Origin of the sequence: Rhodopseudomonas palustris HaA2 (genome assembly GCF_000013365.1) — a bacterium.
GTDB lineage: Bacteria > Pseudomonadota > Alphaproteobacteria > Rhizobiales > Xanthobacteraceae > Rhodopseudomonas > Rhodopseudomonas palustris_J.
In genome coordinates this window covers 3,030,752-3,255,959 of sequence record NC_007778.1, presented here as the reverse complement: position 1 = coordinate 3,255,959, position 225,208 = coordinate 3,030,752, and the positions used below count along the sequence as shown (strand labels likewise).

Here is a 225,208-nt window from a genome sequence, read left to right as displayed (position 1 = left end):
CCGCCCGACTCGTCGGTGGCGAAGCTGTCCGCCAGATCATCGCTGTTCCTCGCCATCCGAATGTTCGAAGCCCCTGTCGCCCAAGCGAATCACGCTGCCGACAATAACAGGGAAATGTCCGCTCCACGCAGCCGGCCCGGCATTTTCGTTCCCCCCAAAGCGGTTTCCCCTCGGACTGAAAACCCTTTATGAGGGCTGCAGTTCGACCGCGTGGGATTGCAGATGACGACGAGAACCAGCCTGACGATCGTACTTGCTGCCGGAGAGGGCACCCGGATGCGATCGTCGCTACCAAAGGTGCTTCACCCGGTGGCCGGCCGCCCGCTGTTGGCTCATGTGCTGGCCGCAGCACCGCATGGCGAAGGCGACAAACTCGCCGTGGTGATTGGCCCCGATCATCAGGCGGTCGCCGACGAGGCCAGACGAATCCGACCCGATGCGCAGATCTACGTGCAGACGGAGCGTCTCGGCACCGCGCACGCCGTACTGGCGGCGAAGCAGGCGGTCGCGGGCGGCGCCGACGATCTGCTGATCGCCTTCGGCGACACCCCGCTGATTTCGGCGGAGACCTTCGCCCGCCTGCGCGAACCGCTGCGCAATGGCGGCGCGCTGGTGGTGCTCGGCTTCCGGGCGGTCGATCCGACCGGTTACGGCCGGCTGGTCGTCGAGGACGATCGATTGGCCGCGATCCGCGAGCAGGCCGATGCCAGCCCGGACGAACTGAAGATCACGCTGTGCAATGCCGGCGTGATGGCGATCGACGGGCGCATCGCGCTCGACGTGCTGGGCGCGATCGGCAACGCCAACAAGAAGGGCGAGTACTATCTGACTGACGCGGTCGGCATCGTGCGCGAACGCGGCCTCGTCGCCGGCGTGATCGAGACCGACGAGGACGAGGTCCGCGGCATCAACACAAAGGCGCAACTCGCCGAGGCCGAAGCGGTGATGCAGGCGCGGCTGCGCCAGGCCGCGATGGCCGCGGGTGTGACGCTGATCTCGCCGGAGACGATTCACCTCGCCGCCGATACCACGTTCGGCCGGGACGTGACGATCGAACCATTCGTGGTGATCGGCCCCGGCGTCAGCATCGGCGACGGTGCGGTGATCCATTCGTTCTCGCACATCGTCGACACCTCGCTCGGCAAGAATACATCGATCGGCCCCTATGCGCGGCTGCGGCCCGGCACGTCGCTCGGCGACGGCGCCAAGATCGGCAATTTCGTCGAGACCAAAGCAGCGCAGATCGATGCCGGCGCCAAGGTCAATCATCTGACCTATATCGGCGACGCGCATATCGGCCCGGGCGCCAATATCGGCGCCGGAACGATCACCTGCAATTACGACGGCTTCAACAAGCACAAGACCGAAATCGGCGCCGGCGCCTTCGTCGGCTCGAACTCGTCGCTGGTCGCGCCGGTCAGGATCGGCGCGGGCGCGTATATCGGTTCGGGATCGGTGATTACCAGGAACGTGCCGGACGACGCGCTGGCGGTCGAACGCAACGACCAGAGTGTGCGCGAGGGCTGGGCAACGCGGTTCCGTGAAGCCAAGCTGCGCGCGAAGAAACCCAAAGCCGGCTGACGTTTCGGCTGCCGCGATTGGTTAATGCTGCGTCGCTTAACCCTGTCGCAATCCGCAATAATTATTGACTACCTCGGCTTCGGCGGAACTCGCTAGATGTCAAAGACGGCGGTTCGTTGTCGCCGTTCGGGAGATATTCAACTGCATGTGCGGCATCATCGGCATTCTGGGGCGCGGACCGGTTGCGGAGCAATTGGTCGATTCGCTGAAACGGCTCGAGTATCGCGGCTATGATTCCGCCGGCGTCGCGACGCTGGAAGGAACCCGTCTCGATCGTCGGCGCGCCGAGGGCAAGCTGAGAAACCTCGAAGCCTGCCTCAAGAAAGATCCCCTGAGCGGTCATTCCGGCATCGGCCATACCCGCTGGGCAACGCACGGCAAGCCGACCGTGGCGAACGCGCATCCGCATGTGGCCGACGGCGTCGCCGTGGTTCACAACGGCATCATCGAGAATTTTCGCGAGCTGCGCACCGAGCTCGAAGCCGGTGGCGCCAAATTCACCAGCGAGACCGACACCGAGGTGGTCGCGCATCTGGTGAACAGCTACATGCGCAAAGGTGCGTCGCCGGTGGATGCGGTCAAGGCGGCGCTGCCGCGGCTGCGCGGCGCGTTCGCGCTGGCGTTCCTGTTCGAGGGCCACGACGATCTGATGATCGGCGCGCGCAAGGGGTCGCCGCTGGCGATCGGCTACGGCGATGGCGAGATGTATCTCGGCTCGGATGCGATCGCGCTGGCGCCGCTCACCGACGACATCAGCTATCTCGACGACGACGACTGGGTGGTGTTGACCCGGAAGGGCGCGGAAGTTCACGACGCCAAGGGCGACATCGTGCAGCGCGGCGTCATGAAGTCGGGCGCGTCGTCCTTCGTCGTCGACAAGGCGAATTATCGCCATTTCATGGCCAAGGAAATCCACGAACAGCCGGAAGTCGTCGGCCATACGCTGGCGCACTATCTCGACATGTCGACCGAGCGGGTGGCGCTGCCGACGCAGCTGCCGTTCGACTTCAAGGATATCCAGCGGATCTCGATCACCGCCTGCGGCACCGCGAACTACGCCGGCTACATCGGCAAGTACTGGTTCGAGCGGTTTGCCCGGCTGCCGGTCGAGATCGATATCGCCTCGGAGTTCCGCTATCGCGAAGCGCCGCTGCGCAAGGGCGATCTGGCGATCTTCATTTCGCAGTCGGGCGAGACGGCCGACACGCTGGCGGCGCTGCGCTACGCGAAAGAGCAGGGGTTGCACACGCTGTCGGTCGTCAACGTGCCGACCTCGACCATCGCCCGCGACAGCGAGACGGTGATGCCGACGCTGGCCGGCCCCGAGATCGGCGTCGCCTCGACCAAGGCCTTCACCTGCCAGCTAACGGTGCTTGCTGCGCTGGCCGTGGCGGCGGGCCGGGCCCGCGGCGAATTGTCCGAGCAGGACGAAACGAAACTGGTCCACGGTCTGATCGAGTTGCCGCGGCTGATGGCGGCCGCACTCGCCACCGAGCATCAGGTCGAGCGGCTGGCGCGCGACATCGCCAAGTCGCAGGACGTGCTCTATCTCGGTCGCGGCACCAGCTATCCGCTGGCGCTCGAAGGCGCGCTGAAGCTCAAGGAAATCTCCTACATCCACGCCGAAGGCTACGCCGCCGGCGAACTCAAGCACGGCCCGATCGCGCTGATCGACGAGAAGATGCCGGTGGTGGTGATTGCGCCCTATGATCGCGTGTTCGAAAAGACCGTGTCGAACATGCAGGAGGTCGCGGCCCGCGGCGGCCGGATTATCCTGCTTACCGACGCCAAGGGGGCCGAGGAGGCGACGGTGGAGTCGCTGGTGACCATCGTGCTGCCGGACATGGCTGCGGCGTTCACGCCGTTGGTGTATGCGATCCCGGTGCAACTGCTCGCCTACCATACGGCCGTCGTGATGGGCACGGACGTCGACCAGCCGCGCAATCTGGCGAAGTCGGTGACCGTCGAATAGGCGTAGGCGGCGGTTCTATCCACACCCGGCCTGTTGTTGAGGCGACACGAAACCCCTATATCGGGACCATCCGGCGCCGGCGCTCGGCCCGGCCTGGGCAGGGCACTGCGATCGGCCCATACGGGCCGGTCATTGTCTGCTAGGCTGGACGTGCGCATCGTGGCTTTGCTGCGAATTTGGATGTTTTCGACCTGGAAGCCCGATGAACGATCAACCAAGCCCGGATCTCGGTGAGACCGTCCCGGACCCGCCGCGCGGGTTCATGGGGCGCGTCCGAAATTATTTCCTGACCGGTCTGGTCGTCGCGGGCCCGGTCGCGATCACGTTCTATCTGACCTGGTGGTTCGTGAATTGGGTCGACGGCTTCGTCCGTCCGCTGGTGCCGCCGGACTACCGCCCCGAGACCTATCTGCCGTTCGCAATTCCGGGCTCAGGGCTGGTCGTCGCCTTCGTCGCGCTGACGCTGCTCGGCTTCCTCACCGCGAATCTGATCGGGCGAACCCTGGTCGATCTCGGCGAGCGGCTGCTCGGCCGGATGCCGGTGGTGCGCGCGATCTATCGCGGCCTGAAGCAGGTGTTCGAAACGCTGTTCGCTGGCAACGGCTCGAGCCTGCGCAAGGTCGGCCTCGTCGAATTTCCATCGCCGGGGATGTGGTCGATCGTGCTGATCTCGCTGCCGCCCAACAAAGAGGTCGCCTCGCGGATTCCCAGCCCGGACGAGCACATTGCGGTGTTTCTGCCATGCGCCCCGAACCCGACCACGGGCTTCTTCTTCTACGTGCCGAAGAGCAAGGTCATCAGTGTCGATATGAGCGCCGAAGAGGCCGCCACGCTGATCATGTCCGCCGGCGTGGTGCAGCCCGGTTCCGATCCGCAGAAGAAGATCGCGGCGCTGGCCGCCACTGCGCTCGCCGCGAAGAAGGCCTCCGGCGAGCCGGAATCGGCCTTCGCCCGACGCAGGATCAAGGCGCCGGACAAGGTCGAGTAGTTCGGCAATTCTGACTTTCTCTTGAGGTTGGCTCCTGATCGTGAAGTGAATTCGTAGGGTAGGCAAAGGCGCGCCTTTGCCCACCCGACGGCGTTGAACATGGCGGTGAAGACGAGGTGACCATCACGCGATGTCACTACCCCGCGCCGAGCAGCGGAATCGCCTCGTCGCGTTCGTAGAGATACAGCAGGCAGCGCAGCGCCTCGCCGGATGGGCCTTCGAGCTTGGGATTGTCCTCGAGGATGCGCAGCGCTTCGTCGCGGGCCTGGGTGATCAACTGGCCGTGCACCTCGGAGCGCGCGATGCGGTAGCCGGGCAGGCCGCTCTGGCGGGTGCCGAGCACGTCGCCTTCGCCGCGCAGCTTGAGATCTTCTTCGGCAATGCGGAAGCCATCGGCGGTTTCGCGGATCACCCGCAGCCGCGCCGCCGACATCTCACCGAGCGGCTCCTTGTACAGCAGCAGGCAGGTCGAGGCCTCGCTGCCGCGACCGATGCGACCGCGCAATTGATGCAGTTGCGCGAGGCCGAAGCGCTCGGCGTTCTCGATCACCATGATACTGGCCTCGGGCACGTCGACGCCGACTTCCACGACGGTGGTGGCGACCAGCACGCTGATCTCGCCGCCGGCGAACTGCGCCATCACGCGGTCTTTGTCGGCGCCCTTCATCCGGCCGTGCACCAGACCGACCTGCTGATCGCCGAAGCGCTGCCGCAGCGACTCGTAGCGCTGCTCGGCGTCAGTCAGCTTGACGTTTTCGGATTCCTCGACCAGCGGGCAGATCCAGTAGACGCGCTTGCCGGCGGCGATGGCGCGGCCGATGCCGTCGATCACTTCGGGCAGGCGGGTATCGGACAAAGCGCGGGTGTCGATCGGCTGGCGGCCGGCGGGCTTCTCGCGCAACTCCGAGACGTCCATGTCGCCGAAATAGGTCAGCACCAGCGTGCGCGGGATCGGCGTCGCGCTCAGCACCAGCACGTCGACGGCGTCGCCCTTCGAGGTCAGTGCCAGCCGCTCGCGGACGCCGAAGCGATGCTGCTCGTCGACCACGGCCAGCGCCAGCGAGTTGTAGGTCACGTCGTCCTGGATCAGCGCGTGGGTGCCGACCAGAAAGTCGATCTCGCCGGCTTCGAGCCGCGCCAACAGATCGCGACGCTCCTTGCCCTTCTCGCGGCCGGTGAGGATCGCGACCTGCATGCCGGCGCGTTCGGCCAGCGGCGCGATGGTCTTGATGTGCTGGCGCGCGAGAATTTCGGTCGGCGCCATCAACGCCGCCTGCTTGCCGGCCTCGGCGACGGCGGCGGCGGCCAGCAGCGCCACCACGGTCTTGCCGGAGCCGACGTCGCCCTGCAGCAGCCGCAGCATCCGCACAGGTTGCTGCAGATCCTCCGCGATCGCGGCGGCAGCGGCCTGTTGCGAGGCCGTCAGCGCATAAGGCAGCGCGTCGATGATCTTGTGGCGCAGCCGGCCGTCGCCGGCATTGCGCGTGCCGGCCGGGCGACGGAGCTGTGCCCGCACCAGCGCCAGCGCCAATTGTCCGGCGAGCAATTCGTCATAGGCGAGGCGCGACCAGAACGGGCCGTCGGGCAGGATGTCGGTCGGCTCATGCGGGATATGGACGCGCTGCAGTGCCTCGGCGAAGGCGGGAAAGCTGCAGCGTCGCAGCACCTCGGGACTGATCCATTCCGGCAGCGCCGGCAGTCTGGTCAGCGCCTGCGCCACCGCGCGGCGTAGCGAGCCGATCGCCAGCCCCTCGGTGAGCGGATACACCGGGTCGATCTTCGGCAGCTTGGCGAAGCCTTCCTCGTCGACGACGCGGTCGGGATGCACGATCTGCAGCGTGCCGTCATACAGCTGGCCGGTGCCGGAGACGTAGCGCTTGGCGCCGACCGGCAGCAGCTTCTCGACGAACTCCGGCTTGGCGCGGAAGAAGGTCAGGATGACGTCGCCGGTCTCGTCGCTGGCATAGACCAGATAGGGCGCGCGTGAGCGACCGGGTGGTGGCGGGCGGTGGCGGTCGACGGTGACTTCCAGCGTCACCACGGTGCCGGGCTGGGCGTCGCGGATCTTGGGCCGCGAGCGGCGATCGATCACGCTCACCGGCAGATGCAACAGCAGATCGGCCAGCCGCGGGGTGTCGTCGCGATCCAGCAGATAGCGAAACAGCTTGTCCTGCTTCGGACCGACGCCGGTGAGGCCGGTGACCGGGGCGAACAGGGGATTGAGCAAAGCGGGACGCATCGGGCCGGCTCGATTGGGGCGGATGTGACCCGCAGCCTTGGATGCATTTTGCGCCAATTGCAATGCGCCGCGGCGGGCTGACATTGCCGATCCCGGGGGCTATATCAGGCTCGCCCGGCACGTCCGGGCTTTCCGCGTTCAGCAAGGTTTTCAACGATGACCGGTACGACACGATCGAGCGGCGGGCTCGACGACCGCCGCAAGCGGCTCCTGTTCCGCTGCTGGCACCGCGGCACGCGCGAGATGGACCTGATTCTCGGCCAATTCGCCGATGCCGAGATCGGCACGCTGACCGACGCCGAGCTCGACGAGCTGGAGCGGCTGATCGAGCTCAACGACCACGACCTCTACAACGCAGTGGCCGATGCCGACACCCTGCCGGCCGAGTTCAAAGGCGGGCTGTTCGACCGGATCAAGACCTACGGCCATCAGGGCGGCCCGGCATGAAGGCGCCGTCGCGATCGCCCGCGGAGCTGCTGGCACCCGGCAAGGCGTTGACCTTCGCCAATGTCGCCGAGGGCGCCGAGGGGCTGATCGTGTCCGATCTCGCCCGTGCGATCGCGGCGCGGCCGAAACCGCCCGCGGTCAGCCTCGCGGTGATCTGCCGCGACGGGCCGCGGATGCAGCAGCTCGAGCGCAGCCTTGAATTTTTTGCGCCCGACGTCGGCGTCATGCAGTTTCCGGCGTGGGACTGCCAGCCCTATGACCGCGTCTCGCCGCATGCCGGCATTCTCGCCCAGCGCGTCACCACGCTGGCGCGGCTGTCGCGGCTCGCCGGCAGCGACAAGCCGCTGATCGTGCTGACCACGGTCAACGCCGCGGTGCAGCGGGTGCCGGCGCGCGAGGTGATCGCCGCGCAGGCGCTGTCGGTGGCGCCCGGCAACATCGTGCCGATGGATTCGATCGCCGCGTGGCTCGAGCACAATGGCTACAGCCGTGCCTCGACGGTGCGCGAGCCCGGCGAATACGCGGTGCGCGGCGGCATCCTCGATCTGTTTCCGGCCGGGCTCGAACAGCCGGTGCGGTTCGATTTCTTCGGCGACCAGCTCGAATCGATCCGCACTTTCGACGCCGAGACCCAGCGCACGCTGCACACCATGCGCGGCCTCGATCTCGTTCCGGTCTCCGAATTCCAGCTCGTCACCGAAACCATCCGCCGCTTCCGGATGGGCTATGTCGCCGCCTTCGGCGCGCCGGATCGCGACGACCAGCTCTACACGTCGATCAGCGAAGGCCGCCGCCATCCCGGCATGGAGCACTGGCTGCCGTTGTTTCAGGAACGGATGGACGCGCTGTTCGATTATCTTCCCGGCACGCCGGTGGCGATCGAACCGCAGAGCGAGGACGCCGCGCGCGAGCGGTTCAAGCAGATCGCCGACTACTACGACGCCCGGCGCGAAGCGATGGAGCATCCCGGCTCCGGCGCGATCTACAAGCCGCTGCCGCCGGATCAGCTCTATCTCACAGAAGCCGAATGGACCGCACGGCTGCAGGGCATCTCGTTGGCACGGCTGACGCCGTTCGATGTGCCGGACGATGGTTCGTCAGTGATCGACGCCGGCGCGCGCGCCGGCCGCAACTTCGCGCCGGAGCGGGCCGACACCTCGGTCAATGTGTTCCAGGCGCTGGTCGCGCATGTGCAGGCGCTGCAGGCCGCGCGCAAAAAGGTGGTGATCGCGCTGTGGAGCGAAGGCTCGCGCGACCGCATGGCCAGCATGTTGAAGGACCACAAGCTGGTGCATCTCACCAGCGTCAATTCCTGGCGCACCGTGCAGGCGACGCCGCGCAACGAGGCGATGCTGGCGGTGGTGGGTCTCGAATCCGGATTCGAGACCGATGCGTTCGCGGTGATCACCGAGCAGGACGTGCTCGGCGACCGCCTGGTGCGGCAGCGCAAGTCAGCCAAGAAGCTCGACAATTTCATCTCCGAAGTCACCAGCCTGTCGAGCGGCGACATCGTCGTGCATGTCGAGCACGGCATCGGCCGCTTCATCGGATTGCAGACGCTGGAAGTCGGCGGTGCGCCGCACGACTGCGTCGAGCTGCACTACGCCAACGATACCAAACTGTTTCTGCCGGTCGAGAACATCGAGCTGTTGTCGCGCTACGGCTCGGACGGGACCAGTGTCGAACTCGACAGGCTCGGCGGAGGCGGCTGGCAGGCGCGCAAGGCCAAGCTGAAGAACCGCATCCGCCAGATCGCCGGCGAACTGATCAAGGTCGCGGCCGAGCGGCATCTGCGCGAGGCGCCGAAGCTCCACGTAGAGCCGCATCTCTACGACGAATTCTGCGCGCGCTTTCCCTATGAGGAGACCGAGGACCAGCTCGCGGCGATCAATGCCGCCCTCGGCGATCTCGAACGCGGCATGCCGATGGATCGCCTGGTCTGCGGCGACGTCGGCTTCGGCAAGACCGAGGTGGCGCTACGCGCGGCCTTTGCGGTGGCGCTGGACGGCAAGCAGGTCGCCGTGGTGGTGCCGACCACCTTGCTGGCGCGGCAGCACGCCAAGACTTTCACCGAGCGCTTCCGTGGCTTTCCGGTGAATGTCGGCCAGGCGTCGCGGCTGGTGTCGCCGAAGGAATTGACGCAGGTGAAGAAGGGCCTCGCCGAGGGCCAGATCGACATCGTCGTCGGCACCCACGCGCTGCTCGGCAAGGGCATCAAGTTCAAGGATCTCGGCCTCGTCGTGGTCGACGAGGAGCAGCATTTCGGCGTCACCCACAAGGAGAAGCTGAAGCAGCTCCGCTCCGAGGTGCACGTGCTGACGCTGAGCGCGACGCCGATCCCGCGCACGCTGCAACTCGCCATGACCGGCGTGCGCGATCTGTCGATCATCGCCTCGCCGCCGGTCGACCGGCTCGCGGTGCGCACCTTCGTGGCCCCGCACGATCCGTTGATGATCCGCGAGGCGCTGCTGCGCGAGCGCTATCGCGGCGGCCAGGCGTTCTACGTCGTGCCGCGGATCGACGACCTCGCCGAGGTCAAGGACTTCCTCGACAAACATGTGCCCGAGATGAAGGTCGCGGTCGCCCACGGCCAGATGCCGCCGACGGTGATCGAGGACATCATGTCGGCGTTCTACGACGCAAAATACGACATCCTGCTGTCGACCACGATCGTCGAATCCGGCCTCGACATTCCGAACGCCAATACGCTGATCGTGCATCGCGCCGACATGTTCGGCCTGGCGCAGCTCTATCAGCTCCGCGGCCGCGTCGGCCGCTCCAAGCTGCGGGCCTATGCGCTGTTCACGCTGCCGCAGCACAACATCACGGCGCAAGCGGAGCGCCGCCTGAAGGTACTGCAATCGCTGGAGACGCTCGGCGCCGGTTTCCAGCTCGCCTCACACGATCTCGACATCCGCGGTGCCGGCAATCTGCTCGGCGAGGAGCAGTCCGGCCACATCAAGGAAGTCGGCTTCGAGCTGTATCAGCAGATGCTCGAGGAGGCGATCACCAACCTCAAGGCCGGCGTTTCCGAGCCGGTCGCCGACCGCTGGTCGCCGCAGATCACCGTCGGCATGCCGGTGCTGATCCCCGAGGACTTCGTCAAGGACCTGTCGGTGCGGCTGTCGCTGTATCGCCGGCTGGCCGATCTCGACAGCGACGAGGAGATCGAGAATTTCGCCGCCGAGTTGCGCGATCGGTTCGGTGTGCTGCCGGACGAGGTACGCTATCTGTTCAAGGTCGCGGCGATCAAGGCGTATTGCCGGCACGCCAATGTCGAGAAGGTCGATGCCGGCCCGAAGGGCGTCGTCATCACCTTCCGCGACAACGCGTTCGCGCATCCCGACAGGCTGGTGACCTTCATCCGCCGCCATGGCGACGCCGCCAAGGTGCGGCCGGACATGAAGGTGGTGTTCTTCCAGGTGTGGAAGACCCCGGAAGAGCGGCTCGTCGGCACCACCGAGATCATGCGCCAGCTCGCCGAACTGGCCGAAGCCAAGAAGGCGGCCTGAAGGCCGCCGCCGGCGCGACGTTCAGGACGCCGCGCGCCGCGTGTCGAGCCTGGTCAGGCGCGACAGGATCGAGCGGACGGAATCGTCCGGCATCAACGTCGCCAGTTGAACCTCCGGATCGATCCGGCCCTCGCGACGGCTGGAATGTGCGGTCTGCTTCACCACCGCGGTGAGACGCCGCGCGATCGTCTGCGCGCCGCGCAGATCGGTCTCGGCGAACACCACGAGGATGCTGCCGTCGGCCTGCAGCACGCCGAAATCCATTTTGCGCATCAGCCGGCTGACGATCCGTGAGGTGTCGAACAGCATGCGCTGGTCCGCCCGGCTGAACGTGAACTTCGCCACCGACAAGCCACCGCCGCGCGCCTGGGCGTGATACACCGCGGTGGCGAAATCGCGCTCGAACGCGCTCGGCGTCAGCAGGCCGCTGCGCGGATCGATCAGGCCTCCTGCGTCGAGCGATCGCAGCGTGCGCCCGAGCCGCGCCTCGAACGCGTGCTGGCGGATCAGCGGCAGCGCGTCGGCCACGATGCGCTCTGGATCGCCCTGGGCGAAATCGAGATTGGGTAGGTCGACGTGATGGTCGGGCGCAGGCACCGTGACCACCACCGGCAGATTGCGGAAGCGCGGGTCCTCGGACAGCACCGTCAGGAACGCATCGACCACGCGCGGGCTGAAGCCCTCGGCGAGGATGATGCCGTCGAGGTCGCGGGCGTTGAGATGCTTCGCGGCGGCTTCGATCGAGAGCGCGCCGACCACGCCGACGCGTTCGCCGAGCGCGACCGACAACGCCGGAAAAGCGGCGCCGCGACCGATCAGCAGCACGGTGGCGTCCTGGATCGGATCGCTGTCCGGGGTGCGAGGCACGTCGCCGTCATCGATCAGCCGCCGCAGCGTGGTCGCGTGCAGGGTGCGGACGCGCAGCGCTGCGCGGAGCCGGGCAGCGAGGCGCGCCAAATCGTCCCCCTCGAAGCCGATCGCATTGCCGGGCAGGGCGCTCCGCGGATCGAGCGCGATCAGTGGCACGTAAGGCTGGATCGCTTCGATCTGCTTGGCCAGTATTCCGAGCGAGGTGTCTGTGCCGCCGGACGCGATCACCGCGGAAGGCTGCAGCCGTGCGACGGCGCCGCCGGCCTCGAGCCAGCCGGCAGTCACCACGGGAGATAACCGAGCTTCCGAGAGGGCCGACATCATCGGCGAGCTGTCGTCGTCAGAAACGACGAGGATGGGCGCGTGATACGACATCTGTGAGAGCCGGTCCTCCGCTGTCGACGGAGTTCGACCCTAGATCGTCACCCTTAATGCGAGGTCAATGCCGATTGGCAGATTCCTCGCCGCGCGGCGGCCCGTCGCGGAAGGCTTCGACCATCAAAGGATTTAGACCGAGCTCTGAAAGTGCTTCACGAGCCCGTGCATTGTCCTGGGCGCGGCCGGCGAGGCGATATCCGCTCCAGCGATCGGGGAGCGCGGTGAGCAATGCGCCCTGGCCGAGCCGTTTCGCCCACTCCTGCAGGTCCTGCGCCAGAAAGCGATAGCCGCCGACGGCCATCACCCCGGATGGGGGGGCGGTGATGCAGATTCCGCCGCTGGTCCGGTCGAGCCGGGCGGCGAACCCGGTGTCGACATGGTCGGGCGGCGGCACCGAGACCGGGGTGCCGAGTGGCGGCGGAGGCGCATAGGCGGCGAGCGTGACCATCGGCCCGCGCAGCCCGAGCGTGCCTTTTGGCGTGATCAGGATTTCGCCCGCTGCCGATGACGCCGCCTGACCGCGGGAGGCGGTGTGCGGTCCCGGCATGATCGCGGCCGGCGTGCCAGTCTCGGCGCGCTGCGCGCCGAACAGGCCTGCCTCGCCGAACAGATACACGTCCGTGAAGGTCGCAGGGACAGCGGTCCAGGCGGAACTCGCGGCCACCTGTTCCGGCGCGCGCCAGAGGCCGATGACGTTGCGCAGCGTCGGCATTCCGGCGAGGCCGGTTTCGCCCAGCCGCAACGCCAGCGGCGCCGGCGCCACCAGCGTGTCGCAGCCGAGATCGCGGATCTGGGATTCCAACACCGCTTCGTCGAACGGATGGTGCAGGGCCAGCGTGCCGCCGCTTAGAAGCCATGTCACGATCGACGAGGCGAGCCCGGCGAAAGAGGACGGGGCCTGCGCCGACAGCAGCATCGCGCCTTGCGGCACCCGGCCTTCGAGGAACACCGCGAGTCCGCCGGCGATCATGTGCAGATGGGTGCGCGGGATCGCCCGGACGCCGTCCGGCGTGGTGTCGAACGAAATGATCGCGGCGCGGCGCGCGTCCTGGGCCGCCGGCATGGTTGCCGAAACGTCGTCGGTCATGGCGACGTCGAGCGACGCCATGCCCTCCGGCAGATCGTCGCCGAAGCCGCCGACGTAGCGGATCGAGAACGCCTCGGCCGCGGCGTTCATCGCCAGATCGGCGTGGCTGACGCCGTCGATCCAGCGGGTCGAGACGATGGCACGCGCCCCGGTGCGGTTCAGCGCCGTGGTGATGTCGGCCTGCCGCCAGAGCTGCGGCAGCAGCGCGACGACCAGGCCGGCGCGGTGCGCGGCCAGAAGCGCCAACGGAAACTCGATCGTGTTCGGCAGTTGCAGCGCGATCACCGAATTCGCCGGCAGCCCGGCGGCGGTGAAGTGCGCGGCCAGCGCCGAGATCGCCTTGTCGGCCTGCGCGTAGGTGAGGCGGGCGGGGGCCTGTCCGGTGATGCGCGCTTTGTCGGCGGGGTCGATCAGGGCGACCGCATCGGGCTGGCGCGCCAGGATCCGGCGGAACAGACCGTCGAGCGTCGGCGATGCGTTGGGCTGGCTCACGTGATCACCTTTGCTGCGTCGATGGCCTCGCCCACCAGGTTTCGGGCAGGTAGCCGGTCAGGGCATTTGCTTTCGGCCGTTCTATCCGATTCCATCTTGCGATCCATTGTTCCTGAATGTTGTAGAGCGGGATCACGTAGACACCCGAGGTCAGAACCCGGTCGAGCGCGCGCACCGAATCGACGAATTGCGGATGCTCCCGCGCGCCGATCATCGCCGCGATCATGGCGTCGACCGCGGGATCCTTGACGCCCATGTAGTTGCGGGTGCCCTGGGTGTCGGCGGCCTCCGCGCCCCAATAAAAATACTGTTCGTTGCCCGGAGACAGCGACTGGTCCCAGCGGTTCGGGATCATATCGAAATCGAACGCGATCCGGCGCTGGTCGAACTGCACCGCGTCGACCACGCGGACCGAGGCCTGAACACCGACCCGTTTGACGTCGCGCGCGAACGCCAGTGCGATGCGCTCCTGATCCCGCGTGGTCACCAGAATTTCGAATGTCAGCGGCTGGTGGTTGTCGCGTCGGCGCAGCACCGTGCCGTCGAGTTCGTACCCCGCCTCCGCCAGTTGCGACAGGGCGCGTCGCAGCGTGGTGCGGTCGCGGCCCGACGCGTCGCTGACAGGCAGGCGGTAGCTGCCATCGAGGAACTCGGGCCGCAGCCGCGACAGATACGGCGCCAGCAGCTTCAATTCGCCGGGGCCTGCCGGTCGGCCATAGGCGGAAAGCTCCGAGCCGGCGAAGAAGCCGCCGGCGCGGGCGTACAAATCGAAGAAGTAGTTGCGGTTGATCCAGGCGAAATCGAACAGTTGCAGCAGCGCCTCGCGGACGCGGATATCGGCGAACACCGGCCGCCGCGTGTTGAAGACCAGCACCTCGCTCGGCTGCGGCATCCCGGTCCTGAAGGCGTCGCGGATCACATTGCCGCTCTTCGCGGCCGGAAAGTCGTAGCCATCGTGCCAGCGTAGCGGCTCGGTCTCGACGCGATAGTCGTAAAGCCCGCGCTTGAAGGCTTCGAAATGCGAATTTGCCTCCCGGAAATAATCGATCCGGATTTCGTCGAAGTTCCACAAGCCGCGATTGACCGGGAGATCGCGGCCCCAATAGTCCGGGTTGCGCGTCAGCGTCACGCTGGCGCCGGCCTTCACCTCGGTGACGCGATAGGGACCTGATCCGATCGGCGGCGACAGCGATGTCTCCTCGAACGTGTCGGCATTGACGGCGTGCTTCGGAAAGACCGGCATCAAGCCGAGGATCAGCGGCAGTTCGCGATCCTGCACATCGTCGAAATCGAAGCGGATCGTGAGGGGATCAAGGGCCTTCGCGCGCGCCACCTTGGCGTAGTACTGCCGATGATTGGGGCGCCCCTTGTCGCGCAGCAATTGCCAGGAGAACAGCACGTCTTCGGCCTGCACCGGCTTGCCGTCGGAGAACCGGGCTCGCGGATCGATGCGGAAGGTGACGTAGCTGCGGGCGTCGTTGGTCTCGATCGATTGCGCCAGCAGGCCGTACAGGGTGAACGGCTCGTCATTGCCGCGCGCCATCAGGCTTTCGACCACATAGCCGCGCATCCGCTGCACGGCGATGCCCTTGACGATGAACGGATTGAGGCTGTCGAAAGTGCCGAGCAGGCCCTCCACCAGCCGGCCGCCTTTGGGCGCGTCGGGGTCGGCATAGGGCATTGCCTTGAACTCGGCGGGCAGGGCGGGATCGCCATGCATCGCCAACGCATAGGCCGGCTTCGCCGCGAGCTCCGTTCCGGCCATCGCCGCGTGGTTGACCGGGATGGCAAGGCCGACGGCGGTGGCGATCGCCAGCGCGCCTGCGAGCAGGCCCGCGCGGGGCGCGAATCGGCGATCTGATTCGGTTCGGTCCACCGTGGATCTTTACCACAAGGGAGCGATCGAACGGGCCGCGGATGATTGTCGCCATTGATCTTTTCGTGCGCCGATGTATTGAAGGCGATCACTCGACGACGCCTGACCGGCCCGTCACGTAACTGCCTCAATTGGCACCGAGAGACCGGCCAAACGGCCAGATGTCAGCTCCGCGCGTCGCGGTGGGGTGTGCGACCGTTTCAGAAAGGGTTTTCCGCAATGAAGTCTTGCAACTTGGTCGCGACGGCCGGGCCGCGCGGGCGGGCATTCGTTCTGCTCACGGCGGCGGCTGTGGCCGCCCTGACCGTCGCGTCCGCAGCGCAAGCGCAGGCCCCGCAGCAGCAGCCGGCCGCCCCGAAGGCGGCTCCGGCGCCGAAGGCTCCCCCGAAAGCGGCGCCGAAGGCCGGGCCCGCCGCGCAGGCGCCCGCCGCTGCGCCGCAGCAGGAGCAGCAGCAGGTTCAGCTGATCTATGCGCCGTGGACCAAATTCTGCCTCAAGGGCCAGGACGCCAACGCCAAGCAGGTCTGCTTCACCGGCAAGGACGGCCGCATCGAGTCCGGCCAGCCGGTGATCGCGGCGGTGATCATCGAGCCGGAAGGCGAGCCGAAGAAGATCTTGCGCGTCACGCTGCCGCTCGGCATGCAGCTCGTTCACGGCACCCGCATCATCGTCGACAGCAACGCGCCGCAGCAGAGCCCTTATGTGATCTGCTTCGCCAACGGCTGCATGTCCGATTACGAAGCGACCCCGGAACTGCTCGCCAGCATGAAGAAGGGCCAGAATCTGGTCGTCCAGGCGATCAATTCCAACGGCGCACCGCTGACGCTGCCGCTGCCGCTGCAGGAGACCGGCGGATCGTTCGCCAAGGCCTATGACGGCCCGCCGACCGACCCGAAGCAGTTCGAGGAAACCCAGAAGAAGCTGCAGGAAGAACTGCAGAAGCGTGCCGAAGAACAGCGCAAGAAGCTCGAGGCCCAGGCCCCGGCGGGCGCCAATCCGGCAGCGAAGTAACGTCCGATATTCCGCTGAACGAAAAGGGCGCCCCGGTGGGCGCCCTTTGTCTATCGACCGTTTGTGGCGAGCGTTCCTGAGCCGTCGATGGACGACGCGGAAACCCGCCGACCTAGTTCAACGACGGATTGCGCGGACGGTAGCCGCCGGCCTTGTCCTTGACGAAGATTTCGGCGACTTGCGAATGCCGGATCGGCTCGCCGGAATCGTCCGGCAGAAGGTTCTGTTCCGAAACATAGGCGACGTATTCAGAATCGGCGTTCTCGGCGAGCAGGTGATAGAACGGCTGATCCTTGTGCGGACGAACCTCTTCGGGGATCGACAGCCACCATTCTTCGGTGTTGTTGAATTCCGGATCAATGTCGAACACCACCCCGCGGAACGAAAAAATCCGGTGGCGGACGATCTGGCCGATCTGGAACTTGGCGGTTCTCGTCTTGATCATCCGAGTCGCATAGACCAGGATTGCGGCCGATGCTAGTGCGAAACCCGGCTTTCCGCTCGCCGGCGCGCCGCGTCCATCTCCCCTTTACCGGTCGATCATCCCCGCCGCCGGCCTTCCTCAGCAGTCCTGAATGATCGACATTCTGAACCTCGCGCTTCCGTATTTCGGGCTGATCTTCGTCGGCTTCGCCTGCGGCCGGCTGAAGCGCCTGCCGGAAAACGGCCTCGCCTGGATGAACTTCTTCCTGCTCTACGTGTCGCTGCCGGCGCTGTTCTTCCGGATCATGTCGAAGACGCCGTTCGAGGAACTCAACAACCTGCCATTCGTGCTGGCGACCACATTCGGCACGGCGTGCGCGTTCTTCATTTCCGGCTTGATCGGCCGCACCGTCGGCGGCCTGTCGCTGCGCGAAACGACGATGGCGAGCCTCGCGGGTGGCTACGGCAATATCGGCTATATGGGCCCGGGACTGGCGCTCGCCGTATTGGGACCCAAAGCCGCGGTGCCGGTGGCGCTGATCTTCTGCTTCGACAGCATCTTTCTGTTTTCGATCGTGCCGTTGGCAATGGCGCTGACCGCCGGCGAGCGCCGGCCGCTGCTGCCGACCATCGTCCACGTGGTGCGCGAGATCGTGCTGCATCCGTTGATCGTCGCGGCCTATTGCGGCGCTGCCGCAGCTGCCTTCCACGTGCAGGTGCCAACTGCGGTCGATAACACGCTGCAGTTCTTGCAGAACGCCGCCGCGCCGGTGGCGCTGTTCACGCTCGGCGTGACGGTGGCGCTGCGTCCGTTCGGCCGGGTCCCGTGGGAGATTCCGGGCATCGTCGCGGTCAAGCTGCTGCTGCATCCGCTGATCGTGTTCGGCCTGATGCTGGCATGCGGGCCGTTCACGCTGGAATGGGCCGCCACCGCGGTGCTGATGGCGTCGCTTCCGCCGGCGCTCAACGTCTTCGTGATCGCCCGGCAGTACAACACCTGGGTCGAGCCGGCGTCTGTCGCCGTGCTGATCGGCACCTTCGTCTCGGTGGTGACGCTGACGACGGTGATGTGGCTGATCAGGACCGGACAGCTGCCGTTATCGTGAACATCTTCCTGAGCATGATCTGATCCGAAAACCGGTCGCCACTTTTCGGGATCATGCTCTACAGCGACCGCCAGAACGGAGACAGGCCTTCGCGCATCGCCAGACGCCGCAGCGGTCCGACCGAACCGATCAATTGCATCCCGACCGCGCGCGCCGCCTGCGCCGGCAACAGATCGCTCAGCAGCGTGCGGTTGGCGATGTCGATCGCGAAGGTGCGGCTCGCCACGTCGGCGCCGCGGGCCCGGCCGAACCGCGCGATCACAGTATCGCTGCCGGGATCCTGGTCGCGCGCCATGGCATCCTCGACGATCCCGGCGATGTCGCCGGCGTCGCGCAACCCCATGTTGAGGCCCTGGGCCCCGATCGGCGGCACCACGTGCGCGGCTTCGCCGACCAGCACGATGCGGCGCCGGCCGTAGGCGCTGGGCTTTTCAATGGCCAGCGGAAACAGGTTGCGGCCGGGCTCGACGCTGAGGCGGCCGACGATCGAATGCGACTGCTTTTCGGCGGCCGCAGCGAGTTCGTCGTCGCCGAGCGCCATCAGCCGTTGCGCCTCCTTCGGCGCGGCGACCCAGACGATGCTCATGCGTCGGCCGGGCAGGGGCACGAACACGCAGGGCCCCTCGGGGGTGTGGAATTCGGTCGAGACGTTGTGGTGCGGCCGCGCGGTCGCGACGTTGAAGGTCAGCGCCGACTGGTTGAGCGCGCGGCTGCTGACCGTGATGCCGGCGGCTTGCCGGCATTGCGAGGTGCGGCCATCGGCGCCGATCACGAGCGCGGCCGACAAGGTATGGCCCTGACGGGTCCGGACCACGGCGGCCTCATCGCCGGGAGCCACCGATTCGGCCTCGTCGTCGAACCGGTCGAGATTGGCGACCTCCGCGGCGCGCTCTTCCAGCGCGACCATCAGATTGCGGTTCTCGATATTGAAGCCGAACGCATCCATGCCGATCTCGTCGGATGCGAACCGCACCTCCGGCGCCCGGATCAGCCGATGGGTGTCGTCGACCAGCCGCATCGTCCGCAGCGCGGCGGCCTTGCCGGCACAGCGGCGCCAGACGTCGAGTTTTTCCAGCAGGTCGATGGAATCGCCGAGCAGCGCCGTGGTGCGGTTGTCCGCGTATGGCACCTTGCGGGCGATCAGGGCGGTCAGCGCCCCGGTCTCGGCGACCGCGATCGCGGCCGCGAGACCGGCGGGGCCGCCGCCGACCACGATGACGTCGTAACTGTTGGGCTCGAGCAGGCTCTGTGTCATGGCAAGACAATCGTCAGTCGCCGCGCCGATTTCAAGCCCGCTCTGAAACATTAACGTTCCCGGCGTGTCGTCCGGCGAGCCCGGTGCGATCCGGTGCAAAGCCGGCCCGGACCTGATATGCAGGGACTGATGTCTCCCCTGGACCAGCCGCAATCCCCCCCGCTTTCGCGCGCCAAGCGCATGGCCGCCTTTTCGGTGCATTTGCTGACCGCCGCGGGCGTCGGCATCGCCCTGCTGGCGCTGCTGGAGGCCGTCCGCGAACATTGGGCGGCGATGTTCGGCTGGCTCGGGCTCGCATTGCTGATCGACGCGATCGACGGACCATTGGCGCGGCGGTTCGACGTCCGCCGGCGACTGCCGAAATGGGACGGCGACGTGCTCGATCTGGTGGTCGATTTCGTTACTTACGTCTTCGTGCCGGCCTATGCGATCACCGCGAGCGGCCTGCTGATGCCGATCGCTGCTCCCGTTCTCGGCGTCGGCATCGTCATCAGTTCGGCGCTGTATTTCGCCGATCGCCGGATGAAGACCGCCGACAATCACTTCCGCGGCTTTCCGGCTCTGTGGAATGCGGCGGCGTTCTACCTGTTCTTGCTGCACCCGTCGCCGATCCCTGCCAGTCTCGGGATCGCCGCGTTGATCGTGCTCACCTTCGTGCCGATCAACGTGCTGCATCCCGTGCGGGTCGCGCGGTTTCGCGCATTCAATCTGACGCTGATCGTGATCTGGGCGGCGCTTGCGGTCTACGCGATCATGCGGCACTTCGAGGTTCCGGCCGCGGTCACGATCGTCTTGTGCGCGATTGCCGTTTACATCGCGGTTGCCGACGCGGCCCATCGCTTGTTTGCGGCGCGGTCCGGCGCGGTCGGTTGACAACGCGGCGAGGATGGCCTTCGGTTGGCTTGCGTAAATTCCTAAGGGGGCGATGATGACGAAAGCGGTGCGGGTGCATCAGGTGGGCGGTCCGGAGGCGTTGGTCTACGAGGCCATCGAACTGGCGCCGCCCGGCGATGGTGAAGTCCGCATCCGCCAGCACGCCGTCGGCCTGAACTTCATCGACGTGTACTTCCGCACCGGCCTGTACAAGGCGCCGACGATGCCGTTCATCGCTGGCAATGAAGCGGCGGGCGAGGTGATCGCGGTCGGGCCGCACGTCACCAATTTTCACCCCGGCGATCGCGTCGCATATTATTCGAATCTCGGCGGCTACGCCACCGAGCGCAACATCGAAGCCGCCAAGCTGGTGAAGCTGCCGGATCACATCACCTATGAGCAGGGCGCGGTGCTGATGCTCAAGGGACTGACGGTGTGGTACCTGCTGCACAAGACCTTCAAGGTCGAGCCGGGTCACCGCGTGCTGATCCACGCCGCCGCCGGCGGCATCGGATTGCTCGCCTGCCAATGGGCGCGGGCGCTCGGCGCGCACGTCATCGGCACCGTCGGCTCCAAGGCCAAGGCCGATCTCGCGCTCGCCAATGGCTGCGATCACGTCATCCTCTACAACGAGGAGGATTTCGTCGCGCGGGTGAAGCAGATCAGCCGCAACGAGCTCTGCGACGTGGTTTATGACGGCGTCGGCAAGACCACGTTCCCGGGGTCGCTGTCCTGTATCAAGCCGCGCGGGCTGTTCGTCTCGTTCGGCAACGCCTCGGGCCCGGTGCCGCCATTCGCGCTGGCCGAGCTCAACAACCACGGCTCGCTGTTCGCGACGCGGCCGAAGCTCAACGACTATGTCAGCACCCGCAAGGAGCTGATGGAAGGCGCCGACACGCTGTTCTCGGCGGTGATCGAGGGCAAGCTGCACGTCCCGATCAACCACGCCTACGCGCTGAAGGACGCCGCCAAGGCGCATATCGATCTGGAAGGGCGTGTGACGACCGGGGCGTCGATTCTGAAGCCGTAGTCGCTACGCGGCGCCGTCATCCTGAGGCGCTCGCCCGCAGGGCGAGCCTCGAAGGATGCTGGTAAACGCACGCGCGGCCCATCCTTCGAGGCCGTCGCTGCGCGACGGCGCCTCAGGATGACGTGAATTACGTTGAGGCCGAGACGCTCAGAACCCCGCCACCGTCCCGTGCAGATCGTAGGCGTCGGCGCGGTCGATCTTGGCGGTGACGATTTCGCCGACGCGGAGCGGGCGGCGGCTGGTCAGATACACGCTGCCATCGATCTCCGGCGCATCGGCCTTGGAGCGGCCTTTGGCGACGGTCGGGCCGATCTCGTCGATGATGATCTGCTGCCGCGTGCCGACCTTGCGCTTCAGCCGCCGCGCCGAGATCGCCTGCTGCCGCGCCATCAGCCGATTCCAGCGCTCCTGCTTGACCTCGTCCGGCACCTGACCTTCGAGCGCATTTGACGGCGCGCCGGCGACCGGCTCGTATTTGAACGCGCCGAGGCGATCGATCTCGGCTTCGTCGAGCCAGTCGAGCAGGAATTCGAAGTCGCGCTCGGTCTCGCCGGGGAAGCCGACGATGAAGGTCGATCTGAGCGCCAGGTCCGGGCATTGCGCGCGCCAGCGCTTGATGCGCTCCAGCGTCTTGTCCTGCGCGGCCGGGCGCTTCATCAGCTTGAGCACGTCGGGGCTGGCGTGCTGGAACGGGATGTCGAGATAGGGCAGCACCTTGCCCTCGGTCATCAGGCCGATCACTTCGTCGACATGCGGATAGGGGTAGACGTAGTGCAGCCGGACCCAGGCGCCGAGCTCGCCGAGTTCGCGCGCCAGATCGATGAATTTGGCGCGGACGCTGCGGTCCTTCCAAGGGCTCTCGGCGTATTTCAGATCGACACCATAGGCCGAAGTGTCCTGCGAGATCACCAGCAGTTCCTTGACGCCGGCGGCGACCAGCTTCTCGGCCTCGCGCAGCACGTCGGCGGCGGAGCGCGACGCCAGATCGCCGCGCAGCTTCGGGATGATGCAGAAGCTGCAGCGGTTGTTGCAGCCTTCTGAAATCTTCAAATACGCGTAATGCCGCGGCGTCAGCCGGATGCCCTGCTCGGGTACGAGATCGAGATGCGGGTTGTGCAGTGCCGGCTTGGCGCGATGCACCGCGTCGAGCACGCTCTCATATTGCTGCGGGCCGGTGATCGACAGCACGCCGGGGTAGGCGGCCTCGATCTGCTCCGGCTCGGCGCCCATGCAGCCGGTGACGATCACCTTGCCGTTCGCAGCCATCGCTTCGCCGATCGCGGCGAGCGATTCCTGCTTGGCGCTGTCGAGGAAGCCGCAGGTGTTGACGATGACCAGATCGGCGCCGTCATGCTGGCGCGCGAGCTCGTAGCCCTCGGCGCGCAGCCGGGTGATGATCCGCTCGGAATCCACCAGCGCCTTGGGGCATCCCAGCGAGACAAAACTGATTTTTGGCGCGGCCGCCTGCTGCATCGGTTCCAACTGTGTGATTGATCGCCCCGAGCTAAACCCCTTCGGCGGCGCTGACAAGGCGGTTCCGGCGGGATGGACCGAGAACAATTTCCGTCCAGTCGGTTCCAAAAGAGGGAATCTTTCCCGGTTCCAGGATCCGGATGGCATTGGCGTTGTTATTTGGCGGGCCGTCTTGCGGATCGGCGAGATCAGGCTTTCTTGTTCCATGGCGAGCTTGGGAGTCAAATGATGCGCCAGCAGAATCCGGCAATCACACACACTGCCAGCCACGCCCGGACGTGGCCGAGCCTCCTGCTCAATGCCGACCTGATCGTGCTCGGCGCCGCCATCGGTCTGATCGCAGCCGTCGCCTTCGGCACGCCGCATCTCCGGTTGCTGTGATCGCTCGAACTAATCGTGCGACCCGCTGCCGGCCTGGGTGCGGACGAAGCGCGCTGAAGGTGCCAGCGCGGAATTGGCGAAGTGTCGGACGATCACGCCGGCCAGCGCCTCCGCCGCCGGATTGGCGCGGCGGGCCGAGCGGTACATCACCAGATCGACCTTGGGCAGCGCCGGAAAGGTGTCGCCGCGGCCCAATGTGCGCATGCCCGGGAGCACCGAACTCTTCCCCACCACGCTGACCGCGATTCCCGCAAACACGGCCGCCTGAATGCCGCCGATGCTTTCGCTGATGCAGCGCAGCCGCCAGGTCCGGCCGATGCTCTCCAGCGCCGCGAGGCCGAAATCGCGAAAGATGTTGCCGGGCGGCAGCATCGCGAGCGGCACCGGATTCTCGAGGTGGACGGAGCCGCGCTCCGACGTCACCCAGACCAGCTCTTCCTGCGCCACCAGCTCGCCGACCTTGAAGGCAGGCATTCCGGTGACGATCGCCAGATCGATCTCGGCGCGCTCGACCGAGGCCATCAGCTTGCTCGACAGCGCGCATTTCAGCTCGACATTCACGTTGGGATAGGCGCTGCGGAAGTCGGCCAGGATCCCCGGCAGCAGGTAGGCCGCATACAGATCCGGCATGCCGAGCACCACCATGCCGTCGAGCTTCGGCGCGGCGAGGCGGGAGCGCAGCTCGTCCTGCAGGCCCATGATGGTCCGGGCATAGCCGAGAACGAGTTCGCCATGATTGGTCAGCACCAGTTTGCGGCCGACCTTGGTGAACAGCGGCGCGCCGGTCGCGTCCTGCAGCCGGTTGAGCTGCAAGCTGACGGCTGGCTGGGTGCGTCCCAGCCGGCGCGAGGTTTCCGAGAAACTACCGGTCTGAACCAGGACGATGAAGGTCTGCAGCAGACGAAGATCGAGAGGAGCGAGCATCGTTCTATTAAGCCAGCTTATCAAATCGATATAAACAATAAATTTCTGAAGTTGTTGCGTCGCACCTACAGTTGCTTGCCGGAACTGCAGCAGCGAGGATCGCCATGCCGACCACAACCCGACGGAATTTCATTCGCCTCGCGGCCACCGCGACTGCGCTCGCCTCGACGGGCTTCAGGGCGTTCGCGGACGAACGCGTCATCAAGATCGGGACGCTGAAGCTGATCCACGGCATCACGCCGTACTTCTATGAAAAGTTCGCGCCGGCCGGCTTCAAGATCGAGGTGATCCCGTTCGAAAGCCCGACCGACGGCAAGAATGCCGTTGTCACCGGCTCGGTCGATCTCGGCATCTTCGGCCTGGCGGCGGCGACGCTGGGCGGCGCCAATGGTGAGCCGGTGGTGGTGGTTGCAGCCGCCTGCAACCGTGGCATGGCCGTGGTCGCCGGCAAGAATTCCGGGATCGGCGGCATCAAGGACCTCAAGGGCAAGAAGGTTGCGATCTGGCCGGGATCGACCCAGGAGGTGGTGATCCTCGACCGGCTGAGCGCCGAAGGCATGACCATCAAGGACGTCGAAGCGGTTCGGGTTTCGTTCAGCGACATGGCGCCGGCGCTCGCGCGCGGCGACATCGACGCCTATGTCGGAGCCGAACCGGCGGCCGGCATCAGCCTCGCCAACGGCGTCGGCAAGATCGTCGAATACCCGTATTCGACTCCGACCGGTTCGCTGAACATGGTGCTGAGCACGCGCCGCGAACTGATCGAGAAGGATCCCGAACTGATCCGCACGCTGCTGAAGATCCACCGCAAGGCCAGCGAATTCGCCATGGGCGATCGCGACGCCTTCATCGCGATGGCGATGCAGAAGCTCGGACAGCAGAAGCCGTCGATCGAACAGGCGGCGCCGAATGTCGAGCTGACCTGGAACATCGATGATCTGTTCCTGAAGCAGGCGCAATACTACGGCGCGCAAATGCTGGCGAAGAAGCAGATCCGGCAGCTCCCGGACTACAAGACCTTCATCGACCCCAGCTTCGTCAAAGCGATCTCGGCGTCGTGAGCTCCGCGATGAGTCTCGACGGCGCGATCTCCCGGCCTGATCTCGGCGGAGCCGGAGCGACGACGCCGGTCGCCGCGGCTCCGGTCGCGGCCGGCCGGACCCAACCGCGGATGCGCGGCCGCTCTTTCGCCGTGAGGCTGCGCAGCATCGCACTTGCCGTCGTGGTGCCGTTCGGCCTGCTGCTGTTGTGGGACGTGCTGGTGCGCTGGACCGGCACGCGGCTGGTGCCGCCGCCGTCCGGCGTCGCGGTGATGATGTGGGATTTCGCCTTCGGCGGAATCTACGACGATGCCTATAGCGGCAGCCTGCCGATCCATTTCTGGAAATCGGTGCAGCGGGTCTATGGCGGCTTCTTCCTGGCCGCGCTGGTCGGCATCCCACTGGGGCTGATGATCGGCCGGATTCCGCTGCTGCGCGCGATGCTCGATCCGACGCTGTCGCTGTTGCGGCCGATCCCGGTCACCGCGTGGCTGCCGCTGTCGATGATCTTCTTCGGGCTCGGTCCGAAATCGGCGGTGTTCCTGGTGTTCCTCGGCGCGTTCTATCCGATCCTGCTGAACACGATTTTCGGGGTGAAATCCGTCGATGCCCGGCTGTTCGAGGCGGCCGGCATGCTGGGCTGCCGCGGCCCGCAATTGTTCCGCGCGGTGGTGCTGCCGGCGGCGTTGCCCAGCATCTTCAACGGCCTGCGGTTGGGCGCTTCCTTCGCCTGGATCCTGATCGTGGTCGGCGAGATGACCGGCGTGCCGGAAGGGCTCGGCGCGGTCATCATGGACGGCCGCACGCTGTCGCGCACCGACCTCGTCATCACCGGCATGATCATCATCGGCATCACCGGATTCCTCTCCGATCGCATTCTGGTGGCGCTCAGCAATTACTTCCTTCGCTGGAGTCCGCAGCATCATGCTTGAATCAACGACCAGAAGCGGGCCGCCGCCCGTGATCCTCGAGGTCAGCGACCTCAACAAGATCTACGAGGCCTCGAACGGTCCGGTGATGGCGCTGCGGGGCGCCAATCTGACGGTGCGAAAGGGCGAGTTCATCTGTCTGCTCGGCGCGTCGGGCTGCGGTAAATCGACCTTGCTGCGGATCGTCGCCGGGTTCGAGACCGCGACCGAAGGGTCGGTCGCGGTCTACGGCTGCAAGGTGGACGGACCGGGTCCCGATCGCGGCATGGTGTTTCAGGACTACGCGCTGTTCCCATGGCTCACGGTGCAGGAGAATATCGGCTTCGGACCGAGCCATCGCCGGATCGCGCCGAAGGAAGTCGCCAAGCTCACCGAGAAATTCATGGCGATGGTCGGGCTGACCGACTTCGCCGATCGCTATCCGCATCAATTGTCCGGCGGCATGAAACAGCGCGTCGCGATCGCGCGGGTGCTGGCGAACGACGCCGACATCCTGCTGATGGACGAACCCTTCGGCGCGCTCGACGCGCTGACCCGCAGCACGCTGCAGGAGGAATTGATCGAGCTGTGGCGCACCACGCGGCTGACGGTGATCTTCGTGACCCATTCGGTGGAGGAGGCGGTGCTGCTCGCGGATCGGGTGGTGATGATGACGGCCGGGCCCGGCCGGATCGACTGCGAGGTCGACATCGACCTGCCGCGTCCGCGCGACGTCGCATCGCTGGAGTTCAACACCCTGCGTCGCGACGTGACGAAGCGATTGACCAGCCATATCGGCGGCGGACGGCGGGTCGCGGCAACGGCGGATTCCTGAATTGACCGCAACTGCGCACGACACGACGACGGCGATCTTTCGCGGCATGGATCGCGCGACGCTGGACGCGGCCTACAACAACAGCGAGGCCGTCGCCGATAGTCCGAACTGGCTGGAGCAGTGGCGCGCACGTAGCGCTGTCCGGCGCGCCGCCCCGCACGCCCGGCTGGATCTCGCTTACGGCGACAAGGAGCGGACGTCGCTCGACTACTTCGCCGCCGGCGTTTCCGGCGCGCCGTTGCTGGTGTTCCTGCACGGCGGCTATTGGCAGCGCAACAGCAAGGAGATGTTCTCCTTTGTGGCCGACGGGCCGAATGCGCGTGGCGTCGATGTCGCGGTGGTCGGCTACACGCTGGCGCCGGCCGCGCGATTGTCCGAGATCGTCGGCGAGATCGACGCGGCGCTGGATTTTCTCGTCGCCGATACCGGCGGGTTCGACTTCGACCGGCGACGGGTCGTCGTCGGTGGCTGGTCCGCCGGCGGACATCTGGCATCGGTGGCCAGCGCCCGTCCAATGGTCAGCGGTGCGCTGTGCATCAGCGGCATCTTTGATCTGGAGCCGATCGCGCTGTGCTATCTCAACGATCTGCTGCGACTGGACCGGCGGGAAATCGAACAACTGAGCCCGCTTCGCCGCATCCATGCCGGCGCGGCGCCGCAATGTCTCGTGGTAGGCGGCGACGAATTGCCCGAGTTGCGGCGGCAATCCGCGGACTACGCCGAGGTCGCGAGCCGCTTCGGACTGCCGATCCGGTCACGGACGCTGCCCGGGCATCATCACTTTTCGATGCTGGACGAACTGGCCGGCTCCGACGGCGCCTTGACTACCGAACTGCTGAGCCTGCTCGGCGAGTAGCAGACCCGCATCACGATCGGGCGAATGGCGCGACCGTGATGCCGTTGGCCTCGAGCGCCGTCCTGACGCCGCGTGCGATGTCGACGGCGCCGGCGGTGTCGCCGTGAATGCACACGGTGTCGGTGCGCATCTTGATGACCTTGCCGGTCATCGACACCACGGCGCCGTCCTGCGCCATCCGCAACACCCGTTCGGCGATGACGGCCGGATCGTGCAGCACGGCGCCGGGCTTGCGGCGCGACACCAGATTGCCGTCGTCCTCATAGGCGCGATCGGCGAACACCTCGTGGACCATCGCCAGGCCGGCGGCCTCGCCGGCGTCGACCAGTTTCGAATTCGCCAGCACCACGAAGATCAGTTTTGGATCGACCGCCTTGATCGCAGCAGCGATGGCGCGCGCGGTCATGTCGTCCTGGCAGGCGACGTTCGACAGCGCGCCGTGCGCCTTCACATGCGTGACCTTGTGTCCCGCCAGCGATGCGACCGCCTGCAGCGCGCCGATCTGATAGGCCACGAGGTTTTCGATTTCGGCCGCGGTGATGCCCGGCACCGGGCGGCGGCCGAAGCCGTGCAGATCGCGAAAGCCCGGATGCGCCCCGATCGCAACGCCATGCGCCTTCGCCATCGCGACCGTCTTGTGCATGATGTCCGGATCGCCGGCATGAAAGCCGCAGGCGACGTTGACGCTGGTAGCGATGCGCATCATTGCCGCGTCGTCGCCCATGCTCCATGCGCCGAAACCTTCACCAAGGTCGCAGTTCAGATCGATCTTCATCTCACATCCTCTTGAAACGATCTCAGATTTCGAGCGCGTTGGTGGCCGCGCCCGCCACGTTGGCCGTCAGCAGCGCGTCGAGGTCGAGCGTCATATGCTGCGCGTCCGCGATCCGGTCGGGCAGGGCGCGGATCAGCCCGGCCATTGCGCGATATTCGGCCTGCGCCTCCTCCATGCTCACCGATCTGAAACGAAACGGCCGCCCGGGCTGAAGCTGCGCGAGCCGACCGAGATCGGCGGTGATCACGGTGGCAATTTTCGGATAGCCGCCGCTGGTGCCGCGATCGGGCATCAGCACGATCGGCTGGCCATTGCCGGGAACCTGGATGCTGCCGTCGACAGTGCCGTCGGAGACGATGTTGTGGCCGTGCAGATGGCGGATCTCCGGACCTTCGAGGCGATAGCCCATCCGGTCGCTGGTCGCCGACACTTTCCACGCGCTGTCGAGGAAGGTCGCGACGGCATCGCCGAATTCGTCGTCCTGCGGGCCGAGCACGACGCGGATCGGCCCGTCGGGCGGTGTCGGCAGATCGAGGCGACGTTCGGGCGCAACGACTGCCGACGCGGCCGGGATGGCGTCGCCGGATTGCAGCGGCCGCGGGTAGGGACTGCCGAGGCCGGCGCGGGCATTGACCGCGAGACTGCCGAACATCGGCTCGCCATCGATGCCGCCAGCGATCGCCAGATAGCTGAACACCTGGCTGCGCGCGATTCCGAGCGTCAATGTCTCGCCGTCGGCGAGCAGGAAGGACTCGTTGAGTGCGATCGCGCGGTCGCCGATCGTGGCGGAGCGCTCCGCGCCTGTCAGGGCCAGCCGCACCGCGCCGTCGTGCGCGGTGAGCGTTGCGCCGAGCGGCCCCAATTCGACCGCGGCGGCGAACGCATCGTTGCCGACCAGCACGTTCGCGGCAGCCAGCGACAGACGATCCATCGCGCCGCTCGGCGTCAGACCGTAGCGCTGCGCGCCGTGGCGTCCCGCGTCCTGCACGGAGGTCGCCGGGCCGACATTGTCGATTAGAAGCTTGCTCATGACGCCGACAACTCGGCGACGACTTCGCCGTGTTCGGCGGCGCGATCCTGTTCGGCGAATTCCTTGGCGTCGATCCGGCTGAAGCTGATCGTATCGCCCGGCTCCAGCAGGAAGACCGGATCGCGATGCAACTGATAAGTCCGCACCGGCGTGCGTCCCAGCAGATGCCAGCCGCTCGGGCCGGGCAGGCATTGCACCCCGGTCTGCACGCCGCCGATCGAGATCGTGCCTGCGGGTGTCAGTAGGCGGGGCGCCTGTCGCCGCGGGATCGCCAGTGCCGGATCGAGGCCGGACAGATACGACCAGCCCGGCGTGAAGCCGATCATCGCGACGCGATACGCACCCGCGGCGTGACGCGCGACGAGATCGTCCGGCGAGATCTGCAGCGTGGCCGCCGCGTCGTCGAGATCGATGCCGTGTTCGCCGCCGTAGCACACCGGAATCCGCCAGTGCCGCTTCGTCGTCGATTCCGTTTCCACTTGCGTCTGCGCCAATGTCGTCAAGCGGTCGGCGAGGGCCGCGAAGCCGATCTGCTCGGGGTCGTAGTGGACGAGTAGCGAGCGATAGGTCGGCACCGTCTCGCGCACGCCGGCGATCGGCTGTCGCTCCAACAGGCCGTCGAGCGCGAGTACGCGCTGATTGGCTTCGGTGCTGATCTCGCGGCCGAAATCGACGGTGATCGCGGCGTCGCCGCTCGGCAGCATACGTGGAGGAGTGAGCGCCATGTTCCTGCGATCTCATCAGTGCGAGCTCAGCCATAGCCTGTTTTCCACGCGCGTGAAAATCACTTCCGACGCGTTGCGTCGGCGATAACACCCTGCCGGGACAGGCGATAAGGTGTGATGATCAGTCGTTCTGCGAAGGGCTGCCGAGCGCGGCGTGCCGCTTGACGTCCGAGGGCGCGCCAGCAAGATGCGGCGCCAATCTCTCAAGGAGCTGCGTGTCCATGTCACTGACCCCCGACGCCATTGCGACCCTCGCGCGTGTTTCGACCGCGACCATCACCACGGTGTTGTTGAAGAAGGGGCTGCGGAATGTCTGGCTGCGCGGCGCGCGGCCGTTGCGGCCGGGTCAGGAGCGGCTGGTCGGCGAGGCGTTCACGCTGCGCTTCGTGCCGGCGCGCGAGGATCTGGCGACGCCCGAGTCCTGGGCCTCGCCGATCTCGACGCGCGCCGCGATCGAGGCGATGCCGGAAGGCTGCATCGCGGTGATCGATGCGATGGGCGTCAGCGACGCCGGCGTGTTCGGCGACATCCTGTGCGCGCGGATGGTGAAGCGCGGCATGACGGCGCTGGTCACCGACGGCGTGGTGCGCGATCTGGAAGGCGTGCTCGGGACCGGGCTGCCGGTGTGGTGCAACGGCGCCGCCGCGCCGCCGTCCGTCGCCGGTCTCACCTTCGTCGGCTGGGGCGAGCCGATCGCCTGCGGCGGCGTCGCCGTGTTCCCGAAGGACATCATCGTCGCCGACCAGGACGGCGTGGTGCTGATCCCGCAGGCGCTGCTCGACCATGTGTTGGCCGAAGGTCCGGAGCAGGAGCGGATGGAAGGCTGGATCGTCGAGGAGGTCAACAACGGCGCGGTCCTGCCGGGGCTGTATCCGATGAACGCCGAAACCAAGGCCCGCTACGCCGCGTTCAAGGAGAAGGCCGGCAAGGCGTAACCAAACCGCAGAGGGGCAGACATGGATATTTTCGTAGCCGGTTCGCGTCCGACCCAGCGGGCGCCGAAAGACTATTTTACCGGGACGGTCTGGCAGGACCCGATCGTCTCCGCGCCGGCCCCGGCGCGGCTGGCGGCGACCCGCGTCGCGTTCGAACCGGGGGCGCGAACGGCCTGGCACACCCATCCGCTCGGCCAGACGCTGTACGTCGTGACGGGGCTCGGCCGGATCCAGACCGAGGGCGGGCCGGTCCGCGAGATCAAGGCCGGCGACGTGGTCTGGATACCGCCCGGTGAGAAGCACTGGCATGGCGCGTCGCCGACCAACGGCATGACCCATATCGCCATGCAGGAAGCGCTCGATGGCAGCTTCGCAACCTGGATGGAACCCGTCTCCGATGCCGATTATGCCGTGAATCCATCTGTTTGACGGGACCCGTTGAAACGCTGCGCAAGCGACGCGGAGGCGACGCGCAGCGCCTTCGGCCTCAGTTGAGGATCACAAGCCAAGCATCTGTCATTCCACGCGAGTCCATGTCTGGCCTCCGCAGAACATGCCGCCGAAGGCACAACCCTGCACCTTCAGCCGGTCCGGGCCCCGCAGGGCAATCGTGGAATCGTACCGGCTGCCGCTTTTCGGATCGTAGATCCGGCCGCTCCATTTGTTGTCGCCGCCGGATTTCATGTTGATGAGGATCTTCTCGCCGTTCTGGTTCGACTTGGCGTTGACCGAATAGCCGCACAGATGCTCGCCGCACGGCTCGATCCGGATCTTGCCTTCCTTCTCTTCGGTCAGCCAGATGCCGAGCGGCGACGGCTTGTCGGGGGCCGGCGCCGCCTGGTTCTGCGCCGGAACTGACGGCGGCACGGCTGCCACCACCGGGGCGGGCGATTTCGTCTGCGGGCTCACCGTCGACGCTGGGCCGGCGGCGGCAGCCGTCTCGGGGGCGCGATCCGTCGCCGGCGTAGGCGCCGGGTCCGCCGGCCGACTTGCGGTGGTGGCAGGAACCGGGGGCGTGGGCGCAGCGCGTGCCGGTTCCATGGTGTCCTTGGTGGGGCTGGTCGGTTCCGGCTGGGTGAGCGGCTTCCGGGTCTCCTGAACCGGCTTTTCCTGAACCGGCTTTCGGTTGTTGCGCAGGTCGTCGTCCGCGTCGTCCTGATCGTCGCGGGAGCGTTTGGCGCGCTTCGGCCCGGATTCATAAATTCCGGGAATCGAGACCGACACGCAGGACGCCTCATCGCAATCCCGCGGCTTCTCGATCCGGATCGTGCGTCCGCCAATGTCGAACGAATAGGTTTCGCCGGCCTGGGCCACAGTGCTTGCCAGCATCAGCGCTGCGAGCGCCAACAGCTTCTTCATGACTTCCCCCTGGACTCGAATGGAGCGGATGCAAGTCTGAACCTGGACGAAGCGTTTCAACGTGAGACGGGTCACGCATCGAAGATGAGACGCCTGCGTCCCGGCAAAGGTTCAAGCGCGGGGCGCGCCGGACCGGAGGTGACGGGCGCGGAGATTGAGGCGCTTTGCCTTGCGTTATCGGGGAATCCGGCTATAACCCGCGCCATCTCACACGGAAGCATGGCCTAAACGCCGTCCGGTGGCACCGGGCCGGAAGGCAGGATCGTCCTGTCCCCACGCCCTTTGCTCACACGCTTCCGGAGGAACCAACCGGAGAATAAACCTATGGCACTTCCCGAATTCACGATGCGTCAGCTGCTCGAGGCTGGCGTGCATTTCGGTCACCAGTCGCATCGCTGGAATCCGAAAATGGCCGAGTACATTTTCGGCGCCCGCAACAACATCCACATCATCGACCTCGCGCAGACCGTGCCGTTGATGCACCGTGCGCTGCAGGCCATCAGCGACACCGTCGCCAAGGGCGGCCGCGTGCTGTTCGTCGGCACCAAGCGCCAGGCGCAGGACGCCGTCGCCGATGCCGCCAAGCGGTCGGCGCAGTACTTCGTCAATTCGCGCTGGCTCGGCGGCACGCTGACCAACTGGAAGACGATCTCCGGCTCGATCAAGCGGCTGCGCCATCTCGACGACGTGCTCAATTCGGGCGACGCCAGTGCCTACACCAAGAAGGAGCGGCTGACGCTGCAGCGCGAGCGCGACAAGCTCGACCGTTCGCTTGGTGGCATCAAGGACATGGGCGGCCTGCCGGACCTGATCTTCGTGATCGACACCAACAAAGAAGACATCGCGATCCAGGAAGCCCAGCGGCTCGGCATCCCGGTGGCGGCGATTGTCGATACCAATTGCGATCCGAAGGGCATCACCTATCTGGTTCCGGGGAATGACGACGCCGGTCGCGCTATCTCGCTCTACTGCGATCTGATTGCGCGCGCCGTGATCGACGGCATTTCCCGCGCGCAGGGCGAGTCCGGTATCGACATCGGAGCTTCGTCGCGTCCGCCGCGTGAAGACCTGCCGGCGGCGCAGGCAACGGGCTTCCAGGGCCTGTCGGGTCCGCGCGGCACGCCGGACGACCTCAAGAAGCTGGCCGGCGTGTCCGGCGACATCGAGAAGAAGTTCAACGACCTCGGCATTTTCCACTATTGGCAGCTCGCCGAGCTCAACGCCGATACCGCGCATCAGATCGGCGAAGAAGTCGGTCTGCCGGGTCGCGTCGACGGCTGGGTCGCCCAGGCCAAGGGGCTGACCGCCGAGGCGGAATAACGCGAGCCGTTGCGGCCGGGACGTCCGGCCGCAACGTTCCGTCGTCAAAATCTGCAATGAAATTCCTGATCGCGTGCCGCGGGCTCTTGCCACGCGATGCGCCCTGACAGGCAAAGGACTACGAGCATGGCAACGATTACTGCAGCGATGGTCAAGGAACTGCGCGAGACCACCGGCGTCGGCATGATGGACTGCAAGCAGGCGCTCGCCGAGAACGACGGCAACATGGAGGCCGCGGTCGACTGGCTGCGCAAGAAGGGTTTGTCGAAGGCCGCCAAGAAGGCCGGCCGCGTCGCCGCGGAAGGCCTGATCGGTGCGCTGACCGACGGCACCAAGGGCGTCGTCATCGAAGTCAATTCGGAGACCGATTTCGTCGCGCGCAACGAGCAGTTCCAGGGTCTGGTCAAGATGATCGCCCAGGTCGCGCTCAAGGTCGGCGCCGATGTCGACAAGATCAACGCGGCCCCGGTCGGCTCCTCGACCGTCGCCGGTGCGATCTCGGATGCGATCGCCACGATCGGCGAGAACATGACCCTTCGCCGCGCCGCTGCGCTGGAAGTGTCGCAGGGCGTGGTCGCGAGCTACGTCCACGGTGCGGTGATCGAGGGCGCCGGCAAGATGGGCGTGATCGTCGCGCTGGAATCCACCGGCAAGACCGACGAGCTCGCCGCGCTCGGCCGCCAGCTCGCGATGCACGTCGCCGCCGCCAATCCGCAGGCGCTGGATCCGGCCGGGCTCGATCCGGACGTGGTTCGCCGCGAGCGCGAGGTGATGGCCGACAAATATCGCCAGCAGGGCAAGCCGGAAAACATGATCGAGAAGATCGTCGAGAACGGCCTGAAGACCTACTACAAGGAAGTCTGTCTGCTGGAGCAGGCCTACATCCACGACGAGAAGGGCAAGGCCGTCGGCCAGGCGGTGAAGGAAGCCGAGGGCAAGGTCGGCGCGCCGATCAAGATCATCGGCTTCGTCCGCTACGCGCTCGGCGAAGGCATCGAGAAGCAGACCTCGGACTTCGCGGCGGAAGTCGCCGCGGTCTCGGGCCAGAAGTAATTGGGTCAGAAGTAATCGCTTTTCACGTGATCAACTCCCGGCCGTTCCGGCCGGGAGCGAACCCACCGAGGACGCGACCGCATCATGGGTGAGCCGATCTATCGTCGTGTGGTGGTCAAGCTATCGGGCGAGTATTTCGCCGGCCCTCAGCATTACGGCATCGATCAACCCACCATCGATCGCGTCGCCGGCGACCTGATCGCAGCCCGCGGTCTCGGCGTCGAGATCGCCGTCGTGGTCGGTGGCGGCAACATCTTCCGTGGCGTCGAGGTCTCGGCGCGCGGCGTGTCGCGCCCGACCGGCGACACCATGGGCATGCTGGCGACGGTGATGAACTGCCTCGCGCTCGGTGAAGCGCTGCGGCGCCACGGCCAGCCCGCCCGAACCTTCTCCGCACTGCTGATGCCCGAAGTCTGCGATCTGTACACCCGCGCGGCCGCACAGCAGACGCTGGCGGAGGGCGGTATCGCGCTGCTCGCGGGCGGTACCGGCAACCCGTTCTTCACCACCGACACCACGGCAGTGTTGCGCGCAGCCGAGATCGACGCCGGGGCCGTGCTGAAAGCCACCAATGTCGACGGCGTCTATACCGCCGACCCGAAGCGCGATCCGAATGCGAAGCGGTTCGAGCGGCTGACGCATTCGGAAGCGCTCGCAGGCGGCTACAAGGTCATGGATGCGACGGCTTTCGCGCTTGCCCGCGAAACCTCGCTGCCTATCATCGTGTTTTCCATCGCCGAGCCGGGATCGATCGGCGCCGTGCTGGGCGGCGCGGGCCGAGCGACTGTCGTCGCGGGTTGAGTTTCGCGTGCCGCGAGGCGTCGCGATGAGGATTCAGAATTCGAGAGGGAGTGACTGGCATGCAGTCCGAAAAGTTCGACATCAATGATTTGAAGCGCCGGATGCAGGGCGCGTCGCAGGCTTTGCAGCACGAACTCGGCGGCCTGCGCACCGGCCGCGCGGCGGCTTCGATGCTGGAGCCCGTGCAGGTCGATGCCTATGGCACCCACATGCCGCTCAATCAGCTCGCCACCGTCACCGTGCCCGAGCCCCGCTTGCTGTCGGTGCAGGTGTGGGACAAGTCGATGGTCCGGGCGGTCGAAAAGGCGATCGTCGACTCCAATCTCGGCCTCAGCCCGGCCACCGAGGGCCAGGTGTTGCGGCTGCGGATTCCCGAGCTCAATCAGGATCGCCGCAAGGAACTGGTGAAGGTCGCGCACAAATACGCCGAGGCCGCCCGTGTCGCGGTCCGCCATGTTCGCCGCGACGGCCTTGATACGATCAAGAAATTGGAGAAGTCTCACGAGATCTCCGAAGACGATCAGAAGCGGCTGGATCAGGAAGTTCAGAAGGCGACCGATAGCGCGATTTCCGAGATCGACCAGTTGCTCGCGAGCAAGGAAAAAGAAATCCTGACCGTCTAGATTTTCTGCTTCGGCGCCGCCGCGCGCGGCGCCGGGGGCGAGGCCCCAGCGGAACGCGGTCGGGCAATTTGCATACGCGGCGACGAGAGAATCAGGCCTAGTGCGACGATGGCGGTATCCAGTCTTGTGATCGAAGCTGTCATAACTTATTGATCTGGAAATATTTCTGGCAGCGAACGGGTACGTCTTCGCGGGATGACGCTTCGGGAATTGGCCTATGTCGAAAGCTGCCGCCACCGCGACTGACCGGTCGGATCCTCCCGTCATCCCGGCGCATGTCGCGATCATCATGGACGGCAACGGCCGCTGGGCCGCAGCCCGCGGCCTGCCGCGTGCCGAGGGGCATCGCCGCGGCGTCGAGGCGCTTCGCCGCGTCGTCCGGGCGGCGAACGACATCGGCATCCAGTATCTGACGATCTTCTCGTTCAGTTCGGAGAACTGGACCCGGCCGAAGAGCGAGATCGGCGATCTTTTCGGCCTGCTGCGCCGCTTCATCCGCAACGATCTCGCCTCTCTGCATCGCGACGGCGTTCGCGTCCGGGTGATCGGCGAGCGCGACCGCCTCGAGCGCGATCTGTGCGCGATGCTCGACGAGGCCCAGGAACTGACCCGCGACAACACCAAGCTGAACCTCGTGGTCGCCTTCAACTACGGCTCCCGGCAGGAAATCGCCAACGCCGCGCAGCGGCTGGCGCGCGAGGTCGCCGAGGGTAAGCGCGATCCGGCGACGATCGATATCGAGACGCTGGGCCGCTATCTCGACGCCCCCGACATTCCCGATCCCGACCTGATCATCCGCACCAGCGGAGAGCAACGATTGTCGAATTTTCTGATGTGGCAGGCGGCGTACAGTGAACTGGTGTTCGTGCCCATTCACTGGCCGGACTTCGACAAGGCCGCGCTGGAAGGCGCGATCGCCGAATATGCCCGACGCGAGCGCCGTTTCGGCGGCTTGGCCGCGAAAACAGGATCGTGACGCGCGTGAGCCAGGACAACGCGGCGCCAGCGCCGGCAGCCGAGCAGGGCTCCCGCAATTTCTGGCAGCGTGTCGGCGCCGCCCTCGTGCTTGCGCCGGGCGCGATTGCGGTTGCATATTTCGGCGGCTGGGCGTGGGCCGTGCTGGTGACCGCCGTCGCCATCGGCCTTTTCCTGGAGTGGCTCACGATCGTCGGAGCTGCGCGCGATTTCCGCGTGCTGGTGATCGGCTGCCTGACATTGCTGGTCTGTGGCCTCGGGCTGATATTCGACAAGCCGGGGCCGGCGGTGCTGGCGGCCACGCTCGGCGTCGGCGGGCTGGCGGCGCTGGGCGATCAACCGCGGCGCTGGACCACCTCCGGGCTCGGCTATGCCGCCCTGGCGCTGATCGCCTCGATCCTGCTGCGGCGCGATCCCGACTACGGCTTCTCTGCGCTGGTCCTGATTTTTCTGATCGTCTGGGGTAGTGACATCGGCGGCTATTTCGCCGGCCGCAGCATCGGCGGCCCGAAATTATGGCCGCGGGTCAGCCCGAAGAAGACTTGGGCGGGGGCGATTGGCGGCCTTGTCCTCAGCCTGCTGGTCGGGCTCGTTTTCGCACTGTCGGGATTTGGAAAAATCATTCCGCTGCTGATCCTTGCGGCGGTTCTTTCAACTAGTTCCCAACTCGGCGATTTGTTCGAATCCGCGGTGAAGCGCCGGTTCGGCGTCAAGGATTCGAGCCACATCATTCCCGGCCATGGCGGGCTGCTCGACCGGCTCGACGGATATGTCGCGGCCGTGGCGGTGGCCGTGCTGATCGGGCTGATGCGAGGATCGCCGGATGGTATTGGCCGCGGTCTTATGGTGTGGTGATCCGATGAGTGCAGTCCCTTTGAAAAATACCGACGCCGCCCATGATGGTGTGCGCAGCATCAGCGTCCTCGGCGCCACCGGGTCGATCGGCGACAGCACGATGGACCTGCTGCGCGCGGCGCCGGAGAAGTACCGGGTCGAGGCGCTGACCGGCAACGCCAACGTCGCGGGTCTCGCCAAGCTGGCGAAGGAGTTCAACGCAAGATTCGTCGCGGTGGCCGATCCGGCCCGGCTCGGCGAATTGCGCGCCGCCCTCGCCGGAACCGACATTGCCTATGGGGCCGGCGAGAGCGCGGTGATCGAGGCCGCGGCGCGGCCGGCCGACTGGGTGATGGCGGCGATCTCTGGCGCAGCCGGGCTCAAGCCGGCGTTGGCCGCGGTCGATCGCGGCGCCACGGTGGCACTGGCCAACAAGGAGTGCCTGGTCTGCGCCGGGGACTTCTTCATGAGCCGGGCGGTCGCCGCGGGATCCTGCATCCTGCCGGCCGATTCCGAACACAACGCGCTGTTCCAGGCGCTGGCCTCGGGCAACCGCCACGAACTGACCCGCGTCATCATCACCGCCTCCGGTGGGCCGTTCCGGACCTGGTCCGCCGCCGATATCGAGCAGGCGACGCTGGCGCAGGCGCTGAAGCACCCGAACTGGAGCATGGGCCAGAAGATCACCATCGACTCGGCCTCGATGATGAACAAGGGCCTCGAGGTGATCGAGGCCTCGTATTTGTTCGCGCTGTCGCCGGACGAGATCGACGTGCTGGTGCATCCGCAGTCGATCGTTCACGGTATGGTCGAATTCGCCGATCATTCGGTGGTGGCGCAGCTCGGCGCCCCCGACATGCGGATCCCGATCGCGCACTGCCTGGGCTGGCCGGACCGGATCGTCGGCCGCGCCGCCCGGCTGGATCTCGCCAAGATCGGCCAGTTGACCTTCGAGGCTCCGGATTTCGAACGATTTCCAGGCCTGCGGCTGGCCTATGACGCGCTGCGCGCCGGCAATGGCGCCACGACCGTCTACAATGCGGCGAACGAGATCGCGGTCGCGGCCTTCATCGCCCAGAAGATCAGGTTCGGGGCGATCGCCCGGCTGGTCGAGGATACGCTGAACGCGTGGATCCGGGCCGGCAATCTCGCGCCGCTCGGCAGCGCCGACGATGCCATCGCCGTTGACCATAACGCGCGAAAAATGGCTGCCACCCTATTGCCTCAAATTGCCGCAAAGGCATCCTAGAGCATTGGGGAACAGGGCCGTCGGTTCTGCTTGAGAGGAATGGGATGGCCGATCTTTTTATGAACGGGTTCAACACGTTGAGCCACGGAATCGTGGGTTACGTGGTGCCGTTTCTGTTCGTGCTGACGATCGTGGTGTTCTTCCACGAACTCGGCCATTTTCTGGTCGCACGCTGGAACGGTGTCAGGGTGTTGACCTTCTCGTTGGGCTTCGGCCCGGAGATCGCCGGCTTTAACGATCGCCATGGAACCCGCTGGAAGCTCTCGGCGATCCCGCTCGGCGGCTACGTCAAGTTCTTCGGTGACGAGAGCGAGGCGAGCACGCCGTCGACCGATTCACTGTCGAAGATGAGCGCGGAGGAGCGCTCGGTCAGCTTTCACCATAAGAAAGTCGGCCCGCGTGCGGCGATCGTCGTCGCCGGTCCGTTGGCCAATTTCATTCTCGCGATCGTGCTGTTCACCTTTCTGTTCTCGGTGTTCGGCGTTCCGAGCACCTCGGCCCGGGTCGACAACATTCAGCCGGGCAGCGCCGCCGAAGCGGGCGGCTTCAAGCCGGGCGACATCGTCGTCGCCATCGACGGAAGCCCGATTCAGAACTTTCAGGAGATGCAGCGCACCGTCAGCCGGGAGGCTGGACGGCAGTTGGACTTCACGGTCAAGCGTGGAACTGAGACCGTCGATCTGAAGGCGACGCCGGAACTTCGCGAGATCAAGGATCGGTTCGGCAATGCCCAGCGCCTCGGCATTCTGGGAATCAGCCGCTCCACTTCCGCCAACGAGGTCACCACGGAGCGCTTGAATCCGGCCGCCGCGGCCTGGATGGGGGTCAAGGAGACCTGGTTCGTCGTCGATCGGACCTTCGCCTATATCGGCGGCCTGTTCGCCGGCCGGGAAGCTGCCGACCAGCTCGGCGGTCCGTTGCGAATCGCACAGATCTCTGGACAGGTCGCGACCATCGGCTTTACCCCGCTGCTCCATCTGGCGGCGGTGCTGTCGATTTCGATCGGGTTGCTCAACCTGTTTCCGGTCCCGCTGCTCGATGGTGGGCACCTGATGTTCTATGCCATCGAAGCCGTCCGCGGGCGTCCGCTGTCGGAGCGGGCGCAGGAAATGGGCTTTCGGATCGGGCTCGGACTGGTGCTGATGTTGATGGTTTTCGCGACATACAACGATATCCTGCACTTGGCTTCGTCGTAATCGGAAACCGAACGTGGCCGATGGGCAACGTGTTGGAACGAAATTGAAATCGCACTGCGAATGGACGTTTGCCGGCTCGGCAAAATTGTCTACAAGCAAGGCAAGTTGGGGATTCTGCCGGCACGGGGGCTGCGGGTCGGCACTGGAATGACAAGGGCGCGTTGCGCATGAATGCTGGAATGCGATTGTTGCGGGGGGGCCTTCTTGCTGCCACCCTGGTGTTTTTCGCCGTACCGGTCGCCACGACGGCGACCGCTGTATTGACGGCGTCGCCTGCGGCCGCGCAGTCTGCCTCTTCGATTCAGGTCGAGGGCAACCGCCGGGTCGAGGCCGACACCATTCGCTCCTATTTCAAGCCAGGCCCGAGCGGCCGGCTCGACCAGGGCAGCATCGACGACGGCCTCAAGGCGCTGATCGAGACGGGGCTGTTCCAGGACGTCCGGATCAATCAGGGTGGCGGCGGTCGCCTCGTCGTCAGCGTCGTCGAAAACCCGGTGATCGGCCGGCTCGCTTTCGAGGGCAACAAGAAGATCAAGGACGAGCAGCTTTCGGCGGAAATCCAGTCGAAGCCGCGTGGCACGCTGTCGCGTCCGATGATCCAGTCCGACGCGCTGCGGATCGCTGAAATCTACCGCCGGTCGGGCCGTTACGACGTTCGCGTCGATCCGCAGATCATCGAACAGCCGAACAACCGCGTCGATCTGGTGTTCGTCGTCAACGAAGGCGACAAGACCGGCGTCAAGTCGATCGAATTCATCGGCAACAAGGCGTTCTCGTCCTATCGGCTGAAGGACGTCATCAAGACCCGCGAATCCAACCTGCTGAGCTTCCTCGGCTCGGGCGACGTCTACGATCCGGATCGGGTCGAGGCGGACCGCGATCTGATCCGGCGCTTTTATCTGAAGAACGGCTATGCCGACGTTCAGGTGGTGGCCGCGCTGACCGAATACGATCCGGAGCGCAAGGGCTTCCTCGTCTCCTTCAAGATCGAGGAAGGTCAGCAATATCGCGTCGGCTCGGTGAGCTTCGAATCGACGATTCCGAATTTCGACGCCAATTCCCTGAGCAGCTATTCGCGGGTGAATGTCGGCTCGCTGTACAACGCCGAGGCGCTCGAGAAGTCCGTCGAGGAAATGCAGATCGAGATGTCGCGGCGCGGCTATGCATTCGCGACGGTGCGTCCGCGTGGCGATCGTAATTTCGAATCCCATACCGTCTCGATCGTGTTCTCGATCGAGGAGGGCGCTCGGGTCTACATCGAGCGGATCAACGTCGTCGGCAACACCCGGACCCGCGACTACGTCATCCGGCGCGAGTTCGATATCGCGGAAGGCGATGCCTACAACCGCGCGCTGGTCGACCGGGCCGAGCGCCGGCTGAAGAACCTCGACTTCTTCAAGTCCGTGAAGATCTCGACCGAACCCGGCTCGTCGAGCGACCGCGTCATCCTGGTGGTCAATCTCGAAGAGAAATCGACCGGCGACTTCTCGGTCTCCGGCGGCTATTCGACCAGCAACGGCGCGATGGGCGAAGTCAGCGTCTCGGAGCGCAACTTCCTCGGCCGCGGCCTGTTCGCCAAGGCGACCGTGCAATACGGCCAGTATGCGCGCGGCTACTCGCTGTCGCTCGTCGAGCCCTATCTGCTCGACTACCGCGTCGCGCTCGGCCTCGACCTGTATCAGCGCGAGCAGCTCGCCAACAGCTACATCTCGTACGGCACCAAGACGCTCGGCATCAGCCCGCGGCTCGGCTTCGCCCTGCGCGAAGACCTGACCCTGCAGCTGCGCTATTCGCTGTACCGGCAGGAAATCACGCTGCCGTCGTACCTGAACAATTGTAACAACAATCTCGGCTCGGCGAACTACTTCCCGACGCCTCAGTTCATCGCGGCCGGCAATCCGAACAACACCGGCTACGGCGTGCTCGGCTGCTACGGCGACGGCGAAGCCTCGCTTCCGGTCCGCATCGGCCTGTCCAACGGCGCCTACTGGACCTCCTCGGTCGGCTACACCCTGACCTACAACACGCTGGACAACACCCGGAACCCGACCAACGGTCTGCTGGTCGACTTCCGTCAGGACTTCGCCGGCGTCGGCGGCGACGTGAAGTTCCTGAAGTCGGCGTTCGACGCCAAGTACTACACCCCGCTGGTGTCGGACATCGTCGGCATCGTCCACCTGCAGGCCGGCAATCTCAGCACCTATGGCGGCAACCAGCTGCGCATGCTCGACCACTTCCAGATGGGTCCGAACCTGGTCCGCGGCTTCGCGCCGAACGGTATCGGTCCGCGCGACATCGGCCAGTACGCCTTCTACGGCTACGGCGGCGACGCGCTCGGCGGCACCAACTACTGGGGCGCATCGGTCGAGTTGCAGATGCCGTTCTGGTTCCTGCCGAAGGAAGTCGGGCTCAAGGGCGCCGTCTATGCCGACGCCGGCTCGCTGTTCGACTACAAGGGCCCGACGTCGTGGACGCTCACCAACGAAGTCAACGCGCCCGGTTGTACGCCGGCGAGCCAGACCTCGATCGGGACCTGCGCCGGCCTGAATTACGACGACACCAATCTGGTCCGCACCTCGGTGGGTGTCGGCCTGATCTGGGCCTCGCCGTTCGGTCCGCTGCGGTTCGACTACGCTGTCCCGATCACCAAGGGTAAGTACGACCGCGTCCAGGAATTCAAATTCGGCGGCGGGACTTCGTTCTAAGTCCCGCGGTCCGGACTGCGACCGCAGGATGACCTCGACTTTGTTCTTCAAACCGCGTCCTTCGTCGACGTTGGCTGAAATCGCCGCGTTGACGAAGGCTGAGCTGGTCGACCCGTCCCAGGGCGACCGCGTTATTTCCGGAATCGCCTCGCTCGACGAGGCGGGACCGATGCATCTCGGCTTCTTCGAGAACATCAAATACGTCGCGGAACTGGAGCAGACCCACGCCGGGGCCTGCCTGGTGACGCAACGGTATGAGACCCGCGTGCCGCCACATGTGGCCGTGCTGCGGGTGAAGAGCCCGGTTCAGGCGTTCGTGGCCTATGCGCGGCACATCCACGAAGATGCGATGCGGCCGATGTCGGGCTTCGGAGGCACCGGCATTGCTCCCTCGGCGGTCATCCATCCCAGCGCCCGGCTCGAGGACGGGGTGATTGTCGATCCACTGGCGGTGATCGGTCCTGATGTGGAGATCGGCGCAGGCAGCGTGATCGGGGCGGGTGCCGTGATCGCAAGCGGCGTCAAGATCGGTCGCGACTGCAATGTCGGCGCCAACACCACGATCCAGTTCTCGCTGATCGGCAACAACGTTCTGATTCACCCCGGCTGTCACATCGGGCAGGACGGCTTCCGCTTCATCTTCGCCCGGACCCATCAAAAGGTGCCGCAGGTCGGGCGGGTGATCATCCAGAACGATGTCGAGATCGGCTCCGGTACCACCGTCGATCGGGGCGGCCTGCGCGATACGGTGATCGGCGAGGGCACCAAGATCGACAATCAGGTGCAGGTCGGCCACAACGTAACAATTGGTCGACATTGTGTCATCGCGGCGCAATGCGGCCTTGCCGGCAGCCTGACGCTGGGCGACAACGTCGCGCTGGGCGCCAAGGTCGGCATCAACAACCACGTCATGATCGGCGACGGTGCGCAGATCACCGCGATGAGCGCGGTCAAGGACAGCGTCCCGGCCGGCGAGCGCTGGGGTGGCTACTTCGCGAAGCCGACCAAGCAATGGTTCCGGGAAATCATCGCGGTCGAGCGGTTGATGCGGGGTGGTGCGGGCGCGGCGCCGAAGGCCGACGACGGAAAAGACGAGGACCGGGGCTGATGGAATCGCCGATACGTTTCGCGGATGTGGACATCAACACCATCCTCAAGACCCTCCCGCACCGTTTTCCGTTTCTGCTGATCGATCGCGTCAAGAACATCCGCGAAGATCACAGCGGCATCGGCGTCAAGAACGTGACCTTCAACGAGCCGGCATTTCAGGGGCACTTTCCGGAGCGGCCGGTGTTTCCCGGCGTGCTGATGATCGAAGGCATGGCACAGACCGCCGGCGTCATCGGCATCATGTCGGTGACCGGCACGGAGAAGCCGCGTGCGGTGTATTTTCTCACCATCGACAAGTGCAAGTTCCGCAAGCCGGTGTTGCCGGGCGACACGATCGAATATCATATGAAGAGCATCGGCCGCCGCAAGACCATGTGGTGGTTCCACGGCGATGCGATCGTCGACGGCCAGACCGTCGCGGAAGCCGACGTCGGCGCAATGCTGACCGATTGAACCGGATTTCATGAGCAGAATCGACCCAACCGCGCGAGTTGAAGACGGCGCCGTGATCGGCGACGAGGTATCGATCGGGCCGTTCTGCACTGTCGGTCCGAATGTCAGCATCGGCGCCGGCACCCGGCTGATCAGCCACGTCAACCTCACCGGCCACACCACCATCGGCGAGAGCTGCACGATCCACCCGTTCGCCTCGCTCGGCGGCGCACCGCAATCGACCGGCTACAAGGGTGAGCCGACGCAGCTCTTGATCGGCAGCGGCTGCACCATCCGCGAGAACGTGACGATGAACACCGGCACGGTCGGCGGCGGCGGCGTCACCCGTGTCGGCGACCGCGGCTTCTTCATGGCGGCGAGCCATGTCGGCCACGACTGCATCGTCGGCAACGACGTGATCTTCGCCAATGCGGCGACGCTCGGCGGGCATTGCGAGATCGGCGATTTTACCTTCATCGGCGGCATGACGGTGTTGCAGCAATTCACCCGCGTCGGCGCCCAGGTCATGCTCGGCGGCATCAGCGGCGTGCGCGACGACGTCATTCCCTACGCGCTCGCCGCCGGCATCTATGCGAAGCTCTCGGGGTTGAATATCGTCGGCATGCGCCGGCGCAAATTCACCAGGGAGCGGCTCAACCTTGTTCGCTCGTTCTTCAACGACCTGTTCTACAGCGAGGGCGCGCTCGCCGAACGGCTCGAACGGGTGCGACCGCGCACCGTCGAGGATCCCGCCATCGCCGAGATCGTCGCCTTCATCGACGACGGCAAGCGCCTCGGCCGGCGTCGCCGGCCGCTGTGCTCGGTGGCGGAGGGAGCTCGCGCCGACGACGACAACGCTGAGACCGACGCCTAGGCTGGCGGCGGCCGCGCCATGACCGGTCCCGTCCCGCAGATCGACTCGCCTGTCGGTGTCATCGCCGGCGGAGGTGTGTTGCCGTTCGCGGTCGCGGACGCGTTGCAGACACGGACAATCACGCCGCTGCTGATCGGCCTGCGCGGCTTTTGCGATCCGAACGAGATCGCGCGATTTCGCCATCACTGGATCTCGATCGGCCAGTTCGGCCGGTTGAAGCGGTTGCTGCGCACCGAGCATTGCCGCGACGTCGTGTTCATCGGCTCGCTGATCCGGCCGGCGCTGACGTCGGTTCGGCTCGACTGGGGCGCGTTCCGCGTGCTGCCGCGCGTGATGGCCGCGTATCGCGGCGGCGACGATCATTTGCTCACCAGCATCGGCCGGATCTTCGAGGGCGAGGGCTTTCGCCTCCGCGGCGTCAAGGACGTCGCGCCGGAACTGCTGATGCCGCCAGGCGAACTGACCAAGGCCGCCCCCGATACTCGGCATCGCGCCGATATCGCCAAAGGACAGGCGGTGCTGGCGGCGCTGAGCCCGTTCGACATCGGCCAGGCCGTGATCGTGATCGAGGGCCATGTCGTGGCGGTCGAGGATATCGGCGGCACCGACGCGCTGCTGGCCAATCTGGCGCGGCTGCGCGGGCAGGGCAGGATCGCCGCCAAGCCCGGCCGCGGCGTCCTGGTGAAGGCGCCCAAGACCGGCCAGGACCTGCGCTTCGACCTGCCGACGCTCGGCCCGCGCACCATCGAGGGCGTCGCCGCCGCCGGCCTCGCGGGCGTCGCCGTGGCCGCCGGCAATACGCTGGTGGCCGAACCGCAGGCGATGATCGCGGCCGCCGACAAGGCGGGTCTGTTCGTCACCGGTGTGCCGGCGTGAGGGCTGCGAACGCCACAACGGGCGCGGTGCGCCGATTGTTTCTGATCGCCACGGAGGAATCCGGCGACAGGCTCGGCGCGGCGCTGATGCAGGCGCTGAAAACGCGGCTCGGCGACGGCGTCGTGTTCGAAGGCGTCGGCGGGCGGGCGATGGCGGAGCAGGGGCTGGTCTCGCTGTTTCCCATCGAGGAATTGTCGATCATGGGGATCTCCGCCGTGGTCCGGCGATTGCCCTCGATCCTGCGCCGGATCCGCAGCACGGCGGACGCGGTGCTCGGCGCCAAGCCCGACATGCTGATCATCATCGATAGCCCGGACTTCACGCACCGCGTCGCACGACGGGTCCGCGTGCGCGATCCGTCGATCGCGATCGTCAACTACGTGTCGCCGACGGTCTGGGCGTGGCGGCCGGGCCGCGCTCGCGCGATGCGCCGCTATGTCGATCACGTGCTGGCGCTGCTGCCGTTCGAGCCGGAAGAATATCGCAGGCTGCGCGGCCCCCCCTGCACCTATGTGGGCCATCCGCTGACCGAGCAGATCGCCCATCTGCGCCCGAGTCCGGCCGAGCAGGCGCGGCGCGACGCCGAACCGCCCGTGCTGGTGGTGCTGCCGGGCAGCCGGCGCAGCGAGATCCATCATCTGATGGCGGTGTTCGGCGAAACGCTGGGGCGGCTGCAGGCCGAGCAGGGCGATCTCGAATTGATCCTGCCGACCGTTCCGCATCTGCGCGACGCCGTCGAGGCGGGCGTGCGCGACTGGCCGGTGCAGCCGAGGATCGTGGTCGGCGACGCCGACAAGAAGGCGGCGTTCCGGATCGCGCGTGCGGCGTTCGCCAAGTCCGGTACCGTGACGCTGGAACTGGCGCTGGCGCATGTGCCGATGGTCGCGGTCTACAAGGCCGGCGCGATGGAGGCCTGGATCGGCAAGCGGGTGATCCGCTCGGCCTCGGTGATCCTCGCCAATCTCGTGGTCGGCGAGAACGTCATCCCGGAATTCATCCAGGAGGATTGCGTCCCGGACAGACTGGTGCCGGCGCTGCGCGAGGTGCTGGCCGACACGCCGATGCGGGCGCGCCAGCTCGAAGGCTTCGGGCGGATCGACGACATCATGTCGACCGGCGCGCAGACGCCGAGCGGGCGTGCGGCCGATATTGTCCTGAACGTCCTTCGCAAACATTGAGACACGCGACCCGGTGCTGCGGGCGCGCTGTTGCAATCAATTCTCAATCAATGGGAACTAGCCTGCGGAAGCATTGAGCTTCCGGCCGCGTGGATCGGAGCGGATGCGCATTGTCGCAACGGAGCTCGCCTGCATGACCAAATCATCGATCCAAGCTGCGTCGTCGCTCGACACGTTGTTCGCATCAGCGACCGTCGTCCACCGCCGGAATTTCCTCACAACCGGCGCTGCGGCATTCGGCGCTGCGATGTTGCCGGCCGGCGCGACGGTTGCGGAGGCCAAGGCGGCGGCGCCTGCTGCGATCACCGAACAGGATCGCCAGCACATGACCCAGGCGATCGCACTGATGCGCAAGGCCGGCGTGGTCGAAAAGACCGGCGGCGCGTTCGGGGCCGTGATCGTGCGCGATGGCGAAGTGCTCGCGGCGACAGGCAACAGCGTGCTGCGCGACAACGACCCGTCGGCGCACGCCGAAGTCAATGCGATCCGCGCCGCGTGCAAGAAGGTCGGCGCGCCGAACCTGCGCGGCGCGACCATGTACACGAGCTGCGAGTGTTGCCCGATGTGCTACGCGACAGCCTATTGGGCGCGGCTCGACCGGATCTTCTTCGCGGCGTCCTGGACCGACTATGCCGATCTGTTCGACGATTCAAACATCGGCGCCGACATGAAGAATCCCTACGCCAAGCGCAAAGTTCGAATCGCTCAGATGATGCGGAGCGATGCGCAGAAGGTTTGGCAGGAATTCCGCACGCTGCCCGATCGCGCGCGTTACTGAAGCTGCGCTCGGGGGGCGTCCGGGCGAGGGCCACAAAGCAAAACGGCGAACCGCCTGGGCGGTTCGCCGTTCCTTCTGAAGACCTTCAGGCGATCAGCCGCGCTTGTCGATCCCGACATATTCGCGTCGCGCCGCGCCGGTGAAGAGCTGCCGCGGGCGGCCGATCTTCTGGTGCGGATCCTCGATCATCTCGCTCCACTGGCTGATCCAGCCGACGGTGCGCGCCACCGCGAACAACACGGTGAACATGTCGGTCGGGAAGCCCATCGCCTTCAGCGTGATGCCCGAATAGAAGTCGACGTTCGGGTACAGCTTGCGATCGATGAAGTACGGATCGCTGAGGGCGATCTTCTCGAGCTCCATCGCCACCTTCAACAGCGGGTCGCCGTGATGGCCGGTTTCGGCCAGCACTTCGTGGCAGACCTGCTGCATGATCTTCGCGCGCGGATCGTAGTTCTTGTAGACGCGATGGCCGAAGCCCATCAGCCGCACCGACGAATTCTTGTCCTTCACCTTGGCGATGAACTCGGGAATGTTGTCGACCGAGCCGATCTCCTTGAGCATCGCCAGCGCCGCTTCGTTGGCGCCGCCATGCGCGGGGCCCCACAGGCAGGCGATGCCGGCCGCGATGCAGGCGAACGGGTTGGCGCCGGAGGAGCCGGCGATCCGCACCGTCGAGGTCGAGGCGTTCTGCTCATGGTCGGCGTGCAGCGTGAAGATCTTGTCGAGCGCCGCCGACAGGACCGGATTGACCTTGTACTCCTCGCACGGCACCGCGAAGCACATATGGATGAAGTTGCCGGCGAAGGAGAGCGAGTTCTTCGGATACACGAACGGCTGGCCGATCGAGTACTTGTAGGCCATCGCCGCCAGCGTCGGGATCTTCGCGATCATCCGCATCGACGCGATCATGCGCTGCTTCGGATCGTTGATGTCGGTGGAGTCGTGATAGAACGCCGCCAGCGCGCCGACCGAGGCGACCATCACCGCCATCGGGTGCGCGTCGCGGCGGAAGCCCTGGAAGAACCGGGCCATCTGCTCGTGCACCATGGTGTGCCGGGTGATGCGCAGGTCGAAATCGTCCTTCTGCGCCTTGGTCGGCAATTCGCCGTACAGCAAGAGATAGCAGGTCTCGAGGAAGTCGCCCTTCTCGGCGAGCTGCTCGATCGGATAACCGCGATATTCGAGAACGCCGGCGTCGCCGTCGATATAGGTGATCTTGGACTGGCAGCTCGCGGTCGAGGTGAAGCCCGGATCGTAGGTGAACATCCCGGTCTGAGCGTACAGCTTGCCGATGTCGACGACATCGGGGCCCACCGTTCCGGTCAGAATGGGAAGATCGTAGCTGTTGTTTCCAACCGTGAGCGTTGCTGTCTTGTTGTTAGTCGTTGCGTCCATCGTGTGGTCCCCGATGTTCGTTGTCGAAACCAGAGGCGGTGCACCCGAAGATGCGAGCGAGACTGGTTGTCCTAAAAGCACACTGGAAAGGCGTAGCTTATTGCAGTGTGCACCGCAAGACGGCCTGTCCCGGGCCGATCCCGGGGCGGGCTACGCGGCCTGATCGGCGAGGCGGGACAGGCACTCCTCGCGGCCCAGCACGGCCAGAACGTCGAAAATCCCCGGTGACGTGGTCCGTCCGGTCAGCGCGACGCGCAGCGGTTGCGCAACCGCGCCGAGCTTGAGCCCGGCCTGTTCCGCGAACGTCCGCATCGCCGCTTCGGTGGTCGCCGCGGTCCACGGCGAGACGTCCTCCAGCGCGGTGCGCAGGCGCCCGATCAGGGCGCGAATGTCGGGCGTCAGCACGGCCTGGCCCTTGGCGTCGATCGCGAGCGGACGGTCGGCGAAGATGAAGCCGGCATTGTCGAGCAGTTCGAGCAGCGTCTTGGCCCGCTCTTTCAGCCCCGGCATCGCCTGCACCAGCTGGGCACGGGTGGTGTCGGTGAGCCGGGCGGCGATCGCCGGTCCCTGCGGGACGTAATGCAGCAGATCCTCCAGCAGGGTCACGAGAGATTGATCGTCGCTCTGGCGGATGTAGTGGCCATTGAGGCTTTCCAGCTTGGCGAAATCGAACCGCGCCGCGGAGCGGCCGATCGCGGCCAGGTCGAACGCATCGATCATTTCCTGCGTGGTAAAGATTTCCTGATCGCCGTGGCTCCAGCCGAGCCGGACCAGATAGTTGCGCAGCGCCGCCGGCAGGTAGCCCATCGCGCGATAGGCGTCGACACCGAGCGCGCCGTGGCGCTTGGAGAGCTTCGAACCGTCGGGGCCGTGGATGAGCGGGATGTGTGCCATTACCGGCAGCTCCCATCCCATCGCGTCGTAGATCTGCTTCTGCCGCGCCGCATTGATGAGATGGTCGTCGCCGCGGATGACGTGGGTGACGTCCATGTCGTGATCGTCGACCACCACAGCGAGCATGTAGGTCGGCGTGCCGTCGCCGCGGAGCAGCACCAGGTCGTCGAGATTTTCGTTCTGCCAGACGACGCGTCCCTGGACCTGATCCTCGATCACGGTCTCGCCGTCGAGCGGCGCCTTGAGCCGGATCGTCGGCTTCATGTCCGCCGGCGCCTCCGACGGATCGCGGTCGCGCCAGCTGCCGTCGTAGAGTTTCGAGCGGCCCTCGGCGCGGGCCTTGTCGCGCATCGCGGTCAGTTCCTCGGCGGTCGCGTAGCAGCGATAGGCCTTGCCGGCCGCCAGCAATTGCTCGGCGACCTCGCGATGCCGCGCGGCCCGGGCGAACTGGTAGACGGTGTCGCCGTCCCATTCGATGCCGAGCCATTTCAGCCCGTCGAGGATGGCGTCGATCGCCGGCTGGGTGGAGCGCTGGCGATCGGTGTCTTCGATTCGCAGCAGCATCTTGCCGCCGAGCTTGCGGGCGTAAAGCCAGTTGAACAAAGCGGTGCGGCCGCCGCCGATATGGAGGAAGCCGGTGGGCGAGGGCGCAAAGCGGGTGACGACGGGTCGGGTCATTCTCAACTGGGATTGGAAGCGCGCCGGAGCGGCGCGGAGGGTGTATAGCAGGATCGGCGCATAACTAAAGTGGTCCGCGCAGCCTTCGGGGGTTGGCGCGGGCCCCCGGATTTGGCAGATACCGCCTCGGGTTCCGATACGGCAGAAAGATCAATTCATGACCACGGCAGACGCAACGACCTCCGAGGCAGGGCGCGACTTCATTCGCGATATCGTCCAGGCCGATCTCGAGGCCGGCCGGCACGCCCAGGTCGTGACCCGGTTCCCGCCTGAGCCGAACGGGTATCTGCATATCGGCCACGCCAAGTCGATCGCGCTGAATTTCGGCATCGCCCAGGAATTCGGCGGCCGCTGCAATTTGCGGTTCGACGACACCAATCCGACCAGGGAAGAGCAGGAATATATCGATTCGATTCAGGCCGACGTGCGCTGGCTCGGCTTCGACTGGGGCGAGCACATGTTCTTCGCCTCGGATTATTTCGACCGGCTCTACGATTGGGCCGAGCTGTTGATCAAGAACGGCGACGCCTATGTCGACGACCAGTCGCAGGATGAAATCCGCGAGGCGCGCGGTACGCTGATGGAGCCCGGCCGGAACAGCCCGTTCCGCGATCGCTCAGTGGAAGACAATCTCGATCTGTTCCGCCGCATGAAGGCCGGCGAGTTTCCGAACGGCGCGCGCGTGCTGCGCGCCAAGATCGACATGGCGTCGGGCAACATCAATCTGCGCGACCCGGTGCTGTACCGCATCCTGCATGCGCATCACCCGCGCACCGGCGACGCCTGGTCGATCTACCCGAGCTACGACTACGCGCACGGCCAGTCGGATGCGATCGAGGGCGTCACGCATTCGATCTGTACACTCGAGTTCGAGGATCACCGGCCGCTGTACGAATGGTTGCTGTCGAAGCTGCCGGTGCCGTCGCAGCCGAAGCAGTACGAGTTCGCGCGGCTCAACATCACCTACACGCTGCTGTCGAAACGTGTGCTGACCGAACTCGTTCGCGGCGGCCATGTCGCCGGCTGGGACGATCCGCGGATGCCGACGATGGCCGGCTTGAAGCGTCGCGGCGTGCCACCGGCGGCGATCCGCGAGTTCGTCAAGCGGATCGGGGTGGCCAAGGCCAACAGCGTGGTCGATGTCGGTATGCTGGAATTCTGCATCCGCGAGGAGCTGAACCGCACCTCGCAGCGCCGGATGGCGGTACTGCGGCCGCTGAAAGTGGTGATCGAGAACTATCCGGAAGGGCAGACCGAAGAGCTCGACGCGATCAACCATCCCGACGATCCCTCCGCCGGCACCCGCAAGATCGCGTTCGGCCGCGAGCTTTATATCGAGCAGGACGATTTCATGGAGAACCCGCCGAAGAAGTTCTTCCGGCTCTCTCCCGGCAACGAAGTCCGGCTGCGCTACGCTTACTTCATCAAGTGCCGCGAGGTGGTGAAGAACGATGCCGGCGAGATCGTCGAGCTGCGCTGCACCTACGATCCCGAAACCCGCGGCGGCAACGCGCCGGACGGCCGCAAGGTCAAGGCGACGATGCACTGGCTGTCGGCGGCACAATCGGTGCCGGCGGAAATCCGGGTCTACAATCAGTTGTTCGCCAATCCGGCGCCGAGTGCGGCGAATTTCACCGCCGACCTCAATCCGCAGTCGCTCGAAGTGCTGACCTGCGCCCGGATCGAGCCGGCGGTCGCGGCCGGCGTTTCGGCCGAGCCGATCCAGTTCGAGCGCCAGGGTTACTTCGTCCGCGACAAGGACTCGACCGCGGACAAGCCGGTGTTCAACCGCACCATCGGGCTGCGTGATACCTTCGCCAAGGAAGTCGGCGGTAAAAGCTGACGCTTCCGCCGGCGATTGTTGCCGGCGATGCTGATCTGCTCCAGTCTTGGCGCCGCGCTGTTTGAGGGGCGGGCGCCGTGGAGCGGGGCGATCGAGCCAGAGCACGGACCAAGGCACGGACCTGGCCGACGCGCGTCGCGTCGCCGGCCGGTGTGCTGGCGCCGTGGGGTGCATCCTTCTGGCCGGCGTTGGTCGAGACACTCCGTCAATGGGTCCGCGCCGAAGCCGGGCCGGGCCGGCTGCTGCCGTTCGTGCCGATCGCGTTCGGCGGCGGGATCGCGCTGTATTTCGCGGCCGACCACGAGCCGGTAGCCTGGGTGGCCTGTCTCGCTGCGGTGGCGTTCGGCGTGGCTGGGTTTCTGTTGCGGCGAAATCGGGCATTTCCGCTCGCGGTGCTGATCACCGCCTTCGCCGCCGGATTCGCCACCGTCGCATTGAAAGCGCAGCGGATCGCGCATCCGGTGCTGGCCAAGCCGGTGCAGGCGGCGACGCTCAAGGGGTTCGTCGAGGCCCGCGAGGAGCGCGAGCGCACCGACCGCTTCGTGCTGCGCGTCACCGAGATGGACACGGCTGGCCGCGCGCCCGCCTTGCATCGCGTGCGGGTGTCGGTGCGCAAGGGCGCTGCGCCTTCTGTCGGCAGCTTCGTGGCGTTGAAGGCGCGGCTGCTGCCGCCGCTGTCGCCGCTGCGGCCGGGCGCTTACGATTTCGGCCGCGATCTGTATTTCCAGGGCATCGCCGCCTCGGGCTTTGTGCTCGGCGCGATCACCACGCAGGACCCGCCGGCCGATGGCGGCTGGCGGTTGCGCTATGCGGCGATCATGCAGGGGTTGCGCGATGCGATCGACGCGCGGATCCGTCTCGCGCTCGACGGCGACCAGCGCGCGATCGCCACCGCGCTGATCACCGGCCGACGCGACGCGATCTCGACGCCGGTCAACGACGCGATGTTCGTCTCCGGGCTCGGCCACGTGCTGTCGATCTCCGGCTATCACATGGCGGTGGTGGCCGGGGTGGTGTTCTTTGCGGTGCGCGCGGCTCTGGCGCTGATCCCGGCGCTGACGGTGACGTTTCCGATCAAGAAGGTCGCGGCTGCCGCGGCGCTCGCCGCCGCTGCGTTCTATCTGCTGCTGTCCGGCGCCGAAGTCGCGACCCAGCGCTCGTTCCTGATGACGGCCGTGGTACTGGTGGCGGTGATGGTCGATCGCCGCGCCATCACGTTTCGCACGTTGGCGATCGCCGCTTTGGTGGTGCTGCTGATCGCGCCGGAAGCGCTGGTGCATCCGAGCTTCCAGATGTCGTTCGCGGCGACGCTGGGGTTGGTCGCATTGGTGCAGATCGGCATGCCGGCGCTGTTCGCGACAGCAGACAGTTCGACGACGGCGCGCGCGGCGCTGTGGGGCGGCCGCGAGATCGCGATGCTGGCGCTGGCGTCGCTGGTCGCGGGGCTCGCGACCACGCCCTATGCGGCCTATCACTTCCACCGCGTCACGCCCTATGGGGTGATCGCCAATCTGCTGGCGATGCCCGTCGTGTCGGTCGTGGTGATGCCGGCGGGCCTGCTCGGGCTGGCGGCAATGCCGTTCGGCCTCGACGGGGTGTTCTGGCGTATCATGGAGATCGGCATCGACTGGATGATCGTGGTGGCGCTGTGGGTGGCGGCGTTGCCGGGCGCAATCGGGCGGATCGCGGCGTTCGGCACCGGGCCGCTGCTGCTGGCGTCGCTCGGCATCGTCCTGCTCGGGCTGTTGCGCACGCCGCTGCGCTATGGCGGGCTGGCATTGCTGGCGTTTGCAACCGGCTGGGCGCTGCTGACGCCGCAACCGGACATCCTGATCGCCGGCGACGGCCGGCAGGTCGCGCTGCGCGGGCCCGATGGCCGGCTGCGGCTGATGCAGAGCGGCGGCGACAGTTTCAGGGTCAAGCAGTGGCTGGCTGCCGACGCCGACCCTCGTGCGGTCGATGCGGCCTCGCTGCGCGAGGGGGTGTCGTGCGACGCCGATGGCTGCGTCGCGGCGCTGGCTGATGGCGGGTTGGTGGCGCTGTCGTTCCGCGCCGATGGCATCGGTGATGATTGCGCGCGCGCAAAATTGGTCATAGCGCTGGCGCAGCCGCCGCCGGACTGCGCGGCGCGTCTGATCAGCACGGAGATGCTCGCGGGCAGCGCCGCGCTGGCGCTGCGGCGACATCCAGCCGGGGACGGCGAATTCGTGACCGAGGCGGTTCGGCCGATAGCGCGCGACCGGCCGTGGTTGCCCGCGCCGGCCGTTGCCGCCGGGGATCCGCCGGGCGTCGCGCCGCCGCAGCGGGCGGGTCCACGTCCCGCACCGGTCGATGCCACGCCGGCGCCGTTGGATCAGCACGACGAGGACTGAGCCCGCGGCGTGACGGCGCGTGGCTCAGTAAGGCGCGTGGCTCAGTATTTGCGATACAGACCGATCAGCTTGCCCTGGATCCGCACCCGGTTGGGCGGCAGGATACGGACCTCGTAGGCGGAATTGGCAGGCTCCAGCGCGATCGATGCGCCGCGGCGGCGGAAGCGCTTCAGCGTCGCTTCCTCCTCGTCGATCAGCGCCACCACGATGTCGCCGGTGTCGGCGCTCTCGTTGCGCTGGATCAGCGCCATGTCGCCGTCGAGGATGCCGGCATCCATCATCGAATCGCCGCGCACTTCGAGCGCGTAGTGCTCGCCGGAACCGAGCATGTCCGGCGGCACGCTGATGGTGTGACTGCGGGTCTGCAGCGCCTCGATCGGCGTGCCGGCGGCGATCCGGCCCATCACCGGCACCGCGACGTTGCGATCGGAGTCGTCTTCGGCATGCTGCGGGCTCGGCGGCCGCACCTTGCCGAGATTGCCTTCGATCACGCTGGGGGTGAAACCGCGGCGAGCGCCGCTATTGCCGCCGAGGTCGGGCAGCTTGATCACCTCGATGGCACGGGCGCGGTTGGGCAGGCGGCGGATGAAGCCACGCTCTTCCAGCGCCGTGATCAGGCGGTGAATGCCCGATTTGGAACGCAGGTCGAGCGCATCCTTCATCTCGTCGAACGAGGGGGGAACGCCGGCTTCTTTCAGCCGCTCGTTGATGAATTTCAGAAGCTCGAATTGTTTACGCGTCAGCATCTCGATCATTCCCCACGTCTGGCGACGATCGCCGTGTCGTCGTGCCGTCCGTTCATCGCGCCATGAAGACAGTCGGGCGAGGCGCAACTACTCGAAACAAATCATGAACGGACACTATATGTTCAGTATGTGTTCCGCAACCTCTTAATTTGAGGTCAACAAATGCGCAGATCGCTATTCCGGAAGCTTAAGGATGAGACATTGCGAGCCAGCCGCGGCCGCCGGCGCGAACGGCGGGCGAACGATCAGCGCCTGCGCTGCAGATAGCCGCGCCAGCAGCGACGAATCCTGGCGGTCGACCGGCGTCGCCAGCCATTGTCCGTCGTCGCGCAGCGCCAGACGGGCGCGCAGATAGTCCTCGCGCTGGTCGTTGGCGGTAAGGGCGGCGCCGAGCAGCGCCGGCTGGCGGCGGTGCATCGATTCGCGGATCCCGCAAAGCGCCCGGATCAGCGGCACCATGAACAGGAAGGCGCAGACATAGGAGGATACCGGATTGCCGGGCAGGCCGATCACCCGCATCGGGCCGAGCCGGCCGTGCATCATCGGCTTGCCCGGCCGCATCGCGATCTTCCAGAACGCAATGTCGGTGCCCTCGGCTTCCAGCGACGACTTGACCAGATCGTGGTCCCCGGCCGAGGCGCCGCCAGTGGTGACCAGCAGGTCGACCCCGAGGTCGCGCGCACGCGCGATCGCCGCGCGGGTGGCCTCGATGGTATCGGCGGCGATGCCGAGGTCGATCACCTCGGCGCCCTCGCTGCGCGCCAAGGCCCGCAGCGCATAGCCGTTGGAATAGACGATCTGGCCGGGGCCGAGTGCCGCGCCCGGCATCACCAGCTCGTCGCCGGTGGCGAGCATGGCGACGCGCGGCCGGCGATGCACCGGCAGCATGGGGTGGTTCATGCCGGCGGCGAGTGCGAGGTCGCGGTCGCTGAGCCGATCGCCCGCGCGCAGCAACACTTCGCCGGCGGTGAAGTCGATCCCGGCGGGGCGGATGTGGCGGCCGGGCCGGGTGGCTTCGGTAACCGTCACCTGATCGCTATCGCGGACCGTGTCTTCCTGGATCACCACGGTATCGGCGCCGTCGGGGATCACGCCGCCGGTGAAGATCCGCAGCGCTTGCCCCGGGCCGATCGATTGCTCGGCCGGCCGACCCGCGGCGATCTCGCCGATTACGGTGAGGCGCGCCGGCGCAACCGCGACATCGGCAGCGCGCACCGCATAGCCGTCCATCGCCGACATCGGCTGCGGCGGCTGCGTCCGCAGCGCCGCCAGGTCGCGCGCCAGCACGCGGCCATGTGCGTCGTCGAGCGCCACCATCTCCTCGGGCAGCCCGGCGGCGCCATCCAGCACGGCGGCAAGGGCATCAGCGACCGGCATCAGCGCCATCGGTTCGCTCCGGGGCTGGCGGCGGACCGATCCGGTCCGGCAAGGCGAGGGTGGCGTGTCATGAAAACGGCTTTAGGTGCCTCGCGACGCTTGCGCAAGATCCTCAGCGTGGTCCGCCGGCCCCGCTGCCGCGTGGTTCAAACGAAATCCTAATTGTGGGAACTGCAGCGCGAGCGGTAGGACGGGAAGGTCGGAGAGGTTTGGGTCCGGCGGACAGCTTGGAGTGCGCAGATGGGCGACGACTTTGCGAAATGGCTGCTGCGGATCGTCGGCGTGATCGGGTTGATTGCGTTCGGAACCACCTATGCGATCCGGCACGACTGGAGTCGCGGCTGGATGCCGTCCGCCAATCCGGATTACGCGCCGCCGCCCGTGAGCGCGCCTGAGACGGCGGCACCCGTCGCGCCGGCTGCTCCGGCCGCGCAGGCAACGGCGCCAGCGGCCCCGCCTGCCGCCGCAACGGCGCCGTCTGCAGCCGCACCGGCTGCCGCCCGCGCCTATGTGCCGTGCCAGCCGATCGGCCGTACCGCTCGGGGCGAACTGGTGTATTCGATGGATTGCCGGACGCCGCCGGCGCAATAGGCCGCGCCGTTACGCGCGATCGGATGCGGCGGCACCGCCGGTGTCATCCTTCGCCAGCACCATCACCGGCAGATACACCTGCGCAAATTCCGGCGGCAGGCGGCGCGGGCGGCCGCTCGATAGTTCGATGCAGACGAGCTGCCAGCGGCCGCGCATCACGGTGGCGCGGTCGCGCAGCCGGATCAACTGGAAGCGGCGCTCCATCAGGAGCTTGCCGTCGCTGCCATAGACCCAGGTGCCGAGCAGCAGTTCGTCGCCCAGATGGCTCGGCAGCAGGTAGTCGTATTCGCCGCGGCGGATCGCCATGGCGCGATCGATCCGCTGCCAGTCGGCGAGCGCCAGACCAAGCGCTTCGGAATGCGCCCAGCCGACGCTGTCGCACCAGCGTACATAGACCGAATTATTGGTGTGGTTGAGGCCGTCGATGTCGGCCTCTCCCGGCACCATTCTCAGCGTGAACGGGTTCGGGTGGTCCCAGTCGAGGTCGGTGGCGTCGCCGGTCATCGCAATTGTCAGTACTCGTTCGCGCGGGCCGTCACAGCCCGAGTTGATCCAGCGCCTGCGCCACGTCCGCGCTGGAGCGGACATGCACGGCCTGGAGCCCGCGCACGCGCGCGGCCGCGATGTTTTCCGCCAGATCGTCGAAGAACACAATGCGCTCGGGCCGCACGCCGATCGCCCTGACGACATGATCATAGGCTGCCGCATTGGGTTTGCGCATGCCGATCCGCGACGACAGGAACAGTTCGCGGAACGGTTTCAGCAGCTCGGCGAAATGCTCCGAGAAATGCGCGATGTGGGCGTCATTGGTGTTGGACAGCGCATACAGCGGCAGATGCCGCGCGGCGCGTTCGAGCAGCGGCGCGATGCCCGGCATCTCGCCGATGAAGATCGCGTTCCAGCCCTCGCGCAACTGATCGTCGGACAGTTCGAGCCGCAGCGCCTCGCGCACCGCGGCGAAGAACTCCGCGTCGGTGACGTGACCGGTCTCATAGCGATGGAAGGTGTCGTTGCGGGCCAGCGCCGTCATCATCGCGGACGGATCGCTGCCGAGTTCGACCGCCCAGGCTTTCAGCGTGCGGGCGAGATCGAAGTCGATCACGACGCGGCCGAGATCGAACAACAGCGCGTCGGCCGCGCCGGGCGTGAGAGTGGTTGTCATGTGAGACGGCCTAGCAGGAGCGGGAAACGATGGCGAGGTGGGGTCGATTCGGAACGAGACCTTGACGCGAAGACGGGGAGTTAAGGATCAGTTGGCTGTGATCGACAACCGTTTCTTCATGCGTGCCGTTTAGAACAGCACAGGCGGCGCCGCGATCACTTTTTCCAGAAGTGCCTGATGATCGCGCCGTCCGATTCGATCAGCGGCGATCCGCTCATGCACCTCGACTGTGACCTGCCGATTGGCACGTTGACCGTACCGGAATGTTGCCAATGCTGACCGGGAAGGGCTGCAGCAAGAAGAAGCTCGACGATGAGCACACCGGTCATGGCTGGTACGTCTCCTTCGCCGACTTGATGGGGCTTCTGGTCGCCTTCTTCGTCGTGCTGGTGTCGTACTCGACCCAGGACGTCAAAAAGCTTCAGATCGTCGCCGGCTCGATGCGCGACGCCTTCGGCGTGCAGCATCAGGCGCGCTATTCCGGCGCGGTCGAGACCGACGGGACGCCGGTTCAGGGCAGGGTCGCCAAAACCGACAATGCCGCGCTGGATCAGGCCGGCGGCGCCGGCAGTTCGGCGCAGGCCAAGGCCGAACGCGAATTCGCGCTGGCGTCGGCGTCGCTCCGGCAGGCGCTGCAGGATGTGCCCGAACTGTCCGAACTGTCGAAAAACGTGGTGTTCGAGGAGACCCCGACCGGTCTCAATCTCGAACTGACCGATCAGGACGGCAGGCCGATGTTTGCGGACGGCTCCTCGGTGCCGTACGAGCGGACCCGCTTGCTGATCGCAAAGCTCGCGGCGCCGCTGCGGGCCACCTCGCTACGGGTCAATATCGTCGGTCACACCGCCGCGACGGCGGTGCCGGCCAATGGCGACTACGATTCCTTCGACCTGTCGACCGGGCGCGCCAATGCGGTACGTCAGATCCTGAAGCGCGAGGGGCTGTCATCGAACCGCGTGATGTCGGTGGCGGGGAAGGGCGACGGCGAGCCGCTGTTTCCGGAAGCGCCGATGCTGGCCGCCAACCGCCGGGTGACCATCAGCCTGCTGCGGGAGAGTCCGCCGCTGCCACCGGATATGGCTCCCTGACCACCGGTTCGTCGGGTCGACGCGGGCGCGCGTCAGAACGAGACGCCGATCCGGCGGGCGCGTTTCCACACCATCCTACATTTCTTCTTGGTGCCGCCGTGCAGCAGTTCGAACCGCGTCGGCAGCGTCGCGTCGGCGTTCAGCTCGATGCAGGCGCCGCCGGCGGAGTAATCCACCATGCGACACGGGATCACCGGAAGCTTGGGGCCGACAATCAGGCTTGCCGAGCTTGATACCAACCCGCTCGGGCGGACACGTGCAAATCGTCGTTCTTGGGTCATCACAAGTCCGAGCCTGCGGAAAGCCCGCCGGGATGTGCGAGCGCCCGATTGCATCGCAGACTTGTTAACGTCCTGTTTGCGCGCCTACCTCTTGGGTCACAAATCTTGGGTCACGATCATCCAGCGCCGTCCCGGGTGCGGCCATTCGCACCCGGGCGCGACGTCGCACAGTTAACCGTTGCTTGCCGGCTTATTTGCCGGGCTGGATCGCAATCCGCTTCGAGGTGCCCGGGACCGGTTCCAGTTTCGGCAGCGTCACCGTAAGGACGCCGTTCTTGAAGGCCGCGGCGACCTTGTCGGCGGCGACCGGGACGTCGAGCGGAATGCGGCGTTCGAACTTGCCGTAGAAGTGCTCGCTGAACTGCCTGGTCTTGTCCTCGGTGGTCGAGATCTTTTCGCCGCGGATCGTGAGCGCGCCGTCGTCGAGCAGAACCTCGATGTCCTTCTCCTCCATGCCGGGGATCTCGGCCGCCACTTTCAGTTCCTTGTCGGTGTCGGCGATTTCGAGCTTGGGCCAGGCGTTGCCGAAGGCCGCCAAGCGGTTCGACAGCGCCGGCGTCGCGTCGAAGCCGCGGAACACGTCGTCGAACAGACGGTTCATTTCGCGGTGCAGCGACAGGAAGGGATCGCTGTCGAATGCCCGTGCCAGCGGTTGGTTGTTCCGGCCCCAGGGGATCATGCCGCGCATGTTCATGGATGCCTCCTCACTCCAGTGTTGATCCATCCAGTCTCGAACGATCAGCGCCGAACTACGCGCCGATGTCCGAGGCGCACCCGCGCCGTCGCGGGCGCGCCGATCGATTTGGGATCGGCGCAGTCGGTGTCAAGAGCCCCTTGGTACGCGGGTGAGTTGCCGTTCGGGAAAATTTTGACCGGGTACTTGAAAGCCGGATCGGCTCGTCTATTTTTCGTGCGTCCCGTTCTGAAAGGAGTCACTCGGGAGGACTGATATGCACGTCACGACGACTATTCCGGAACCCGGCGTCATCGCGGGCTCCCTGCAACATCCCGCTTCGGTCCACGACCATTCCGCTCAGGTCTACGACGATCCCGCCCAGGTGCTGCGCGACAACGCGCTCGGCACGGCGGAGAAGCGGGCCATCCTCTCCTCATGGGCGTCCGACGCCAACGCGATCGAGCAGCAGCCGTGGTTGCGGTCGCTGCCGGGGTCCGGTCGGACCGTGCCGCTGGCTGCGATCCTCGCGGCCTTGCGTCGGCTCGACGACGACGATCCGCCGCCGAAGGGCGGCGCCGCGATCCGGCTGTGCGGCTTCGGCCGCGACAGCGAGTCGTTCGAGCAGATTCAGCCACTGGGAAGGAGGCATCATGGTCTGGCGCAATTTTCAAAGCACGTTCGATCCCGCGCGCTGCCCCGTCTGCGGCGCGACCATGCAGCTCGCACGCGTCGAGCCGCGGCCGGTCGGGCGGCGTGCCTGTGAGTTCGAGCGCCACATCTATCGCTGCGAGGATTGCGCCAACACCAGCCGCTTCGTGATCGACCGCCAGGCGGTCGACCGGCTGTCGGCGTAGCGTCGCGACGCCATCGGCGATCGCGACGACAGGTCTCAGGCTTGTCGCCGCGACGCAGCGCTGCCGATCCGGCCGCGCCACAGCGGCTTGATCAGTTCGAGCAGGATCAGCACCGCGAGCGCGGCCGCCGCGGTCAGGCCGAGATCGTCCCAGTGCAGCGGGCCGAACTTGAACAGATCGCGCAGCCACGGCCAGGCCAGGCTGAGGCCGAGCACGCATCCGACGATCGCCAGCACAACAGCGAGCATCGGGTTCGGGCGGCGCAGCGCCGCCAGGATCGAGGTCGAGAACGAGCGGTTGACGAAGATCAGGCAGACGAAGCTCAGTACCAACGCGAAGAACGTCAGCGCGCGAAGTTCGTTTTCCGGCATCGCGCGGAACTGGCCGATCACGAACACGCCGGCGACCAGCGCGAACACCAGCAGCCCCTGGACCAAGCCCCAACCGATCAGCGCAGGCGTGAACAGCGGCTGCTCGGGATCGCGGGGCGGGCGGCGCATCACGTCGTCCTCGGCGGTCTCCGCCTCGAACACGATCGAGCACACCGGATCGATGATCATCTCCAGAAATGCGATGTGGATCGGGCCGAGCAGGATCGGCAGGCCGAACAGCAGCGGCAGCAGCGCGAGGCCCGCGATCGGGACGTGGACCGCGAAGATGAAGCCCATCGCCTTGACGAGATTGTCGTAGATCCGCCGGCCGAGCCGGATCGCCTTGACGATCGAGGCGAAGTCGTCGTCGAGCAGCACGATCGCCGAGGCCTCGCGCGCAACGTCGGTGCCGCGTCCGCCCATCGCGATGCCGATATGCGCCGATTTCAGCGACGGCGCGTCGTTGACGCCGTCGCCGGTCATCGCCACGACGTCGCCGCCCGATTTGAGCGCATCGACGATCCGCAGCTTCTGCTCCGGCATGATCCGCGCGAACACGGTGGCGTCGCGAAGCCGCTGCGCCAGCGCCACATCGTCGAGCCGCGCGATCTCGTCGCCGCTGACGCAGGTGTCCGCGTCGATGCCGGCCTGGCGCGCGATCGCTTGCGCGGTTGCCGGATAGTCCCCGGTGATCATCACCACGCGGATGCCGGCGGCGCGGCAATCGGCGACCGCCGCCGGCACCGCCGCGCGCAACGGATCGGCGAGGCCGACGAGGCCGAGGAATTCGAAGCCGAAGCCGAGCGGCGTCTCCGGCCAGTCGTCGTTCGGATGCGTGGCGCGGGCGACGCCGAGCACGCGCAGGCCGTCGGCCGCCATCGCGTCGATGGTCTGCGACAATCGAAGCAGTTCGGCGTCGTCGAGGCCGCACATCCGGGCGATCGCCTCCGGGGCGCCCTTGGCGGCGACGATGAAATCGCCCGGATCGTCGTGATCGCGCCAGACCTGCGTCATCGCCAGCAGATCGCGGCGCAATCCGTAGGAATGCACCATGCTGCGGTCGCCTCGGGCGTCCGGAAGGTGACTGTCCGCGAGTCGATGCAGTGCGCGGTCCATCGGATCGAACGGGTCGGGCGCGGAGGCGAGCAGGCCGGTTTCGAGCAGGGCGCGGAACGTCGCGGGGAGTTCGGCGCCTTCGCGCGGTCGGAACATTTCGCCCGAGGTCAGCCGCAGTTCAGCGACCGACATCCGGTTCTCGGTCAGCGTGCCGGTCTTGTCGGTGCACAGCACCGTCGCAGAGCCGAGCGATTCGATCGCGGCGGCGCGGCGGGTCAGCACACGCGCCTGCGAGATCCGCCATGCGCCCATCGCCATGAACACCGCGAGCACGACCGGGAATTCTTCGGGCAGCATCGACATGCCGACGGTGATGCCGGCGAGCACCGCGTCGAGCCAGCCGCCGCGCAGCGTGCCGTACAGCACGACGACGAGCAGGCTGAACGCGCCGCCGATGATTCCGAACACCCGCACCAGCTTGCGCGTCTGGGTCTGCAGCCGCGGCGGTTCGATCTGCAGCGTGCCGAGCGCTTGACCGATCTTGCCGATTTCGCTGCGCGGCCCAGTGGCGATCACTTCGGCGATGCCGCCGCCGCGCACCACCAGCGAGCCGGAATAGACGGTCGGCTGATCGTCGCCGCCGGGCCGGTGCGATACCGCGGCATCGGCCTCGTCGCGCGCGATCTTGCGCACCGGCACGGATTCGCCGGTCAGCAGCGATTCGTCGGCCTGAATGTCGTCGGCCGACAGCAGCACGGCGTCGGCGGCGACGCGGTCGCCCTCGGACAGCACCATCAGATCGCCGCGCACCACCTCGCGGCCGGCGATGCGGCGGCGCTCGCCGTCGCGGATCACCAGCGCGCGCGGACTGGTGAGGTCGCGCAGCGCCTCCAGCACGCGCTCGGTGCGGCTCTCCTGAACTACGGTGATCACGATCGAGAGGCTGGCGAACACCAGCAGGATCAGCGCTTCCTTGAAATCGCCGAGCGCGAGATAGACCACGCCGCCGCCGAGCAGCAGCGCCAGCATTGGTTCGCGCATCACCTCCAGAACGATCCCCAACAGCGTCCGCCGGTCCGGGCTCGGCAGCTCGTTGGGGCCTTCGCCGGCGAGTCGCGCGCCGGCTTCAGCCTCGCTGAGGCCGGTGGGCGCGGAAGCTGGTGTCGAGACGGGAGGCATCGGCGTGATCTTTCTCGTGATCGCCGCGGCAGCCTATCCTATTTGGACGCCGCCCCTGCGACGTAATCGCCGGACTTGCCGCCTGTTTTGGCGATCAGGTGAATGCCATCGATCCGCACGCCGCGCTCCACTGCCTTGATCATGTCGTAGATCGTCAGGCAGGCGACCGACACCGCGGTCAGCGCTTCCATCTCGACGCCGGTCGGGCCGGTGACCTTCACCGTGGCGCGGACGATGCAGCCGGGCAGTTTCTTGTCGGGGACGATATCGAGCGTGACCTTCGACAGCGCCAGCGGATGGCACAGCGGGATCAGCTCCGAAGTGCGCTTGGCCGCCATGATGCCGGCGATCCGGGCCGTGCCGAGCACGTCGCCCTTCTTGGCGTCGCCACTCAGGATCAGGTCCAGTGTAGCCTTCTTCATCACCACGCGGCCCTCGGCGACTGCGACGCGCTCGGTCGCGGATTTCTCCGAGACGTCGACCATCCGCGCCTCGCCGCTGGTGCCGATATGGGTGAGGGCGGGGGCGGCGGCTCTGGTCGGCTTCGCTTTCTTCGACATCAGCCCCGCCTCAGGCCGCGCGCGCGAGCAGCGCGCGGGTCGCGGTGGCGACGTCCTCCTGACGCATCAGGCTCTCGCCGACCAGGAAGGTCGACATTCCAACGCGAGCAAGTCGGGCGAGGTCGTCGGGCGTGAAGATGCCGCTTTCGCCGACCATCAGCCGATCCTTCGGGATCAGCGGCGCCAGCGCCTCGCTGGTCGCGAGCGTCACCTCGAAAGTGCGCAAATTGCGGTTGTTGACGCCGATCATCGGCGAACGCAACTGCAGCGCGCGGTCGAGTTCGGCACGGTCGTGGACTTCGAGCAGCACGTCCATGCCGAGATCGAAGGCGGCGTCCTCGATGTCGCGGGCCTCGGCATCGTCGAGCGCCGCCATGATGATCAGGATGCAGTCGGCGCCATGGGCGCGGGCTTCGACCACCTGATAGGTGTCGTACATGAAGTCCTTGCGCAGCGCCGGCAACGACACAGCCGCGCGCGCCGCGACGAGATAGTCGAGGCTGCCCTGGAACGACGGCGTATCCGTCAGCACGGAGAGACAGGCCGCGCCGCCTTGTTCGTAAGCCTGCGCGAGCGCCGGCGGATCGAAATCGGCGCGGATCAGGCCTTTCGACGGCGACGCCTTCTTGATCTCGGCGATCAGCGCATAGTCGCCCGCCGCGTGCTTGGCGCGGAGCGCGCGGACGAAGCCGCGCGGCGGCGGCGCAGCGCGCGCATCCGCTTCCAGCGATGCGATCGGGCGCTCGCGCTTGGCGGCGGCGATCTCCTCGCGCTTGTAGGCTTCAATCTTGGTCAGGATGTCGGACACAGGCACGCTCCCTGGAGGGTCACTCAAAGCACTGGTTTCAAGAGCTCGTCATTGCGAGGAGCGAAGCGACGAAGCAATCCAGCTCCGTGCACCGCGTTCTGGATTGCTTCGCTCCGCTCGCAATGACGAACCGATTTCACCCCGCTTAGGCGGCCGCCGATACCGCGATCAGCTTTTTCAAACGTGCTTCGGCGGCGCCGCTGTCGATCGATTGGGCGCCGAGCGCGACGCCTTCCTTGAGATCCTTCGCCTTGCCGGCGACGATCAGCGTCGCCGCGGCGTTGAGCAGCGCGACGTCGCGATACGGCCCCGGCATGCCTTCCAGCACGGCGCGCAGCGCCACCGCATTGGCCTCGGCATCGCCGCCCTTCAGCGCGTCGGCCGGCGCGCGGGGCAGGCCGGCGTCCTCGGGGCCGATCTCGAAGGTCCTGATCTCGCCGTTCTTCAATTCGGCGACGGCGGTCGGGCCGGACAGGGTGATCTCGTCGAGCCCGTCGGAGCCGTGCACCACCCAGATCGATTCTGAGCCGAGATTCTGCAGCACCTGCGCCAGCGGCTGCACCCATTGCCGCGAGAACACGCCGATCATCTGGCGCTTGACGCCGGCGGGATTCGACAGCGGCCCGAGCAGATTGAAGATCGTGCGGGTAGCGAGCTCGACGCGGGTAGGACCCACGTTCTTCATCGCCGGATGATGCGTCGGCGCGAACATGAAGCCGATGCCGGCCTCCGCCACGCAGCGGCCGACGTGGTCCGGGGTGATGTCGATCTTGACGCCGAGGGCATTGAGCACGTCGGCGGCGCCGGATTTCGACGACAGCGCGCGGTTGCCGTGCTTGGCGACCGGAACGCCGCAGCCGGCCACGACAAACGAAGTGCAGGTCGAGACGTTGACCGAGCCGGAGCCGTCGCCGCCGGTGCCGACGACGTCGACCGCGTCGGGCGGCGCTGCGACCGTCAGCATCTTGGCGCGCATCGTCGTCACCGCGCCGGTGATTTCGTCGACGGTCTCGCCGCGGACTCGCAGGCCCATCAGCAATGCACCCATCTGCGACGGCGTCGCGTCGCCCGACATCATCGCGTCGAACGCGTTCGCCGCTTCGTCCCTGGTCAGCGACGCCCCCGTCGCGACCTTCGCGATAACTGCCTTGAAATCGATCATGGTCCCCATCGGCGACGGGCGAAGGCGGATGCCTTCGTCAGTTGGTCGCCGCCCCCGTCGCCTGAGCCACAGCCTGCTGGTTGATCTTGGTGCCGATCTGCTTTTCGACCCAGGCGATATATTCGCCGACCTGCTCGTCGTTCATCCGCTGCACCAGCGCGTCCTTGAGTTTCTTCGTCTCCGCGGAGGCGAGATCGACCGGCGGGATCGTGACGTCGGTGACGCGATACACGAACCATTCGTTGCCGGTGCCGCCCTGGCTCTGGCCGAACGCGTCCTTCTGCGTCCTGAACACCGCCTCGACGACTGTATCCGGCACGCCGGCGCTCGCTCCCTCGCGCTTCAGTCCGGTGGCGGTCTCGACCTTGACACCCTGCGGCGCGACTTCTGCGAGCTTGCCGGCGGTGCCGAGCTTCTGCACCATCTCGGCGGCCATGGTCCGCAGCCGGCTGGTGACCTGCTCGGTGCGCCAGCGCGCTTCGACTTGGTCCTTGACCTCGTCGAGGCTGCGCTCGCGCGACGGCGTCACGCCGAGCACGTCGAACCAGACATAGCCGTTCTGATAGTTGATCGATTCGGTATCGACGCCGACATCGCTGTTGAACGCGGCGGTCGCCAGTTCGAGACCCTGGGGGATGTCCTTGACCGGCTGGCCATCCGGGCCGCGGCCGGAGCGGTCGATCGCCTCGATGGTCACGGCGTTGAGGCCGAGCGTCTTGGCCGCTTCGATCACATTGGCGCCGCCGGCGCGGGCGTCTTCCATCTTGTCGTGCAGTTCCTGCACCTGGGCGCGGGCGCGCTCCAGCGAGACATCGCGTTTGATCGTGGAGGCGAGGCTCTCGTAGCTCGGCTGGACGCCGGGCTCGACCTTGGACACCCTGACCAGCGCCGTGCCGAACGCGCCCTGGATCGGCTGGCTGACCTCGTTGAGCGGCAGCGCAAAGGCGGCATTCGCGACGGCAGGGTCGAGCATTTCGGCCTTGCTGACCATGCCGAGTTCGACGTCGGCCGGCTTCAGCCCACGCTGAGTGGCGATGTCATCGAACGAGGCGCCCTCGGCGATCTTGGTCCGCGCGGCCTGGGCCTCTTCGCCGCTGGGAAACACGATTTGCGACACCTGCCGCTTCTCCGGCGTCGAAAGCTTGTCCTTGCGTTGGTCGAACAATTTGCGCGCGTCGGCGTCGGACACGTCGGTCCATTTGGCGATCGAGTCGGGGGTCACCGTGACGAATGCGAGCTTGCGATATTCGGGCGCGCGGAACTGCGTCTTGTGGTCTTCGTAGTAGGCCGCGAGCGCTTCGGGCGAGGGCGGGTCGATGGTGCCGACTTGCGCGTCGGTCAGCTTCAGATACTCGATCGCGCGCTGCTCGTTCTGGAACTGGCTGGCGACCTGCAACATCGTGCTGGACGGCGCGAGGCCGGCCGTGATGGTGCCGGCGATCTGCCGCCGCAGCGCGACCTTGCGCTGCTCGGCGATGTAGCGCTGCTCGGTGAAGCCGAACTGGCGGATCACTTGCTGGAAGCGGTTCGGATCGAACGCACCGCCGACGCCCTTGAAGTTCGGGTCGTTGAGGATGCTCTTCATGGTCTCTTCGTCGGACTGGCCGAGCCCGAGCCGGCGCGCATCCTCGTCGAGCGCCGCCTCCGCGATCACCTGCTGCAGCACTTGGCGATCGATGCCGAAGGCACGCGCCTGATCCGGCGTCAGCGGCCGGCCGAACTGCCGGCCGATCTGCTGCAGACGGTCGTTGTAGGTCTGGCGGAATTGTTCGGTGGTGATCTCGGTGCCGCCGATGGTGGCGAGCGTGGATCGGCCGAACCCGCGGAAGATGTCGGCAATGCCCCAGACCGCAAAGCTGAGGATCAGCACGCCCATCACGATCATCATGATGGTCTTGCCGACCCAATTGGATGAGGCGTTGCGTATTCCTCGGAGCATGGACACACTTTTTCGCAGGAGGGAACCGGCCGCGCTCTGGCGCGCGGTGGCGCAAATTAGCGTCGCCGGCTTGAAAATCCATCATAAAGTGGCGGTCGCAGCGTCGCAACCAGCCGGAGACCGCAACCGCGCTGCCGCCAGCGCGTCGCAACAGGCTCTGGCTGCGGTCCGCCCCTGTGCGATCACGCGCTCTTGAGCATCGCAAACGGCTCTGCTAGCGGGATTGAGCAACCCCGAAACATGAGAGTGTCCATGCCGGTCCCCGCCGTTCGTTCGCTGATTGCCGGAAACTGGAAGATGAACGGCCTCAAGGCCGCTTCGTCTGAACTCGATGCGATCCTGGAAGGCGCGGCGCAACTTTCGTCGGGGGTCGATCTGCTGGTATGCCCGCCCGCGACGCTGATTGCGGCGTTCGCCGATCGGCTCGCGGCCCACGCCAACAGCGCGCTGCCGGTCGCAATTGGTGCACAGGATTGCCACACCAATGCCGCAGGCGCACATACCGGCGACATCTCGGCCGAAATGCTGGCGGATGCCGGCGCCCGCACTATTATCGTCGGCCATTCCGAGCGCCGCGCCGACCACGCCGAGACCGACGCGATCGTCCGCACCAAGGCGCAGGCGGTCTGGCGGGCAGGGTTGGTTGCGATCGTCTGCGTTGGCGAAACCCAAGGTGAGCGCAATGCCGGCCACACCCTCGATGTGGTCGCCGGCCAGCTCGCCGGCTCGCTGCCGGACGGCGCAACCGCCGCCAATCTGGTGGTGGCCTATGAGCCGGTCTGGGCGATCGGCACCGGCATGACGCCGACTGCCGCAGATGTCGAGGAAGTTCATGGATTTATCCGCCAGACTCTGACGCAACGCTTCAACGGCGAGGGCGAGCGCATGCGGTTGCTTTACGGCGGTTCGGTGAAGCCCTCCAACGCCAGCGAGCTGATGGCGGTTCCCCACGTCAACGGCGCGCTGGTCGGTGGCGCCAGCCTGAAGGCGTCGGACTTCCTTGCGATCGCGGCCGGGTGCCCCTGAGCATCCGGGGCGGAAGTTACGGCAGGACGATCACGAAGGCCGAGAGGAAATTCCGCCGGATCTGCGGGCTCTGCTCTTGCCAACAATTCGCCACGCGGTGCAACGTCGACGGAGGTGCCTGATACCAGGCCGAGTGAAAGATGTCGCGACGAGATGTCCGAATCCTCTGCGCTGTCCGATCTGATCGGCACAATCTACGACGCGGCGCTCGACCCGACGCTGTGGATCAGAACCCTGGAACAATCCTGCGACTTCGTCGGAGGATCTTCGGCTGCGTTGTACTGGCACGACACAGCGACAGTTCGCGCCCAAGCGCTTTACCTGATCGGTGAAGATCCGCACTACACGAAGCTCTATTTCGAGAAATATCTCTCGCTGAACCCGACGTTTCCGGCGGCTGCCTTTGTCGAGCCGGGCGTGATCTTCACGCCGACTGATATCGTGCCGGAAAGCGAGCTGGTCAAAACCAGGTTTCATCGGGAGTGGGTTCAGCCGCAGGGCATTGTCGATGTGATTGGGGTGAACCTCGAGAAAGGCACGACTGCCTCCTCATTGTTCAACATCCGTCGGACCCACAAGCATGGCGTCGCTGATGCCGGCGCTCGCGAGCGCACCGCGCTGCTCGTTCCGCATTTTCAACGCGCGGTCGCCATCGGGCGCTTGTTTCAGCAAGCCAGCAAGGCCGAGGCCGTTCTGACGGAAACGCTGGACCTGGTCGAGGCTGCGGTCTTTCTCGTCGGCGTCAACGGCCGCATCTCGTTCGCGAACGGACCCGGCCGCGCCATGCTTGAGGAAGGAACGCTGCTGCGTGAGCGACGGAATATGCTCACAGCGGTGGCGCCGGAATCGAACCGTATGCTACGTGAGATTTTCATCGCGGCGGAAGACGGCGACACGTCGGTGGGAAATCGCGGTGTCGCCATCCCGCTCGCATCCTCGCCGCACCAGCGCTGGTTTGCCCATGTGCTGCCGCTGACATCCGGCGACCGGTCGCGCAATGGCTCGCTTCCCTCGGCGGTGGCCGCGGTGTTCGTGCGCAAGACATCGCCGGTCAGTCCGCCGCCGCTGGAGGCGCTAGCCAACATCTACAAACTGACGGCGAGCGAACTGCGCGTTCTCGATGCCATGACCAAGGTCAGCAGCGTAAGGGCGGCGAGCGAATTGCTGGGCATCGCGCAGGCGACGGTGAAAACCCATCTTCACAACCTGTTCCGCAAGACAGGCAGCCATCGACAGAGCGACCTGGTGAAGTTGATGGCCGGCTTCGAACCGCCACCGCCATCGTCTTAAATTCCAAGCACGAACTGGTCTTCAAACGCGCTCGCGCGATGCAATAATGCAACACTCCGCAGCAAACGGCCGGGTGAATACGCCTTAAGTCATATCTAGCGACGTTTCCGGCTACCGCTCAACCGAACGGTTGACGCGCCGCTGCGATTCTTTCTTTCTGTTGGCACCTAGGGAAATTACCTGGGGCGTTATGGAAATGCTGGCCGTATCCAAGCAACAAACATGTCGCCCGAAAATCGGCTGGCGCGCCGCATGTTCGGCCGGACTGCTGACGGCAACGGCCCTGACGCTCTGGACCGGAGGCGCCTCGGCTGCGGATTATGCAGCGGGCGGCGGCACGATCAACGCGCCGTCCGGGTTTGCAACGGCGGTTGGGGACAACGCGCAGACTACAGGCGAAGCTGCAACGGCGACAGGCGCGAACAGCGCCGCCACCGGCAACTATGCCACTGCGATGGGCACGAGCAGCATCGCCACAGGTGGCTATGCCACTGCGAGCGGTTCCTACAGTTCAGCTCAGGGCTCGCAGGCAACCGCGACGGGAGCGAACAGTAGCGCTACTGGTATAAACGCGACCGCGAACGGTGCTTTTGCCATCGCCAACGGCGACAGCGCCACCGCGACCGGCGCGAGCGCCAATGCCGACGGCGCGACCGCGACGGCGACCGGCGCGGTCAGCAATGCCCTCGGAGCCTCGGCGACCGCGACTGGCTGGCGGAGTGCCGCTACCGGCGATTCAGCAACGGCGACCGGCGCGGCCAGCAATGCCGCCGGCACATTCGCGACCGCCGCTGGCGTGAGCAGCGCCGCCACCGGCAACTACGCCACCGCTACGGGCGCATATAGCGTCGCACAAGGCTCGAACGCGACCGCGACCGGCCAGGCGAGCAACGCCATCGGCCAATTCGCCACCGCCACCGGCGAAAGCAGCAGAGCGACCGGTTCGAACGCGACTGCGACCGGCCAGAACAGTCTTGCAACTGGAAATAGAGCCACTGCGACGGGCGGCGATTCGAACGCGGACGGCGCCTTTGCGACCGCGACAGGCAATGAAGCTCAAGCCCTTGGCATCCGGGCGACAGCGACAGGTGCGGGGAGCAGGGCAACTGGCGACGATGCCTCTGCGATGGGAATGAGCAGCCTCGCCACCGGCGCCGGCGCAACGGCGGTGGGTGCGAACACCACTGCAACGGGCGGCTCCGCCAGCGCGTTCGGGTTCGGCAGCATCGCCGACGGGGAAGCCACCACGGCGCTCGGCGAGACCAGCCTCGCTTCGGCGACCGGGGCCACAGCCGTCGGACGGCGAAGTGCGGCGCAGGCTGTCGCGGCAACCGCGCTCGGCAACGCGGCAGTGGCCACCGGGGTCAACGCCACCGCGCTGGGCGAGACCAGCGTCGCCTCGGCGACCGGGGCGACAGCCGTCGGGCAGGGAAGTGCGGCGCAGGCGGTCGGGGCGACTGCACTCGGCAACGCGGCGATGGCGAACGGCCTCAATGCGATCGCGCTCGGCGCCAATTCGCAGGCGCTCGGCGTCAACTCCGTGGCGATCGGCAGCGGCTCGGTGGCGACACTCGCCGACACCGTGTCGTTCGGCACAGCAGGCAACGAGCGGCGCCTCACCAATGTCGCGGCCGGTATTAATCCCACCGACGCCGTCAACGTCAGTCAGCTCAGCGGCATCACCTCGGCGATCCAATCCCAGATCGGGTCGCTGCAATCTCAGGTCGGCTCGCTGCAGTCACAGATCGGCGAAAACCGGACGGAGGCACGGCGGGGCATTGCCGCGGCGGTCGCGGCCGCCAATGCGCCGATGCCATCCGGTCCGGGCAAGACAACCTGGCAGATGCGCGGCTCGACCTTCCATGGCGAAGGCGGCTTCGGCTTCGGCTTCGCTCACCGCTTCAACACCTCGATGCCGCTCGCCGTCGTCGCCGGCTACGGTAATGGCGGCGGCACCGAGCACACGGCCTATGTCGGCATCGGCGGGGAATTCTGACCGGTGCCGCCGACGAAGCTGGCGTTGAGGGGCAGGCCTCGGGTCTGGCAGCACGCATGCGCAACTTGAGATCTCATGATGGCCCGGTGCGTCTGGAGCCACTGCTGGCCGCGGCCTTGGTGCTTGCCAGCGCCATGTCGGTGGCTCCGGCGGGCGCTCAGCCAGCCAAGCAGGCCCAGACGGAAAACGCCGCGCCGAAGCCGGCGCAGATCGACCGCAACGGTGTCCTCATTCTGATCAGGTCGACGCTGCTGGCGCTCGATCAGGCCAACAAGACCGGAAACTATACGGTGCTGCGCGATCTCGGCGCTGCCGGATTTCAGATCAATACGGCGGCGCGTCTGGCGGAAATCTTCGCCAAACAACGCAACGAAAATCTCGATCTGTCCGGTGTTGCGGTGATCGAACCCCAGCTCAACCTGCTGCCGCAGGTAGAGGCCAATGGACTGATGCGGATGGCGGGGTTTTTTCCCTCGGTGCCGTCGCAGGTCAATTTCGAACTCACCTTTGCACCCGTGAACGGGCAATGGCGTCTGTTCGGCTTGTCAGTGTCGATCGGGCAGGCGGCTCCCGTCGCGCCGCAGCCGCCCGCAGCCGCCAATCAACCGCCGTCGGCCGAGGCCAAGATGCCGTCGGCAACCGTGCCGCAGCCCCGATCGGCAAAGCCGAATCCGCCGCCAGCGCCGAATAAGCCGTAGGAGAAGGACGGATCGCTTCGAAGCATCTGGATTGATGCGACGCTCCGATCTTTTGTGAAAGGTTGGAAACGCGTCATACAATACTGATCTAAAATGTGAAATCTGGATTCAGCGGTGATGTCGCCGAGCGGCGGCGCGGTGATTTGGCGGCTGTCACGATGTTCCGGCTTTTGCCGTCCGGGGGTGACAATGCCCCCATCGATCGTGTAGACACCGCGCGACTTCGTTTATCCCGCAAGCCTGTCGAGCAGCCGCGCGCTGGCGCCATGTCGGCCTTTCGGCGATCCAGGCTTGTGATGGAAGGGTATCATGCAGACTGTCATTATCGTCATCCACCTGATGTTGGTCCTCGGGCTGATCGCCACCGTTCTGTTGCAGAAGTCAGAGGGCGGTGGCCTGGGCGTCGGTGGCGGTGGTGGCGGCGGCTTCATGTCGAGCCGTGGCACCGCGAACCTGCTGACCCGGACCACGGCGTTTCTCGCGGTCGGTTTCTTCATCACCAGCCTGCTGCTGTCCTGGCTCGCGACCTACAACCGCAAGCCGACCACGATCCTTCCGACCGCGGCGCCGACCACCCAGCAGGCGCCGGGCGTCCCGGCGCCGCCGGTCTCGCAGGGCGGCGGTCTGCTCGATTCGTTGAAGCAGGCCGACCAGCCGCAGAATCAGGCCCCGGCCGCTCCGGCCCCACCGCAGTCGCAATAAGCATTGCCGGCATGCGCTGGCGGTAGCTGTTGAAGAGTCTGAGCTGCCGTCAGTAACCGTATGAAGGCGCTGATCTTTCAGCGTCACCCACAGGCATTTCGAAGTTCGCCCATTAGGGACGAATCGCTTTGGCGAATCGGACCGAGGGCCTTAAAGGTAGGGTCCCATGGCGCGGTATATTTTCATCACCGGCGGCGTGGTCTCCTCGCTCGGCAAGGGTCTCGCATCAGCGGCACTCGGCGCGCTGCTGCAGGCGCGAGGCTACAAGGTCCGCCTTCGCAAGCTCGATCCCTATCTCAATCTCGATCCCGGGACGATGTCGCCGTATCAGCACGGCGAAGTGTTCGTGACCGACGACGGCGCCGAGACCGATCTCGATCTCGGCCATTACGAACGGTTCACCGGGCGGCCCGCCACCCGGCAGGACAACATCACCACCGGTCGGATCTATCAGGACATCCTGACCAAGGAACGCCGCGGCGACTATCTCGGTGCCACCATCCAGGTGGTCCCGCACGTCACCAACGCGATCAAGGACTTCATCGTCGATTCCAACGACGGCTACGATTTCGTGCTGGTCGAGATCGGCGGCACCGTCGGCGACATCGAAGGCCTGCCGTTCTTCGAGGCGATCCGACAGATCAAGAACGATCTGCCGCGCGGCGACGTGATCTACATTCACCTGACGCTGCTGCCCTACATCCCGAGCGCCGGCGAATTGAAGACCAAGCCGACCCAGCATTCGGTCAAGGAGCTGCGTTCGATCGGCATCCAGCCCGACATCCTGCTGTGCCGCACCGACCGTCCGATCCCGAAAGAGGAACGGCGCAAGCTCGGGCTGTTCTGCAACGTCCGCGAAAGCGCGGTGATCGAGGCGCGCGACGCCGACAGCATTTATGCTGTGCCGGAGGCGTATCACGCCGCAGGCCTCGACGACGAAGTGCTGGCGGCATTTGCGATTGCGGCCGAACAGCCGCCGGCGCTGGAGCGCTGGCATCAGATCAACGAGCGTATCCGCAATCCTGAAGGCGCGGTGACGATCGCCATCGTCGGCAAATACACCGGGATGAAGGACGCCTACAAGTCGCTGATCGAGGCGCTGTCGCACGGCGGCATCGCCAACAAGGTCCAGGTCAAGCTCGACTGGATCGAGAGCGAAGTGTTCGAGAACGAGGACCCGGCGCCGTTCCTCGAGCACGTCAACGGAATCCTGGTGCCCGGCGGCTTCGGTCAGCGCGGCGCCGAGGGCAAGATCAAGGCGGCGCAGTTCGCCCGCGAACGCGACGTGCCGTATTTCGGCATCTGCTTCGGCATGCAGATGGCGGTGATCGAGGCGGCGCGCAATCTCGCCGGCATCGAGCAAGCCAACTCGACCGAATTCGGCCCGACGGCGGAGCCGCTGGTCGGCCTGATGACGGAATGGCTGCGCGGCAACGAGTTGGAGCGGCGCTCCAACGCCGGCGACCTCGGCGGGACGATGCGGCTCGGCGCCTATCCGGCGGCGCTGAAGCGCGGCAGCCGGGTGTCGAAGATCTACGGCGACGTGCTGGAGATTTCAGAGCGCCACCGCCATCGCTACGAGGTCAACACCGCCTACAAGGACCGGCTCGAACAGCACGGCCTGCGCTTCTCCGGCATGTCACCGGACGGTGTGCTGCCGGAGATCGTCGAATACGAGGATCATCCGTGGTTCATCGGGGTGCAGTTCCACCCCGAACTGAAATCACGCCCGTTCGAGCCGCATCCGCTGTTCTCGTCCTTCATCGAAGCGGCGCTGGTGCGCAGCCGGCTGGTGTAGTTTCCATCACTTCGGGCAGCCCGCCGTGGAATCGCCCGCGCGTGCCATCGGCTTGCCGTTGATGAAGACGTTGCTGCCGCCGCCGACCACCACGCCGCCGCAATTGGTTCGACCGCCGACCACTGCGGCGGGTTTGCCGCTGATGAACACGTTCGTCGAACCTTCGACGATGGCCCCGTCCGACGTGGTGTCGCCTGCGCGTGCCGCCGGCTTGCCGTTGACGATGACATTGTCGCTACCGCCGGTGACCACGCCTGGCGTCTGCGCCGACGCCGAGCCGCTCACCACCAGCAGGAGCCCGATCTGCAACAGCATTCGCCTCATCGACACTTCTCCGGTAATTGAGTGGGCGGCAGGCCCCGTGTGGCTCACTGCCGTCCACTCCACAATAGCATGGGAATGTCGGCGTGACCGCGGCTGCGGGCCAGGCGGCAGGGCGTCGTCACCTGGTTTCAGATTGCGATCACGATCCCGAACTGGCTGTCGTCCTCGAGGCGCGTCAGTTCCATCTGTGATGGGTCCAGCAGACCGCTCATACGGCCCTTCTCGATCCGATAGACGATCTGCCCGCGCATCTCGATGACGCGCCGGCCGGTCAGCCGCAGCAGCCTCTCGGCGATTTCGTCCGCCTTGAAGTGCCGGAAGTGAAACCGGAACAGGTCGCGGTTGACGGCGAAGGGTAGTCCACTTTCGAGCGGAAACGACAGCAGTATCGGCCCTCGTGTCGCGGCGCCCACTTGCCGGAGGAAATCATCGCAATCCTCGACGTGCTCGAGGGATTCGAAGCAGACAGCGAAGTCGGCGGCGTTTCTCGTCAGCTCGAACGGGAAACAGGCCTGCCGGAAGACCACACGGTGGCCGCCATAGGCCGTCTCTGCGAGGGCGACCGCCGGCGCCGAGCCGTCGATCCCGACGATCCGCGCACCGCAGCGATCGGCGAGGATCCGCGCGCCGTAACCGTTGCCGCAGAACATATCCAATCCGGTGGTGTCGCGTGGCGGTTGCAGATGGGCTCGCAGCCAATGCGCAGCGAACTCGTAGCGCGCGCTGTGATCGCGCCGGATCATGTCGATCTGTGGGCTGGTCTGACGCTCGCCGCTATCGAGCTGAAAGTCATGCGGATGGCCGGGCTGGGTCAGATCCTCCACGAAGAGATCGCCCAGCGCCGCCCGAACCCCTGCGGCACAGGGATCGACGACCAGCGCGCGCCAGAGTTCGATTTCAGCATCCTTCGTGAGCCCGAGCTGCTTCTGCGCCACGGCGCGCAGGAGATAGGCGTCGACGTCGATTGGGTCATCATGGGAGATCGCATCGAGGCTGGCCATGGCGTCGGCGAAGCTCTGCTCCTGCAGCAGCGAGATGATCGTGTCCCAGCGCTCGTTCATCAGGCGACGACCCTGTCGATATGCCCGAAGCCCCAGTCGGCATTCAGCGCACGCCTCAGGCGATCCTTTTCCAGCGAAGACGGCGTTTTCGATAGGATGTCTTCATGCCCGGCCAGCAGCGCCTCCCAGGTTCGCGGCGAGTACCAGCCGGCATTCTGCGGCACCGCGTCACCGAAGCCGCCGCCATCCGTCGGCGGGGCCTCGCCGAACCTGACAGCCGGCTCCTTCAGGGCAATCGTCTGCTTGCCGAACAGCCGCGCCTCGATCAGGCCGCTGGAATTCAGCGCGCAGACGGTCTCGGTCTCGGGCTGCGCCAGCAGTTGGTAAAGATTGATGTCGGTCGAGGTCACCGACCGCAACGAGCTCATCGCCTTGCGCGTTGCGGAGTCCGGCGGATCGTAGGGGTGAGGCTTGAACAGTGTCGCGGCGGATCTGGCGCAGAGATCGATCAGAGCCGGCAGATGATCGCCCAGATGGGTGAAGCGTCCGGTGCCGATGTCGAGCACCGATCGATCGTCGGGGACCTGTCCGAGAATAATGGTCGTCCCGGGCGTCAGGCCCAGCGGCCGCATGAAGCTCGCCTTGCTGCGCACGAAGCCGGCGCGCAGAATGCACTCGCGTGGATCGAGCATGTCGTGCAGCAGCAATCGATGGAGCGCGGCCCGGTTGGTTCGCGCGGCGAACACGACGTCGTCGAGGAAGCGCACGGGATACAGAATCAAATCGATGACCGCGATTCCCGCTTCGTCGAAAATCCTGCAGAGCAGATCTGGCAGTTCGTAGCCGACCACAAGGGTTCCGCGAAAAGGCGCCGCCAGAGCTTCCGAAATCTCGGGCCGGCACGGCCTCGAGCGACAGAAAGCGTCCCCAGCCTTCGATCGACAGCGGCAGGCCCGCTGCTTCGAACAGATCCGGGGTGTGGAAATAATGGTGATCCTGCACGAGTCCGCGATCCCAGGACGTCGTCGTGACGTTCCATCCTGCGAGTCTTGCGGCCGTGCCGACAATGCCGTCGAGCCAGCGGACATGTTTCCAGGTCGCGCTTTCCCAGGTCGGTCCAACCCGAAACGGACGGAGAAGGTCAGCGGTCAGAGAGAGCCTTGCAACCATGGGATTTCACGTCGGCTCTTTTGCCTGCGGGCTGGATGTCGGGTTTAACGACGAGGACGACCAATCCAGGCGATCCACGACGATGAATTGGGCAATGCCGACCGAAAGCGCGATCTCCGCGAGCCCCAAGACAGCGCGCCGAGTGGCGGCTATAAGGCCTCCGCAACGATCGGAGGGACCATGATCTACGAATCCCGGGTGTACCGCTGCGTGCCCGGCCGTCTGCCGGCGCTGCTGAAGCGGTTCGAAACCATCACGCTGAAGATGTTCGAAAAACACGGCATCCGTCAGGCCGGCTTTTTCACGACCCTGGTCGGCGCGTCGAACCAGGAGCTGACTTATTTTCTCGCTTGGGAGAGCCTCGCCGAGCGCGAGCGGAAATGGGCCGCGTTCGCGTCCGACCCGGACTGGCTGGCCGCCAAGGCGGAGACCGAGGCCGACGGCCAGATCGTCGACACCATCACCAATCAGCTGCTGCTGCCGACCGCGTTCTCGGCCGTCAGGTAATCGTGCAGCGACGATGAAAGCCTTGTCCTGATGCCGTGCGGTCTCGACCATATCGTTCATGCAGTGCGCGACCTCGACGCCGCGGCGGAGGCTTATCAGCGGCTCGGTTTCAGCGTCGGCGCGCGCAACCGCCATCCCTTCGGCACGCACAATCGCATCGTGCAACTCGACGGCTTCTTCGTCGAAATCCTCACTGTCGCCGAACCCGAGAATATCGAACCGCATCGCGCGGACGCGTTTTCGTTCGGCGCTTACCAGCGCGACTATCTGGCGCGGCGCGAAGGCTTCTCGATGCTGCTGCTCGCAAGCCGCGACGCTGAGGCCGACGCGCGCGGCTTCGCCGCGGTCGGGATCGGCGCGGGCGAGATCTTCAGTTTCGGCCGGGAAGGGCAGCGGCCCGACGGCAGCATCGTCAAGCTCGGGTTCACGCTCGCATTCGCACGCGATCCGCTGTCGCCGGACGCGGGCTTTGCGGCGTGCCGGCATCATCATCCGGAGAACTTCTGGAATCCGTCGTTCCAGATTCACGCCAACGGCGCGCGTGCGGCGGCGGCGGTCGTGATGATTGCCGACAACCCGACTGATCACCATATCTTCCTCGGCGCCTTCACCGGGGTGCGGGATCTGCACGCGTCGTCGATCGGCGTCATTGCACAGACCGAGCGCGGCGACATCGACATCGTCGAGCCGGTGTCGTTCCGCGACCAGTACGGCGTCGCCGCCGCGGTGGATGCGGAGGGCGCGCGTTTCGCCGGATTGCGGATTGCCGTGGAGGAGACGGCCGTGGTTGAACGCCTGTTGCAGCAGAACGGGATCGGCGCGACGCGCCACATCGACCGCCTGGTCGTGCCGGATGTGTGCGGCGCGACGCTGATCTTCGAACAAGGAATGGTCCGTTGAACAAAAGCATTGCACCCGCGCCTGTCGTCGCAGCGGGAGACGTCAAATTCGGCAACGCACTGCCGCTATCGGTGATCGCCGGCCCGTGCCAGCTCGAGAGCCGCGCGCATGCGCTCGAGGTCGCCGCGGCGCTGCAGGAGATCGGCAAGCGGTTGGGCATCGGCATCGTCTACAAGACGTCGTTCGACAAGGCCAATCGCACCAGCGCGGCGAGCGCGCGCGGAATCGGCCTCGACGGCGCGCTGCCGATATTCGCCGAGATCCGCGACAGCATCGGGCTGCCAGTGCTCACCGACGTTCACGAAGCCGGGCAATGCGCCCGCGCCGCGGAGGCGGTGGATATCCTGCAGATCCCGGCTTTTCTTTGCCGGCAGACCGATCTGTTGCTGGCGGCGGCTGCGACCGGCAGGATCGTCAACGTCAAGAAGGGCCAGTTCCTGGCGCCGTGGGACATGGGCAATGTCGTCGCCAAAATCACCAGCGCCGGCAACCCGAAGGTGCTGGTGACCGAGCGCGGGGTGTCTTTCGGCTACAACACGCTGGTCTCCGACATGCGCGCGCTGCCGATTATGGCCAAGACCACCGGCGCCCCGGTGATCTTCGATGCCACGCATTCGGTACAGCAGCCGGGCGGCAAGGGCACCTCGTCGGGCGGCGAACGTGAATTCGTGCCGGTGCTGGCGCGCGCCGCGGTCGCGGTCGGCGTCGCCGGTGTGTTCATCGAGACCCATCCCGATCCGGATCACGCGCCGTCCGACGGCCCCAATATGGTGCCGCTGCGCGACTTCGAGAGCCTGCTGCGCACGCTGATGGAGTTCGACGCGCTCGCCAAGCGGCGGTCCGGAGCCGGAACGATCTGATGTCGCAGGGCGACAGTGCGGTCGTTCGGCCGAGCCTGCCGCCCGCGTTGAAGATCATTGCGCTGTCGGGCTTTGCCGCTAGCCTGTCCGCCCGCGCGCTCGATCCGGTGCTGCCGCGGATCGCGTCGGAATTCTCGGTCTCGATCGCCACCGCCGCAGGTCTCGCCGCCGTGACGGCCTTCACCTTCGCGGTGGTGCAGCCGGCCATCGGTGCGCTCGCCGACATGTTCGGCAAAGCTCGACTGATGATCGTCTGCCTCGCATTGCTCGGCTTCGCGAGCCTGCTCGGCGCGGTGTCGTCGTCATTCGAGGTCCTGTTTCTGTGCCGGATTCTCGCCGGCATCGGAGCCGGCGGCGTGTTCCCGGTGGCGCTGGGGCTCACGAGCGATCTGGTCGAACCTGGGCGGCGGCAGGTCGCGATCGGGCGCGTGCTCGGCGGCTCGATGACCGGCAATCTGCTCGGCGCCTCGGCCTCCGGCGTGATCGGCGACGTGCTCGGCTGGCGCGGTGTGCTGGCCGTGCTCGGCGTCCTGGTGATCGTCGCTGCGTTGGCAGTGTCGTTCGGCTTTCGCAATAAACCGATGCGTCCTGGCGCACCGATGGATCTGGCGGCCTTACGCCGCGGCTATCGGACCATCTTCAGCAATCCGAATGCTCCGATCTGCTTCGCAGCAGTATTGGTCGAGGGGACCTGCGTGATGGGGGCGTTCCCCTTCGTCGCCGCCTTCCTGCACGATCAGGGGCAGGAATCACTGGCGGTCGCCGGGCTGGTGATCGCGGGCTTTGCTGTCGGCGGGCTGCTCTACACGCTGACCGTCGCACGACTGCTGCCACGGCTCGGCGTTCGGGGCATGATGATCGGTGGCGGCGCGCTGGTCGGCCTGCAGTTGGCGATCATCGCGTTCGGGCCCCCGTGGCAGGCCCAGGCCGTGGCGTTCGTGGCGATGGGGATGGGCTTCTACATGCTGCACGGCTGCGTGCAGGTGTTCGCCAGCGAGCTCAGTGAGACCGCGCGCGGCACCGCGATGTCGCTGCATTCGTTCTTTTTCTTCCTCGGCCAGACGACCGGCCCGATCGCCTACGGCTTCGGCCTCGCTCATGCCGGTAAAGTTCCCACGATGCTGATTGCCGCCATCACGATGCTGGCGCTGGGGTTTATTCTTGCGGTGGTGTTGCGACCGCGACCGCCGACTGATGCGGTCGAGAGCCCACGGCCGGATCCTGCGTGAGGCATCCTGCCGGCTGTCGGGCCGGTGAGAATCACCGTTAGGATGGGTCAGCCAGAAGAGTTGCCGTCGAAATGGCGGTGACGTCATGCCTGGACCATTTTGCCGGCAATAATGCTGCGGACATCGATGCGAGCGAGGATCGGCGTGGTGAATGGACTGAAGGCCGGACGACGGGGCGAGACGATGCGCCGTTTGCAGATTGCAGCCGCGGGCGCTGTGGTGGCGATGGCCGCTCTGACGACCCTGGCGGAGGCTGCATCGACTAAGCGAACGCGGCCGGCCCCGACCGAGACGGTGGCGCCCCGGCCGGCCGGCGAACCGATTATGGCGATCATCTCGATCAAGTCGCAGCAGGTCACGCTGTACGACGCCGACGGCTGGATCCTGCGCGCGCCGGTCTCCACCGGCACTACGGGGCGGGAGACGCCGGCGGGCGTGTTTGCGATCCTCGAGAAAAATCGCGACCATCGTTCGAGCATGTACGACGATGCCTGGATGCCGCATATGCAGCGCATCACCTGGAACGGCATCGCGCTGCATGGCGGCCCGCTGCCGGGCTACGCCGCCTCCCATGGCTGCGTGCGGATGCCCTATGGCTTCGCGGAGACGCTGTTCGACAGGACGCGGATCGGGATGCGGGTCATCGTCTCGCCGCAGGACACGGCCCCGGTGGATATTTCGCATCCGGCGCTGCTGGTGCCGACCCCGGACGCCAGTTCAGCGGCGCCGGTGCGCGCGCAGACGCTGGCGCGTGAGGCCGATGAAGCCGCCGCCGCCGCAGTCGACGCCAAGAAGGCCGCCAAGGCTGCGGCCCGCGAGGTGGCCCCGCTGAAGGCTACGCTTCGGGCACTCGAACGGGCCAAGGCACGGGCCGAGGCGGAGCTGAAGCGTGCCGACAAAGTGCTCGGTTCCGCCAAAACCGACGACGCCCGGGCCAAGGCCGAGACGCAGCAGCAGAAGGCCGCGCAGCGGGCCGGGGAGGCTGCGGCCCAACTCGCCAATGCGATCGCGGACGCTGAAGCCAAACGGGCGCTGGCCGACAGTACCAAGGAAGCCGCCAGGGCGGCCGAGACGAGGAAGGCAGAGACGGCGCACGTCGCTCTGGACGCCAAGCTCGCGCAGGAGCCGGTCTCGATCTACATCAGCCGCGAAACGCAGAAGCTCTACGTCCGCCGCAACACCCACAAGCCCGCGCCGGACGGCGGCGGCGAGGTGTTCGACGCCAGCATCGAGGTCCCGGTCACGATCCGCGATCCGCATCGGCCGATCGGCACGCATATCTTCACCGCCATGGCGAAGACGGACATCGGGCTGCGCTGGAGCGCGGTGACGATCGACGAGGGTGACGGCGCCAGGGCGGCGCTGGATCGCATTACGATCCCGAAGGAGGTGCTCGACCGCATCGGCCCGACGGCGCTGCCGCGCAGCTCGATCGTGATTTCGGACGAGCCGCTGAGCGTCGAGACCAACTACCGCACCGAATTCGTCGCGGTCCTGAAAGACCATCCGCAGGGCGGCTTCATCACCCGCAAGCCGACACCCGCTGTCATGGTGGCCGATCGCGACGACGGTTGGGACGACGGCGGCTTCGGCTTTTTCTTTCAGCGCGGGCCGGAGCCGCAGCCGAGAAACTACCGGCAACAGCGCGGCGGCCGCGTCTACCCGCCGCAACCGACGCCGGGCTGGGGCTGGTAGCAAGCGCCAAGCGCCGCGCGATGCGGGGACTGGTGAGTTCGCCGCCGTAGAGCCCGGCCCGGGGGGCGCGCCGTCAGTGTGACTCGCCGGCGTGTTCCGGCGATGCGGGCATCGCCACGACACGGCGGAGCAGGTCCGCGTTACCCATCAGCGCGCGTTTTTCCGGCTTGTTCAGCCAGGCCACGATCTCCTCGAAATAGTCCGCGTCGTCGACCATGGCGCGGGCGAGCGCCAGGTTCGGATCGACGCGGCCGCGCGCGCGCGGCGGGTGGTGCGACAGGCCGGCGATGTGGAGGTCGAACAGGGGACGGTTCTGCCGGAACGCGACCAACGGGTCGTCCTCGCCCTCGGACGCCGGCAGCGTCGCGGCGATGTCGCGGACGCGGGCGAGGATCGGCGGCGGATCGAGGTCCTCCGGCGTTGCCAGCAGCGCGGGCCGCGCCGACGTCGAGCGATTGGTGAGCGCAGCCACAGGGATTGCCAGCACGAGGCCGAGGACCACCGGGGTCATCCACCAAAACAGCGGCCAGGAGACCAGCAGCGCGCTGGTCGCCATGGCGATGCCGATCAGCGTCGGCAACGCGTAGCGGCGGGCGACGTCGCCGAACGGGATCGAGCCGTCGCCGCGATGTTGAAGCTGCCAGCCGGAATCCTGACCCATCACGATCTGGCCGACCGCAGTAGATTGGAAGATCATCATCACCGGTGCGGTGAGGCCCGACATCAGCGTTTCGAACATCAGGCCCGCGAAAGCGCGAAAGCCGCCGCCGAAGCCCAGCCGCGTGTCGCGCCGGATCAGCACCAGGATCAGCGCGAGCAGCTTCGGCACGATCAGCAGGCCCATCGTGGCGGCGAACACCCAGGCCGCGCGGATCGGGTCCTGCGCCGGCCAGACCGGAAACAACGAGAAGTCCTTCGGGAAGTATTCCGGTCGCACATACTGCGCCTGCAGCGAAATCAGGATACCGGCGACCAGAAAGGCCAGCCACATCGGCGCGGTGATATAGGCGCCGATCCCGGTGAGGAAATGCAAACGCGAGACCCAATGCAGGCCGTGGGCCGGCAGGATCGCGGCGTGCTGCAGATTGCCCTGGCACCAGCGCCGGTCACGCGCCGCGAAATCCAGCATCGTCGGCGGCACCTCTTCGTAACTGCCGCGTAGCGTCGGCACCATGTGGATGCGCCAGCCGGCGCGACGCAACAATGCCGCTTCAACGAAATCGTGGCTGAGAATGCTGCCGCCGAACGGCTTGCGCCCGGACAGGTTCGGCAGGCCGGTGCAGGCGGCGAACGCCGCCACCCGGATGATCGCGTTGTGGCCCCAGTAATTACTTTCCGAGCCGTGCCACCAGGCCACGCCGGCGGCGATCATCGGGCCGTACATCCGCCCGGCGAACTGCTGCAGCCGCGCGAACAGCGAACGCGCATTGACGACGACCGGAAGAGTCTGGATCAGCCCGACGTCGGGATGCCGCTCCATCGCTGCCGCGAGCCGCACCAGCGCGTCGCCGGTCATCACGCTGTCGGCGTCGAGAATGACCATGAAGTCGTAGCCGCCGCCGAACCGCTTGACCCAATCCTCGATGTTGCCGGACTTGCGGGCGTGATTGTCGGGGCGGTGGCGATAGAACAGCCGGGTGTTGGTCGTCGCCAGCGCCAGAAAGCACTTTTCTTCGAGCGCCCAGACGGCGGGATCGGTCGTATCGCTGAGGATATACCAGTCGAACTGAGCGCCGCTGCCGGTTGCGTCGGTCGACTCGCGGGTCGCCTGCAGGCGGGCGAGGACGGTTTGCGGGTCTTCGTTGTAGGTCGGCAGCAGCATTGCGACTTTGGCGCTCACCGCAGGTAGCGGGCCATCGGTGTCGAGATCGAGGTTGTCGCGCCAGCCGCGGAGCAGCGCGGCAAAGCCGGCGAGCCCGGAGACGAACGACAGCGCCACCCACGCGAACAGTACGGCGAACAGCGCCAGCACGATGCCTTCGATGATGGTGACGCCGCCGACCTTGAGGACCTCATACATCTCGTCGACGCCCGCATAGGTCAGCAGCGCCGTGGCCAGCATGATCAGCGACCGACGCCATCGGCCGGAGCTGGCCGACGGCAGATGCACGGGCTCGGGAGCCTCGGTGAAGGATTGCACGGGCATCGCCAGCGGGGCGTCTGCAGGGAGGGGATCTGGCAGCCCCAGCACGATCTCGGCCTCGGCCGCGCCCATCGGCCGGGCTACGGGACCCATCGATAGACCCAGACTTCGGATAGCGCGGTGTCGCCCGCCATCAGGATAGCGCGGAGCTCGATCGGCGGCTGATCGGTGATCAGGTTGAAGCTGAGCCGCCAGCCGTCAGTCAGCGGGTTCGGCAGGCTGACCACGTTGCGGATCTCCCCCTTGTTGGTCGTGACTTGGCCTCGAACCGCTCCGGGATCGAGGCCCCTCAGCTTGTCGCCGGTGATATCGAGCACGAACAGCCGGTCGTTGTCGGCGCGCGCACTGACGCCGGTGCGGGTGAAGCGGGCCAGCGCGGACGGCTTCGGCGTGTCCGGCCCCCAATGCAGGCGGTAGGTGTAGATGTGCTCGCCCTTGGCCTTGAGCGGCCCCTTCGGCTCCCAGAACGAAGCGATGTTGTCGTGGACTTCTTCCTTGGTCGGAATCTCGACCAGCTTCACCACGCCTTCGCCCCAGTCGCCGATCGGCTCGGCCCACAAGCTCGGCCGCATTTCGAAGCGCGACTCCAAATCCTGATAGGCCTCGAATTTTCGCTCCCGCTGCATCAGGCCGAAGCCGCGCGGGTTCTGGTCGGCGAACGAACTGATCTGCAGGTCGCGCGGATTGCACAGCGGGCGCCACAATTGCTCGCCGCGGCCGTTGAAGATTCCCAGCCCCTCGGAATCGTGCACCGCGGGTCTAAAATCCGCCGCATCGGCGGGGTCGTTCGGTCCGAAGAAGAACATGCTGGTCATCGGCGCGAGGCCGGCATGCTGCAGATCGACGCGCGGATAGACCGCAGCTTCGACGTCGAACACCGTGGTGTCGCCCGGACGTATAGTGAACCGATAGGCGCCGGCGACGCTCTTGCTGTCGAGTAGGGCGTGCACCACCATCGACGAAGCGTCGGGAGATGGCCGCTCCAGCCAGAACGCCTTGAAAAGCGGAAACTCCTCGCCGCCGCTCTGCCCAGTGTCGACCGTCAGTCCGCGCGCGGACAGGCCGTACTGCTCGCCTTTCGCCACCGCACGAAAATACGATGCGCCGAGGAAGACGCAGAGCTCGTCGTAGTAGTCCGGCTTGTTAATCGGGGCGTGAATCCGGAAACCGCCGAAGCCGAGATCGGCGTCCGGCGATGGCGGCGGCGTGTCACCGAACGAGAAGTCGCCGGCGCGATATGGGACAGGCTTCGCCTGACCACCTGTCACTTCGTAGATGTTGATGCGGTTGTTGTAGAGAAAGCCGCGATGGAAGAACTGCACCTGAAACGGCAGGTGATCGCTGCGCCACAGCGCACGCTCCGGATTGAAGCGGATTTCGCGGTAGGCGTCGTAGTTGAGGTTAGCGAGCGGTGATGGCAGCTTGCTGTCGGGCGTCTGATACGGCTTGCCCGCGAGCTCGCGCGCCAACTGGCGCACCACCGAGGGATCGAAGGGTTGGGATTTATCCGCGGCCTGCGCGAACGACGAGCGGGCCTGGGACTGCAACAGCGGAATCGCTGCAAGACCAGTGAGAACCTGCCGACGATTCAATGGGACGCTCCAAGAGTCGAGAAAGTTCCAAGTCAACGTTCCCGACGTCGTGAAGTTCCCTTTGCTCGCAACTGCGAAGATGTGCGGCCGCGCGATTATCCACGCCCGCGATAGGTTGCGACGCCCTGATCCGGCACCCAGACGTTTTTCGGCAGTTTCCCGGTCTGCCAGAACACATCGATCGGAATTCCTCCGCGCGGATACCAATAGCCGCCGATGCGCAGCCATTTCGGCTTGATCTCGGCAGCGATCCGCTTGCCGATCGACACCGTGCAGTCCTCGTGGAAGCCGCCGTGATTGCGGAAGCTGGCGAGATACAGCTTCAGCGATTTCGATTCCACCAGCCAGGCGCCCGGCGCGTAGTCGATCACCAGATGGGCGAAGTCCGGCTGGCCGGTGACCGGACACAGCGAGGTGAATTCCGGCGCGGTGAAGCGCACCAGATAATCGGTGCCGGCCTGCGGATTGGGGACGCGGTCGATCTGGGCGGCGTCGGGCGTGGCCGGCCAGGCGACGGCGCGGCCGAGTTGCAGGCCGGCTGATTTGGAGGTTTTGCGGGGCGATCTGGACATGGGGGTCTCCGTTGCCGCCGTCTTAGCCTTTCGTCACCCGCCCGTCATCTCCGCGACGGCCTTTTCCGCCCCGAAGCCATGCTGTAGAAGCGGCGCAATCCTTGTCCCGTAGAAATCCGCAGTGAGGCTCCCATGACCGCCATCGTCGACATCATCGGCCGCGAAATTCTCGACAGCCGCGGCAACCCGACCGTCGAGGTCGATGTCGTGCTGGAGGACGGCTCGGTCGGCCGCGCGGCGGTGCCGTCCGGGGCCTCCACCGGCGCCCACGAGGCGGTCGAGCTGCGCGACGGCGACAAAAGCCGCTATCTCGGCAAGGGCGTGCTGAAGGCGGTCGAGGCGGTCAATGGCGAATTGTTCGACGCGCTCGGCGGCATGGATGCGGAAGCGCAGGTCCAGATCGACCAGACCATGATCGAGCTCGACGGCACCCCGAACAAGAGCCGACTCGGCGCCAACGCCATCCTCGGCGTCTCGCTCGCCGTCGCCAAGGCGGCGGCGTCGTCCTACGACCTGCCGCTTTATCGCTATGTCGGCGGCACCTCGGCGCGGACGCTGCCGGTGCCGATGATGAACATCATCAACGGTGGCGCTCATGCCGACAATCCGATCGATTTCCAGGAATTCATGATCATGCCGGCCGGTGCCGCGAGCTTCAGCGAAGCGCTGCGCTGCGGTTCGGAAATCTTTCACACGCTGAAGGGCGAACTGAAGAAGGCCGGCCACAACACCAATGTCGGCGACGAGGGCGGCTTCGCGCCGAACCTGCCGTCGGCCGATGCCGCTCTGGATTTCGTGGTCTCGGCGATCGGCAAGGCCGGCTACAAGGCCGGCGAAGACGTGATGATCGCGCTCGATCCGGCGTCGACCGAGTTCTTCAAGAACGGCAAATACGTCTATGAAGCGGAAGGCAGGAGCCTCGGCCCGCAGGAGCAGGCGAAGTATCTGGCCGATCTCGTGGCGCGCTATCCGATCGTGTCGATCGAGGACGGTATGGCCGAAGACGACATCGAAGGTTGGAAGGCGATCACCGGCCTGATCGGCGACAAGTGCCAGCTGGTCGGCGACGACCTGTTCGTCACCAACGTCACGCGGCTGTATGACGGCATCAAGAACGGCTACGCCAACTCGATCCTGATCAAGGTCAACCAGATCGGCACGCTGACCGAAACGCTCGCCGCAGTCGAGATGGCGCACAAGGCCGGCTACACCGCAGTGATGTCGCATCGCTCGGGCGAGACCGAGGACTCGACGATTGCCGATCTCGCGGTCGCCACCAATTGCGGGCAGATCAAGACCGGCTCGCTGGCGCGCGCCGACCGCACCTCGAAGTACAACCAGCTGCTGCGCATCGAGCAGGAGCTCGGCACCCAGGCGCATTTCGCCGGCAAGGCGGCGCTCAAGGCGTTTCGCTGAGCGCGAACTCCGCCATTGCGAGCCAACGGGGCGGCGCGAAGCGCCGCCCGATGACCGGCTCCGCGAAGCGATCCATCCTTAGGCTGGATGTCAGAACTGGATTGCTTCCTCGCTTCGCTCCTCGCAATGACGGATAGGTTATCAACGCGGTCTTGAACCCCGCGCGCGACTGCTCCAAGGTGCCGCCGCGCTGACAAAAAGCAGGGAGAAGACGCGTGACCGAGGCCACCACCGGACTGCAACTGCGCTCGCTGATCAAAGCGAGCGGCGATCTCGAAGTCTCGCTGGTGCCGGTCGACATCCCGGAGCCCGGCGACGATGAGGTCGTGGTCCGGATCGCGGCGACGCCGATCAATCCCTCCGACCTCGGCCTGCTGTTCGGCGCCGCCGACATGTCCACTGCCGAGGCGTCCGGAACGCCGGATGCGCCTGTAATCACCGCCAAGGTGCCGGACGCGGCGATGAAGGCAATGGCCGGACGGCTCGACGAGTCGATGCCGGTCGGCAATGAAGGCGCCGGGACGGTGATCAAGGCCGGCAGATCGGATTCGGCGCAGGCACTGCTCGGCAAGACCGTGGCGATGATCGGCGGCGCGATGTACGCGCAGTATCGCGTCATCAAGGCGGCCGACTGCCTGCAACTGGCCGAAGGGACCACTGCCGCCGAAGGCGCGTCCTGTTTCGTCAATCCGCTGACCGCGCTCGGCATGGTCGAGACGATGAAGCGGGAAGGTCACAAGGCTCTGGTGCATACCGCCGCGGCGTCGAATCTCGGCCAGATGCTCAACCGCATCTGCCTCCAGGACGGAATCGATCTGGTCAATATCGTGCGCAGCGAGGCGCAGGCCAAGCTGCTACGCGACATCGGCGCCAAATACGTGGTCGACTCGTCGTCGTCGACTTTCATGGCCGAACTCACCGACGCACTGGCGGAGACCGGCGCGACCGTCGCGTTCGACGCGATCGGCGGAGGCCGACTGGCCGGGCAGATCCTCACCTGCATGGAAGCGGCGATCGCCAAGACGTCGAGCGGGCCCTACAGCCGCTACGGCTCCAATGTGCTGAAGCAGGTTTATATCTACGGCGGGCTGGATACGCGGCCGACCGAGATCGTCCGCAATTTCGGGATGATCTGGGCGGTCGGAGGCTGGCTGCTGTTCCCGTTCCTGCAGAAGATCGGCGCGGCAGATGCGGCGCGCCTGCGTGCCCGCGTCGCCGCCGAGATCAAGACCACCTTCGCCAGCCATTACACCCGCGTGGTGTCGCTGAAGGAGGCGCTGACGCTCGACGCCATCGCGGTCTACAACAAGCGCGCGACCGGCGAGAAATTCCTGATCGATCCGACCAAATAATCGCCGCGATCGGCTGCAAATCATGCTGGATGGGGCTGAGATTGAGAGTTAGTCTCAGCCGGCGCGGGCAAAGCAGGACATGATCATGGACCAGATGACTGAACGGCGTCCGTCGGATCTGACGGAGGCGACCTCGGCTTTGATCAAACACATCGTCGAGGCAGTCGAATCGGCCGCCGTGGTGATGGAGCCGTTCTACCATCTCGAATTCGTGGGGATCTTTCCCGCGGTGATTTACGCGGCGATGCTCGCGGCCCTGCCGCGAAGCAACGATTATCGGCCGATGCACGGCCGCAGCAAGGGCAATGATCTCGCCGACGGCACCCACACGCGGGTGAAGATCGACCTGTTTCCGGAATACATCCGGCACCTGCCGCCGGAACAACGCGGGGTCTGGCAAGTCGTCGGCAATGCCTTGTGCTCGGAGCCGGTCAAGAACGCTTTCCGCCGCAAGCTCGCTCCTGCGCTGGAAAAGCGGTTCGGCCCAGAATTTCATGATGTCGGGATGTTTCCGATCCCGATCCTGACCCGCGATATTCCCGGCTACAAGATCACGCCGCACACCGACACGCACTGGAAGGGCATCACCGTGCAGCTCTATCTGCCGCGCGACGAGGCCAATACCGATATCGGCACCATCTTCCACGATGTGCTGCCCGACGGCTCGATGCCGAAGGCGCGACAGATGAAATTTGCGCCGAATTCCGGCTATGCGTTCGCAGTGGACAAACACACCTGGCACTCCGCGGACCCGGTGCACGACCGGGTGGAGACCCGCGACAGCATTCTGCTGACCTATTTCGTCGATCAGGGCGTCGTTAAGGTGCTGCGCAATCGCGGCAAGCGTATCGGCAACTTCCTGCTCAACGAAATCCGCGCGCGGACCTGACGCCTCAGCGCTCCGCGGTCGCCAGCTTGGCGCCGAGGGCGACGAAGGCGGCCGCGAAGCTGCGGCGCATCCAGGTCAGCACTTTAGGCCGCGTCACGACGTGGTCGCGCAGCCAAGAAGCGAACAGGCCGTAGATCGCGAATACGACGAATGTCATCAGCATGAAGATGGCACTCAGTTCGACCATGCGGCCGAGCGGATGTGCGTCGTCGGCCGAGACGAACTGCGGCAGGAAGGCGAGGAAGAAGATCGACAACTTCGGATTGAGGATGTTGATCAGCACGCCGGTCACGGTCATCTGCAGCGCCGAGCGCGCCCCGACCTCCGCCTCGACACTCAGCGGGCCGCGCTCGCCGAGCGTCTTCCACGCCATGTAGAGCAGATAGGCCACGCCGAGATATTTGAAGGTCTGGAACGCCACCGCGCTGGTGTGGAGCAGGGCGGCGAGCCCCACGATCGCCGCCGCCATGTGCGGGACGATCCCGAGCGTCGAGCCGAAGGCGGCGATCAGGCTGGCCCGCGATCCGCGCGAAAGCCCGGCCGCGATCGTGTACAGCGCGCCCGTGCCGGGCGAGGCCACCACGATCAACGAGGTGATGAGGAATTCGGCGCTGATCGTCATGGCAGGGTCCCACTGTTGAGATGGACTTGCAATTTGCGTCTCGGCACGGAAACAGTGCCGCGCCAACCCCGGCATGTCTATCGAAACGGAGCAGCAGATGGGTGGACCGCTCGCCGGCCTGAAGGTGATCGAGATCGCGCAGGCGATCGCAGGGCCGATGGCCGGCATGATCCTCGGTGACATGGGGGCCGACGTGATCAAGATCGAGAAGCATGACGGCGGCGACGACGCCCGGCACTGGGGCCCGCCCTTCATCGACGGCGATTCGCTGCTGTTTCACACCTTCAACCGCAACAAGCGCTCAGTGACGCTCGACATCAAGAATCCGGACGACGTCGCCAAGTTGAAGGATCTGGTGAAGGATGCCGACATCCTGATCCAGAATCTGCGCTCGGGCGTGGTCGCGGATTGCGGCATCGGGCCGGACGTGATGTGTGCGATCAATCCGCGGCTGATCTATTGCTCGGTGTGGGCGTTCGGCAAGACCGGACCATTGAGCCGCGAGCCGGGCTTCGATCCGTTGCTCCAGGCCTATGGCGGAGTGATGTCGCTGACCGGATCGGAGGGTGATCCCCCAACGTTCTGTGCCCCCGCGATCAACGATCGGGCCACCGCGCAATGGTGCGTCATCGGCGCGCTCGCGGCACTGCAGCAGCGCCATGTCACCGGCAAGGGCGGCGTGGTCGACACCTCGCTGTTCGATACCGCGGTTGCTTGGGTCGATATCCAGCTCAACAATTTCCTGCTCGACGGCGAGGCGCCGACGCGTCACGGCACAGCGAGCGCGACGCTGGCGCCGTACCAGGTGTTCGAGACCGCCGACCGGCCGATCGTCATTGCCGCCGGCAATGACCGGCTGTTCGCGAAATGTGCGGAAGTGCTCGGCCATCCGGAATGGATCACCGATGAACGCTTCGCCCGGGTTCAAGATCGCAGTGCGCATCGGGTCGAACTGATTGCGCTGATGCAGCCGGTGCTGACGACACGCAGCGCGGCCGAATGGCTGAGTGCGCTGAAACGCGCCGGCGTGCCGGTGAGCCCGGTCAACGATATTCCGGAGCTCGCCGCCACCGAACAGCTCGCGTCCGCCGACATGCTGCGGACAATGCCTGGAAGCAGACTCAAGGTGGCTGGACTGCCGATCATGTTCGACGGCGAGCGTCCACACCCCGTGCAGAACACGCCGAAGCTCGGCGCTCACAACGCCGAGGTTTTGGTCGATCGCGCCGACGCTGCAGAGTAGATCAAAATTTCGTCAGCACGGCGCGCGCACGGTGTCGTGTGATGCCGACGGCACCGCTGGCGCGCTAGGGTCATCTCGACCTGACCGCTCCTTCCCCGAACCTCTCAGGATTTTTGCCTATGGCCGCTCCCTATCGCGTCGCTGTCGTTGTCGGCAGCCTGCGCAGCAATGGCTTTTCGCTCCGCCTCGGCCAGGCGCTGGCCAAGCTTGCGCCCGACACCCTGAAGCTCGATATCGTGACGCTGCAGGATCTGTCGTTCTACAATCAGGATCTGGAGGCCAGCGCACCTGCCGACTGGATCACGTTCCGCGACAAGATCAAGGCGTCGGACGCGGTGCTGTTCGTGACGCCGGAATACAACCGCTCGATCCCGGGCGTGCTGAAGAACGCGATCGACGTCGGCTCACGGCCCTATGGCAAGAGCGCGTTCGACAAGAAGCCTGCCGGCGTGGTGTCGAATTCGCCCGGCGCGATCGGCGCCTTTGGCGCCAACCACCATCTGCGGCAGTGCCTGACGTTCCTCAACATGCCGGTGCTGCAGCAGCCTGAAGCCTATATCGGTGGCATCGGCGATGCCTTCGACGACGCCGGTGATCTGGTGAAGCCCCCGCTGCGGGAGTTCCTGCAGACCTATATCGATGCCTTCGCCGCCTGGGTGGCGCAGCAGCACAAATAGGCGGCAGGCGGGCGTTAGCGCTGCATTAACCGCGCTGTCGCATGGTCGATCCATGGTCACCCGGAGCCGCCTCAAATCGATCCTTGCCGGCGTCGCGCTGTACGCGATCGCGGCGGCGGCGATCGCGTATTTCGGGATCAACGCCTATACCGGGCGCTACGGGCTCACGGCGCAGCAGGAGCTCGACCAGGAGATCATCGCACTGACCTCTGAACTGGTGCGGCTGAAACACGAGCGTGCCGAGGGCGAAAAGCGCGTGGCGCTGCTGCGGTCGGATCGCCTCGACCCGGACATGCTCGATGAGCGTGTGCGCTATCAGCTCGACTTCGCCAATCCGGCCGATCTGGTGCGGATGCATCCGCAGCGCTGATCCGCATATTCCAAAAACCCACACAAACGATGTCGAAAATTACGCTTCGTTGCAGTGCGGCAAACTGAATTGCGTGTTGCGGCGCGCGGCTCCTTTCACGACTGAATAAGTTACGGTAGAGAGGCTGATCTTCTCTCTCATCGGAATCGCCATGGCCGCACCCAAGAAGAGCGCCGCGAAAGAGGCGGGGCAGGACAAGGACCCTGCACCGAACAAGCCGCGGGTCCCGGATTTCTCGAAGGAACAGGAGCTGCGCGCGTTTCGCGACATGCTGCTGATCCGCCGCTTCGAAGAGAAAGCCGGCCAGCTCTACGGCATGGGTGCGATCGGCGGATTCTGCCATCTCTATATCGGCCAGGAAGCCGTCGTCGTCGGCATGCAGATGGCGCTGCGCGAGGGCGATCAGGTCATCACTGGCTATCGCGACCACGGCCACATGCTCGCCTGCGACATGGACGCCAAGGGCGTGATGGCCGAGCTGACCGGCCGCCGCGGGGGCTACTCCAAGGGCAAGGGCGGCTCCATGCATATGTTCAGCATGGAGAAGCACTTCTACGGCGGCCACGGCATCGTCGGCGCGCAGGTCTCGCTCGGCACCGGCATCGCCTTCGCCAACCGCTATCGCGACAATGGCAGCGTCTGCCTGGCCTATTTCGGCGACGGCGCCTCCAATCAGGGGCAGGTCTACGAGAGCTTCAACATGGCGGAGCTGTGGAAGCTCCCCGTGGTCTACGTCATCGAGAACAACCGCTACGCGATGGGCACGTCGGTGACGCGTTCGTCGGCGCAGACCGACTTCTCCAAGCGCGGCATCTCGTTCAACATTCCCGGCGAGCAGGTCGACGGCATGGACGTCCGCGCGGTCAAGGCCGCGGGCGACAAGGCGGTGGCGCATTGCCGCGCCGGCAACGGCCCCTACATCCTGGAGATGCAGACCTATCGCTATCGTGGCCACTCGATGTCGGACCCGGCGAAGTACCGGACCCGCGAGGAGGTCGACAAGATCCGCAACGATCAGGACCCGATCGAGCAGGTGCGGCAGCGTCTGCTCGGGCAGGACATGACCGAGGACGATCTGAAGAAGATCGACGCCGAGATCCGCAAGATCGTCAACGAGGCGGCCGATTTCGCGCAGAACGATCCCGAGCCAGATCCCGCCGAACTCTACACCGATGTGTATCGCTGATGATGTCCGTCGCTGACGCCGATCGCGCGAATGCGCCTGTGCCGCTGTCGCGCGGCGATCGCGCGCATGATTGAATGACTGCGGAGCCCAAATGCCAACTCAAGTTCTGATGCCCGCGCTGTCGCCGACCATGGAGAAGGGCAACCTTTCGAAATGGCTCAAGAAGGAAGGCGACAAGGTCAAGAGCGGCGACGTGATCGCGGAGATCGAGACCGACAAGGCGACGATGGAAGTCGAAGCCGCCGATGACGGCACGCTCGGCAAGATCCTGATCCCCGAAGGCACCAACGACGTCGCGGTCAACACCCCGATCGCCACTATCCTCGGCGACGGCGAAAGCGCCGCCGATGCCGACAAGGCACCCGATCCTGCCGCGCAGAACAAGAGCTCGCAGTCTGCACCGCCGGCCGCAGCATCGGAAGCCGCTGAACCGAAGTCAGCGCCTGCGCAGAGTGCTCCGGAAGCGCCCGCTGTCTCGGCTGCCGCAGATCCAGACATTCCCGCCGGCACCGAAATGGTGACGCAGACCATCCGCGAAGCGCTGCGTGACGCGATGGCCGAGGAGATGCGTCGCGATCCCGACGTGTTCGTGATGGGCGAGGAAGTCGCCGAGTATCAGGGCGCCTACAAGGTGACGCAGGGGCTGCTGCAGGAGTTCGGCGCGCGCCGCGTGATCGACACCCCGATCACCGAGCACGGCTTCGCCGGCGTCGGCGTCGGCGCGGCGATGACCGGGCTGAAGCCGATTGTCGAATTCATGACCTTCAACTTCGCCATGCAGGCGATCGACCAGATCATCAATTCCGCCGCCAAGACGCTGTACATGTCCGGCGGGCAACTCGGCTGCTCGATCGTCTTCCGCGGCCCCAACGGCGCGGCCTCGCGCGTCGCCGCGCAGCACAGCCAAGACTACTCGGCCTGGTACGCGCAGATTCCCGGCCTCAAGGTGGTCGCGCCGTCGACCGCCGCCGACTACAAGGGCCTGCTCAAGGCAGCGATCCGCGATCCCAACCCGGTGATCTTCCTCGAACACGAGATGATGTACGGGCAGTCCGGCGAAGTGCCGAAGCTCGACGATTTCGTCATTCCGATCGGCAAGGCGCGCATCGCGCGCGCGGGCGAGCACGTCACGCTGATCTCGTGGTCGCACGGCATGACCTACGCGCTGAAGGCGGCCGAGGAACTGGCCAAAGACGGCATCGACGCCGAAGTGATCGACCTGCGCACGCTGCGGCCGCTCGACACCGAGACGATCATCGCCTCGGTGAAGAAGACCGGCCGCGCGGTGGCGGTCGAGGAGGGCTGGCAGCAGAACGGCGTCGGCGCCGAACTCGCTGCGCGGATTATGGAGCACGCGTTCGATTATCTGGATGCGCCGGTCAAGCGCGTGTCGGGCAAGGACGTGCCGATGCCTTACGCAGCCAATCTCGAGAAGCTGGCGCTGCCGAGCGTCGCCGAAGTCGTCGAGGCGGCCAAAGCCGTCTGCTATCGGTGAGGCCATGACCGGCCCGAAGCAACAGCCGCTGCCGCCCGACGTGGTCGGCCGCGAGGACGCCACCGAGGTGCTGCGCGCTTTCGTGCTCGACGGCGGGCTGTCGATCGCGTTCATGCGCGCCTTCGAGGAGCCCGACATGTGGGGGCTGCTGCTGGTCGACATCGCCCGCCACGCCGCGCGCGCCTATGCGCGCGAGAGCAACTACACCGAGGACGAGGCGCTGGGCCGCATCGTCGAGATGTTCGAGGCCGAGATCGCGCGCCCGTCGGATCTGGGCAGCACCACCGAACGGCCGCAGTAAGGTATTCACGCCATGCCGATCAACATTCTGATGCCCGCGCTGTCCCCGACCATGGAGAAGGGCAACCTTGCGAAGTGGCTGAAGAAGGAGGGCGACAAGGTCAAGAGCGGCGATGTCATCGCCGAAATCGAGACCGACAAGGCGACGATGGAAGTCGAGGCCGCCGACGAGGGCACGCTGGCGAAGATCCTGGTGCCGGAAGGCACCCAGGACGTTGCGGTCAACGCCGTGATCGCGGTGCTGGCCGGCGACGGCGAGGACGTTGCGACGGCCGGGGCAGGCGCTGGGAAGGCGGAAGCGCCGAAGGCAGAGGCCCCCAAAGCCGAGGCCCCCAAAGCGAATCTCGCGGAAGCCAAACCCGAGAAGGCCACCACGCCAGCCGCCAAGGACGGGGCGCCGCGCGCTGCTTCGCCCGAGGCCGCTCACACCAACGGCGCGCGCGTCTTCTCGTCGCCGCTGGCGCGACGGCTCGCCAAGGATTCCGGGATCGATCTGGCCCGCGTCGAAGGCAGCGGGCCGCACGGCCGCGTCATCGCCCGCGACATTGAAAAAGCCAAGGCCGGCGGCGGCCTCAAGGCGCCGGCAGCGGCTCCGGCTTCGTCCGCAGCGCCCAGCGTCGCGCCGTCGATGTCCGACCAGCAGATCCGCGCGCTATATCCGGAAGGCAGCTACGAGGTGGTGGCGCATGACGGCATGCGCCGGACGATTGCGCAGCGGCTGACGCAATCGACCCAGACCATCCCGCATTTCTATCTGACGATCGACTGCAATCTCGACCGGCTGATGGCCGCGCGCGAGGACATCAACGCCGCCGCCCCGAAAGACAAGGACGGCAAGCCGGCCTACAAGCTGTCGGTCAACGATTTCGTCATCAAGGCGATGGCGATCGCGCTGCAGCGTATCCCGGACGCCAACGTGTCGTGGACGGAAGCCGGAATGCTCAAGCACAAGCATTCCGACATTGGCGTCGCCGTCGCGATGCCGGGCGGACTGATCACCCCGATCATCCGCAGCGCCGAGACGGCGTCGCTGTCATATATCTCCGCGCAGATGAAGGATTTCGCCGCACGTGCTCGGGCGCGCAAGCTGAAGCCCGAAGAGTATCAGGGCGGCACCACCGCGGTGTCCAACCTCGGCATGTACGGCATCAAGGACTTCACGGCAGTGATCAACCCGCCGCACGCCACCATCCTCGCCGTCGGCACCGGCGAGCAGCGCCCGATCGTTTGTAACGGCCAGATCGAGATCGCCACGATGATGAGCGTGACGCTGAGCTGCGATCACCGCGCCGTCGACGGCGCGCTCGGCGCCGAACTGATCGGCGCGTTCAAGACGCTGATCGAAAATCCCGTGATGATGATGGTGTGACATGCCGCTAGTCCGGATTTCGCTGCGCGCCGGCAAAAGCGAGGCCTACCGGCAGGCGGTCGGCGAGGGCGTGTATCAGGCGCTGCGCGACACCTTCAACGTTCCTGAAGAAGACCGCTTCGTCGTCGTCTCGGAACATGGCGCGGCGGATTTCCAGTTCAGCAAGACCTACATGGACATCGCCCGGTCCGACGATCTGGTGATCATCCAGATCACGGTCAGCAACACCCGTAATGTCGCGCAGAAGCAGGCGCTGTATGCAAGGATCGCCGAGTTGCTGGCGCGTGAGCCGGGCGTGCGCGGCGAAGACGTGTTCATCAATCTGATCGAAGTCGCCAAAGAGAACTGGTCGTTCGGCAACGGCATTGCGCAATACGTCTGAGCCCTCGCGCGCCGCGTTCGACCCTATGAACTGATCCGGGGATCCCATGACCGACACCTCCTTCGACGTCATCATCATCGGCTCCGGCCCCGGCGGTTATGTCGCGGCGATCCGGGCGGCGCAGCTCGGCTTCAAGACCGCGATCGTCGAGAAATCCTATCTCGGTGGCATCTGTCTCAACTGGGGCTGCATCCCGACCAAGGCGCTGCTGCGTTCGGCCGAGGTCTACCACCTGATGCAACACGCCAAGGATTACGGGCTGTCGGCTGACAACATCAGCTACGATCCGAAGGCGGTGGTGGCGCGTTCGCGCGGGGTGTCGAAGCGGCTCAACGACGGCGTCGGCTTCCTCATGAAGAAGAACAAGATCTCGATCATCTGGGGCGCGGCGACGGTCGACGCGCCGGGCAAGCTCACCGTCGCGGCGTCGAAGACCGAGGCGCCGAAGGGCGCGCTGGGGCAGGGCAGCTATCAGGCCAAGCACATCATCGTTGCCACCGGCGCGCGGCCGCGCGTGCTGCCGGGGCTGGAGCCGGACAGGAAGCTGGTCTGGACCTATTTCGAGGCGATGGTGCCGGAGACCATGCCGAAGTCTCTGCTGGTGGTGGGCTCCGGCGCGATCGGCATCGAATTCGCGTCGTTCTTCCACACCATGGGCGCCGAGGTCACCGTGGTCGAGGTGCTGCCGCAGATTCTGCCCGTCGAGGACGCGGAGATCGCCGGCCTCGCCCGCAAGCGGTTCGAAAAGCAGGGCATCAAGATCCTAACCGGGGCCAAGGTGACCAAGCTCGACAAGAAGGCGGACAGCGTCGTCGCCACCATCGATCCCGGCACCGGCAAGGCCGAGACGCAGGAATTCGACCGGGTGATCTCGGCGGTCGGCGTGGTCGGCAATGTCGAGAATCTCGGACTGGAGAAGCTCGGCGTGAAACTCGACCGTGGCACCATCGTCACAGACGGCCTGGGCCAAACCAGCGTCCCCGGCATCTATGCGATCGGCGACGTCGCCGGTCCGCCGATGCTGGCGCACAAGGCCGAGCACGAGGGCGTGGTCTGCGTCGAGGCGATCAAGGGCCTGCATCCGCATCCGCTCGACAAGAGCCTGATTCCCGGTTGCACCTACTGCCATCCGCAGATTGCGTCCGTCGGCGTCACCGAGGCCAAGGCGAAGGAGCAGGGGCGGGAGGTCCGCATCGGCCGCTTCCCGTTCACCGCCAACGGCAAGGCGATCGCGCTGGGCGAGGACCAGGGCCTGGTCAAGGTGATCTTCGACAAGAAGACCGGCCAGTTGCTTGGCGCGCATATGATCGGCGCGGAGGTCACCGAGCTGATCCAGGGCTATGTGGTGGCGATGAACCTCGAGACCACCGAGGAAGAACTGATGCACACCATCTTCCCGCATCCGACACTGTCGGAAATGATGAAGGAAGCCGTGCTCGACGCCTACGGTCGCGTCCTCAACGCCTGACATTCCCCTCCGGTCGCACAGACGGTGGCCGTGCGGCAACGCTTGTTGCCTCGACGCCACAGTTCCGGATCATTTAACCGTCTTTGACGGTCGTTCTTGCGCGCGCCGCTTTTTAGCCACACCGCTCAATGAAATCATGATCACAGGATAAGGCGACAAAGATCAGGTCAAAGTCACCGGATGATCCCTGCCTTGGGGAGGCTCCGGGTGGGACCGACGGCCGGAGAAATCGGGTACGCAATGGACGCCAGGGTGCAGCGCAAATCGACGCTTCGCGGTCGCCGGACGACAGCGACCCACGCACGTGGGCACGACCGGTTTGCCGCAATGCTCAGCTTCGGCCGCGCTGAAACCCCAAAAAAGTCACCGTGTGCCGCGGGTTCGAAACTGGTCGGCCGTCATGTCGCCAAAGACATGAAGGATTTTGTCGGCTTGCAACTGCCGAAGATGATCTTGCGCAATCACCGCACCCGCATCGAACTTGGATCGTCCTCGTCTTGGGGCGGGGATGCCTTTGACAGAAAGTTGACCTCCGCCCACCCGGTGCCGCGCAAGTCCAAAGCCGGAAGCCGGAAGACCAACATTCGGTTGGGGGCGATTTGGATGGCGTCCCGGCTGAAGCCGGGCCTGGCCCGCGAGATGCAGTGCGATGCGGAAGTTTGAGCGTACAACCTTGATTGCGTTGGTGATGGGCGCCACGGCGGCCATGTCGCCGGCATTCGGCTTCGAGGGCACTCCCGTCAGCCCGGAGAACACCGCGATCCCGATCGCCTCGTCGCAGCCCGGCACCGCGCCTGTGCTGAAAAAGGCGATGCCGGCAGAGGCAGCCACCACCTCGCTGACGGCGCTGCAATATGCCGCCGAGGGCGGTCACCCGATTGCGCAATGGCGTCTCGGCCGGATGTATGCCGACGGCAACGGCGTGGTTCAGGACGATCTGCGCGCGTTTGACTATTTCAGCAAGATCGCCAACGCCCATGCCGAGGACAGCCCGTCCGCGCCGCAGGCCGCGATCGTGGCCAATGCCTTCGTTGCGCTCGGCCGTTACTATCTCGACGGCATCCCGAATTCGAAGGTCAAGCGCGACACGGAGCGGGCGCGGGAGATGTTCTCCTATGCGGCGTCGTATTTCGGCAATGCCGATGCGCAGTACGACTTGGCAAGGTTGTATATCGACGGTATTGGAATGCCGCGCGATTTCCGGTACGGCGCCCGCTGGCTAGGCCTCGCGGCGCAGAAAGGCCAGCACCAGGCCCAGGCGATGCTCGGCCAGTTGCTCTTCAACGGCGAAAAACTGCCGCGCCAGGCCGCTCGCGGCCTGATGTGGCTGACGCTCGCCCGCGACAGCGCTACGCCAGACGAGGCATGGATCAAGGACAGCTACAACAGGGCCTTCGCCAAGGCCTCCGACGACGACCGCGCCATGGCGCTGCAGATGCTCGAGCACTGGGTGCAGGGCCGACGCGACTGACGCGTCGGCAACGGACGCGTCGTCGTACCGACGGGGGCGGGCAGCGCGAATCTGGATCAGATCGTCCCTGATAGCTGTTGGTGTGACCGGCACGCTCCTTTCGACAATATACATGTCATTCTGACAGGATACTGTCCCTCGGCGGTTTGCACGGCTCGATCCGCCGCGCCGGCCGATGTCCTCGTCGGCCCAAGGCGGCGGGCGCCAGCTCTTCGGGTTGAGGACGCATGAATCGAACGCTCGCGGTCGCATCAGCACTCGCCGCCATCACCGCCTTTATCCACATTTTCATGGGTAGTCGCGGCGTGGTCGATCCGCTGTTGGCGTCGACGCTGGAGACATGGCCAAAGCTGGTTCTCCACGCTGTCTGGCACATGGGATCGGCAGCGCTGATTTTGTCGGCTGTCGCGCTATTCGTTGGCGGCTTGCCCCGGCACGCTGAGGCGTCACGCTATCTGGTCTGGTTCATCTCGGTATCGTGGTGCTGCTTTGCTGGCGTGTTCCTGGCCATCATTGCGCTTCAACCGGAGTCGGGCTGGCTCTTCAAGCTGCCACAATGGACACTGCTGTTGCCGGTCGGGCTGCTTGGCCTGTGGGCCAGCGCCCGGACAACCAAGAGCACGTGACGACACCCAAAGCGACGCGCCGCGGAGGAGGGCGCTGACGACGCCACCCGGGCTCAGATCGCCAGATATCTCAGACGCAGGTCCTCGCTGTCGAGAACTTCCTTAGCGGTGCCATCGAACACCACTTCGCCGGTGTCGAGAATGACGGCGCGATCCGACAGGTTGAGGGCGGCGACTGCGTTCTGCTCGACGATGATGGTGGTGATGCCCGCCGCGCGCACTTCCATCAGCGCCTTGGCGATGTCGTGCCGCACCACCGGGGCGAGGCCCTCATAGGGCTCGTCGAGCAACAGCAGCTTGAGGTCGCGGGCGAGGGCGCGGGCGATCGCCAGCATCTGCTGCTCGCCGCCCGACATCGTCACGCCTTCCTGCTTGCGCCGTTCGGCGAGCCGCGGAAACAGCTCGTAAATCCGCTCGAACGACCAGCCGACACTGCCGGAGATCACCGCGATCTGCAGGTTCTGCTCGACCGTCATGCCGGGAATGATCCGGCGGTCTTCTTGCACAAGCTGGATGCCCGCTTGCGCCGCGTAGTAATTCGGCTTGCCGTGCAGCTTGACGCCGTCGAGGATGACTTCGCCGGAATGCAGCTCGGGCGTCGACGCGCGCGCGATCGCCCGCAGCGTCGAGGTCTTGCCGGCGCCGTTGCGGCCGAGCAGCGCCAGGATCTCGCCCTTGTTGAGCGTGAACGAGACGTTCTGCACGATGTAGCTGTCGCCGTAATAGGCATTGATGTCACGACAGGAAAAGAACGGCGCGGCGCCGGCATGGCCCGCGTGGGGGCGTTCGATTGTCTTCGTGCTCATACCTGTTCCTCGCCAAGATAGGCTTCGATCACCTTGGGATTGCCCTTGATTTCGTCGGGGACGCCCTGCGCGATGACGCGACCGCCGGCCAGAACGGTGATGCGGTCGGCGAGCGAGAACACCACATGCATGTCGTGCTCGATGATGACGATGGTCATCCCCGAATCCTTGATCTGCCGCAGGATCTCGATGGTGGCGTTGGTGTCGGCGCGGGCCATGCCGGCGGTCGGCTCGTCGAGCAACAATAGTTTCGGCTTCTGCACCAGTCCGATCACCATCTCGAGCCGCCGCTTGTCGCCGCGCGAAAGCGCGCCGCCGAGATGATACAGATGCTCGCCCAGCCCACGCTCACGCAGCGCCTGGATGGCGCGCTGCCCGATCTCGCCCTGCTCGTCGAAACGGGACACCAGCTTGAGCCGGAACGCGCCGTCGCGATGCGACAGCATCGCCATCATCACGTTCTCGAGCACCGTGAGATCGCCGAAGATCTCCGGCGTCTGGAACACCCGTGCGACGCCGAGCTGGTTGATCTCGTAGGGCTTGAGCCCCGTCAGCTCGGTGCCGTGGAACATCACCTTGCCCTGGGTCGGCGGCAGCACGCCGACGCAGACGTTGAGCAGCGTCGACTTGCCGGCGCCGTTCGGCCCGATGATCGCGTGGGTTTCGCCCTCGCGGATATCCAGATTCACATCGGCCAACGCGTGCAGGCCCGCGAAGGTCTTGTGGACGTGGTCGATGTGCAGAACGATGTCGTTGGTCGCAATCATGGCGCAACGGCCCTCTTCTTCTCGGCAGTCTCGTTCTCGGCGACCTTCTTCTCGGCCGCCGCCGCGCCGTGACTCGACGGCATCTCTTCGATCACGCTCTCACCGAGGCCATCGCGCTGCGGCGAGTCGCCGAGCGACTTGACCCTTGGCGTGTGCTTGAAGCCGAGCAGCCGGTTGATGCCTTCCATAATGCCGCCGGGCAGGAAGATCACCACCGCCATGAACAACAGGCCGAGAGTGAGCTGCCAACCTTCGCCCACGAACAGGCCTGCGGTCTTGACCACCAGTTCGCGGACGCCATCCGGCAAGAAGGCGAACACGGCGGTCAGTTGCTGCTCGTTGTAGGCCGAGAAGATGTTCTCGAAATACTTGATGAGGCCGGTGCCGAGCACCGGACCGAGCAGCGTGCCGGAGCCGCCGAGGATGGTCATCAGCACCACCTCGCCCGACGCGGTCCACTGCATCCGCTCGGCGCCGACCAGCGGATCGGTCGCCGCCAGCAACGAGCCGGCCAGACCGGCGAACATGCCGGAAATCACGAAGGCGGACAGCAGATACGGCCTGGTGTGATAGCCGGTATATCCCATCCGGTTCTGGTTCGATTTGATCGCGCGGAGCGTCATGCCGAACGGCGAGCGGAAGATCGCGATCGACAGGCCGAATGCCGCCACCAGCACCGCGCCGCAAATGTAGAAGCCGGTCCATCCGGTGATCGGCAGGCCGAGCAGCGACGGCGTCGGCGAGACGTAGCCGAGCGCGGCGTCGAGATGCCGCGGATCCTGGCGCAACACGCGCAATCCGGTCTCGCCATTGGTGATCGGCGTCAGCACCGAATACGCCATATTGTAGCACATCTGCGCGAAGGCGAGCGTCAGGATCGAGAAGTAGATGCCCGAGCGCCGCAGGCTGATGAACCCAATCGCCAGCGCCAGCAGGCCCGCGAGGATGACCGAGAACGCCACCGCCGGCAGCAGGTCCATCGAGACCAGCTTGAACGACCACACCGCGGCGTAGGAGCCGACACCGAGAAACGCGGCGTGGCCGAACGACAGATAGCCGGTGAGACCGAACAGGATGTTGAAGCCGATCGCGAAGATGCCGTAGATCGCGAACTTCTGCAGAAGGTCGGGATAGCCGGCGCCGATCGGGGTGAAGATCACCGGCCCGAGCGCGACCACGATGGCAAAGCCGATCAACAGTGCGACGTCGGCGAGTTTGGAGGTATGCTTCATCTGATCAGCTCTCCATCACGCCCTTGCGCCCCAGCAGTCCGCGTGGGCGCACCAACAAGATCACGACGGCGACCAGATAGATGATGATCTGGTCGATGCCCGGCACCAGGCTCTTGACCTCGTTCATCGAGGCAAACGACTGCAGAATGCCGAGCAGGAACCCCGCCAGCACGGCGCCCGGCAGCGACCCCATGCCGCCGACCACCACGACGACGAACGACAGCACGAGAAAATCCATGCCCATGTGATAGTCGGGCGGCACGATCGGCGTGTACATCACTCCGGCAAGCCCTGCGACCACCGCGGCGAGACCGAACACGATTGTGAAGCGGCGCTCGATGTTGATGCCGAGCAGGCCGACCGTCTCGCGGTCCTGCATGCCGGCCCGAACGACCATGCCGAAGGTGGTGAGTTGTAGAAAGGCGAACACCGCCGCGATCACCGCCAGCGAAAACGCCAGATAGACGATGCGCCAGTACGGATAGACGATCGCCTCGGTCAACTGCAGGCTGCCGGAGAAAATCTGCGGCGCGGACTGCGCGATCGGGTTGGCGCCGAAGAAGTGCTTGACGATCTCCTGCAACACGATGGCGAGGCCGAAGGTGACGAGGATCTGGTCGGCATGCGGGCGCTTGTAGAAGAACCGGATCAGGCCGCGCTCGATGATGATGCCGATCAGCAGCATCACCGGAATCGCCAGCAGGATCGACGCCGGCACCGAGTAGTCGATCAAAATCTTGCCCCAGTCGCCGAGCATCGCCTGGACGTAGGGCGTCTTGACCTCGAGCGGCGACCCCCACGGGGTGGTCCGCGTCGGGTCGACTTTGACGATCTCCAAAGTCAGGAGCTTGTTGAACACCACGGCGCAGAACGCGCCGAGCATGAACAGCGCGCCGTGCGCGAAGTTCACCACGCCGAGCGTGCCGAAGGCGAGGGTCAGCCCGAGCGCGATCAGCGCATAGGCTCCTCCTTTATCGAGGCCGTTCAGGATCTGCAGAAAAATGGCGTCCATGCGTCGTCAATCTCCCATCGAGCCACGCGCGGCGCGTGTCCACGAAATCGTCCGGCGACGAAAATCGTCACCTCGAAACTGGTATTGGCTGTACGAGCGTTGCCATGTCGTGACGGCTACCGTCGCAAGACACAGCCGGCCGGCTGCGTCGCCAGAACGCAACCGACCGGAATAGGAGTCCAGGCCTACCGAATTGCTTGCGGCAAATCCGACAGGGTCAGATTATCCGCACTTCTTGGCGTCCTTGGAGCCGAGTTCGCCGCCGAAGATGCTCGGGTCATAGGTGACCTGAGACGCCGGCACGATCTTCCGGACCTCGAGCAGGTCGAACTTGTCCTTCGGCTTGTCCTTGCCCTGCACCACCAGCACGTCCTTGAAGCACTGATGGTCGGCGGCGCGGTACAGCGTCTTGCCGTTGCCCATGCCGTCGAACTCGAAGCCTTCCAGCGCCTTGATCACGGCAGACGGGTTGAAACTGCCGGCACGCTCGCAGGCGTCGGCGTAGAGGATCGCCTGAACGTAGCAGGTCTGGGCGGCCTGCGACGGCGGCGTGCCATAGGCCGCACCGAACGACTTGGTGAAGGCGCTGGTCGCTGCGTCTTCCAGCTTCCAGTCCCAATTGGCGGTGCCGTAGATGCCCTTGATCGCATCGCCGGCGCCTTGCGCCATCAGTTCAGAGAACAGCGGAACGACGATTTCAAACTTCTTGCCGTTCGCCATCTTGTCGCGCAGGCCGAACTGCACCGCCTGGGTCAAGGAGTTGATCATGTCCTTGCCGTAGTGGTTCAGGATCAGCACGTCGGCGCCGGAATTCAGCACCGGGGTGATGTACTGCGAGAAGTCGGCAGCGCCGAGCGGGGTGCGGACGGCCTTGACCGTCTTCCAGCCCTGCTTTTCGGTCGCATCCTTCATCGACTCTTCCTGGGTCCAGCCCCAGGTGTAGTCGGCGGTCAGGTGATAGGCGGCGCGGTCCTTGCCATAGGCTTCGGAGAGCACCGGTCCAAGCGCCACGCCCGACATATAGGCGTTGAAGAAGTGGCGGAAGCCGTAGGCGCGCTTGTCCTTGCCGGTGGTGTCGTTGGAGTGGGTGAGGCCGGCCATGAAGATCACGCCGACGTCCTGACACAGCGATTGCACCGCGACCGCTTCGGCCGACGACGAGCCGCCGGTGATCATGATCGCGCCGTCCTTCTCGATCATGCGCTTGGCGGTGGCGCGCGCCTGATCGGCCTTCGTCTGGGTGTCGCCGGAGACGTAGGCGACCTTCTTGCCGAGCACGCCGTTGCCCTTCAGCGCCAGCGGCTTCATGGTCTTGAGCATGCCGCCATCGCCCTCACCATTGAGGTGCTTGACGGCGAGCTGATAGGCCTTGAGTTCATCCATGCCTTCATCGGCATAGGCGCCGGACTGCGGCACGTTGAAGCCGAACGTGACTTCCTTGCCCTTGGGCATGTTGCAGAAGTCGTCGGCCCAGGCGTCGCGGATGAAGAACGTCGGCGTTGCCAGCGCGGCCGCGCCGGCAAGCCCGGTCTTGAGTGCAGTTCTACGATTGATGATGAGCTTGTCGTTGGCCATGTTTCCTCCTCGGCGTTTCAACATCAGCGCTTCTTGTTACCGTCGCTCCCACACATGCGAGATCGTTCGGCCAGAGCTTTGGTCGCTTCTGGAGGCATGTTCGTGTTTCGGAGTTGAATCCGTCAACCGCTACGTTTGGTGTAGGCGCGCGACAATTACTTCGCTCGAGAGATCATGGTGCAATGCAACGGATATGGAAATGAGACTCGACGGAAAGCCCTGCAGTCGTGTGCTTTTTACGTAGTTGGTCAACGGAACGAGCGATGGAGTCGAAGCCGATCGTACCGGTCGAAGACCCGGCTCAATCCTCGCGTCAAATAGCCGCGGTAACTGCGTGAACCGACATCGGAAAGCCTTGGCGGTATTTACTGGCGCGACTTCACCTCGAACTCGCTCCCGGTTCGCCGATCCGGCCCGCGTGCCGCGCGAGCAGGTCGCGCAAGACGGTGGTCGCATGAGATGGCGGCGTCAGGTGCTACACGCCGCTTGAACCATAGCGGCGCGGCCGTTCCCGGCGCCGGCGGTATCGTTGACAATGATCGCAGCAACAAAGCGATGGCTGTACGATGAGGAGCGGCGATCGCTCAGGTGCACACGAAACATCGGCGACGGTCGGTTTTGGGCTTGGCCAGACCGAATTTCGCTACGGAGCTTTGCTTGGATCAAGCCCCGAAGCCTCAGGCGGCATCCAGATCGAAATCCGCCCACACCGGCACGTGGTCGGACGGCTTCTCCCAGTTCCGCACGTAAGCGTCGATGCCGACATTGCGGAGCCGGTCGGTAGCCTGCGGCGACAGCAGCAGGTGGTCGATCCGCAGTCCCCAATTCTTCTGCCAGGCTCCGGCCTGGTAGTCCCAGAATGTGTATTGGCCCGGCGCGTCGGTGGAGGCGCGCAGCGCATCGGTGAGTCCGAGGCCGAGCAGAGCCTGGAAACTCTCCCGCGTCTGCGGCCGGAACAATGCATCATCGACCCAGCCGGCCGGGTTGTGGACGTCGATGGGTTGCGGGATCACGTTGAAGTCGCCGGCCAGGATCAGCGGCTCCTCGGTTTTCAGGCGCTGCTGCGTGTACTCGAGAAGCCGCGACATCCAGCGTAGCTTGTAGGGATATTTTTCACTCTCGACCGGATTCCCGTTAGGCAGATAGAGGCAGGCGACACGGACCACGCCGCGCTTCAGCGACACAACGCCTTCGAGGAATCGGGCGTGAGTATCATCGTCGTCGCCGGCGAGGCGAGGGGTGGCTTCCTCCAGCGGATATTTCGACAGCAATGCGACGCCATTGAACGTCTTCTGGCCGTGGGTGACGACATTGTAGCCGAGCGCTTCGATCGCCTCGCGCGGAAACGCCTCGTCGACGCACTTGATCTCCTGCAGGCACACCACGTCCGGCGCGCACTCGTTCAGCCAACTGACCAGGTGATCCAGTCGCTGCCTGACAGAGTTTACGTTCCAGGTTGCGATCCGCATGTCGTTATCCGTCGGTTCAAAAATCCGGGCTGGTGCCATACCATGGTTGCGGGGGCTGTGGTAAGCCTCAGAAAAATCGGGCGTAATGACGCCTCGGGAGCGCGCGGGCGGTGGATGCCGTCGGGCGTGGCAAGATCAACGCGGAGCGTCATGGCCAAACGTCGCTGGATCATCATTGCCTGCTTTCTGGGCATTTCCGCAGGGGCCGCTGTTGTCCTGCAGCCGTACTGGTCGAAAAGCCAGGTCGCGACCAAAAGCGCGCCGCGGACGCGTGTGGTCACGGTCGATCTGGACAAGGCGGTGCGGAAACCGATCCCGGTCGATGTCGACGCGATCGGCATGGTGACGCCGATCTCCAGCGTTGCGCTGAAATCCAGGCTCGAAACCACCATCGTCGACGTCCATTTCGAGGACGGCGCGCGGGTCAAGCAAGGCGATCTGTTGTTCACGCTCGACTCGCGCCAGATCGACGCCCAGATCGAGCAGGCCGAAGGCAATCTCGCCCGCGACCGCGCCCAGCTCGCCGGCGCCGAACGGGACTTGCGCCGCTATAACGAATTGATCGGGAAGGGCGCCACCACCCAGGTCAACCTCGACAACGCCAAGACCCAGGCCGACATCCTCGCGGGAACCATCAGGGGCGCCCAGTCGGCGCTGGATAATCTGCGGGTCCAGAAAAGCTATACTGCGATCCGCGCGCCGTTCTCCGGCCGGATCAGCGCCGCCAACGTCAAAATCGGCAATTTCGTCCGCCCCGCGGACACCGCGCCGTTGGCGACGATCAACCAGATGGCGCCGGTCTATGTCACTTTCGCCGTCCCGCAGCGGGTTCTGGTCGATCTGCGCGATGCGATGAAAGCAGGCGCCACCAAGGTGGTCGCTACCATTCCCGGGAGCGGCCGATCCGAGGAGGGCAAGGTGGCAATGGTCGAGAACACCGTCGACGCCACCACCGGCATGGTCACGGTCCGCGGCGTCATGGAAAACAGCAACGAGACGCTGTGGCCGGGAACGCTGGTCAATACCAAGCTCACCGTTCGGACCGAGGAGGCCGTTGCGGTGCCCACCGTGGCGGTGCAACGCAGTCAGGGCGGCAATTTTGTGTTCGTGATCAAGAACGGCGTTGCGCACGTCCAGCCGGTCACCGTCAGCCGCACCTTCATGGGAGAGTCCGTCATCACCGATGGCCTTGCTGGCGGCGAAGACGTGGTGACGGACGGCCAGTTGCTGCTGTCGGAAGGCACCAGGGTCGAGCCGCGCAGCCGCAGGGCCGGAGCCTGAGACCATGACCCTTTCCGAGCTGTGCATCCGGCGGCCGGTTCTGACCACGCTGATCACCGCGTCGATCATCGCCTTCGGGATCTTCGGCTATCGACTGCTGCCGGTTTCGGCGTTGCCGAAAGTCGATTTCCCGACCATTGCGGTGACGGCGACGCTTCCGGGCGCCAGCGCCGACACCATGGCGGCGTCGGTCGCCGGCATCATCGAGCGCCAGCTCTCGACCATCGCCGGCATCTCCTCGATGTCGTCGAACTCGTCGCAGGGCACCTCGGTCATCACCATCCAGTTCGACCTCGGCCGCAATATCGATGCCGCCGCGCTCGACGTCCAGACCGCGCTGACGATCGCGCAGCGGCGCCTGCCGATCGAGATGACGACGCCCCCGAGTTTTCGAAAAGTGAACCCGGCGGAGTTCCCGGTGCTGTTCGTGGCGTTGAGTTCGCCGACGCTGCCATTGTCTGCGGTCAACGAATACGGCGACATCACCATCGGGCAGGCTCTGTCGCAGATTCCCGGCGTCGCTCAGGTGACGATCTACGGCGCGCAGAAGTTCGCCATTCGGGTCCAGGCCGATCCGGAAGCCGCTGCGGCACGTGGATTGTCGCTCGAAGACATCCGCATCGCGGTGGCGCGCGCCAATTCCTCGACCCCGGTCGGCACCATGAGCGGGCCGAAGCAGGACTTCGCGCTGCAGGCCTCCGGCCAGATGGACAAGGCGGTCGACTACCGCCACATCGTGGTGGCCTGGCGCAACGGCTCGCCGGTCAAGCTCGATGAAGTCGCCCGGGTCTACGACAGCGTCGAGAACGACCGGCTGGCGACCTGGTTCAACGGCGAGCGCTCGATCGTGCTTGCGATCCAGAAACAACCCGACGCCAACACCGTGGCCGTGGTGGACGGCGTCCGCGCCAAGCTGCCGTCATTGCGCGCCCAGATCCCGCCCTCGGTCGCGATGACCGTGATGATGGACCGCTCTGTGTCGGTGCGGCAGGCGGTGTTCGACGTCCAGGAGACATTGGCGATCGCCGTTGTGCTGGTCGTGCTGGTGATCTTCCTGTTCCTGCGCAAGGCGTCCGCGACCTTCATCCCGGCGCTGGCGGTGCCGATCTCGCTGCTCGGCACCTTCGCCGTGATGTACATGCTCGATTTCTCGATCAACAACATGACGCTGCTGGCGCTGACGCTGTCCGTCGGCTTCGTCGTCGACGACGCCATCGTCATGCTCGAGAACATCATGCGCCACGTCGAGCAAGGCATGCGACCGTTCGATGCGGCGCTGAAGGGGGCGCGCGAAATCGGCTTCACCATCATCTCGATCACCTTCTCGCTGATCGCGGTGTTCATCCCGGTGCTGCTGATGGGCGGCATTGTCGGCCGCGTATTCCGCGAATTTTCCGTCACCATCGCTGTGGCGATCCTGGTGTCGGGCTTCGTGTCGCTGACGCTGACGCCGATGCTGTGCGCGCGAATGCTCAAGGCGCACGACCCGCACAAGAAGGAAAACATCGTCCTGCGCGGCTTCGAGACGATGTTCAGCCGCTGGCTGCGCGGCTACGAATGGGCGCTCGACCGCGTGCTGGCGCACAAATTCCTGATGCTGATGGTGACCTTCGCCACGCTCGGCGGCACGATCTATCTCTACATGGTCGTGCCTAAAGGGTTCTTTCCGCAGGAAGATACCGGCTTCCTGATCGGCGTCACCGAGGCCGCGACCGACACCTCGTTCGAGGCGATGAAGGATCGCCAGCTCGCGCTGGTCGAGGTCATCAAGACCGATCCGGCTGTCGACTACATCAACAGCACGGTCGGCGCCGGCGGCCCGAATGCCACCGCGAATTACGGCCGGCTGTTCGTCGCCCTGAAGCCGATCAAAGAGCGCGATCCGGCCGCCAAGGTGATCACGCGTTTGCGGCAGAAGGCCGGACAGATCCCCGGAATGCAGGTGTTCTTCCAGAGCATCCAGAATCTGTCGATCGGCGGCCGCATTTCCAAAAGCCAGTATCAATATGTGATGCAGAGCGGCGACACCGAGGCGCTGTACCGCCTCGCCCCGGAGATGCGTGACAAGATCGCCAGATTGCCGGGCCTGCTCGACGTCACCACTGATCTTTACATCAAGAACCCGCAAATGACGATCGAGATCGACCGCGAAAAGGCGGCCGTCTATGGCATCACCGTCGATCAGGTGCGCAACCAGCTCTACAACGCCTACGGTGCACGGCAGATCGGCACGATCTACATGCCGTCGAACGACTATCAGATTATCCTCGAGGTGCAGCCGCAGTTCCGCGGTGATCCGAACGACATCTCGAAGCTCTATCTCAAGACCGGCAACAACCAGACCATTCCGATCGACGCGGTGGCCAAGATGGTGCCCACCGTCGGCCCGCTGCAGATCAATCACCAGGGTCAGCAGCCCGCGGTGACGATCTCGTTCAATCTCGCGGAAGGCCAGTCGCTCGGCGCCGCGGTCGATCGCATCACCCAGATCGAGCAGGAGTCCAATTTGCCGGTCACGATCGTGACCGGGTTCTCCGGCACGGCCCAGGTGTTTCAGGAAAGTCTGCGCGGGCAGGGCGTGTTGATCCTCGCCGCAGTGTTCGCGGCGTTCGTGATCCTCGGCATCCTGTACGAGAGCTTCATCCACCCGATCACCATCATCTCCGGCCTGCCGTCGGCCGGTATCGGCGCGATCCTGACGTTGATGCTGTTCGACATGGAGCTCTCGGTGATCGCGATGATCGGCATCGTGATGCTGGTCGGTATCGTCAAGAAGAATGCGATCATGATGGTCGATTTCGCCCTGGAGCGGCGGCGCGTCGGGCTGTCGGCCGAGCACGCCATCCGCGAGGCGGCACTGCTGCGGTTCCGACCGATCATGATGACGACCTTCGCCGCGATCTTCGGCACGCTGCCGATCGCGCTCGGCACCGGCGCTGGCGCTGAGCTGCGTCAGCCGCTCGGCGTCGCCGTGGTCGGCGGGCTGTGCGTTTCGCAATTGCTGACGCTGTTCATCACCCCGGTGATCTACATCTATCTCGACAAGATCGATCGCAAGCTGAAGCGCCGGCTCGAGCCGCAGCACGAGGAATTGCCCGACGGCGAGCGCCCGCGGGCGGTGGCGGCGGAATGAGGTCGCGCCTGTCGGTGCGTCGGGTGGTTGCGAGCCTCGTCGCGTTCGGGCTGATCGGGCTGGCCTCCGGTCGAAGCATGGCCGTCGAGCCGATCGAAATCTTCGATGCGCATCTGCACTACAACTGGGAGCCTGCGCCCTACTATCAGCCGGATGAAGTCTTGGCGTTGCTGAAGCGCCATCGCGTCACCGGAATCCTCGCGACCAGCCGCCCCAACAAGGGCACCCATGTGCTGATGGAGGCCAACGCGGATGGGCTGCAAATCGTGCCGTTCATTCGGCCCTATCGGGTTCGGCCGGACATCCAGACCTGGTTCAGGGACCCGGTGATCTTCGATCTGGTGCAGGACGAGTTCAAGCGCGGATACTACCGCGGCATCGGCGAATTTCACCTGACCGGCTCGGCGGCCGACACCGAAGTGGTGAAGAAGACCGTCGATTTCGCGGTTGCACACGACCTCTATCTGCACGCCCACGCCGACGAGGACGCCGTCGAGATCCTGATGCGGCACAATCCGCGCGCTCGGATCATCTGGGCGCATACCGGTTTCGGCCTTTCGACCGATCGCGTCGCCGCGCTACTCGAAAGATATCCCAAGCTGGTGGGCGAGCTGTCCTATCGCAGCGGGATCGTTGGCGGCGGCGGTGCGTTGACGCCGGAGTGGCGCGCGTTGATCGAGCGGTTTCCCGATCGCTTTCTGCTCGGGTCGGACACCTGGGTCAACGAGCGCTGGGCGGCCTATGGCGAGATCATGGCCGGTTATCGGGCTTGGCTCGTGCAGCTGCCACCTGCCACCGCAGCGAAAATCGCGCACGGCAATGCGCGGGCGCTGTTCGCCGACGCGCGTTGATCGATGACCACCTCACGCCGGTAGACCGCGCACCACAAGCGCCAGGCACAGGATCACCATGATCGACGGCAGCGCCCATCTGCTGTGCGCACGAATTCCGGACGCGAGCCCATGTAGTCGCGCGGTCGGATCGGCGCAGGGCTTCCACAGCAGGGCATCGATCAGGACGACCACCACGAGATAGAAATAGCCGAGCGAGATGATCTTGGCGATCGGGGTGTTCAGCGAGATCGAGCCGGGAAAGCTCGCCTCGTAGGTGAAGCTGATCGCCGCCAGGGCCAGCAGAGCCGAGAACACCAGGCCGCCGTGATCCTTCGGCGCCGCGCCCGGAATCCACAGCACGAACAGCGACACCGCCAGCGTCGACAGGATCGGGATGAACAGCCGGAGCAGATAGCGCTCGGACAGCCGCTCGATCCCGACCGTCGAGTTGAGCCGCGAATAGCTGCGTGCGTTCCAGCCGGTCGCTTCGTCATAGAAGAAGGTCAGATCGAGCGGCCGCCAGTCGATCACCGACAGCTTGTTGTCGATCCGGGAGAACTGACGATCCGATTCTGTGGTGACGAGCATCGCTTCTTGCTTGGCGTAGCGCGGCAGCGAGAACGACAGCGTCAGCTTCTGGCGATCGATCGGAAACGCCGACATGTCGATCGCGACGCGGAAGTCGGCTTCGTAGCGCTCCACCATCACGATGCTGCCGTCGGCGTAGGCCGAGATCGCCTGGGTTCTGGAGCGCGGTTCGCCGATTTGGTTGTCGATCGCGACGCCCGGCGTCCAAATTCCCGCGAGGAACTGATCGGCTTCTGCGCCGACGCGATCGACGCGGGTCGCGCCGACCTCGACCGGATCGAATCGCCGGCGCGGGTCGGTCCAGCGTTGCGTGACTTCAATGTGGAGCCGGGCGCGACCGGCGACTTCCTTGACCTCGGTGATGTCGAGGACGTGCAGTCCGACCCGCACCTGCATCGGCAGTTCGACGCCGTCAGGCACGCCTTCCTTGCCGGCGCGCGCCTGGGCCGGGTCGGCGAGCAAGCCCGCGGCCAACAAGATAAGCAGTGTCAGCAGTTCTCTCATCCCTGCGGGCCGCCGCGCATGGCGATCATCCGCGCCATCACCGCGAAGACGACAAAGGCGAGGATGGCGCCGATCAGCGCCGCCGCGATCAGCTCGGTGCGTGTCCGCTGCAGAGCCGCGCCATGTGTCGGGAAGACTTTGACGGCGGCGACGTTTCCGATCATCCGGCCGGAAAAATCGATCAGCGGCTGTACCAGAACAGCGCCGCTGTCGTCGCGAATCCGATACGAAGCCACTTCGCGGGTGCGTGCCAGCCGGATTGCGCCCTCGCGCAGCAGGCCACTGAACAATGGCATATCGGTCGAGGCCAATGCGATCAGGTCACCGAATTGTTCGCCGGCGCTAGTATTGCCGGCACCATGCGGCGGCAGGCCTGTGAGCGATTGGCTGAGCACCACGGCGATGTCGGCGTTGGTCAGCGTTTTGACCTGCTCGAGGATCGGTTCGAGGTTGAGGCCGGCCTCCACCGTGCCGACGAAGCGGTCGCCGTCGTGGATCACCGCAATGCCGCGCACGAAGGTGCCGGCGACGCCGATTTCGAGCCCGACTTGCGAGTGCCTGGTCTTGTTGGCGGCGAGCACCATCGGACGAATCTTGGTCAGGTCGTCGCCGAATTTGTCGGGCAGGTGCAGTCGCAGCAGATAGGTCATGTCGGCGGCGTGAAAGCCGAACACCGGCACGCCCTGTGTCTTGAGATAATTGTAGGTGCCGCCGGCAAGGTTGGACAGTGCGGCGCGATCACCGGCCGCCAGAGCGCCGCTTATCCCGGTCTGGCGGGCAGTCGTCTCGGCCTGGGTCAGCGCGAAGCGTCCGGCCTGATCCAGCGCCGAGGTGATCGCTTGGCTGACCGCGGCCATCTGGTTGTCGCGGTCGCGCGCGATCACCTCGTTCTGCATCGAGAAGGTGATCGCGATCATGACGCCGAAGAGCGCCGCCAGCACCAGCGCGGTGATCAGGCCGACGCGGAAGCTGGTGAGGGGACGGGGAGGGAGCGGGACGCTGGCAGGCACAGGCATCGACAATTCCAGACGCGCATGACCCGTCGTCGACCTGCGCGCGGGCGCAGGCCGTGTCCGTCCAACGTACTGTTCGCGATGCTGGTCCGGCGGATCGTTCGAGTGCCGCCATTAATGCAAGTGGGAACCGTGAGCAATGATGTGTGCTGCGTTTTTCTTGACGCAGCGTCTCAGCATCGACAGCCCAATTTTCTGCTCCGGGGAGCAGCAAACCAAGCGGCGCGCGCTCCGTTCAAAGGGTGTCAGATCGAGAAACTCGTCCCGCAGCCGCAGGATGCGGTGGCGTTCGGGTTGTTGACCCGGAACGACGCGCCAATCAGGTCGTCGACGAAGTCGACTTCCGAGCCGGCGAGGAACGGCGCCGAGGCGGAATCGACCAGCACGACGGCGCCGTCGCGTGCGATAACGACGTCGTCGTCGGTCCGGGCGCGATCGACGTCGAACTTGTACTGGAATCCCGAGCAGCCGCCGCCCTCGACGCTGATCCGCAGCATCGCGCCGTCGCCTTCGCCCTTCAGGATCTCGCCGATCCGGCGCGCCGCCCGTTCGCTGATGGTGACGCTTGAGTCGGTCATGTGTCGCTCCATATCCCCTGCGGGGATTGTGCCGTCATTGGATTTCCATGCAAGCCATAGTTAAGTGCACCCTGCCGCAGAATCAAACGGGTCGGGGGTCGCTTCAGCGTGTCGGTCGGAATGGCAGCTCCTCGCGCAGCTTTTAGCTGCGACCCGGACCGCAGCCGCGGCCGGCAATTCGCCGAGCCGCCGAGCAGCAACCGCAGCGCGTTCCGCCGCGATTGCGACCGGGTGATCCATTCCAATGCCTTCCGTCGGCTGAAGCACAAGACCCAAGTCTTCGTGTTTCACGAGGGCGATCATTACCGCACCCGGCTGACCCACAGCCTGGAAGTGGCCCAGATCGCCCGCGCCATCGCGCGCCAGCTCGGGCTCGACGAAGATCTGACCGAGACGCTGGCGCTGGCGCACGACCTCGGCCATCCACCGTTCGGCCATGCCGGCGAGCGAGCGCTCGACGCCTGTCTGCGAGACCACGGCGGGTTCGACCACAACGCGCAGACGCTGCGGGTGCTGACGGCACTTGAGCACCGCTATCCAGGCTTCGACGGGCTGAACCTGACCTGGGAAACGCTCGAAGGCGTGGTCAAGCACAACGGCCCGCTGACCGATCGCACCGGAGCGCCGCTGCCGCGCCATGCCGAGCGTGGCGTGCCGATCGGCATTGCCGAATTCAGCCAACGCTTCGATCTCGAAATATGGAGCTTCGCCTCGCTCGAAGCCCAGGTCGCGGCGCTTGCCGACGACATCGCCTACGACGCCCACGACATCGACGATGGTCTTCGCGCCGGGTTGTTCCGGGTCGACGATCTGCGCGCCGTGCCGCTGACCGCCGCCCTCATAGATGGCATTTCGCGACGCTATCCGGCGCTGGGCGAGAGCCGTCGCGGCGCCGAACTCGTCCGCGAGCTGATTTCGCATCTGATCGGCGCCGTCACGGCAGAGACCATGCGCCGGCTCGGCGAGGCGGCGCCACGATCGGTCGAGGACGTGCGCCACGCCAGCACGGCGATGGTCGCGTTTCCGTCCGAAACGGCCGTCGCGGAGGCCGAGATCAAAGCCTTTCTCTGGACCCATATGTACCGCGCCGAGCGGGTCATGGCGGTGATGCGGGACGCCGAGGCGATCGTCGCCGACCTGTTCCGGCGGTATTGCGAGCATCCCGCCGACCTGCCGCCGGACTGGCTGCCGGCCGATGGCCCAGTGGCCGAATGCGAGGCCGACCGCTTTCGCCGGATCCGTAATTTCATCGCCGGCATGACCGACCGCTACGCTTTGACCGAACATCAGCGGCTTTTTGACTCGACCCCGGATTTGCGTTAGGCGGCCCGACCGGCCGGAAATGGCCATCCCCCAATCAAAACTGCAGCCATGCCCGATCAAACCACGTCCACGCATCTGTTCGCCCATATCCTCGCGCGCGTGCACGCGGTCTGCGCCGCGCTGACCGACGAGGGCGCGCTGCCCACGGGAACCGACCTGTCGCGCATCGTGGTCGAACCGCCCAAGGACGCCTCCCACGGCGACATGGCGACCAATGCGGCGATGGTGCTCGCCAAGGACGCCAAGGCCAAACCGCGCGACCTCGCCGAGAAGATCGCCGAGAAGCTGCGGGCCGAAGACCAAATCGACACGGTCTCGATCGCGGGGCCCGGTTTCATCAACCTGACGCTGAAGCCTGCGGTCTGGGCCGAGGCGCTGCGCGCCGTGCTCGACGCCGGCGCAGGCTACGGCCGCAGCCGGGTCGGCGGGGCCGAGAAGGTCAACATCGAATACGTCTCCGCCAACCCGACCGGGCCGATGCATGTCGGCCATTGCCGCGGCGCGGTATTCGGCGATGCGCTGGCCAATTTGCTCGAGACCGCGGGTTACGACGTCACCCGCGAGTACTACATCAACGACGCCGGCGCGCAGGTCGACGTGCTGGCGCGTTCGGCATTCCTGCGCTACCGCGAGGCGCTCGGGGAAGACATCGGCGCTATTCCGGAAGGGCTCTATCCGGGCGACTATCTGGTCCCGGTCGGCACCGCCTTGGTGGCCGAGCACGGCGCCGCGCTGAAAGAACTGCCTGAGCCGCAGTGGCTTCCGATGGTCCGCGCAAAATCCATCGCGATGATGATGGAGATGATCAAGGCCGATCTCGCCGCGCTCGCGATTACGCACGAAGTGTTCTTCTCGGAGCGATCTCTGATCGAGGGCGAACGCAACCGTGTCGCCGACACGATCGACTTCCTGCGCGCCAAGGGCGACGTTTATCAGGGCCGTCTGCCGCCGCCGAAGGGCGCGCCGGTCGAAGACTACGAGGACCGCGAGCAGACGCTGTTCCGAGCCACGGCCTATGGCGACGACGTCGACCGGCCGCTGCTGAAGTCTGACGGTACCTATACGTATTTTGCCTCGGACATCGCCTATCACAAGGTCAAGTTCGATGCCGGCTTCGGCAACATGGTCGACGTCTGGGGCGCCGATCATGGCGGCTACATCAAGCGGATGCAGGCGGCGATCACGGCGGTGACCAGCGGCAAGGGCGCGCTCGACGTCAAGATCGTCCAGCTCGTCCGCCTGTTGCGCAACGGCGAGCCGGTGAAGATGTCGAAGCGGTCGGGCGATTTCGTCACGCTGCGCGAAGTCGTCGACGAGGTCGGCTCCGACGCCGTGCGCTTCATGATGCTGTTCCGCAAGAACGACGCGGTGCTCGACTTCGACCTCGCCAAGGTGATCGAGCAGTCGAAGGACAATCCCGTTTTCTACGTTCAGTACGGCCATGCCCGCGGCCATTCGATCTTCCGCAACGCCAAGGAGCTGTTCCCGGACCTGCCGGACGCGACCGAGGCTCGCATCGCCTTCCTGAAAGACGCCAACGCGGAGCGGCTGACCGACCCGTCGGAGCTGGACCTGCTGCGGCGGCTGGCACTGTTCCCGCGGACCGTAGAAGCCGCTGCGCTGGCCCACGAGCCGCACCGGGTGGCGTTCTATCTCTATGATCTCGCCAGTGAATTCCACGCGCTCTGGACGCGCGGGCGCGATTTGCCTCATTTACGCTTCATTATCAATAATGATGCAGAGATTACCAAGGCGCGACTGGCAATGGTTCAGGGCGTCGTCTCGGTTCTGGCTTCAGGGCTTGCCATTCTCGGCGTCACTGCGCCGGACGAGATGCGGTAGGGGGACAGCCGATCAGATGGGGATCTGTGGCGGCTTTTGAGAGCAGTTGATCTTCTGCGTGAGCGGGTTTGGCGGCTTTCCCGAATGGGACGCGACATCACATGACCGATCGATATCAGGACCGACCCTACCTGGCGGAAGGCGAGGCCCACGCAGCTTACGCCAAGCGCAATCCCGAGAATGACCCGCTCGCTGAACTCGCACGATTGATCGGTCAGACCGATCCGTTCGGGCAGGAAGCACCGCCATCGGGCCGGCCGTCGTCGCGTTCGACCGACTTTCGTCTGAGCAGCCCGCCGCCGATCGAAGACGAGGTGCCGCCGCCGACCCCCTCATGGTTGCAGCATCGTCGTGCTGCCGATCCAGCACCGTTGTCGCCGCCCGAACCCGAGCCTGACTTCAGCAGGCCGCCGTCCTTCGTCACAGCCGCATCGCCCCGGCTGGCCGACCCCGTCTATGATCCAGCGCCGTTCGATCGGCAATCGTTCGATCAGGTCGCCGAAGAGCCGAATAATTACGACCCTCACTATGCTGTGCAGCAGCCGTTGCCGTTGGAGCCGCCGCAATTCGTACCCGGCCGCTACGACGATGCGCTGTATGGCCAGCTCGATCCCGCCGACGTTCGTCCGGATCCGAACTATCCCGAGGCGCCTTATGGCTACGATGACGGATATGCCGACGAGCCGGACAGTCGGGCGTACAAGCCCCGTCGCAACAACATGATGACTGTGGCCGCTGTGTTGGCACTCGCCGTTGTCGGCACCGGCGGCGCGTTCGCCTATCGCAGCTTCACCAGCGGCCCCCGCACCGGCGAACCGCCGGTGATCAAGGCCGACGCCAGCCCGACCAAGGTGATGGCTGCGCCGTCGGCCTCCGCAGATGCTGCAGGCAAACCGATTCAGGACCGGCTCGCCGCCGGCAACAACATCGAAGCACTGGTGTCCCGCGAAGAGCAGCCCGCCGACCCGTCGCGTGCTGGGCAGGGTACGCGCGTGGTGCTGCCGCAACTCAACCAGAATCCGAATCCGCCCGCGGTGTCCGCCGTTGCGCCCGGGCCGAAGCCCAACCTTCCGCCGCCCAACAACGGCACGATTGCCGGCGAGGAGCCTCGGCGGATCAAGACCTTCAGCATCCGTCCCGACCAGGGCGATCCGGGCGCGGCGCCGGTCAATGTGGCTGCTCCTGCGACCCGGCAGGCGTCCCGCGCGCCGGCTCCGACGGCGCCTGCGCAGCGCCCGGCAGCGCGCCAGCTTGAAGATGCCAATGCTTCCGCGGGCAATACGCCGCTGTCGCTGGCGCCGAATTCAGGCGGGTCGCCAGCTGCCAACCAGCGCGTCGCAGCGCTGCCGCCCACGGAATCGGCCGGCGCGGGAGGCTATGTGGTGCAGGTGTCGTCGCAGCGCAGCGAGGCCGACGCGAAATCGTCGTATCGGACGCTGCAGGGTAAGTTCCCGTCCGTGCTCGGCCAGCGCGCGCCGTTGATCAAGCGCGCCGATCTCGGCAGCAAGGGCGTGTATTATCGCGCCATGGTCGGCCCATTCGGCAGTTCCGAAGAGGCGTCGAGACTCTGCGGCAACCTGAAAAGTGCCGGCGGACAGTGCGTCGTCCAGAGGAATTAACGCCCGTTTCCTTGACCCTGGAGGCGCGCGCGGGCTAAGCGGCCTTGTATGAGTTCGCGCGCCTTCATCACCGGGATATCCGGCCTTGGCCTCACAGACGACGAGCGCGGATTTATCCGTGAATCGCGTCCGTGGGGTTTCATCCTGTTCAAGCGCAACGTCGACAATCCGGCGCAAGTTTCCGGATTGGTTCAGCAATTGCGCACCGAGGTGGGCCAGCCGGACGCCCCGGTCCTGATCGATCAAGAGGGCGGGCGGGTGCAGCGGCTCGGCCCGCCGCATTGGCCGGTATATCCGCGCGGCGCGCTGTTCTCGGCACTTTACGATATTGATTCGCAGCTCGGCCTCGCAGCGGCGCGTCTCAGCGCCCGGCTGATCGCGTCCGACCTGTTCGATCTCGGCATCACCGTCGACTGCTTGCCGCTGGCCGACGTGCCGGTTTCGGGCGCCGATGCCGTGATCGGCGATCGCGCCTATGGCTTCGCGGCCGCCAAGGTGGCGGCGATCGCCCGTGCGGTCACCGAGGGCCTGGAGCAGGGCTCCGTGCTGCCGGTTCTCAAACATATCCCCGGCCACGGACGTGCCACTGCAGACAGCCATTTCCGCCTGCCGACGGTCGATACGTCGCGAGACGAGCTCGAACGCACCGATTTCTCCGCGTTCCAGCCGCTCGCCGATCTGCCGATGGCGATGACCGCACATGTTGTGTTTAGCGCCCTCGATCCCGCCCAACCCGCGACCACTTCTGCGACAATCATCGATCAGGTGATTCGCGGACGAATCGGGTTCCAGGGACTGCTGATGAGCGACGACGTCTCGATGAATGCGCTGGAGGGCACGATTGCGGAGCGCGCGCGCGCGAGCATCGCGGCGGGCTGCGACATCGTCCTGCATTGTAACGGTAAGCTCGACGAAATGCGGCAGGTGGCCTCCGAGGCCCCGGAATTGACCGGGCTGGCGCTGCAACGCGCTACGGCGGCGCTGGCGTCGCGCAAGCCGCCGCAACCGCTCGATCGCCGCGCTGCGCGCGCCGAACTCGAAACCTTGATTCTCCGCGCAGGAACGAGCGCATGACCGCTGAAATTCTGCAGTTCGACACTGGGCGGCCCGCTGAGCAGGTCGACCAGGACGAGGCGCTCGTCATCGACGTCGAGGGCTATGAAGGCCCGCTCGATCTGTTGCTGACGCTGGCGCGGCAGCAGAAGGTCGATCTGCACAAGATCTCGATCCTGGCGCTGGCCGACCAGTATTTGCTCTTCATCGAGGAAGCCCGAAAGATCCGCCTCGAACTGGCCGCCGACTATCTGGTGATGGCGGCATGGCTGGCGTTTCTGAAGTCGCGGCTGCTGCTGCCGGAGCCGCCGGCGGCCGAAGGCCCGAGCGCCGAGGACATGGCGACCGCGCTCGCCAACCGGCTGCGCCGCCTCGAGGCGATCCGCGAAGCCGCCAACCGGTTGATGACGCGGCCGCAATTGCAGCGCGAGATCTTTCCGCGCGGCATGGCGGAGGCGATCGACGAGATCAAGCATCCGAAATTCACCGCGACCCTGTACGACCTGCTCAGCGCCTACGCGACGCAGCGGCAGTCGCGCGTGCTCGCGAGCGTGCATCTGGCGCGGCGCACGGTGTGGTCGCTGAGCGAGGCGCGCGCGTCGCTGGAGCGGCTGGTCGGCCTCGCCGAGGATTGGAGCCGGCTCGACGAGTATCTGCTCCGATATCTGGCCGATCCTTCGCAGAAGGCAACGGTGCTGGCGTCGAGTTTCGCCGCAGCGCTGGAGTTGGTGCGCGAGGGCGAAGTCGAACTGCATCAGTCGGGGCCTCTCGCGCCTTTGTATTTTCGTAAGCGTCCGCCGTCTCCAGCGATGGAAGCGGCGGCCGTGCCGGACGTTCCGGCAGGGTAGTGGAAGAAGGAGAGCGAGCCATGGCAAGTCTGGCGGAGAAGCGCATCGTGGAGTTCGAACCCAAAGTCGAACACGCCGAGGTCAGCGCCGAACAGCAGCCGCAAACCCGGCCCGAGGAACTGCGCCTTCTCGAAGCCCTGCTGTTCGCCTCGACCGAACCGCTCGAACAGTCGGCGCTGGCCAAGCGAATGCCGGACGGCGTCGACGTCAAGGCGGCGCTGGCGCAACTCCAGGCCGACTACGCGCATCGCGGCGTCAACCTCGTGCGCATCGCCAGCAAATGGACCTTCCGCACCGCCGGCGATCTCGCCTGGCTGATGACGCGCGAGACCACCGAGACGCGCAAGCTGTCGCGCGCCGCGATCGAGATGCTGGCGATCATCGCCTATCACCAGCCGATCACCCGCGCCGAGATCGAAGACATCCGCGGCGTGGTGACCTCGAAGGGCACGCTCGACGTGCTGCTGGAGACCGGCTGGATCCGCCCGCGCGGCCGTCGCAAGACGCCGGGCCGGCCGCTCACCTTCGGCACCACGGAGAGCTTCCTGTCGCAGTTCAGCCTCGAAGCGCTGAGCGATCTGCCCGGCCTCGAAGAGCTGAAGGGCTCCGGCCTGCTCGATACTCGGCTGCCGACCGGCTTCAACGTGCCGACGCCGTCGGACGATCCGACGCTGCGCGAGGACGAGGACCCGCTGGAGTCCGGCGATCTCGAACTGGCGCTGGCGCCGGTCGCCGATCCGGAGACCGACGAAGTCGGTGCTGCGGCTCAGGCGGCCGAGGCGGAGACCGCTTGGACCGCGACTGTCGAGGCCGAAGTCGGCGAATCCGCGACCGGCCTTGCCGAGACGCCCGAGGATCAGCCTGCCGAGGCCGAGGTCGGCTTCGCCGAAGCCTATGAGGACGGATCGGACGCCACGGATACCGGCGCCACGGACGAGGCGACGCTGGAAACGCTCGAACACGATGAGTTCGACGACGAAACGGGCGCGTCGGACGCGGCGGAGACCGAAACCGCGGAGCTTGATACCGCCGAGGCCGACGAAGCCGAGGCGCACGACGACAACGGCGACGGCAAAGGCGGTCACGAGCCGAACTGACTCGCGTTAAGCGCGACGACAGGAACCTCCAGCCGCGACGATCACGACGCCGTTGTGGCGGCTTAAATCCTTGTTTTTGGCGACCTTTGCCCCTAGTTTCTGAGACAGGGCAAGGGCTGGCGCGCCGGTCGAGTTTCGGGAGATTGCAGGATGGGTTCACTCAGTATCTGGCACTGGATCGTCGTTATCGCGGTCGTCCTGCTGCTGTTCGGGCGGGGCAAGATCTCCGACCTGATGGGCGACGTCGCGCAGGGTATCAAGTCCTTCAAGAAAGGCTTGCAGGACGATGAAAAGACTGCCGAAAAGCCGGACGCCGTGAAGTCGCTCGATCACAATGCGACGACGGGCACCCCGCCCAATCGAACCGACGTCGGCAGCAAGGCGGTCTGACGCGGGCGTGGACCGGACGTTGCCGACCGGCGGAATCGCTTGCGGCAAACTGGTGGCAAACCCGAGGCACGTCGCGTGTCGAAGGCGGCGCGTGTGAACACGGCTCTTGTCGTCGAAACGGCTCTTGTCGTCTAACGTCGCCTCGGGCACAACACCGCATCGGGCAAGAGTGATCGCTGAGGCGGATGCCGATGTCGGCCCGCAAGCGCAAGTTTGGCATCTTCGGCAAGTCTCATGTTCGACATCGGGTGGAGTGAACTGGTCGTGATCGGAGTCGTCGCGCTGGTCGCGATCGGTCCGAAGGAACTCCCCGGCGTGCTGCGCATGGTCGGGCAATGGATGGGCAAGGCGCGCAAGCTCGCCTCGGAATTCCAGGGTCAGTTTCAGGAAGCGATGCGTGAGGCCGAGATGGCCGACCTCAAGAAGTCGTTCGACGAGGTCAAGGAAGCGACCGCCGGCCTGTCGACCAACAACATGCTGACCAAGCTCGGCAGCGAACTCTCCGAAGCCGCGGCGATCGACAAGAGCGCGCTCGACTCGCCGCCGGTCGAGCCGACCACGCCGGCGCCGCCGACGCCCGAAACCTTCATCGAAGCCACCACGCATCAGGCCGTCACCGGCGAGCCGCTGGCGATCGTCAGTGAAGCGCAGGCGGCCGGCGCGCATACGACGCTGCCGGTGCCGGCCGAAACCCACGCCCTCGCCACCACCGATCTGGCGCCGCCGGACCTGGCGCATCCCGCGCCCGCTCACCCCGAACCCACCAACTCCGAACCCGCCAAGGACGCCAAAGCCTCATGAGCGCCGAGGACATCGAAGCCTCCAAGGCGCCGCTGATGGATCATCTGGTCGAGCTGCGCGCGCGGCTGATCAAGGCGCTGCTGGCGTTCGGCATCGCCTTCATCTTCTGCTTCTTCTTCGCCAAGCAGATCTACAACGTGCTGGTGTGGCCGTTCGTCTGGGTCGCGGGCGCGGAGAATTCGAAATTCATCTACACCGCGCTGCTGGAATACTTCCTCACCCAGCTCAAGCTGGCGATGTTCGGCGCCGGCTTCATCTCGTTCCCGATCATCGCGACGCAGATCTACAAATTCGTCGCGCCCGGCCTCTACAAGCACGAGAAGAACGCCTTCCTGCCGTATCTGGTGGCGACGCCGGTGTTCTTCGCGCTCGGCTCGCTCTTGGTGTATTTCATCGTGCTGCCGATGCTGGTGCGGTTCTCGCTCGGCATGCAGCAGATCGGCGGCGACGAGACTGCGCAGATCCAGCTGCTGCCCAAGGTCGGCGAATATCTGTCGCTGATGATGTCGCTGATCTTCGCCTTCGGCCTGGCGTTCCAACTCCCGGTGATCCTGACGCTGCTCGGCCGCATCGGCGTGCTGACCTCGAAGCAGCTGCGCGAGAAGCGCCGCTATTTCATCGTCGGCGCCTTCGTCATCGCCGCGGTGCTGACCCCGCCCGACGTCATCAGCCAGGCCTCGCTCGCGATCCCGCTGATGATTCTCTACGAGGGCTCGATCTTCGCCGTGGCGTTCGTCGAGAGGGATCTGAAGGCCAAAGCGGCGGCGGCAGCGGCGGCCGATTCGACCGAGGCTCCGCCACCGGCTGCGGGGTAGGACTCTCGACGCATTTTGCCGTCATCCTGAGGAGGCCGGCATCGCCCGAGGGGCGAGGCTGGCCGTCTCGAAGGATGGGCGCCTGCATGGCGCCCGCCGCCGCATCCTTCGAGGCGCGCAAGGGCGCGCACCTCAGGATGACGACTCGGCGGATGCGGACGCGCATCAGCTTCCAAACCCGGCCCAATCGCGCTACTGCAGAGCCCTTCTTTGCGCCGGTTTCCAGGACGAGACTCATGCACGACATCAAAGCGATCCGCGACAATCCGCAGGCGTTCGACGCGGCGTTCACGCGGCGGGGGCTGGCGCCGATCGCCGACAGCCTGATCAAGCTCGACGAGACCCGGCGCGCGGCGATCCTGGAGTCCGAGAAGGCGCAGGCGCGGCGCAATGCGGCGTCGAAGGAGATCGGCGACGCCAAGAAGGCCAAGGACAATGCGCGGGCCGACGCGCTGATGGCCGAGGTCGCCGAGCTCAAGACCACCATGCCGGCGCTCGAGGCCGCGGTGAAGGAGGCCGACGAGGCGCTGAAAAAGGCGCTGTCGGAAATCCCGAATCTGCCGCTCGACGAGGTGCCGGAAGGCGCCGACGAGCACGGCAATGTCGACCATCATCGCTTCGGCGCCAAGCGCGACTACGCGTTCACGCCCAAGGCTCACTACGATCTCGGCGAGGCGCTCGGGATGATGGACTTCGAAGCCGCCGCGAAGATCAGCGGCGCGCGCTTTGTCGTGCTGAAGAAGGGCCTCGCCCGGCTCGAACGCGCGATCGGGCAGTTCTTCCTCGACGTGCATACTGGCGAGCATGGGTACACGGAAGTAAATCCTCCCCTGTTAGTGCGCGATGATGCAATGTTCGGGACGGCGCAGTTGCCGAAATTCAGGGAAGACCAGTTCCAGACTGTTACAGAAGAGGTTCGCCGAAGAACGATAGTCGAGTTTGTTTCGTCGGCAATGAAGCTCGGAGCATCGGCTACTGATGCTGGCGGTTCTGAGTTTGCTCGTCAGCTTGCTAACGAAGAGCTTGTGGATTTCAGTTATGCCAAGATGCCCGAGCGTTTTTGGCTCATCCCCACCGCCGAAGTCTCGCTCACCAATCTCGTCCGCGAATCCATTCTCGACGAGAAAGAGCTGCCGATGCGGCTGACGGCGCTGACGCCGTGTTTCCGCGCGGAGGCGGGGGCTGCGGGGCGGGATACGCGCGGGATGATCCGGCAGCATCAGTTCACCAAGGTGGAGCTGGTGTCGATCACCACGCCGGAGCAGTCCAAGGACGAGCACGAGCGGATGTTGAGCTGCGCCGAGGAAGTGCTGCGCCGGCTCGGGCTGCACTACCGCGTCATGACGCTGTGCACCGGCGACATGGGGTTTGCGTCGCAGAAGACCTACGACATCGAAGTCTGGATGCCGGGGCAGGGCGAGGGCGGGGCTTACCGCGAAATCTCGTCGTGCTCGGTGTGCGGCGACTTCCAGGCCCGCCGGATGGATGCGCGCTCGCGCGGCCCGGATGGCAAGCCGCGCTTCGTCCACACGCTGAACGGCTCCGGCACCGCGGTCGGCCGCGCGTTGATCGCGGTGATCGAGAACTATCAGCAGGAGGACGGCTCGATCGCCGTGCCCGACGCGCTGCAGCCCTATATGGGCGGGCTGAAAGTGATCGCGAAGTAAGCTGATGAATCTCCCCGTCATTGCGAGGAGCACCCGGATCGGCGCTCCGCGCCGTCCGAGCACAGGCTCCGCGACGAAGCAATCCAGGGGCTCCGTACTCGGCGCCCTGGATTGCTTCGCTGCGCTCGCAATGACGCTGCTACTTGCGGCGGTGTTGTTCGTTATCAGCTCTTCGACTCCCGCTTTCGCCCAATCGCCGGCCGAACTGATCTCGCAGTTCCGCGCCAAGAACGGCGAGGGCGCGGTGACGCTGGACGCGACGCTGAATGCCGTCGCGCAGGAGCAAGCCACCGCGATGGCGGCGAAAGACGTGCTCGATCACGACGTCGCAGGCAATTTCACCGCGCGGGTGGCGCGGTCGAAGGCCGGCAGCGCCGCCGAGAACATCGCCTATGGCTACGCCGATTTTCCGCGCACGCTGGGGCAGTGGATCAATTCGTCGGGCCACCGCCGCAACCTGCTGCTGAAGGGCGCGTCGAAAGTCGGCATCGCCAACGCCAAGAGCGCCAGCGGCCGGACCTATTGGGCGATGGTGATCGGCGGCGATTACGAGAAGCCGAAGCCTAAGCCCGCGCAGGTGCCGAAGGCCAAATCTGCCAAGGACAAGGCCGGCAAGGACAAGCCGGCGAAGAGCACCGCCGAAGCCGCCAAGGGCAAGACGACCAAGGATGCCCCGGCCAAGTCCAAACCGCCGAAGCCCGCCGCGCGCGACTGCACCATCAAGCTGCTGGGGCTGTGCATCTGATCTCCACGTTCCCCGGACGCGCTGCGGCACCCGCAACGAGTCGTCCCCGCGCAGGCGGGGACCCATATCCCCTGGCTTTTCAAGTTGAAGAAGGGCCTCTGCCGCACCGGTTCAATCGAGAGGCTGCGGCGTATGGGTCCCCGCCTGCGCGGGGACGACATGCTGATAGGCAACGGCCAAAACGCTGCGCGCCGCGCCCGGGACGCGGGATCACTCCGCCGCGACCTTGTGCGACTTCGCGGCGGCGAGGTCGCGGTCCATCACGGCGCGGCAGCCGGTCGAGAGCTTGGTGCGGTTGCTGCGCATGCAGGCGGTGATCTTCGGGATGCTCGGGATTTCCGACGCGCACAGCTTGAAGGCGTCGTCGGTGCACATCTGCGCGGCCTCGGCGCTGTAGGCGAAGCTCGCGGTCGAGGCTGCCGGCAGCGACGCGGCGACGATCAGCGACAACGCGATGCGGCGGATCAGGCTAATGCGGGTGGTGGTCATGATCGCTGTCCCTCTGCTCGGCCGCCCTGTGCGGCTGTTGATGGCAGAGCTTCTCACGAGCGGTATTCGGCGACTGTGATGGTCGTCACACCGACTGGTGGACGGCGCATTTTGGAGGGCGGGTGTCCGGCGTCGGCGACTCGGCGGTCGGTATTTGCCTCTGCCACCGGGGGCGGATAAGACGGCGCCTGGATCAACGACCTGATGAAAGGCGCCCGAGCGATATGCGGATTCTGTGCACCAATGACGATGGCATCCATGCGCCCGGGCTCAAAATCGTCGAGGACATCGCCCGCGCGCTGTCCGACGACGTCTGGGTGGTGGCGCCGGAACTCGACCAGTCGGGCGTGTCGCATTCGCTGTCGCTGAATGATCCGCTGCGGCTGCGCGAAGTCGGCCCGCGGCATTTCGCGGTGCGCGGCACGCCGACCGATTGCGTGATCATGGGCGCGCGGCACATTCTCGCCGACAAGGCGCCTGATCTGGTGCTGTCCGGCGTCAACCGCGGCCGCAACGTCGCCGAGGACGTGGTCTATTCCGGCACCATCGCCGGCGCGCTGGAGGGCACCATTCTGGGCCTGCCGTCGTTCGCGCTGTCGCAGGAATTCACGCTCGAGACCCGCAACGCGCCGCTGTGGGACACCGCCAAGGCGCATGGTCCGGAGATCCTGCGCAAGGCGATCAAGGCCGGCGTGCCGAAGAACACCGTGATCAACATCAACTTCCCGGCCTGCGCGCCGGACGAGGTCGCGGGCGTGCAGGTGACGCGGCAGGGCAAGCGCAACCAGGGCTTCCTGCGCGTCGACGAGCGCCACGACGGCCGCGGCAATCCGTATTTCTGGATCGGCTTCGAGCGCGTCGCCGTGGTCGACATGCCGGCCGAAGGCACCGATCTCGCCGCGCTGGCGGCGAAGTACATCTCGGTCACGCCGCTGCGGCTCGACCGCACCGACGAGGCGTTCTCCGCCACGCTGGCGAAGACGCTGGGGTGATCTGGACGTCATCGGATGTCTGCCGTCATCCTGAGGCGCGAGCGTAGCGAGCCTCGAAGGATGACAGCGACGCGGACGGTGTCTGCGGCCCATCCTTCGAGGCTCGCCGCGATGCGGCGAGCACCTCAGGATGACGACGAATGCGCTGATGCGCGAGAACTACGCCGTGCCGCGCAGGGTGGTGTCGAGGGCCTGCTTGAGCGATTCGATCTGGAACGGCTTCTGCAGCGCCGGGCGGTCGCGATAGTCTTCCGGCACGCCCTGGGTGCCGTAGCCGGTGGCGAAGATGAAGGGGCGGTTGCGCGCCTTCAGCACGTCGGCAACCGGCGAGATCACCTTGCCGTTGACGTTGACGTCGAGAATCGCGACGTCGAAATCGGTCGTGCCGGCGAGCTTGACGGCTTCGTTGATCTCGCCGGTTTCGGCGGCGACGCTGAAGCCGAGCTCCTCCAGCATGTCGACGACCATCATCCTGATCATCGCCTCGTCTTCAACCAGGAAGACGGTGCGGGCCGGCTTGTCGATCGTCATTGGGTATCCCCTTGGAGCCGCCCGCAATCTGGGCTGGCGTCGCGATTGTAAACTCGCAAAAACCACAGGGCAAAGCAATCGCAACCTGCCGCTGCGACATCGCGATCAAGCACAGGCTTGCCAGAAATCGCTCGGCCATCCAACAATTTGATCGAATCGGGGAATTCGGCGATGGAACCCGGGCCGCTGCGCTCCCGTGCCGGCCCGAGCGAGGGGCAATGATCAGTTCCGTGGCGCCGCCGCCGGAAAAGATGCTGTTTCAATTGAGCCTGCGCCGCCGCGGGATTAGCGATCGCGGCGTGCTGCAGGCGATGGAATCGGTGCCGCGCGACCGTTTCGTCGACGCGGTGCATCGTGACAGTGCCTGGCGCGACACCGCGCTGCCGATCGCCTGCGGCCAGACCATCAGCCAGCCCTTCGTCGTCGCCTATATGACCGAACAGCTTCATCTCCAGCCCGGCCACCGCGTGCTCGAGATCGGCACCGGCTCCGGTTACCACGCCGCGGTGCTGTCGCGGCTGGTGCGCGACGTCGTCAGCGTCGAGCGCTTCAAGACGCTCGCCGACCGCGCCCGCGCCCGGCTGAAGGAATTGAACTACGCCAATGTCGAGGTGGTGCTCGGCGACGGCTTCGCGCTGCCGGAGGGGCAGGGTACCTTCGACCGCATCCTGGTGACCGCGGCGATGGCCGAACTGCCGCAGCCGTTGCTCGATCTGCTCGACCCCGACGGCATCCTGATCGCACCGATCGGGCCGGGAAACGGGCGGCAGACGCTGATCCGGGTGCAGCGCAAGGACGACGGCTTCCTGCGCAAGCCGCTGGTCGACGTGCGCTTCGTGCCGGCGCTGCCGGGCATCGCCCGCGAGCTCTGAGCGTCGTCCGTCAAGGCCCGTCGCGGCGCAGGGTTAAACGCTTGTTTACTGCCGACGTGTTTACTCAATTTACCTTGAGTTGCGTATGAGTGAGTAACCATGTCCCGCGTAGTCGAGTTGCTTTACTCGCGCCGGGCCCCGCAAATGGCGGTGCTGGCGTTCGTTTCGGTCGGATTCAGCGCGTGCAGCGCGGACATGCAGACCCGTTTTCAGCAGGCCCCGTTCGGGCCGGTCGAAACCACCGGGTCGGTGCAGCGGCAGGCGCCGCCGCAGCAGCGCTATGCCGAGCCGCGTGAGCTGCCGCAATATGCGCGGCCGCAATATCAGCCCGCCCAGCCGCAATACCAGTCGCAGGCCTTGCCGCCGATCTCGGCGCCACCGTCCTATCCGGTCGCGGGTGGCGGCAGTGGCGTGTCGGGCGGCGGACGTGGCGTCGGCTCCTACGAGCCGCCGGCGCGCGCCCCGATGGAAACCACCGGCACCGTGGCGCCGCGTTCGGTCGCTGCGGCGCGGCCGGCTCCCGCGCCGGGCCCGGCGCCTGTTCCGGCCAGCGGCACCACCATCATCGTCGGCACCAGCGATACGCTGGAAGGCCTGGCGCGTCGCTACAACGTCTCGACCGCCGATATTCTGCACGCCAATGGCTACAAGGGGCCCCGCCGCCTGCAGCCCGGCCAGTCGCTGGTGATCCCGAGCCGCGTCGCCACGCTGCAGGCGCCTGCCGCCGCGCCGCCGGCGACCCGTCCGGTCGCGGCTGCTGCGCCGGTGGCCGCCGCCGCGCCGCCGCGGGTGCACTATGTCAACAACGGCGACACGCTGATGAACATCGCGCGCCGCAACAACATCTCGCTGAGCGAGCTGGCGCGCTACAATCGCCTCGACACCACTACCCGGCTGAAGCCCGGCATGAAGATCAACGTGCCGGGCAGCCGCGCCACCGCAGCGGCGACGCAAGCCGCCGCGCCGGCCCAGGTCGCCGCCGCGCCGGCTGCGGCGCCGGTCGCCGCACCGCCGGTGCGGATGGCGGCCGCGGTGCCGGCCGATCCGGTGCAGAAGGCGCGTCTGGTTTCGCCGACCGAAACACCGGCCGCAGCCGCGCCCGCCGAAGCCGCGCCGGTCAAGGCGGCCGAGGCTACCGGCGCGCTGCCGAGCTTCCGCTGGCCGGTGCGCGGCCGGGTCATCACCGCCTATGGCGCCAAGACCAACGGCAAGTCGAACGACGGCATCAACCTCGCGGTGCCGGAAGGCACCCCGATCAAGGCGGCCGAGGACGGCGTCGTGGCGTATTCCGGCAACGAGCTGAAGGGCTACGGCAACCTCGTGCTGGTGCGCCATTCCAACGGCTACGTCACCGCCTACGCCCATGCCAGCGAACTGATGGTCAAGCGCGGCGAGACCATCAAGCGCGGCCAGACCATCGCGAAATCCGGACAGTCGGGTGAAGTCGGCTCACCGCAGCTGCACTTCGAGATCCGCAAGGGATCGTCCCCGGTCGATCCGCTCAAGTTCCTCAACGGCGCCTGAGCAGCGCCGTCGAGGGAAGCGTGCCTGACAAGCGAAATGCCCGACCAAAGGTCGGGCATTTTTTTGGCGAAGTGCGGCGCCGCGCCTAGCGGACGTCGAACTTGTAGGACGCCTGCACGAAGGTGCCGTAGCGCTCGACGCGGATCGGCAGCAATTGCGTCGCGACGGGACTGCCGAACCCGGCGGTCTCCACGTCGGTCGCCCACATCGCCCAATAGCGGCCGCCGACACCGACGTTGAACGTCGGAGTCACGTCGTAGCTGAGGATCGCTTCGAGCTGAACGCCGCGTCCCGTTCCCCAGGCCGGGGAATTCTTGTCCGGGACGTCGGTCCGATTGTGGTGGACGTCGAGCGCGGAGATGTGCGCGTAGGGCAGATAGGCCGCGTCGACCGTGAGCTTGGCGCCGGGCGCAATGGTCAGGCTGCCATTGGCTCCGAGCCGCAGCGAGTGCCAATCCTCATGCTGGGTGATCGCGATCTGGCTGGTCGGATCGGGGACGCTGCACGGCGAGGGCAGGCCGACCAGCGCGATCTGCGCGCAGCCGAACGCATCCTTGCGATCACGATAGAAATTGTAGCCGGCGAACACGCCGAGCTTGCCGGTGGCATCGCCGAGCAGATCGATGCCGGCGTCCAGCGTCGCGTAAGCAATCGTGCCGGTCACCTTGCCATGATAGGTGTTCGAATAGGCTGCAGCGAAGTTCGGGTCGGTCGGAAACCAGTCCTCGTCGTTCATCTTGCCCGCGACCAGCCCGCCGCCGCCGGCGAAGCCCTTCAGGAACAGCTTCCGCGGGCTGTCGATCCGCCAGAACACTTCGCCCGAATGACCTTCGCTTTCATAGGTCAGGCGCGAGACCAGATGGTCCTGCTGGGCGTTGACGGTGTTGAGCGTGAGATCGTTCTGATAGCGGCCGCGGCTGTACCAATAGCGGGCGCCGACATCGAACTGCCAAGCCGCCCATGGGCTCGTGGCCGGCGCTTTCACGGGCAGGAGCGGGGTTTGTTCGGCGATGCCGGCGCCGCGTCCGAAGTAATAGTTCAGTCCGAGCTTGACCAGATGCATATCCTGCCGGGCCTGCGTCGCTGCGCCGACGGTGTTGATCAGGCTGGAGGGATCGTTCGGGATCTGAAGAAATCCGCCATCGGGGCTGTCGATCCCGCGACGACCGAACGCCGCATAGTCGTACTCGGCCTTGACGGTCCAGCCGGACGACAACCCGTATTCGAGGCCCGCCCCCACGGTCCAGCCCCAGCGCGTCGCGTCGAGCTTCGCCGCCGGCTGGTTCAGATAGTCGACCGCATTGGTGGTCATGGTCAGGTCGCCCGCCAGAACCGCGGCGCCGCCCTTGAGGTAGGCCAGCGAGCGCCCCTGCGGTCCGAACACGCGACCGATCCGCCCGGTGACGGTGCCGAGCGCGTGCTCGCGGACGCGGCAATTCGCCGACACGAACTGGCCGGAGTAAGCAAGGCAGGTGTCGGTGCCGTCGGCGTCGAGAGCGGATGCGTCCAGTTCGATGCCGAGCACCCAAGGCGAGCCCGGCACTTGCCAATTGTAGCCCGCCTGCAGGCCGGCGAGCGCCTTCGGCACGCGGATGGTATCGCCATAGATCGACGGTCCGTAAGGGTTGTCGACCTTCACCGTTCCAAATCCGGCGCCCAGATGCGCGCCGACATAGAATCCTGTCCAGGTCCAGACGGCGCCTGCGAGCGGAGCTGCAGGCCGCGCGAGATCCGCGGCCTGTGACGTGCCGGACGGCGTGAGAAGCGCGGCTGAAAGATAGAAGACGGATATGCGCACGGCGTTTGCCCCCAAAGTCGCCATCGACATCTGGTCGAGACGACGGCCGCGAGCGACGATCGCCTCGACGAATCGAGGTCGCAGTTTAGGGTCGGCCGGCTTCGCTTGCGAAGCGGAAACTCGCTGCGGCGATTACTTGCCGCCGAGCCGCACCTTCATCCGACCGGCGAGGTCCTGCACGAATTGCCAGGCGACGCGGCCGGAGCGCGAGCCGCGCGTCGTCGACCATTCCAGCGCCTCGCGCTCGAGCTGCTCGTCATCGACCCGAATGCCGTAATGGTCGCAATAGCCGCGCACCATCGTCAGGAATTCGTCCTGGCTGCATTTATGGAAGCCGAGCCACAGCCCGAAGCGATCCGACAGAGATACCTTCTCCTCGACGGCTTCGCCGGGATTGATCGCGGTCGAGCGCTCGTTCTCGACCATCTCGCGCGCCAGCAGATGCCGCCGGTTGGAGGTGGCGTAGAGAATCACATTGTCCGGCCGGCCTTCGATGCCGCCCTCGAGCACCGCCTTCAGCGATTTGTACGAAGCGTCGTTGCCGTCGAACGACAGGTCGTCGCAGAACACGATGAAGCGATCATCCGACTCCCGCAGCAGCGTCATCAGCGCCGGCAGGCTTTCGATGTCCTCGCGGTGGATCTCGATCAGCTTCAGCGTGCCGGCGACGTCGGGCCGCGCGTTGACATGAGCGTGAGCGGCCTTGACCAGCGACGATTTGCCCATGCCGCGCGCGCCCCACAACAAGGCGTTGTTGGCGGGCAGGCCGGTCGCGAACCGTTCGGTATTGTCGATCAGGGTGTCGCGCATCCGGTCGATGCCCTGCAGCAGGTCGAGTTCGACCCGGCTGACCTTGGGAACCGGCGCCAGTCGCCCCTCGGGGTGCCAGATGAAAGCCTCGGCGGAGGCCAGCGTCGCGGCGGCCGGCTGCGCCGAAGTCCCCGCCAAATGCGCCGAAATGCCCTCCAGTGCGCGCGCGATGCGCTCCAGCGTCGATGAATCCGCGGCTGCCGCGGCCGGCCTGGGCGCGGTGCCGCGGCGCTTGGCGGCGGGCTTCTTGGCGGCGGGGCGGGACGGGCGGGCGGATTTGGGGCGGGACGTCTTGGATTGGGTTGTCTTGGATTTGGTTGTCTTGGCCATGCTTGCACTTCCTGTTGCGGCAGCCATATCGGGCTGTGGCAGGCCGGGCAAGCGGCGGAAACGGAGGGCGAATGAGAGGGTTGGCAGCGTTGCAATTGGGACCGCGGCCGCTATAGTCCGCGCGAATTTGCGCCCCCCGGACGTCGCCCTCGCGCCGCGCCGGCTCGCTTCTTTTCACGGGGAATCCGGATGTTTGTTACTCCTGCATTTGCTCAGGCCGCGGCCGCCGGCGGCGACGCCAACAGCATGCTGATGTCGCTGCTGCCGTTCGCGCTGATCTTCGTCATCATGTATTTCCTGATCCTGCGGCCGCAGCAGCGCAAGGTGAAGGAGCACGCCGAACTGGTGAAGAACATCCGCCGCGGCGACACCATCATCACCTCGGGCGGCCTGGTCGGCAAGGTGACCAAGGTGGTCGACGACGACCAGATCGAGTTCGAACTCGCCGACGGTGTCCGCGCGCGCCAGATGCGCCAGATGATCACCGGCGTCCGCACCAAGGGCGAGCCGGTCAAGGACGTTCCCGAGAAGGGCAAGGGCAAGTCCAAGGACAAGGACGCCGACGACAAGGCCGAATCGGCCAAGGACTCGACCAAGGACGACACCGCGTCGAGCTGACGCGGTCGCGGCGCCTTCTCAGGTTTCTGACGGGACAACTCGATGCTGTATTTCACACGGTGGAAGGCGCTGGCGGTCATTGTGACGGCGCTGGCGGTGTGCCTTTGCGCCGTTCCCAACTTCTTCCCCGACCACACCGTGAAGACCTGGCCGAAATGGGCGCAGCGCCATCTGGTGCTGGGCCTCGACCTGCAGGGCGGCTCGCACATCCTGCTCGAGGTCGACGCCAATTCGGTGAGGAAGGACAAGCTCGATTCGGTGCGCGACGATGCGCGCCGGGTGCTGCGCGAAGCCCGGATCGCCTATACGGGTCTGGCGACGAAGGGCGACCAGGTCGAGGTTCGGATCAGCAAGGAGAACGAGGTCCCGACCGCGCTCACCAAGCTGCGTGAGCTGTCGCAGCCGCTCGGTGGCTTGCTCGGCAGCAACGGCCAGCGCAGCCTCGACGTCACCGATGCCGGTGGCGGCTTGATCCGGCTGACCGTGCCGCAGGCGGCGATCGCCGAACGGGTGCGCCAGTCGGTCGACCAGTCGATCCAGATCGTCGAGCGCCGCGTCAACGAACTCGGCACCGTCGAGCCGCTGATCCAGCGTCAGGGCGCCGATCGGATTCTCGTCCAGGTGCCCGGTCTGCAGGATCCGACCCGATTGAAGGAACTGCTCGGCAAGACAGCCAAGCTCGACTTCCGCATGGTGGATTCCTCGGTGTCGCCCGAACAGGCGCAAGCGGGCCGCGCGCCGTCGGATTCCGATGTGCTGATGAGTTCGTCGTCGCCGAAGCAGCCTTACGTCATCAAGAAGCAGGTGCTGGTGTCCGGCGCCGATCTCACCGACGCGCAGCCGGGCTTCGACCAGCGCACCAGCGAGCCGATCGTCAGCTTCCGCTTCAACACCAACGGCGCCCGCAAATTCGCCCGCGCCACCACCGAGAATGTCGGCCAACCGTTCGCGATCGTGCTCGACAACGAGGTGATCTCCGCGCCCGTGATCCGTGAGCCGATCACCGGCGGCTCCGGCCAGATTTCCGGCAGCTTCACCGTGCAGGGCGCCAACGATCTCGCGATCCTGCTGCGCGCCGGCGCGCTGCCGGCGCCGCTGACGATCATCGAGGAACGCACCGTCGGCCCCGGCCTCGGCCAGGATTCGATCGAGAAGGGCGAACTCGCGGCCTATGTCGGCTCGATCCTCGTCATCATCTTCATGCTGCTGACCTACCGGCTGTTCGGCGTGTTCGCCAACATCGCGGTGGCCGTCAACGTGGCGATGATCTTCGGCGTGCTGTCGCTGCTCAACGCCACGCTGACGCTGCCCGGCATCGCCGGCGTGGTGCTCACCGTCGGCATCGCGGTGGACTCCAACGTGCTGATCTACGAGCGCATCCGCGAGGAGCTGCGCGCCGGCCGCAATGCGATCTCGGCGATCGATGCCGGCTTCAAGCGGGCGCTGTCGACGATTCTCGATTCCAACATCACCACCTTCATCGCCGCCGCGGTGCTGTTCTACATCGGCACCGGGCCGGTGCGCGGCTTCGCGGTGACGCTCGGCATCGGCATTATCACCACCGTGTTCACCGCCTTCACCGTGACCCGGCTGATCGTTGCCACCTGGGTGCGGTGGAAGCGGCCGCAGACCGTGCCGATCTGACGCCCATCATCCGAAAGAGCTGCAAGTGACATCGACACAGTGGATTTTGATCGGGCTGGGCGCGTTGGTCGTGGCGCTGACGATCGTCAGCATCATGGGCTGGCTGCCGTCGCTGCGGATCGTGCCCGACGACACGCATTTCGACTTCACCCAATTCCGGCGGATCAGTTTTCCGATCTCGGCGCTGCTGTCGATCGCCGCGATCACGCTGTTCTTCACCCACGGGCTGAACTTCGGCATCGACTTCAAGGGCGGCACGCTGCTCGAGGTCAGGGCTCATTCCGGCGCGGCCGATATCCCCGGGATGCGCGACACGCTGAGCAAACTCGGGCTCGGTGAAGTCCAGCTCCAGCAATTCGGCGGTCCGTCCGAGGTGCTGATCCGCGTTGCCGAACAGCCCGGCGGCGACGCCGCGCAGCAGGAGGCGGTGCAGAAGGTGCGCGGCGCGCTCGGCAATTCGGTCGACTATCGCCGCGTCGAAGTGGTCGGCCCGCGCGTCTCGAGCGAACTCCTGGCCTACGGCATGCTCGGCCTGATGCTCGCGATCCTGGGCATTCTGGTCTATCTCTGGTTCCGGTTCGAATGGCAGTTCGCGCTCGGCGCGATGATCGCCAACGTCCACGACATCGTGCTGACGATCGGCTTCATGTCGATCAGCCAGGTCGATTTCGACCTCACCAGCATCGCGGCGCTGCTGACGATTCTCGGCTATTCGCTCAACGACACCGTGGTGATCTACGACCGCATCCGCGAGATGCTGCGGCGCTACAAGAAGATGCCGATGCCGCAGCTTCTGAACGAGTCGATCAACTCGACGCTGTCGCGCTCGATCATCACCCACGTCACCGTGACGCTGGCGCTGTTCGCGCTGCTGCTGTTCGGCGGCAACGCGATCCACTCCTTCACGGCGGTGATGATGTTCGGCGTGGTGCTGGTCGGCACCTACACCTCGATCTTCATCGCGGCGCCGATCCTGATCTATCTCGGCGTCGGCACGCATCGGCTCGACGATCCGTCGGAAAAAACCGAACGGTCGGAAAAGGCCGCGGCGCTGGCGACACCCGAGGGGGCCGCGATTCCCCAGACGGCCGAGAAGCCGAAGAAGCCTGTGAAGTCGGGGAAGCGCTGAGCTTTGGCGGACCGCCCGGAGATCCCGCATTTTCCGCGCACGGCCTCGGTCGAGGCCTATGGCAAGGGCGGGTTCTATTTCGGCGACATGTCGCATGTCGGCTCGCTGCTGTTCCTGCCCGACGCGGTGTGGGGCTGGGACGTCACCGAGCCGGCCCAGATCGACCGCTATAGCCTGCAGCGGGTGTTCGACAACGCCAACGCGATCGAGACGCTGATCGTCGGCACCGGCACCGACGTCTGGATCGCGCCGCGTCCGCTCCGCGAGCAACTGCGCGCCGTGGGCATCGTTCTGGATACGATGCAGACCGGGCCGGCGGTGCGGACCTACAACATCATGATCGGCGAGCGCCGCCGCGTCGCCGCGGCGCTGATCGCGGTGCCATGAGCGGCAACGCCGGCGACGACGCCGCCGCGGCATTCTGCGCCGAACTGGTGCGCAGCCACGATTTCGACCGCTACGCCGCGACGCTGTTCGTCGAGCCGCCGCGCCGGCGCGCGCTGCTGGCGCTGTACGCCTTCAACGTCGAGGTGGTGCGCGTCCGCGACCAGGTCAGCCAGCCGCTGCCGGGCGAAATCCGGCTGCAATGGTGGACCGACACGCTGGCCGGCACCGCGCATGGCGGCATCGAAGGCAATCCGGTCGCGGCCGAATTGTTGCGCGCGACCGGGCAGCACGGGCTGCCGGTCGCGGCTCTGGCGCAACTGATCGAAACGCATCTGTTCGACCTCTACAACGACCCGATGCCGACGCTGACCGTGCTGGAAGCCTATGCGGCCGATACCGACGGCGCGCTGTTCGCGCTGGCGGCGCGGATCCTCGATCAGGGCTCGGAGGCGGTCGACCATCTCGCCCGCCATGCCGGGGTGGCGCAGGGATTCGCGCGCGCGATCGCGCGGCTGCCGATCGATGCAGCGCGACGGCAGTGCTTCGTCCCGCTCGAGCTTTTGGCGGCGCACGGCAGCAGCGAGGCCGAGGTCTATGCCGGCCGCGCCACACCGGCGCTACGGCTGACGCTCGACGCGCTGATCGCCGAGGCGCAGCGCCATTGCGACGCCGCGCTGCGGCTGCTCGCCGAAGTGCCGCCACCGGCGCGCCGCGCGTTCCTGCCGCTGGCGCTGGCGCAGCGCGATCTCGACCGGCTGGCGCAGCCCGGCACCGACCTGTTCGCGCCGCACGAGCGCTCCCGTCTGGCGACGCTGTGGACCCTGTGGAAGGCGTCGCGGACGCGGGCGTTTCGGCAATAACGACACGCACGGACTCGTCATCCTGAGGCGCTCGCCGTCTTCGGCGAGCCTCGAAGGATGCGGCGACAGGCACCTGCGGCTCATCCTTCGAGGCGGCCGCTGCGCGGCGGCGCCTCAGGATGACGGAGTAGTTGTGGCGGGCGCACAACAGCTGACGCCGCAACAAATGTCGGATGCATCGGCAGAGGCGCTACGCCGCCGCCGGTAGCTTCAGGCTTGCAGCGATCCACGCATCCAGATCCGCCAGCGCGCGGGCGCTGAGCGCCTGTTTCTTGGCGACCGACTTTTCCGGGCCGCGCAGCTTCTTGCCGTCGGGGCCGTGGGTCGGCGCCTGCGCCAGCGGCGGGAACAGGCCGAAATTGATGTTCATCGGCTGAAACGAGCGCGGGCCGGCGTCGATGGTCTCGATATGGCCGCCGGTGATGTGGCCGAGCAGGGCGCCGAGCGCGGTGGTCGGCGGCGGCGTCGTCATGGATCGGCCGAGCGCGTCGGCGGCGGCGCTGAGCCCGGCGACGAGACCGATGCCGGCTGATTCGACATAGCCTTCGCAGCCGGTCATCTGGCCGGCGAACCGCAGCCGCGGCGCGGCGCGCAGCCGCAGGCCGGCATCGAGCAGCTTCGGCGAGTTCAGAAACGTGTTGCGATGCAGCCCGCCGAGCCTTGCAAATTCAGCATTTTCCAGCCCCGGGATGGTGCGGAAGACGCGTTGCTGCGCGGCGTAGTTCAGCTTGGTCTGGAAGCCGACCATGTTGAACAGCGTGCCGAGCTTGTTGTCCTGGCGGAGCTGGACGATGGCGTAGGCCTTGACCGTCGGGTTGTGCGGATTGGTGAGCCCGACCGGCTTCATCGGCCCGTGGCGCAGCGTCTCGCGGCCGCGCTCGGCCATCACCTCGATCGGCAGGCAGCCGTCGAAATACGGCGTGTCCTTCTCCCAGTCCTTGAAATCGACCTTGTCGCCGGCGATCAGCGCGTCGACGAAAGCGTCGTACTGCTCGCGATTCATCGGGCAGTTGAGATAGTCGGCGCCGCTGCCGCCGGGGCCGGCCTTGTCGTAGCGCGACTGGAACCAGGCGATCGACATGTCGATCGAGTCGCGATGCACGATCGGGGCGATGGCGTCGAAGAACGCCAGCGCGGATTCATCGGTCAGCGCGCGGACCGCCTCGGCCAGCGCCGCCGAGGTCAGCGGGCCGGTGGCGACGATGACGTTGCCCCAGTCCTCCGGCGGCAGGCCGGCGATTTCCTCGCGGCGGATCTCGATCAGCGGATGCTCGGCCAGCGCCTTCGTGACGGCGGCGGAGAAGCCGTCGCGATCGACCGCCAGCGCGCCGCCGGCCGGGACCTGATTGGCGTCGGCCGCGCGCATCACCAGCGAGCCGAGCCGGCGCATCTCGGCGTGCAGCAGCCCGACCGCGTTGTTGGCGGCGTCATCGGAGCGGAAGGAATTGGAGCAGACCAGCTCGGCGAGGCCGTCGGTCTTGTGCGCCTCTGTCGAGCGATGCGGCCGCATCTCGTGCAGCACGACGCGCACGCCGGCGCGCGCCAATTGCCAGGTGGCTTCGGAGCCGGCGAGGCCGCCGCCGATGACGTGAACAGGCTGGTTGGACGCGGGTTGGGGAGGGGGCGCGGCAATGATCATGCGCAACAGCTAGCGCGTTTCCGCCCCGGGTCAAATCCGTTTCGGCGGTCGCGGCCAGGTCAGGGCGGCCGATCAGCATGGCCCGGATACGACAACGCCCGCAGCGATGCGGGCGTTATCCGAGAACAGGTCGGGTCGGACGGTCAGCCATTGAAGTGACCGGACGCCACGCGCGGGATGTCCGAGCGGTCGAGTCCGATATCGGCCAGTTCGCGATCACTGAGCTGCGAGAGTTCAGCGAGATTGCGCTGATAATCCCGGAACGCCCGGAGGGCGCGGATGAGCGAAAGCAACATGGTAGTCTCCTTAGTTCACGGTTCAGTTCTTCGTCGGCCGAACCGTTGAAAGGAATATAGGGCAGAGTCGGCGCAACCAGCAGCGTAAATGCTGCACCGCAGCTAGGCGATATGGACATACCTTTGGGAAGGAATGATTAACCCTTCCGCGCCGAGCTGCGTGGAGCGCGCATGGGACGCGCCCACCATCGTCAGCGGCTCACCCGCGCACTAAGGTCTAATCCCAGGAAATATACTGCATATCAGCGGGCTGACGGCACGTCGCGCGCCTGATTTTTTAATGGGATGATGAAATCCAATTCCGGACGACGAGTTAATCGGCCACAGCAATTGCGACTTATTCTATGCGTTAAACGCATGATGAACGGGTGTTCAGGGCGATGATGGTTTGATCTATCGCAATGCACAACACCGAATTGCCGCGGTGTCGGGGTGCAGCCGGTGTCCGAGCCATCCGGCCGTCCGGTTGTGTTGTGATCAAATCGGCACCGGCCGCACCGACAGCAGGCGCGCAGGATGACGATTCGCGTGGGCGTCATCCTGCCGGCGCTGGCTTCTAGCCCGCCTTGCGCTTCCACTGCAGCAGCGTCGCGGGGAAGTCGGCCGCGGAACGCTTGATCGGGTTCGGCGGGGGAATCTGCGGCGGATGCGGATTGGGCTCGATCACCTTGCGGTAGAGATGCCAGGTGGCGTGGCCGAGCAGCGGGATGACCACCGCGAGGCCGAGGAAGGCCGGCAGCGAGCCCAGCACCAGCAGCGCGGCCACGATCAGGCCCCAGGCGGCGATTTCCAGCGGATTGCGCGCGGCGACGCGCAACGACGCCGTCACCGCTGCGCCGACCCCGGCCTGACGGTCGAGCATCATCGGAAACGCCACCACGCTGACGCACAGCGCCGCGACCGCGAACATGAAGCCGACACCGCAGCCGATCGCGATCAGGCTCCAGCCTTCCGGCGTGGTCAGCACACGGGTGACGAAATCCGGGATCGCCGCCGCCGGCGCATGGCCGAAGGTGGCGACATAGATGCCCTGCGCGGTCGCGATCCACACCCCGAACACGGCGAACAGGATCGCGCCGAGCCCTAGCATCGCCCCGATCGACGGCGAACGCAGCACGTCGACGGCGTGCCACGCCGAGGCATCCTCGCCGGCCTTGCGTCGGCGGCTCAGTTCGTACAGCCCGAGGGCTGCGAACGGCCCGATCAGCGCGAAGCCGGCGGCGAGCGGAAACAGCAGCGGCAGCACCGAATAGCCGAGCACAAGCCGCGCCAGCACCAGGCCGAGCACCGGATAGATCACGCACAGCATCACGGCGTGGCTGGGCACCGCCTTGAAGTCGTCCCAGCCGCGCCGCAGCGCGTCGTGCAGGTCGGCAAGAGCGATACGATGAACCGACGGCTCGGCCGCCGCGCCGATCGGGCGGGCGTCACTGGCTTCGGCAGGATAGATCGTGGCCATGCTCGTTTCTCCCGTGTGGGCACATGTGACGGCACGTGCTGTGGACCGGATCCTTCGCCGGATGAGGCGGGCCGGGCTTGGTTCGGTGCGGACACGAGCAGGAGCACTTCAATCAGACGCGAGAGCAACGAGCGAACTGGTCCTGTGACCTGGGCTTTGCCGCGACCTGTGACGATAGCCTAACGCCGATCGCACCCGCTGGTTGCTCACGCTTCGGTGAGAGCGGATTTGTCGCGGCGCCGCGCGGCGCAGTTAGTTGCGGCGCCGATTAGTTCCACCAGGGTCGGGCTGTTTGCGTGCAGATGCGAACAAATAATTAGTTCATTCGCGCTGCACCATCCCCGGCTTCACGGCGTTGACATATTTGGCAAGCTCGCCGCGACGCGGTAGCTTCGCCTGCCGGGCGCGGCGCAAATCGTCGTGGCCAGGCCAAGAGTCCCTTACCCTGGAGAGACGAATGAGCATTTTCGGCAAGATCATGGGCGCGATTTTCGGCAGCAGCGCGGACGCCGCGCCGGGCGGCAGCGCAGGTACGAGCACGGCCGCTCCGGGAACCGCGCCGGCGCCGGGGAGTTCGGGTGCAACCGTCGATGTCGCCCCGATCCTCGACCAGGCCGTGAAGGCCAAGGGCGAGAAGCTGGAGTGGCGCACCTCGATCGTCGACCTGATGAAGGCGCTGGATATCGATTCCAGCCTGTCGGCGCGCAAGGAGCTCGCCAAGGAGCTCGGCTACACCGGCGACACCGGCGACAGCGCCAGCATGAACATCTGGCTGCACAAGCAGGTGATGGCCAAGCTCGCCGCCAATGGCGGCAAGGTGCCGGACGATCTGAAGGATTGATCGCGCCCACCACGCCGAGGGGCCCGCGAGCGGGCCTCTCGTTTGGGCAGGTTTGTTTCGGCGCGATGGATGGCGCCGATCCGGGGCGCCGGCGGTAGCCGACCGCGACCGCGCTATCGGATCAGGTCGGCATATTCCGGATGTGCGTCGAGATAATCGGCGACGAAGCCACAACCCGCGGTCACCTTCAGCCCCTCGGCGCGCACCAGATCCAACGCGCCGCGAACCAGCCGCGAGGCGATGCCGCGGCCGCGCAGCGGTGGCGGCGTCTCGGTATGGGTGATGACGACGTGGCCGTTGACGCGCCGATAGTTCGCAAACGCGATCTCACCATAGGCATCGAGCTCGAAGCGGTTAAGCGCCTTGTTGTCGCGCACGTTGGCCGCGATCGTCGTCTCGCTCATGTCGTTCCCCTATGTCAGTCGATGATTTCACAGGCGATATCACGGTCGATGATCTCACCCGCCACCGCAGCAGCGTCGATGGCCTTCAGGTGGAGTCTCGAACCTTGATGTCAAGGCAGGCGTGACGTTGTCTGCTCGCCCTCGCATCGACGCGCACTGTGAATCGAAGGTCCGACGTTAAAGCCATAGTGAAATGCCGGACGCAATCCGGGCAATCCCTGAGGTCGGCATTCCGGATGCCGCCTTGGCGCGGTTGCGACACCGTGAACCGCAACCGCGCAGCCTGCGACAAAGCCGTCAACGCAGGCGCGAGGGAAACCGACATGCGATCTCACATGGTCTCGTCGAATGTCGTGGCGGTCGCGCTGTTCGCGTTGCTGTCGCAAAGTGCCGCGGCCGAGGACGCCGCGTGGAAAGGCTGTGTCGGACTGCAGGGCTCTCCGGCGGAGCGCGTCGCCGCCTGCAGCACGGTGATCGAGACCAACGCCGAAACTGGCCGGCGGCTGGCGGCGGCGTATTGCAACCGGGGCCACGGCCTGACCGAACAGCGCAAGCTCGACGAGGCGATGGCCGATCTCGAAGCGGCGGTGCGGCTCGATCCGGGATTCGCCTGCGCCTACAACAATCGGGGCCGGGTCTATGCGTTCAAGGGAGAGGGCGATCGCGCGTTGGCCGACTACGACGAAGCAATCAGGCTCGATGCGAAATTCGCGCTGGCCTACAACAACCGCGCCATGATCTGGCTCGCCCGGCGCGACCCCGACCGCGCACTGGACGACCTCTCCGCGGCGATCACAGCGGACCCGGGGCTCGCCGTCGCTTACGGCAATCGCGGCCACATCTACTATCAGCAGCGCGACATGGCTCGTGCGCTGGCGGATTTCGACGCCGAGATCGCCTTGCGGCCCAACGTGCTCGCCTACATCAATCGCGGCAATGTCCATCGCGACACCGAGCAACTCGACCGCGCCGCCGCGGATTACGGCGAGGCGATCCGGCTGGCGCCGGAGGACGCCCGCGGCTGGCGCAATCGGGCGCTGATCAAGCTGTACCAGGGCGACAACAAGGGCGGCCTCGCCGACTACGACAAGGCGCTACGCTACGATCCGGCCGACGTGTTCTCCTGGAACAACCGCGCCCAGGCCAGGATGCGGCTCGGCGACCGCAGCGGCGCGATCGCGGATTTCCGCAAGGCGCTGGAATTGCGGCCGGGCCTGCAGACCGCGCGGGATTCGCTGAAGCGGCTCGGCGCTGCGGTGAACTGATCGCAGCGCTGCCTCGATCGATACCGTCAGCGCTTGAGCGAGTCGGCCAGCAATTTGCGCACCGACCACGCTTCGCCGTCGACCGCGCCGCGGATGTCGTCGATCCGCCAGTGGCCGCCGTCGCGGACGAAGTCGTAGCGGATCACGCCGTCCTCCGCCTTGTCGCGCGGCTGGCTGCCGGTGAGGGTGACGGCGAGCGTCGCGCTGGCGTCGTCCTCTTTCTCGACCTTGATGGCGAACGCCTTGATGTCGGGGTCCTGCGAATTGCTCACCGGATCGAAATCGACCGGCCCGATGTCGTCCTTCGTTCTCGCCTCGGCCCTGGTCCACAGCGCGGCGAAGGATTTCGACAGAATCTTCGCGCGACTCTTCGGGCTGTTGACCAGATCGCTGCCGCCGGGGGAGGAGGCGGTGTAGAGCCTCGTCAGCAGCGCCGTCGGATCATTCGCCGGCGGCTTGGCCGGCGGCGTGGCCTGCGCCAGCGCGGCGGCGGGAACGGCGAGGGAAGCGGTGGCGATCAGGAACGTGCGGCGGCTGAGCATGGCGACCCCGGAACAATGATGCGGCGCGCTTATAGCGCACAAGCCCGGTGTCCTGTCGATATCCCGCGCTGCATCCGGCGAACGATGCTATGCAGCCATCGACGCCGCATCGGCGAACCGCCTCGGGAGACCACCATGGCCAATGAAAAGGGCCCCAATGTCAAGAAGAAGCAGAAGTGCAAGAACTGCGAAGGCAAGGGCACGCTGAAGAAGGGCGACAAGGTGGTGACCTGCCAGCGTTGCAAGGGCACCGGGCTGCGCTGATCCGCGCGCATGATCCCGAAAAGTGGAGACCGGTTTTCGGACAAGATCATGCCCTATGTGAGCCCATCGTCGGGAATGTTCAGCACGGTGCCGCAGGCCTTGCAGTGCACTGCGTCGGCATCGTGGCGCTGCAGCCCGCAGACCGGGCAGGGAAAGCGCACCTTGTTCGGGCTGATCAGCGCCCGCGCCAGATTGAAGAACAGCGTGACGCCGAAGATCATGATGGCGACGCTGATCAGCCGGCCGAGCGTGCCCGGCAGCGTGATATCGCCGAAGCCGGTGGTGGTCAGCGCGGTGACGGTGAAATACAGCGCATCGGCGTAGTGGGCGATCTGCGGATTGTGCGAGCGCTGGGTCTCGTAGACGATCGCCGTCATCACGAAGATGAACACCGCCAGATTGGTCACGGCGATCACGACGTCCTCGTTGCGGCGGAAGAAGTCGCTGTCGTTGCGCAGCCGCGACAGCATCTGATAGTCGTGCAGCAGCCGCAGCGTGCGCAGGATGCGCAGGAAGCCGCCGCCCTCGCCGGCCAGCGGCGCCAGAAACGACACGATCGCCACGATGTCGGTCCAGGTCGCGAGCCGGGTGAAATCCTTCATCCGGTGCCGGCTGATCAGCAGCCTTGCGGCGAAATCGACCAGGATCAGCGCGCCGAACACCACGTCCAGCGTCTCGACGATGTCGTTCGACGGCACGAACGAGGTGCCGATGATGAACAGCACCGTGACGATGTCGAACGCCAGCACGCCATAGCGAAACACCACCCCACGCGGCGAGGCGCCTTCGTAGAGTTCGCGGAGGAAGGATTTCAGCTCGGCGTAGGTCATGAGGCGAGTATTGGACCGGGCGGGGCGGGGGAGGCAATGGGGTTCGCGCGAGATCCGGCTCAAAGGCCGCGTCGGGCAAGTCCGGCCGAGGCTCCAGCCGGTGCATGGCAGGCGCCATGAATTATGCTATAATCCATATCATGCGCCACGAACGTATCCAGATCGATCCCGAAGTGATGGGCGGCAAGCCGGTCGTGCGGGGCACGCGCATCCCGGTGGAACTGATCCTGCGCAAACTCGGCGCCGGACTGTCGACCGCGCAAATCGTCGCCGAGCATCCGCGGCTGACGGCGGACGACATCCGGGCGGCGCAAGCGGATGCGTGAGCTACGCACCGACGACTGAGAGACTGTGGACCGGCCTCAGCCGCAATTCCACACCGGCCCGATCGGCGTCTGCGTCCAGCAAGGCCCGAAGCTGCCGCCATTGTAGCGGCCGCGGTAGAAGCCCGGCCGGCCGAGATAGCGCCATTCGCCGGACCAGCCGCCGTTCCAGCGATAATATTCCGGCGTTGGATCGATGTACCACGGCCGCTTCGGCCGCAGCATCGCCCGCTGCGGGCGGGACAGCTTCTGCATGAACAGCGGCACCGAATTGCTCGGCGGCTGCACATAGCCGGGCAGGCCGCTGCTCTGTGCCCGCTTGGCGTGCTTCTTGGGCGAAGCCGCCGAGGCGGCGAGGGGAAGCAGCGCGAGGGTGATTGCGAGCGTGAGGGCGGTGAGGCGGGTCATGGGGGGAGTGTAGACGGGTGGGGGCGGGAGGGCGATTCAAATTCGGGTGTGACGGGGCCACACGCGGCATCTATAGATGTCGCTCGCTTCATCGAAGTGGAGCTTCCCAGACGGTACAGCCTGCTGCGGGATGCCCAATTGGCGAGTGATGGCGTCAATCCGCATTTTTGTGGATTGTGAACTATTTTTGGTCACTTTCCTATAAGTGCTGCACTGGGGCGAACGATGGCTGAAACACAGATCGAATGGACCGATGCCACGTGGAACCCCGTGGTCGGCTGCACGATCGTAAGCGCGGGCTGCACCAACTGTTACGCGATGGAAATGGCTCGCCGCCTGCAAGCCATGCAGGTTGCGAAATACGCTGGCTTAACGCGGAGAAGTTCAAAACGAGTTATCTGGAATGGCGTCGTGCGCGAAGATGCCGACGCGCTTGCAATCCCGTACCGGTGGCGGAAGCCAAAGAAGATCTTCGTCAACTCGATGAGCGATCTATTCCACGAACGGGTGAGCGACGCCTTCATAAATAAGGTATGGGATGTGATGCGGGACACGCCGCGTCATCACTATCAGATCTTAACAAAACGCCCGGCGCGGATGAGCACCTTCGTGCGATCCCACCTTGCTACCGTTCTCCCGAACGTATGGCTGGGGACGAGTGTTGAGAATGGCGCTGTTGTAGATCGCATCGATCACTTACGCACAGTGCCAGCAGCAATCCGTTTCTTGTCGTTCGAACCCTTGATAGGATCGGTCGGCGCGGTTGATTTATGCGGAATTGATTGGGCGATTGTGGGTGGCGAAAGCGGTCGTTCCGCAAGACCGATCCGCGAAGAATGGATCGACGAAATTTACGAACAGTGTGAGCGTTTCAACACCACCTTCTTTTTTAAGCAGTGGGGCACTTGGGGTAAAGATAACAAGCGGCGATCCAAGAAGGCGAACGGCCGCGAGTATCGCGGTCAACACTGGGATGGGATGCCAGCATTAGATCGAACGATCGGAGCCTAGACCCGGTCGCCGGGGGTATTTATGGTTGCAAAGCCTTACACGTGGAAAGATGGCGCGACGTTAGAAGAACATTCGCGCCGCAAGCACCAAATCATCCGACAGTACTTTGCCCGTTACATTAGGGTCCGTTGCCAGCTTCCGCAGCAATCAAAGTTCCGATTTGCAATAGTTGATGGATTCGCTGGCGGCGGCGTCTACAATTGTGGCGCATCGGGATCGCCGTTGATCTTCATTGAGGAATTGCGTGCCACTTCAATCGAACTGAACCTGAGACGCGCTAATGAAGGCATGTCGCCATTAGATATAGAATGTGTACTAATCTTCAACGATTTCGATCCCGGCGCTATTGAAATCCTAAAGCAGCACGTCGCGCCTCTGCTCGCCGGGATTAAGGAAAGTGAGCCACGTCTTCATCTTGAAGTTCACTACCGGCAGCAGGAATTCGAAAACGTCTACGCCGAGATACGTGAGTTTCTGCAATACAATCGAGTGCAAAGCGTTCTGTTTAATCTGGATCAGTGCGGCAACAGTCGCGTAGCGCACGAAACGCTTACCGACATAATCGCGTCGTTTTCGTCACCTGAGATTTTCTACACTTTCGCCATTGAGGCCTTGATTTCGTTCTTGAAAAAGACTGATCCAAATGCTTTGAACGCACGCCTAAATCCGATTGGAGTTGACGCGGACAGCGTGTCAAATCTCGGGCTAATGATGAACAATCAAGCGTGGCTTGGCGCTACTGAGCGGCTTGTGTTTGAAGCGTTCGAGCGATGCGCCAGCTATGTTAGCCCGTTTTCTATTCACAATCCGAACGGATGGAACTACTGGATGTTGCACTTTGCAAAGTCGCATCGCGCGCGACAGGAGTACAACGACGTACTGCACGACAACGCCAGCACGTTAGCGCACTACGGGCGGTCTGGCCTACATATGTTGGCTTACGATCCGCAACACGAAGGCGGCCTGTACCTATTCGACATGAAAGGCCGCGACAGCGCCAAATCGCAATTGCACGGTGACATTCCCCGCCTTGTATCCGAGTTCGGCGACGCTGTATCTGTTGCTGACTTTTACGCCAGCATCTATACGGCTACGCCGGCGCACACGCAGGATATTCATGGCGTGATGATCGAAAATCCGGACCTGCAAGTGGTCACGGCACGCGGCGGCGATCGGGGGGCGCCGCACACCATTCGTCCTACCGACACATTGCGGCTTCGACAGCAGCGCAGCTTTTCGTTTTCAACGCCGCCATCGAAACGTCGCTGACGTCGCCCGCATGGAACGAACGCATCAAATGGCCTTCGCTTGAACAACATTGGTGCGGCCCTTACTCCGCCGCCTCGTCCGTCTTCCGCTTCGTCGCCTTCGCCGGCCCCTTCTTCTCCAGCACCGGCTTCAGGAACTTCCCGGTGTAGCTCCGCGGTGCCTTGACGATGTCTTCCGGCGGGCCCCAGGCGACGATTTCGCCGCCGCCGTCGCCGCCTTCGGGGCCGAGGTCGATGACCCAGTCGGCGGTCTTGATGACTTCGAGATTGTGCTCGATCACCACCACGGTATTGCCCTGCGCCACCAGCTCGTGCAGCACTTCGAGCAGTTTGGCGACGTCGTGGAAGTGCAGGCCGGTGGTGGGCTCGTCCAAAATATAAAGCGTGCGGCCGGTGGCGCGCTTGCTCAGTTCCTTGGCGAGCTTGACGCGCTGGGCTTCGCCGCCGGAGAGCGTCGTCGCCTGCTGGCCGACATGGATGTAGTCGAGGCCGACGCGGTGCAGGGTCTTGAAGGTCTCGCGGACGCGCGGCACCGCCTTGAAGAAGTCGGCGGCTTCCTCGACCGTCATGTCGAGCACGTCGGCGATCGACTTGCCCTTGAACAGCACTTCGAGCGTTTCGCGGTTGTAGCGCTTGCCCTTGCAGACATCGCAGGTGACGTAGACGTCGGGCAAAAAGTGCATCTCGATCTTGATGACGCCGTCGCCCTGGCAGGCCTCGCAGCGGCCGCCCTTGACGTTGAAGGAGAAGCGGCCCGGCTCGTAGCCGCGCGCCTTGGACTCGGGCAGGCCGGCGAACCATTCGCGGATCGGCGTGAACGCGCCGGTGTAGGTCGCAGGATTGGAGCGCGGGGTGCGGCCGATCGGCGACTGGTCGATGTCGATGATCTTGTCGATGTGCTCGAGGCCCTCGATGCGGTCGTGCGGCGCCGGCGGCTCGGAGGCGTTGTTCAGCTTGCGGGCGATCGCCTTGTAGAACGTATCGATCAGCAGCGTCGACTTGCCGCCGCCGGAGACGCCGGTGACGCAGGTGAACAGGCCGAGCGGAATTTCGGCGGTGACGTTTTTGAGATTGTTGCCGCGGGCGTTGACCAGCTTGAGGGTGCGGCGATGGTTCGGCGGCCGGCGCTCCGGAATCGGCACCGACAATTCGCCGGTGAGATATTTGCCGGTCAGCGATTTCGGATTGGCCATCACCTCGTCGGGCGTGCCCTGCGCCACGATGTGGCCGCCATGGACGCCGGCGCCGGGGCCGATATCGAGCACGAAATCGGCCAGCCTGATCGCGTCCTCGTCATGCTCGACCACGATCACGGTGTTGCCGAGGTCGCGGAGTCGTTTCAGGGTGTCGAGCAGGCGGGCGTTGTCGCGCTGGTGCAGGCCGATCGACGGCTCGTCGAGCACGTAGAGCACGCCGGTGAGGCCGCTTCCGATCTGCGAGGCGAGCCGGATGCGCTGGCTTTCGCCGCCCGACAGCGTGCCGGCGGCGCGCGCCAGCGTCAGATAGTTGAGGCCGACGTCGAGCAGGAAGCTCAGCCGGTCGCGGATCTCCTTGAGGATGCGGACGGCGATCTCGTTCTGCTGGGTGTTGAGCGATGCCGGCACCGCCTCGAACCATTCGCCGGCGGCTTTCACGGAGAGTTCGGAGATGTTTCCGATGTGCTTGCCGCCGATCTTGACGCACAGCGCCTCGGGCTTGAGGCGATGGCCGTGGCAGGCCTCGCAAGGCACGTCGGAGAAGTACTTCCCGAGCTCCTCGCGCGCCCACTCGCTCTCGGTCTCGCGGAAGCGGCGCTCGATATTGGTCACCACGCCCTCGAACGGCTTCTTGGTGTCGTAGGAGCGCACCCCGTCTTCATAAGAGAATTTGATCTCGTCGTCGCCGGAGCCGAACAGCAGCGCGGTCTGGACCTTCTTCGGCAGGTCCTTCCATTTGGTGTCGAGCGTGAATTTGTAGAACTTCGCCAGCGCGGTCAGCGTCTGCAGATAGTAGGGCGAGGATGATTTCGCCCACGGCGCAATCGCGCCCTTGCGCAGCGTCAGCTCCTTGTCGGGCACGACCAAATCGGCGTCGATATGCTGCTCGATGCCGAGCCCGCCGCATTCCGGGCAGGCGCCGTAGGGATTGTTGAACGAGAACAGGCGCGGCTCGATTTCCGGAATGGTGAAGCCGGACACCGGGCAGGCGAATTTCTCCGAGAACAGGATGCGCTCGGCGCCGGTCTTGTCGTGGATCTTGGCGACCTTCTTGTCGGCCTTTTTCTTCTTGTCGCCGGGCTCGTCCGGACCGGGCTCGACGGCTGCCGCCGGCGGCGTGGCGGGCGCGTCGGCATATTCGATCACCGCCAGCCCTTCGGCGAGCTTCAGCGCGGTTTCAAAACTCTCGGCGAGGCGCTGGCCGATGTCGGGGCGGACCACGATGCGGTCGACCACGACGTCGATGTCGTGCGGGAATTTCTTGTCGAGCACCGGCGCTTCGGCGAGCTCGTGGAAGGCGCCGTCGATCTTGACGCGCTGGAAGCCTTTCTTGAGCCAGTCGGCGAGTTCCTTGCGGTACTCGCCCTTGCGGCCGCGCACCACCGGCGCCAGCAGATACAGCCGCGTGCCCTCCGGCAGCGCCAGCACCCGGTCGACCATCTGCGACACGGTCTGGCTCTCGATCGGCAGCCCGGTCGCGGGCGAATAGGGCACGCCGACGCGGGCCCACAACAGGCGCATGTAGTCGTAGATCTCGGTGACGGTGCCGACCGTGGAGCGCGGGTTCTTCGAGGTGGTCTTCTGCTCGATCGAGATCGCCGGCGACAGCCCGTCGATCTGATCGACGTCCGGCTTCTGCATCATCTCGAGGAACTGCCGCGCATAGGCCGACAGCGATTCGACGTAGCGGCGCTGGCCCTCGGCATAGATGGTGTCGAACGCCAGCGAGGATTTGCCGGAGCCGGACAGGCCGGTGAACACCGCGAGCTTGTCGCGCGGGATGACGACGTCGACGTTCTTGAGATTGTGCTCGCGGGCGCCGCGAATGGTGATGGCGGTCCGGCTCGAAGCCACCGACGGCCGTTGCGGCGGCTGGCGCTTCGCCTTGATCACTTCGTCCATGCAGGGTGTCCAGACGCGACGTCGCGCAGGTTGGGGCGCGCAGCCGGATTCATCCGGGCCGACGCCTGTTGGGCTGAGCCTGGAACATAGGAAGAACGGGAAGCAATTTCCAGAGCCGCGGCGCGGTCATCAACCGATTGTTGGCGGCTGGATCGTCACCGCCGTCCGGCTATCGTCGTTCCGCGCTGATCGGAGATCGCGCGCCGTGTCGGCCGGGGCCCACCCGACAGGCCGGCGACGCTTGGGGGTCCAAACAGCAGAAAGGCCGGCGCGCGGCCAGCCTTTCGTGTCTCAACCGATGTGGCGAAGCTCAGTACTTCGCGACGACCGGGCCGCCCCAGCGATAGTTGATGCGGGCGGTGACGATGTCGGCGTCCTGCTTGATGCGCTCGACAGCGGTGTTGGTGAAGGTGACGTCCTTCTTGTCGAGGAACAGATGATTGTACTCGACGGCGAACGACCAGTTCGGCGTGAAGCCGTATTCGAGGCCGGCGCCGACCGACGCGCCCCAGCGGGTCTCCGAAGCCGTTCCGGTCACGAGGCCGTCGGCGCGCCGAACGAATTCGTACTTGTCGTTGACGACCGCGGCACCGCCCTTGGCGTAGAGCAGGGCGTTGTTCCAGGCGTAGCCGACGCGGCCGGTGAACAGGCCGAAGGCTTCGACCTTGCTGTGATTGTCGAACAGGCCGCCGAGCAAGGTGACGTTCGAGCCCTTGAAGTCGGCCCAGTTGCCTTGCGCTTCGACGCCGAACACCCAGGAGCCCATCTGCCAGTTGTAGCCGACCTGGCCACCGGCGGTGGCGCCGGAGGCGTCATGCGAACCTTCGCTCAGCAGGAGGGCGCCGGGCGCGTAGAAATCCCAGCTCTTGCGGCTGGTGCCCCAGCCGCCGTTGGCGCCGATGTAGAAGCCCGACCAGTCGTAGATCGCGACGATCATCGGCGGCGGCGCCTTGGTGTAAGGACGGGCGGCCAGATCGGCAGCCATCGCCGGCGCCGCACCCAACGCAATCAGAGCCACGCTTCCCAGCAAAAATTTCTTCATCGCAATGTCCCCCAATTGTCCGTCTCGGTCTGCGTCTGCCGAGTCCCCTGCGGCAAATGCTGACGGCGCGAGCGCCTCATTCAGTGGGGGAAATATACGCGGTTCCGCAGAAAAAGCCGTCTCCGAAAAGCAACACTCGGCGACGAAGTGGCCGCGGAACACGATGATTCATCAGCAACAATTCGCCTTTCGCCCGCACCGAATTACCAATTTTGGTCACGGCGCCACGCGGCCGCCGGATAGCCATCGCAGAATCCCCATGAGTCTCGGGCATTCTCGCTTTTACTGCGAACAAAAATAGAACATTATCGCGCGATCCGTGGATAACGGGGGCGGGCGCCGTGTTTACCACCGCCAGAGGATGGGCGGCGCGCGGCGGACAGCGTAAGCGCTACAGGGACAGCGAGGCGTCGGGTGCGTGTTGCCGCATCGGGCCGGGCCTTGCGCGGTGGTTGGTTTCGAGTCGAAGGAGACGGCGATGGCGGGAAGCGTGAACAAGGTGATCCTGATCGGGAATCTCGGCGCTGATCCGGAGATCAAGCGGACGCAGGACGGGCGACCGATCGCCAATCTGCGGATCGCGACCTCGGAAAGCTGGCGCGACCGCGCCACCGGCGAGCGCAAGGAAAAAACCGAGTGGCACCGCGTGGTGATCTTCAGCGAGGGGCTGTGCAAGATCGCCGAACAGTACCTCAAGAAGGGCTCGAAGGTTTACCTCGAAGGCCAATTGCAGACACGCAAATGGACCGATCAGAGCGGCGCCGAACGGTACAGCACCGAAGTCGTGCTGCAGAACTTCAACTCGGTTCTGACCATGCTCGATGGCCGCCCCGGCAGCGGTGGTGGCGGCGGCTACGGAGGCGATGATTCGTCGGGCGGCGATTTCGGCTCGAGCGGCCCGTCCAGCAGCGCGCCGCGCCGGCCGGTGGCGGCGAGCGGCGGCGGCCGCGGCAGCGACATGGACGACGATATTCCGTTCTGAGGTTTCGGCGGGTGGGGACCTGCGCGGCCGTCCGGGCAACCGGGCGGCCGTTGCCGTTTCAGGCTCCGGAGGTGACCAGCGCGTACCCAAGCAGCACCTGGCTCGCGGCGAACAGCGTGCCGAAGATCCGCTGGTTGTGCCGCGCCAGCCAGCGCGGCAGCCAGATGTCGAAATTGTCGGCGCGATCGTCGGTGTAGCGCGCCGCCACCGCGGTCAGCGGGCAGCGCATCCCGTTCAGCAACAGCACCACCACCTCGCCCCAGACGAACAGACTCATCCACAGCGCCGCGGTGAGCTGGCCGAGCAGGGTGGCGATCGGGATCAGCACGATCGAACTGGCGAAGAACGCCCAGATCACGGTGTGCGCCGCGCGCACCGCGATCAGCGCCCGGGCGCGGCCGTCGGCCGTGCCGGCGATCGGCGGGGTCGTCACGCCGCCGTCTCCGCGTCGGCGCTCCGCGTCGCCATGATCTTGTCGATCCGCCGCCCGTCCAAGTCGAGAATCTCGATTCGCCAGCCCTGATAGTCGAATCGGTCGCCGACCGCCGGCAACGCGCCGAAATGCTGCAAAATAAGGCCCGCGACGGTGTGGTAGTCGCGGTGCTCCGGGATCGGCACCGGCAACAGATCGCCGAATTCGTCGACCGGCATCCAGCCCGCGATCAGATACGAGCCGTCCTCGCGGCGCACCGCGGCGGGCTCCGCCGGGCCGTCCTCGGACCCGAACGCGCCGACGATCGATTCGAGAATATCGGCGGTGGTGACGACGCCCTCGAAGGCGCCGAACTCGTCATAGACCAGCGCCATGTGCACCGACGATTTCCGCAGCGTGGCGAGCACGTCGCGGGCGTCGGCGGACGACGGAATCACCGGCGCGTCGCGCACCAGCGCGCGCAGGTCCGGCTTGTCGCCGCGCAGATAGACCTCGAGCATGTCCTTGGCCTGGATGATCCCGATCGGGTCGTCGCGATTGCCGTCGGTCACCGGCAGGCGGGAGTGCGGGCTGCCGAGAAAAGCCTCGCGGATCGTCTCGGGCGGATCGGCGAGATCGACCGAATCCACCTCCGGCCGCGGCGTCATCACCGCGCCGACCGGCCGGTCGCCGAGCCGCATCACCCCGGCGATCATCTCGCGCTCGCCGGGTTCGAGCACGCCGGCGGTTTCCGCTTCCATCACCAGATTGTGGATCTCTTCCTCGGAAATCTTCTCCTCCGCCGCGCCGCCCTGGCCCAGCAGTTTCAGAATGGCCTTGCCGGACAGATCGAGGATGAACACCACCGGCCGTGACACCTTGGCGATCACCGTCATCGCCGGGGCGACCTTGACGGCGACGGCTTCGGGGTCGCGCAGCGCGACCTGCTTCGGCACCAGTTCGCCGACGATCAACGTCGCATAGGTGATCAGCGTCACCACCAGGCCGAAGCCGATGATGTCGGGAAACGGAACGGCGAGCTCGGCCAGCCATTCGCTCAGGCGTTGGCCCAGCGTCGCGCCCGAGAACGCGCCGGACAACACACCGACCAGCGTGATGCCGATCTGGACTGTCGACAGGAACTTGCCGGGATCGTCGGCCAGCACCATCGCCTGCCGGGCGCCGCGGACCTTTTTTTGAGCCAGCAGCGCCAGCCTGGCCGGGCGGGACGACACAATCGCCAGCTCGGACATCGAAAGCAATCCGTTGGCGACGATCAGTCCCACAACGATTGCCAATTCTACCGATAACATGGCGCCAGCGCCGCCCCCTCTGCTGTTGACACGAGCTCAACAGATAGGATGCCGGTGCCCTCAAAGGAACCAGGGGCGGGTTTATCTTTGGGTTGCGGTGGGCTCAGCGCCCCGTCTCGGCGCGCTTGGCCTCGTCCCACAGAGCGTCCATTTCGGCCAGCGTGGCGGCGTCCGGCGACTTGCCCTGCGCCGCCAGCGCCCGCTCGATATGGCCGAAGCGGCGCTCGAATTTCGCATTGGTGCCGCGCAGGGCCATCTCCGGATCGGCGCCGGTGTGGCGGGCGAGGTTGACCAGCGCGAACATCAGGTCGCCGGTCTCCTCGGCGATATGGTCGCTGTCGCCGCTGTCGAGTGCGGCCTCGATCTCATCGGCTTCCTCGCGGATCTTCTTCAGCACCTCGCGCGGGTCGTTCCAGTCGAAGCCGACCTTGGCGGCCTTGCGCTGCAGTTCCATCGCCCGCGACAGCGCCGGCTGCCCGGGCTTGACGCCTGCCAGCACGGACGCCGGCAGCGCTTCGGTCTGGCCGCGGCGCGCGGCGCGCTCGGCCTTTTCCTCGGCCTTGATCCGGTCCCACACGCCCTCGACATGCGACGGCGCGATGTTGCCCTGCGCGTCGGCGAACACGTGCGGATGGCGGCGGATCATCTTGCGGGTCACCGCTTCGACCACGTCGCCGAACGCGAAGGCGCCGCGCTCTTCGGCGATGCGGGAATGAAACACCACCTGCAGCAGCAGGTCGCCGAGCTCGTCGCGCAGATCGTCGAGGTCGTTGCGGGCGATCGCTTCGGCGACCTCGAAGGCTTCCTCGATGGTGTAGGGCGCGATCGAGGCGAAATCCTGCTCCAGATCCCACGGGCAGCCGGTCTCGGGCGTGCGGAGCCGGGCCATGATCTCGATCAGGCGGGAGATGTCGCGGGAAGGGGTCATGGCACTGTCCGGGGCGTGAGGCGATCCGCTTCCTATGCCGCAAGAGGGCGCGGCGTCCCAGCGAAATTGCTTTGATTTGGCGGCGGCGGCGCGCGGTGCTAGAGCGACGCGCATGACCGAACCAGTTTCCGACCAGACCGCGCTGGTGCTATTCTCCGGCGGGCAGGATTCCGCCACCTGCCTCGCCTGGGCGCTGTCGCGCTTTGCGCGGGTCGAGATGATCGGCTTCGACTACGGCCAGCGCCACGCCGTCGAACTCGATTGCCGGGCAAAGCTGCTCGACGGGTTTCGCGCGATCAGCAGTGAATGGGCGTCGAAGCTCGGCGACAGCCACACGCTCGCGATCCCGACGCTCAGCGCGATCTCCGACACCGCGCTGACCCGCGACGTCGAAATCGCGATGGGGGCGGACGGCCTTCCGAACACCTTCGTGCCCGGCCGCAACCTGATCTTTCTGACGTTTGCGGCCGCGCTGGCCTATCGCCGCGGCATCGCCGACATCGTCGGCGGGATGTGCGAGACCGATTACTCCGGCTATCCGGATTGTCGCGACGATACCATCAAGGCGCTGCAAGGCGCGATCAGCCTCGGCATGGCGCGCGACTTCGAACTGCATACGCCGCTGATGTGGCGCGACAAGGCCGCGACCTGGCAGCTCGCGCATGATCTCGGCGGCGCGGCGCTGGTCGATCTGATCCGCGAGCACTCGCACACCTGCTATCTCGGCGAACGCGGCGAGCGGCACGATTGGGGCTATGGCTGCGGCGAATGTCCGGCCTGCGCGTTGCGCGCCAGGGGATGGCGGGAGTATCGGACGCGGACCGGATAGCACCCAAGCCGCTGTCATCCGGATCATCTCTGCGTATGATAGCTCTTCGCCGCACCGATCGCGATTGTCGGTCGACCCATTGAACCGGCGAGCGAGATGCCCGACACCCGACATGCCCCGCGCACAGCGATGCGCACCCGACGATGGACCCTGGCGCCGGCTGCTCTGACGCTGCTGTGGCTGTCGATCGCGCCGGCCGCCGCCGTGGATTGCGGGCCCGATGCGCCGTCGCCCGCCGCCGCGCGGTTCGCCGGCGTGACCGCGTTTTTCGACCAGGAGATCGCCACCGGCAGGCTGCCCGGCGCGGTGGTGCTGATCGCGCAGCGCGGCAAGCCGACCTATCTGCGCTGCTTCGGCGTGCGCGACGTGACGCGGCGCGACCCGATGACGCCGGACACGATGTTCGCGCTGCGTTCGATGACCAAGCCGATCACCAGCGTCGTGGCGATGATGCTGATCGACGACGGCAAGCTGTCGCTCGACGATCCGGTGTCGAAATTCATTCCGGCCTTCGCCGGGGTCCGGGTCGGCATCGAAACCGTGGATGCCGACGGCAAGCCGGTGCTCGAACGCGTCGCCCCGGACCGGCCGGTGACGATCGCGGACCTGTTGCGGCACACGTCCGGGATTACTTACGAATATATCGGCGGCGAGCTGATCCGGCAGGCCTACAACGACGCGAACATCTTCGCCGGCGCGTTCGACAATGCGGTGTTCGCCGAGCGGATCGCGCGGCTGCCGCTGGCGCGGCAACCCGGCACGCTGTGGCGCTACGGCCATTCCACCGACGTCCTCGGGCGGGTCATCGAGATCGTCACCGGGCGGACGCTGTATCAGGTCATGAAGCAACGCATCTTCGATCCGCTCGGGATGACCAGCACTAAATTCGTGCTCGACAGCGACGACGAGCGGGCGCGAATGGCCGAGCCGTTGCCGGACGACACGGTTCTGGTCGACTCCGAACGCCAACGCCGCGCCCATCCGGAATGGCAGTCGGGCGGCGGCGGCCTGGTCTCGACCGTCACCGACTATGCACGCTTCGCCCGGATGATCCTGGACGGCGGCGAACTCGACGGGCGGCGCTACCTCAGTCCCGCGGCGTTCAAGGCGATGACCACCGACCACATCGGCCCGGGCACGGGCGTCGAACGGGACTACTTCTATTTCCCCGGCGACGGCTTCGGTTTCGGCTACGGCTTCGCGGTGCGCACTGAACCCGGCGAAGCGAAGCCGCCGCCACCGGGCTCGATCGGCGAGTTGAAATGGGACGGTGGCAGCGGCACCTATTTCGGCGTCGATCCCAAACTCGGGGTGATCACCATCCTGATGCAGCAGACCGAGCGCCAGCGGGGGCGCGACGTGCCGGCGTTCAAGAAGCTGGTCTACGACGCGCTGGCGAGCGACTGAAGCAGCGAGCGCCGGCCGGCGAACGTCGTCCATGCCGACAGCGCCATCCGGCCCTTGATGCTCATCGGTCTTTCCAGCGTCGACAATTGCTCGGGCTCGCAGCCGAGCCGCTTCTTGTAGTCGTAGCCGCCGGCGCCGAGATCGAATTTGCGCACGCCGTTTTCGATCAGCCAGCGGATGATCTCGCTCGCCAGCACGATGCCGGGCGAGCAGCGGCTCCATTGCTCGCCGAGATGCGCGAGCCGCACCGTGGTGCAGGTTTGCTGATGCAGCAGGCTGTAGGCCAGCGCGACGATGCTGCCGCCGGATTCCAGCACCGACAGCATCGCGAAGCGGTGCGCGAGGCCGCCTTCGTAGACCTCGCGATAGAAATTCGAATAGGCCGGCTGGTCGAGCACGAAGCGCTTGCCGCGCGCCGCGATCCGCGCCCGCTGAAAATGGTCGAGCCGATCGAGCAGGCGGCTCGCCTCGGCGTCGTCGGTGATCATTCGAGTGTAGACGCCGCCGAGCGCGTCGAAGGCGCGGTGATGCTGGCGCAGCGCCTTGCGGAATTTGCGCGGGCGCGAGGCGAGGTAGTCGTCCCAACTGGCGGGCAGGGCCATCACGTTGCGCACCGAACCCGGCGACAGCCCGGGCAGCAATGCCAGCGGATTGACCTGGCCGCCGACCACGCGTGGCAGATTACACAGCCGGATCACATCGACCGGCGGCATCGCCGCGATCGCCGCCTCGAACGCTTCGGCGGCCGCGGCGGGCGTCGTCGGCGCCGCCGGGCCGAGCAGCGGAAAGCCGTAGTCGGACACGGACAGATCGGCGAATTCGACCAGCGTCACGCCGTAGAACCGCCGCAGCACCAAGGGCAGCAGCATCGCGATCCCGCCGCGCACGCTGTCGCGGACGGTGATCAGCAGCGGTTCGACATCGGCCGACGGCGCCAGCACCTGCAGCCAGGGCCTCAGCCAGTTCGCGGATTGAAACGGCGTCACCGACGCTTGCGGGCCGAGCGCGGCGGCGCGGGCGAGAAATCTGCCGACGTCGCGCGTGCATTCGGCGACGTACCGCTCCGTGCCTGCCGCCGCCCATCCGATGGATCGTTCACACGATTCGATCTGCAACATCGGATGTCAACTCGGCACGGCCACCGGATCGGAGGAAGCCCGATCCATGCAATACAATGGCGCGCGCGGCGACCTTTATCGTTGATCCGGTTCAGATTCGGGATGAATTTGCATCGACAGCGTTAACGAGACATCCGCCGAATGTGGGACCTGCACCGCAATCGGGTTCGACGCGCGCGGTGGTCGCGGGCATCGCGACCACCGGCTGTCACGGCGTTGCGGCAAAATCGTCCGGCTGCAACATGATCGGCCGGCCGTGCGGGGTGCGGTCGGCGGCGTGATCCCAGGCGTCGCGATAGCGCGCCTGCGTCGCAGCGCTGGCGACGCCCTTGTCGGCGATCAGCCGTTCCAGCGTCGCGAGCCAGTGCTGGTAGTAGGTGTGGCCATCGTCCGGATCGCCACGCTGCTGCGCGCGCGTGATCTCGTCGGCGAGTGCGGCCGCCCATTCCGGCCAGGTGAACAGGCCGCGCGCATGCAGCGTCACGGCAAGCGCGAAGGCGTGCGCTTCCCAGGGCTCGCGGAACACCGGGCCGTCATCGTCGCGCGGCAGGCCCGGCACGCTCCGCGCCGCGACCGCGGCGGCATCGGCCGTCATCGCACAGGCTCCAGATAGCTCTCCCAGGCGTCGACCGAGATCCGCAGCGACGGATCGCAATCGTCGCCCCACAATTCGCGGCCGTCGAAAGTGACGGTGTAGAGCCATTGTGGCTGTTCGCCGGCGCCCAGCGCGTGGCTGTCCGGAAAAATATGCGCGCCATGCACCAGCTCGACCACGCCGACATGGCCGCGGACATAGCGCGGCAGCCGCGTATGGGTGTGCGGGTGGATGTTCCTGGCGCGGACGCGGTCGCCGATCGCGAAATGAGCCGGCGCCGGCGCCGGACGTTCGGTCGGCGCGCCGCGCGCCAGCATCGGCGCGGCATCGTCCGCCGACAGTGCTGCGACGTCGCGGCGCGGATGCAGCGGCCGGGCGGCGGCGATCTCGTCGGACGTGACCAGTCCACGTTCCGCCATCAGCCGTTCGAGGCCGGCAAGCCAGATCTGGTAGTAGCTCTTCGACAGATAGTCCAAGGGCGATCGATTCTCGCGGGCGAACCGCGTCATGTCGAGATTCCAGCCGCCGGGCCGCGCCATCGCCAGCGTCAGCGCGAAGGCGCGGCGCTCCCATGCGGCGTGAAACAGCGGCTCGTTCGCCTCCGGCACCACCGGGCCGAAACCATCCATGCCGCCCATGTCGTGCGCGCCATCCATCACGAATTCTCCGCCGGTGGCTGTGCCACGCCGGTGCCGATCATGCTGTCGCGGGTGACCAGATCGGCCAGTTGGTCTTCGGTGAAGCCTTCGGTGCCGTCGGGCCGCATCGGAATCACCAGATAGCGGATCTCCGCGGTCGAATCCCACACCCGGATCGCCGTATCGTCGGGCAGGGTCACGCCGAAATCGGCCAGCACCGCGCGCGGCTCCTTCACCGCGCGCGAGCGATACGGCGCGGATTTGTACCAGACCGGCGGCAGGCCGAGCACCGGCCACGGATAGCAGGAGCACAGCGTGCACACGACCATATTGTGCGTCGCGGGCGTGTTCTCGACGGCGACGATATGCTCGCCCTGGCGGCCGGTGTAGCCGAGTTCGGCGATCGCCGCGGTCGCGTCTTGCAGCAGCCGCGCGCGGTAGGCGGGGTCGGTCCAGGCCTTCGCCACGACGCGCGCGCCGTTGCGCGGCCCGACCTTGGTTTCATAGGTCTCGATCAGGATGTCGAGCGCGGCCGGGTCGACATAGCCCTTCTCGGTCAGGATGGTTTCGAGCGCGCGCACGCGCAGTTCCGTCTCCGATAGCTCGGAGTGGTCGTGATCATGATCGTGCGAATGGCCGTGCTGATGTTCGCTCATGCGACGCAACATAGATTAGAAAATGTTGCGCTGTCGAGCCGGGAAGCTGCTAGCCTTCGGACAACCAAGAATGCAGTTCGGGAGGCATCGTGGGGCAGTTCGTGACAATCGAGCGGGGGCTCGGGCCGGAGGGCCGTGTCGCCGTGGTGCGGTTCGACCGCGGCGACGGCATCAACGCGCTGTCGCCGGACGCGATGCGGCAATTGACCGACGCCGCGCGCAGCTTTGAAGACGATGGCGCCACCTCGGTGGTGGTACTTGCGGGCAACGCTATGGCATTCAGCGCCGGCTTCGATCTCAAGGACCCGGAAGGACGGGGCCGCGCCGGGATGGATCTCGGCGCATTGCGCCGGCACCTCAAGCTCGGCCCGCGGCTGACGCGCGCCTGGCAGGAGATGGAACAGATCACCATCGGCGCGATCGACGGCTTCTGCATCGGCGGCGGCGTCGCGCTGGCGGTGGCGCTGGATTTCCGGGTGATGGCGCGCGACGCGCATATGCGCGTGCCGGAAATCGGCCTCGGCATGAACATGAGCTGGCAGAGCGTGCCGCGGATGCTGCATCTGATCGGCCCGGCGCGCACCAAGCAGGCGGTGATCCTCGCCGACGACCGGATCGGTGCCGACGACGCCTACGAATGGGGCCTGGTCGAGCATCTGGCCGAGCCGGGGCAGGCGTTCACCGCAGCGATGGCGCTGGCCGACAAGGTCGCGGCGCAGCCGCCGATGTCGGTGGCGATGACCAAGCTCACCGTCAACCGGCTGGCGCACGCGCTGGACGATCTCGCCAGCCACATGGACCTCGACCAGTTCGCACTCGCGGGCATGAGCGAGGACCACCGGGAAGGCGTCGCCGCATTTTTGCATCGCCGCAAGCCCACTTTTCGCGGAAAGTGAGCAGCGTCGGCGCGGCTGCCGCGTTATCATGCGTTCAAACCAATCGGGAGGTGTCGATGATCACGACCATCGTGCAGTTCGCGCTGTCGGAGCCGATCAGCCTGGACGAGGCGGCCAAGCGCTTTCGCAGCAGCGCGCCGAAATATCACAAGATGCCGGGGCTGATCCGTAAGTACTACATCCGTTCCGAAGACGGCAGCACCGCCGGCGGCGTGTATCTGTGGGAGTCGCGCGAAGCCGCCGAAAAGGTCTATGCCGGCGAATGGCGGGCGCGCGTCGCGCAACTCTACGGCGCCGAGCCGGTGATTTCCTGGTTCGACAGTCCGGTGATCGTCGACAACGCGCTGGGCGGCGCGGTCACTGTGGCGGCGTGAGCGCCGCCGCCTGATTCATCGCCACATCCCGCGCATCCGCGCGCCGATGTCGATTGGCGGCGCCTGTCGCGTCGGATAGCCGGGCGAGGCCGCGACCCGCGGCCAGCTCACGCGCTCGAACAGGTTCAGCAGCCGATCGGGAATGAACCGGCTGCGCGCCGCATAGACGTGGCGGTCGCCCATCACGTTCTGGCCGTGGGTGAAGAAGCGTTGCGGCACCACCAGATGCAGATCGTCCTTGGCCCGCGTCATCGCCACATAGAGCAGGCGGCGCTCCTCCTCGATCTCGGCCGAAGTGCCGGTGCCGAGATCGGACGGCATGCAGCCGTCGACGACGTTGAGCACGAACACCGACTTCCATTCCTGACCCTTGGCGGAATGGATCGTCGACAGGATCAGATAGTCCTCGTCGCGCATCGGCACGCCGGCCTGATCGGACGTCGCGTCCGGCGGGTCGAGCGTCAGCTCGGTGAGGAAACGCTCGCGCGACGGATAGCCGGACGCGATCTGCGCCAGTTGCACCAGATCGGCGCGCCGCGTCGCCGCATCGTCGTGGATGCGATCGAGATGCGGTTCGTACCACAGCCGCGCGCGTTCGATCTCGGCCGGCCAGCCGCCGGCGCGGCCGTCGCGCAGCTCGCCGACCGCGTCGACGAAGTCGCGCCAATCGGGCGCGCGCGGCGGCGCGGGCAGGGCGGCGAGGGCTTTCAGCGGATCGGCAGCGGCGGTGATCGCGTCCAGCGTCTTCTGCGCCGACGCCGGGCCGATTCCCTGCATCAGCAGCAGCACGCGAAAGCCGGCGACGCGGTCGCGCGGGTTCTGCACGAAGCGCAGCAGCGCCAGCATGTCCTTGACGTGGGCGGCGTCGAGGAACTTCAGGCCGCCGAATTTGACGAACGGAATGTTGCGCCGCGTCAGCTCGAGTTCGAGCGGCGCCGAATGCGACGAGGTGCGGAACAGCACTGCCTGCTGCTTCAGAATGGTGCCGCTCTCGCGATGCTCGAGCACGCGCTCGGTGATGTAGCGCGCCTGATCGGCCTCGTCGCGGACCGCGACGAGCTGCGGCGGCGATCCGCTCGCGCGGTCGGTCCACAAATTCTTGGTGAAGCGCTCGGCGGCGAGATCGATTACGCCGTTGGCGGCGCCGAGGATGGCCTGCGTCGAGCGATAATTGCGGTCGAGCGTGACGATCCGGGCAGGCGGGCTGAACGCCTTCGGGAAATCGAGAATGTTGCGCACGGTGGCGGCGCGGAAGGAATAGATCGATTGCGCGTCGTCGCCGACCACGGTCAGGCCGCCGCCATCCGGCTTCAGTCCGAGCAGCACCTGCGCCTGCAGCGCGTTGGTGTCTTGATATTCGTCGACCAGCACATGGTCGAACCGGCCGCCGATCTCGGCGGCGAGCGAAGGCTCGGTCATGGTCTGCGCCCAGTACAGCAGCAGATCATCGTAATCGAGCACGTTGTGGCGCTGCTTCGCCTCGACATAGCCGGCGAACAGCTGCTTCAGCTCGGCGGACCAGCCGGCGCACCACGGATAATTGGCGCCGAGCACGACATCGAGAGATTGGCCGGCATTGACGCAGCGCGAGTAGATCGACAGGCAGGTCGCCTTGGTGGGAAACCGGCTTTCGGTCCTGGAGAAGCCGAGGTCGTGGCGGACCAGATTCATCAGGTCGGCGGAATCCTCGCGGTCGTGGATCGTGAACGCCGGATCGAGCCCGATGCGCTCGGCATGTTCGCGCAGCAGCCGCGCGCCGATGCCGTGAAACGTCCCGGCCCAGCTCAGCGCGCCGCCACGCGCTGCACCATCGCCCATCACCCGGCGGGCGATACGCTCGACCCGGCGCGTCATTTCGGCGGCGGCTCTCCGCGAAAACGTCATCAGCAGGATGCGGTGCGGATCGGCGCCGTTGACGACGAGATGCGCGACGCGGTGCGCCAGCGTGTTGGTCTTGCCCGAGCCGGCGCCGGCAATTACCAGCAGCGGCGGGCAGGAACTCTGGCCCACGCCGTGCTCGACGGCGCAACGCTGCTCCGGATTGAGGCCGTCGAGATAGGTTGCGGGCAGAGACACGAATCAGCGCCTGTCGGGATGAAGCCGCGACGGTCCCTGATTCCTGCTTTGTTCGCAACGCCGATCGCGACCCGGCATCGCTGTTTGCCGCATCATCCACGGAACTCCGGCCTGTATCGAAAATGTCGCGCAGGGACGGCTATGCTGGCGCGTGCGTTCGGCTATCCTCGATAGCGGCGGTCGCGGATGAGCCGCGCCGGCCTGGCAACGCAGTTGGCGCTATGCGCCGGTCGAACACGCATGGGGGTACGCTTGATGGCAAGACGATCCATTCTCGTTGGGACCGCGATTCTGGTCATGACTTCGGGCACGGCGATGGCGCTCGAACTCGACACGCTGTCGATCACCAGCGGCCAATTGGTGATCACCGGCAAGACCAGCAAACCCAATCAGGAGGTCGAAGTCGTCGCGACCGGCGACAAGGTCAAGAGTTCGTCGTCGCGGCGCTTCCGGTTCTCGCTGTCGTATTTGCCGGAGACCTGCAAGCTCGACCTGAAGTCGGGCACCGAAACGCTGAAGGACCGGCTGGTCGCCAATTGCGGCCAGCGTGGTCCCAAGGGCGAACCGGGCGCCGCCGGCGCGATGGGACCGGCCGGACCGGCTGGCCCCGCCGGTCCCGCAGGCCCCGCCGGACCGAAGGGCGACACGGGCGCGGCCGGTCCGGCCGGTCCCGCGGGTGCTGCCGGCCCGAAGGGGGATGCCGGTCCCGCCGGCGCCGCCGGACCGAAGGGCGAGCCGGGCGAGGCGGCTCCCAAGAACTGACACGACGATACGCCGCGCGGCTGATGTGACCGCGCATGAATGCCCGCCGGCGACCATGCAATGTGGCGCCGGCGGCGTCTTGTGGCGCGATCCCCCGCGCTGCGTCGGTCGGGCGGGCCGGCCCCCGCGTCAGCCGGGAGGGCCGCCGTGATCATGCTCCTCATGATCGTGATCGTGATCATGAGGCTCGCCGTGATGCTGCTCCTTCAGCATCGCGAAATATTCCGCGTCGCGATCGTTGTGGAAGGCGTCGGCGTAGGCGGGCTCGCTCATGCCGCGCCGCCAGTAGCCGATCGCCAGCACCTGCCGCGCGCCGAAGCCGCGCTCCTTGCGGACATGGGCGCGAAGTTTGCGGACGGTGGCGGATTCACAGCCGATCCAGACGAAGCCGTTCTCCGGAGACGGCCAGTCCATGCCGAGCACCGCATCCGCCAGCAGCGTCGATTCACCGGCCGAGGTGCCGTCGAGATGCAGCCAGGTCAGCTCGATATCGGCGCGGCAGGCGATCGGCTGCTGGTCGGACGCATCCGGCACCTCGATGAAGGCGCGGCCTTTCGCGGTCGGCGGCAATTGCTCCATGATCCGCGCGATCGCCGGCAGCGCAGTGTGGTCGCCGACCAGCAGATACCAGTCGGCTGCTGCGACGGTGAGGCCGGCCGGAATGCCGACGCCGAGCAGATCGCCGGGCTTGGCGTGGGCCGCCCAGCGTGACGCCACGCCGAGGCCATGCATGACGAAATCGACGTCGATCTCGCCACGCACCGGATCGTAACGCCGCAGGCTGTAGGTGCGCAGCGCCGGGCACTTGTCGGGCGCCGGCCAGATCGGCTTGCCGCGCTCGCCGGCCATCGGCCATTCCGGCTCAACGCCGGGCGGCGGCACCAGCAGCTTGATGTTGGGACCGTCGCTGTAGCCCGCGAGTTCTTCGCCGCCGAGCGTCACGCGCCGCATCCGCGGCGTCAGCAATTCGGTCCGAATGACCTCGAGCACCCGGACATCCCGGAAACGCCGAGGGGCCGCCCTGGTGGCGGTCGCAATCGTCATGGTCACGCACTCCTCTTCCGCGGCCGGGACTGCCCCGGCGACGGCAACACGTCGTCGATGATGATGTGGGGCCGTCCTTCCGGCCCCGGCTCGATCCGCGCCATCACGCCGTAGACGTCGGCGATGATGTCGACGCTCAAGGCTTCGGCCGGCGTTCCGGCCGCCGCGCAGCCGCCGTGGTCGAGCACGACGACGCAATCGGCCCACCGCCCCGCCAGATTCAGATCGTGCAGCACCACGATGACGAGGTGGCCTTCCGCCGCCAGCCGGCGCAACGTGCGCATCACCACGATCTGGTGGCGGAGGTCGAGTGCGCTGGTCGGTTCGTCGAGCAGCAGCACCTTCGGATCGCGGACCAATGCCTGCGCCAGGCTCACGAGCTGGCGCTGGCCGCCGGAGAGCTGGTCGAGCGATTCGAGCCCGAGCGCCGCGATGCCGAGGCGGTCCAGCGCCGCCGCGGCGCGTTGCGCCGCGTGCGCGCCGGGCAGTGGATCCGCCGTCGCCGAGGCGCGTAGCGCCACGATCACCGACTCGATCACGCTCAGCGCCACGCCTTGCGGCAAGGATTGCGGCGTGAACGCCATCACCTTGGCGCGCTCGCGCGCCGACAGCGACGACAGATCCCGGTCGGCGAGGGCGACGACACCGGTCGACGGCAGCAGCCCGGCCAATGCCATCAGCAGGGTCGATTTGCCGGCCGCATTCGGACCGACGAAGGCGATCAACTTGCCCGCCGGCAGCGGCGGCAGCGAGAGATCGCGGATCACCGGCCGGCGCGGATAGCCGGTCGACAGCCCGCGGATCAGAAGCTCGGGCTGGTTCATCCGCGGTCCTTCCGGATCAGGATCAACGCCAGAAAGAACGGCACGCCGATCAGCGAGGTGACCAGACCGATCGGCAGCACGATGCCGGGGATCACCAGCTTCGAAGCGCACGACGCCAGCGACATCACCACCGCGCCGGCGCAGGCGCTGGCCGGCAGAAAGAAACGATGATCCTCGCCGACCAGCAGCCGCGCGATATGCGGCCCGACCAGTCCGATGAAGGCGATGGTGCCGACAAACGCTACGGCGGCGCCGGTGAGTGCGCTCACCCGCAGCAGCGCGAACAGTTTCAGGTTACGGACATTGACGCCGAAGCTCGAGGCGCGCTCCTGTCCGAGCCGCAGCGCGGTGAGCTGCCACGACGACGCCATCGCCAGCGGAAACACCAGCAACAGCACGACCGCCAGGATCGCGACGCTCTCCATGTTGGCGCGGGTGACGCTGCCCAGCGTCCAGAACACCAATTGCTGCAGAGCCTGTTCGGTGGCGATGAATTGCATGATCGCGACCAGCGCATTGAAGGTGAAGAACAGCGCGATGCCGAACAGCACATGGGTCTGCCCGTCGGTGCCGCGCAGCCGGCCGAGCAACTGGATGAGCAACGCCGAGCCGAACGCGAACACGAACGCATTGGTGGAAATGATGCCGATGCGGGGGACGCCCGGAATGCCGATGCCGAGCACGATTGCGACCGCCGCGCCGAACGTCGCCGCCGACGACATGCCGAGCGTGAACGGGCTGGCCAGCGGGTTGGCGAGAATAGTCTGCAGCTCCGCGCCGGCGACCGCCAGCGCCGCGCCGACCAGCGCCGCCATCAGCGCCTGCGGCAACCGGATCTCCCAGACGATCACCGCCGATGACCGGCTGAGGCTCGACGGATCGAACAGCCCGCGCAGCAGATCCATCGTCGTGAGCGCCGACGGCCCGGTGCCGATGTCGAGCTGCAGCGCCAGCGCGGCCGCGATCAGCAGCCCAATCACGATCGCCGCGCGCCGTCGGGTCTGCCGCAGATGTCCGGCGACGGCGGATCGGGCGACGGCGGTGAGATCGGTCATCGGCTGCGCGCTCCGACATCGTCGACGCTGACCCAGAACGTGCCCTGCATCGGCACCGGCAAAAAGCGCTCGTTGAGTTCGCGCAGGCTGGCGTCGGGATCGACGTCGGCGAACAGCTCCGGATGAAACCATTTCGCCATCGCTTCGACCGCCAGCACGTTCAGCGGCATGTTGTTGAACAGATGCCAGATGCCGTGAACCCGGCCGTTGCGGACCGCGCTCAGGCCGGCAAGGCCGGGCTTGCTCACCACCGAGGCGAGCAAACGCCGCGACCGCGCGGCGTCGACGCCCGGTCCCATCACCAATCCGCCCAACGCCTCCAGATGCATGCCCCCGGTGCCGACATAGACGTCGGGATTGCGGGAGATGACGTATTCGCGGCTGAGATGCCCGACCGGCCGCTTCAGCACATCGGTCGCGATATTGTGGCCGCCGGCGACATCGACGAAAGCGCCGATGGTGGCCCGTCCCGGCGAATTGCAGCAATCCTGATGGCCGGCATGGGCATGCATCAGCACATTCGGCAGCGCCGGCTTGGCGGCTGCCAGACGGTTGGTGATGCGGTCCATATGCGACTGATAGAACCCGATGAACTCCTCGGCGCGCGCCTCCCGGCCGAGCAATTGTCCGAGCAACCGGATGCTGGGAACGGTGTTTCGCAGCGGTTGCTCGACAAAATCGATGAACACCACCGGCACACCGGCCGACTCCAGTTTGCGGACGACGTCGTCGGAGCGCTGCGACGGACCGAAGCCTCCGCTCAGGATTGCGACCTCGGGGGCCGCGGCGAGCGCCTGTTCAACGGAGAACGTATCCGGACTGCCGGTGCTCACCAGCGGAACCCGGCCGAGGCCGGGAAACTTCGCCAGATATTGCTGATACAGCACCTTGTCCTGCCGCCGCATATCGCCCGACCACGCCGCCAGCAGCGATTCCGGATCCGGATGCAGCAAGGCGAGCGCGAGGAACTGACGACCTTCGCCGAGCAGGATCCGTTTCACTGGAGTCACCAGCGTGACTTCGCGTCCGGCCACGTCGCGAACGGTGACGGTCGTCTCGGCCGCGACCGGACCGGCGGCGCCCAGCAGCCCCCACACGAGGGCGGCCACGATCGCCATCGTCGATCTCATGCCGATGCCCCGCGCTGGAACGGAGCGCGGCTCGGGAACCAGCGCCGACCGCGTCGCCGCGCCGGCACCCGACGGTGTCGGCGTCGCGCCGGTCAAAACGTCCCCCGCAGGCCGATGCCGAACATTCGGGGCGCAGTCATGCTGGCCTCGGTGCCGCCGATGCCGCGGTTCTCCTGCATATAGGTCGGAGCGCGCTCGTCGAAGACGTTCTTGACGTAGCCGTAGACCTGCGCGAGCTGGTGAAACTGATAGCTGACGCGCACATCGGCGATGGTATAGGGATCAATCGAGTATTTTACGGTGTTCGCGACGTCGGAATAGTATCTGTCGAGATGGCGCACCTCGCCGGACACGTTGAGCTTGTCGGTCGCGTCCCAGCTGGCGCCGAAACTGAGCATGTAGCCAGGCGATTTCGCGAATTCATTGCCCTCGTAGCTGACGTTGCTGGAGATCTGGTCGATCTTGGTCTGCAGCACGCCGGCTCCCGCCTTGAGCGTCAGGCCTTGCAGCACCCGATAGTCGATGCCGACCTCCAGGCCGTAGGCGTGCGCCTTCTCCGCGTTGATGACGTAGGTCTGCGCGACCCCGGTCGAGATGACGACCGGGATGTTGTACTGGGCGTTCTTGAAATCCATGTAGAACACGTTGCTGTTCAACGTGAGCGTGTCGTTCAGCAGGTTCGCGCGCGTGAACAGCTCGTAGTTCCACAGCGACTCGTCCTCGAACGACATCCATTGCCGGGAGTTGAGGTTGAGCGAGACGCCGCCGGGATTGTAGCCGCGGCTGACCAGCGCGCCGACGGTCCAGCCCGGCGTCAGCGCATAAGCGAGCGACATTTTCGGCAACAATACCGTGAAGGTGTTGTCGTAGTCGACAGGGCCGGGGGCGTAGACCGAAACGCCGAGACGCTGGATATGATCGTGCTGGGTGCGCAAGCCGCCGTTCAACGTCCAGCGATCCGTCAGCTTGTAGGTCAGTTCACCGAACACGCCGAGATTGCTCTTGCGATCGTCGAAGGTGGAAAGCCCGCTGAGATAAAGCACTTCGTCGGTCTTGGTGTAGCCGTAATAGACGCCGGCAAGTCCGCTGAGGACGGTGCTCTGGTCGCCGAAGGTGACGCGCGTCTCGTTCGAAACATTGCGCTGTTCGATGTCGGCATTGCCGTTCGAGGCGACGGGAGCAACGCGGTGAACCGACGAGTTGGTGTATTGCGTCTGATTGAACAGCTTGAAGCCGTTGTAGAAGTCGTATTTGAGATCGAAGATTCCGGTGTCGGTGGTCTGATTCCAGGTCGGCATCGTCGTCGTGACGTGCTGCAGGTTCTCGTAGGGCGCGGACGCCGCTTCCTGGCCCGGCCGGTTGCTGGCATTGTGCGCGTAAGTGAGCTTCGCCTCCAGGCCGGAGATCTCCGTCGGCAGCCACAGCAGCTTGAACCGCGCGTTGAGCGCCCGGAAGTCCTGGTCCGTTTGCCCCTTCTGGAAATTCGGACTGACGTAGTCGATGAAGGTGTCACGGGCGGAGTAGTCGATGGCGAGGCGCGCAGCCAACTGGTTTTCCACCAACGGCCCCGACACCATCACCGAAGTACGCCGCGTGTTGTAGCTGCCGATCTCCGCCTGATAGGCGCCTTCCGGCTTGAAGGTCGGATCCTTGGTATTGACGATGATGGCGCCGGCGATGGCGTTGGCGCCCTGCGACGTGGTCTGCGGCCCGCGGAAGACCTCGACGCTCTTCACGTCCCAGACGGAGGTGGCGCCGAAATAGTACTCGCTGTAGTTGAGATAGTGCCCGTCGAGATTGATGGTCGCGCGCGGAACGGTGCCACCCCAGAACGAATACTGGCCGGTGAGGGGACCCTGCGTATCCTGGCCGCGGATCACCGGTGCGCTGACCGTGTCGGTGTAGACCACGTTGGGCACCCCGGCGACCACTTCGCTGACCGTGGCGTCGCCGGTCTTTTCCTTTTCGATGTCCTTGCCGGTGATCACCGAAACCGACGACGCCGTGTTCTTCTGGTCGCGCTCGATCTTCTCGCCGGTGACCGTGATGACATCGAGCGAGATCGCGCGCTCGGCCGTGGGCGAGGCGGTGGCGGTCTGTCCGAATGCGGGCGTCGCGGCGACCACCGACAGAATCGTGAGCGCGCTCGCGCCGCCCATTCCGACCGCCGCAGCCCATCCGCCGGCCATCGAGAGCGCGTGCCGGCTCGCGGTTGTCCGATCTTGCATCACTTATTCCCCGCCGTTCGTGAAACCGAAGTCTCATCTCAGTTACGGCAGCCGCCGGGTCGCAGCCAGAGCGATAGCTTTGCGCCGACGTGAATCTTCTCTGCCGAAACTTAAAAGCGTTCCAGAACATCGCGGACGACGGTGATCGGCGGCAATCTAGAGCGGTTGTAGCATCGACCTGCTCGTTCGCGGCAACAAGCGTGGTACTCTCGCGACTTCAAGCGCTGTCACTTCGGGATTTCCAAATGCTTCCGGAACGACTGTCGAAAGTCGTCTGCGCCGACGATCTCGAGCGTTTCGCCGGCGCATCCGGCAGCGAGTTGCGGCTCGTCACACCCGGCGTCGGCGGGCGCGATCCGATCCTCGTCGGCGAATTCCAGCGCGTTCAGTTGCGCTCCGGGCTGGCGCTGCACACCTCGAACACCCGCGAAGTCCATGATCTCCACACCGAGGCCGTGCAGCATCCAGGCCTGACGATCGCGCTGTTTCTGAGAGGACACATCGACGCCTGGTTCGGCGGGCGCCTGATCGAGATGGGGCCGCGGACCGAGGACGCGCGCGATATCGAAGCCATCGTGGTCGCGCGCTCCGAGTCCGACAGCTTCGTCCGACGATCGGTGAAGGGCGCCCGGATCCGCAAGCTCAACGTCACGATCACGCCGGAATGGCTCGACCAGCAGGCCCTGCTGAGTTCACCCGAATGCGCGGCGATCCTGCGCTTCTCCCGCACACATCTGGCCACCTTGCGCTGGACGGCGTCGCCGCGTCTGATCACGCTCGCCGAACAGATCCTCGGCCCGCCGCTGTTCGCCGCGCCGCTGCAGAAGCTGTACTACGAGTCGCGCGCGATCGACGTGGTGTCGGAGGCACTGCTGGCGATCTCGGATGCGCCGGCACAATCTGGAAGCGCGACGATCCATCCGACTCATCACCGCAGCGTGCGGCGCGCCTGTGACTTCATCGACGCCAATCTCGATCACGAACTGATGCTGCCGTCGATCGCGGCGGCCGCGGGCCTCAATTCCGGCAGCCTGCAGCGCGCCTTTCGCCTGCTGTACGGCGTGACCGTCTTCGAATACGTCCGCAGCCGGAAACTCGACCGCGCCAGGGCGGCGCTCGAACGCGACGGCATCTCCGTGGGCGAGGCCGCCTACCTCGCCGGATACAAGACACCCGGCAATTTTTCCACGGCGTTCCGCCGCCGCTTCGGCGTCACGCCCCGGCAAATCCGCGCGACGTCCTGAACGCGCGGATCGCCGGCGGGGACGCTGACCAGGGCAGGCGGGTTGTTCGAGGCCCGGCCCCGCGCCGCGCCGCCGTTCGTCGGATCAAGCGACCAAGCCAAAGGCCGTCCCGCCAGGTCGGCTATGACTTTCCATTTGACCTATACCATATCTTTTGTAAGTATACAGAATGCAAGTCGATACTCCGTCCATTTCGGCGCGCGATTGCGGGCTCGACACCACTTTTCAGGTCCTCCGCGGGAAGTGGAAACCGTTCATTCTGCATGTCCTTCTGCGCGGCCCCAAGCGGTTCGGTGAATTGAAAAGGGCTGTGCGTCACGCAAGCGAAAAGGTGCTGACCCAGCAGTTGAGAGAATTGGAGGCGGACGGCCTCGTGAAGCGCACGGACTACAAGGAAGTCCCGCCGCGGGTCGACTACGCGCTCAGTCCCATCGGCGAAACCCTCGCTCATGCGCTGGAGCCTCTTCGCAAATGGGGCGACGACAACGCCAGATTATTCGACGGCGTGGTCACCAAGCGTCCGCGGCGCGACAATGCCGATTCCACGTCGAAGCCGGCATTCGACAATCTCACGACGGCGGTGACCACGATCAACACGCCCATGCCGTTCCGCATCGATGAAAAGACTTTGATCGCCTGCCTGAAAGGCGAAGTGTCCGACCCGAGATGGCGGGTCTATGTGCAGGCTCTGTTCGACGAGGTGGATGTGTCCGTGATCCACAAGCTCGTGCTCGATCGATTGGTGACGTTCAACGACTTGTCGAAGGCGATTGATATCTGGCGGGTGAGGGAGTCCGAGAATGAAAGATGGGTCAGGGAAATGGCTTCCTTCGAAGTGGCAAGACCTGATGCAGAAAGCCCTGGTCGCGCTCGATAGCCTGCCCGGCGCACCAGCCATATGGACGTTCGGCGGCGGTACGGCGTTGGCGCAAATCCTGGATCACCGCATCAGCTACGACGTGGATATCTTTCTCGATTCCAGCACCGCGTTGAAGAATCTGGCCCCGAACGTGAACCCCGTGACCAAATCGCTGTGCGACACCTGGAATTGGCCTGGCAAGTATCTCAAACTCATCCTTCGTAACGTCGGTGAGATCGATTTCTTGAATGCGCCGTCCTACATCGATCGGCCGACCTACGAACTTCGTTTTGGAGAGCGTATCATCTCTGCCGAGAGAGTGGCCGAGACCGCGACCAAGAAACTGAAGTACCGCGCCTCACAGTACACGCCGCGGGATGCATTTGATTTGGCCGCCATCTATCTGCATGACCGGGAGGCCTTACGCGAGGTTGCGCAATGTCCCGCAATCTCGGACGCCGAGGTGGCCGCGGCACTCAACCGAATGAATCTGGTGAAAGACGACTATCAGGCCGAAATGCGCAACGTGATCAACCCCACGGCTCGTGGCGAGGAATTCATCGACCGGACTTGCGAGATCGCGCTTGAAGCGCTCGTGGAGTTGAGAACGTTGATTCCGCAAAACGAAACCGGCCATGGGCCACGCTAGGCGACTCTGAACCGACCTCGGTGGCGCCCCGAGATCGCAAGTGCTGCGGTACCCCAAGGGCGAGCGGGCAAGGCCGCCGCCTGACAGGCATGGCGCTGCCCAACGTACCGCGCCATCCACCAGCGCCGGCTGCCGCTTCCGCGGGAGCCGGCGTTCTTGCCAGCGGCCGCCCAGACTCGTTGCCGGACGACGTCTTGTCAGATCTCCGCCTTTCGCGCGGCGAAGATGCAGAGCAGCGAGACCAGTGCGGCCGCCAACTGATAGTAGCCGACATAGCTCAGGCCGAAATTGGCCTGCAACCAGGTCGCGATGTAGGGCGCCAGCGACGCACCGAAAATGCCGGCCATGTTGAAGGTGATCGACGAGCCGGTGTAGCGCACCCTCGTCGGGAACGGCGCCGCCAATGCCGCGCCGATCACGCCGTAGTTCAAGCCGAACAGCAGCATGCCGACGGTGGTGAAGGCGTAGATGCCGACCAGACCAGCGGACAGCAGCGGCTCCAGCGCGAACGAGAACAGGCCGAGGATGATCGTGCTGCCGAGGAGCAGGGCACGGCGTCCGAAACGGTCGCCGAGTTTGCCGGCGGCGATCGTCGAGAGGCCGAACAGCACCGAGCCGTAGACCTGCACCAGCAGCGCGTCGCGGAACGACACCCCGGCGACCTTGACGTTGTAGGACAACAGATATGCGGTGCAGATGTAGAACGCCACGAAGGTGATCAGCGCCATGAAGGTGCTGATCGCCATGTTGCGCTTGTGATGGCGGAACACTTCCAGCACCGGCACCGAGACGCGCTCGGCCTTGTCGATCGCCTTCTGGAATTCGGGTGTCTCGGTGATCGACAGCCGCACCCACAGGCCGATCGCGATCAGCGCGATCGAGGCGATGAAGGGGATGCGCCAGCCCCAGCTCAGCAGCGCGTCCTGCGACATGAAGTGAAGCAGCAGCCAGAACACCCCGGAGGCCAGAAACAGCCCGACCGGGGCGCCGAGTTGCGGAAACATGCCGTACCAGTTGCGCTTGCCGTCGGGCGCGTTCTCGGTGGCGAGCAGCACCGCGCCGCCCCATTCGCCGCCGAGGCCGAAGCCCTGGCCGAACCGGCAGAGCGCCAGCATCAGCGGCGCCAGCACGCCGATCTGGTGGTAGCTCGGCAGCAGGCCGATCACCACCGTCGAAATCCCCATGGTCAGCAGGGCCGCGACCAGCGTGGTCTTGCGGCCGACCTTGTCGCCGAAATGGCCGAACACAATGGCGCCGAGTGGGCGGGCGAAAAACGCGATCGAGAACGTCGCGAACGACGCCAGCAGCGCCGTCGTCGGATCGCTGTTGGGGAAGAACAGCGTCGGAAACACCAGCACGGCCGCGGTGGCATAGACATAGAAATCGAAGAACTCGACCGTGGTGCCGATCAGGCTCGCCAGCAACACCTGCGCGGGCGAATTCAACGGTCTGCCGCGTCCGGCAGCGGTTGCCGGGGGCACGAAATTTGTGGCGTCCATGAGTGCTGATCCGTGAGATGCGGTTTCGGCCCGCATCCGCGTGCGCTAACCAGGAGAGGCAGCGACTTACCGCAATATTCCGCACCGGCCAACCGCATCGGTGCCATGCTGCCATGTCCCACGGGCGGGCCCGGGCGACTTCAGGGAAGCTGATGGACCTACTTAAGAGGGACAAGAAAGCGGCCGGCCTTACACGGCGCGGCCGGGCGGACTGGTCAATCCAGCCACCGAGGAGGGAGAGTGGTGTTCAAATACTCCCCGCTCAGCTTTCGCAATCCAGGGGCTTGCATTTGCTTTGCACGGACGTATACTTTGCATTACAAAGTGAGGTGAGGCATGAGCGATCTCGACAAGGCCTTGGCTGACATTTTCGCCATTCGCAGCCAGATCGCTGCGGGCACGGCGTTCCGTGGATATGGCCCGGCTGCTCTGGCGGGCACCGCCGGTCTGGCCTTGGTCACCACGATTGCGCAGTCGCTCTGGCTCGATGACCCGAACAGCCATCTGCTGGCGTTCTTCTTGGGCTGGATCGCAACCGCGCTGTTGTCCGCAATGATGATCTGGCTCGAGATGCGGGCGCGTTCGCGGCGTCACCATTCGGGTCTCGCCGATGCGATGATCCATCAGGCGGTCGAACAATTCGTGCCCGCCGGGGTGGCGGGAGCTTTGCTCGGTGTGACGCTTTGGAAGTTCGCCCCGGGGACGCTCTGGATGCTGCCCGGCTTGTGGCAGATCCTCGTCGGCCTCGGGATTTTCGCGTCCGTACGGATGCTGCCACGCCCTGTGGCGTTGGTCGGCGCGTGGTATTTCGTAGCGGGATTCAGCGTGCTGGCGCTCAGCAGCGAAAGTGCGGCCGTCTCGCCGCTAGCGATGGGTGTTCCGTTCGTGGTCGGTCAATTGCTGATGGCTGCCGTGCTGCGGTTTGCGTCGGGAGACGACGATGCCGAAGCCTGACACGAACGCTGCACCGTTCTCCTACGAGGGGCTGGATCGCGTGATCCACGAGAAGGCGAGGCTGGGGATGCTGACCTCGCTGATGGCGCACCCGAAGGGGCTTGCGTTCGCCGACCTCAAAAGGCTATGCGGACTGACGGACGGCAATCTCAGCCGGCATCTTCAGGTGCTGCAGGAAGCCGGAATGGTCGAGGTGTCGAAGGGATACGAAGCCAACCGGCCGCTGACGACCTGTCGTTTGACGAAGACCGGCCGCCGCCAGTTTCTCGATTACCTCACCGTGTTGGAGCAGCTCGTGCGCGACGCCGCCAAGGCGGCCGGCAGTAGCGATCCGCTGCCGACCGGACTTCACACGCGTCCCGTCTGAAAGCACGTCTCGCCTGAACCACGTCCCCCTTTTTGCACGGAGACTTTGTGATGCAAAGCAATCTACATTCCAAACTACATGTCGGCATCATCATGGACGGCAACGGGCGATGGGCGACGAGGCGAGGGTTGTCACGCCTGCGCGGGCATCAGGCCGGTGTCGAGGCGATCCGCCGCGTGATGGAAGCTGCGCCGGAGCAGGGCATCGGAACGCTGACGCTGTTCGCGTTCTCCAGCGACAATTGGCGACGCCCGAGATCCGAGGTCTCGGCGCTGATGGGGCTTTTTCGCTCGTACCTGGTGAACGAGGTGAAGGGCCTCGTCGACAACGGAATCCGCCTCACGTTGATCGGACGTCGCGACCGCCTCCCGGATGGCCTCGCCGAAACGATCGAACGTGCCGAAGCCGCGACCGCTGCAGGCGACGCGCTCGCCTTGCGTATCGCGGTCGACTACTCGGCTCGGGATACGATTGTCAACGCCGCTGTGCGCGCCGGCGGACTGCAGAGTTGCAGCCGCGAGACGTTTTCCGACCTCATCACCGGATCGAAGCTGCGCGACGTCGACCTCATCATCCGCACCAGCGGCGAACGCCGACTGTCCGATTTCCTGCTTTGGGAAAGCGCCTACGCCGAATTGTACTTCACCGACCGGATGTGGCCGGACTTCGATGCCAACGATCTCGCCGACGCCATGGCGTCGTTCCATGGCCGTGAGCGCCGGTTCGGCGGCCTGCCATCGATGAAACCGGACGTCTCCATCAGCGCCTAGGCGAAGGAAGTCCGTGATGCGTATCCTTCTGGTCAACGTTCCCCATCCCGCCATCGGCAGCCTGATTCCGAGCGATCACTTGCCGCCGCTGGGCCTGCTGGCGATCGGCGGACCGCTGATTGATGACGGCCATGACGTGCGTTTGCTTGATGCCGAGTTCGGCCCGACGTCGACCGCGCAGATCGTCGGACAGGCGCGCGACTTCCGTCCCGATGCGGTGCTGTTCGGCCATTCCGGGTCGACCTCCGGCCACCCGGTCATCGCCGAAGTCGCACAGGCCATCGCGCATGCCATTCCCGGCACGCGCATTGTCTATGGAGGTGTGTTTCCGACCTACCACTGGCGGGAGATCCTCGACGCCGAGCCTTACGTCACGGCCATCGTGCGTGGGGAGGGCGAGGAGACGGCGCGGCGCTTGATGACCGCACTCGCTGATGGCGATGATCTCGCGGGCGTCCATGGGATTGCCTATCGCAGAGCCGGGCAAGCCTGCGCGACGCCGCCGGCCGTGGTGATCGGAGATCTCGACGCCTATCGGATCGGTTGGGAACTGATCGACCACGCTCGCTACAGCTATTGGGGCGGACTGCGCGCCGTCGTGGTGCAATTCTCGCGAGGCTGCCCACATCTGTGCAGTTACTGCGGACAACGCGGCTTCTGGACGCGCTGGCGGCACCGCGATCCCGTGCTGTTCGCCAAGGAGCTCGCGCGGCTGCATCGGGAGCAGGGCGTCCGGGTCGTCAATTTCGCCGACGAGAACCCGACGGTCTCGAAGAAGGTGTGGCAGACGTTCCTCGAGGCGTTGATCGCGGAGGAGGTCGACCTGATCCTGGTGGGGTCGACCAGGGCCGACGACATCGTCCGCGACGCCAATATCTTGCATCTGTACAAGCAGGCCGGCTGGGATCGCTTCCTGCTCGGCCTGGAAAACACCGACGACGCCACGCTGGCGCTGATCCGCAAGGGCGCGGCAACGCCCACCGATCGCGAGGCCATTCGGCTGCTGCGTCGGCACGGCATCCTATCGATGGCCACCTGGGTGGTCGGCTTCGTCGAGGAGACCGACCGCGATCACTGGCGCGGGCTGCGCCAGCTTCTCTCGTACGACCCGGACCAGATTCAGATGCTGTACGCGACGCCGCACCGCTGGACGCCATATTTCGGGCAGGCGGCCGAACGCCGGGTGATCACGACTGACCGGCGGCACTGGGACTACAAGCATCAGGTCCTCGCCAATCGCAACATGCCGCCGTGGCGCGTCCTGCTCTGGTTCAAGTTCACCGAGCTGGTGCTTCAAGCCCGCCCGAAGGCGATGTTTCGCACCTTCTTCGAGCGCCGCGGGCGCCTGCGTCATGCCATGCAATGGTACACGCGGATCGGACGCCGGGTCTGGCCCTACGAGATCTGGCAGTTCCTGCGAGCCCGGCATTTGAAGACCGGACCGACCGTCGGCGAATTCTGGGGCGACGGCCAAGTGGTCGATGAGAACGCGATGGCCACATCGCGGCAACGACGCCAGCTTCCCAATCAAAGCGCCGCCTGAGTGGGGTGTGTAACGGACAGTGCTCCAGCGGCCCCAGCCCACATCCGTAGTTCGCATAAGGTATATTATGGAATATTCAAATGTGCCAATTCGGCCAGAGACTTGGCTGGCATTCCAGAAGTTCTGATGCGATCCGCCGACGACCGGCGCGCCATCGCTGCGCGTTGTCTGTCCTCAGCGGCTGCAAGCGCGTGCTGGGCTGCGCTTCGTCGAGCCTGACGCTGACCGTCGGCCGAAGCGCGACGTCGGGCTGCGTCCGTCCATCCGGCCGCCAGACCGGGTCGTTCAGGCTGGCGCCGTCGCGCTGCCGGAATTCGCTTGACCGCGCTGGGCCGAAATGATGACCAGAAGTCGGTCGACTCGACGGGTCGGCTCGCACAAGAAGACGGCTTGGCTGGAGGATTCGAAATGAGCGTTTCGCGCAGGACATTGTTGCAGGCATCGGCGGCGGCGGTCGCGCTCGGCGGCATCGGGGCGCCGTTCGTGGCGCGCGCGGCGGAGGCCGAGTTCGTCTACAAATACGCCAACAACCTGCCCGACACCCATCCGATGAACATCCGCGCCCGCGAGATGGCGGCGGCGATCAAGGCCGAGACCAATGGCCGGGTCCAGATCGACATTTTCCCGAGCAACCAGCTCGGCTCCGACACCGACATGCTGAGCCAGATCCGCTCCGGCGGCGTCGAGTTCTTCACACTGTCCGGCCTGATCCTGTCGACGCTGGTGCCGGCGGCCTCGATCAACGGTATCGGCTTCGCATTCCCGGACTACGACACGGTCTGGAAAGCGATGGACGGCGAGCTCGGCGGCTATGTGCGCGGCGAGATCGGCAAGGCCGGGCTGGTGGTGATGGACAAGATCTGGGACAACGGCTTCCGCCAGACCACGACCTCGACCCGGCCGATCACCGGCCCGGACGACTTCAAGGGCCTCAAGATCCGCGTGCCGGTGTCGCCGCTGTGGACCTCGATGTTCAAGGCGTTCGACGCCTCGCCCGCCTCGATCAATTTCAGCGAGGTCTATTCGGCGCTGCAGACCAAGGTCGTCGAAGGCCAGGAGAACCCGCTGGCGATCATTTCGACCGCGAAGCTCTATGAAGTGCAGAAATACTGCTCGCTGACCAATCATATGTGGGACGGCTTCTGGTTCCTCGCCAACCGCCGCGCCTGGGAACGGCTGCCAGCCGATCTGCGCGACATCGTCGCCAGGAACATCAACGCCGCCGGCGTCAATCAGCGCGCCGACGTCGCCAAGCTCAACGCCGGCCTGAAGGACGAACTCGCCACCAAGGGCCTGACCTTCAACCAGCCGACCATCGGGCCGTTCCGCGACAAGCTGCGCGCCGCCGGCTTCTACGCCGAATGGAAAGGCAAATACGGCGAGCAGGCCTGGTCGCTGCTGGAGAAATCCGTCGGCAAGCTCGCCTGATCCGTCGCGATGACCCACGCCGAGATCCCGCAACTGGCGGCTGGAAAGCCGCTCGACATTGCGACGCGCAGGTCGCTGATCGGCGCGTTGGACTCCGGGCTGGGTCTGCTGGTCGAGATCCCCGCGGCGCTTTTGGTGGTCGCGGAGATCGTCGTGCTGTTCGCCGGCGTGGTGTCGCGCTACGTGTTTCACAGCCCGCTGATCTGGTCGGACGAGCTCGCCTCGATCCTGTTCCTGTGGCTGGCGATGTTCGGCGCCGCGGTGGCGTTCCGCCGTGGCGAGCACATGCGGATGACCGCGCTGGTGGCGAGCGCATCGCCCCGGCTGCGCGCGTTTCTCGATCTGGTCGCGATCTGCGCGGCGCTGGCCTTCCTGCTGCTGATCGCGGCGCCGGCTTACGACTACGCCTACGAGGAAAGCTACATCACCACGCCGGCGCTGTCGCTGTCGAACGCCTGGCGCGCCGCGGCGCTACCGGTCGGCATCGTGCTGATGACGCTGTTCGCGTTGCTGCGGCTGATCCGGTTCGGCGACTGGCGGCTGGTGGCGGGCGCCGCCCTCACCGTCGCCGTGCTGATCGGCGCGTTCTGGCTGGCGCAGCCGCTGTTCAAGCCGCTCGGCAATCTCAATCTGGTGATTTTCTTCGTCGGCGTGGTCGCTTGTTGCGTGTTCGCCGGCGTGCCGATCGCTTTCGGATTTGGCCTCGCGATCTACGGCTATCTGGCGCTGACCACCTCGACGCCGGTGATGGTGCTGGTCGGCCGCATGGACGAGGGCATGAGCCATCTGATCCTGCTGTCGGTGCCGCTGTTCGTCTTCCTCGGCCTGCTGATCGAGATGACCGGGATGGCGCGGGCGATGGTGGCGTTCCTCGCCAGCCTGCTCGGCCATGTCCGCGGCGGCCTGCATTATGTGCTGGTCGGCGCGATGTATCTGGTCTCCGGCATCTCCGGCTCCAAGGCCGCCGACATGGCGGCGGTGGCGCCGGTGCTGTTTCCCGAGATGAAAGAGCGCGGCGCCAAGCCGGGCGATCTGGTCGCCCTGCTCGCCGCCACCGGCGCCCAGACGGAAACCATTCCGCCGAGCCTGGTGCTGATCACCATCGGCTCGGTGACCGGCGTGTCGATCGCGGCGCTGTTCACCGGCGGCCTGCTGCCGGGTGTCGTGCTGGCGATCACGCTGTCGATGCTGGTGTGGTGGCGCTATCGCGACGAGGATCTCAGCCACATCAGGCGCGCCAGCGGCGCCCAGATCGGCAAGACGCTGATCATTGCCCTGCCCGCATTGGCGCTGCCCTTCGTGATCCGCGCCGCCGTGGTCGAAGGCGTCGCCACCGCCACCGAAGTCTCGACCATCGGCATCGTCTATGCGGTGTTCGCGGGGCTTCTGATCTACCGGAAGTTCGATTTTCGGCGGCTGAGGCCGATGCTGGTCGACACCGCGGCGCTGTCCGGCGCGATCCTGCTGATCATCGGCACCGCCACCGGCATGGCCTGGGGGCTGACGCAATCCGGCTTCTCGCGATCGCTGGCCACCGCCATGACCGGCCTGCCCGGCGGCCCCGCGACCTTTCTCGCGGTGTCGATCGTGGCCTTCGTAATCCTCGGCAGCGTGCTCGAAGGTATTCCGGCGATCGTGCTGTTCGGGCCGCTGCTGTTCCCGATCGCCCGCGCCGTCGGCATCCACGAGGTGCACTACGCCATGGTGGTCATTCTGGCGATGGGCATCGGATTGTTCGCACCGCCGTTCGGGGTCGGCTATTATGCGGCCTGCGCGATCGGCCGGGTCGATCCGGCCGAGGGCGTGCGTCCGATCCTGGGTTATCTGCTGGCGCTGATGGTCGGCTTGATCATCGTCGCCGCGGTGCCGTGGATTTCGATCGGATTTCTGTGAGGCGTTGCGGGTCTTCGGACGCGCCGCCATCGTGAACTGAGAGGCAGGTCGTCATGAGCGTTCCGCAAGGTCACTACAGCATCGGGCTGGACAAGACGCCGGCGAATTACGTGCCGCTGTCGCCGCTGAGTTTCCTTGAACGCACCGCCAACGTCTATCCGGACCACACCAGCGTGGTCTACGAAGGCCGCCACTACACCTGGAAGGAGACTCGCGCGCGCTGCCGCCGCTTCGCCTCCTGGCTGTCGCGCAGCGGCATCGGCCGCGGCGACACCGTGGCGCTGATGCTGCCCAATGTGCCGGCGATGGTCGAGGCGCATTTCGCGGTGCCGATGGCCGGCGCGGTGCTGAACGCGCTGAACATTCGGCTCGACGCGCCGGCGATCGCGTTTCAGCTCGAGCATGGCGGCGCCAAGATCATCCTGGTCGACCCTGAATTCTCCGCGGTGATCGCCGACGCGCTGAAGCAGATGAAGGGTCCGAAACCGCTGGTGATCGACGTCGACGACAAGATGTTTCCCGGCCATCACCGCATCGGCGAACTCGAATACGAATACGCCGTCGCCTCCGGCGATCCCTGCTTCGTGGGCCAGCGGCCGCAGGACGAATGGGATGCGATCGCGCTCGGCTACACCTCCGGCACGACGGGCAATCCCAAGGGCGTGGTGACGCATCATCGCGGCGCGTATCTGAACGCCGTCAGCAACATCCTCGCCGCCAACCTCGGCAGCCATCCGGTGTATCTGTGGACGCTGCCGATGTTCCACTGCAACGGCTGGTGCTTCCCCTGGACCATCGCGGCCGCGGCCGGCGTCAATGTCTGCCTGCGCAAGGTCGATCCGGCAAAAATCTTCGATCTGATCCCGCGCCACGGCGTCACCCACATGTCCGGCGCGCCGATCGTCTACAACGCGCTGATCAATGCTCCCGAGGCGCCGAAGGGCGCGGCCGCGCGTCCCGTCGTCGGCCTGATCGCCGGCGCCGCGCCGCCGGTCGCGGTGCTGGCCGGCGCCGAGCAGGTCGGCATCAAGCTGACCCACGTCTACGGCCTCACCGAAGTCTACGGCCCCGCCTCGGTCTGCGCCGAGCAGCCCGGCTGGGACGACCTGCCCGTCGCCGAGCGCGCCCAGCTCAAGCGCCGGCAGGGCGTGCCCTACCCGCTGCAGGAAGCCGTCACCGTGCTCGATCCCGAGACGATGCAGGAAGTACCGCGCGACGGCGAGACCATCGGCGAGGTGATGTTTCGCGGCAACATCGTGATGAAGGGCTATCTGAAGAACGAGAAGGCCACGAAGGAAGCGCTGGCCGGCGGCTGGTTTCACACCGGCGACCTCGGCGTGCTCGACGCGCACGGCTACGTCATCATCAAGGACCGCTCGAAAGACATCATCATCTCCGGCGGCGAGAACGTCTCCTCGGTCGAGGTCGAGGACGTGCTGTACAAGCACCCGGCGATCCTGTTCGCCGCCGTGGTCGCCAAGCCCGATCCGAAATGGGGCGAAGTCCCCTGCGCCTTCGTCGAACTGAAGGACGGCGCCAGCGCCAGCGAGGCCGAGATCATCGCCTATTGCCGCGAACACCTGCCCGGCTTCAAGACGCCGAAGACCATCGTGTTCTCGGCGATCCCGAAGACCTCCACCGGCAAGATCCAGAAATTCATGCTGCGCGATCAGGTGAAATCGGCGAAGGCGATTTCGGAGTAGTTACTTGTCGTCATTCCGGGGGCCGGCGTCCGCAGTCGGCGACAACCTCTCGTTCGTCATTCCGGGGCGCTCGCGAAGCGAGCGAGCCCGGAATCCATACGCCGCAGCGGTGCGGTTGCGACGCTCGCTCGTCGACCTCCGTCGCCAAGTAGCAAGCACTGGGGTTATGGATTCCGGGTTCGCGAGCTGCGCCCGCGCCCCGGAATGACGGGCAGAGAGGGAGGGCGCGAAGCGACCCTCAGCCCTCAACTTCCAACCGCATCCCGTCGAACCCCGGCACCACGCCGTCGGGCAATTCCTTGCGCAGCGTCTCGTAGTCGATGTCGGCGTGCATGTTGGTGATCACCGCGCGCTTCGGCTTGAAGCGGTCGATCCATCCCAGCGCGGCGTCGATGTGGAAATGGCTGCCGTGGGGCTTGTAGCGCAGGCCGTCGATGATCCACAGGTCGAGGCCTTCGAGCGCCGGAAAACTCTGCTCGGGAATGTCGCTGACGTCCGGCGTGTAGGCGGCGGCGCCGATGCGGTAGCCGAGCGCCGGGATGTCGCCGTGCTGCACCAGGAACGGCGCCAGCGTCAGCTCGCCGCCGGCGCCTTCGATGCTGCGGCTTTCGCCGGTCTCGATGCGGTGCTCGTCCAGAATCGGCGGATAGGAGCTGCCGGGCGGCGTCACAAAGCAGTAGTGGAAGCGGAACACGACGTGCTCGGCGGTCGCCTGGTTGAGATAGACCGGGATGCGTCGTCGCATGTGCATCGCCACCGAGCGCAGGTCGTCGATGCCGTGGGTCTGGTCGGCGTGTTCGTGGGTCAGAAACACCGCATCGAGATGATCGACGTCGGCGTCGATCAGTTGCTCGCGCAGGTCCGGCGAAGTGTCGATCAGCACCCGTGTGATGCCGTCGGGTGTCACCCGCTCCGCGAGGAGCGAGCAGCGCCGGCGGCGGTTCTTCGGATTGCTCGGATCGGCGGCGCCCCAGCCGAGCGCCGGGCGCGGCACGCCGGCGGAGGAGCCGGAGCCGAGAATGGTCAGGATCAGCGTCATGCGGCGACGTCCGGCGGCGGCACCTTGCCGAACAGGTTGAAGAAATTCGCCGTGGTCTGGCGGGCGATCTCGTCGGGCGTCACGCCCCTCACCTCGGCCAGCACCTTGGCGGTCTCGACCACGTAAGCCGGCTCATTGCGCTTGCCGCGATATTTGCCGGGCGCCAGATAGGGCGCGTCGGTTTCGACCAGCACGCGATCGGCCGGCAATTCGGCGGCGAGGTCGCGAAGCGCCTGGGATTTCTTGAAGGTCAGTATGCCAGTGAAGCCGATCAGCAGGCCGAGGTCGATGGCCTGCAGCGCGAGGTCCCGGCCGCCGGTGTAGCAATGCAACACCGCGCGAAACGCGCCCTTGGCCATCTCGTTTTCGAGGATGCGGCCGCAATTCTCGTCCGCCTCGCGGGTATGGATCACCAGCGGCAATCCGGTCTCGCGCGCGGCGGCGATGTGGGTGCGGAAGCCGCGCTCCTGCGCGTCGCGCGAGCCGTGCTCGTAGAAGTAATCGAGCCCGGCCTCGCCGAACGCCACCACCTTGGGATGCTGCGCCAGCTTCACCAGTTCGTCGGCGCTAATGCCGTCTTCCTCGTCGACGTGATGCGGATGGGTGCCGACCGAGCAGTACACGTTGGGGAAGCGCTCGGCGATCGCCAAGAGGTCCGGCAGCCGCTTCACCCGGGTCGAGATCGTCACCATCCGCCCCACCCCGCTCGCTTCGGCGCGGGCGACGATGCCGGCGAGATCGTCGGCAAAGTCGGGGAAGTCGAGATGGCAGTGGCTGTCGACCAGCATCGGCATCAGGCGGTCGCCGGCTCGACATAGCGCGGGAAGATAGGCGCCGGGGCCGGCAGTGGCGTGCCCGGCACGATCCGCGTCGGCAGCGCCGCGAAGTCGCGCGCGCCCTCGGCGACGCCGAGGATGTCGAGCAGCTTGGCCGCCGAGGCCGGGATCGCGGGCTGCGCCAGGATGCCGACCTGCCGCAGCACTTCGGCGGTGACGTAGAGCACCGTCTTCTGCCGCGCCGGATCGGTCTTGGCCAGCGCCCACGGCGCTTCGCCGGCGAAGTAACGGTTGGCTTCCGCCACCACCGCCCACACCGCGTTCAGCGCCTGATGGATCTGCTGCGTTGCCATCGCCGGGCGTGCGATCGCGATCATGCCGTCGGCCATCGCCAGCATCGCCTTGTCGGCCTCGCTGAACTCGCCGTGCTGCGGCACCTGGGCGTCGCACTGCTTGGCCACCATGGTCAGCGAGCGCTGCGCCAGATTGCCGAGGTCGTTGGCGAGGTCGGCGTTGATGCGATTGACGATCGCCTCGTGATTATAGCTGCCGTCGGCGCCGAACGGCACCTCGCGCAGGAAGAAGTAGCGCACCTGATCGACGCCGTATTGATCGGCGAGATTGAACGGGTCGACGATATTGCCGACCGATTTCGACATCTTCTCGCCCTTGTTGAACAAAAAGCCGTGGGCGTAGACGCGCTTCTGGATCGGGATGCCGGCCGACATCAGGAACGCCGGCCAGTACACCGCGTGGAAGCGGATGATGTCCTTGCCGATGACGTGCACGTCGGCCGGCCAATAATGCCAGTTGGCGTCGCTCTCGTCGGGGAAGCCGACGCCGGTGATGTAGTTGGTCAGCGCATCGACCCAGACATACATCACGTGCTCCGGATCGCCCGGCACCTTGACGCCCCAGTCGAAGGTGGTGCGCGACACCGACAGGTCCTTCAGCCCGCCCTTGACGAAGCTGATCACCTCGTTGCGGCGGGAATCCGGGCCGATGAAGTCCGGCTGGTCCTCGTACAGCTTCAGGAGTTTGTCCTGATAGGCCGAGAGCTTGAAGAAGTAGCTCCGCTCCTCGACCCATTCGACCGGCGTGCCCTGCGGGCCGCGGCGAATCTGATCCTCGCCGACGACGGTTTCGTCCTCGGCGTAATAGGCCTCGTCGCGGACCGAATACCAGCCGGCATAGCTGTCGAGATAGATGTCGCCGTTCGCCTGCATCCGCTTCCAGACCTCCTGGACGGAGCGATGATGCTGCTCTTCCGAGGTGCGGATGAAGCGGTCGTAGGAGATGCCGAAGCGGTCGTCCATGTCGCGGAAGCGGCCGGCATTGCGGGCGGCGAGCACGTGGGTCTCGACGCCCTCCTTCTGCGCGGTCTGGATCATCTTCAGGCCGTGCTCGTCGGTGCCGGTCAGGAAGAACACGTCACGGCCGTCGAGCCGCTGGAATCGCGCCAGCGCGTCGGTCGCGATCGCCTCATAGGCGTGGCCGATATGCGGCGCGCCGTTGGGATAGGAGATTGCGGTGGTGATGTAGAACGAGTTTCGCTGCGCCATCTGCGCGGACGCCTTTCAACAACTGGATCGAATGAGGGCGGCGGCGCTGACCATCAGCCTGTGTGATCGCCCGAGCGCATCAGCGCACCGCCTCCGCGAGGAGCCCGAACACCGAGAAAACCAGCGGCTTGCGCTCCAGATTATAGGCTTCGGTGTCGCGCGCGGCGCGGCCGATCTTTTCCCACACCTCCGCCAGCCGTGCAAGGCGCGGCAGTTCCGCGTTGGCATCGCCTGTCCGCAGCCTGCCGGCGATCCAGCGGTCGACGCCGTCGACGAACGCCGCCAGGGTGGTGCGGTCGGTGCCGCCGATCGCCTCGCCCAGCGCATGCAGCGCGCGCGGATCGACGTTCGGCAGGCTGTCGAGCAGCGCGGTGGTTTTCTGCTGCAGCGTCAGCGCGTCGCCACCGAGCAGCGTTAGCGCCCGCGCCACGCTGCCTTCCGAGGCCGCGGCGGCCTCGGCGAGCTTGGCATCGCCGGGCGAAAGATCGGTGGCCTCGAGCGCCGCGGCGATCACGTCGCTGACGGATAACGGCCGCAGCATCAGCTTGCGGCAGCGCGACAGGATCGTCGGCAGCAGCCGCGCCGGCGAATTGCTGATCAGCAGAAACAGCGAGCGCTGCGGCGGCTCCTCGATCACCTTGAGCAGCGCGTTGGCGGACGAGGCGTTGAGATCGTCGACGGTATCGACGATGCACACCCGCCAGCCTTCGACCGCCGCGGTCGAACCGAAGAAGCCGATCGTCTCGCGCGACTCGTCGACGGTGATGACGTTGCGCAGCACGCCCTTGTCGTTGACCGAGCGCTCCAGCGTCAGCAGGCCGCCATGGGCCTCGGCGGCGACGTGGCGCACCACCGGATGCGACGGGTCGAGGTCGAGGGTCGCGGCGCCCTGCACCGCATCCGCCATCGGATCGCGATGCGCCAGCACGAAGCGCGCCATCCGGTAGGCCAGCGTCGCCTTGCCGATGCCCTGCGGGCCGCCGATCAGCCAGGCGTGCGCGATGCGGCCGCTGCGATAGGCATCGAGCAGCGCCTGCTCGGCGGCGGCATGCCCGAACAGCGCCGTGGTCTCGCGCGGCGATTTCGCGGCGATCTCGGTGGAAGCCTTGCGCGCGCTCATGCCGATCGCGCCTTGGTCTTCGTTTTCGTCTTAGCTTTCGCCTTCGGCGTCACCGCGGGTTTGGCCTGCGGCCACTGCAGCAGCCGCTCCTGCACCGTCAGCCAGATCCGATCGGCCACGACCTTCGGTTCGGCATGCGCATCGACCAGCACACAGCGCTCCGGCTCGGCGCGCGCGATCTGCCGATAGGCGTCGCGCAACCGGCGATGAAAATCGATGTTCTCGGATTCGAATCGGTCGGGCGCATCGCTGCCGCGACGCACTGCGGCGCGCGCCAGCCCGATTTCGACCGGCACGTCGAGGATCACGGTGAGGTCGGGCTTCATGGTGCCGATGGTGACGTCCTGCAAAGCGTTCAGCATCCCAGGGCTGACGTCGCCGAGCCGACCCTGGTAGACCCTGGTCGAATCATAGAACCGGTCGCACAGCACCCAGACGCCGCGATCCAATGCGGGCTGGATCAATGTGCGGACATGGTCGTCGCGGGCCGCGGCGAACAGCAGCGCCTCAGCCTCAGCACCGCCGATCGCCCGGCCGACGCCGGCCAGCAACAGATGCCGGATGATCTCTGCACCCGGCGAGCCGCCCGGCTCGCGCGTCACCAGGGTCTCCAGCCCGGCCTTTTCCAGCCGCTGCGCCAGCAGCCTGATCTGGGTTGATTTGCCGGCCCCCTCGCCCCCTTCGAAAGTGATGAAATGGCCGCAAGCTGAGGCAGTTTGGGTTGTCTGTTCAAGCATTGTCAGAGCTTTGCCATGCCGGCGCGAAACACCCCGATCACCAACTCGCTGGCGCCGTCCATGGCGCGGCGCATGGTCGAGCCGACCGGATTGGTCTCGGCCGCCTGCAGCGGCACTTCGACCGCAAGGTTGGGGCCGCGCCACACCCGCACCACGCCGATGCGGCGGCCGGCGTCGACCGGCGCTGCGACCGGGCCGGTATACACGATCCGCGCGATCAGCCGGTCGCTGCCGTTCTTGCGCACCATCACCCGCACCGGCTCGGCCGGGATCAACGGGACGTAACGCTTCTCACCGCCGAACACCCGCGCATAGCCGATCGTCGCGTCCGAAGCGAACAGCGCGCGCGATTCGAAGTTGCGGAAGCCCCATTCCAGCAGCTTCTTGACCTCGCTGGCTCGATCGTCGATGTCGTCGATCCCGTTGACCACCACGATCAGCCGCATCCCGTTCTGCACCGCAGAGCCGACCATGCCGTAGCCGCCGTCCTTGGTGTAGCCGGTCTTCAACCCGTCGGCGCCGTTGAACGTATTCAGCAGCGGGTTGCGGTTGGTCTGCCGGATCTTGTTCCAGGTGAATTCCTTCTCACTGAACAGCTTGTAGTCGTTCGGATAGGTCTGGATGATGTGGCGCGCGAGCCGGCCGAGTTCGCGCACGCTCATCTTGTTGCCGGGATCGGGCAGACCGTTGGAATTCGCGAAGGTCGATTGCGTCAGCCCGATCTCACGCGCCCGCTTGGTCATCCGCTCGACGAATGCCGGCTCGCTGCCGGCGATGCCTTCGGCCAGCGCGATGCAGGAATCGTTGCCGCTCTGGATGATCGCGCCCTTGAGCAGGTCCTCCACCGCGACCTTGCTGTGAATTTCGGCGAACATCGTCGAGTTGCCGGCCGGCGCGCCGCCGCGGCGCCATGCGTATTCGCTGATCTTGTACTCGTCGGTCGGCTTGATCTCACCCTTGGCCAGCAGGTGAAACACCAGCTCCACGGTCATCAGCTTCAGCATGCTCGACGGCGCGCGCAATTCGTCGGCGTTCTTCTCGAACAGCACGCTGCCGCTTTCACCGTCGATCAGGATGGCGCTCGGCGCATCGGTGTCGTAGCCGCCGGCGACGTCTTCCTTCTTGGCGCCCTGCACGCTCTGGTTCGCAGCCAACGCCTGGTTCGATCCGATCGTCATGACCAGCAGGCCGACCAACAGCGCGCGCCAGCGCGGCAGGCGGCGGCGCGATCGGATGGTCGGCAAGTCGGTGAACAGAACCATCGAGAATGTTCCGGGACAGGCTTCGAACAAGGGTGCGGATCGTCTCCACCCATCCGGACGGACGGCAGGAGTGGACTGTTCTCCATTGTGGCGACGCCGGATCGATCCTATCGTGCGGGCCGCTCGGCTTCCACATAAACTCCAATCAATTCAGGGCGGAAACGCGATGGAAACGACCAGGACCGTTGCGGTCAACGGGATCGAACTGTTCTTGCGCGAACGCGGCGAAGGCCCGCTGGTGCTGCTGTGCCACGGCTGGCCGGAACTGTCGTATTCATGGCGGCACCAGATCCCGGCGCTCGCCGACGCCGGCTATCGCGTGGTCGCGCCCGACATGCGCGGTTTCGGGCGCTCCTCCGCGCCGCATCCGATCGAGGCTTACAGCATCTTCGATCTGGTCGGCGACATGGTGGCGCTGGTCGCCGAGTTGAAGGAGACCCGCGCGGTCATCATCGGCCACGACTGGGGCGCGCCGGTCGCCTGGCATGCGGCGTTGTTCCGGCCGGAGCTGTTCACTGCCGTCGCGGGCCTGAGCGTGCCGCCCCCCTGGCGCGGCAAGGGCCGGCCGCTGGACCTTCTGAGCGCTGCAGGCGTCACCAACTTCTACTGGCAATATTTCCAGACACCCGGCGTCGCCGAGGCGGAATTCGAACGTGACGTGACCGCGACGATCCGGGGGATGCTGTGCGGCGGGTTTTCAGATCCGACGCGCTCGCTGTTCGTGCCGGAAGGGCGCGGATTCATCGGCCGGTCGGCGTCATCGCTCCCGCTGCCGAGCTGGCTGAGCGAAACCGAACTCGCGTTCTTCATCGAACAGTACAAGGAGAGCGGCTTTCGCGGCGGGTTGAACTGGTACCGCAATATCGACCGCAATTGGGACCTGACCGCCCCCTGGGATGGCGCGCAAATTCGTCAGCCGGCTTTGTTCATCGCCGGCAGCAAAGACCCGGTGATCTCCGACAAGATGAGCGGCAAGCATGTCGCCGCAATGGAGCGGGTGCTGCCGAATCTGAAGCGGAAGCTGATCATCGACGGCGCCGGCCACTGGATTCAGCAGGAGAAGCCCGCGGAGGTGAATGCCGCGCTGATCGATTTCCTGAAACAGGTGACGTGAGCCGCGGCTCAGTACAGCCCGCGCGCCGACAGCAGGCTGCCGATCTCGTCACTGGCGCGCGACGGCGCCTCTGCGCGAGCGGCGGTCTCGGCGTAGCTGCCGCTGCTGTCGTAGGAAACAGCGTGCTGATTGCGCGCCAGTGTTCGGCCAGCCGTGCGCGAACTGCGCGAGGCGGAGATTTCCGAGGTCGCGCCGACAGAGGCGACATCAACCGAGGTATTGCCCAGCGAATACGGCCGCCCTTCCGGCAGCGGAACGTCGCCGCGGATCGCACGGGTCGCGAGCCCACCGCCCTGCATGTCCGGCACAAACGGCCGGGCCGAGGCGATCCGGACCGTCGCCGGCGCCGGTGCCGGTTCGTTGGTCCGCAGGGTGGCGACAAGCTGGCGGTCGTCGGAGCCTTCGAGCGGCGCCCGGCCGACATATTCGACCCGCACGCGCGCGGTGCCTTTGTGTTTGAATTCAAGCAGATCGGCGGCTCGGTTCGAGACATCGATGAGCCGGTTGCCGTGGTACGGGCCGCGGTCATTGACGCGCACGACCAGCGAACGGCCATTGCTGAGATTGGTGACCCGGGCATAAGACGGGATCGGCAAGGTCGGATGCGCCGCCGACAGCGACGCCATGTCGAACACCTCGCCATTGGCCGTCAGGCGTCCGTGAAAATTGTCGCCGTACCAGGACGCCAGCCCCTCGGCGCGATAATTGGCATCTTCTTCCGGGACATAGGTACGCCCGCCGACCACATAGGGCTTACCGATGCGATACGTACCGCCGCCCTTCGGCACCGGCTCTCCCATCGCAACCACACGGGGGCTGGTCGAGACGCCGTATTTCGGATCGACCCGGCTGAACTTGCCGGATTGCGCGCAATTGGCGAGAACAAGACACGCCCCCGCAGCGGCAACCACCCGCGCGGCGCGATCCAACGACTCTCGTCCGCGAATCCCCATAGATCCCCAAATACCATTGTCGCGGTCAGCAGCCCAATATGGACCTGCGCGAGCCACGCGTCGATGCCGGCCCACATCGGCACCGAACCTTGACCATATCGCAGAGGGATCACGGCGAAAATGGGGACGCGGCGCACATGGTTAACGATCCGCTGCAAAAGCGTGACATCCGGGTGTCCCAAAAATGACGCCGGCGATCTCGCGTGGCCCGCTTGCGTCGCGCGCAATTTGAAGAAATGCTCAGCCGCCCCTTCATAGGAATTGCCCCGTGACCGTCCCAGTGATCGATCGTTTCCAGGCCCGCAACGACCTCGCCTGGGCGATCGCCATCGGCGGGATCAGTACCGTTGCGTTCGGCGCCCTGCTCTACACCTCCTGGCATTTTGCCGGCACGCTGTTTCTGATCTTCGCCGGCATCCTGTTCGGGGTGTTCCTCAATGCGCTGACCGATCTGGCCGGCAAGGTGGTCGGCGGCCCGCACGGGTTGCGGCTGGCACTGGTTTGCTGCGTGCTCACGGTGATGTTCATCGGCATCGCGGTGCTCGGCGGCAACACCATCGCCCAGCAGGCGACCGCGTTGTCCGGCACCATCAAGGCGCAGATCGTCAACGCGAAGACCTTCCTCGAGCGGCAGGGCGTCGACACCAGTTTCATGGAACTCAACGTCGTCGCCAATGCCGCCAATTCCGCCAATGCCGGAAGCACCGCCGCCGAGCAGCAGCCGCTGCCGCAGCCACGCAATTTGCCCAGCGCCGGCGACCTCGCCTCCGGCGGCGGCGCGATCGTCAGCCAGACGTTGAAGCTGATCCTCGGCACCATCGGCGCGGTCGGCAACTTCTTCATCGTGATGTTTCTCGGCCTCGCCTTCGCCGCCCAGCCCGACGTCTACCGGCGCGGCCTCGAGCGGGTCGCGCCGCTGCGCTACCGCGCCCAGGCCAGCGCCATCGTCGGGGACACCGGCGATATGCTGAAGCGCTGGCTGCTGGCGCAGCTCATCACCATGTCGGCGGTGTTCGCGGTGACCGCGACCGGCCTGTCGCTGATCGGGATTCCCGGCGCCTTCATCCTCGGCATCCAGGCTGGCCTGCTCGCTTTCATCCCGACCGTCGGCGCCATTCTCGGCGGCCTGGTCATCGTCCTCGCCGCGATCGGGTCGGGCTGGTTCGCCGTGGTGAGCGCGTTCGTACTGTTTCTCGGCGTTCACGCGCTGGAGAGCTACATCCTGACGCCGCTGATCCAGCGTCAGGCGATCGACATTCCGCCGGCGACACTGTTCGCCATGCAGATCCTGCTCGGCATCGTATTCGGGCTGTGGGGGCTGGCGATGGCGCTGCCGCTGATGGCGATCGGACGAGTCGTGATCAACCATCTTCGCGCGGAGCCGACCCCCGAAATGGTCAGCGCCGCACCGCCGGCGGTGCTGGCCGCTAGCCCGGAATCGTGACGACCGTATCGGTGTGCTCGACCTCGGGCGGCGAGGCGAAGAATCCACTGACCAGGCCGCGCCACTCGGTGAAATTCTCGGAGCCGCGGAAGTCGACGGTGTGGTTCTCCAGCGTCTCCCACTTCACCATCAAACGATAGCGCTGCGGCTTTTCGATCGAGCGATGTAGCTCGAAGCCGTGAAAGCCCTTGGAGCGGCCGAACGCGGCGCCGGCCTTGGCGACGGCGGCTTCGAAGTCGGCTTCACTGCCGGGCTTGATGTCGATCTGTGCGATTTCGGTGATCATGCGCGCGCACCCGTGTGGTTTGCTGGGGCAAGCGTCTTATCGCACTCCGCACGGCAATTGAAGCCGACCGTGCCGCTCAGTCAGGCGCCGATGCGCATCGCATTGCGGACGATCACCTGCTGGACCGGCTCGTGACGCTGCGCGGCGCGGCGGCGGCCCTGCTCCAGCGACAGCGGCTGTTCGACGGTGGCGACCACGCGGTTGCGGCCGCCACGCTTGGCCTGATACAGCGCGGTATCGGCCGCTGCGAGCAGAACGTCGAGTTCGATATTCGCCGGCCCACCGGCAACGCCGATGCTGACGGTGGTCGCGATCGGCGCGCCGTCGACTTCCAGGCCGCAACCCTCGAAGGCTTCGCGCACCCGCTCGGCCGCGGTCATCGCTTCGTCGATGGAGCACGGCAGCAAGGCCGCGAATTCCTCGCCGCCGATCCGGCCGCACAGGTCGGATATCCGCAGCGACCCGGACACGATCGCGGCGAACAGTTTGATCACCTCGTCGCCCGCCGGATGACCGAACCGGTCGTTGATCGATTTGAAGTGATCGAGGTCGAAGATCATCACCGTGACCGGACGCCCGGCCTCGGCTTCGCGCTCGATCATCCGCGCGGTGGCTTCCGAGAAGCCGCGCCGGTTGAACAACCCGGTGAGCGGATCGAGCGCCGCCGCCGTCTTGTGGGCGCTCACGGTCTGCTCCGAGACCAGCATGAAGACCACGAAGACGGTGCCGATCGCATACAGCACCAGCTCGATCGCGAAAATCAGCACCCAGATATTGCTGGTATAGGCGTTGCTCCGGGCCGGCAGCAGTTCGGCGAGCACCACCGGCAGCATCAGAACGCCGCCGTGCAGCAGCGGGACGAGCATCGCCGGCCAACGCCGCATCACAGCCTTGCGGCGTTCGGAAAACAGCTCGTTCGCGGTGAGAGCGGCATAGATTGCCACGATGCCGGCCCCGAGGGTCATGCGCAGCGACGACGAGTCCGGCGGCAGCAAGATCACCGCCGCGATCCAGGCGATCGCGCCGAGCACGAGACCCGGCCAGTTCGGTCTACGGCCGTGGAACACGCGCGCCGCGTTCCACATCATGCCGCAGGCGATGAACCCCGCGCTGGCCAGCGACAGCACCACCAGTTCCGGCAGAACCGATCCAAGCAGCTGCCACTGCGCGACGGTGGCCGCGCCGATCAGATAAGCGGCACCCCACCAGTAGAGCGCAGGGATCTTCTCTTGGGTGCCGAAGTACAGGAGCATTCCCCCGAGTAGCGTGCAGATGAGCGTCGCGACCAAGAGCAACGTCGAAAAATCGAGCGACATGATGCGAACTACCCAGGACCATTCGAACTCGAGGGTGGCAACCTGCTGATGCGGCAGAAGTGCCCCCTGCTGATCGCAATCTGGCCGCACCGCGTTGACATCGCGTGTCCGCAACAGGTCGCTTTGGCAGCGAAATTTCAACAAATAAGACGAAAATTGCCGGCACGACGCGGCCGGGCGGGCCGGCAAACAAAAAGGGCGCCCCGAAGGGCGCCCTTTCCGCACGATCGTAAAACGAAAGATCAGCGCTTCGAGAACTGGAACGAACGACGGGCCTTCGCCTTGCCGTACTTCTTGCGCTCGACCACGCGCGAGTCGCGGGTCAGGAAGCCGCCCTTCTTGAGCACGCCGCGCAGCTCCGGCTCGAAATTGGTGAGCGCCTTGGAGATGCCGTGGCGCACCGCGCCGGCCTGACCGGACAGGCCGCCGCCGGCGACGGTGCAGATCACGTCGTACTGACCGGCCCGGGCCGCCGCGACCAGCGGCTGCTGGATCATCATGCGCAGCACCGGACGGGCGAAGTAGACTTCGACTTCACGCGAATTGACGATGACCTTGCCGGCGCCCGGCTTGATCCAGACGCGGGCGACCGCGTCCTTGCGCTTGCCGGTGGCGTAGGCGCGACCGAACTTGTCGACCTTCTTGGTGTAGGTCGGCGCATCCGGCTGGGTCGTCTTCAGCGCCGAGAGCTGGTCGAGGGACTGCATGGTTTCGGACATCTTATGCGGCCCTCTTGTTCTTGCGATTCATCGCGCCGACGTCGAGCGTTTCGGGTTGCTGAGCTTCATGCGGATGCTCGGCGCCGGGATAGACGCGCAGATTGCCCATCTGCACGCGACCGAGCGGGCCGCGCGGGATCATGCGTTCGACCGCCTTCTCGACCACGCGCTCCGGGAACCGACCCTCGAGGATCGACTTCGCGGTGCGCTCCTTGATGCCGCCGATGAAGCCGGTGTGGTGATAATAGACCTTGTTGTCGCGCTTGCGACCGGTCAGCACCACCTTGGCGGCATTGATGATGATGATGTTGTCGCCGCAATCGACGTGCGGCGTATAGGTCGGGAGGTGCTTGCCGCGCAGCCGCATCGCGACCAGCGTGGCGAGCCGGCCGACCACGAGACCGGTGGCGTCGATGACGACCCACTTCTTCGTGACCTCGGCGGGCTTGGCCGAAAACGTCTTCATGAGATTAATCCATGACAGGGGGAAATTCGGCGCGGTGCGCCGGACTTGGCGTGGCTTGTAGATAAGCCACCGGCCGTCGTCAATCCCCGTTGCATCCAAATTCTCTCATAAAAACAGCATGTTATAAATATGGTGTTATAATACCTGCCAAAACCTCAAGCGATCGGAATGGAATAGGTCGAGGTGACATGGGCGATCGGGTCGGGCGACGTGCCCGACAGCAGCGTCACCTCGCCGACCGCAAGCCGCTTGCCGAGCTTGAGCAGCCGCGCCACCGCAACGACATCCTGTCCGGGCTGGCCCTTGCGCAGGAAATTGATGTTGAGATTGGTGGTGACGGCGAGCGCGACCGGGCCGATCGCCGACAGCAGCACCACGTACATCGCGAAATCCGCCAGCGCCATCAGCGTCGGCCCCGAGACGGTTCCGCCGGGTCGCAGCATGCGATCGCTGTAACGCTGCCGCAGCAGGCTGGAGCGACCGTCCGCGGATTCGATTGAAATGTCGCCGTAGCCGAAAGCCTGCGGAAACTCACGATTCAAAAAACTCTCGAGATCGGCTACGCTCATTCTCGCATGTGTCATGTGTTCCCGCCCTGCTCTCGTTTTCGCCGGGTTTGTTACAATAACGTGACGTCCGTTCCCAGCGCTGGATTCTTGTTCCGGAAGGTTTCATGACTGCCCTGCCCGCCTCTACGGCGAATTCTCCGTCGCCGATCCTGTTGCGCGAGACGATCGACGGCGGTGTCGCGGTGCTGACGCTGAATCGTCCGGCCGCGCGCAACAGCCTGTCGCTGGAACTGATTGCGGATTTGCACGCCGCGCTCGATCTGATCGGCCGCGACGACGGCGTGCGCGCCGTGGTGATCGCCGCCAACGGGCCTGTGTTCTCGGCCGGCCACGACATGAAGGAACTGACCGCCCATCGCAACGATGCCGACCGCGGCCGCGCCAGCTTCAACCGGATCATGACCGCGTGCAGCGCAATGATGCAGACCATCGTGTTGCTGCCGAAGCCGGTGATCGCGGCGGTGCAAGGCGTCGCCACCGCCGCCGGCTGCCAGCTGGTCGCGAGCTGCGATCTCGCGGTCGCCTCCGAGCGGGCGACCTTCGCGACGCCCGGCGTCGACATCGGCCTGTTCTGTTCGACGCCGATGGTGGCGCTGACCCGCAACGTGCCGCGCAAGCACGCGATGCACATGCTGCTGACAGGCGAACCGGTGAAGGCCGACGAAGCCCGCGCGATCGGATTGATCAATCGCGTCGTCCCCCACGGCACCGAACGCGATGCCGCGATCGCCCTCGCCGAAACCATCGCGAGCAAGTCGTCGCACACCGTCAAGATCGGCAAGGAAGCGTTCTATCGTCAGGCCGAGCTGAATCTCGCCGACGCCTATCACTACGCCTCGCAGGTCATGGCCGAGAACATGATGGCCGCCGACGCCGAAGAAGGCATCGGCGCCTTCCTCGACAAGCGCAAGCCGGAGTGGAAGGATCGCTAGTCACTTCGAGGCAGCCCCGTCATTGCGAGCGAAGCGAAGCAATCCAGGGCCACGCCATCGAAGCTGGATTGCTTCGTCGCTTCGCTCCTCGCAATGACGGTCATCCGACATGAACCACGACGCCTATCCCGACGACTACATCCGCGCGGTCCTCAACGGTGTGAAGACCATCGCCGTCGTCGGCGCATCGCCGCTCAATGTGCGGCCGAGTTACTTCGTGTTCAAATATCTCGCCGAGCGCGGTTACGACATGATCCCGGTGAATCCGGGCCAGGTCGGCAACAGTCTGCTCGGCAAGCCGTTCGTCGCCTCGCTGCGCGACATCGGTCGCCCGGTCGACATGATCGACATCTTCCGGGCGTCCGCGCATGTGACGCCGATCGTCGAGGAGGCGCTGGCGCTGACGCCGCCGCCCAAGGTGATCTGGATGCAGATCGGCGTTCGCAACGACGAGGCCGCCGCACGCGCCGAAGCCGCCGGGCTGAAAGTGGTGATGAACCGCTGCCCCAAGATCGAATACGGCCGGCTGTCGTCGGAGATTTCCTGGATGGGCGTCAACTCGCGCACGCTCAGCTCCAAGCGCGCGCCTGTCCCGGTTAAGGGGATGCGGCTGTCGCTCGATCGCGCCAGCCTTGCGGGCGGCGATACCGCGGCCTCCGACCGCGCCACTCGCAATCGCGGCGAAACGTCCTGACGCCGCCTCGCCCGTCGCTGCACCTCGCTTGACCTTCCGCCGGGTTGCGCTCAGATAGCGCCAAAGCATCAGCCAGCTCGACGGAGGGATCGACCATGACCGAACGCAGCCCGGGATTTGCCACGCTCGCGGTTCACGCCGGCGCGCAGCCCGATCCCACCACCGGGGCGCGGGCGACGCCGATCTACCAGACCACCTCCTTCGTGTTCAACGACGCCGACCACGCCGCCTCGCTGTTCGGCCTGCAGGCGTTCGGCAACATCTACACCCGCATCACCAATCCGACGACGGCGGTGCTCGAGGAGCGCGTCGCCGCGCTCGAAGGCGGCACCGCGGCGCTCGCGACCGCGTCCGGCCACGCCGCGCAGCTCGTGGTGATGCAGCAATTGCTGATGCCCGGCGACGAATTCATCGCCGCGCGAAAACTCTACGGCGGCTCGATCAACCAGTTCACCCACGCCTTCAAGAGCTTCGGCTGGAACGTGGTGTGGGCCGATCCCGACGACATCGACAGCTTCCAGCGCGCGGTGACGCCGAAGACCAAGGCGATCTTCATCGAATCGATCGCCAATCCGGCGGGCTCCATCACCGATATCGAGGCGATCGCCGAAGTCGCGCGCAGTGCCGGCGTGCCGCTGATCGTCGACAACACCCTGGCGACGCCCTATCTGATCCGCCCGATCGACCACGGCGCCGACATCGTCGTGCATTCGCTGACGAAATTTCTCGGCGGCCACGGCAATTCGCTCGGCGGCATCATCGTCGACGCCGGCACCTTCGACTGGTCGAAGGGCGGCAAATATCCGATGCTGAGCGAGCCGCGGCCGGAATATCACGGGCTGAAGCTGCAGGAGACGTTCGGCAATTTCGCCTTCGCGATCGCCTGCCGCGTGCTCGGCCTGCGCGACCTCGGCCCGGCGCTGTCGCCGTTCAACGCCTTCCTGCTGATGACCGGCATCGAGACGCTGCCGCTGCGGATGCAGAAGCATTGCGAGAACGCCAAGGCGATCGCCGAATTCCTGGCGACCCACAAGGCGGTGTCGGCGGTGAACTATTCCGGCCTGGCGTCGAGCAAGTACAATGCGCTGGCCCGCAAATACGCGCCGAAGGGCGCCGGCGCGGTGTTCACCTTCAGCCTCAAGGGTGGCTACCAGGCCGGCGTCGATCTGGTCTCCAATGTGAAGCTGTTCTCGCATCTCGCCAATGTCGGCGACACCCGTTCGCTGATCATCCATCCGGCCTCGACCACCCACAGCCAGCTCGACGACGCGCAGAAGACGGCGGCCGGCGCCGCGCCGGACATGGTGCGGGTGTCGATCGGCATCGAGGACAAGGAAGATCTGATCGCGGATCTCGACGGAGCGCTCGGCGGCTGACGCCTGGCTGCGGCCGGGGCGGCCGGGAGGCGGCAATGAGTATCGGCCATCTCGAAATGCGCAGGATCGAGCAGCTCAGCAACACCATTTTCGGTGTGGCCATGACGCTGCTCGCCTATCAGGCGCCGCGTGAAAAATTCACCAGCGCCGATCCGCAATGGCGGGAGATTTGGCACCTGTACGGCGCCTATCTGTCGACGCTGCTGCTGAGCTTCATCGTCGCGGGGATGTTCTGGTACAGCCACCAGCGCCGGCTGGCCTATGCGTCGCACGGCAACCGCGCCGAGGTGGTGTTCAACCTGTTCTTCCTGCTGTCGATCATCCTGCTGCCGGTGACTTGCGGGCTGTACGGCAACAACTACGACTCGCCCAACGTCACCACGCTGTACAGCTTCAATCTGCTGCTGATCGCGCTGTTCAACACCGTGCTGTGGGCGATCGCCGCAGCCAAGCGCAACGATTGGCCGACGCTGCTCGCGCCGTCGTTCTCACTGGTGCTGTTCATCATCGCGCTGTTGGCGTGCCTGATCGACTCGCATTGGCCGAAATTCGTCTGGCCGCTCGCGTTCCTCACCCCGATGGTCAGCGCCTGGGTCGAGCGGCGAAGAGGCCGCGATATCGGCGCGGATCAGCCCGGCTGACCGACCGGCACCGGCATCGCCCGCGGCAGCGCTTTCAGCCGCGGCGCCGTCAGCCGTTCGACCTGCAGCACCGCCAGCGTCAGCACGACGATGCCGACCGCCTGATGCGCCAACGCCAGGCCGATCGGAGTCGCATGCAGCACCGTCAGAATGCCCAGCACCGCCTGCAGCGACAGCGCCGCGAACAGCCACAGCGCTCCCGAGGCCGCGCCACCCGCGCGCGACCGCACCGCGTCGATCGCGTGCCAGGCCGCCAGCGCCCACAGCGCATAGGCCATCATGCGATGGTCGAACTGCACGGTGAGGTGATTGTCGAACAGGTTCTTCCACCATGGCTGCTCGAACCACAGCCGCTCGGCGGAGGGGATCAGCGCGCCGTCGATCAGCGGCCAGGTGTTGAACACCCGCCCGGCGCGCAGCCCGGCGACCAGCGCGCCGAGAAACAGCTGCAGCAGCGTCAGCGCCAGCAACGCGATCGCGGTGACTTTCAGACGCGCCGCAGCCGGGATCGGCGGCTTGTCCGCGAGCCGCCGCAGTGTCCAGACGATCGCGGCGTAGATGATCAGCGCCAGCGTCAGATGGACCGCCAGCCGCACCTGCGACACTTCGGTGCGTTGCGACAGTCCCGACGCCACCATCCACCAGCCGACCGCGCCCTGCAGCGCGCCGAGCGCGAAAATGCCCCACAACGCCCGCTTCCATTGCGGGCCGATCGCGCCACGCCACAGGAACCACAGGAACGGCAGCAGATAGGCGATGCCGATCACCCGCCCGAGCAGGCGGTGGCTCCATTCCCACCAGAAGATCGTCTTGAATTCATACAGCGTCATCCCGGCGTTGAGTTCGCGATATTGCGGGATGGTCTTGTAGCCCTCGAACGCCGCATGCCACTGCGCGTCGGTGAGCGGCGGCAACGTGCCGGTGACCGGCTTCCATTCGACGATCGACAGCCCGGATTCGGTCAGACGCGTCGCGCCGCCGACCAGCACCATCACCGCAATCAGTGCAGCGACGACGGTCAGCCAGATCCGGACCGCACGAACGCGGGGCGGACGCAAACGCTCGGACTCCGCGGCAGCGGTCATAAAGCATACCTTGAACGGATTTTCGCGCCCCTTATAGTCGCGCCATCCCCACGCGCAAGGCGTCGCGCGTACGTATCAAGTGCGTGTGATTTCAGCATGAACATCCGAACCCGGAAACTGATCGGAACCATCGCCCTGCTGGTTCTCGCGATCGTCTGGTCGCTGGTCGCGATGGCAATCGCGCAGGCGCCGGTGATCGCCGAATCGAAGTGGCTGCAGATCGTCTATTACGTCGTCGCCGGGCTCGGCTGGGTGCTACCGGCGATGCCGATCGTGACCTGGATGTCGCGGCCCGACCGTCAGTAACGCCGCCCGAGCCGTGTGGCGGCGGCCGGCATCAAGCCGGACAAAACGACCCGCAAACCGCGCAGCGAGTTGCGACGGCCGTCCCAGGCGATCCGCGGCAGCATCTGCGGCCGGGGCGGCGCGCGCCGGTCGATCACGCCGGGGATCGCGGTGACCGCGCCGGCGAAGCCCTCGCGCTCGACGATCTGCACGTCGCGCCGCGAAAAGCTGCCGCGCTCGCCGTACGGATAGGCGAAGTGCGGTGCGTCGCGGCCGAGCGCGGCGCGCAGCACCGCCCTTCCCATCGCGATTTCACGCTGTGCGACCGTGTCACCGACGTTGCCGAGCAGCGGATAGTTTACCGTCGCGCTGCCGATCGTGACTCTGGGATCCGACGCCAGCCGCGCCACCTCCTCCCAGTTCATCACCGCGCTACTGGTGAGCTGTGCGAGGTCGACGCCATAGCGCCTGCACAGATCATGGATCGCAGCCGTCAGGTCCGGCGGCGGCAGCGCGCGCATCCAACTGCCGAGAAAATGAAACACACGGTACTTGTCGTCGGTGCTCGCGGTGTCGAAATGTCGCTCGTTGTGATCGATCACCAGCGCGATCCGATCGTGACCGGCGATGACCTGCTCCAGCGCGAGCCACCACGCTTCGCCGAGCCCGTCGGGAAACGCGGTCGGCAGATACACCGCGAACGGCGCGTCGTGCCGGGCCAGCACCGGATGACCGTAGGTGATCAGATCGCGGGAGCCGCCGTCGAAAGTGAGGCAGACGAAGCGCCCCGGCGTATCGGGCCGCGCAATCCGTTCGAGTACTTCATCGGGGGAAATGACGTCGCAGTTCCAGCGCCGCAGCGCGCGTAGCAGGCGATCGAGGAACTGCGGCGTGATTTCGCGGCTGCGCAGCGGCTGGAATCTGTCCCTGCGGGTCGGCCGAACGCGCTCGAAACGCAGGATGACGCCGCAGCCCCGCCCGCCGAGCTGCGCGAGCCGCGCCAGACCGCTGAAATAAGCAATCTCCAGCCCTGCCGAAGTCCAGACACCGCTCGTTGACAAGGCTCGCTCCCGGCGCCGCGGCGCCCCTCGCCGCGTTTCCCGCCACCTCATTACTGTTTGTTGAGATTTCTTTGTAAAGGTCCGGACACGCTGAAAACCGTAAAGATTCATCTAAAGGAATTCACATGACGATGATGGCCGTGCTCAGCGAAGGCCGTTCCGCGGAACACGCGTCGTCGTCGGTGCGTCCCGGTCGCATCGCACATGTCGAGATTTTCCGCGACATGGCCTCGACGGAAGCGATCTGGCGCGCGCTGGAACAGCCCGAACAATTCTCCACGCCGTATCAGAGGTTCGACTTGCTCGACGCGTGGCAGCGCCATGTCGGCCGCGCCGATCATGTCGAACCCTTCATCGTGGTGGCCAGCGACGCCGAGCAGCGGCCCTTGCTGCTGCTGCCGCTCGGCCTGGAGCGGCGCTTCGGCGTTCGGATCGCGCGCTTCCTCGGCGGCAAGCACACGACGTTCAACATGCCGCTGTGGCGCAGCGATGTCGCGCGGACCGCGGATGCGAACGACCTCGCCGCCCTTGTCGCAGGCCTGCGGGCGCGCCCGGACGGCGCCGACGTGCTGGCGCTGTCTCAGCAGCCGCTTCGCTGGCGCGACCTCGCCAACCCGATGGCGCAGCTGCCGCATCAGCCCTCGATCAACGATTGTCCGGTGCTGCTGGTCGATCCTGCCGCGCCGCCGACCGACCGGATCAGCAACTCGTTCCGCCGCCGGCTCAAGACCAAGGAGAAGAAGCTCCAGACATTGCCCGGCTATCGCTACGTCCAGGCCAGGAGCGACGCCGACGTCGAACGCGTGCTCGATGCCTTCTTTCGGATCAAGCCGATCCGCATGGCGGCGCAGAAGCTGCCGAACGTGTTCGCCGACCCGGGCGTCGCGGATTTCATCCGCCAGGCCTGCATGACCGAGCTCCGGGGAGGCGGCCGGGCGATCGAGATCCACGCGCTCGAATCCGACGACGAGACGATCGCGATGTTCGCCGGCGTGGCCGACGGCCATCGCTACTCGATGATGTTCAACACCTATACGCTGTCGGAGGCGTCGCGCTACAGTCCCGGCCTGATCCTGATGCGCTCGATCATCGATCACTACGCCGCGCAGGGCTATCGCCGGCTCGATCTCGGCATCGGCTCCGACGACTACAAGAAACTGTTCTGCAAGGACCTCGACCCGATCTTCGACAGTTTCATCGCGCTGTCGCCGCGCGGCCGTCCGGCCGCCGCAGCGATGGCATCGATCGCTCGCGCCAAACGCGTCGTCAAGCAGACCCCTGCCCTGATGCAGATCGCGCAACGGCTGCGCAGCGCGCTGCATCGCTGATCGCACCATCGCTTCGCGCCCGACGAAGGATGCCCGGGCAAGACCCGGGCATTTTCAATGCAGCGACATCGGAGCTGATTACGCGGCGACGGTGCGCGCGCCGGGCTCGATGCGACCCGACGGCCGCGCCGCGGCGCGCACCATCGTCGCCTCCGAGAAGCCGACCGCCCTGAGCTGGTCCGCCATCTTGAGACGGGCGTCCGCCGGCATGTCGGAAGCCGGCACCACCACGGCCCGCGCCTGCGCCGTCAACATTTCGGCGGGCAGATCGGCGGCGGTCCCGGCGTCGAGCAGGACGTGATCGTACACCCGCAGCAGCGCGTTCAGCGCCACGACCAGCCGCGGCGATTGTAGCAGGTTGCGATCGAAGCCGGGCCGTCCCGCACTGACGAGATGCAGCGCCGTGCTGCGGTCGCGGGTGATGACCTGGCCGAACGACGCTTCGCCCTGCATCAGTTCCGCGAGTCCCGGCGCGGCCGGATCGGCCGAGGCCGCTTTCAACATCGCGGAGGATTCCGACAGATCGACCAGCACCACCCTGGCGTCGCGCGACAACAGACGCGCCAGGCTCAAAGCCGTCGCCGTGACATCGGCAGTGTCGCCGGTGCCGAGCACGGTCAGCTTGCGTGCAGCCTCGCCCCCGCTGCGCAGCCGATGCGCCAACGCCTCGATGTCGTCCGCATCGGCGGCTCGTTCGGCCGCGGGTTCGCCGGTGCCGGCGCGGGCCGGCGCCATCGGCGGCGAAGCTGCTGCGGCAGGCGTGACGAACATCGGTGCCTGCATCGCGGCGGGCGTCCGCGCCGGCTCGGCCGCCGGAATCGCGAGGCCGGCGGCGCGCGGCTGGGTCATTCGCAGCAATTCGCCGGTGGCGATGCCGCCGGCGGTCAGGATCAGCGTCGCCAGCGTGGCGATCAGCACGATCGGCAACTTCTTCGGATAGGCCGGCGTGTTCGACACGATGGCCCGCGAAATGATACGGCCGTCGGCCGGCGCCTGATCGATGGTCTCTCGGGTGGTCGCTTCGCGGTATTTCGCCAGGTAGGATTCCAGCAGATCGCGCTGCGCCTTGGCTTCGCGCTCGAGCGCGCGCAGTTCGACGTCCTGACCATTGGTCGAAGACGCCTGTTTCTTCAGCTGCTCGAGACTGGCGATCAGGCTGTCGACCCGTCCGCTCGCGATCCGCGCGTCGCTCTCGAACGAACGCGACAGCTTCATCGCCTCGTCGCGCAATTGCCGGTCGAGATCGGCGAGCTGCGCCCTCAGCTCCTTGATCCGCGGGTGATTGTCGAGCAGCGTCGACGATTGTTCGGCGAGCTGCGTGCGCAGCATCACACGCTGCTCCGACAATCGCCGCATCACATCGGAGTTCAGCACGTCCGACACTTCGATCGGACGACCGCCCTGCAGCATCTCCTTGATCAGCCGTGATTTGGACTCGGCGTCGGATTTCAGGGCGCGCGCATTGCCGAGCTGGGTGTTGAGCTCGCCGAGCTGCTGGTTCGACAGCGTGGTGTTGTTGGTCCCGATGAACAGACTCGATTTCGATCGGAAATCCTCGGCCTTGGATTCGGCCTCGGCGACCTTCTTGCGCAACGATTCGATCTCGCCGGACAGCCATTGCCCCGCGGACCGCGCCTGCGCCTGGCGCGCGTTCTGCTGCAGCACCAGATAGTCGTCGGCGATGGAATTGGCGACGCGCGCCGCGAGCTCGGGATCCTGCGACTGGAATTCGACGACCATCACGCGCGACTTGTCGACCGCATAGGCGGTGAGCCGCTCGTAATACGCGTCGAGAACGCGCTCTTCCGGCGTCATGGAGAACGGATCGCGGCCGATACCGACCATCGCCAAAAGAGACTTCAGCGGGTTGATGCCCTTCAGGACGGGATCGAATTCGGGACGCTCGGCCAGCTTGTTCTGCTTGATGACTTCGAGCGCGAGCTCGCGCGACAGCAGCAACTGCACCTGGCTGGTGACTGCTTCCGGATCGACCGCATTGCGTTGCTCGTCGCGTTCGCCGGTCGGGCGCAGGAAGATGTTTTCGCGGCCGTCGATCAGGATGCGGGCTTCAGATTTGTAACGCGGCGTGATCAGATTGACGATGGCGAGCGACAGCACCAGCGCCAGCAATGTCGGTGCGATGATCAGGTGCTTCTTGCGCGCCAGCGCCTGCCCGATCAGCCGCAGGTCGATATCGCCGTTGGTCGGGGGCTCGATCGGCGCCGGCGTCCTCCGCACGATGACCGGCTCGTCGGGCGAAGACTTGTTGAAGACCGGCTGCTTCGCCGCGGCCTTGATACGCTCTGCCTTCGAGGCCGTAGCGGCGGCCGGATGCGCGGGCGAAGCCGGTTCATTGCTCGTCGTCTCGCCCTTCGTCCGACGCCAGAACGCGAACCGCATTGCAAACTCCTACTTGACGCCAAGACTCGTCTCGTGACCCTCCAATTACAAACGATTAAGGTTGCTGCGACGTTAAAATCGGAATTCCGGCACTACGCGTGCCCAAATCGTGTACCGTCGCAGACGGGGGGGGGCATGATTTGTTAACCATGAAAACCCTTAATCGGAATCGGTAATTACGCGCGGATCCAGCAATGCATCATCGCCACCCTCTCGTCGTTCGCGCCGTGGCGCCGCTCGGTCCGCAGATCTGCGCCGGCGACACCCTTCGCGTCGACGCGCGGGCCTCCTGAGATGGCTCCCCTCCCGAACCAGCCGTTGCGAATCGTCCACGCGGTTCGCGCCCCCGTCGGCGGCATCATCCGCCACATCCTGGACCTCGCCAACGGTCAGGCCGATCGCGGCCACGAACTGGCACTGATCACCGACAGCCTCACCGGTGGCGACCGCGCCGCGGCCGCACTGGCGGAGATCGCGCCCAGGCTGAAGCTCGGCGTCTATCGGATACCGATCCACCGCGAGCCGTCGCCGACCGATCCGCTGGTGTGGCTCCGGTTCGCGAGGCTGATCCAGCGCCTACAGCCGGACGTTCTGCACGGCCACGGCGCCAAGGCCGGCGTGTTCATGCGCATCGTGCCGAAGCCCGCGCAAGCGATCCGGGTTTACACCCCGCACGGCGGTTCGCTGCATTATCCGACCTCGACGGCGAAGGGGCAGCTTTACAGCCGGATGGAGCGGCTGCTGATGAACCGGACCGAGCTGTTTCTGTTCGAGAGCGAATTTGCGCGGAACACGTACGAGCGGATGATCGGCAAGCCCGACGGGCTGGTGCGCTGCGTGTTCAACGGCGTCACCGCCGGCGAGTTCGACCCGATCAAACCCGCCGAAGCCACCACCGACGTCGCCTATGTCGGCGAATTCCGCAAGATCAAGGGCGCCGACCTCCTGATCGAAGCCGTCGCCAGGCTCCGCGCCGACGGCCGCCCGGTGACGCTGACGCTCGGCGGCGACGGCGAAGAATCCGCGGCGTTGAAAGCCCAGGTCGCGCAGCTCGGCTTGAACGATGCGGTGCGCTTCGTCGGGCACGTCAGGGCGCGCGACGGTTTTGCCAAGGGACGGCTGTTGGTGGTGCCGTCGCGAGGCGACTCGATGCCCTATGTGGTGATCGAGGCCGCCGCAGCAGGCGTTCCGATGATCGCCGCCAATGTCGGCGGCATCCCGGAGATCTTCGGGCCCGAGCATGCCGGCGCGCTGTTCGCGCCGGGCCGTCCGGCCGCCATGGCCGATGCGATCGGCGCGGCGCTCGACGATCTGCCCGGCGCGCAGGAACGCGCCCGGGCGCTGCGGGAACGGATCTTCCTGCATTTCTCCCAGAAGGCGATGGTCGAGGGCGTGATGGCCGGCTACCGCTCAGCCTTCGCCAGCGGGGGCTGCGACCAAGCGGCAACCGCCGAGCAGCCGTAATCCACAATTGCGCTAACGTTTTCTTGCGATTTTTACCCTCTAGTCCGCCGAGGATTCGCGCGCGGAAGGGTCGCGCGCCGGCGACAACGGAATCGTGACGTGGAACCGATCAGCGCCCGCACCATGATCGACGCCGCTGCGCAGGCCGCAGCGGGCAATGACACGATCCGGCCGACGGTGGAGCGGCGCAAGCGGCTGTCGCCGGCGGCGCTCGCTGTGACCAACGAAAAAGTCCCCGAAGCCTATTCCCCGATCGTGATCGCCGGACTGGTGCGGCTCGCCGATTTCGTGCTGATCGCCGGCGTGGGCATCGCGCTGTATCTCGGCTACGTCGCGCGCCGCGACGGCGTGCATTGGGAGTACATCGCCGCGATCATCGGAATGACCGTGACGGCCGTGATCAGCTTCCAGGCTGCCGACATCTACCAGGTCCAGGTGTTCCGCGGCACGCTGAAGCAGATGACGCGGATGATCTCCGCGTGGTCGTTCGTGTTCTTGCTGTTCATCGGCGCATCCTTCTTCGCCAAGCTCGGCGGCGACGTCTCGCGGCTGTGGCTGGCGTCGTTCTACGTCATCGGGCTCGCGCTATTGATCGTCGGTCGTCTGGTTCTGCGCAATCTGGTCCGGCACTGGGCGCGCCAGGGCCGGCTCGACCGCCGCACCATCATCGTCGGCTCCGACGAGAACGGCGAGCGATTGATCAACGCGCTGAAGGCGCAAGAGGACGACGATTCCGACATCCGCCTCCTCGGCGTGTTCGACGACCGCAACGATTCCCGCGCCCTCGACACCTGCGCGGGCAGCCCGAAGCTCGGCAAGATCGACGATATTCTCGAATTTGCCCGACGCACCCGGGTCGATCTGGTGCTGTTCGCGCTTCCGATTTCGGCCGAGACCCGCATCCTCGACATGCTGAAGAAGCTCTGGGTGCTACCGGTCGACATCCGGCTGTCGGCGCACACCAACAAGCTGCGCTTTCGCCCCCGCGCCTATTCGTATCTCGGCAACGTGCCGACGCTCGAAGTGTTCGAGGCGCCGATCACCGATTGGGATCAGGTGACGAAGCGATTGTTCGATCACGTCGTCGGCGGGCTGATCCTGCTCGCGGCCGCGCCGGTGATGGCGCTGGTTGCGCTGGCGATCAAGCTCGACAGCCCGGGCCCGGTGCTGTTTCGTCAGAAACGGTTCGGTTTCAACAACGAGCGCATCGACGTCTTCAAGTTCCGCTCGATGTATCATCACCTTGCCGACCCGACCGCGTCGAAGGTGGTGACCAGGAACGATCCGCGCGTCACCCGCGTCGGGAAATTCATCCGCCGCACCAGCCTCGACGAATTGCCGCAGCTGTTCAACGTGGTGTTCAAGAGCAATCTGTCGCTGGTCGGCCCGCGGCCGCACGCCGTTCAGGGCAAGCTGCAGCATCGGCTGTTCGACGAGACCGTCGACGGTTACTTCGCCCGCCACCGCGTCAAGCCGGGCATCACCGGCTGGGCCCAGATCAACGGTTGGCGCGGCGAGATCGACAACGAAGAGAAGATCCAGAAGCGCGTCGAGTTCGACCTGTACTACATCGAAAACTGGTCGGTGCTGTTCGACCTGTTCATCCTCCTGAAGACGCCGTGGGCGCTGCTGAAGGGTGAGAACGCGTACTGACGCACGGAGAACTACGTCTTCCCGTACGACACCCCCATCCCGGCGCGGACGTCGGCCTGGATGCCATAAGGGGCGATCGGGTAGCGCAGGCCGTTCTTGGCGAGCTGCTTCATGCCGTCGATCGCCTTAGCGAGTTGTGCCGGCTTCAGCGCCATCAGCATCTCTTCGTCGGGCACGCCGCCGTAGCGGCGCTCGGCGAAGCACGGCAGCGACAGACTCGGCTCGCCGGTGAGGAGCGCCCTGCCCCATGAATCCGCGCAGGCGGTCTCGCCCACGACGCCCCATTCGAATTTCTTGTAGCCGGCATATTGCAGGCCGTTGATCAGGATGATCATCTGTCCAGGCGTCGCATAGACGAGGCAGATATCGGGCGGATCGAGCCGACCGCTCGCCAGCGGCGACACCGCCATCGCCTGATACTGTCCGAACGGCACCACGTCGAGCGCCTGCTGGCGCTTGCGCGCATCCTCCGGCGTCGCATGCCACACGCCGACATAAGAGCGACCGTCGAGCCACTGCTCGTCCTGCGGGCCGAGCCCGATCACCGCGCGGCATTGCGCGCCGACCAGATCGTTGCCGGTGATGCCGACGGTCCAGCCGAGCCGCGACGCCATGCCGACGATCTGGTCGGTGGTGTGGATCGCGTTCGGCCGGCGGATCTTTGGAATCGCCTCCATCTCGGCGGCGGTCGCGAACATCTTCATGCCGATCACGGTGGTCTTCAGCCGCAGCAGCGCGTTGAGGTCGGCGACCATGACCGCGAAATCGAATGTCTCCGGCGCAATCGCTGCGTCCATGACGTCTCTCCCGATCTTGTTGTTGTCGCGTTCGTCGCTCAGCCGAGCTTCCAGCCGACTTCGGCGGCGAAGCTCTGGTAGAAGTCGGTCTCGTAGGCGCGCTCCGGCATGGCGCGGACGCGTTGATCGAGCAGATGCGCATCGTCGCCGACTAGGATGCGCCAGCGTTCCGCGCGCACGCCGTCGAGAATGATGCGCGCCGCCGCCGCCGCACTGGTCGGCGCCTCCTCGAGGAAGCTGCGTGCCCGCTCCTGCACCATCGCCCGGATGGCGTCGTCGGACATCTGCGCCTCGTCGATGCCGGCCGCGGCAAGCCGCTTACGGACCGCCGCGATCTCGTCGGCGCAGAGTTCGTCGGCCGCGACGTTGTTCTGGATCTTGCGCGAATTGGCGACGATCGAGGTGCCGATGTGGCCCGGCATCACCACCGAACATTTCACATGCGGCGCGTTGAGCCGAAGATCGCCGATCAACGCTTCCGAGAAGCCCTTCACCGCAAACTTCGCGGCGCTGTAGGCGGTGTGCGGCGTGGTCGGCCCGATCGACGCCCAGAAGCCGTTGACGCTCGACGTGTTGACGATGTGGCCCTCGTCCGCGGCGATCAGCATCGGCAGGAAGATCCGGGTGCCGAGATACACGCCGCCCCAGCAGATGTCGAAGGTGCGTTCCCATTGCGCGCGGCTGTTGATGATCATGCTGCCGCCGCCGCCGATCCCGGCATTGTTGAACAGCAGATGGATGCAATCGGTCCGGTGCTGCGCCGCGACCTCGTCGCGAAACCGGTTCATCTGCGTCTCGATCGAGACGTCGGCGATGTGGGTTGTGAGCCGCAGCCCCTGCGGCAGCCCGTCCGCTTCGCACAGCCGCCGGGTCTCGGCCATCGCCTCGGCGGAGACATCGCAGATCGCGACGTGGCAGCCTTCGGCGGCGAGCTGGCGGGCGAGTTCGCGGCCCATGCCGGTGCCGCCGCCGGTGACCACGGCAATCCTGCCGGCGAAATCCCTCATGGGCGCATGTCCTCCCCGATGTCGTCGCGCCGCGGTTCGAGCCGCGGCTGCACCCCCCAGCATAGAGGGCACAGCGCGCCCGAGTCCATCGCGGCCGCGCGATCGGAGATCGGGGCGCGGCGCCTTCCTGCCGTTCGTCGTCAGGCGCGTTCCTGACAGCGCCGCTGCTTTCCCAAGCACCGGAATCGTCCTAGTCTCCGGGATCACGCGCAACCAGGAGCACGACGATGCTGGCAGCCACCTTTCAGACCGCGGCCTTTCTGTTCCTGCTGCTGATCGCGGTTCTGATCGTCGCGGTGTTCATTGCCTTCCTCGCGCCGTCGCTCGGCAAGATGGCGCGGCCGGGCCTGACCACGGTGCTGTTGTATCTCGCGGCCGAACTCGCAGCGCTGATCGTCGCGATATGGCTGGTGGCGCAGGTCAGCGCCTTCGAGCTGTTGCCGGTGCTGATCGCTCTGGCGATCGCCGCGATCGTGTTCGCACCGCAGCTCGTCGCCAGAATTCCGCTGCCGGCGGCCGTGACCGGACTGCTCGGCAAGAAATAGCCAACGCCACCGCCCGTCCGCCGCATCCATCGCGGCGGCGGGCGTCCTCCCCGGCTTGGTCTGACAGCCGCCCTCGTTCGCGAGGGCGGTTCGTTTTTGCGGATGCCCCGACTGTCAGCGCCGCGACCGAGCAATCGTGCCGGCGACGATCTGCATCGTCACGCCGCCGAGCCAGCCGGTGAGGATCATGGCGGTCCAGGCCAAGTGCGGCGCCTGATGCAGCACCACCAGGCTCACCGAGGCGAACGCCGCGAGCGTCGCGCAGAAGGTGCCGACCGCGCTGAGAAATTCCGCGGTGTCGATCCGGCCGCGCTCGGTGTGTTCGGCTTCGCTTTCGCCGGCGTGAAACGGCAGCGGCGGAATATCGATGCCGAGATAGAACCCGACCGCGCCGACCGCGATCATCGCCAGCAGAAACGCGACCGTCGTCAGCGCGCCGATGCTGGTGCCGACATGCGCACCGACGAACATCCCGCACGCTGCCCCCGCCATCGCCAGCCCGGTTCGCTCGAGGATATGGGCGGCCTTTCGCACACGCAGTCGCATGGTCCGGTCCTCGACGTTCGAGAGATTCGCCACGCTATGACATTTTGATGATGGGCGGAAGCGCGGCCGGCGGCGGCGTCACGACGCAAGTGCTTCGCATGCTCGCTGGTGCGGCGATGCGGTCCACCCGCAGGCCGCTTCCCCGCGCATGCACGCCAGGACCCGCGCTCTCGCCGAGAATATCCAGGACCATGCGCAAGGACCCGGTCGTCCGCCCCGGGTCCCTGCCGTGTCCGGCGCCGCGCGAGCGGCGATGGAACGCCGCTACCAGCGATAGCGCAGCGTGCCGATCACGGTGCGCCCCTGGCTGAGATAGCAATAGCCGGCGTTGCACACCGCGATCTGCTCGTCGGCGATGTTGTTGGCGTTGACCGAGGCTTGGAACCCGGCGAACTGCCGCGCCAGCTTGCCGAGATCGTAACGCATCGCCAGATCGACCAGCGTGTAGCCATTGTTGCGATCGGTGTTGGCATTCGACGTCCAGGTGGCATCGATGTAGCGGACGCCGACACCCAGCCCTAGTCCGTCGAGCGGGCCGTTCAGGAACGAATAGTTGAGCCAGCTCGACGCGGTGTGTTTCGGCGTCACCGCCGGAACCTTGTTCAGCTCGCTGGCGACGGTCGTCTTGGTGATCTCGGCATCGGAGAACGTATAGGCCGTCACCGTCTCCAATTCGGGCGTCAGTCGCGCCCGCGCCTCGAGCTCGACGCCCTGGACGTGAATCTCGCCGACCGAGGCGTAATAGGCGACGCCGTTGACGTAGCCGGCGAGCTTGGCGGCGTTCTTCTCCGTCAGGTCGTAGACCGAGGCGGTCAGCAACACGTCGGCACGCGGCTGATATTTCACGCCGGCCTCGAACTGCTCGCCTTCGGACGGCGCCAGCACGCTGCCGTCGATCGCCATCGAGGTCGTCGGCTGGAATGAGGTCGCGTAGCTGACATAGGGCGCGACGCCGTTGTCGAAATGGTACAGCAACCCGGCGCTGTAGGAGAAGGCGGAATCGTTGCGCTGACCGGTGACGGCGTTGGTGTAGGTGTTGATCCGGGTCTGATCGGCCCAGTCGTGACGCCCGGCCAGCGACAGGTGCCAGCCGCCGAGCCGCATCTGATCCTGCAGATAGACGCCCACCTGCTCCTGGGTCGAGCGCGAACCGGAGGTGTAGGCCGGCGTCGCGCCGGCGATCCCGTAGGTTGGATTGGAGATGTCGAGCGCGTAGGCCGACTGCACGCCGCTGCCGCCGAACTGGAAGTCCCAGACATTGTGGTCGTAGTTCACGCCGGCCAGCACCCGGTGCGCCACCGGGCCGGTGGCGAAATCCGCCTGCAGATTGTTGTCGGTCTGCCAACTGGTCTGCTCGTCGCCCACCGCATAGGCGGCGCGATTGTAGATCGACGTCGTGGTATTGGCGAAACTTCCGCTGAGATAGCGCGAGTCCGTCTTCAGATTGGAGAACCGCGTGTGCTGCCGGAAGGTGAAGACGTCGTCGAAGCGGTGCTCGAGCTTGTAGCCGGTCTGCACCTGCTGCAGCTTCAGATAGTCGTATTTGGGATCGCTGGCGCGCAGATATTCGCCGTTGACGGTCAGCAATTTGCCGTTGCGGTTGAGCGCGGCGACGCTGGAATCGGTCTCGTCCTTCTGCACCAGCGCGTAGGTCGTCAGCGTGGTGTCGGCGGTCGGTCGCCAGGTCAGCGACGGCGCCAGCATCAGCCTTTGATCGGCGACGTCGAAATTGGTGTCGCCGCTGCGGGCGACACCGACCAGCCGATACAGCAGCGACTTGTCGGGACTGGCGGCGCCGCCGATGTCGAAGGCGGTCTGGAAGCGATCGAACGTGCCGGCCTGAATCGCGATCTCGTTGACCTGGTTTTCCACCGGAAATTTCGACCGCCGATCGACCAGTCCGCCCGGCACCGATTGGCCGTACAGCACCGCGGCCGGCCCCTTGATGATCTCGACGCGGTCGAGCTGATACGGCTCGGTGCGGAAGGTCGAGAAGCCGGCCGGAAACTGCTTCAGCCCGTCACGGAAATCGCCGAGCGTCGTGGTCGAGAAGCCGCGGATGTAGATCTGGTCGAAGCGCGGATCGTAGCCGTAGCCGCCGGTGGTGACGCCCGCCGAATAGCGCACCGCTTCCGGGATGCTGGTGACGCCTCGATCGTCGAGTTCCTTGCGATCGATCACGCTGACCGAACGCGGCGTGTCGATCAGCGGCGTGTCGGTCTTCGAGGCCGCGCTCGATTGTCCGGCGACATAGCTGTTGGTGCCGGCATAGATGCGCTCATGGACCGACGGCATCGGCGCGGCCTGGGGCGGCGTCGTCGCGGCGCGGTTGGCGCGGCGCGTCGCGCGCGCCGTGCTGCGGGACGATGTCGTCGGCGCGCTGCGCGCGCGCTGCTGCGGCTGCGGCGCGTCGACGGTGACCGCCGGCAGATTCGATTGCGCCCGCGCGCCGTGCGGAAAATCGGCCGCCAGTGCGAGCAGGCTGACCGTGCAAAGCAGAAGGGTCTGCTTCGTCGCTTTTCTTGTTCGAAATTTCATATTCACGCCCCGATGCGGCCGGCGGTGCCGGCGTCATCGGTCGTGTAACCCGACAAGTAATTCCACGCACGACCGGCCGCGGTAGAATTTGTCTAGAGAAAGTGCTGGGAGACCGGCCATTTTGCAATTGTTTACGACAGCATGTCACGCCGGAAACAATTAGAATCGTTCTGGCATCGTTCACCACTGCACACGCCACCACGCGACATTGTTTCAGGCCGGTGACGTCGAATTCGCGCCGAGCTGCACTTCATCGAGCGTTCGCACGCGAGCGGACGGCTTTGCTCTCCCGAGCTACACCACCACCTGGAGCACGATCTTTGAGACCGCCTCCGAGACATTTCGAGTGTTCGGTCACGGATGTTCGTATCCGATGGCGTTTCTTGTCAGCGAGTGAGGCCGCGTCATACGTAAGACTACGGAAGCTGAGCTAAGTATTAACTCAATGGCGGGAACCTAACGTCGTCGCAATTAACCTCGGGATTCTACGATGAAGATCGGCCGCCTCTTTGCAATTTCGATGCTTTCGGTGACGGCTCTGGCCATCCTCCCTGCTGCACAGGTCGTGATTGAGCAGGTCAGGGCTGTCAACGACAAGGCCGATGCGATCAAGACAGTGGAGGCATTCGGCGCCGTGCTGCTGTTCGCGCAGGAGGTCGTGAGCCACCGCGCCCCCTACATCGGGCCGCTGTTCCAGGAGCCGGTCGCGACACCCGCGCAGCTCGAGGCGGTGCGCAAGATCAAGCAGTCGTCCGAAGCCGCCTTCGCCAAGGCGCGCGCGCAGGTCGCGAACGTCTCCGAGACCGAAGCCATCCGCCGCAGCCTGGAGCAGGCCGCAGCCAAGCTGGCTGACCTTCAAACGTTGGTGGAACCCAGCCTTTCCGCGCCGCTGAGCGGACGTGATCAAGCCGCGATCAAGAGTTTCCTGCCCGGTATCGCGCAGACCGCCGTGGCGATCGAGCCGATCCTGAATCGGCTTCAGAACCATGTTGCCAATGCGGATGCATCGCTGACGACCCTGCTCGACGTAGCCCGCACCGCGCAGGATCTGCGCGTGACGGCGGGCGGACGTGCGGCGTCGCTGTCGCCTGCGCTCAACACCCGGCGCGCGTTGACCGCGGCAGAGAAGGCAGCGATGGACCGTGCCCAGGGCCGTACCGAGATTGATCGTGACCGTCTGGAGGCCAGCATCGACCAGATCGGCAATCCGGAGCGTCTGTTGGCCGCATTCAACGACGCCAGGGACACCTACTTTGCGCGCGCGCTTCCGATCGTCGACAAGGAGATCGCGGCCGGATTGAGCGACCTCAACTATGCGCTCACGGCGGATAAGCTGGCCGACACGGTGGTGCCTGCGGTGCAGAAATTCTACTTAGTACGAGATTCGGCCATCGCCGAGGCGCGCAACCGTGCGATCGCCGCGCGTGACCAAGCCTATCTGATGCTATCGCTGGCGACGGTCGTCGTCGTGGCCTTGTTCGGCATTCTCGTGTTCGTCACCATGCTGCTGCGCCGCCGCGTCATCAACCCGATCGTGCACCTGACCGGCCTGATCGGCCAGATGGCGGCCGGCAATGACGACGTGGCGATCCCGACCTGCGACCGCGACGACGAGATCGCCGCGATGACCGGCTCGCTGCAGACCTTCAAGGAAGCGCTGTTGGAGAAGAAGCGTGCAGAGCAGGCGGCTGCGGCGGACGCGCAGTCTAAGATCGAGCGGGGCCAGCGGGTGGAGAGGTTCACGCGCGATTTTGAGATGGTGATTGGCGAGGTCGTTGGCGTCGTTTCATCCGCGTCGGGCGATCTCGAGCGCTCCGCCGCATCCCTGACGACGACGGCGGCCCGCTCGCTGGAGCTCGCCACCGTGGTGACATCGGCGTCCGAGGAAGCTTCGACCAACGTGCATTCGGTCGCCGCGGCGGCAGAGGAGATGAGCTCGTCGGTCAACGAGATAAGCCGTCAGGTGCAGGACTCCGCGCGCATCGCCAGCGAGGCGCTGGCGCAGGCCCGCAAGACCAACGACAATGTCGCCGAGCTCGCAAAGGCGGCGGCGCGGATCGGCGACGTCGTCGAGCTGATCAATGCGATCGCGGGGCAAACCAATCTGCTCGCGCTTAACGCCACCATCGAGGCCGCCCGCGCCGGCGAGGCCGGCCGCGGCTTCGCGGTGGTCGCCTCGGAGGTCAAGGCGCTGGCCGAGCAGACCGCTAAGGCGACCGGAGAGATTGGCCAGCAGATCGGCGGCATCCAGGCTGCGACCAATGAATCGGTTGGTTCGATCAAGGACATCGGCGAGACCATCGCCCGGATGTCGGAGATCGCCTCCGCCATCGCCTCTGCCGTCGAGGAGCAGAGCTCGGCCACGCGCGAAATCTCGAGCAACGTCCAGCAGGCCGCCCACGGCACCCAACAGGTCTCGGCGAACATTGCCAGTGTCCGGCAGGGCGCCGACGAGACCGGCTCGGCCTCCTCACAGGTACTGGCGGCCGCGAAGGCCCTGTCCGGCCAGAGCAGCCGCCTCCGCGACGAGGTCAGCCGCTTCCTGAATTCCGTTCGCGCGGCGTGAAGGCCGGCGTCTATCGCGGCATTCTCGCCGAAGCTCGCGGTTATGATCTGCAGAGGCCAATGCCTGGCTGGCCAAATAGGCGGCTCGGACGAGGTCAGTCGCTACGATATCAAGTGGCGACTGGCCAGTCGCCCGTCCTCCCGTCCTGGTTCTGTCTGATCCTGTCCAATTGCGGTGTATCGTGCTCGAACGGCGCAGGGAGCGGGTGCAGGTTGCAGACGTTGCGGCGCGCGCATCGTGGCGAGTGTCTGGTCGTTCTCACGATCGTGGCCCGGGTCCTTGGTCCGCTGACTGTCCTGGACTCCGGTCGCAATCGACACAGCGACTGCCTGCACGGTGTCTTAGTTGGAGAGCGAGTGATCGACGGCCACGAGTTGCCAGAGGAATCGCGAGATCGCGTGGTACTCGTTCGGAAAGATCGCCGTCCACGGCTAAGAAATGGTCGGAGCGAAAGGATTTGAACCTTCGACCCCTAGTCTCCCAGACTAGTGCGCTAACCGGGCTGCGCCACGCTCCGATGCCGTTTCGGCCCTGATCCTGTAGCTTCGATCGGCGCCTCGCGCAAGGCGCGCGGCATCAAATCGCGGTTCCTGCGCGGCGAAACCGACCGCCTCAGCCGTCCTTCATTGCGGCGTCGAGCGCCTCGCGGCAGGCGATCAGGTCCTGCAGCACGGCCTTCAGCGGGGCGAGATCGACCGGCGGACGCGCCGGGGCATTATTCGCCGGCGGCAGGTCCAGCGGCGGCAGATTCAGCCGTGGCGCCGGCGACGCCATTGCCGGCAGGTCGTCATCGTCGTCCTCGAATGCGGGGGCGCGACGGGCCGTTGCCTGGCTGGCCGAGCGGGCCGGTGCCGCTGCGGCGCGCAGGTCGGGTTCCGCCATCATGGCGTGCAGGTCGAGGCCCTCGTTCTCGCCCTCGTAGTCGTCGTCGTCGAGATCGATGCCGCCGGGCGCGGGCTCGTAGTCTTCCTCGGCGACGCTGCGGCCGATCGCTTCCTCGACCGCGCCGAAAGTGGCGCTGGCCTCGTTGTCGGCGAGCCGCTGCACCGACTTGATGCCGTGCTCCTTGAGGATCCGCTGGACGCCGCGAATGGTGTAGCCTTCGCCGTACAGCAGCCGGCGGATGCCCTTGAGCAGGTCGACGTCGTCCGGCCGGTAGTAGCGCCGGCCGCCCGAGCGCTTCATCGGCTTGATCTGGGTGAACCGCGTCTCCCAGAACCTCAAGACGTGCTGCGGAATGTCGAGTTCGTCGGCGACTTCGCTGATGGTTCGGAATGCATCCGGCGCTTTGTCCAAA

At 65.8% G+C, this 225,208-nt stretch carries 209 protein-coding genes and 1 tRNA gene (1 of these 210 only partly in view); 120 read left to right on the top strand and 90 right to left on the bottom strand.

The annotated features are described in order from the left end of the window. On the bottom strand, positions 1-56 hold the 5' portion of the coding sequence (locus tag RPB_RS14385; protein ID WP_011441743.1) for an SPOR domain-containing protein. The gene continues 1,243 nt to the left of window position 1, outside the view; the window shows 56 of its 1,299 coding nt (coding positions 1-56); it begins with the start codon at positions 54-56; its stop codon lies off the left edge, out of view. Positions 57-222: 166 nt separating this feature from the next. Between RPB_RS14385 and glmU the strand changes: the two genes are divergently transcribed. The 3 genes from glmU (at position 223) to RPB_RS14370 (ending at position 4,541) form a co-directional block, all read left to right on the top strand. Then, positions 223-1,581, top strand: a complete 1,359-nt coding sequence (gene glmU / locus RPB_RS14380) for a bifunctional UDP-N-acetylglucosamine diphosphorylase/glucosamine-1-phosphate N-acetyltransferase GlmU (protein ID WP_011441742.1) — start codon at positions 223-225, stop codon at positions 1,579-1,581. 145 nt (positions 1,582-1,726) lie between these two features. Next, complete coding sequence (gene glmS, locus RPB_RS14375; protein ID WP_011441741.1) at positions 1,727-3,553, top strand: glutamine--fructose-6-phosphate transaminase (isomerizing); 1,827 nt, start codon at positions 1,727-1,729, stop codon at positions 3,551-3,553. A gap of 202 nt (positions 3,554-3,755) precedes the next feature. After that, positions 3,756-4,541 carry a DUF502 domain-containing protein gene (locus RPB_RS14370; RefSeq protein WP_011441740.1) on the top strand — a complete coding sequence of 262 codons (786 nt, stop codon included), beginning with the start codon at positions 3,756-3,758 and terminating at the stop codon, positions 4,539-4,541. Between the two features lie 136 nt (positions 4,542-4,677). Here the strand turns inward: RPB_RS14370 and recG are convergent, their stop codons facing one another. Beyond that, the gene (gene recG / locus RPB_RS14365; RefSeq protein WP_041798259.1) at positions 4,678-6,780 is read right to left on the bottom strand and encodes an ATP-dependent DNA helicase RecG; all 2,103 of its coding nucleotides are present in this window, start codon (positions 6,778-6,780) and stop codon (positions 4,678-4,680) included. 156 nt (positions 6,781-6,936) lie between these two features. Between recG and RPB_RS14360 the strand changes: the two genes are divergently transcribed. Next, entirely contained in the window at positions 6,937-7,227 is a 291-nt protein-coding gene (locus RPB_RS14360) for a succinate dehydrogenase assembly factor 2 (RefSeq protein ID WP_011441738.1), read from the top strand. Further along, positions 7,224-10,739, top strand: a complete 3,516-nt coding sequence (mfd, locus tag RPB_RS14355) for a transcription-repair coupling factor (RefSeq protein ID WP_011441737.1) — start codon at positions 7,224-7,226, stop codon at positions 10,737-10,739. Before RPB_RS14360 ends, mfd begins: the two co-directional genes overlap by 4 nt. 21 nt (positions 10,740-10,760) lie before the next feature. Here the strand turns inward: mfd and RPB_RS14350 are convergent, their stop codons facing one another. The 3 genes from RPB_RS14350 to RPB_RS14340 all read right to left on the bottom strand — a co-directional run bounded on the left by RPB_RS14350 (position 10,761) and on the right by RPB_RS14340 (position 15,331). Then, a complete protein-coding gene (locus RPB_RS14350) occupies positions 10,761-11,984 on the bottom strand; it encodes a hypothetical protein (RefSeq protein ID WP_011441736.1) in 1,224 nt (407 codons plus the stop codon). A gap of 64 nt (positions 11,985-12,048) precedes the next feature. After that, positions 12,049-13,566 (bottom strand): class I adenylate-forming enzyme family protein, encoded by a 1,518-nt coding sequence (locus RPB_RS14345; protein ID WP_011441735.1) that lies wholly within the window; start codon positions 13,564-13,566, stop codon positions 12,049-12,051. Between the two features lie 4 nt (positions 13,567-13,570). Continuing rightward, a complete protein-coding gene (locus RPB_RS14340) occupies positions 13,571-15,331 on the bottom strand; it encodes an extracellular solute-binding protein (protein WP_198135180.1) in 1,761 nt (586 codons plus the stop codon). 330 nt (positions 15,332-15,661) lie between these two features. Here RPB_RS14340 and RPB_RS14335 point away from each other — a divergent pair, with 330 nt between their 5' ends. Next, positions 15,662-16,453 carry an invasion associated locus B family protein gene (locus RPB_RS14335; protein WP_011441733.1) on the top strand — a complete coding sequence of 264 codons (792 nt, stop codon included), beginning with the start codon at positions 15,662-15,664 and terminating at the stop codon, positions 16,451-16,453. A gap of 112 nt (positions 16,454-16,565) precedes the next feature. Here the strand turns inward: RPB_RS14335 and hspQ are convergent, their stop codons facing one another. Continuing rightward, entirely contained in the window at positions 16,566-16,898 is a 333-nt protein-coding gene (hspQ, locus tag RPB_RS14330) for a heat shock protein HspQ (protein ID WP_011441732.1), read from the bottom strand. Positions 16,899-17,028: 130 nt separating this feature from the next. Here hspQ and RPB_RS14325 point away from each other — a divergent pair, with 130 nt between their 5' ends. After that, the gene (locus RPB_RS14325; RefSeq protein WP_011441731.1) at positions 17,029-17,982 is read left to right on the top strand and encodes an AEC family transporter; all 954 of its coding nucleotides are present in this window, start codon (positions 17,029-17,031) and stop codon (positions 17,980-17,982) included. A 58-nt stretch (positions 17,983-18,040) separates the two neighbouring features. On the opposite strand, the gene RPB_RS14320 is transcribed toward RPB_RS14325, so the two are convergent. After that, positions 18,041-19,237, bottom strand: a complete 1,197-nt coding sequence (locus RPB_RS14320) for a UbiH/UbiF family hydroxylase (RefSeq protein ID WP_041798258.1) — start codon at positions 19,235-19,237, stop codon at positions 18,041-18,043. 129 nt (positions 19,238-19,366) lie between these two features. Between RPB_RS14320 and pcsA the strand changes: the two genes are divergently transcribed. Together pcsA and RPB_RS14310 are read left to right on the top strand one after the other, a co-directional pair. Beyond that, positions 19,367-20,110 carry a phosphatidylcholine synthase gene (gene pcsA / locus RPB_RS14315; protein WP_011441729.1) on the top strand — a complete coding sequence of 248 codons (744 nt, stop codon included), beginning with the start codon at positions 19,367-19,369 and terminating at the stop codon, positions 20,108-20,110. A 55-nt stretch (positions 20,111-20,165) separates the two neighbouring features. Continuing rightward, on the top strand, positions 20,166-21,140 hold the full coding sequence (locus RPB_RS14310; RefSeq protein WP_011441728.1) for a quinone oxidoreductase family protein: 975 nt from the start codon (positions 20,166-20,168) through the stop codon (positions 21,138-21,140). A gap of 147 nt (positions 21,141-21,287) precedes the next feature. On the opposite strand, the gene rimO is transcribed toward RPB_RS14310, so the two are convergent. Beyond that, a complete protein-coding gene (gene rimO / locus RPB_RS14305) occupies positions 21,288-22,613 on the bottom strand; it encodes a 30S ribosomal protein S12 methylthiotransferase RimO (RefSeq protein WP_011441727.1) in 1,326 nt (441 codons plus the stop codon). Between rimO and RPB_RS24890 the strand changes: the two genes are divergently transcribed. Next, positions 22,534-22,842, top strand: coding sequence for a hypothetical protein (locus RPB_RS24890; RefSeq protein ID WP_198135196.1), 309 nt, complete (start codon positions 22,534-22,536; stop codon positions 22,840-22,842). The genes rimO and RPB_RS24890 overlap by 80 nt on opposite strands. Continuing rightward, positions 22,842-22,994: a hypothetical protein gene (locus RPB_RS24600; RefSeq protein ID WP_157038826.1), complete on the top strand. Its 153-nt coding sequence runs from the start codon at positions 22,842-22,844 to the stop codon at positions 22,992-22,994. The genes RPB_RS24890 and RPB_RS24600 overlap by 1 nt, the downstream gene beginning before the upstream one ends. A gap of 9 nt (positions 22,995-23,003) precedes the next feature. Here the strand turns inward: RPB_RS24600 and RPB_RS14300 are convergent, their stop codons facing one another. Beyond that, complete coding sequence (locus tag RPB_RS14300) at positions 23,004-23,918, bottom strand: LysR substrate-binding domain-containing protein (RefSeq protein ID WP_011441726.1); 915 nt, start codon at positions 23,916-23,918, stop codon at positions 23,004-23,006. A gap of 104 nt (positions 23,919-24,022) precedes the next feature. On the opposite strand from RPB_RS14300, the gene RPB_RS14295 reads away from it, so the two are divergent. The 4 genes from RPB_RS14295 to RPB_RS14280 all read left to right on the top strand — a co-directional run bounded on the left by RPB_RS14295 (position 24,023) and on the right by RPB_RS14280 (position 27,557). After that, complete coding sequence (locus RPB_RS14295) at positions 24,023-24,979, top strand: ABC transporter substrate-binding protein (RefSeq protein ID WP_011441725.1); 957 nt, start codon at positions 24,023-24,025, stop codon at positions 24,977-24,979. Between the two features lie 110 nt (positions 24,980-25,089). After that, positions 25,090-25,890, top strand: coding sequence for an ABC transporter permease (locus RPB_RS14290; RefSeq protein ID WP_011441724.1), 801 nt, complete (start codon positions 25,090-25,092; stop codon positions 25,888-25,890). Then, the gene (locus tag RPB_RS14285) at positions 25,883-26,701 is read left to right on the top strand and encodes an ABC transporter ATP-binding protein (RefSeq protein ID WP_011441723.1); all 819 of its coding nucleotides are present in this window, start codon (positions 25,883-25,885) and stop codon (positions 26,699-26,701) included. The genes RPB_RS14290 and RPB_RS14285 overlap by 8 nt, the downstream gene beginning before the upstream one ends. A gap of 46 nt (positions 26,702-26,747) precedes the next feature. Then, entirely contained in the window at positions 26,748-27,557 is an 810-nt protein-coding gene (locus RPB_RS14280) for an alpha/beta hydrolase fold domain-containing protein (protein WP_080507866.1), read from the top strand. Between the two features lie 10 nt (positions 27,558-27,567). On the opposite strand, the gene RPB_RS14275 is transcribed toward RPB_RS14280, so the two are convergent. From RPB_RS14275 to pxpB, 3 genes are read right to left on the bottom strand one after another with little or no spacing between them, the layout of a single operon-like run. Continuing rightward, positions 27,568-28,332 (bottom strand): LamB/YcsF family protein, encoded by a 765-nt coding sequence (locus tag RPB_RS14275; protein WP_011441721.1) that lies wholly within the window; start codon positions 28,330-28,332, stop codon positions 27,568-27,570. 22 nt (positions 28,333-28,354) lie between these two features. Then, positions 28,355-29,362 (bottom strand): biotin-dependent carboxyltransferase family protein, encoded by a 1,008-nt coding sequence (locus RPB_RS14270; protein WP_011441720.1) that lies wholly within the window; start codon positions 29,360-29,362, stop codon positions 28,355-28,357. After that, a complete protein-coding gene (gene pxpB, locus RPB_RS14265; protein WP_011441719.1) occupies positions 29,359-30,087 on the bottom strand; it encodes a 5-oxoprolinase subunit PxpB in 729 nt (242 codons plus the stop codon). The genes RPB_RS14270 and pxpB overlap by 4 nt, the downstream gene beginning before the upstream one ends. Positions 30,088-30,308: 221 nt before the next feature. Between pxpB and RPB_RS14260 the strand changes: the two genes are divergently transcribed. Together RPB_RS14260 and RPB_RS14255 are read left to right on the top strand one after the other, a co-directional pair. Next, positions 30,309-31,022 (top strand): ribonuclease activity regulator RraA, encoded by a 714-nt coding sequence (locus RPB_RS14260; RefSeq protein ID WP_011441718.1) that lies wholly within the window; start codon positions 30,309-30,311, stop codon positions 31,020-31,022. A gap of 21 nt (positions 31,023-31,043) precedes the next feature. After that, positions 31,044-31,451: a (R)-mandelonitrile lyase gene (locus RPB_RS14255; protein ID WP_011441717.1), complete on the top strand. Its 408-nt coding sequence runs from the start codon at positions 31,044-31,046 to the stop codon at positions 31,449-31,451. 87 nt (positions 31,452-31,538) lie between these two features. Here the strand turns inward: RPB_RS14255 and RPB_RS14250 are convergent, their stop codons facing one another. After that, positions 31,539-32,381, bottom strand: coding sequence for a DUF2147 domain-containing protein (locus RPB_RS14250; RefSeq protein WP_011441716.1), 843 nt, complete (start codon positions 32,379-32,381; stop codon positions 31,539-31,541). A gap of 324 nt (positions 32,382-32,705) precedes the next feature. Here RPB_RS14250 and RPB_RS14245 point away from each other — a divergent pair, with 324 nt between their 5' ends. The 15 genes from RPB_RS14245 to RPB_RS14175 all read left to right on the top strand — a co-directional run bounded on the left by RPB_RS14245 (position 32,706) and on the right by RPB_RS14175 (position 48,385). Next, positions 32,706-33,701 carry a 30S ribosomal protein S2 gene (locus tag RPB_RS14245; protein WP_011441715.1) on the top strand — a complete coding sequence of 332 codons (996 nt, stop codon included), beginning with the start codon at positions 32,706-32,708 and terminating at the stop codon, positions 33,699-33,701. 126 nt (positions 33,702-33,827) lie between these two features. Further along, entirely contained in the window at positions 33,828-34,754 is a 927-nt protein-coding gene (gene tsf / locus RPB_RS14240; RefSeq protein ID WP_011441714.1) for a translation elongation factor Ts, read from the top strand. A gap of 84 nt (positions 34,755-34,838) precedes the next feature. Further along, entirely contained in the window at positions 34,839-35,555 is a 717-nt protein-coding gene (pyrH, locus tag RPB_RS14235; protein WP_011441713.1) for a UMP kinase, read from the top strand. A gap of 59 nt (positions 35,556-35,614) precedes the next feature. Next, positions 35,615-36,178 (top strand): ribosome recycling factor, encoded by a 564-nt coding sequence (gene frr / locus RPB_RS14230; RefSeq protein WP_011441712.1) that lies wholly within the window; start codon positions 35,615-35,617, stop codon positions 36,176-36,178. Positions 36,179-36,395: 217 nt separating this feature from the next. Then, a complete protein-coding gene (locus RPB_RS14225) occupies positions 36,396-37,154 on the top strand; it encodes an isoprenyl transferase (protein WP_011441711.1) in 759 nt (252 codons plus the stop codon). Between the two features lie 5 nt (positions 37,155-37,159). After that, on the top strand, positions 37,160-38,008 hold the full coding sequence (locus RPB_RS14220; protein ID WP_011441710.1) for a phosphatidate cytidylyltransferase: 849 nt from the start codon (positions 37,160-37,162) through the stop codon (positions 38,006-38,008). A 4-nt stretch (positions 38,009-38,012) separates the two neighbouring features. Beyond that, on the top strand, positions 38,013-39,236 hold the full coding sequence (gene dxr / locus RPB_RS14215) for a 1-deoxy-D-xylulose-5-phosphate reductoisomerase (protein WP_011441709.1): 1,224 nt from the start codon (positions 38,013-38,015) through the stop codon (positions 39,234-39,236). A gap of 44 nt (positions 39,237-39,280) precedes the next feature. Beyond that, positions 39,281-40,432, top strand: a complete 1,152-nt coding sequence (rseP, locus tag RPB_RS14210) for an RIP metalloprotease RseP (protein WP_011441708.1) — start codon at positions 39,281-39,283, stop codon at positions 40,430-40,432. 167 nt (positions 40,433-40,599) lie between these two features. Further along, the gene (gene bamA, locus RPB_RS14205) at positions 40,600-43,137 is read left to right on the top strand and encodes an outer membrane protein assembly factor BamA (RefSeq protein WP_011441707.1); all 2,538 of its coding nucleotides are present in this window, start codon (positions 40,600-40,602) and stop codon (positions 43,135-43,137) included. 28 nt (positions 43,138-43,165) lie between these two features. Then, positions 43,166-44,245 (top strand): UDP-3-O-(3-hydroxymyristoyl)glucosamine N-acyltransferase, encoded by a 1,080-nt coding sequence (lpxD, locus tag RPB_RS14200; protein ID WP_011441706.1) that lies wholly within the window; start codon positions 43,166-43,168, stop codon positions 44,243-44,245. After that, positions 44,245-44,700 (top strand): 3-hydroxyacyl-ACP dehydratase FabZ, encoded by a 456-nt coding sequence (gene fabZ / locus RPB_RS14195; protein ID WP_011441705.1) that lies wholly within the window; start codon positions 44,245-44,247, stop codon positions 44,698-44,700. Before lpxD ends, fabZ begins: the two co-directional genes overlap by 1 nt. A gap of 10 nt (positions 44,701-44,710) precedes the next feature. Continuing rightward, on the top strand, positions 44,711-45,553 hold the full coding sequence (lpxA, locus tag RPB_RS14190; protein ID WP_011441704.1) for an acyl-ACP--UDP-N-acetylglucosamine O-acyltransferase: 843 nt from the start codon (positions 44,711-44,713) through the stop codon (positions 45,551-45,553). Positions 45,554-45,571: 18 nt separating this feature from the next. Continuing rightward, positions 45,572-46,429 carry an LpxI family protein gene (locus RPB_RS14185; protein WP_011441703.1) on the top strand — a complete coding sequence of 286 codons (858 nt, stop codon included), beginning with the start codon at positions 45,572-45,574 and terminating at the stop codon, positions 46,427-46,429. Continuing rightward, positions 46,426-47,607, top strand: coding sequence for a lipid-A-disaccharide synthase (lpxB, locus tag RPB_RS14180; RefSeq protein WP_011441702.1), 1,182 nt, complete (start codon positions 46,426-46,428; stop codon positions 47,605-47,607). Before RPB_RS14185 ends, lpxB begins: the two co-directional genes overlap by 4 nt. Before the next feature lie 133 nt (positions 47,608-47,740). Continuing rightward, a complete protein-coding gene (locus RPB_RS14175) occupies positions 47,741-48,385 on the top strand; it encodes a nucleoside deaminase (protein WP_041798730.1) in 645 nt (214 codons plus the stop codon). Positions 48,386-48,478: 93 nt separating this feature from the next. On the opposite strand, the gene gltA is transcribed toward RPB_RS14175, so the two are convergent. Both gltA and gltX read right to left on the bottom strand, forming a co-directional pair. Beyond that, positions 48,479-49,783: a citrate synthase gene (gene gltA / locus RPB_RS14170; RefSeq protein ID WP_011441700.1), complete on the bottom strand. Its 1,305-nt coding sequence runs from the start codon at positions 49,781-49,783 to the stop codon at positions 48,479-48,481. A gap of 150 nt (positions 49,784-49,933) precedes the next feature. Further along, positions 49,934-51,355, bottom strand: a complete 1,422-nt coding sequence (gene gltX, locus RPB_RS14165; RefSeq protein WP_011441699.1) for a glutamate--tRNA ligase — start codon at positions 51,353-51,355, stop codon at positions 49,934-49,936. A gap of 157 nt (positions 51,356-51,512) precedes the next feature. Here gltX and RPB_RS14160 point away from each other — a divergent pair, with 157 nt between their 5' ends. Together RPB_RS14160 and RPB_RS14155 are read left to right on the top strand one after the other, a co-directional pair. Next, positions 51,513-53,198, top strand: a complete 1,686-nt coding sequence (locus RPB_RS14160; protein ID WP_011441698.1) for a glutamine--tRNA ligase/YqeY domain fusion protein — start codon at positions 51,513-51,515, stop codon at positions 53,196-53,198. A gap of 77 nt (positions 53,199-53,275) precedes the next feature. Further along, on the top strand, positions 53,276-55,570 hold the full coding sequence (locus RPB_RS14155; protein WP_011441697.1) for a ComEC/Rec2 family competence protein: 2,295 nt from the start codon (positions 53,276-53,278) through the stop codon (positions 55,568-55,570). A gap of 41 nt (positions 55,571-55,611) precedes the next feature. Here RPB_RS14155 and lexA read toward each other — a convergent pair whose 3' ends face one another. Together lexA and RPB_RS14145 are read right to left on the bottom strand one after the other, a co-directional pair. Next, positions 55,612-56,316 (bottom strand): transcriptional repressor LexA, encoded by a 705-nt coding sequence (gene lexA, locus RPB_RS14150; protein ID WP_011441696.1) that lies wholly within the window; start codon positions 56,314-56,316, stop codon positions 55,612-55,614. A gap of 174 nt (positions 56,317-56,490) precedes the next feature. Continuing rightward, the gene (locus RPB_RS14145; RefSeq protein WP_011441695.1) at positions 56,491-57,702 is read right to left on the bottom strand and encodes a molybdopterin molybdotransferase MoeA; all 1,212 of its coding nucleotides are present in this window, start codon (positions 57,700-57,702) and stop codon (positions 56,491-56,493) included. A 231-nt stretch (positions 57,703-57,933) separates the two neighbouring features. On the opposite strand from RPB_RS14145, the gene RPB_RS14140 reads away from it, so the two are divergent. Then, the gene (locus RPB_RS14140; protein WP_011441694.1) at positions 57,934-58,284 is read left to right on the top strand and encodes a hypothetical protein; all 351 of its coding nucleotides are present in this window, start codon (positions 57,934-57,936) and stop codon (positions 58,282-58,284) included. Between the two features lie 9 nt (positions 58,285-58,293). Here the strand turns inward: RPB_RS14140 and RPB_RS14135 are convergent, their stop codons facing one another. Both RPB_RS14135 and RPB_RS14130 read right to left on the bottom strand, forming a co-directional pair. Beyond that, positions 58,294-58,788, bottom strand: coding sequence for an acyl-CoA thioesterase (locus RPB_RS14135; RefSeq protein WP_011441693.1), 495 nt, complete (start codon positions 58,786-58,788; stop codon positions 58,294-58,296). 31 nt (positions 58,789-58,819) lie between these two features. Beyond that, entirely contained in the window at positions 58,820-59,446 is a 627-nt protein-coding gene (locus tag RPB_RS14130) for an HAD family hydrolase (RefSeq protein ID WP_011441692.1), read from the bottom strand. Between the two features lie 272 nt (positions 59,447-59,718). On the opposite strand from RPB_RS14130, the gene RPB_RS14125 reads away from it, so the two are divergent. Beyond that, positions 59,719-60,534: an OmpA/MotB family protein gene (locus RPB_RS14125; RefSeq protein ID WP_041798257.1), complete on the top strand. Its 816-nt coding sequence runs from the start codon at positions 59,719-59,721 to the stop codon at positions 60,532-60,534. Positions 60,535-60,566: 32 nt separating this feature from the next. On the opposite strand, the gene RPB_RS14120 is transcribed toward RPB_RS14125, so the two are convergent. Together RPB_RS14120 and RPB_RS14115 are read right to left on the bottom strand one after the other, a co-directional pair. Continuing rightward, positions 60,567-60,815: a PilZ domain-containing protein gene (locus RPB_RS14120; RefSeq protein WP_041798256.1), complete on the bottom strand. Its 249-nt coding sequence runs from the start codon at positions 60,813-60,815 to the stop codon at positions 60,567-60,569. A 190-nt stretch (positions 60,816-61,005) separates the two neighbouring features. After that, positions 61,006-61,509, bottom strand: a complete 504-nt coding sequence (locus tag RPB_RS14115; RefSeq protein WP_011441689.1) for an Hsp20/alpha crystallin family protein — start codon at positions 61,507-61,509, stop codon at positions 61,006-61,008. Positions 61,510-61,765: 256 nt separating this feature from the next. Here RPB_RS14115 and RPB_RS14110 point away from each other — a divergent pair, with 256 nt between their 5' ends. Beyond that, complete coding sequence (locus tag RPB_RS14110; RefSeq protein WP_011441688.1) at positions 61,766-62,254, top strand: hypothetical protein; 489 nt, start codon at positions 61,766-61,768, stop codon at positions 62,252-62,254. Next, a complete protein-coding gene (locus RPB_RS24595; RefSeq protein ID WP_157038825.1) occupies positions 62,205-62,345 on the top strand; it encodes a hypothetical protein in 141 nt (46 codons plus the stop codon). The genes RPB_RS14110 and RPB_RS24595 overlap by 50 nt, the downstream gene beginning before the upstream one ends. Before the next feature lie 35 nt (positions 62,346-62,380). Here the strand turns inward: RPB_RS24595 and RPB_RS14105 are convergent, their stop codons facing one another. From RPB_RS14105 to RPB_RS14085, 5 genes are all read right to left on the bottom strand, one after another. Continuing rightward, complete coding sequence (locus RPB_RS14105; protein WP_011441687.1) at positions 62,381-64,951, bottom strand: cation-translocating P-type ATPase; 2,571 nt, start codon at positions 64,949-64,951, stop codon at positions 62,381-62,383. Between the two features lie 38 nt (positions 64,952-64,989). Then, positions 64,990-65,511: a cyclic pyranopterin monophosphate synthase MoaC gene (gene moaC, locus RPB_RS14100; RefSeq protein ID WP_011441686.1), complete on the bottom strand. Its 522-nt coding sequence runs from the start codon at positions 65,509-65,511 to the stop codon at positions 64,990-64,992. A 10-nt stretch (positions 65,512-65,521) separates the two neighbouring features. Further along, positions 65,522-66,319: an indole-3-glycerol phosphate synthase TrpC gene (gene trpC / locus RPB_RS14095; RefSeq protein ID WP_011441685.1), complete on the bottom strand. Its 798-nt coding sequence runs from the start codon at positions 66,317-66,319 to the stop codon at positions 65,522-65,524. Positions 66,320-66,464: 145 nt separating this feature from the next. After that, positions 66,465-67,481, bottom strand: a complete 1,017-nt coding sequence (gene trpD, locus RPB_RS14090; protein ID WP_041798729.1) for an anthranilate phosphoribosyltransferase — start codon at positions 67,479-67,481, stop codon at positions 66,465-66,467. 37 nt (positions 67,482-67,518) lie between these two features. Next, entirely contained in the window at positions 67,519-69,420 is a 1,902-nt protein-coding gene (locus tag RPB_RS14085) for a peptidylprolyl isomerase (RefSeq protein WP_011441683.1), read from the bottom strand. A gap of 252 nt (positions 69,421-69,672) precedes the next feature. On the opposite strand from RPB_RS14085, the gene tpiA reads away from it, so the two are divergent. The 6 genes from tpiA to RPB_RS14055 all read left to right on the top strand — a co-directional run bounded on the left by tpiA (position 69,673) and on the right by RPB_RS14055 (position 76,930). Continuing rightward, complete coding sequence (tpiA, locus tag RPB_RS14080) at positions 69,673-70,446, top strand: triose-phosphate isomerase (RefSeq protein ID WP_041798255.1); 774 nt, start codon at positions 69,673-69,675, stop codon at positions 70,444-70,446. 153 nt (positions 70,447-70,599) lie between these two features. Beyond that, the gene (locus tag RPB_RS14075; protein WP_011441681.1) at positions 70,600-71,736 is read left to right on the top strand and encodes a helix-turn-helix transcriptional regulator; all 1,137 of its coding nucleotides are present in this window, start codon (positions 70,600-70,602) and stop codon (positions 71,734-71,736) included. Between the two features lie 190 nt (positions 71,737-71,926). Then, positions 71,927-73,732, top strand: coding sequence for a YadA family autotransporter adhesin (locus tag RPB_RS24180; protein ID WP_011441680.1), 1,806 nt, complete (start codon positions 71,927-71,929; stop codon positions 73,730-73,732). A 56-nt stretch (positions 73,733-73,788) separates the two neighbouring features. Next, positions 73,789-74,430 (top strand): hypothetical protein, encoded by a 642-nt coding sequence (locus tag RPB_RS14065; protein ID WP_011441679.1) that lies wholly within the window; start codon positions 73,789-73,791, stop codon positions 74,428-74,430. Between the two features lie 309 nt (positions 74,431-74,739). Continuing rightward, the gene (gene secG, locus RPB_RS14060) at positions 74,740-75,132 is read left to right on the top strand and encodes a preprotein translocase subunit SecG (RefSeq protein ID WP_011441678.1); all 393 of its coding nucleotides are present in this window, start codon (positions 74,740-74,742) and stop codon (positions 75,130-75,132) included. Between the two features lie 166 nt (positions 75,133-75,298). After that, complete coding sequence (locus RPB_RS14055) at positions 75,299-76,930, top strand: CTP synthase (RefSeq protein ID WP_011441677.1); 1,632 nt, start codon at positions 75,299-75,301, stop codon at positions 76,928-76,930. A 6-nt stretch (positions 76,931-76,936) separates the two neighbouring features. Here the strand turns inward: RPB_RS14055 and RPB_RS14050 are convergent, their stop codons facing one another. From RPB_RS14050 to RPB_RS14040, 3 genes are all read right to left on the bottom strand, one after another. Then, positions 76,937-77,245 carry a PAAR domain-containing protein gene (locus RPB_RS14050; RefSeq protein WP_245258226.1) on the bottom strand — a complete coding sequence of 103 codons (309 nt, stop codon included), beginning with the start codon at positions 77,243-77,245 and terminating at the stop codon, positions 76,937-76,939. A gap of 137 nt (positions 77,246-77,382) precedes the next feature. Next, on the bottom strand, positions 77,383-78,315 hold the full coding sequence (locus RPB_RS14045) for a class I SAM-dependent methyltransferase (protein ID WP_011441675.1): 933 nt from the start codon (positions 78,313-78,315) through the stop codon (positions 77,383-77,385). Continuing rightward, positions 78,315-79,343, bottom strand: coding sequence for a hypothetical protein (locus RPB_RS14040; protein WP_011441674.1), 1,029 nt, complete (start codon positions 79,341-79,343; stop codon positions 78,315-78,317). The genes RPB_RS14045 and RPB_RS14040 overlap by 1 nt, the downstream gene beginning before the upstream one ends. A gap of 262 nt (positions 79,344-79,605) precedes the next feature. On the opposite strand from RPB_RS14040, the gene RPB_RS14035 reads away from it, so the two are divergent. From RPB_RS14035 to RPB_RS14015, 5 genes are all read left to right on the top strand, one after another. Further along, positions 79,606-79,932, top strand: coding sequence for an NIPSNAP family protein (locus RPB_RS14035; protein WP_011441673.1), 327 nt, complete (start codon positions 79,606-79,608; stop codon positions 79,930-79,932). A 30-nt stretch (positions 79,933-79,962) separates the two neighbouring features. Then, positions 79,963-80,832: a VOC family protein gene (locus RPB_RS14030; protein ID WP_011441672.1), complete on the top strand. Its 870-nt coding sequence runs from the start codon at positions 79,963-79,965 to the stop codon at positions 80,830-80,832. Beyond that, on the top strand, positions 80,829-81,692 hold the full coding sequence (gene kdsA / locus RPB_RS14025) for a 3-deoxy-8-phosphooctulonate synthase (protein ID WP_011441671.1): 864 nt from the start codon (positions 80,829-80,831) through the stop codon (positions 81,690-81,692). Before RPB_RS14030 ends, kdsA begins: the two co-directional genes overlap by 4 nt. Continuing rightward, positions 81,692-82,921, top strand: coding sequence for an MFS transporter (locus tag RPB_RS14020; protein ID WP_011441670.1), 1,230 nt, complete (start codon positions 81,692-81,694; stop codon positions 82,919-82,921). The genes kdsA and RPB_RS14020 overlap by 1 nt, the downstream gene beginning before the upstream one ends. A gap of 183 nt (positions 82,922-83,104) precedes the next feature. Further along, complete coding sequence (locus RPB_RS14015; protein ID WP_011441669.1) at positions 83,105-84,616, top strand: L,D-transpeptidase; 1,512 nt, start codon at positions 83,105-83,107, stop codon at positions 84,614-84,616. Positions 84,617-84,689: 73 nt separating this feature from the next. Here RPB_RS14015 and mdoH read toward each other — a convergent pair whose 3' ends face one another. From mdoH to queF, 3 genes are all read right to left on the bottom strand, one after another. Beyond that, positions 84,690-86,831, bottom strand: a complete 2,142-nt coding sequence (gene mdoH, locus RPB_RS14010) for a glucans biosynthesis glucosyltransferase MdoH (RefSeq protein WP_049824691.1) — start codon at positions 86,829-86,831, stop codon at positions 84,690-84,692. Between the two features lie 8 nt (positions 86,832-86,839). Then, on the bottom strand, positions 86,840-88,351 hold the full coding sequence (locus RPB_RS14005; RefSeq protein ID WP_011441667.1) for a glucan biosynthesis protein G: 1,512 nt from the start codon (positions 88,349-88,351) through the stop codon (positions 86,840-86,842). 95 nt (positions 88,352-88,446) lie between these two features. Then, entirely contained in the window at positions 88,447-88,923 is a 477-nt protein-coding gene (gene queF / locus RPB_RS14000; protein ID WP_011441666.1) for a preQ(1) synthase, read from the bottom strand. A 132-nt stretch (positions 88,924-89,055) separates the two neighbouring features. Here queF and eno point away from each other — a divergent pair, with 132 nt between their 5' ends. From eno to RPB_RS13985, 3 genes are all read left to right on the top strand, one after another. After that, entirely contained in the window at positions 89,056-90,339 is a 1,284-nt protein-coding gene (gene eno / locus RPB_RS13995; protein ID WP_011441665.1) for a phosphopyruvate hydratase, read from the top strand. Between the two features lie 215 nt (positions 90,340-90,554). Next, positions 90,555-91,691, top strand: a complete 1,137-nt coding sequence (locus RPB_RS13990) for a zinc-binding dehydrogenase (protein ID WP_011441664.1) — start codon at positions 90,555-90,557, stop codon at positions 91,689-91,691. 85 nt (positions 91,692-91,776) lie between these two features. Further along, positions 91,777-92,580, top strand: coding sequence for a hypothetical protein (locus RPB_RS13985; protein ID WP_011441663.1), 804 nt, complete (start codon positions 91,777-91,779; stop codon positions 92,578-92,580). A 4-nt stretch (positions 92,581-92,584) separates the two neighbouring features. Here the strand turns inward: RPB_RS13985 and RPB_RS13980 are convergent, their stop codons facing one another. Next, positions 92,585-93,196: a LysE family translocator gene (locus RPB_RS13980; protein WP_041798726.1), complete on the bottom strand. Its 612-nt coding sequence runs from the start codon at positions 93,194-93,196 to the stop codon at positions 92,585-92,587. Between the two features lie 103 nt (positions 93,197-93,299). Here RPB_RS13980 and RPB_RS13975 point away from each other — a divergent pair, with 103 nt between their 5' ends. The 12 genes from RPB_RS13975 (at position 93,300) to RPB_RS13920 (ending at position 103,789) form a co-directional block, all read left to right on the top strand. Beyond that, the gene (locus RPB_RS13975) at positions 93,300-94,445 is read left to right on the top strand and encodes a CaiB/BaiF CoA transferase family protein (protein WP_011441661.1); all 1,146 of its coding nucleotides are present in this window, start codon (positions 93,300-93,302) and stop codon (positions 94,443-94,445) included. A gap of 119 nt (positions 94,446-94,564) precedes the next feature. Next, positions 94,565-95,122 (top strand): NADPH-dependent FMN reductase, encoded by a 558-nt coding sequence (locus RPB_RS13970; protein WP_011441660.1) that lies wholly within the window; start codon positions 94,565-94,567, stop codon positions 95,120-95,122. A 52-nt stretch (positions 95,123-95,174) separates the two neighbouring features. Next, on the top strand, positions 95,175-95,492 hold the full coding sequence (locus RPB_RS13965; RefSeq protein ID WP_011441659.1) for an FtsB family cell division protein: 318 nt from the start codon (positions 95,175-95,177) through the stop codon (positions 95,490-95,492). A gap of 151 nt (positions 95,493-95,643) precedes the next feature. Beyond that, the gene (pdhA, locus tag RPB_RS13960) at positions 95,644-96,678 is read left to right on the top strand and encodes a pyruvate dehydrogenase (acetyl-transferring) E1 component subunit alpha (protein WP_011441658.1); all 1,035 of its coding nucleotides are present in this window, start codon (positions 95,644-95,646) and stop codon (positions 96,676-96,678) included. A gap of 91 nt (positions 96,679-96,769) precedes the next feature. Next, positions 96,770-98,173 carry a pyruvate dehydrogenase complex E1 component subunit beta gene (locus RPB_RS13955; RefSeq protein ID WP_011441657.1) on the top strand — a complete coding sequence of 468 codons (1,404 nt, stop codon included), beginning with the start codon at positions 96,770-96,772 and terminating at the stop codon, positions 98,171-98,173. A 4-nt stretch (positions 98,174-98,177) separates the two neighbouring features. Then, positions 98,178-98,474, top strand: coding sequence for a DUF5076 domain-containing protein (locus tag RPB_RS13950; protein ID WP_011441656.1), 297 nt, complete (start codon positions 98,178-98,180; stop codon positions 98,472-98,474). 12 nt (positions 98,475-98,486) lie between these two features. Further along, positions 98,487-99,842 (top strand): pyruvate dehydrogenase complex dihydrolipoamide acetyltransferase, encoded by a 1,356-nt coding sequence (locus RPB_RS13945; protein WP_011441655.1) that lies wholly within the window; start codon positions 98,487-98,489, stop codon positions 99,840-99,842. Between the two features lies 1 nt (position 99,843). After that, positions 99,844-100,224 (top strand): tautomerase family protein, encoded by a 381-nt coding sequence (locus tag RPB_RS13940; RefSeq protein WP_011441654.1) that lies wholly within the window; start codon positions 99,844-99,846, stop codon positions 100,222-100,224. Positions 100,225-100,270: 46 nt separating this feature from the next. Then, positions 100,271-101,692 carry a dihydrolipoyl dehydrogenase gene (gene lpdA, locus RPB_RS13935; protein ID WP_011441653.1) on the top strand — a complete coding sequence of 474 codons (1,422 nt, stop codon included), beginning with the start codon at positions 100,271-100,273 and terminating at the stop codon, positions 101,690-101,692. A gap of 240 nt (positions 101,693-101,932) precedes the next feature. Beyond that, positions 101,933-102,355, top strand: coding sequence for a hypothetical protein (locus tag RPB_RS13930; RefSeq protein ID WP_198135110.1), 423 nt, complete (start codon positions 101,933-101,935; stop codon positions 102,353-102,355). Beyond that, the gene (locus RPB_RS13925; protein ID WP_011441652.1) at positions 102,342-103,163 is read left to right on the top strand and encodes a tetratricopeptide repeat protein; all 822 of its coding nucleotides are present in this window, start codon (positions 102,342-102,344) and stop codon (positions 103,161-103,163) included. Before RPB_RS13930 ends, RPB_RS13925 begins: the two co-directional genes overlap by 14 nt. A 227-nt stretch (positions 103,164-103,390) precedes the next feature. Then, complete coding sequence (locus RPB_RS13920) at positions 103,391-103,789, top strand: hypothetical protein (RefSeq protein WP_011441651.1); 399 nt, start codon at positions 103,391-103,393, stop codon at positions 103,787-103,789. Between the two features lie 53 nt (positions 103,790-103,842). Here RPB_RS13920 and RPB_RS13915 read toward each other — a convergent pair whose 3' ends face one another. From RPB_RS13915 to xth, 6 genes are all read right to left on the bottom strand, one after another. Then, positions 103,843-104,595: an ABC transporter ATP-binding protein gene (locus RPB_RS13915; protein WP_011441650.1), complete on the bottom strand. Its 753-nt coding sequence runs from the start codon at positions 104,593-104,595 to the stop codon at positions 103,843-103,845. Further along, complete coding sequence (locus tag RPB_RS13910; RefSeq protein ID WP_011441649.1) at positions 104,592-105,362, bottom strand: ABC transporter ATP-binding protein; 771 nt, start codon at positions 105,360-105,362, stop codon at positions 104,592-104,594. Before RPB_RS13910 ends, RPB_RS13915 begins: the two co-directional genes overlap by 4 nt. Next, a complete protein-coding gene (locus RPB_RS13905) occupies positions 105,359-106,594 on the bottom strand; it encodes a branched-chain amino acid ABC transporter permease (RefSeq protein ID WP_011441648.1) in 1,236 nt (411 codons plus the stop codon). Before RPB_RS13905 ends, RPB_RS13910 begins: the two co-directional genes overlap by 4 nt. A 4-nt stretch (positions 106,595-106,598) precedes the next feature. After that, positions 106,599-107,606, bottom strand: a complete 1,008-nt coding sequence (locus RPB_RS13900) for a branched-chain amino acid ABC transporter permease (RefSeq protein ID WP_011441647.1) — start codon at positions 107,604-107,606, stop codon at positions 106,599-106,601. Between the two features lie 222 nt (positions 107,607-107,828). Then, positions 107,829-109,181, bottom strand: coding sequence for a substrate-binding protein (locus tag RPB_RS13895; RefSeq protein WP_011441646.1), 1,353 nt, complete (start codon positions 109,179-109,181; stop codon positions 107,829-107,831). A 677-nt stretch (positions 109,182-109,858) separates the two neighbouring features. After that, positions 109,859-110,650, bottom strand: a complete 792-nt coding sequence (gene xth / locus RPB_RS13890) for an exodeoxyribonuclease III (RefSeq protein ID WP_041798250.1) — start codon at positions 110,648-110,650, stop codon at positions 109,859-109,861. 150 nt (positions 110,651-110,800) lie between these two features. Here xth and RPB_RS13885 point away from each other — a divergent pair, with 150 nt between their 5' ends. From RPB_RS13885 to RPB_RS13875, 3 genes are read left to right on the top strand one after another with little or no spacing between them, the layout of a single operon-like run. Next, positions 110,801-111,931 (top strand): efflux RND transporter periplasmic adaptor subunit, encoded by a 1,131-nt coding sequence (locus tag RPB_RS13885; RefSeq protein ID WP_011441644.1) that lies wholly within the window; start codon positions 110,801-110,803, stop codon positions 111,929-111,931. Between the two features lie 4 nt (positions 111,932-111,935). Beyond that, positions 111,936-115,064 (top strand): efflux RND transporter permease subunit, encoded by a 3,129-nt coding sequence (locus RPB_RS13880; RefSeq protein ID WP_011441643.1) that lies wholly within the window; start codon positions 111,936-111,938, stop codon positions 115,062-115,064. Next, positions 115,061-115,915 carry an amidohydrolase family protein gene (locus RPB_RS13875; RefSeq protein ID WP_011441642.1) on the top strand — a complete coding sequence of 285 codons (855 nt, stop codon included), beginning with the start codon at positions 115,061-115,063 and terminating at the stop codon, positions 115,913-115,915. The genes RPB_RS13880 and RPB_RS13875 overlap by 4 nt, the downstream gene beginning before the upstream one ends. Positions 115,916-115,927: 12 nt before the next feature. Here the strand turns inward: RPB_RS13875 and RPB_RS13870 are convergent, their stop codons facing one another. The 3 genes from RPB_RS13870 to erpA form a co-directional block, all read right to left on the bottom strand. Next, positions 115,928-116,989 carry a hypothetical protein gene (locus RPB_RS13870; protein ID WP_011441641.1) on the bottom strand — a complete coding sequence of 354 codons (1,062 nt, stop codon included), beginning with the start codon at positions 116,987-116,989 and terminating at the stop codon, positions 115,928-115,930. Then, entirely contained in the window at positions 116,986-118,005 is a 1,020-nt protein-coding gene (locus RPB_RS13865; protein ID WP_011441640.1) for a cache domain-containing protein, read from the bottom strand. Before RPB_RS13865 ends, RPB_RS13870 begins: the two co-directional genes overlap by 4 nt. Positions 118,006-118,247: 242 nt before the next feature. Beyond that, the gene (gene erpA / locus RPB_RS13860; protein WP_011441639.1) at positions 118,248-118,580 is read right to left on the bottom strand and encodes an iron-sulfur cluster insertion protein ErpA; all 333 of its coding nucleotides are present in this window, start codon (positions 118,578-118,580) and stop codon (positions 118,248-118,250) included. A gap of 108 nt (positions 118,581-118,688) precedes the next feature. Between erpA and RPB_RS13855 the strand changes: the two genes are divergently transcribed. The 11 genes from RPB_RS13855 (at position 118,689) to RPB_RS13805 (ending at position 130,780) form a co-directional block, all read left to right on the top strand. Further along, complete coding sequence (locus tag RPB_RS13855) at positions 118,689-119,903, top strand: deoxyguanosinetriphosphate triphosphohydrolase (RefSeq protein WP_011441638.1); 1,215 nt, start codon at positions 118,689-118,691, stop codon at positions 119,901-119,903. A gap of 48 nt (positions 119,904-119,951) precedes the next feature. Further along, positions 119,952-121,745: an arginine--tRNA ligase gene (argS, locus tag RPB_RS13850; RefSeq protein ID WP_011441637.1), complete on the top strand. Its 1,794-nt coding sequence runs from the start codon at positions 119,952-119,954 to the stop codon at positions 121,743-121,745. A gap of 101 nt (positions 121,746-121,846) precedes the next feature. Beyond that, positions 121,847-123,364: an SPOR domain-containing protein gene (locus RPB_RS13845; RefSeq protein WP_011441636.1), complete on the top strand. Its 1,518-nt coding sequence runs from the start codon at positions 121,847-121,849 to the stop codon at positions 123,362-123,364. Positions 123,365-123,412: 48 nt separating this feature from the next. Then, positions 123,413-124,438, top strand: coding sequence for a beta-N-acetylhexosaminidase (gene nagZ, locus RPB_RS13840; protein ID WP_011441635.1), 1,026 nt, complete (start codon positions 123,413-123,415; stop codon positions 124,436-124,438). Next, positions 124,435-125,265 (top strand): segregation and condensation protein A, encoded by an 831-nt coding sequence (locus RPB_RS13835; protein ID WP_011441634.1) that lies wholly within the window; start codon positions 124,435-124,437, stop codon positions 125,263-125,265. Before nagZ ends, RPB_RS13835 begins: the two co-directional genes overlap by 4 nt. 20 nt (positions 125,266-125,285) lie before the next feature. Then, a complete protein-coding gene (gene scpB / locus RPB_RS13830) occupies positions 125,286-126,362 on the top strand; it encodes an SMC-Scp complex subunit ScpB (protein WP_011441633.1) in 1,077 nt (358 codons plus the stop codon). 150 nt (positions 126,363-126,512) lie between these two features. Then, positions 126,513-126,752 (top strand): twin-arginine translocase TatA/TatE family subunit, encoded by a 240-nt coding sequence (locus RPB_RS13825; RefSeq protein WP_011441632.1) that lies wholly within the window; start codon positions 126,513-126,515, stop codon positions 126,750-126,752. A gap of 234 nt (positions 126,753-126,986) precedes the next feature. Beyond that, positions 126,987-127,553 carry a Sec-independent protein translocase protein TatB gene (gene tatB, locus RPB_RS13820; protein WP_011441631.1) on the top strand — a complete coding sequence of 189 codons (567 nt, stop codon included), beginning with the start codon at positions 126,987-126,989 and terminating at the stop codon, positions 127,551-127,553. Further along, a complete protein-coding gene (gene tatC, locus RPB_RS13815) occupies positions 127,550-128,368 on the top strand; it encodes a twin-arginine translocase subunit TatC (protein WP_011441630.1) in 819 nt (272 codons plus the stop codon). Before tatB ends, tatC begins: the two co-directional genes overlap by 4 nt. A 236-nt stretch (positions 128,369-128,604) precedes the next feature. After that, a complete protein-coding gene (serS, locus tag RPB_RS13810) occupies positions 128,605-130,035 on the top strand; it encodes a serine--tRNA ligase (RefSeq protein ID WP_011441629.1) in 1,431 nt (476 codons plus the stop codon). 130 nt (positions 130,036-130,165) lie between these two features. Then, positions 130,166-130,780, top strand: coding sequence for a CAP domain-containing protein (locus RPB_RS13805; RefSeq protein WP_041798249.1), 615 nt, complete (start codon positions 130,166-130,168; stop codon positions 130,778-130,780). 210 nt (positions 130,781-130,990) lie between these two features. Here the strand turns inward: RPB_RS13805 and RPB_RS13800 are convergent, their stop codons facing one another. Next, on the bottom strand, positions 130,991-131,269 hold the full coding sequence (locus RPB_RS13800) for a hypothetical protein (protein ID WP_011441627.1): 279 nt from the start codon (positions 131,267-131,269) through the stop codon (positions 130,991-130,993). Positions 131,270-131,493: 224 nt separating this feature from the next. Here RPB_RS13800 and surE point away from each other — a divergent pair, with 224 nt between their 5' ends. After that, positions 131,494-132,261, top strand: coding sequence for a 5'/3'-nucleotidase SurE (gene surE, locus RPB_RS13795; protein WP_011441626.1), 768 nt, complete (start codon positions 131,494-131,496; stop codon positions 132,259-132,261). Positions 132,262-132,420: 159 nt separating this feature from the next. Here surE and RPB_RS13790 read toward each other — a convergent pair whose 3' ends face one another. Continuing rightward, entirely contained in the window at positions 132,421-132,792 is a 372-nt protein-coding gene (locus RPB_RS13790) for a response regulator (protein WP_011441625.1), read from the bottom strand. Positions 132,793-133,010: 218 nt separating this feature from the next. Between RPB_RS13790 and RPB_RS13785 the strand changes: the two genes are divergently transcribed. After that, positions 133,011-133,664 carry a protein-L-isoaspartate(D-aspartate) O-methyltransferase gene (locus tag RPB_RS13785; RefSeq protein ID WP_011441624.1) on the top strand — a complete coding sequence of 218 codons (654 nt, stop codon included), beginning with the start codon at positions 133,011-133,013 and terminating at the stop codon, positions 133,662-133,664. Positions 133,665-133,763: 99 nt separating this feature from the next. Next, positions 133,764-135,188, top strand: coding sequence for a M23 family metallopeptidase (locus RPB_RS13780; RefSeq protein WP_011441623.1), 1,425 nt, complete (start codon positions 133,764-133,766; stop codon positions 135,186-135,188). Between the two features lie 85 nt (positions 135,189-135,273). Here the strand turns inward: RPB_RS13780 and RPB_RS13775 are convergent, their stop codons facing one another. Next, a complete protein-coding gene (locus RPB_RS13775) occupies positions 135,274-137,010 on the bottom strand; it encodes a porin family protein (protein WP_198135109.1) in 1,737 nt (578 codons plus the stop codon). Positions 137,011-137,118: 108 nt separating this feature from the next. Continuing rightward, on the bottom strand, positions 137,119-138,126 hold the full coding sequence (locus RPB_RS13770; protein WP_011441621.1) for an ATP-binding protein: 1,008 nt from the start codon (positions 138,124-138,126) through the stop codon (positions 137,119-137,121). A gap of 189 nt (positions 138,127-138,315) precedes the next feature. On the opposite strand from RPB_RS13770, the gene yajC reads away from it, so the two are divergent. The 5 genes from yajC to RPB_RS13745 are packed head-to-tail and all read left to right on the top strand — an operon-like array spanning position 138,316 to position 142,764. Next, positions 138,316-138,744: a preprotein translocase subunit YajC gene (gene yajC, locus RPB_RS13765; RefSeq protein WP_011441620.1), complete on the top strand. Its 429-nt coding sequence runs from the start codon at positions 138,316-138,318 to the stop codon at positions 138,742-138,744. Between the two features lie 42 nt (positions 138,745-138,786). Beyond that, positions 138,787-140,388 (top strand): protein translocase subunit SecD, encoded by a 1,602-nt coding sequence (gene secD, locus RPB_RS13760; protein ID WP_011441619.1) that lies wholly within the window; start codon positions 138,787-138,789, stop codon positions 140,386-140,388. Positions 140,389-140,413: 25 nt separating this feature from the next. After that, on the top strand, positions 140,414-141,517 hold the full coding sequence (secF, locus tag RPB_RS13755) for a protein translocase subunit SecF (RefSeq protein WP_011441618.1): 1,104 nt from the start codon (positions 140,414-140,416) through the stop codon (positions 141,515-141,517). Positions 141,518-141,520: 3 nt separating this feature from the next. Continuing rightward, positions 141,521-141,904 carry an Mth938-like domain-containing protein gene (locus RPB_RS13750; protein WP_011441617.1) on the top strand — a complete coding sequence of 128 codons (384 nt, stop codon included), beginning with the start codon at positions 141,521-141,523 and terminating at the stop codon, positions 141,902-141,904. Then, a complete protein-coding gene (locus RPB_RS13745; protein WP_011441616.1) occupies positions 141,901-142,764 on the top strand; it encodes a phytoene/squalene synthase family protein in 864 nt (287 codons plus the stop codon). The genes RPB_RS13750 and RPB_RS13745 overlap by 4 nt, the downstream gene beginning before the upstream one ends. A gap of 190 nt (positions 142,765-142,954) precedes the next feature. Here RPB_RS13745 and trmFO read toward each other — a convergent pair whose 3' ends face one another. The 3 genes from trmFO to RPB_RS13735 all read right to left on the bottom strand — a co-directional run bounded on the left by trmFO (position 142,955) and on the right by RPB_RS13735 (position 146,158). Further along, positions 142,955-144,403, bottom strand: coding sequence for a methylenetetrahydrofolate--tRNA-(uracil(54)-C(5))-methyltransferase (FADH(2)-oxidizing) TrmFO (trmFO, locus tag RPB_RS13740; RefSeq protein ID WP_011441615.1), 1,449 nt, complete (start codon positions 144,401-144,403; stop codon positions 142,955-142,957). Between the two features lie 143 nt (positions 144,404-144,546). Then, the gene (locus RPB_RS24175; RefSeq protein ID WP_011441614.1) at positions 144,547-144,699 is read right to left on the bottom strand and encodes a DUF1127 domain-containing protein; all 153 of its coding nucleotides are present in this window, start codon (positions 144,697-144,699) and stop codon (positions 144,547-144,549) included. Positions 144,700-145,255: 556 nt separating this feature from the next. Further along, positions 145,256-146,158 (bottom strand): DUF2189 domain-containing protein, encoded by a 903-nt coding sequence (locus RPB_RS13735; protein WP_011441613.1) that lies wholly within the window; start codon positions 146,156-146,158, stop codon positions 145,256-145,258. Between the two features lie 457 nt (positions 146,159-146,615). On the opposite strand from RPB_RS13735, the gene RPB_RS13730 reads away from it, so the two are divergent. Beyond that, entirely contained in the window at positions 146,616-146,999 is a 384-nt protein-coding gene (locus RPB_RS13730; RefSeq protein WP_011441612.1) for a DUF3597 domain-containing protein, read from the top strand. A gap of 113 nt (positions 147,000-147,112) precedes the next feature. On the opposite strand, the gene RPB_RS13725 is transcribed toward RPB_RS13730, so the two are convergent. After that, the gene (locus tag RPB_RS13725; protein WP_011441611.1) at positions 147,113-147,403 is read right to left on the bottom strand and encodes a GNAT family N-acetyltransferase; all 291 of its coding nucleotides are present in this window, start codon (positions 147,401-147,403) and stop codon (positions 147,113-147,115) included. A 323-nt stretch (positions 147,404-147,726) separates the two neighbouring features. Here RPB_RS13725 and RPB_RS13720 point away from each other — a divergent pair, with 323 nt between their 5' ends. After that, on the top strand, positions 147,727-148,668 hold the full coding sequence (locus RPB_RS13720) for a tetratricopeptide repeat protein (protein WP_041798723.1): 942 nt from the start codon (positions 147,727-147,729) through the stop codon (positions 148,666-148,668). Between the two features lie 26 nt (positions 148,669-148,694). On the opposite strand, the gene RPB_RS13715 is transcribed toward RPB_RS13720, so the two are convergent. Beyond that, positions 148,695-149,210 (bottom strand): DUF3828 domain-containing protein, encoded by a 516-nt coding sequence (locus RPB_RS13715; RefSeq protein ID WP_011441609.1) that lies wholly within the window; start codon positions 149,208-149,210, stop codon positions 148,695-148,697. Between the two features lie 135 nt (positions 149,211-149,345). Here RPB_RS13715 and RPB_RS25175 point away from each other — a divergent pair, with 135 nt between their 5' ends. Then, the gene (locus RPB_RS25175; RefSeq protein ID WP_011441608.1) at positions 149,346-149,474 is read left to right on the top strand and encodes a hypothetical protein; all 129 of its coding nucleotides are present in this window, start codon (positions 149,346-149,348) and stop codon (positions 149,472-149,474) included. A gap of 53 nt (positions 149,475-149,527) precedes the next feature. On the opposite strand, the gene RPB_RS13710 is transcribed toward RPB_RS25175, so the two are convergent. Then, the gene (locus RPB_RS13710) at positions 149,528-150,304 is read right to left on the bottom strand and encodes an ion transporter (RefSeq protein WP_011441607.1); all 777 of its coding nucleotides are present in this window, start codon (positions 150,302-150,304) and stop codon (positions 149,528-149,530) included. A gap of 116 nt (positions 150,305-150,420) precedes the next feature. Between RPB_RS13710 and RPB_RS13705 the strand changes: the two genes are divergently transcribed. Further along, on the top strand, positions 150,421-150,630 hold the full coding sequence (locus tag RPB_RS13705) for a DUF433 domain-containing protein (protein WP_245258224.1): 210 nt from the start codon (positions 150,421-150,423) through the stop codon (positions 150,628-150,630). 36 nt (positions 150,631-150,666) lie between these two features. Here the strand turns inward: RPB_RS13705 and RPB_RS13700 are convergent, their stop codons facing one another. Continuing rightward, the gene (locus tag RPB_RS13700) at positions 150,667-151,035 is read right to left on the bottom strand and encodes a hypothetical protein (RefSeq protein WP_011441605.1); all 369 of its coding nucleotides are present in this window, start codon (positions 151,033-151,035) and stop codon (positions 150,667-150,669) included. Positions 151,036-151,260: 225 nt separating this feature from the next. Here RPB_RS13700 and RPB_RS13695 point away from each other — a divergent pair, with 225 nt between their 5' ends. Both RPB_RS13695 and RPB_RS13690 read left to right on the top strand, forming a co-directional pair. Beyond that, on the top strand, positions 151,261-152,046 hold the full coding sequence (locus RPB_RS13695) for a DUF5131 family protein (protein WP_011441604.1): 786 nt from the start codon (positions 151,261-151,263) through the stop codon (positions 152,044-152,046). Between the two features lie 21 nt (positions 152,047-152,067). Continuing rightward, positions 152,068-153,315 (top strand): three-Cys-motif partner protein TcmP, encoded by a 1,248-nt coding sequence (locus RPB_RS13690; RefSeq protein WP_011441603.1) that lies wholly within the window; start codon positions 152,068-152,070, stop codon positions 153,313-153,315. A 61-nt stretch (positions 153,316-153,376) separates the two neighbouring features. Here RPB_RS13690 and uvrA read toward each other — a convergent pair whose 3' ends face one another. After that, on the bottom strand, positions 153,377-156,412 hold the full coding sequence (gene uvrA, locus RPB_RS13685) for an excinuclease ABC subunit UvrA (RefSeq protein WP_011441602.1): 3,036 nt from the start codon (positions 156,410-156,412) through the stop codon (positions 153,377-153,379). Positions 156,413-156,722: 310 nt separating this feature from the next. Beyond that, entirely contained in the window at positions 156,723-157,454 is a 732-nt protein-coding gene (locus tag RPB_RS13680; RefSeq protein WP_011441601.1) for an outer membrane protein, read from the bottom strand. A gap of 478 nt (positions 157,455-157,932) precedes the next feature. Here RPB_RS13680 and RPB_RS13675 point away from each other — a divergent pair, with 478 nt between their 5' ends. Continuing rightward, positions 157,933-158,436 carry a single-stranded DNA-binding protein gene (locus RPB_RS13675; RefSeq protein WP_011441600.1) on the top strand — a complete coding sequence of 168 codons (504 nt, stop codon included), beginning with the start codon at positions 157,933-157,935 and terminating at the stop codon, positions 158,434-158,436. A gap of 58 nt (positions 158,437-158,494) precedes the next feature. On the opposite strand, the gene RPB_RS13670 is transcribed toward RPB_RS13675, so the two are convergent. From RPB_RS13670 to mazG, 3 genes are all read right to left on the bottom strand, one after another. After that, on the bottom strand, positions 158,495-158,869 hold the full coding sequence (locus RPB_RS13670) for a hypothetical protein (RefSeq protein ID WP_011441599.1): 375 nt from the start codon (positions 158,867-158,869) through the stop codon (positions 158,495-158,497). Beyond that, complete coding sequence (locus RPB_RS13665; RefSeq protein ID WP_011441598.1) at positions 158,866-160,161, bottom strand: hemolysin family protein; 1,296 nt, start codon at positions 160,159-160,161, stop codon at positions 158,866-158,868. The genes RPB_RS13670 and RPB_RS13665 overlap by 4 nt, the downstream gene beginning before the upstream one ends. A 103-nt stretch (positions 160,162-160,264) precedes the next feature. Next, entirely contained in the window at positions 160,265-161,089 is an 825-nt protein-coding gene (gene mazG, locus RPB_RS13660; RefSeq protein WP_011441597.1) for a nucleoside triphosphate pyrophosphohydrolase, read from the bottom strand. A 112-nt stretch (positions 161,090-161,201) separates the two neighbouring features. On the opposite strand from mazG, the gene queC reads away from it, so the two are divergent. Continuing rightward, positions 161,202-161,918 carry a 7-cyano-7-deazaguanine synthase QueC gene (gene queC, locus RPB_RS13655; protein WP_011441596.1) on the top strand — a complete coding sequence of 239 codons (717 nt, stop codon included), beginning with the start codon at positions 161,202-161,204 and terminating at the stop codon, positions 161,916-161,918. 96 nt (positions 161,919-162,014) lie between these two features. Further along, on the top strand, positions 162,015-163,325 hold the full coding sequence (locus tag RPB_RS13650) for a serine hydrolase domain-containing protein (protein ID WP_011441595.1): 1,311 nt from the start codon (positions 162,015-162,017) through the stop codon (positions 163,323-163,325). Here RPB_RS13650 and RPB_RS13645 read toward each other — a convergent pair. From RPB_RS13645 to nthA, 4 genes are all read right to left on the bottom strand, one after another. Then, the gene (locus RPB_RS13645; RefSeq protein ID WP_011441594.1) at positions 163,301-164,443 is read right to left on the bottom strand and encodes a GNAT family N-acetyltransferase; all 1,143 of its coding nucleotides are present in this window, start codon (positions 164,441-164,443) and stop codon (positions 163,301-163,303) included. The two genes, RPB_RS13650 and RPB_RS13645, sit on opposite strands and share 25 nt — an antisense overlap. A 208-nt stretch (positions 164,444-164,651) precedes the next feature. After that, positions 164,652-165,038, bottom strand: a complete 387-nt coding sequence (locus tag RPB_RS13640; RefSeq protein ID WP_011441593.1) for a nitrile hydratase accessory protein — start codon at positions 165,036-165,038, stop codon at positions 164,652-164,654. Beyond that, complete coding sequence (gene nthB / locus RPB_RS13635; RefSeq protein WP_011441592.1) at positions 165,035-165,694, bottom strand: nitrile hydratase subunit beta; 660 nt, start codon at positions 165,692-165,694, stop codon at positions 165,035-165,037. The genes RPB_RS13640 and nthB overlap by 4 nt, the downstream gene beginning before the upstream one ends. Continuing rightward, complete coding sequence (gene nthA, locus RPB_RS13630; protein WP_049824690.1) at positions 165,694-166,332, bottom strand: nitrile hydratase subunit alpha; 639 nt, start codon at positions 166,330-166,332, stop codon at positions 165,694-165,696. Before nthA ends, nthB begins: the two co-directional genes overlap by 1 nt. An 89-nt stretch (positions 166,333-166,421) precedes the next feature. Between nthA and RPB_RS13625 the strand changes: the two genes are divergently transcribed. Together RPB_RS13625 and RPB_RS13620 are read left to right on the top strand one after the other, a co-directional pair. Continuing rightward, positions 166,422-167,228, top strand: coding sequence for an enoyl-CoA hydratase/isomerase family protein (locus tag RPB_RS13625; RefSeq protein ID WP_011441590.1), 807 nt, complete (start codon positions 166,422-166,424; stop codon positions 167,226-167,228). Between the two features lie 56 nt (positions 167,229-167,284). Continuing rightward, positions 167,285-167,602: a YdhR family protein gene (locus RPB_RS13620; protein WP_041798247.1), complete on the top strand. Its 318-nt coding sequence runs from the start codon at positions 167,285-167,287 to the stop codon at positions 167,600-167,602. Between the two features lie 15 nt (positions 167,603-167,617). Here RPB_RS13620 and RPB_RS13615 read toward each other — a convergent pair whose 3' ends face one another. Then, on the bottom strand, positions 167,618-169,678 hold the full coding sequence (locus RPB_RS13615) for an ATP-dependent helicase (RefSeq protein ID WP_011441588.1): 2,061 nt from the start codon (positions 169,676-169,678) through the stop codon (positions 167,618-167,620). 297 nt (positions 169,679-169,975) lie between these two features. Here RPB_RS13615 and RPB_RS13610 point away from each other — a divergent pair, with 297 nt between their 5' ends. After that, positions 169,976-170,440, top strand: coding sequence for a collagen-like protein (locus RPB_RS13610; protein WP_245258223.1), 465 nt, complete (start codon positions 169,976-169,978; stop codon positions 170,438-170,440). 129 nt (positions 170,441-170,569) lie between these two features. Here the strand turns inward: RPB_RS13610 and RPB_RS13605 are convergent, their stop codons facing one another. From RPB_RS13605 to RPB_RS13585, 5 genes are all read right to left on the bottom strand, one after another. Beyond that, the gene (locus RPB_RS13605) at positions 170,570-171,484 is read right to left on the bottom strand and encodes a siderophore-interacting protein (RefSeq protein ID WP_011441586.1); all 915 of its coding nucleotides are present in this window, start codon (positions 171,482-171,484) and stop codon (positions 170,570-170,572) included. Between the two features lie 2 nt (positions 171,485-171,486). Continuing rightward, complete coding sequence (locus tag RPB_RS13600) at positions 171,487-172,308, bottom strand: ABC transporter ATP-binding protein (protein ID WP_011441585.1); 822 nt, start codon at positions 172,306-172,308, stop codon at positions 171,487-171,489. After that, positions 172,305-173,363: a FecCD family ABC transporter permease gene (locus RPB_RS13595; RefSeq protein ID WP_011441584.1), complete on the bottom strand. Its 1,059-nt coding sequence runs from the start codon at positions 173,361-173,363 to the stop codon at positions 172,305-172,307. The genes RPB_RS13600 and RPB_RS13595 overlap by 4 nt, the downstream gene beginning before the upstream one ends. After that, positions 173,360-174,481, bottom strand: coding sequence for an ABC transporter substrate-binding protein (locus RPB_RS13590; protein WP_245258222.1), 1,122 nt, complete (start codon positions 174,479-174,481; stop codon positions 173,360-173,362). The genes RPB_RS13595 and RPB_RS13590 overlap by 4 nt, the downstream gene beginning before the upstream one ends. 104 nt (positions 174,482-174,585) lie before the next feature. Next, positions 174,586-176,682 (bottom strand): TonB-dependent receptor, encoded by a 2,097-nt coding sequence (locus RPB_RS13585; protein WP_049824689.1) that lies wholly within the window; start codon positions 176,680-176,682, stop codon positions 174,586-174,588. 128 nt (positions 176,683-176,810) lie between these two features. Here RPB_RS13585 and RPB_RS13580 point away from each other — a divergent pair, with 128 nt between their 5' ends. The 3 genes from RPB_RS13580 to RPB_RS23820 all read left to right on the top strand — a co-directional run bounded on the left by RPB_RS13580 (position 176,811) and on the right by RPB_RS23820 (position 179,473). After that, positions 176,811-177,965 (top strand): helix-turn-helix transcriptional regulator, encoded by a 1,155-nt coding sequence (locus RPB_RS13580; RefSeq protein ID WP_245258221.1) that lies wholly within the window; start codon positions 176,811-176,813, stop codon positions 177,963-177,965. A gap of 169 nt (positions 177,966-178,134) precedes the next feature. Then, positions 178,135-178,842, top strand: a complete 708-nt coding sequence (locus RPB_RS25230) for a winged helix-turn-helix transcriptional regulator (RefSeq protein ID WP_011441580.1) — start codon at positions 178,135-178,137, stop codon at positions 178,840-178,842. Further along, entirely contained in the window at positions 178,814-179,473 is a 660-nt protein-coding gene (locus RPB_RS23820; RefSeq protein ID WP_011441579.1) for a hypothetical protein, read from the top strand. Before RPB_RS25230 ends, RPB_RS23820 begins: the two co-directional genes overlap by 29 nt. Before the next feature lie 197 nt (positions 179,474-179,670). Here the strand turns inward: RPB_RS23820 and RPB_RS13565 are convergent, their stop codons facing one another. Continuing rightward, the gene (locus RPB_RS13565; RefSeq protein WP_049824688.1) at positions 179,671-180,972 is read right to left on the bottom strand and encodes an MFS transporter; all 1,302 of its coding nucleotides are present in this window, start codon (positions 180,970-180,972) and stop codon (positions 179,671-179,673) included. Between the two features lie 336 nt (positions 180,973-181,308). Here RPB_RS13565 and RPB_RS13560 point away from each other — a divergent pair, with 336 nt between their 5' ends. The 7 genes from RPB_RS13560 (at position 181,309) to RPB_RS13530 (ending at position 189,630) form a co-directional block, all read left to right on the top strand. After that, the gene (locus RPB_RS13560) at positions 181,309-181,926 is read left to right on the top strand and encodes a hypothetical protein (protein WP_011441577.1); all 618 of its coding nucleotides are present in this window, start codon (positions 181,309-181,311) and stop codon (positions 181,924-181,926) included. Further along, complete coding sequence (locus RPB_RS13555; protein ID WP_011441576.1) at positions 181,913-182,293, top strand: transcriptional regulator; 381 nt, start codon at positions 181,913-181,915, stop codon at positions 182,291-182,293. Before RPB_RS13560 ends, RPB_RS13555 begins: the two co-directional genes overlap by 14 nt. 50 nt (positions 182,294-182,343) lie before the next feature. Continuing rightward, positions 182,344-183,063: a di-trans,poly-cis-decaprenylcistransferase gene (locus RPB_RS13550; RefSeq protein ID WP_011441575.1), complete on the top strand. Its 720-nt coding sequence runs from the start codon at positions 182,344-182,346 to the stop codon at positions 183,061-183,063. A gap of 16 nt (positions 183,064-183,079) precedes the next feature. After that, the gene (gene bchE / locus RPB_RS13545; RefSeq protein ID WP_011441574.1) at positions 183,080-184,606 is read left to right on the top strand and encodes a magnesium-protoporphyrin IX monomethyl ester anaerobic oxidative cyclase; all 1,527 of its coding nucleotides are present in this window, start codon (positions 183,080-183,082) and stop codon (positions 184,604-184,606) included. A gap of 408 nt (positions 184,607-185,014) precedes the next feature. Continuing rightward, positions 185,015-186,034, top strand: coding sequence for a TRAP transporter substrate-binding protein (locus tag RPB_RS13540; RefSeq protein ID WP_011441573.1), 1,020 nt, complete (start codon positions 185,015-185,017; stop codon positions 186,032-186,034). A gap of 9 nt (positions 186,035-186,043) precedes the next feature. Then, a complete protein-coding gene (locus RPB_RS13535) occupies positions 186,044-187,927 on the top strand; it encodes a TRAP transporter large permease (RefSeq protein WP_011441572.1) in 1,884 nt (627 codons plus the stop codon). Positions 187,928-187,980: 53 nt separating this feature from the next. Beyond that, positions 187,981-189,630, top strand: coding sequence for an acyl-CoA synthetase (locus RPB_RS13530; RefSeq protein WP_011441571.1), 1,650 nt, complete (start codon positions 187,981-187,983; stop codon positions 189,628-189,630). A gap of 238 nt (positions 189,631-189,868) precedes the next feature. Here RPB_RS13530 and RPB_RS13525 read toward each other — a convergent pair whose 3' ends face one another. The 6 genes from RPB_RS13525 to RPB_RS13500 form a co-directional block, all read right to left on the bottom strand. Next, entirely contained in the window at positions 189,869-190,669 is an 801-nt protein-coding gene (locus RPB_RS13525; protein WP_011441570.1) for an MBL fold metallo-hydrolase, read from the bottom strand. Continuing rightward, entirely contained in the window at positions 190,666-191,457 is a 792-nt protein-coding gene (locus RPB_RS13520) for a TatD family hydrolase (protein WP_041798717.1), read from the bottom strand. The genes RPB_RS13525 and RPB_RS13520 overlap by 4 nt, the downstream gene beginning before the upstream one ends. A 5-nt stretch (positions 191,458-191,462) precedes the next feature. Next, complete coding sequence (gene metG / locus RPB_RS13515; RefSeq protein WP_011441568.1) at positions 191,463-193,007, bottom strand: methionine--tRNA ligase; 1,545 nt, start codon at positions 193,005-193,007, stop codon at positions 191,463-191,465. A 79-nt stretch (positions 193,008-193,086) separates the two neighbouring features. Then, entirely contained in the window at positions 193,087-194,127 is a 1,041-nt protein-coding gene (locus RPB_RS13510) for a DNA polymerase III subunit delta' (protein WP_011441567.1), read from the bottom strand. Then, positions 194,124-194,864 (bottom strand): dTMP kinase, encoded by a 741-nt coding sequence (gene tmk / locus RPB_RS13505; protein ID WP_011441566.1) that lies wholly within the window; start codon positions 194,862-194,864, stop codon positions 194,124-194,126. Before tmk ends, RPB_RS13510 begins: the two co-directional genes overlap by 4 nt. A gap of 2 nt (positions 194,865-194,866) precedes the next feature. Continuing rightward, entirely contained in the window at positions 194,867-196,126 is a 1,260-nt protein-coding gene (locus tag RPB_RS13500; RefSeq protein ID WP_011441565.1) for a D-alanyl-D-alanine carboxypeptidase family protein, read from the bottom strand. 166 nt (positions 196,127-196,292) lie between these two features. Here RPB_RS13500 and RPB_RS13495 point away from each other — a divergent pair, with 166 nt between their 5' ends. After that, positions 196,293-197,240 (top strand): alpha/beta fold hydrolase, encoded by a 948-nt coding sequence (locus tag RPB_RS13495; protein WP_011441564.1) that lies wholly within the window; start codon positions 196,293-196,295, stop codon positions 197,238-197,240. A gap of 8 nt (positions 197,241-197,248) precedes the next feature. On the opposite strand, the gene RPB_RS13490 is transcribed toward RPB_RS13495, so the two are convergent. After that, positions 197,249-198,193 carry a septal ring lytic transglycosylase RlpA family protein gene (locus tag RPB_RS13490; RefSeq protein ID WP_011441563.1) on the bottom strand — a complete coding sequence of 315 codons (945 nt, stop codon included), beginning with the start codon at positions 198,191-198,193 and terminating at the stop codon, positions 197,249-197,251. A 268-nt stretch (positions 198,194-198,461) separates the two neighbouring features. Between RPB_RS13490 and RPB_RS13485 the strand changes: the two genes are divergently transcribed. After that, on the top strand, positions 198,462-199,637 hold the full coding sequence (locus RPB_RS13485; protein ID WP_011441562.1) for an AI-2E family transporter: 1,176 nt from the start codon (positions 198,462-198,464) through the stop codon (positions 199,635-199,637). On the opposite strand, the gene RPB_RS13480 is transcribed toward RPB_RS13485, so the two are convergent. The 5 genes from RPB_RS13480 to RPB_RS13460 form a co-directional block, all read right to left on the bottom strand. Then, positions 199,621-199,923: an antibiotic biosynthesis monooxygenase family protein gene (locus RPB_RS13480; RefSeq protein ID WP_011441561.1), complete on the bottom strand. Its 303-nt coding sequence runs from the start codon at positions 199,921-199,923 to the stop codon at positions 199,621-199,623. The two genes, RPB_RS13485 and RPB_RS13480, sit on opposite strands and share 17 nt — an antisense overlap. Positions 199,924-200,003: 80 nt before the next feature. Continuing rightward, complete coding sequence (locus RPB_RS13475) at positions 200,004-201,239, bottom strand: GGDEF domain-containing protein (RefSeq protein ID WP_011441560.1); 1,236 nt, start codon at positions 201,237-201,239, stop codon at positions 200,004-200,006. Positions 201,240-201,481: 242 nt separating this feature from the next. After that, on the bottom strand, positions 201,482-201,958 hold the full coding sequence (rpsI, locus tag RPB_RS13470) for a 30S ribosomal protein S9 (protein WP_011441559.1): 477 nt from the start codon (positions 201,956-201,958) through the stop codon (positions 201,482-201,484). A 1-nt stretch (position 201,959) separates the two neighbouring features. Further along, positions 201,960-202,424 carry a 50S ribosomal protein L13 gene (rplM, locus tag RPB_RS13465; protein WP_011441558.1) on the bottom strand — a complete coding sequence of 155 codons (465 nt, stop codon included), beginning with the start codon at positions 202,422-202,424 and terminating at the stop codon, positions 201,960-201,962. 155 nt (positions 202,425-202,579) lie between these two features. Next, the gene (locus tag RPB_RS13460) at positions 202,580-203,008 is read right to left on the bottom strand and encodes a PaaI family thioesterase (RefSeq protein ID WP_011441557.1); all 429 of its coding nucleotides are present in this window, start codon (positions 203,006-203,008) and stop codon (positions 202,580-202,582) included. Between the two features lie 89 nt (positions 203,009-203,097). On the opposite strand from RPB_RS13460, the gene RPB_RS13455 reads away from it, so the two are divergent. From RPB_RS13455 to RPB_RS13440, 4 genes are all read left to right on the top strand, one after another. Then, the gene (locus tag RPB_RS13455) at positions 203,098-203,925 is read left to right on the top strand and encodes an enoyl-CoA hydratase (protein ID WP_011441556.1); all 828 of its coding nucleotides are present in this window, start codon (positions 203,098-203,100) and stop codon (positions 203,923-203,925) included. A 109-nt stretch (positions 203,926-204,034) separates the two neighbouring features. Then, positions 204,035-204,619: a CoA-binding protein gene (locus RPB_RS13450; protein WP_011441555.1), complete on the top strand. Its 585-nt coding sequence runs from the start codon at positions 204,035-204,037 to the stop codon at positions 204,617-204,619. 95 nt (positions 204,620-204,714) lie between these two features. Next, the gene (locus RPB_RS13445) at positions 204,715-205,995 is read left to right on the top strand and encodes an O-acetylhomoserine aminocarboxypropyltransferase (RefSeq protein WP_011441554.1); all 1,281 of its coding nucleotides are present in this window, start codon (positions 204,715-204,717) and stop codon (positions 205,993-205,995) included. A gap of 35 nt (positions 205,996-206,030) precedes the next feature. Continuing rightward, positions 206,031-206,636, top strand: coding sequence for a TMEM175 family protein (locus tag RPB_RS13440; RefSeq protein ID WP_011441553.1), 606 nt, complete (start codon positions 206,031-206,033; stop codon positions 206,634-206,636). Here RPB_RS13440 and RPB_RS13435 read toward each other — a convergent pair. Then, complete coding sequence (locus RPB_RS13435) at positions 206,624-207,721, bottom strand: COX15/CtaA family protein (RefSeq protein WP_011441552.1); 1,098 nt, start codon at positions 207,719-207,721, stop codon at positions 206,624-206,626. The two genes, RPB_RS13440 and RPB_RS13435, sit on opposite strands and share 13 nt — an antisense overlap. Positions 207,722-207,817: 96 nt before the next feature. Here RPB_RS13435 and RPB_RS13430 point away from each other — a divergent pair, with 96 nt between their 5' ends. Further along, the gene (locus RPB_RS13430; RefSeq protein WP_011441551.1) at positions 207,818-208,027 is read left to right on the top strand and encodes a DUF2842 domain-containing protein; all 210 of its coding nucleotides are present in this window, start codon (positions 207,818-207,820) and stop codon (positions 208,025-208,027) included. Here the strand turns inward: RPB_RS13430 and RPB_RS13425 are convergent. Then, on the bottom strand, positions 208,021-209,067 hold the full coding sequence (locus RPB_RS13425; RefSeq protein WP_011441550.1) for a polysaccharide deacetylase family protein: 1,047 nt from the start codon (positions 209,065-209,067) through the stop codon (positions 208,021-208,023). The two genes, RPB_RS13430 and RPB_RS13425, sit on opposite strands and share 7 nt — an antisense overlap. 125 nt (positions 209,068-209,192) lie before the next feature. Here RPB_RS13425 and RPB_RS13420 point away from each other — a divergent pair, with 125 nt between their 5' ends. Then, on the top strand, positions 209,193-210,395 hold the full coding sequence (locus tag RPB_RS13420; protein WP_011441549.1) for a GNAT family N-acetyltransferase: 1,203 nt from the start codon (positions 209,193-209,195) through the stop codon (positions 210,393-210,395). Positions 210,396-210,473: 78 nt separating this feature from the next. On the opposite strand, the gene RPB_RS13415 is transcribed toward RPB_RS13420, so the two are convergent. After that, on the bottom strand, positions 210,474-212,795 hold the full coding sequence (locus RPB_RS13415; RefSeq protein ID WP_011441548.1) for a GumC family protein: 2,322 nt from the start codon (positions 212,793-212,795) through the stop codon (positions 210,474-210,476). 294 nt (positions 212,796-213,089) lie between these two features. Between RPB_RS13415 and RPB_RS13410 the strand changes: the two genes are divergently transcribed. Next, a complete protein-coding gene (locus RPB_RS13410) occupies positions 213,090-214,259 on the top strand; it encodes a glycosyltransferase family 4 protein (RefSeq protein ID WP_011441547.1) in 1,170 nt (389 codons plus the stop codon). Between the two features lie 99 nt (positions 214,260-214,358). Beyond that, a complete protein-coding gene (locus RPB_RS13405) occupies positions 214,359-215,912 on the top strand; it encodes an undecaprenyl-phosphate glucose phosphotransferase (protein WP_041798246.1) in 1,554 nt (517 codons plus the stop codon). Between the two features lie 11 nt (positions 215,913-215,923). On the opposite strand, the gene RPB_RS13400 is transcribed toward RPB_RS13405, so the two are convergent. Both RPB_RS13400 and RPB_RS13395 read right to left on the bottom strand, forming a co-directional pair. Continuing rightward, entirely contained in the window at positions 215,924-216,709 is a 786-nt protein-coding gene (locus RPB_RS13400; RefSeq protein ID WP_011441545.1) for a DUF169 domain-containing protein, read from the bottom strand. Between the two features lie 38 nt (positions 216,710-216,747). Next, positions 216,748-217,716 carry an SDR family NAD(P)-dependent oxidoreductase gene (locus tag RPB_RS13395; RefSeq protein ID WP_011441544.1) on the bottom strand — a complete coding sequence of 323 codons (969 nt, stop codon included), beginning with the start codon at positions 217,714-217,716 and terminating at the stop codon, positions 216,748-216,750. Between the two features lie 227 nt (positions 217,717-217,943). On the opposite strand from RPB_RS13395, the gene RPB_RS13390 reads away from it, so the two are divergent. Next, positions 217,944-218,261, top strand: a complete 318-nt coding sequence (locus tag RPB_RS13390; protein WP_011441543.1) for a hypothetical protein — start codon at positions 217,944-217,946, stop codon at positions 218,259-218,261. Between the two features lie 114 nt (positions 218,262-218,375). Here RPB_RS13390 and RPB_RS13385 read toward each other — a convergent pair whose 3' ends face one another. Beyond that, the gene (locus RPB_RS13385) at positions 218,376-218,807 is read right to left on the bottom strand and encodes a hypothetical protein (RefSeq protein ID WP_011441542.1); all 432 of its coding nucleotides are present in this window, start codon (positions 218,805-218,807) and stop codon (positions 218,376-218,378) included. Between the two features lie 264 nt (positions 218,808-219,071). Beyond that, positions 219,072-221,345 (bottom strand): TonB-dependent siderophore receptor, encoded by a 2,274-nt coding sequence (locus RPB_RS13380; RefSeq protein WP_011441541.1) that lies wholly within the window; start codon positions 221,343-221,345, stop codon positions 219,072-219,074. Between the two features lie 490 nt (positions 221,346-221,835). Here RPB_RS13380 and RPB_RS13375 point away from each other — a divergent pair, with 490 nt between their 5' ends. Then, entirely contained in the window at positions 221,836-223,911 is a 2,076-nt protein-coding gene (locus RPB_RS13375) for a methyl-accepting chemotaxis protein (protein WP_011441540.1), read from the top strand. A 439-nt stretch (positions 223,912-224,350) separates the two neighbouring features. Here the strand turns inward: RPB_RS13375 and RPB_RS13370 are convergent. Then, positions 224,351-224,428, bottom strand: a tRNA-Pro gene (locus RPB_RS13370). Between the two features lie 95 nt (positions 224,429-224,523). Further along, a complete protein-coding gene (locus RPB_RS13365; protein WP_011441539.1) occupies positions 224,524-225,207 on the bottom strand; it encodes a MerR family transcriptional regulator in 684 nt (227 codons plus the stop codon). Position 225,208: the final 1 nt, after the last annotated feature.

What these genes read in the sequence shown, in the direction of transcription:
- glmU (WP_011441742.1), top strand. Translation starts at nt 223, where the DNA reads ATGACGACGAGAACCAGCCTGACGATCGTACTTGCTGCCGGAGAGGGC.
- glmS (WP_011441741.1), top strand. Translation starts at nt 1,727, where the DNA reads ATGTGCGGCATCATCGGCATTCTGGGGCGCGGACCGGTTGCGGAGCAA.
- RPB_RS14370 (WP_011441740.1), top strand. Translation starts at nt 3,756, where the DNA reads ATGAACGATCAACCAAGCCCGGATCTCGGTGAGACCGTCCCGGACCCG.
- recG (WP_041798259.1), bottom strand. Translation starts at nt 6,780, where the DNA reads ATGCGTCCCGCTTTGCTCAATCCCCTGTTCGCCCCGGTCACCGGCCTC.
- RPB_RS14360 (WP_011441738.1), top strand. Translation starts at nt 6,937, where the DNA reads ATGACCGGTACGACACGATCGAGCGGCGGGCTCGACGACCGCCGCAAG.
- mfd (WP_011441737.1), top strand. Translation starts at nt 7,224, where the DNA reads ATGAAGGCGCCGTCGCGATCGCCCGCGGAGCTGCTGGCACCCGGCAAG.
- RPB_RS14350 (WP_011441736.1), bottom strand. Translation starts at nt 11,984, where the DNA reads ATGTCGTATCACGCGCCCATCCTCGTCGTTTCTGACGACGACAGCTCG.
- RPB_RS14340 (WP_198135180.1), bottom strand. Translation starts at nt 15,331, where the DNA reads ATGGCCGGAACGGAGCTCGCGGCGAAGCCGGCCTATGCGTTGGCGATG.
- RPB_RS14335 (WP_011441733.1), top strand. Translation starts at nt 15,662, where the DNA reads ATGAAGTCTTGCAACTTGGTCGCGACGGCCGGGCCGCGCGGGCGGGCA.
- hspQ (WP_011441732.1), bottom strand. Translation starts at nt 16,898, where the DNA reads ATGATCAAGACGAGAACCGCCAAGTTCCAGATCGGCCAGATCGTCCGC.
- RPB_RS14325 (WP_011441731.1), top strand. Translation starts at nt 17,029, where the DNA reads ATGATCGACATTCTGAACCTCGCGCTTCCGTATTTCGGGCTGATCTTC.
- RPB_RS14320 (WP_041798258.1), bottom strand. Translation starts at nt 19,237, where the DNA reads ATGACACAGAGCCTGCTCGAGCCCAACAGTTACGACGTCATCGTGGTC.
- pcsA (WP_011441729.1), top strand. Translation starts at nt 19,367, where the DNA reads ATGTCTCCCCTGGACCAGCCGCAATCCCCCCCGCTTTCGCGCGCCAAG.
- RPB_RS14310 (WP_011441728.1), top strand. Translation starts at nt 20,166, where the DNA reads ATGACGAAAGCGGTGCGGGTGCATCAGGTGGGCGGTCCGGAGGCGTTG.
- RPB_RS24890 (WP_198135196.1), top strand. Translation starts at nt 22,534, where the DNA reads ATGATCCGCTCGGAATCCACCAGCGCCTTGGGGCATCCCAGCGAGACA.
- rimO (WP_011441727.1), bottom strand. Translation starts at nt 22,613, where the DNA reads ATGCAGCAGGCGGCCGCGCCAAAAATCAGTTTTGTCTCGCTGGGATGC.
- RPB_RS24600 (WP_157038826.1), top strand. Translation starts at nt 22,842, where the DNA reads ATGCGCCAGCAGAATCCGGCAATCACACACACTGCCAGCCACGCCCGG.
- RPB_RS14300 (WP_011441726.1), bottom strand. Translation starts at nt 23,918, where the DNA reads ATGCTCGCTCCTCTCGATCTTCGTCTGCTGCAGACCTTCATCGTCCTG.
- RPB_RS14295 (WP_011441725.1), top strand. Translation starts at nt 24,023, where the DNA reads ATGCCGACCACAACCCGACGGAATTTCATTCGCCTCGCGGCCACCGCG.
- RPB_RS14290 (WP_011441724.1), top strand. Translation starts at nt 25,090, where the DNA reads ATGCGCGGCCGCTCTTTCGCCGTGAGGCTGCGCAGCATCGCACTTGCC.
- RPB_RS14285 (WP_011441723.1), top strand. Translation starts at nt 25,883, where the DNA reads ATGCTTGAATCAACGACCAGAAGCGGGCCGCCGCCCGTGATCCTCGAG.
- RPB_RS14280 (WP_080507866.1), top strand. Translation starts at nt 26,748, where the DNA reads ATGGATCGCGCGACGCTGGACGCGGCCTACAACAACAGCGAGGCCGTC.
- RPB_RS14275 (WP_011441721.1), bottom strand. Translation starts at nt 28,332, where the DNA reads ATGAAGATCGATCTGAACTGCGACCTTGGTGAAGGTTTCGGCGCATGG.
- RPB_RS14270 (WP_011441720.1), bottom strand. Translation starts at nt 29,362, where the DNA reads ATGAGCAAGCTTCTAATCGACAATGTCGGCCCGGCGACCTCCGTGCAG.
- pxpB (WP_011441719.1), bottom strand. Translation starts at nt 30,087, where the DNA reads ATGGCGCTCACTCCTCCACGTATGCTGCCGAGCGGCGACGCCGCGATC.
- RPB_RS14260 (WP_011441718.1), top strand. Translation starts at nt 30,309, where the DNA reads ATGTCACTGACCCCCGACGCCATTGCGACCCTCGCGCGTGTTTCGACC.
- RPB_RS14255 (WP_011441717.1), top strand. Translation starts at nt 31,044, where the DNA reads ATGGATATTTTCGTAGCCGGTTCGCGTCCGACCCAGCGGGCGCCGAAA.
- RPB_RS14250 (WP_011441716.1), bottom strand. Translation starts at nt 32,381, where the DNA reads ATGAAGAAGCTGTTGGCGCTCGCAGCGCTGATGCTGGCAAGCACTGTG.
- RPB_RS14245 (WP_011441715.1), top strand. Translation starts at nt 32,706, where the DNA reads ATGGCACTTCCCGAATTCACGATGCGTCAGCTGCTCGAGGCTGGCGTG.
- tsf (WP_011441714.1), top strand. Translation starts at nt 33,828, where the DNA reads ATGGCAACGATTACTGCAGCGATGGTCAAGGAACTGCGCGAGACCACC.
- pyrH (WP_011441713.1), top strand. Translation starts at nt 34,839, where the DNA reads ATGGGTGAGCCGATCTATCGTCGTGTGGTGGTCAAGCTATCGGGCGAG.
- frr (WP_011441712.1), top strand. Translation starts at nt 35,615, where the DNA reads ATGCAGTCCGAAAAGTTCGACATCAATGATTTGAAGCGCCGGATGCAG.
- RPB_RS14225 (WP_011441711.1), top strand. Translation starts at nt 36,396, where the DNA reads ATGTCGAAAGCTGCCGCCACCGCGACTGACCGGTCGGATCCTCCCGTC.
- dxr (WP_011441709.1), top strand. Translation starts at nt 38,013, where the DNA reads ATGAGTGCAGTCCCTTTGAAAAATACCGACGCCGCCCATGATGGTGTG.
- rseP (WP_011441708.1), top strand. Translation starts at nt 39,281, where the DNA reads ATGGCCGATCTTTTTATGAACGGGTTCAACACGTTGAGCCACGGAATC.
- bamA (WP_011441707.1), top strand. Translation starts at nt 40,600, where the DNA reads ATGAATGCTGGAATGCGATTGTTGCGGGGGGGCCTTCTTGCTGCCACC.
- lpxD (WP_011441706.1), top strand. Translation starts at nt 43,166, where the DNA reads ATGACCTCGACTTTGTTCTTCAAACCGCGTCCTTCGTCGACGTTGGCT.
- fabZ (WP_011441705.1), top strand. Translation starts at nt 44,245, where the DNA reads ATGGAATCGCCGATACGTTTCGCGGATGTGGACATCAACACCATCCTC.
- lpxA (WP_011441704.1), top strand. Translation starts at nt 44,711, where the DNA reads ATGAGCAGAATCGACCCAACCGCGCGAGTTGAAGACGGCGCCGTGATC.
- RPB_RS14185 (WP_011441703.1), top strand. Translation starts at nt 45,572, where the DNA reads ATGACCGGTCCCGTCCCGCAGATCGACTCGCCTGTCGGTGTCATCGCC.
- RPB_RS14175 (WP_041798730.1), top strand. Translation starts at nt 47,741, where the DNA reads ATGACCAAATCATCGATCCAAGCTGCGTCGTCGCTCGACACGTTGTTC.
- gltA (WP_011441700.1), bottom strand. Translation starts at nt 49,783, where the DNA reads ATGGACGCAACGACTAACAACAAGACAGCAACGCTCACGGTTGGAAAC.
- gltX (WP_011441699.1), bottom strand. Translation starts at nt 51,355, where the DNA reads ATGACCCGACCCGTCGTCACCCGCTTTGCGCCCTCGCCCACCGGCTTC.
- RPB_RS14160 (WP_011441698.1), top strand. Translation starts at nt 51,513, where the DNA reads ATGACCACGGCAGACGCAACGACCTCCGAGGCAGGGCGCGACTTCATT.
- lexA (WP_011441696.1), bottom strand. Translation starts at nt 56,316, where the DNA reads ATGCTGACGCGTAAACAATTCGAGCTTCTGAAATTCATCAACGAGCGG.
- RPB_RS14145 (WP_011441695.1), bottom strand. Translation starts at nt 57,702, where the DNA reads ATGGCGCTGATGCCGGTCGCTGATGCCCTTGCCGCCGTGCTGGATGGC.
- RPB_RS14140 (WP_011441694.1), top strand. Translation starts at nt 57,934, where the DNA reads ATGGGCGACGACTTTGCGAAATGGCTGCTGCGGATCGTCGGCGTGATC.
- RPB_RS14135 (WP_011441693.1), bottom strand. Translation starts at nt 58,788, where the DNA reads ATGACCGGCGACGCCACCGACCTCGACTGGGACCACCCGAACCCGTTC.
- RPB_RS14130 (WP_011441692.1), bottom strand. Translation starts at nt 59,446, where the DNA reads ATGACAACCACTCTCACGCCCGGCGCGGCCGACGCGCTGTTGTTCGAT.
- RPB_RS14125 (WP_041798257.1), top strand. Translation starts at nt 59,719, where the DNA reads ATGCTGACCGGGAAGGGCTGCAGCAAGAAGAAGCTCGACGATGAGCAC.
- RPB_RS14120 (WP_041798256.1), bottom strand. Translation starts at nt 60,815, where the DNA reads ATGACCCAAGAACGACGATTTGCACGTGTCCGCCCGAGCGGGTTGGTA.
- RPB_RS14115 (WP_011441689.1), bottom strand. Translation starts at nt 61,509, where the DNA reads ATGAACATGCGCGGCATGATCCCCTGGGGCCGGAACAACCAACCGCTG.
- RPB_RS14110 (WP_011441688.1), top strand. Translation starts at nt 61,766, where the DNA reads ATGCACGTCACGACGACTATTCCGGAACCCGGCGTCATCGCGGGCTCC.
- RPB_RS24595 (WP_157038825.1), top strand. Translation starts at nt 62,205, where the DNA reads ATGCAGCTCGCACGCGTCGAGCCGCGGCCGGTCGGGCGGCGTGCCTGT.
- RPB_RS14105 (WP_011441687.1), bottom strand. Translation starts at nt 64,951, where the DNA reads ATGCCTCCCGTCTCGACACCAGCTTCCGCGCCCACCGGCCTCAGCGAG.
- moaC (WP_011441686.1), bottom strand. Translation starts at nt 65,511, where the DNA reads ATGTCGAAGAAAGCGAAGCCGACCAGAGCCGCCGCCCCCGCCCTCACC.
- trpD (WP_041798729.1), bottom strand. Translation starts at nt 67,481, where the DNA reads ATGATCGATTTCAAGGCAGTTATCGCGAAGGTCGCGACGGGGGCGTCG.
- RPB_RS14085 (WP_011441683.1), bottom strand. Translation starts at nt 69,420, where the DNA reads ATGCTCCGAGGAATACGCAACGCCTCATCCAATTGGGTCGGCAAGACC.
- tpiA (WP_041798255.1), top strand. Translation starts at nt 69,673, where the DNA reads ATGCCGGTCCCCGCCGTTCGTTCGCTGATTGCCGGAAACTGGAAGATG.
- RPB_RS14075 (WP_011441681.1), top strand. Translation starts at nt 70,600, where the DNA reads ATGTCCGAATCCTCTGCGCTGTCCGATCTGATCGGCACAATCTACGAC.
- RPB_RS24180 (WP_011441680.1), top strand. Translation starts at nt 71,927, where the DNA reads ATGGAAATGCTGGCCGTATCCAAGCAACAAACATGTCGCCCGAAAATC.
- RPB_RS14065 (WP_011441679.1), top strand. Translation starts at nt 73,789, where the DNA reads ATGCGCAACTTGAGATCTCATGATGGCCCGGTGCGTCTGGAGCCACTG.
- secG (WP_011441678.1), top strand. Translation starts at nt 74,740, where the DNA reads ATGCAGACTGTCATTATCGTCATCCACCTGATGTTGGTCCTCGGGCTG.
- RPB_RS14055 (WP_011441677.1), top strand. Translation starts at nt 75,299, where the DNA reads ATGGCGCGGTATATTTTCATCACCGGCGGCGTGGTCTCCTCGCTCGGC.
- RPB_RS14050 (WP_245258226.1), bottom strand. Translation starts at nt 77,245, where the DNA reads ATGCTGTTGCAGATCGGGCTCCTGCTGGTGGTGAGCGGCTCGGCGTCG.
- RPB_RS14045 (WP_011441675.1), bottom strand. Translation starts at nt 78,315, where the DNA reads ATGAACGAGCGCTGGGACACGATCATCTCGCTGCTGCAGGAGCAGAGC.
- RPB_RS14040 (WP_011441674.1), bottom strand. Translation starts at nt 79,343, where the DNA reads ATGTCCGCTGGCTCGACGGCATTGTCGGCACGGCCGCAAGACTCGCAG.
- RPB_RS14035 (WP_011441673.1), top strand. Translation starts at nt 79,606, where the DNA reads ATGATCTACGAATCCCGGGTGTACCGCTGCGTGCCCGGCCGTCTGCCG.
- RPB_RS14030 (WP_011441672.1), top strand. Translation starts at nt 79,963, where the DNA reads ATGCCGTGCGGTCTCGACCATATCGTTCATGCAGTGCGCGACCTCGAC.
- RPB_RS14020 (WP_011441670.1), top strand. Translation starts at nt 81,692, where the DNA reads ATGTCGCAGGGCGACAGTGCGGTCGTTCGGCCGAGCCTGCCGCCCGCG.
- RPB_RS14015 (WP_011441669.1), top strand. Translation starts at nt 83,105, where the DNA reads ATGCGCCGTTTGCAGATTGCAGCCGCGGGCGCTGTGGTGGCGATGGCC.
- mdoH (WP_049824691.1), bottom strand. Translation starts at nt 86,831, where the DNA reads ATGGGCGCGGCCGAGGCCGAGATCGTGCTGGGGCTGCCAGATCCCCTC.
- queF (WP_011441666.1), bottom strand. Translation starts at nt 88,923, where the DNA reads ATGTCCAGATCGCCCCGCAAAACCTCCAAATCAGCCGGCCTGCAACTC.
- eno (WP_011441665.1), top strand. Translation starts at nt 89,056, where the DNA reads ATGACCGCCATCGTCGACATCATCGGCCGCGAAATTCTCGACAGCCGC.
- RPB_RS13985 (WP_011441663.1), top strand. Translation starts at nt 91,777, where the DNA reads ATGGACCAGATGACTGAACGGCGTCCGTCGGATCTGACGGAGGCGACC.
- RPB_RS13975 (WP_011441661.1), top strand. Translation starts at nt 93,300, where the DNA reads ATGGGTGGACCGCTCGCCGGCCTGAAGGTGATCGAGATCGCGCAGGCG.
- RPB_RS13970 (WP_011441660.1), top strand. Translation starts at nt 94,565, where the DNA reads ATGGCCGCTCCCTATCGCGTCGCTGTCGTTGTCGGCAGCCTGCGCAGC.
- RPB_RS13965 (WP_011441659.1), top strand. Translation starts at nt 95,175, where the DNA reads ATGGTCACCCGGAGCCGCCTCAAATCGATCCTTGCCGGCGTCGCGCTG.
- pdhA (WP_011441658.1), top strand. Translation starts at nt 95,644, where the DNA reads ATGGCCGCACCCAAGAAGAGCGCCGCGAAAGAGGCGGGGCAGGACAAG.
- RPB_RS13955 (WP_011441657.1), top strand. Translation starts at nt 96,770, where the DNA reads ATGCCAACTCAAGTTCTGATGCCCGCGCTGTCGCCGACCATGGAGAAG.
- RPB_RS13950 (WP_011441656.1), top strand. Translation starts at nt 98,178, where the DNA reads ATGACCGGCCCGAAGCAACAGCCGCTGCCGCCCGACGTGGTCGGCCGC.
- RPB_RS13945 (WP_011441655.1), top strand. Translation starts at nt 98,487, where the DNA reads ATGCCGATCAACATTCTGATGCCCGCGCTGTCCCCGACCATGGAGAAG.
- RPB_RS13940 (WP_011441654.1), top strand. Translation starts at nt 99,844, where the DNA reads ATGCCGCTAGTCCGGATTTCGCTGCGCGCCGGCAAAAGCGAGGCCTAC.
- lpdA (WP_011441653.1), top strand. Translation starts at nt 100,271, where the DNA reads ATGACCGACACCTCCTTCGACGTCATCATCATCGGCTCCGGCCCCGGC.
- RPB_RS13930 (WP_198135110.1), top strand. Translation starts at nt 101,933, where the DNA reads ATGGACGCCAGGGTGCAGCGCAAATCGACGCTTCGCGGTCGCCGGACG.
- RPB_RS13925 (WP_011441652.1), top strand. Translation starts at nt 102,342, where the DNA reads ATGCGGAAGTTTGAGCGTACAACCTTGATTGCGTTGGTGATGGGCGCC.
- RPB_RS13920 (WP_011441651.1), top strand. Translation starts at nt 103,391, where the DNA reads ATGAATCGAACGCTCGCGGTCGCATCAGCACTCGCCGCCATCACCGCC.
- RPB_RS13915 (WP_011441650.1), bottom strand. Translation starts at nt 104,595, where the DNA reads ATGAGCACGAAGACAATCGAACGCCCCCACGCGGGCCATGCCGGCGCC.
- RPB_RS13910 (WP_011441649.1), bottom strand. Translation starts at nt 105,362, where the DNA reads ATGATTGCGACCAACGACATCGTTCTGCACATCGACCACGTCCACAAG.
- RPB_RS13905 (WP_011441648.1), bottom strand. Translation starts at nt 106,594, where the DNA reads ATGAAGCATACCTCCAAACTCGCCGACGTCGCACTGTTGATCGGCTTT.
- RPB_RS13900 (WP_011441647.1), bottom strand. Translation starts at nt 107,606, where the DNA reads ATGGACGCCATTTTTCTGCAGATCCTGAACGGCCTCGATAAAGGAGGA.
- RPB_RS13895 (WP_011441646.1), bottom strand. Translation starts at nt 109,181, where the DNA reads ATGGCCAACGACAAGCTCATCATCAATCGTAGAACTGCACTCAAGACC.
- xth (WP_041798250.1), bottom strand. Translation starts at nt 110,650, where the DNA reads ATGCGGATCGCAACCTGGAACGTAAACTCTGTCAGGCAGCGACTGGAT.
- RPB_RS13885 (WP_011441644.1), top strand. Translation starts at nt 110,801, where the DNA reads ATGGCCAAACGTCGCTGGATCATCATTGCCTGCTTTCTGGGCATTTCC.
- RPB_RS13880 (WP_011441643.1), top strand. Translation starts at nt 111,936, where the DNA reads ATGACCCTTTCCGAGCTGTGCATCCGGCGGCCGGTTCTGACCACGCTG.
- RPB_RS13875 (WP_011441642.1), top strand. Translation starts at nt 115,061, where the DNA reads ATGAGGTCGCGCCTGTCGGTGCGTCGGGTGGTTGCGAGCCTCGTCGCG.
- RPB_RS13870 (WP_011441641.1), bottom strand. Translation starts at nt 116,989, where the DNA reads ATGAGAGAACTGCTGACACTGCTTATCTTGTTGGCCGCGGGCTTGCTC.
- RPB_RS13865 (WP_011441640.1), bottom strand. Translation starts at nt 118,005, where the DNA reads ATGCCTGTGCCTGCCAGCGTCCCGCTCCCTCCCCGTCCCCTCACCAGC.
- erpA (WP_011441639.1), bottom strand. Translation starts at nt 118,580, where the DNA reads ATGACCGACTCAAGCGTCACCATCAGCGAACGGGCGGCGCGCCGGATC.
- argS (WP_011441637.1), top strand. Translation starts at nt 119,952, where the DNA reads ATGCCCGATCAAACCACGTCCACGCATCTGTTCGCCCATATCCTCGCG.
- RPB_RS13845 (WP_011441636.1), top strand. Translation starts at nt 121,847, where the DNA reads ATGACCGATCGATATCAGGACCGACCCTACCTGGCGGAAGGCGAGGCC.
- nagZ (WP_011441635.1), top strand. Translation starts at nt 123,413, where the DNA reads ATGAGTTCGCGCGCCTTCATCACCGGGATATCCGGCCTTGGCCTCACA.
- RPB_RS13835 (WP_011441634.1), top strand. Translation starts at nt 124,435, where the DNA reads ATGACCGCTGAAATTCTGCAGTTCGACACTGGGCGGCCCGCTGAGCAG.
- scpB (WP_011441633.1), top strand. Translation starts at nt 125,286, where the DNA reads ATGGCAAGTCTGGCGGAGAAGCGCATCGTGGAGTTCGAACCCAAAGTC.
- RPB_RS13825 (WP_011441632.1), top strand. Translation starts at nt 126,513, where the DNA reads ATGGGTTCACTCAGTATCTGGCACTGGATCGTCGTTATCGCGGTCGTC.
- tatB (WP_011441631.1), top strand. Translation starts at nt 126,987, where the DNA reads ATGTTCGACATCGGGTGGAGTGAACTGGTCGTGATCGGAGTCGTCGCG.
- tatC (WP_011441630.1), top strand. Translation starts at nt 127,550, where the DNA reads ATGAGCGCCGAGGACATCGAAGCCTCCAAGGCGCCGCTGATGGATCAT.
- serS (WP_011441629.1), top strand. Translation starts at nt 128,605, where the DNA reads ATGCACGACATCAAAGCGATCCGCGACAATCCGCAGGCGTTCGACGCG.
- RPB_RS13805 (WP_041798249.1), top strand. Translation starts at nt 130,166, where the DNA reads ATGACGCTGCTACTTGCGGCGGTGTTGTTCGTTATCAGCTCTTCGACT.
- RPB_RS13800 (WP_011441627.1), bottom strand. Translation starts at nt 131,269, where the DNA reads ATGACCACCACCCGCATTAGCCTGATCCGCCGCATCGCGTTGTCGCTG.
- surE (WP_011441626.1), top strand. Translation starts at nt 131,494, where the DNA reads ATGCGGATTCTGTGCACCAATGACGATGGCATCCATGCGCCCGGGCTC.
- RPB_RS13790 (WP_011441625.1), bottom strand. Translation starts at nt 132,792, where the DNA reads ATGACGATCGACAAGCCGGCCCGCACCGTCTTCCTGGTTGAAGACGAG.
- RPB_RS13785 (WP_011441624.1), top strand. Translation starts at nt 133,011, where the DNA reads ATGATCAGTTCCGTGGCGCCGCCGCCGGAAAAGATGCTGTTTCAATTG.
- RPB_RS13780 (WP_011441623.1), top strand. Translation starts at nt 133,764, where the DNA reads ATGTCCCGCGTAGTCGAGTTGCTTTACTCGCGCCGGGCCCCGCAAATG.
- RPB_RS13775 (WP_198135109.1), bottom strand. Translation starts at nt 137,010, where the DNA reads ATGGCGACTTTGGGGGCAAACGCCGTGCGCATATCCGTCTTCTATCTT.
- RPB_RS13770 (WP_011441621.1), bottom strand. Translation starts at nt 138,126, where the DNA reads ATGGCCAAGACAACCAAATCCAAGACAACCCAATCCAAGACGTCCCGC.
- yajC (WP_011441620.1), top strand. Translation starts at nt 138,316, where the DNA reads ATGTTTGTTACTCCTGCATTTGCTCAGGCCGCGGCCGCCGGCGGCGAC.
- secD (WP_011441619.1), top strand. Translation starts at nt 138,787, where the DNA reads ATGCTGTATTTCACACGGTGGAAGGCGCTGGCGGTCATTGTGACGGCG.
- RPB_RS13745 (WP_011441616.1), top strand. Translation starts at nt 141,901, where the DNA reads ATGAGCGGCAACGCCGGCGACGACGCCGCCGCGGCATTCTGCGCCGAA.
- trmFO (WP_011441615.1), bottom strand. Translation starts at nt 144,403, where the DNA reads ATGATCATTGCCGCGCCCCCTCCCCAACCCGCGTCCAACCAGCCTGTT.
- RPB_RS24175 (WP_011441614.1), bottom strand. Translation starts at nt 144,699, where the DNA reads ATGTTGCTTTCGCTCATCCGCGCCCTCCGGGCGTTCCGGGATTATCAG.
- RPB_RS13735 (WP_011441613.1), bottom strand. Translation starts at nt 146,158, where the DNA reads ATGGCCACGATCTATCCTGCCGAAGCCAGTGACGCCCGCCCGATCGGC.
- RPB_RS13730 (WP_011441612.1), top strand. Translation starts at nt 146,616, where the DNA reads ATGAGCATTTTCGGCAAGATCATGGGCGCGATTTTCGGCAGCAGCGCG.
- RPB_RS13725 (WP_011441611.1), bottom strand. Translation starts at nt 147,403, where the DNA reads ATGAGCGAGACGACGATCGCGGCCAACGTGCGCGACAACAAGGCGCTT.
- RPB_RS13720 (WP_041798723.1), top strand. Translation starts at nt 147,727, where the DNA reads ATGCGATCTCACATGGTCTCGTCGAATGTCGTGGCGGTCGCGCTGTTC.
- RPB_RS13715 (WP_011441609.1), bottom strand. Translation starts at nt 149,210, where the DNA reads ATGCTCAGCCGCCGCACGTTCCTGATCGCCACCGCTTCCCTCGCCGTT.
- RPB_RS25175 (WP_011441608.1), top strand. Translation starts at nt 149,346, where the DNA reads ATGGCCAATGAAAAGGGCCCCAATGTCAAGAAGAAGCAGAAGTGCAAG.
- RPB_RS13710 (WP_011441607.1), bottom strand. Translation starts at nt 150,304, where the DNA reads ATGACCTACGCCGAGCTGAAATCCTTCCTCCGCGAACTCTACGAAGGC.
- RPB_RS13705 (WP_245258224.1), top strand. Translation starts at nt 150,421, where the DNA reads ATGAATTATGCTATAATCCATATCATGCGCCACGAACGTATCCAGATC.
- RPB_RS13700 (WP_011441605.1), bottom strand. Translation starts at nt 151,035, where the DNA reads ATGACCCGCCTCACCGCCCTCACGCTCGCAATCACCCTCGCGCTGCTT.
- RPB_RS13695 (WP_011441604.1), top strand. Translation starts at nt 151,261, where the DNA reads ATGGCTGAAACACAGATCGAATGGACCGATGCCACGTGGAACCCCGTG.
- RPB_RS13690 (WP_011441603.1), top strand. Translation starts at nt 152,068, where the DNA reads ATGGTTGCAAAGCCTTACACGTGGAAAGATGGCGCGACGTTAGAAGAA.
- uvrA (WP_011441602.1), bottom strand. Translation starts at nt 156,412, where the DNA reads ATGGACGAAGTGATCAAGGCGAAGCGCCAGCCGCCGCAACGGCCGTCG.
- RPB_RS13680 (WP_011441601.1), bottom strand. Translation starts at nt 157,454, where the DNA reads ATGAAGAAATTTTTGCTGGGAAGCGTGGCTCTGATTGCGTTGGGTGCG.
- RPB_RS13675 (WP_011441600.1), top strand. Translation starts at nt 157,933, where the DNA reads ATGGCGGGAAGCGTGAACAAGGTGATCCTGATCGGGAATCTCGGCGCT.
- RPB_RS13665 (WP_011441598.1), bottom strand. Translation starts at nt 160,161, where the DNA reads ATGTTATCGGTAGAATTGGCAATCGTTGTGGGACTGATCGTCGCCAAC.
- mazG (WP_011441597.1), bottom strand. Translation starts at nt 161,089, where the DNA reads ATGACCCCTTCCCGCGACATCTCCCGCCTGATCGAGATCATGGCCCGG.
- queC (WP_011441596.1), top strand. Translation starts at nt 161,202, where the DNA reads ATGACCGAACCAGTTTCCGACCAGACCGCGCTGGTGCTATTCTCCGGC.
- RPB_RS13650 (WP_011441595.1), top strand. Translation starts at nt 162,015, where the DNA reads ATGCCCGACACCCGACATGCCCCGCGCACAGCGATGCGCACCCGACGA.
- RPB_RS13645 (WP_011441594.1), bottom strand. Translation starts at nt 164,443, where the DNA reads ATGTTGCAGATCGAATCGTGTGAACGATCCATCGGATGGGCGGCGGCA.
- RPB_RS13640 (WP_011441593.1), bottom strand. Translation starts at nt 165,038, where the DNA reads ATGACGGCCGATGCCGCCGCGGTCGCGGCGCGGAGCGTGCCGGGCCTG.
- nthB (WP_011441592.1), bottom strand. Translation starts at nt 165,694, where the DNA reads ATGGATGGCGCGCACGACATGGGCGGCATGGATGGTTTCGGCCCGGTG.
- nthA (WP_049824690.1), bottom strand. Translation starts at nt 166,332, where the DNA reads ATGAGCGAACATCAGCACGGCCATTCGCACGATCATGATCACGACCAC.
- RPB_RS13620 (WP_041798247.1), top strand. Translation starts at nt 167,285, where the DNA reads ATGATCACGACCATCGTGCAGTTCGCGCTGTCGGAGCCGATCAGCCTG.
- RPB_RS13610 (WP_245258223.1), top strand. Translation starts at nt 169,976, where the DNA reads ATGACTTCGGGCACGGCGATGGCGCTCGAACTCGACACGCTGTCGATC.
- RPB_RS13605 (WP_011441586.1), bottom strand. Translation starts at nt 171,484, where the DNA reads ATGACGATTGCGACCGCCACCAGGGCGGCCCCTCGGCGTTTCCGGGAT.
- RPB_RS13600 (WP_011441585.1), bottom strand. Translation starts at nt 172,308, where the DNA reads ATGAACCAGCCCGAGCTTCTGATCCGCGGGCTGTCGACCGGCTATCCG.
- RPB_RS13595 (WP_011441584.1), bottom strand. Translation starts at nt 173,363, where the DNA reads ATGACCGATCTCACCGCCGTCGCCCGATCCGCCGTCGCCGGACATCTG.
- RPB_RS13590 (WP_245258222.1), bottom strand. Translation starts at nt 174,481, where the DNA reads ATGGCGATCGTGGCCGCCCTCGTGTGGGGGCTGCTGGGCGCCGCCGGT.
- RPB_RS13585 (WP_049824689.1), bottom strand. Translation starts at nt 176,682, where the DNA reads ATGGCCGGCGGATGGGCTGCGGCGGTCGGAATGGGCGGCGCGAGCGCG.
- RPB_RS25230 (WP_011441580.1), top strand. Translation starts at nt 178,135, where the DNA reads ATGCAAGTCGATACTCCGTCCATTTCGGCGCGCGATTGCGGGCTCGAC.
- RPB_RS23820 (WP_011441579.1), top strand. Translation starts at nt 178,814, where the DNA reads ATGCAGAAAGCCCTGGTCGCGCTCGATAGCCTGCCCGGCGCACCAGCC.
- RPB_RS13565 (WP_049824688.1), bottom strand. Translation starts at nt 180,972, where the DNA reads ATGGACGCCACAAATTTCGTGCCCCCGGCAACCGCTGCCGGACGCGGC.
- RPB_RS13560 (WP_011441577.1), top strand. Translation starts at nt 181,309, where the DNA reads ATGAGCGATCTCGACAAGGCCTTGGCTGACATTTTCGCCATTCGCAGC.
- RPB_RS13555 (WP_011441576.1), top strand. Translation starts at nt 181,913, where the DNA reads ATGCCGAAGCCTGACACGAACGCTGCACCGTTCTCCTACGAGGGGCTG.
- RPB_RS13550 (WP_011441575.1), top strand. Translation starts at nt 182,344, where the DNA reads ATGCAAAGCAATCTACATTCCAAACTACATGTCGGCATCATCATGGAC.
- bchE (WP_011441574.1), top strand. Translation starts at nt 183,080, where the DNA reads ATGCGTATCCTTCTGGTCAACGTTCCCCATCCCGCCATCGGCAGCCTG.
- RPB_RS13540 (WP_011441573.1), top strand. Translation starts at nt 185,015, where the DNA reads ATGAGCGTTTCGCGCAGGACATTGTTGCAGGCATCGGCGGCGGCGGTC.
- RPB_RS13535 (WP_011441572.1), top strand. Translation starts at nt 186,044, where the DNA reads ATGACCCACGCCGAGATCCCGCAACTGGCGGCTGGAAAGCCGCTCGAC.
- RPB_RS13530 (WP_011441571.1), top strand. Translation starts at nt 187,981, where the DNA reads ATGAGCGTTCCGCAAGGTCACTACAGCATCGGGCTGGACAAGACGCCG.
- RPB_RS13525 (WP_011441570.1), bottom strand. Translation starts at nt 190,669, where the DNA reads ATGACGCTGATCCTGACCATTCTCGGCTCCGGCTCCTCCGCCGGCGTG.
- RPB_RS13520 (WP_041798717.1), bottom strand. Translation starts at nt 191,457, where the DNA reads ATGCTGGTCGACAGCCACTGCCATCTCGACTTCCCCGACTTTGCCGAC.
- metG (WP_011441568.1), bottom strand. Translation starts at nt 193,007, where the DNA reads ATGGCGCAGCGAAACTCGTTCTACATCACCACCGCAATCTCCTATCCC.
- RPB_RS13510 (WP_011441567.1), bottom strand. Translation starts at nt 194,127, where the DNA reads ATGAGCGCGCGCAAGGCTTCCACCGAGATCGCCGCGAAATCGCCGCGC.
- tmk (WP_011441566.1), bottom strand. Translation starts at nt 194,864, where the DNA reads ATGCTTGAACAGACAACCCAAACTGCCTCAGCTTGCGGCCATTTCATC.
- RPB_RS13500 (WP_011441565.1), bottom strand. Translation starts at nt 196,126, where the DNA reads ATGGTTCTGTTCACCGACTTGCCGACCATCCGATCGCGCCGCCGCCTG.
- RPB_RS13495 (WP_011441564.1), top strand. Translation starts at nt 196,293, where the DNA reads ATGGAAACGACCAGGACCGTTGCGGTCAACGGGATCGAACTGTTCTTG.
- RPB_RS13490 (WP_011441563.1), bottom strand. Translation starts at nt 198,193, where the DNA reads ATGGGGATTCGCGGACGAGAGTCGTTGGATCGCGCCGCGCGGGTGGTT.
- RPB_RS13480 (WP_011441561.1), bottom strand. Translation starts at nt 199,923, where the DNA reads ATGATCACCGAAATCGCACAGATCGACATCAAGCCCGGCAGTGAAGCC.
- RPB_RS13475 (WP_011441560.1), bottom strand. Translation starts at nt 201,239, where the DNA reads ATGTCGCTCGATTTTTCGACGTTGCTCTTGGTCGCGACGCTCATCTGC.
- rpsI (WP_011441559.1), bottom strand. Translation starts at nt 201,958, where the DNA reads ATGTCCGAAACCATGCAGTCCCTCGACCAGCTCTCGGCGCTGAAGACG.
- rplM (WP_011441558.1), bottom strand. Translation starts at nt 202,424, where the DNA reads ATGAAGACGTTTTCGGCCAAGCCCGCCGAGGTCACGAAGAAGTGGGTC.
- RPB_RS13460 (WP_011441557.1), bottom strand. Translation starts at nt 203,008, where the DNA reads ATGACACATGCGAGAATGAGCGTAGCCGATCTCGAGAGTTTTTTGAAT.
- RPB_RS13455 (WP_011441556.1), top strand. Translation starts at nt 203,098, where the DNA reads ATGACTGCCCTGCCCGCCTCTACGGCGAATTCTCCGTCGCCGATCCTG.
- RPB_RS13450 (WP_011441555.1), top strand. Translation starts at nt 204,035, where the DNA reads ATGAACCACGACGCCTATCCCGACGACTACATCCGCGCGGTCCTCAAC.
- RPB_RS13445 (WP_011441554.1), top strand. Translation starts at nt 204,715, where the DNA reads ATGACCGAACGCAGCCCGGGATTTGCCACGCTCGCGGTTCACGCCGGC.
- RPB_RS13440 (WP_011441553.1), top strand. Translation starts at nt 206,031, where the DNA reads ATGAGTATCGGCCATCTCGAAATGCGCAGGATCGAGCAGCTCAGCAAC.
- RPB_RS13435 (WP_011441552.1), bottom strand. Translation starts at nt 207,721, where the DNA reads ATGACCGCTGCCGCGGAGTCCGAGCGTTTGCGTCCGCCCCGCGTTCGT.
- RPB_RS13430 (WP_011441551.1), top strand. Translation starts at nt 207,818, where the DNA reads ATGAACATCCGAACCCGGAAACTGATCGGAACCATCGCCCTGCTGGTT.
- RPB_RS13420 (WP_011441549.1), top strand. Translation starts at nt 209,193, where the DNA reads ATGACGATGATGGCCGTGCTCAGCGAAGGCCGTTCCGCGGAACACGCG.
- RPB_RS13415 (WP_011441548.1), bottom strand. Translation starts at nt 212,795, where the DNA reads ATGCGGTTCGCGTTCTGGCGTCGGACGAAGGGCGAGACGACGAGCAAT.
- RPB_RS13410 (WP_011441547.1), top strand. Translation starts at nt 213,090, where the DNA reads ATGGCTCCCCTCCCGAACCAGCCGTTGCGAATCGTCCACGCGGTTCGC.
- RPB_RS13400 (WP_011441545.1), bottom strand. Translation starts at nt 216,709, where the DNA reads ATGGACGCAGCGATTGCGCCGGAGACATTCGATTTCGCGGTCATGGTC.
- RPB_RS13395 (WP_011441544.1), bottom strand. Translation starts at nt 217,716, where the DNA reads ATGAGGGATTTCGCCGGCAGGATTGCCGTGGTCACCGGCGGCGGCACC.
- RPB_RS13390 (WP_011441543.1), top strand. Translation starts at nt 217,944, where the DNA reads ATGCTGGCAGCCACCTTTCAGACCGCGGCCTTTCTGTTCCTGCTGCTG.
- RPB_RS13385 (WP_011441542.1), bottom strand. Translation starts at nt 218,807, where the DNA reads ATGCGACTGCGTGTGCGAAAGGCCGCCCATATCCTCGAGCGAACCGGG.
- RPB_RS13380 (WP_011441541.1), bottom strand. Translation starts at nt 221,345, where the DNA reads ATGAAATTTCGAACAAGAAAAGCGACGAAGCAGACCCTTCTGCTTTGC.
- RPB_RS13375 (WP_011441540.1), top strand. Translation starts at nt 221,836, where the DNA reads ATGAAGATCGGCCGCCTCTTTGCAATTTCGATGCTTTCGGTGACGGCT.